Source organism: Anoxybacteroides voinovskiense (genome assembly GCF_014196205.1).
GTDB lineage: Bacteria > Bacillota > Bacilli > Bacillales > Anoxybacillaceae > Anoxybacteroides > Anoxybacteroides voinovskiense.
Genome location: NZ_JACIDE010000004.1, coordinates 1 through 186,751 on the forward strand (window position 1 = coordinate 1; position 186,751 = coordinate 186,751).

A 186,751-nucleotide genomic window follows, 5' to 3' on the forward strand; every position below is an offset into this window, starting at 1 on the left:
ATTGTTCGAGGAGGGCATGCTGTGCGCATGCCCAGTCGGCAAGCGGTTCGCTTGCCGACTACGGCAGAAAAGCTAGAAATAGAGCGATGTCAACTAGTTTTTATTGGTTAATCAACACGCCTGATTTTAGCAAAACAGCCCCTCCTACTTGGGGCTGTCAAACGAAATACATTTTTTCAAACTCTTCTTTTGGCAACGGTTTACCTAGCACATATCCTTGAATTTCGTCACAGCGTAACGAATGAAGTACGTTCAGCTGCTCGTTCGTTTCTACTCCTTCGGCAATCACGCGCAGTTTTAAACTTTTGGCTAAGACGATAATGGAAGCAACAATCGCTGCGTCTTCTTCTACTTCTGTAATGCCGTCAATAAACGGTTTGGCAATTTTCAGTCGATCAATCGGAAATTTCCGTAAATAACTGAGTGAGGAATAGCCGGTACCGAAATCATCGATGGAAATATGGACACCGATTTGTTTTAGCTGCTGTAATTTTTCAATCGTATATTGTTCGTTAAATACCGCTACCCCTTCCGTGATTTCTAGGTCTAACTGCTCCGCTGGGACGTTCGTTTTTGTTAGTACAGACGTGATGTAGTCCACAAGATTTTCTTGTAAAAACTGTTTTGGGGAAATGTTAATGCTTAGTGGCAAGGAACGTCCATATTGCTCGTTCCATTGCTTTATTTGCCGGCACGCTTCTTCGATGACCCATTCGCCGATGGCGACAATTTGTCCTGTTTCTTCGGCGATCGGAATAAATACTCCTGGGGAGACGAGCCCCATTTGTGGATGTTTCCAGCGAAGTAACGCCTCCATGCCAATGACTTCTTTTGTCTGTATATCAAACTGCGGTTGATAATATAACGCGAATTCACGGTTTTCCAACGCTTGATGAAGGGCGGTTTCAATAATTGTTTTTTTCAATACCGTTTGTTTCATCGTTTCGTTAAAAAATTGCACTTGGTTTTTTCCTTGTTCTTTGGCGCGATACATGGCAATGTCGGCGTTTTTCATTAATAGATCAGCCGTTTCCCCGTCATGAGGGTAGACGGCAACCCCGACGCTTAACGAAAGGCGAATGTCTGTATGGGCAACCGCAATTGGCTGATTTACGATCATTAGCAATTGTTGCGTAAGCGTGCGAAGATGCGCTAATTCATATACTGGCGCAATCAGAGCGATAAATTCGTCCCCCCCTTGCCGCGCGACTAAGTCAGTTGGTCGCAACACTTGTTTTAGCCGCTCGCTTAGTTGGATAAGAAGTTCATCTCCGACGCGATGCCCGAAATAATCGTTTACTTGTTTAAAGCGGTCAACGTCGATAAAAATAACGGCAAGCAAATGTGACTGTTCGTTCGCCTGCGTAATGGCGTGCTCAAGCGACCGAATGAACGCGCGGCGATTCGGAAGCCCTGTTAAAAAATCGTGGTTTGCTGCGTAAAACAACTCGTCGTTCTTTTGCCGCAGCTCTTTTGTCCGTTCGGCTATTTTTTGTTCGAGTTTGCTATTTAACCGCTGCAAATGACGTACTAGCCGCTCATTTTCTAATAGCGTCACGACTTGCCTGATGACAACTAAAATAATCGCCATCATAAACCCTGTTTCTGCCGCTCCGCGTTCTTTTTCGTATAAAAAAAACAAATAAAATAGCGGAATTATACTAATGTATGGAAAAAACATTTTCACCCGTGATACTGCCCGTTCGTTTTCCCCATCAAATTGAAGCATCCCTTCCGATGCGTACGCTCCAGAAAGCCCTGTCATGAGCAAACTAGCCGTCCATAACGGATCTAGCCACGTATTTGACACGTAATCGAACTGAAGCATTTGCACGAGGTAAATGGTATCCGCTACGACAAAAAGGGCAATCGCAAGCAAATTGAGCCATATGATTGTGCGCATCGAAGATATAGAAGAAAGCAACAAAACAAGCAATAAAAACGCAACCATTAAATCAAGCAGCGGATAGCTAAGGGAAACAAAGAGATAGAAAAAGGATACATTTGGAACGATAAGCGGTTGAATGACGTAAATCCAGCTAAATGTCGCGCAAACCGTAATGACAATTAGTGCATCTAGCAACGATTTCTGAACATCAAATGATTTTCGCTTCACCATAATTACATAGGTTAACGCCACACCATAAAGGACGTTATTCGCCACGTAAAAAATATCCGGCCAGCCTGGAAACGGCGGTTCGGTCTGTTGAAGCCATTCATAGCCGCGGTATAATAGTTCCGCTAGAAAATAACAACAAGCGCTTATCCATAAAATGCCCCAAAACCAACGTTCATTCGTTTTCATACGCCGATAGGCAGAAAATAGCCAAAATGATGCAATAAGCGGACCGCCAACGGAAAACAAACTGTTTACCCATGTCGGTGCAACGAAAAAAATGCCTATATAATAGACGGCAATATAGACAATGCTAAAAATTGTACATCGCCATTTTCGCATTCTCCTCCCTCCTCCCCTCATCATATGCACATATAGTTGGAAGCAATTAGACAACCGTCCCCATACATAAAAAAATGGACGCGAAACATACTATGTACCGACATTACGAAAGGAGGAGATTTGGATGCCTTTAGTTCCTTATGACCCATTTCGCCATTTAGAAACGATACGGCGTGATTTCAACCGCTTTTTCACGAACGATTTTCCGTCGCTTTTTTCTGATGAGATGATGCCGCGCATCGATATGCATGAAACCGAGCGCGAGTATATCGTTTCGTGCGATTTGCCTGGTCTTGAGCGAAAAGAAGATGTGCAAATTGACGTGCATAACAACGTGTTGACGATTAGTGGGACGATTCAACGAAAGGAAACGATAAAAGAAGAGCACGTACATCGCCGCGAACGTTTCTTCGGTCGCTTTCATCGCTCGATTCCGCTGCCGGCGAACGCTTCTGCCGAGCAAATTCACGCCACCTACAAAAACGGCGTACTCGACATTCACATTCCAAAAATCGCCTCCGACCAGCGGAAAAAGGTGGATATTCAGTTTCATTGAACAAGAAAAGCGCAAAGCGCCCGCCTATCGGCGAAGATCGCACAAGCCCCTCGAGGAGGCTCTCGAACCAAGCATGGCTTGGTTCTGCGTGGGTAAGCTCAGTGAAGCCAATCAATGTGCCGCCGAAAGAAGGAGCGAGCGCATCACACCGATGGCGCTTGGAGCTAGACAAAGCTCCACCTAATCGTAAAATTTTATACTTTCCTATCTTACAAGAAAACAGGTGAACTTGCTTTGTTCACCTGTTTTTGCATGGGCCGCTGCTTTCGCGGACGATTAATTGGGTAGGGATGACGACTTTTTTCGATAAATGGCGTTTCGTTGCCAATCGCTCGGCTAATAGTTCGACCGCCGTTTCGCCCATAAATTCTGTATATACTTTCACCGTCGTTAATGGCGGCTGGACAAATTCCGCCGTCGGAATGTCGTTAAACCCGACAAGCGAAACATCTTCTGGCACGCGAACACCAGCTTCATGAAGCGCCCGCAATGCGCCAATTGCCATCGAGTCGCTCGCGACAAAAAAGGCGGTTGGATAATCTTTTGCTAACGCTTCTTTCATCAGGCGATAGCCATCTTCGGCCGTAAACCGCCCCGTCCATACGTAATTTGGTTCGTACAGCCCTTTCACATATAAATATTCATAAAACGTTGTTTCCCGCTCGTCGCGAATCAGCGTTTCTCCGTCCACATATTCTTTCCCGCCAATGTAGCCGATTTTTTCATGCCCGAGCGAAAGCAAATAATCAAGCACTCGAATCATCGACTGACGGAAGTCAATGACGACCGAATCGAACCGCGTTTCGTCTGGAGAACAATCAACAAACACGATTTGTTCGGTGCTTGCCGTAAACACTTCCATATCTTTCGGGCCGAACTTTCCGACCGCGATAATGCCGTCTAGTCCTGTCAGCCATTCCGATTGGTACGAGTCGCCTTGTTTAAACAGTTTCACAAGCTCAATTTGACGGTCAAAGCATTCCTTCTCTACCCCAAGCCGAATCGCCATGTAATAAGGGTCCCCTAATTCTTGCAGCTCGGAATACCAATGCACTAACCCAAACCTTAACCGCTCTTTCGTTGTATGTTGATTTCGCTCGCGCAACGTTTTATAGTTGAGCTGCTGCGCGACTTCAAAAATTTTTTTTCTCGTCTCATCGGAGACAGACAGCGTCGGGTCATAGTTCAACACCCGCGACACCGTCGCCACCGACACGCCGACTTTCTCGGCGATTTCTTTTAAGGTTGCCATAAAACTCCACCTTCTTACCGTTGATTTAAAAGGACGATTTTACTCTCATACGGATGCAACGTGATATGCTGAAATACTTTTTCCTCAGCCGTATGATTCATCACAAATAACCATGCATCGTCCCCTTCGCCTCTTTTGTACACCTCTACCCCTTCTTCGCTTGGAATATGCCAAATATCGTTAGCAACCACGACGTCTTTTGCGATCGCTTGCAAAACATCTTCTTCTGCTCCGCATCCGACATAATATACAGTGCCTTTTTCATACGTATTTTTCGTCACCGCTGCCTGCGGATAAAAGGAGTCATCATAACGATACAATATTTCCGCTGCCACAGGGGTTACTAAATCACGCCAAACAGAACAATAAGATGTTTTCCCTGTATATTGTCCTTCTCCGATCATCCGAATCCGTTGCGACACGGAAAGGGACTCTACTTCATGCACTTCGATTCCTGCGATCTCCCTTACATATCCAGGCAAAACTTTTTTGAAGTGAATATTGTTATTTTTGTCTTTTAACCCTGTCCGGAACGAAAAAATGATCGTTCCCCCTTGTTTGACAAATGCTTCGAACCGTTTTCCTAATGCTTCATCAATGATTTGAAGAGCAGGAACAAGAAGTACTTTATACTTGGAAAAATCGCGTGTCACTGGAATAACATCGATATGCGTATTCCATTTGTAAAATGGTGTATACAAGCGCAACAATTCATTCGTAAAGTCAAATCCTTCACTTTGCCGTTGAAAGCGCCACGACCAAATATTATCGTAATCATACAGCACCGCAATATCGGCTCGAATTTCTGATTGGATAAGCGGTTCATGAGGAGAAATTTCCGCAAAAAATGACTGAACTTCTTGATACTTTCGACCACGGCGATTGCTATGGTCGACAATTCCGTAACAAAACTGCTCTGCGCCACGATTCATCCCGCGCCAGCGGAAATAAAGCATATTCGTGCAACCATGGGCAAACGCTTGGTACGACCACATTTTGGCTTGATTCGGCCGCGGCAAATAGCCAATGACATCATGGCCTTGCGCTCCCATCAATTCTTCCACAATCCAATAGTTTTTTCCAAGCAAACCGCGGACAAAATCATGGGTCATTGCAATCGCTGCTGGGGAAATCGGCTCCATCAGCCCTCCCCATACAGGGTAATTATCATATGAAACAAAATCCATATCTTTCACGTTTTCTTCATGGTCAAACCATTTTTGGAAAAACCCGCCCGATACGTTCGTCGTTACTTGTTGATGCTCTCCCTTGTGCTGACGAACGACATTCGTCATTTCATGGGCATAGCTATTGACCGAGTAAGAACGGAAGCGCGCCCAATCTAATTGCAAAGAAGGATTGTGGGTCGTAATCGTTTTTTTCGGAATCGGAATTTCCGTAAAATCATTGTACGTTTGTCCCCAAAAAATCGTGCCATATGCTTCATTTAGCGCATCGATTGTTTCATATTTGTCTTGCAAAAACTGTTGGAACTTTTCATGGCATTGCTCACAGTAGCACATATCGCTTCCTTCATGACCAAATTCATTATCGATTTGCCACGCAACAATCGCTTCTTCGTCTCGATAGTGCTCTACTAGCTTTTGGGTAATGCGGGCGCTATATGTTCTGTAAACATCTGAATTAAAGCAATATTGACGACGTCCGCCGAATACACGTACATTTCCATTTTCGTCTTTCGATAAAATCTCCGGATATTTTTTTGCCAACCAAGCAGGGAATGTTGCCGTCGGCGTACCAAATAAAATGGAAAAACCTTGCTTTTTCAATTTGGCGATGACCTGATCGAAAAAAGAAAAATCAAACTCCCCTTCTCTCGGCTCCATCAAATGCCACGCAAATTCCCCAATGCGGACAATGTTCGCTCCGAGTTCTTTTATTCCTTGAATATCTTCTTCCATCATTTCTTTCGGCCAATGTTCTGGATAATAGTCAACCCCTAAATACAACTCGATTCTCCTCCATTCGATGAACACAACAGCGCCCTATTTTTAATGAACTGATGGTAAACGATCTGCATTTTTTTGCCACGTTTGCAAAAACCGTCGGAACGCCTGCTTGCCTTCTTCCGTTCGTTTGAATACACCCGCATGCTCCAGTACGGTAATAAAGCGCTTCCCTACTTCTGTCCGTAAAATGTCCCACACGTTCTCCTCTTGAACGGAAGGATAGGAGGCGCGAATGTGTTCATACCACTCCGAATGTTTATGCATCGCTTCTTCCCAGTTGTCTTTGCTTACGTTATGAACGAGATACGTTGCCAACGTTTTTAATTCTTCCGAAAGTCTTCCTGGCAATACGGCTAGCCCCATCACCTCGATTAATCCAATGTTTTCTTTTTTTAGATGGTGCAATTCTTCATGTGGATGGAAAATGCCGTATGGGTGCTCTTTTGACGTTCGATTATTGCGCAACACGATGTCCATTTCCAACGACTCCCCGCGCCGTCTTGCAATTGGCGTAACGGTATTATGCGGCGTGTCCTCCGTGTAGGCATAAATTTCGACGCTTTGGTCGCTATATGTTTGCCACGTGCGATAAAGCAAATCTGCCGCTTCTAGCACCTCCTCTTTTCGACCGCGAAGACGAACGACCGACATCGGCCAGCGGACGATGCCAGCGGTTAACGTCGGAAATGCCGGCAATGAGATATATTCCTCGATTTCTGCTTTCTCCATCGCAAACGTATAACGCCCGCCTTGAAAATGATCGTGCGCTAAAATCGAGCCGCCGACAATCGGTAAATCAGCGTTTGAGCCGATAAAATAATGCGGGAATTTTTCGATAAAATCAAGCAGCCGTTCAAACGTTTTTCGTTCCATTTTCATCGGCACGTGCTCCGCATGAAAGACGATGCAATGTTCGTTATAATACACGTACGGCGAATATTGAAAATACCACTGCTCCCCAAGAAGGGATAGCGGAATGATGCGATGGTTCGCACGCGCTGGATGATGCCACGTTCCTTCATACCCTTCGTTTTCTGCACAAAGCACGCATTTCGGATAAGTAGACGCAGTAGTTTCTTTTAATTTGGCGATTTCTTTCGGATCTTTTTCTGGTTTTGCTAAATTAATCGTTATATCGAGCTCTCCGTATGCGGTCGCGGCTTTCCAATGTTCGTTTTTCGCGATTCGGTCGGTTTGAATATAGTTCGATGCACGGCTTAAGGCATAAAACCAATCGGTCGCTTGCTTTGGCGTTTGATGATACTGCTCATAAAAGGTACGAATCACTTCCGATGGGCGCGGCATTAAACAGTTCATTAGTTTTGCTTCCCATACATCGCGTTCCGTCGTCGTGTTCGTCTGCAATAGCCCCTGCTCGTACGCCCAATCTAACATAGACGACAAAATCGCAGGAAGAGGGAGGGAGGAAGGTGCTCCCTCGGGAGGCTGCCACTCGTCTAACTGTAACGCCGCAAGCAGCCGATTACGCGTATAAATGACGTCTTCTTTTTGCAGAAGTTCGTGCATAAGACCGTGCTGAATCAATTGTTCGATTGCCAAATAAATATTCACCGCTTGCCACCTCGATAGCCGTTCGGATTTGCTTGATGCCATTGCCAAGCGGAAGCGACGATGTCGTCGATTGTTGTGTATGTCGGCTTCCACCCGAGTTCACGCTTCGCTTTTTCCGAAGAAGCAACAAGCCGGGCTGGGTCGCCCGCGCGTCTTTCTACTACTCGCGCTGGAATGTCATGGCCAGTGACACGGCGTGCTGCTTCAATCACTTCTTTGACGGTAAATCCGTTGCCGTTGCCAAGGTTAAATACGTCGCTGTTCGCGCCGCTTCTTAACTTTTCGACCGCAAGCCAATGGGCATCGACTAAGTCAAGAACGTGAATGTAATCGCGGATGCACGTGCCGTCATGGGTATCGTAGTCATCGCCAAAAATATGAATCTCGTTTCGTTGCCCGAGCGCCACTTTCAAAATGAGCGGGATGACGTGCGTTTCTGGGTCGTGGTCTTCCCCTAAGTGGGCGCCGTACGCACCAGCGACGTTAAAATAGCGAAGCGAAATATAGCGGATGCCATACGCTTGGTCGACCCATTTCATCATTTTTTCCATCGCAAGCTTCGTTTCCCCGTACGTGTTCGTTGGGACGGTCGGATCGGTTTCAACGATCGGAATGTGCCTCGGCTCCCCGTATACCGCTGCCGTCGAAGAGAAAACGATTTGCTTCACGCCAAATTCGTTCATTACTTCCAGCAATACTTGCGTTCCGTATACGTTGTTGTCATAGTAGGCTAACGGCTTTTCCATGCTTTCCCCGACAAGCGAATTCGCCGCGAAATGAACGACGGTGTCGATATTATGCTTTTCGAATACGTCGCGCAAAAAGGCGCGGTCGCGAATATCCCCTTGGTAAAATATCGCTTCTGGATGAATCGCCTCGCGATGCCCTGTCTGCAAATTATCGACGACCACCACCTGTTCCCCTTTTTCGATGAAGCGATGTACCGCATGGCTGCCAATATAGCCTGCACCGCCACAAACAAGAATCATAACCTCATCTCCTCTTTTTCTGTTAGTTCTTTTGCGCCATCGCCAATTTTCACGACATAAAAACTTGCTTCATAGCCGATTTTTTGCGCGTATTCTCGCCCGACTTGCTCAATGAAGGAAGGAATGTGTTCTTCTTTTACGATGTTCACCGTACAACCGCCAAATCCAGCCCCAGTCATGCGGGCACCGATCGTTCCTTCGTGCTTCCACGCTGCCTCCACAAGCGTATCAAGCTCTACTCCTGTCACTTCGTAGTCATTGCGCAACGAGAGGTGGGATTGTTTCATCAAATGGCCGAAGCGTGCCAACTCCCCTTTTTCCAGCGCTTCTGCCGCTTGCATCACCCGTTCGTTTTCCGTCACGGCGTGGCGAGCGCGTTTTTGTTCGACGGGAGAAAGAACGTGCGCGTATTTCGCCAGCTGTTCGCTTGTCAGTTCGCCGAGGGAAGAAATCGGGAGGTGTTGTTGCAACTTCATAATCGCTGTTTCGCACGTTGCTCGCCGTTCGTTATACGCCGAATCCGCTAACCCGCGCTGTTTGTTCGTATTGGCGATGATAATTGAGCAATCGTTCAGTAAAAGCGGTAAATAACGATAATGCAACGTTTGGCAATCTAATAAAATCGCACGGTCTTTCTTTCCCATTCCGACGGCAAATTGGTCCATAATGCCACAATTGACGCCAATATAATTATTTTCTACGGTTTGGCTCATTTTCACAAGTTCAAGCATGCTGAAATTTGCTTGAAACAGTTCATTGACCATGACCGCCGTAACAAGTTCAATCGAGGCAGAAGACGACAATCCTGCGCCATTTGGGATATTTCCATAATAGAGTACATCAAACCCGCTGTCGATGATAACCCCTGACGCTTGAAACGCTGCGATAATTCCTTTCGGATAGTTCGCCCAGCCATGTTCGTCGCGATATGATAAATCTGCTAGCGGAACGGTCATCACTCCTTTTTCTGGAAAATTTTGCGAATACAACCGAACGTCTGCGCTTTTCGTTTTTCTCACGAAGGCATATGTGCCGATTTCAAGGGCACACGGCAACACATGCCCACCGTTGTAGTCCGTATGCTCCCCGATCAAATTCACGCGACCTGGGGCGAAGAAGGTGCGAATTTCTTCCCTTCCCCCACCAAACCATGCAAGAAAATCCGTCTTTACCTTTTCAATCATTGTTCTGCCTCCTAAACTGCTTTTATAGTAAATATTTTAGTAAATTTTTTAGTTAATCACAAGTGGATGGAAACATTTTTTTCTGACAAACGTATAACAATTAGCCGATTCATCCACGTTATGTATAAAGGGGGCTTTTGCCATGGAAACGAAACAATCGTTAGAACAAGAATTAGCAAAAATCGAACGCTGGGAGCGCAGTCAAAAAGATTTATGGTTTTGGGAAAAAATCGGGCGCCTTCCGTTTAAAGTATTGGATAAGCTAACACCACCGATCGTACATAAAAAACTTGGACAGCTGCTCGACGAACTCGGTAGCTACATCCAAAGCGGCGGACAATATTTAGTGAACGAAGCGAAACTGCTCGAAAAGTTTCCTGCGGCTTCTATTGAGCAAGTTGGACATTTGCCGCTTGCAACGATGGATCGCGTGTGCGACGAATTAGTGGAAGCGCGCATTACATTCGCCCAATACCAAGGGGCAACGACCGGTGTAGGCGGACTGTTTACACTAGCCATCGACATTCCCGCCATGCTCGGGTTAGCGTTAAAAACGCTCCAAGAAATCGCAATTACTTACGGCTATGACCCGAAAGAAAAAAAAGAGCGCATTTTTATCGTGAAGTGCTTGCAGTTTGTCTCCAGTGACATTGTCGGCAAAAAAGCAATTCTCGACCAGCTCACGTCGTTTTCCAACGACCATCAGCAAGTATTTTCCCAGCTACAAGGCTGGCGCGAAGTCATGATGACGTTCCGCGACCAATTCGGCTGGAAAAAACTATTCCAACTCGTGCCAATCGTCGGCATTGTTTTCGGTGCCATGTTTAACAAAATGTTTATCGAAGACATCGCCGAAGCGGGAAAAATGCTCTATCGGAAGCGGAGGGTGTTGGAGAAAATTATGGAATCTGAACAAACTACTTAGTTTTCTACTGTAAACAAACTGTAAACAATCATAAAATAGCGGGGAGTTTCATTTTCCCCGCTATTTCTTCATTCACAACACCCTCTTCCTGTCTATTAGACAATGACGTGACACTCATCACTTTTTCTTAGCATGCTTACGCATGTCAAACGCCACCGCAACGATAATAATTAAGCCTTTTACAATAAATTGAATATACGGGCTTACTCCAAGAAACGCCAATCCGTAATTGATAATTTGAAAAATTAGGACACCTGCAATCACTCCGGATACTGTGCCAATCCCTCCGGATAGCGATACTCCACCAACTACACAAGCCGCGATAGCATCTAACTCGTACATATTCCCCGTATTGTTAGTAGCGCTTCCTACCCGTCCCGCTTCCAACGTTCCTGAAAAACCGTAGAGAAGACCTGCAATTGTGTAAATAATGATAAGGTTTTTCGTCACATTTACACCAGAAACTTTTGCAGCTTCAGGGTTTCCACCAATCGCGTACATATTCTTCCCTAGTTCTGTCTTATTCCAAATAACCCAAATAATAATAGATACAACTATCGCATAAATAATAAGGTATGGAATTTCGTACTGTCCAACAGGAATACCGCGTTGGGCAAACGTAGTAAAACTTTGATTTAACCCTCCAATCGGTTGTGCTCCATAAGGCGGACGGTCAAAGTAAATAGAAGTAATACCATATACACCAATCATCATTCCTAATGTAGCGATAAATGGTGGTACGTGAAACTTGGACACAATCACACCATTCAAAGCACCTAACAAACCAGTCACTATCATCGCAATTAAAATAGGAATAAATAACGGAAGTTCAGGTAAATTTGGATACATTTTGTAAGCATAGTCGGTCGCTTGCAAAAGTGAAGCAGAAACTACCGCTGCAAGTCCAACCATTCTCCCTGCCGATAAATCCGTACCAGCTGTAATCAAAATCCCAGCTACCCCAAGTGCAATGATGATGCGCGAAGACGATTGACTGAGTATGTTGATTAAGTTAGTAACCGATAAAAAATCAGGAGATATGACCACTATTCCTGCCACAAGGAGTAGCAATACTACATATATAACGTTGTCTACAAACCATTTCATCACTGTTGCGTTTTTTGTATCTCGAACCATCTCCTCACCCTCCCTAGTACAGCGCTGATAATCGCATGATCTCTTCTTGGGATGTTGTAGCAGTATCGACGATTCCGGCTGCTCGTCCATTGCTCATGACTAAAATCCGATCAGTAACCCCTAGTAGTTCCGGCATTTCTGAAGAAACCATGATAATCCCTTTTCCTTCTTTGGCTAACTCGTTAATCAACTGATAAATTTCAAATTTTGCTCCTACATCAATACCACGTGTTGGTTCGTCTAGCAATAAAATTTCCGGTTTTGTCAGCAACCACCTTCCGATGACCACTTTTTGCTGATTCCCCCCTGATAAACTTCGGATCGGCGTTTTTTGTGAAGGAGTTTTTACTTTCATCGCATCGATCACCCATTTTGTATCGTTTGACGCCTTGCGATCCGATACAAACAACCCTTTTGTCCTATATTGACGAAGATTCGCAATTATCGAGTTAAATCCGACACTCAAGTCAGGGTATATACCTGTTGTTCGTCTTTCTTCCGTCACCAAAGCAAACCCATTTTTTATCGCTTCTTGTGGCGAGTTGTTTTCAATGACTCGACCATGAAGTTCAATTGTACCAGATTGAATGGATCTCAATCCGAATAACGATTCAAGTAACTCTGTACGTTTTGATCCGACTAAGCCCGCAATACCTAAAATTTCCCCTTTTCTCAACTCAAAGCTGACGTTAGAAAAAGAGGGTTGTGTTTCCGCCGTCAAATTCGTTACCTTTAAAATGACATCCCCTGGCTTATTTGTTTTCGATGGAAAGCGCTGCGACAAATCTCTCCCTACCATAAGCCTAATAATTTCATCCGTCGTTAATTCTTTTGCGCTTTTCGTGGTAATATATTGACCATCTCGCATAATAGTAACTTCGTCGGATATTTTCAAAATTTCTTCCATTTTATGAGAGATATAAATAATACTAATATTCTCTTTTTTTAATCTTTCAATAATGTTAAATAAATGTTCTACTTCTTTTTCAGTAAGTGACGACGTCGGCTCATCCATCACAATAACTTTCGATTGGTAAGAAACTGCTTTCGCAATTTCTACCATCTGCATTTCAGAAACAGATAAAGTACTGACCTTTCTACGTGGATCAATGTTAATATCTAGAGTTTTAAAAATTTCTAACGTACTATCATACATTTTCTTTTCATCTATAAAAATGCCTTTTTTCGGATAACGACCTAACCAAAGATTATCCATAACACTCCGCTGGCGTACTTGGTTAAGCTCTTGATGTACCATGGAAACCCCATTTTCTAGCGCCTGTTTCGAATTTTCAAATACTACTTCATTTCCATTCAGCAAAATTTGGCCTTCGTCCATTGAATAAATACCGAATAAACATTTCATTAAAGTAGATTTACCCGCTCCATTTTCTCCCATTAATGCATGAACCGTTCCTGGTTTAACTTTCAGTGAAACATTTTGTAGAGCAATTACTCCTGGGAATCTCTTTGTCACATTGTTCATTTCCAATATGTAAGTAGCGCTAGATGATGACATCTTACCCCCCCTAAATAAACTGTGTTAAAAATAGGGTTTATTTTTAAAATAATTTTCATGCCGAAATAGTATGAAATACTGAACTTTAGTACTCTCTATTGAGAGAGCGCCCTAGTTACAATGAATTGTAACGCTAAGGCGCTACCTCTATTTAACACGTTTTATTTATAAGCGTCTTTGCCTACTTGAATATTATCTTTGGTAATTCCGACATAAGGCACACGAACAGCTTTTGTTTTATCTAACTTCCATTCAGTTCCTTCCAGTACATCTTTTCCATTTGCAGCATTTGTGGCAAGTTCAATGGTCGCCTTCCCTTGGTTTTTTGCATCGTTCAACACAGTACCAATCATTTTTCCTTTTTCAATCATTTCAAGCGCTTCTGGAATGGCATCAACGCCAACTACAGGAACAAATTTATCCCCATTAAAATATCCTGCTTTTTCAAGCGAAGCAATCGCACCTAGTGCCATCGCGTCATTATTACAAATCACAAATTCTATTTTGTCATTGAACTTAGAAATCCACGCATCCATTTTTTCCGTCGCTTTTGTTGCATCCCACATAGCAGTATCCAATGCTAACTCTTCCACTTGAATGCCTTTTTGTTTAATCGTTTCGATGGAATATTTCGTACGCGCTTCGGCATCAGGGTGCCCCGGTTCCCCTTTCAACAGTACGTATTGAATTTTTCCATCTTTGTTTTTGTCGTATTTATCTTTGTTTGCTTCCCACGCTTTAGCAATTAATTCCCCTTGGATAATACCTGACTCTGCCGAATTTGTCCCTACATAATAAGCTTTATCATAGCTTGCTAATACATTGGCATCCGGCTCTTTGTTAAAGAAAATAACTGGAATATTTTTTGCCTTAGCCTTGTCAATCACTGTTTGGGCAGCTTTTGGATCTACTAAGTTAATTGCTAATGCTTTTGCACCTTTGGCTATTAACGTATCGATTTGCTCAATTTGTTTCGCTTGGTCGTTTTGTGAGTCATTCAACATAAGGTTTATTTTTCCTTTTGCCGTTTCCTCCATTGCACGACGTACATATGACATAAAGTTGTCATCAAATTTGTAAATGGTTGCTCCAACTGTAGGAAGGGCATTATCACTATTTGTATTTTTAGCATCATTCGTTGTGCTGCTGCATCCCGTAGCTAGCAGAATGCTAGAGGCAACTGTCAAAGATAAAACCAATCCTTTTTTGTTTTTAAACATATTACGTCCCCCTTCACTTTACATGATTGCATCTTGTTTATGTAAGCCCTTACATAAAAGATGCTTAAAAGATAGTCCGGAAAGCTCGTTATCCAACGAAACATAAGATTCGTATAAAAAATTCTCTAAAACTTTCATCCCCCCTCTCACTTAGTTAATTTTTACTTAAACTTTTAAGTAGAATATAACAAAAAACTGTTACGTTATCAATTCTTTTTTAGAAATATTTACACCTTTTAACTATACTTAGTGTTTTTGAGCTTACATCACAGAAACAAGACAGCCGAACCTTGCGCCATGTTTAACAAAATGTTTATCGAAGACATCGCCGAAGCAGGAAAAATGCTTTATCGGAAGCGGAGGGTGTTGGAGAAGCTAGCTCAATTAAAAGAGGCTGCCCCAAGGAGATGACAAAAAATAGGCGTTTCTTTCATAAGGAGGAAACGCCCATCTTCTATCTCCAAAAGTGTGTTTGTCTTTTTCATTAAAAATTTATTTTCCAATCGAAAAACCACGTATTTCTCTGCACTTTTTGCCTGTTTTCGCCCAAAAAGCGCGGCAAAATTTAATTTTCCTCATTTGCATTTCCCTTATTTCTCGGTTTTAATCAAATTGTCCTCTATATTCTACGAAAGGATGATCCGCATGCAATACCTCGATTTGAAAATGGATTTTATGTTTAAACAGCTGTTTGGTCACCCAAGTCGCAAGTCAATTACGATGGCGTTTTTAAACGCGCTGTTGCGTCGAACAGGAGATGATCGCATCGTCGATGTCCAGTTTGAAAACACCGAGCTGACGAAAGAAACAGAAGACGGAAAAACAGGACGGTTAGATGTTATCGTCCGCACAAATCGCGGCGAGCGCATTCACATCGAAATTCAACTTATCCCGCAATACGGCATGCCGGAACGGCTATTGTATTACTGGGCGCGGTTATTTTCGGCTTCGCTGTCGAAAGGAGAACGGTACGACACCCTCCCACCGACGATTATGATTGCCATCCTCAACTATCCACTCTTTCCACACGAAACGGATCGTTTTCACACCGTCTTTCACATTCGCGAAGATGAAGAGCAGTTCCTCTGGAGTGATCATCTTGAATTTCATGTACTCGACTTGTCACAATTTATGGTAAAATGGAAGAAATACCGTCGAGAAGTAAAACAATCGCCCGAATGGCCGTGGCTAACAATGTTGTCCGCTGTGGATAGCCGTTCAAAGAAAGTCGATGAAGAAATGGTTCGCGAATTGGAGGGAGTCGCGATGACAGAACAAGAAATTTTAGAAGCGTTAGAAGAGTGGCAAAATTTAAGCGTGGATCCAGAAAACCGCTACGCCTACGAAATGCGCCTCAAATGGCTCCTTGACCAACTTTCAAACATTCGTGGCAGTCGGGAGGAAGGACGACAAGAAGGATTGAAAGAAGGATTGAAAGAAGGACGGGAAGAAGGAATAAAAGAAGCGATTAGAAAAATGGGTGAAAAAGGAATGAGCGTAGCGGACATTGCGCATATCCTCGATCTGACGGAAGAAGACGTACGGGAACGGTTGAACGATTAGCCTTAATGGTTTTAAGAAAAGCGCTCGCCTGTCAGTGAAGGTCACATAATCCCCACCGACGAGGAAACACCTTAGGCGTTTGGAACTAGATAGCTCTCCAATCGTAAAATGTTTCTAAAAAGAGGGGGCTGACCAAAAACGCATTCGCGTTTTGGGTCAGCCCCTTCTATTTCTTTTAGACGCCATGATAAGTAGTTTTCAATGGTTAATCAATACTTCTAAGCCGCCATATTACGCTAACGAAATCACCGTGACGTTCTGGCACGTTGAGACCTACGTACATTAGTTCATCTCCGCCATATACTTCCCCTGTACCAATGATTTCGTACTGTTTCTTTGGATTGAGTCCTTTCAGCCGTATAAACGACAGTGGGGCGTTGGCTTCGGCTAGTACGCGAAAATACGCAACAAACGCTTCGGATTGATGTAAATTAGCACACTATTTCAGAACTACTTTTTTAAATTATTTTGGATGAAAATCGGAAATTTTTCTTCGAAATACGGGGACCTTTATCAGTGGACAGAACTAACCGCCAAATATGGGTAAACCTTTGCGGCTCTGGGACTAGAGCCTCCCCCGAAGATCCTAGACATTCATCCTCGCTCCTAGATACACGCCACAAGTATACCTAATCGCCTCTCAGCACTTCTGCATCAAGGACTGAGAGGCGATTTATTTGCCTAGTCACTGTCGAACTCGGGCAAGGAGAAAGTAGCTGTATAAGCTCAGCTGTTCCTCGCTGATTAGTGAGTCCATTATTTAGGAAAAATAAAAGAGGTAATACCTTATGTTTGTTTTTTATCTTCTCTTCGATGTGCTTGTAATCAATAATACGAATTTTGTCAAAATCGATTTCAAGTGTTATTATATCAATTCCGTAAGGGGGGTTGTGAGCTCCTTTAAATGTTTCTACACGAATTTTGAGTAAGAATTTATAATGACTCCCTAGTTCTAAATTTTTAATTTCTAATATTTTAGGCTTCCACCACTGAATTTCAGATGGTTTTCCATAATAATCCTGTACTGCTTTGGTTATACAAGGCGTTAAGAAGTAAATTGAAAGGTCCTCTAAATCATTTTTATTAACTAATGTAGTTGTTGACTCTGTTTCATAAATTTTTGATTTGGCGACAATTTTAGTCCCGACACCATACATTCCGAATAATATTATCAAAAAGAGGGACATTACTCCTATAAATTTCCTGTTCATATTTGAATTCCCCCTTTTATTATCGTGATCAAACTATATTTTGCAGATATTAAGTCAAAATAATTCATAAAATTTCCGATTAAAATGGTTTATTTTATAGGCGGAGGGCTTTCTTATCTTTTAAAAAAAGAGGGTGTCCCAAAAGTAACGGGGCACCCTTTCTTATAACCATATATACGAGCGAAACACCTTTACAAAACTGTATATTGTATCTTCCTTGAAGAAAGGAGACCTTTTGGGTCAGCTCCTAAAATCCCCCACCGCCTCTTTCAGCGCGGTTTCTAGTTCGTTTGTGTACTCGTGCGTTTGTTCCTCTGTCCACTGCAAATGCTCCGCCATAAAGCGAATGACTTCGTCTTTCCATGTCCGCACCCATTGAATGTTAAACAAAAGGGCACCGGTGCGGCGGATGAAGTAATCAGAAGGTTTGACGGCCATTTCTTCTTCGAGCGCGTATACAAGCGTCGCAAACACTTCGCGCGAAAGCCCACTGTTTTCTTCATAATCCTTGCTTAATGCAAATATGCGGTCAACGTTCGTTCCGTATTGTTGCGCCAGGCGCTCCCCTTCCGCTTTCGTAAAGCCGTAGCGCGTCGCTTCTTCCGCTTTTTGCGCGATAAACGCAGGCAATTGGTGAGAGCCGCCGACATCGCCGCCGGAAATCGGCAAATGCTTCGTTTGGCAAGGGCGGAATGGTAGTCCTTCTTCTTTTTCGAGCTGCTTGGCGACTAAATCAACGACCGTTTCCGCCATTTTTCGGTATCCGGTTAGCTTTCCGCCCGCAATTGTCACAAGCCCTGACGGAGATTGCCAAATTTCGTCTTTTCGTGAAATTTCCGATGGATTTTTTCCCTCTTCGTAAATCAACGGCCGCACTCCCGCCCAGCTTGATTCAATCTGTTCTGCCGTCACCCGCACCGACGGAAACATATAATGAATCGCTTGCAGCAAGTAGTTGCGATCTTCGTCCGTCATTACTGGATTCGTCAAATCCCCGTCGTAAAACGTATCGGTCGTGCCGACATACGTTTTTCCATCGCGTGGGATGGCAAACACCATCCGTCCGTCCGGTGTATCGAAATACACGGCTTGTTTCAACGGAAAGTGTGTTTGGTCGATGACAATATGCACACCTTTTGTAATTTTTAACATTTTCCCATGTTTCGAGCCGTCTTTTTCCCGCAAATCATCGACCCACGGTCCGGCCGCGTTAATCACCTTTTTCGCTCGTATCGTATACGTTTGACCGGTAAGTTCATCGCGACAGCGCGCCCCGACGACGCGTCCGTTTTCGTACACAAACGCTTCTGCTTTGACGTAATTGGCGGCGTCTGCGCCGCACTCGATCGCTTTTTTCAACACCTCGATCGTTAACCGGGCGTCGTCGGTTCGGTATTCGACATAGTATCCACCGCCAATAAGCCCGTCTTTTTTCAACAGCGGTTCTTTTTGTAGCGTTTCCTCCTTGTTTAGCATCGTCCGGCGCTCGCTTCGTTTGACTCCCGCTAAATGGTCGTACACCCATAGTCCAATCGACGTGCTCCATTTGCCAAACGTGCCGTCTTTATAAATCGGCAACAACATCCACTCTGGCGTCGTCACATGCGGGCCGTTTTCGTACACAATCGCCCGTTCTCGCCCAACTTCTGCGACCATTTTCACTTCGAATTGCTTTAAATAGCGAAGCCCACCGTGTACTAGTTTCGTCGAGCGGCTCGATGTCCCTGCAGCGAAATCTTGCATTTCCACTAACGCCGTTTTCAACCGGCGCGTTGCTGCATCCAACGCAATGCCACCGCCCGTAATCCCACCGCCAATAATGAGCACATCGTAATATTCTCTGCTCATTTTTTCTAACACGATCGTACGTTTCATCGTTTCTCCTCCCCCTTTGAAAGCAAAAAGAGACCATTACAGACACGACAAGCCTTTGCTTATCATGTATGCATGGTCTCTCCTAATCTCCTGACATGGTATTAACTTACTTTTATTATAGCGAAAATCAGCTCGTTTGGCTAGCAAAAAATCGTTAACGTATCGCCGCATAATGTTCCCAAAGCGCTTTGTTCGATGTCGTAATCGCCGTTGCGCCGGCTGCTAATGCACGCTCGACATCTTCTAGCGTTCGCACAAGCCCGCCGGCTAAAATCGAGAGGCCTGTCCGTTCTTTTACTTCTCGAATGACATGCGGCATCGCTCCTGGCATCACTTCAATAAAATCCGGAGTTGTTTTTTCAAGCAATTGGTAGCTTTTTTCGAGCGCGTGCGAATCTAATAGGAAAATGCGTTGAATCGCCAGCACCTTTTTTTGCTTTGCTTTTATAATCACGCTTCCCCTTGTCGAAATTAACCCATATGGCTTAAATTCTTGGCACAAATATTCCGCGGCATACTCATCGTGGCTCAGCCCTTGGATTAAATCGACATGAAGCAGTAGCTTTTTTTCGCACTGGTGCGCATAGTGAAACACGCTTTTTAGCTGCGAAAGATGCAATTCGAGCAATACCCCAACGTCGTACGGACTTCGCAAAAACGCTTCAAAATCTTTCATCGTTTTCATCGCGGGAATGATTTTTTGCGAATTCAAAAAAATCGCCCCTTACTCATCGTTTTTCGCTGCTTCTGCCGCGACTGTGCATGTCGTAAGCAACGCCCGCGGCTTGCAAGCGCTTATTTTAATCCCCCGCTTTTGAAATTTCTCGATGACGTGCTGAATTTCCTTCTTTTGTCGGTTTTCCGCTCCGTGCAAATGCTCTTCCATCTCTTCTCACCTTTCTTCTATTCTTTGCTTTTCGCTTTCGGAAGAAACAGCTCGACTGTTGTTCCTACCCCGACCTCGCTTTCCATCACAATTTGGCCGCCGTATTTATCGACAATTTCTTTTGCGATGGCAAGCCCAAGCCCTACTCCACCTTTCTCACGACTTCTCTCTTTATCGACCCGATAAAACCGTAAAAACACTTTTTCTAATTCGTCACGCGGTATCCCAATTCCTTTGTCACGCACGGAAATCGATACATATTTTCCTTCTTCTTTAATATCGATAGTAATTACTTTTTCTTGTTGGGAATATTTCACCGCGTTATCAAGCAAAATGAGCAGCAATTGTTCCAAATGATGCTTCGCCACATGCACGCGCGCCTTTTCACCCGCTTCATCAATAATTTGAAACTGAACGCTTGGATGAAGAACACGGAAATTTTTCACAATTTGCTCCGCGGCTTCTTTCGGAGAAGTTGGCTGCAACTCCGCTGGAATCGTAAGCGCTTCGGCATGAGATAAATCTAAAAGCTCCAGCACGAGCTTTTTTAACCGATACACTTCTTGCACCGCTGCTTCTAGCGATTCCTCTAAAATTTCGGGATTATGTTTGCCCCATCGCTTTAGCAGCGAAAGATGGCCTTCTAAAATCGCAATTGGCGTTCGCAATTCATGGGAAGCATCTTCGATAAATTGCTTTTGCTGGCGAAACGAATGTTCAATTTCATCCATCATTTCGTTAAACATCGCCATTAGCTGCGACATTTCATCGTTCGCGGCCGGAACGTCGATTCGTTCTTGGAATCCGTTCTTTTTAATGTTGCGCATCGTGTTCGTGACCGCTTGCAGGCGCCCGACAAAATGTTTGGCGATAAACCGCCCGATCCACGCGCTCATCCCCATCGCTACCATGCCAATGACCGTCATAATGAAAAAAATCGTGTTAATCATTTGTTGAAATTTCACTAAATGACGGACGACTTCAATCGTCCCGTTCATCTGCGCAACATGGAACGGCTTACGCAAAATAACCGAGCGATCATTGTTTACGAGATGGTAATCGACTTCAAGCTTTTCTGGTTTTTCCGCCGGAAGCAGCGAAACAGAAACTTGATTAGCTACGGATACGACAACATTTCCTTTTTCGTCTAAAATGCGGATCGCTTGATATTTTTCATTGAGTTTTTCAAGCAACTTTTTGCTTTTGCGTATATCGTTCCAAGATAAATTACGTTTCTCCGCGTAATAAGTTTCAATTTCCCCAATTGTTTTTTCGATCGTTTTTTCTTCTTCGTTCAACAGCCATTGCTTCACCGTTTCGTATTGCAAACATGTAAACAAAAAGTAGACGATAAAAATCATCGTTGCCGACAGAAACGTAAGCTTCCCTTTTAATGAGACGTTTTCTAAACGAAAAAGTTTCATGACCGCATCACATATCCTGCCCCGCGTACGGTCTGAATATAGCGCTCTTTGTCTTTTTCGTCTAATTTATGGCGCAAATAACGGACGTACACGTCTACTACGTTCGTTTCTACTTCCGTATCAAATCCCCATACTTTATTAAGCAGCGTATCTCTTGTTAAGACGATGTCTACATTTTGCAAAAACGTCACGAGCAAATCGTATTCCCGCTTCGTTAGCTCAATCGTTTGTCCATCTTTTTTCACGACGCGCGCTTTGACATCGACAACAAGATCTTTAAACGTTAAATATTCTTGATCCATCGATGGATGGACGCGGCGAAACAATGCGCGAATGCGGGCCAATAATTCCTCAATCGCAAACGGCTTCACAATATAGTCGTCGGCGCCGCTATCTAGCCCCATGACGCGATCGAACACACTGTCCCGTGCGGTAATCATAATCACGGGCGTTTTTTTCACCGCCCGCAATCGACGGCATACTTCCATGCCGTTTAAACTCGGCAACATTAAATCTAACAACACAAGCCCCCACTCTTCAGCGAGTGCAAGCTCTAATCCTTCCCTGCCGTCATGGCATACGCGCACTTCATATCCTTCATGCAATAAATCTAATTCGATAAATCGCGCTAAGTTCGCTTCATCTTCAATAATTAAAATACGCTTATTCACCAAAATCCCTCCCACCCCTTATCATACCAAAAAGAAATGCCAACCGCCTCCAGCGATTAGCAAAAACTAGCTGTCCGTCTTTCGTTAAGCACCTAGCCGTTGAACTAGTAGTGTTTATTAAACAAGTCCATAAACGCTTGCACAATTTCGATGAGTTGGTACGTAAGCAAAGAGACAGCTGTCCCTGAGAAAAAAAGAGTAATCACCATATGCATGTGCGCTCCTCCTTATTCGCTGCCGGCCTTTTGCTAAGGATGGAGCTTCGATTTTTGCAAACATGTTCGTGATTTCTACGGTGCGAATGCCGGCTTTTTTTCATCATAGCCGTTCAATCTTAAAAATAAATGAAAATTTCCTAAAAAATACTCGTGACCTTTTCTGCCAATCTTACATATAGTGAAAGGTAGAGGAGGAGATCATTATGAGCGATCATTTTCAACTGCCAAGAAAAAAGCAGGAAGAGGAACCGTTTCAACGGTTGCGAGAGATGGTGAGCCAGTTTTTTGACGAACAACCGATTCGGAAAATGTTTGAAACGCTCGATGAATATGTTCACGACACCATTTTACGCTCCTACATCCCAATCGACGTCCACGAAACGGCGCACGAATACGTCATTACCGCCTATCTCCCGAACGTCAACCGCCAACAAATTCAGCTCGAATTCGATGACACGATGCTCCATCTCACCGTCCATCATCGCGAAATCGTCGAATCCACCGATGAGCAACACAACGTCTATAAAAAACGGCGCATGCAGCAACAAATGATGCGGACGATTCCATTGCCTTATCCCGTCAAAGAAAACGAAATTAAAGCCTCGTTTGAAAACGGAGAACTCGTCATTCGCCTTCCACAAAAGAAAAAATTTATTGATATCGAATAAAGGTGTCCAGCGCGGACACCTTATTTTTTAAATGTGCTTAATAGTCCTTTTAATACGCTGTTTGCTTGATTGACCGTGTTAATCATTTGCCCGACGGTATTCATCATTTTGTTAATGTCGTACGTTCCTTCTGACGTTTTAAACTGCGATATAATCGATGGAACGCCTGCCGATGGCGGTTTTAACATTGGGCCCGGCTTTGGATATGGCGTCATTTGCGGAGTTTGTGGAGAATGCTGCCCCATCATCGGCCAGTGTGGCGGCTGCTGGTATGGATGGATTGGTGGGTAGTGAGGCCAATGTGGAAACGATGGCGGAAACGGCGCACGTGGCAAATATGGATAAATATACGGAACCCGATACATACACTCCCCCCTCTTTTTCGATTTCGTACTTCATCATATGCACGATATAGGCGGTAAGTGCGGGTGGACATGTCACAAGTTGTCGGAAGTTTCAATTTTTTGAATTTATCGAGATGTGCCATTTTTATGATAAGATGTATAAAAACACGAGGAGGATGCACGATGAACGCCACCGAATTAAAAAATAAATTTATCGCCACGAAAAATTATGAGCCGACCGATTTAAACGAACTGCTTGATTTTGCCCGCCAGCTATATTTACGAAGCGAAATGACGATCTCTGAGTACCGTGATATTACTCGTGAACTCGAATTAGCCGGAGCATGTAAGCCAGCGGAAAAAAACGAATATGTCGGGTTGTAATGCATGATTCCCCCGCCCCTGCGGAAAAGTAACAGATGAGGGGGTGGCATCATGGGACGAGGTGTCCATTTTCACCATAAACGAAAAGGGCATGAACAACAACCGCCAGCACACGGCAAACACGTTCCGCCAAAACAGACCGAACGGGTCGAATACGAAATCGGAACAGTCGCAACCGAAGCAGGTGGCCCGATTTCTGTGAAAGTCGAAAAAAACGACTAACGAAAACGGCTCTCCTTTTAAAGAGGGAGCCGTTTTTGTTAAACGGAAATTTTAGGGCTACCACGGTCATAAGCTTCATAGAGCCTCCTCGGGCCTGTGCGATCTTCGCCGATAGGCAGGCGCTTTTCTAAACAAAATGCAATTTCGAAGGAACGAACCGCTGCGCTTCTTTCTCATCCATTTTTTGCTCGACTGCGTCTAGCTGCTTCTCCATTTTTTGAATATGCGCTTGTTGGTGCGCGCACGTTTCTTTCACCACGTTGTCAATGACATCATCCATTTTCGTTTCGATTTGTTCCATTAGCTGTAAAATTTCCCCGAGCTGCTTCTCCACTTCCTCTTTTTTCACCCACCGCATCAATATCCCTCCCAGCACCGTTTGCCTTTACACATTCGCCATTTCTTTTTCGCTCCCTTCTCACCTGACAAAACTAGAACTATTTCGGCAAAGAAAGTTGTCTTTTTCATTTCTTCGAGCAATTTCGACATTTTCTTTATACACCCTATTCTCCCTCACCTATGGTATAATAAAAAACATTCAAAGGAGGGGGAGCGTATTGTTCAACTATCCTGGTGGAAAGCAATATAAACCGAAAGAAGAACAGCCAGTCCGTCATTTTCAGCCAAACTACGGAAACCGCGGCATGACGCTCGAGGAAGACTTAAATGCGACAAACGAATATTACCGAGAACACGGCATTGCCGTTATCCATAAAAAACCGACGCCGATTCAAATCGTCCGCGTCGATTATCCGAAACGAAGCGCAGCTGTCATTAAAGAGGCGTATTTTAAACAAGCCTCTACGACCGACTATAACGGGGTGTACCGCGGCAAATATATCGACTTTGAAGCAAAAGAAACGCAAAGCTTCACGTCGTTTCCGTTAAAAAATTTTCATGAACATCAAATTCATCATATGCGGCAAGTGCTCGCACATGGGGGAATTTGCTTTGTCATTTTGCGCTTTTCGGCGCTCGATGAAGTATATTTGTTAGACGCTTCCCACTTGCTTACGTTTTGGGAGCGGCAACAAGCTGGCGGGAGGAAATCAATCACAAAAAAGGAAATTGAGACATATGGTCATTACATTTCACTTGGCTACCACCCGCGAATTGATTATATTAAAGTAGTAGAATCTATCTACTTTTAAAGAAAGGTAGGATTTTTATGTCTGGTGACTATCGTTCTCGCGTAGAACGGAAACAAGCAACAAACCAAACAAAAACAAAAAAAGGAAAAAAGAAAAAAGCGAAATCGCTCTTTCAAATGATTGCACTAACATTAGTCGTTTTCATGCTGCTTGGGGTGATTGGCGGCGTCGCTGCGTTTGCTTATTTCATCAAAGGAATACCGCCGCTTGATGAAGCAAAAATTAAAGACCCGCTTTCCTCGACGATTTATGATATGAACGGCCATAAAATTGTCGACTTAGGCGGGCAGAAACGAACGTATATTTCCTATTCGGACATTCCGAAAGTATTGGAAAATGCCGTATTAGCGACAGAAGACGCTCGCTTTTACCAACATCACGGCGTCGATTTTATCCGCCTTGGCGGAGCTATTTTAGCCAACCTTAAAGAAGGGTACGGAGCGGAAGGCGGAAGCACGATTACTCAACAAGTCGTCAAGCTGACGTTCTTGTCGCCAGAAAAAACGATCAAACGGAAAATCCAAGAAGCTTGGCTCGCGTTACGGCTCGAACAAAAGTATTCGAAACATGAAATTTTAGAAATGTATTTAAATAAAATTTATTACTCTAACGGGGTGTACGGTGTCGCTAAAGCCGCGGAATATTACTTCGGCAAAACGAACTTAAAAGAGTTGACGCTTCCAGAAGCCGCCTTGCTCGCCGGACTTCCGCAAAGCCCGAACAACTATAACCCGTACGAACATCCCGAAGCGGCGAAAAAGCGGCGCGACGTCGTTCTCTCGTTAATGGCGGAACATGGCTTTATTACAAAAGAAGAAGCGGAAAAAGCAAAGCAAGTACCGATTGCATCAATGCTCGTCGATCGGAAAAAACATAATCAATCACAAACCATTCCATATGATTCTTTTATCGACGAAGTGATTAAAGAAGTGACCGATCAAGCGAATGTGAACGTCTATGAAGACGGACTAAAAATTTATACAACGCTTGACCCGAACGCACAAAGCTATGTCGAAGACTTGCTGAATTCCAACGAGTTATTTACGAACAAAAAAGATTTGCAAACTTCCATCGCGCTTATCGATACGAAAACGGGCGAAATTCGTGCGCTTGGCGGTGGACGCGACCCTGAAAATGTCACATTTGGCTTTAACTACGCCACCCAACGCGTCGGTCAGCCAGGGTCAACGATTAAGCCGATTTTAGACTACGGTCCAGCGATTGAATATTTGAAATGGCCGACGGCACACATTCTCGTCGATGAACCATATCAATATTCGAACGGCACACCGATTAAAAACTGGAACGGCAAGTATGAAGGTGCGATGACGATGCGAACAGCGCTTGCGAAATCGCGCAACATTCCAGCGCTAAAAGCGTTGCAAGCAGTCGGCTTAGAGCGGGCGAGACAGTTTGCGAACAAGCTCGGCATGGGCTTTGACAACATTTACGAATCGTACGCGATTGGCGGCTTGGAAAAAGGAGTATCGCCGTTACAAATGGCGGGGGCATATAGCGCGTTTGGCAACAACGGCGTCTACATTAAACCGCACGCCGTCACGAAAATCGTCTTTCCGGACAATACAGAAATGGATTTAACTCCAAAACCGAAAGTGGCGATGAAAGACTATACGGCATATATGATTACCGATATGTTAAAAACGGTCGTGCAATCCGGTACAGGTACGCTTGCCAACGTGCCAAGCTTACATGTTGCAGGAAAAACGGGAACGACCAACTATTCCGAAGACGTCGCCCGACAATATGGATTGCCGGATGACGCCGTGCCAGACAGCTGGTTTGTCGGCTATACGCCAAACTACACTGCTGCCGTCTGGACTGGGTTTAGCAAAAAAAGCAGCACGGCGAACTTATCGGTCTATGAACAAAAAATACCGCGCCTACTGTTCAAAAAAGTCATCTCGCACGTCGACCATGATAGCGAAGACTTCCCGATGCCAAAAAGCGTCGTGAAGTTGCCAGTGAAAAAAGGTTCCAATCCGCCGCAATTAGCAGGACCTTTTACACCAAAAGACGAAATCGTGTATGAATGTTTCGTGAGAGGAAGCGAGCCGACTGAAACAGCAACAGACGACAAGCCGCTTGCACCGACGAACGTACAGGCAACGTACGACCCGAAAGCGGACGCGATTTCTTTGACGTGGACATACGACAATGCGCTTGACAATGTGGCATTTGAAGTGCACGCGAAAAACGACAAAGGCGAATCAGCGGTGCTTCCAGCCACAGGCTTATCGTTAACGATTAACCATCCAACGAAAGGCGCTGTCTATACGTTTGACGTCTATACGGTAAGCAAAGACGGACAAATAAAAAGCGAACAGCCAGCGACCGTGACCGTTCAAGTGCCAAGCGACCAGCAACAGACAACGCCACCAGAGGAACAAACCGGCAACAACGGCACAGATGGAACAAACAATGGCAACAATACGAACAATCCCGACCAAAACGGCGGACAAAACAATAGCGGGGAACAAAACAACAGCGGACAAAATAACAGCGGTGGACAAAACAACAACGGACAAAATAACAGCGGCTCCGGCGGAAACACAACCCCACCGACGCAAAATAATAGCTCGACTGGAAATACAACGAACCGCGTCGGAAAAAGCTCGCTTCCGTCCACCAATGAGTTGCTTAACCAATAACGAAACGGGATGTCTCAACGCGGAGACATCCCGTTTTTCTTTTTCGCTAATGTTTTATAATAAAGCTTTTCCGTTTCACTAAACAGTTCGCTAAGCTGAATAAACGAATGATATAAATCCGGACGGGCAAAAATAAATTGCAGCCGCTCGATAACGTTTACCGGCTTCACCGCCAATGCGGCGATTGCTTTTTCCCACTCATTCACCTGCTCGACCCGCTTGCCGTTTAACCAATGCAAACAAACGAGGAAATACGACAAGGCGCGAATCATCGGCTCTCTTGCGCTCGCCCGGTCACGTTTCGCAAAGCAGCTTTCTAACCGGTCTCGTTCTTCGTGCCAAAGCGGAAAAACAGCGGCGAGCGATTCAATTTCTTCCCATGGCGCTTTAGTACCGACAATGTCATAGTAAAAATACACATGCTTCATCGCTTCAGGAAATGGCGCATCGCTTGCTTGCACGTTATCCCCTACACGAAAAAAAAGCGGATGAACGAATTCATTTGGTACTTGCAACGCTTTCCCCTCGCTTTCGCCGTTTTTTTCCTTCGCGGCATACTTCCAAAAGCGGACAAACGTCGCATTTTGGCGCTTGCGCTTTACAATGGTAGCGCCCGAAAAAAATCATCCGATGATGCGTAATCGACCATTCTTCTTTTGGAATTTTCCGCATGAGCGTTTCCTCTACTTCGAGCACCGAATCTTTCCAGCGGCAAAAGCCAAGCCGTTTGCTCACCCGTTCAACGTGTGTATCGACGGCAATTGCCGGCACGCCAAAAGCGACGGATACGACGACGTTGGCCGTTTTCCTGCCAACGCCTGGCAACTTCATCAATTCATCGCGGTCGGTCGGCACTTGTCCGCTATATTTTTCGATTAACAATGCACATAGCTTTTGGATGTTTTTCGCCTTATTTCGGTATAGCCCGATCGAGCGAATGTCTTGTTGAAGTTCTTCAAGCGAAACAGATATATAGTCTTCTGGCGTTTTATATTTTTCAAATAGCTGCTTCGTCACTTTATTGACGAGCGCATCGGTGCATTGCGCCGATAAAACGACGGCAATTAACAGCTCAAACGGATTGCGATGCACAAGCTCACAATGTGCATTCGGGAACATTTCTCCCATTGTATCTAAGCAATAACGAATTTGCTGGCGATTTAACAAACAAATCCTCCTCTCTTTCCAAAGAAAAACGAGAGACCGCCTCTCTCGCTTACGACTCTAACCAATTGTAAAACGTCACCGTCTGTTTAAACTCTTCTTGCGTCGATGATCGTTGATGTTTGCGGAACTTTTTCCCGTAATCTTTCGCCTGTTCAATCGTTTGTACCCCGTTCTTTTTCCACTCAAATAAAATGCGGTCAATGTAGCGGAAGTTTAGTTTTCCAGACAACACTGCTTCGCGAAGCGCCGCTTTAATAATGGCAGGGTCGTGCTCGTCTTGGTCGATCCACATCGTTAACGTCTCACATTCAAACGGGGAAAGCGGACGGCCAAATTCTTGTTCGAACATCGTATACAAGCTTTGTTCCTCTTCTTGTCGACTAGCCCGCGCTTCGTTTGCCGATTCGATGAATAAGTAATAGACGAGCTTTTCCCAAAGCGGTTTTAGCGAATATGTTTCGCTCCGCACTTCATGGACTTGTTCCTCAATCGCTAAAAATCCTTTTTGGACGAGCTTGCGCAACGTTTCCATACATTGCGCCGGCGATAATGTCATTCGTTCCGCCATCTCCGCAGGGGTCGGGAAAGAAATTCCTTCTTCGAGAAACGAATGCAAATGTAATAGCACCATAAACTCGATTTCCGTTAAGCCTAAACGTTTATAATGATACAACAGCAGTTTCGGAATCGCAATGCTTCCTTGCGCCAGCCATTCCGCCATTTTCCCTTTATCCATCGAAATGCACCTCAACTTATAGTATACCATACTCGCAAAAAAATCCCCCATCATCGGGGGATTTTCTTACGGGTATAAACGGTTTAACAACCGCGGGAACGGAATCGTTTCACGAACGTGCTCGACGCCGCAAATCCAAGCAACGGTGCGCTCTAGCCCTAATCCAAAGCCTGAATGTGGCACCGAGCCGTATTGGCGCAATTCTAAATACCATTTGTACGCCTCCAGCGGCAAGTTGTGTTCTTCGAGGCGTTGTTTTAATAATTCATAATCGTGGATACGCTCCGAGCCGCCGATAATTTCGCCATATCCTTCCGGTGCGATTAAGTCAGCGCAAAGTACGACTTCTGGGCGGTTTTTGTCCGGCTGCATATAAAACGGTTTTAATTGCGTCGGATAATGCGTAATAAATACCGGCTTATCAAAGCTTTCGGCAATCGCCGTTTCGTGCGGCGCCCCGAAATCGTCGCCCCACGCGATGTCGGTAAATCCTTTGTCATGAAGCAATTGAATCGCTTCATCGTACGTAATGCGCGGGAACGGTGCTTGAACGTTTTCAAGCTTCGATGTATCACGGCCGAGCGTTTTTAGTTCAAGCGCGCAGTTTTTCAAGACAGATTGAACGATATAAGACACGTATTGTTCTTGTACGTTTAAGTTGTCTTCAAATTCGTAAAACGCCATTTCCGGCTCAATCATCCAAAACTCGATTAAATGGCGGCGCGTTTTTGATTTTTCCGCACGGAACGTCGGACCGAACGAAAATACTTTTCCGAGCGCCATTGCTGCCGCTTCCATGTAAAGCTGTCCGCTTTGCGAAAGGTAGGCGTCCTCCTCGAAATATTTTGTATGGAATAACTCGGTCGTTCCTTCTGGCGCGCTTCCCGTTAAAATTGGCGGGTCGACTTTGACAAAGCCGTTATTGTTGAAAAATTCATACGTCGCCCGAATAATTTCGTTACGGATTTTCATGATGGCATGCTGACGCTTCGAACGCAGCCATAAATGGCGGTGGTCCATTAAAAACTCGACGCCATGCTCTTTTGGCGTAATTGGGTAGTCCACCGATTCGTGAATGATGTCGATATTCGTTACCGCAAGTTCATAGCCAAACGGTGAACGCTCATCAACGCGCACCGTCCCCGTTACATATAGCGACGTTTCTTGCGTGATGGATTTCGCGCGTTGGAACACGTCTTCCGCTACTTGCGATTTTTCGACGACCCCTTGAATGAAGCCTGTCCCATCGCGCAACTGCAAGAAAGCGATTTTTCCGCTCGAGCGCTTATTCGCTAACCAAGCGCCAATCGTCACCTCTTGCCCTACGTATTTACTCACTTCTGCAATCGTTGTTTTCACTGCTACGTCCCTCCAACATCTGTTCGAAAACTATGTACGCATAATTTATATTATACCGTCCTAGAAAATTGATGGCAATAGACAAGCGGCTTCGGTTTCAGCCGCTTGTTTTTCCTTTTATTTATTCGTTTTTTGTTCCATAAACTGCTTTATCCGCTCGATCGCTTTTTGTAATACGTCAAGCGATGTGGCATACGAAAGGCGGACGTTGTCTGGCGCACCGAAGCCAGAGCCTGGCACGAGCGCGACTTTTGCTTCGTCTAATAACGCCTCGACGAACGCATCGACGCTTTCATAGCCGGTCATGCGCGCTGCTTCGCGTGCGTTCGGGAACAAATAAAACGCTCCTTGCGGCTTGACGCACGTAAAGCCAGGAATTTGAATAAGTTTTTCATAAATAATGTTTAGCCGTTCTTCAAACGCTTGCCGCATTTGCTCAACTGGTTCTTGCGGGCCGCTATATGCAGCAATCGCGGCATATTGCGCAATCGACGTTGGGTTGGACGTGCTATGGCTTGCAAGGTCGGTCATGGCGCGAATAATGTCTTTATTTCCTGCGGCATAGCCGATACGCCAACCGGTCATCGAGTGCGATTTCGATACCCCGTTAATGATGATCGTTTGCGCTTTTAACTGTGGCGAAAGCTGGGCGATCGATACATGTTTATTGTCCCCATATACTAACTTTTCATAAATCTCATCGGACACAATGAGAATATCGTGCGCTAAGCAAACGTCACCAAGTGCGCGCAACTCGTCTTCTGTATAAATCATGCCTGTCGGGTTGCTTGGCGAGTTAATGATGACGGCCTTCGTCCGCTCCGTAATGGCTGCTTTTAGTTGGTCTGGCGTAATTTTGAAATGGTTTTCTTCCAACCCTTCGACATACACCGGCACCCCGCCTGCAAGTTTCACTTGTTCTGGGTAGCTGACCCAATATGGCGTCGGGATAATGACTTCATCGCCTTCGTCTAAAATGACTTGGAATAACGTATAAAGCGCATGTTTCGCGCCAACGCAGACGATAATTTCCGACGGTTCATATTGCAACTGTTGGTCATGTTGAAACTTTTTCACAATTTCTGCCTTTAACGTCGCAAGTCCACCGGAAGGGGTATATTTCGTATGCCCTTCGTTCATGGCGTTCACCGCTGCGTCGATAATGTGTTGCGGTGTATTGAAATCTGGCTCGCCTGCTCCTAAGCCGATAACATCATACCCTTTTGCTTTCAGCTCTTTTGCCTTCGCTGTAATGGCAAGCGTTGTGGACGGTGTGAGCGATGATACACGTTTTGCTAATTTCATGTTCCTTTCCCCCTTCATGATTGTTGGAAACTATACCTTTTCAAAAAAGCACCGTCGGCAAAGCTGAGGTAATAAAACGAATAGCGGTTATCTTGTTCGATATATGTCAGCTCCCAAAGCGGCACTCCTTTTTCCATTCCGAGTTTGGCGGAAATAATTTCTTTCGGCTGTCGGTCGGCTTTTAATTTTTCGATTGCCTCTTGCTTCGTGATTCCGCTTTTTGCGCGCTTAACAACAATATGCCCGCCGTTTGCTGGCACCCATACAATTTTTTTCGTGCCTTTTTTATCGGTTCCTTCGACGACGACGTACGCCTTTTCCCCATAGTATGTATTCGCAGCTTGAATATGCGAAAGGTTCGCTTCTTCCATCGCGCGTTGTTCCGCTTTCGCTATGAGCGTCTCCTTTGGCGCCATCGCGGCACGATAGACGCTCACCGCCTGCCAAATCGCGACGAAGACAAAAAGTAGAACAATCATGCTCCATTTTTTCATCGCCATCCCTCTTTACGTCCGGTAAATCGTAAATACCGCCTTGCTTTTGTCTTGTTCATCAAGCGCAAGCCCGAACATGAGGTCATTTTTTTTCAACGTTCGGTTCAGGCAGTCGACAATTTTATATAAATCAGGCGAGTGCTGGATTTTCACCGTTGCCAATACTTGAATTTTACTTTCCACGCACAACCCCTCCTTTATCACACAAATTTTGTTACTCATAACAACAGCCACAAGAGCCACACTATACGTACAACAACACACTGTTGTATCTTCCCACTTATTATAACAGGTTCGTTGTGCAATTTCATAAAAAATTTTCCCACCTACACAAGAAAAGCGGAGGACGGTCCTTGGCAAAGCCAAGGAAGCATCCGACAGTCGCGCAAGCTTTCGACGAGACGTGCCTCGCACGGCGACGGAGAAAGCACACGCGACCGAGGATGCTAGTCCGCAGCTAGACAAGAAAAGCGGAGGCGACTGAACAGCTGCGACGGGGCGAATGTTCTTCCCCCGGAGAGGTGCTCGCCACCTCGAGGGGGAAGGTTATTTGACCCCCGAGCAGCTAGGAGCCGCAGCTAGACAAGAAAAGCGGAGGCGACTGGATAAACGTTTCCCTCTCGAACGGTCGAGAGGGAAATGCCCATGTATATCGTTTGTCTTTTTTGAGCGAATTATCCCATTTTTTGCAAAAGCTGTTCTAGTGGTTCATCATACACTGGCACGTCTGGAAGAGAAGCTAAAAAATAGCTGCCGTAGGAAGCAGTGATTAGCCGCCGGTCGAACACAAACAGCACCCCGCGGTCGTCTTTCGTGCGAATTAACCGCCCAAAACCTTGCTTAAAGCGAATGACCGCTTGCGGCAGCGATAAATCATAAAACGGATTGCCGCCTTTGGCGCGAATGTAGTCGCTTTTTGCTTCCATCACCGGATCGTCTGGCGGAGCAAACGGCAACCGGACGATGACAACAACCGACAACGCCTCTCCTGGCAAATCAATCCCTTCCCAAAAACTGCTCGTTCCAAACAACATCGCCTTCTCAAATTGCTGAAACGCCTTCGTCAACTTCGCCGCGCTTCCGCCTTGTCCCCCTTGCGCTAACAACACAAACGTTTCATCATCATTCCGCTCTTTTACAATCGCTGCCGTCATTTTTAACAACTCATACGACGTAAACAGTACGAGTATTTTTCTGTTCAGATGTTTTGCTATTGTTAATACGTGCGACGCGACCGCCTCTGCATACGCCTCAAGCGATACCGCAGAAACAGACGGCAAATCGCGCGGTACCATCACTTTTACTTGCTCAGCATACGGAAACGGCGACGGAATCGTCCGGCAAATCGGGTAAAAGTCTTCCAGCCCAAGCCGAGAAATAACGTACGAAAACGACCCGTTCATCGAAAGCGTCGCTGACGTAAGCACAACGCTTTTTTTCTTCGCAAATAACTCCTCAGCAAAAAATGACTCGACATCAATCGGCTGCGAATAAATCGCGGTGGCGTTCGCCGCCCCTTTCGTCTCCACTTCCATCCAACGAACAACGAGCGGGTCGGCTGTTTCCATTACTTCCCGAAGCGTTTCCACCGTCATTACTAGCTCGTCAATATCGGAAAAAAACGACAACGACGCAAGCGTTGGGGCGCTTCTCTTCACTTCATCTACCTCGTCCGCCAATTTTTTTGTTTGGTCGGCAATCCGCCATAATAACTCTTTCATCGCTTCCCAACTTCGCCCGTACTCTTTCTCTGGGTCGAACCGATAGCGAAGCCGCGGTACATTCGCGTTCGGCTGTTTCGTGAGCACATAACGGCGAACGAGGCGAAACCATTCATCGCACTCAAGCTGCAAGTCGCGAAGCCGTGCTTGAATCGACCATACTTCTTGATCGAGCCGCTTTTTGAGCTGAAATAACGAGCCCTCTTCGTCACCCGTCCCGATACGTGTCAACAATAACCTAAGTGCAACATATTCGACGTGGCGCCCGAAATAGCGCGATGCCGTTTCTTCTAAATGGTGCGCTTCATCGACAATCAGATGGTCATATGACGGAAGAAGCGAAGTGTTTGCCGTTATATCTTGTAATAAAAACGCATGGTTCGTAATGACGACGTCCGCGTCGCTTGCCCGCTCGCACGCCAGACGAAAAAAATCATGCTCCCCCACTTCTTTTTGCTCGTCTAAATGTAATAACGGCCAAAGCAGCTGCCCGCCGGAAGACAATTGCAGTTCATCGACATCGCCTGTTTCCGTTTCCGTCAACCAAACGAGCACTTGCCCTTTCGTTAGTACTGCATCGTACGTTTTATTCGGCTCTTGAAGAAACGAAAGGAATTTATCCAGCGACAAATAGTTTCGTTTTCCTTTTAACAGCGCCACGCGAAAAGGAAACGGAACGATTTGTCTGAGCAGCGGAACGTCGCGCTCAATCAGCTGCTTTTGCAATTGAAGCGTATACGTACTAATGACGACCGGCTTTTCCTGTCTTTTCGCTAGATAAAGGCTCGGGATAAAGTACGCGAGCGACTTGCCGATGCCTGTTCCAGCTTCAATGATGGCGTGCTGCGACGTGTCAAACGCCTCGTAAACAACGTTCATCATTTCCCACTGGCCGTCGCGATGTTCATATTGTGGAAACGGAAGCGGTGGCTTCTCTGCCACCCATTCCGCAAACGAATAAGAAGCATCCCTTTGTTTTTTAGAAGGCTCCGTTCGTTTTTTGATAGCAATCCCACGATAGTATACGTATCCTTCATCGTTCGGCGCTGCCATTTTTTTTGCGATAGTTGCATCTAAAATCGCATACATATCACTTTTCCAATCTCTAGACAGCCGCTTTAGCTGTTGTAATGTCGCCAGCGGAAGCGACTGTAGCTTTTGCAATAGCCGCAACCAAAGTTTCGCGGTCACTTCCGCATCGCTATCTGCTTGGTGCGGATTTTCATGATGAATCGCTAACATTTGCGCAAGGTCGCTTAATTTATAGCTCTCGACCGTCGGAAACAAAATGCGCGCCATTTCTACCGTATCAATCATCGGTGGCGGCGAAAGCGAAATGCCTGCCGCCTGCAATTCCGCTTGCAAAAACGGCCAATCAAACGAAACGTTATGGGCAACAAAATACGCCCCTGTTAGCTTTTCGGCAATTTCTTCGGCAATCTCGGCAAAAACCGGCGCCGTTTTGACCATTTGTTCGTCAATTTGCGTCAGTTGTTGAATAAACAATGGAATCTCGCACTCGGGATTAATAAAGCGCGAAAACCGTTCCACAATTTGCTCGTTTTCGATTATCACGATGCCAATTTGAATCATTCGATCCCCTTTTTGTGGCGCGTTCCCTGTCGTTTCTAAATCGACCACGACAAACTTCATCGTTTCACCTCACATAAGAAAAGCGCAAAGCGCCCGCCTATCGGCGAAGAGCGCACGAGTCCCACCGAGGAGGCTCTCGAACCAAGCATAGCTTGGTTCTGCGTGGGTAAGCTCAGTGAAGCCAATCCATGTGCCGCCGAAAGAAGGGACGGAGCGCATCACACCGATGGCGCTTGGAGCTAGACATGAATCCGAAATTTTATACTTTCTTATCTTATAATAAGAGGGGCTGTGAAAAACAGCCCCTCCCTTTTACAAAATCGTATGCGCCGGTTCAGCGGCAATTAATTCTTTAATGCGGTTATTTTCATCCATAATCGCCACTTTCGGACGGTGTTCCGCTACTTTTTCTTCTGGAACGAGCGCATAGGAAATGACGATAATAATATCATCTTTTTGGACAAGGCGCGCCGCCGCCCCGTTTAAACAAAAGACGCCGCTGCCGCGCTCCCCTGGAATAATATATGTTTCAAAACGCGCCCCGTTATTGTTGTTGACGATTTGCACTTTTTCATTTGGCACCATGCCGACCGCATCTAAAATATCTGCATCAATCGTAATGCTGCCGACATAGTTTAAATTCGCTTCCGTCACACGGGCGCGATGAATTTTTGCATTCATTAATGTTCGGAACATGTCGCTCCCCCTTTTCCTCTATTTCCCTTTCATTCTCTTTCTATCACGACGGGACATCAACAGTTATATTATCAATGAGCCGTGCGTTTGTAAACCGGACAGCAATGGCAATAATGATGTTTCCAGCCAACGTATCAAGCGGCTTTAGCTCTGGGTACGAATACACATCAACGTAATCGATGACACCGCTTGTATGCGTCGTCAAATAATCTTCAATAAGCGCGCGCACCGCTTGTGGGTCACGCAAGCCGTTTTCAATTGCCGCTTTCGCTTTTTGTAGCGCCGCGTATAACGCCGGGGCTTCTTTTCGCTCTTTTTCCGATAAATACACGTTGCGCGAACTTTTCGCCAATCCGTCCGCTTCTCGTACGGTCGGAACTGGTACGAGCTCAATCGGAAAATGGAAGTCGCGAATTAACCCGTCCACCACCGCCACTTGTTGGGCATCTTTCATGCCGAAATACGCCCGCGTTGGCATGACGAGATGAAATAATTTCGTCAGCACCGTCGCTACCCCATCAAAATGCCCTGGACGTGATTTGCCGCAAAGCACATCAACCCGTTCGGTGACGACAACTTTGACGCTGAGCGGGCGCGGATACATTTCCGCAACGGACGGGTAAAATAATACGTCGACGCCTGCTTCTTTGGCGATTTTTTCGTCGCGGGCAATGTCGCGCGGATAGCGGTCAAAATCTTCGTTCGGCCCAAATTGTAACGGATTGACAAATATGCTTAACACGACGATGTCGTTTTCTTTTCGCGCCGCCTCCATCAATGCTACATGCCCTTCATGCAAGTAGCCCATCGTCGGCACAAAGCCAATCGTTTTCCCTTGCTTATGGTATGCTTGCATTGTTTGCCGCATTTCTTGAATCGTCGTAATCATTTTCATTGCTCTTTTCCCCCATACAACGCCACGACCTCTTCTTCTTTCATCGTAAACATATGTGCGCTTTCTGGAAATTGGCGCAGCTTTACTTCTGCGACGTAGCTAGAAAGGGCGTGGTGTATCGTTTCTTGTACGTTCACATATTTCTTCACGAATTTCGGCACACGCTCGACTCCATAGCCGAGGACGTCATGATAGACGAGCACTTGCCCGTCGACGTCATCGCCAGCGCCGATGCCGATCGTTGGAATCGTTAATTGTTTTGTAATTTCCGCAGCGAGTTGCTTCGGCACACATTCGAGCACAAGCGCGATCGCACCGGCTTGTTCGCAAAGTTTCGCATCGTTTAGCAGCTTGCGAGCGCTTTCTGCATCTTTTCCTTGCACTTTATACCCACCGAGCACACCGACCGATTGCGGCGTTAACCCTAAATGGGCAACGACCGGAACGCCTGCTTTCGTGAGCGCACGAATAATGTCTACGACTTCGTCTGCCCCTTCGACTTTTACCGCGTTCGCATTTGCTTCTTGCATGATGCGCTTCGCGTTACGAAGTGCGTCCTCTTTCGATAGATGGTAGGACATAAACGGCATGTCGGTCACAATAAATGTATTCGGCGCTCCGCGGCGCACCGCTTTCGTATGATGAATCATGTCCTCCATCGTTACCGGAATCGTCGAGTCATACCCTAATACGACCATGCCGAGCGAGTCTCCAACGAGAATCATATCGACGCCCGCTCCCTCGGCAAGTTTTGCCGAAGGAAAATCGTACGCCGTCAGCATCACAATCGGCTCGTTCGTTTCTTTCATTTTCAAAAAATCGCTTTTCGTTTTCATTCGTTTCCCTCCTCTTTTAGATTGCAGAGGAGATGAAGCACCGAATAAAAAAACCTTCTTTCCCTGCCTAGAGAAAGAAGGACGTTTTATGTATTCGCGTTCATCCCTCTGTCCTAGTCCTTTCTGGATCAAGGCAGAAATTGTTCATCGTTTTTGGTTGATCATGGTGCAGTTCTTTCGAAAAGATACTGCCCGTTCAGCTGTATTTTAACAAAATTCGCACAGTTTTGCTACAAGGAAATATCGGCGGAATGAATATAATGCATGACGCCGTCTGCGTCTTCTAACATTAATACCCCTTCATCGGTAATGCCGCGAGCGACGCCGCGAATCGTGCCATTAAGCATACGTGCCGTAATTTCGTTGCCGATGCTAATCGCGTATCCTTCCCATAACAGTTTAATCGGCAAAAAGCCGTGCTGTAAATATTGGCGATACAATGTTTCCATTTTTGTCAATACTTCTTGAATGAGTCTTGCCCGCTTTATTTTTTCCCCTTTTTCTATCGCTAGCGATGTCGCCACATCGCGCAATTCTTCTGGAAATTCGTCGTGGTTGACGTTGATTCCCACGCCGATAATGACCGAATGGACACGGTCTGGGTCTGCTTGCAATTCCGTTAAAATGCCGACGCACTTTTTCCCGTGAATTAAAATATCGTTCGGCCATTTAATGTCGGGAACAAGCCCGGTCACTTCTTGAATCGCCTGCGCGATGGCGACCGCTGCTAAAAGGGTGAGCTGCGGCGTTTTTTGCGGCGGGATTGGCGGGCGCAAAATTAAGCTCATCCAAATCCCTGTTTCTTTTGGCGAAAACCACGTCCGATCCATTCGTCCGCGTCCTGCCGTTTGCAATTCCGCGACGACGAGCGTTCCTTCTTTTGCTCCTTCTTGGGCAAGCTGATGGGCAATTTTTTGCGTCGATGCCACTTCTTCTTCGTAATGAATGACTTGGCCAAGGATCGTTGTTTTCAACCCGAGGCGAATTTCGTTTGCCGTTACTTTATCTGGGGTGCTGACGATTCGATAGCCAAGCCGGCGCACCGCTTCAAGTTCAAATCCTTCTTTCCGTAATTCTTCAATATGTTTCCATACAGCGGTTCGTGAACAACCAAGCAGCTCGCTAATTTTTTGTCCAGAAATAAAGTCGCCTTTTGCTTCTGAAAATAGCTCTAACAGTCTTTTTCGTGTGTCTGATTCCATGGAATGAGCCACGCTTTCATCCGCTCCTTCTCATTTTCTACAATCCCAGCTAACACCGCTTGTTCAAGTTTTCGCAACGTTTCTTCCACCCAAGGTCCGCCCTTGCGTCCATACCAATCGATTATATCTTTCCCTGTCACCGCTAAGTCTTGCCGCGTTTGAATGGGAAGAGAAGCGAGTTGGTCGCGAAGCGCTTGTCCGTTTTCTTCGCCGTTTTCTCCGTTGACGAGCGAACGAACCGCTTCGGCGGAGAGGGCAACGGCTGCGCCGACTTCATACAATCTCTCCTTCGTCCAATCGGCAAACGAACGGACGATAGAAAGCGCATGCAAAATCGCTTGCACGTCTTTGATGAGCCGATTCGCCAACTTCCATTGGCGTAAAAAAGAAGCGGTTTGCTCGATGTTTAGTAAATATAAAAGAAAACTCCAGCGCTCTGCCGCGGAAGTGAGCGCAGGCCATTCGTAGTTGGAAAGCTGCTGCAACGCTTCTCGTTTTTCCGCTAGTCCTGGTAAATACATAAACACGTTTGTTTCGACTAGTAACGAAAACGCGCGCGAAGCAAACGGTCCTGCCATTAGTTTTTCAAACTCGACCGTCTTTCGCTCGACGGAAATATGGGTAAGCAGCGACGCCTGTTCGATTATCGCTGCTTTCGTTTCTTCTTCTAGCTGAAACCCGAGCTGGCTGACGAAGCGAATGGCGCGCATCATGCGGAGCGCATCTTCTGAAAAACGATCTTCCGCCGCGCCGACCGTACGAATGATTCGCTTTTCAATCGCTGCTTGTCCAGCAAACGGGTCGATAAATTGCCCAGTATCGTCCATGGCGATGGCGTTCATCGTAAAATCACGCCGTTCTAAGTCTTGATATAGCGACCGAACAAACCTCACCGATTCTGGGCGACGGTAGTTTTCGTACGTCCCTTCCGTCCGAAACGTCGTCACTTCATATGGCACCCCGTCGTGCAAGACGACGACCGTCCCGTGCTTTAACCCGACCGGTATCGTTTTCGGGAAGATGGCCATTACTTCGTCCGGCAATGCCGATGTCGCAATATCGACATCATCAATCGGTCGGTTCAACAAATAGTCGCGCACCGAGCCGCCGACAAAATACGCCTCATAGCCGTGCTGTTTTAACGTCCGAATGATGCCGAGCGCCCGGCGAAACGGCTCGTTCATCGCCTCACCCCTTTCATTAACGAAGCGTAAATTGCTTCGTATTGTTGGACAATTGCTTTTGAGTAAAATTTCGTATATACCGTCTGTAACGCGTTTTCCGCCATCGTCGCATGCAAGTGGTCGTCTTGTAAAAGTTTTATCGTTCGCTCCGCAACCGCTTCGACGTCGCCAAGCTCACATAAAAAGCCTGTTTTCCCGTCGTCGATGACTTCCGGAATGCCGCCGATGTTTGTGCCGATGCACGGAACGCCGCACGCCATCGCTTCTAGTAAAACAAGCCCGAAACTTTCTTTTTCCGATAATAGCCATTTCACATCACTAATCGAATAAAGCTCTTCTAAATTTTCTTGTTTTCCTAAGCAAAGAACGTCTTTCGTTAAGCCGAGCTGTTTCACGAGCCGGCAGACGACCGTCATTTCTGGGCCATCACCGACAAGCAGCAATTTCGCCGGAAGCGCTCGACGGACAAGCGAAAACGCGCGAACGACATCGGATACGCGTTTTACTTTTCGGAAATTGGAGACATGGATAATCACTTTTTCGTGCTTGCCAATTCCGTACTCTTCTTTTAAATAATCGACATCTTTTTTCCGATATACACGCTCATCGACGAAGTTGTAGACCGTTTGAATGTCTTTTTGCACGTCTAATAATTCGTACGTTTGTTGCACGAGGGCGTTCGAAACAGCAGTTACGACATCGGATTGTTCGATGCCAAATTTAATAATGTCGCTTAATGACGGGTCGTACCCGAGCACGGTAATGTCCGTTCCGTGCAGCGTTGTGACGATTTTGACATCATGGTCGACCATTTGCTTTGCTAAAACCGCGCAAACGGCGTGCGGAACAGCGTAATGAACGTGTAAAAGATCGAGCTGCTCGCGTTTCGTGACTTCGGCAATTTTACTGGCAAGCGCCAAGTCATATGGCGGATATTGGAATACAGAATATTGGTTGACGGTCACTTCATGATAATAAATGTTGCAATATACTTTATTTAAGCGAAACGGGATACTTGAGGAAATAAAATGAATTTCATGTCCCTTTTCTGCCATTAATTTTCCTAGTTCGGTGGCAACAACACCCGAGCCGCCAACCGTTGGATAACAAACGATGCCTATTTTCAACCTCATTGCTTCTCTCCTATTAAATCATGTGAAATCAACAGCGGTTGTTTCGTCATAAATCCTTCCGCAAACGCGACGCCAACTTGTTTGCCAAACATACGCTCCCTGCTTTCGACCGTTTCGATATAGCCGTTTGTAAGCGGCGTATCGACCGATTGCACCGTCTTTGTAAATTGGCTTTCATACGCGCGCAAACTAGCGAGTTTCACATCCATCGTATCGCTAATATCAATAACAAAGTGTGGGCGTTCGTACGCGTTAATCATGTAGTAATAAAGGGCGGTTACACGATGCGCCGGATACCCGAACGCTTCATAACGAGAAATGCCCGCAGAAAAAACCGCTTCTTCGACAAGAAACGCACAGTTTCCGTGGTCAGGATGGCGATCCATCCAATACGGGGCAAATACGACGCGCGGGCGGTATTGACGGATGACCGCCGCGATTTGCCGAATCGCGTCGTCGGTTTTATACAACCCCCGGTCGTTCAAACTGAGGTTAATCCTTGTTTTCACCCCTAATAGCTCCGCCGCGCGCGTTGCTTCTTGCTGGCGAATTTCGACCGTGCCGTTGGACGACAATTCCGCTAGCGTTAAGTCGCAAATGCCGACGGAATAGCCTTGTTTGGCGTATTTCGCTAATGTCCCGCCCATGCCGATTTCGACATCGTCCGGATGAGCGCCGAACGCTAACAAATGCAGTTCAGTCATGTTGTTCCCCCTGTTTTTCATGAACAATGTCGCGCCACGCCAAATCCCCGCGCGCTAGCCCTTGAATGAGCAATTCTGCCGTTCCGATATTGGTCGCTAGCGGGACGGCGTACACGTCGCATAAGCGCATTAACGCGCTTACATCCGGCTCGTGCGGCTGCGCCGTTAACGGGTCGCGGAAAAAGATAACCATATCCATTTCATTGCGAGCAATGAGCGCCCCAATTTCCTGGTCGCCGCCTAACGGTCCAGACCGAAAACGGTGTACGCGCAAACTCGTCGCTTCTTCAATGCGCGCGCCGGTCGTTCCGGTCGCATATAGCTCATGCGGCGCTAAAACCGGCTCGTACGCGGTAACAAATTGAATCATTTCCGCCTTTTTTTTGTCATGGGCAATTAACGCAATTTTCATCACTATCCCCCGTTTCGCTTTTTATTCGATAATATGTTCGAGCCCGTACACAAGCGTTTGCAGCTTCATCACTGTTTCCACCGATAATTTGACGCCGGACATAAACGACCCGCGGTGGAACGAGTCGTGGCGAATCGCCAACGCTTGTCCATTTCCACCAAAAATCACTTCTTGATGGGCGACAAATCCCGGTAGGCGGACGCTATGAATGCGAATGCCGTCATATTCTGCGCCACGCGCCCCTTGTAACGTTTCTTTTTCGTCCGGATGCCCTTGTTTTTTCGGTGGGCGTATGTCCGCAATTAATTGCGCCGTTTTCACCGCCGTCCCCGATGGAGCGTCGAGCTTTTGGTCATGATGCAGTTCGATAATTTCGACATCATGAAAATATTTCGCTGCCATTTGCGCGAACTTCATCATTAAAATGGCACCGATCGCAAAGTTCGGGGCAATAATTGCACCAAGCCCTTTTTCTTCGGCGAGCTTCGTTAGCCGCTCAATATCGTCTTCTGTAAATCCTGTCGTTCCTACAACAGGGCGAACGCCGTATTGCAAGGCAAGTTCGGTGTGGTATTTCCCGCTTTCTGGCGTCGTTAAATCAATAAGCACATCTGGTTTTGTTTCTTGAAAACAACGTTCGATGTCGGTATAAATCGGAGCATGGATGCCTGAAAAACCGTCCAGTTCGGCTAAATCTTTCCCGTCATATTTCCGGTCAATGACGGCGACTAGTTCAAAATGTTCCGTCTGATGCACTAATATGACCGCTTCCCGTCCCATGCGTCCGCGCGGTCCGGCGATTGCTACTTTAATCGACTTCATTCGTTCCCATCCTTTCTCGTCCAACGGTGTTCATCGCGCGTGCGAAACTTTTCCATCACGAAATCGTGCGCTTCTTGCAAATCGATATGCAGCGAATTAGCAAAACAAATGAGCACAAACAATAAATCGCCAAGCTCTTCTTCAATCGTTTTTTCTTTTTCCGTTTTCTTTTTCGGCTTTTCGCCGTAATAATGATTGACTTCTCTCGCTAGTTCGCCTAGTTCTTCCGTCAATCGTGCGAGCATTGCTAACGGGCTAAAATACCCTTCTTTAAATTGGCTTATGTATGCATCGACTTCTTGTTGTAATTGTTTGATCGTTTTTTCTGCCACACAACGTCACCTCTCATGCTTTCATGTTAGCGAATCATAGCGGTTTTGACAAATATTTTTCTCCTGCATTGCCGAAACGGACAACTTCCTCTATAATGAAGGCGCTGACTATTATCGAGCGGAGGTGGCGTATGGTTTTTGGGTTAAAAATAAAAAATATCGCGTTTATTTTATTTGGCGCGGCGATTTTCGCGTTTGGACTCGTTCATTTTAATATGCAAAACAACTTAGCGGAAGGCGGGATTACAGGCATTACGCTTCTTCTTTATTTTTTGTTCGGCATGGACCCGTCGATTACAAACTTAGCGTTAAACATCCCGCTTTTTTTTCTCGGCTGGAAATTGCTCGGTCGCCAATCGTTTTTCTACACGGTCATTGGAACGGTTGGGCTGTCGGTGTTTCTTTGGATTTTCCAACGTTTTGCGATTCATATGCCGCTAAAACATGACTTGACGCTTGCTGCCCTATTTGCAGGCGTGTTTGTCGGAATTGGGCTTGGTATTATTTTTCGTTATGGCGGAACGACCGGTGGGGTTGATATTATTGCAAGACTCGTCTACAAATACAAAGGAATTAGCATGGGGAAAACGATGTTTGCGTTTGATGCCGTCGTCATTACGTTATCGCTTCTTTTGTATCTTTCGTATCGAGAAGCGATGTATACGCTTGTAGCCGTATTTGTCGCCGCACGGGTCATTGATTTTATGCAGGAAGGCGGATATGCGGCAAAAGGGGCGACGATTATTTCGGAGAAAAGCGAACAAATTGCCCAGAAAATCTTAACGGAAATGGAGCGCGGAGTGACCGTATTAAAGGGCCGCGGGTCGTACACAAATCGTGAGCGCGACGTGCTTTACTGCGTCGTGGCGAAAAACGAATTGCCGCGCTTAAAAAACGTCATTACTTCCGTTGACCCGCACGCCTTTGTTGCCGTAACAGACGTGCATGACGTGCTTGGCGAAGGCTTTACGCTTGATGAAAATAAACAGCCGATTCACCCAGAATAAGAAAAGCGCAAAGCGCCCGCCTATCGGCGAAGATCGCACAAGCCCCACCGAGGAGGCTCAGCCAAAGCAAAGCTTTGGCTTGCGTGGGATATTTCAAGGAAGCGAACTCAATATGTCGCCGCCGAAAGAAGAGGCGGAGCGACTCGAGCCGATGGCGCTTGAAGCTAGACATCTCCCCACCTAATCGTAAAATTTTATACTTTCTTATTCTTTAAAAAGGGGCATATCGCCCCTTTTTCTTTTTCCCGCATGCGCGTTTTTTGTTTTTCTCCGCGGTATTTGCGAAAGCCGATGTACGTGAGCGTCGCGACAATGATGCCGCCGGTCGAAATCAAGACTAATCTTTCAATCGTTCATGTACTTCCTCTTCTTTCATATCAAGTATATTAGCAATCTCCGCCACACTCATGCCCTTTTCCCTCATTTTTCTTACTGCTTCTTTTATGCCTTGTTCTCGACCTTCCTTCCATCCTTCCTCTCGACTGCCACGAATATTTGATAATTGATCAAGCAGCCACTTCAACCGCATTTCGTAGGCGTAGCGGTTTTCTGGGTCCACGCTTAAATTTTGCCACTCTTCTAACGCTTCTAAAATTTCTTGTTCCGTCACCGCGACTCCCTCCAATTCGCGAACCATCTCTTCATCGATTTTCTTTGAACGGCTATCCACAGCGGACAACATTGTTAGCCACGGCCATTCGGGCGATTGTTTTACTTCTCGACGGTATTTCTTCCATTTTACCATAAATTGTGACAAGTCAAGCACATGAAATTCAAGGTGATCGCTCCAAAGAAATTGTTCTTCATCTTCACGGATGTGGAATATCGTATGAAAGCGGTCAGTTTCATGCGGAAAAAGTGGGTAGTTGAGGATGGCAATCATAATCGTCGGGGGAATGGTATCGTACCGTTCTCCTTTCGATAACGAAGACGAAAACAACCGCGCCCAGTAATACAATAGCCGTTCCGGCATGCCGTATTGCGGGATGATTTGAATTTCGACGTGAATGCGCTCGCCACGATTCGTCCGAACGATGACGTCTAGCCGTCCCGTTTTTCCATCTTCTGTTTCTTTCGTTAGCTCCGTATTTTCAAACTGGACATCGACGATACGGTCATCTCCTGTTCGACGCAAAAGTGCGTTTAAAAACGCTATCGTAATCGATTTTCGGCTCGGATGACCAAACAGCTGCTTAAACATAAAATCCATTTTTAAATCAAGATACTGCACGAACCTCATCCTTTCGTAAAATATTTCGATACAATTTGATTACAATCGGGAAATAAGGGAAATGCAAGTGTGGAAAATAGAATGTTGAGGCACTCTTTTCGCAAAAAATAGGCGAAAAAGCAAGGAAAATCGAGGATTTTTGAAGGGAAAAATGAATTTTGCTAGAAAGGGATAAATTTTTTCTTGAAATAGAAAACAAGAGGGTGCCCTAAAAAGATAAGGGCCCCTTATTCTTTTTCCCGCGCGCGCGTTTTTTGTTTTTCTCCGCGATATTTACGAAAGCCAACGTACGTGAGCGTCGCGACAATGATGCCGCCGGTCGAAATCATCACCCACCATAGCGACGGGTCAGCTTCGTCTTTTTTCACATCGGCAAAAAGCGCCTCTACATCCGCTTTCGTTTGCGCTAACACTTCGATTTGCTTCGCTTGCGGAAGCGCTTGGAATTGCTCTGTCTGAAGATTCGTAATATCCACATCCACTTTTTTCGCCCGCTCTGGTGCGACGTCGATTTTGACACTTGGCTCAATGATTTCGTATTCGTGTAAAAATTTCGCCAACGCTGTTGGGAATTGATTTTTGTCACCTTTTTTCACGGCATCTTCCATTTGTTGAAACGCTCCCATCACCGCTTGTTCCATCTCCGTCCAAAGCGGTTGGTAATCGGAGCGAATCGCATCAATGACAAGCCGAAATTGCGCTACTTGGTCGATGCGCGCTTCCGCTGGCAACGTGGAAGCAGTAACCGTTTTCACTGCTTTTTCGTGCGTTACCGTAATCGCGCGCAATTCGTCCATCGAATGAAGCCGTTCACGTGCGTTTAGTTTTAAAAATTCATTCGAAAAATAGTCAAGCACTTCTTTTGCTTCTTGAAAGCGTTTGTTTTTCGCTAACTGCAACGCCTCATCGGAAATTTTGTCTAAGCGCTGCCAACTATCTTCATGATGGGTAGCATAGGCAGCTGCCGGAAATAAAAAAATAATGACCATCCAAAGCATCACTATTCGCCTCATCCTTGTCCCTCCTCCACTTACTACCAATGTATGTGGAGATGGACAAGGTTAGACCATTATTTCTATGAAAATTGTCGGTCGTTTCTTCGGATGCATAATCCATAAGCGATCGCAATTGAGGCAATGCTTAACCAAAACGTAAAATAGCCAATTTGCGGCATATAGTCGTTTAACATTTGATAGCGTGGCATCATGCCAAACACGTAATCAATAACGTCGTTATGTAGCGTCCAAATAGCCGCTACTGCCAAATGCCATCCTTTCATGCGATAAAACGGCGCGTACAACAATCCTTCGACCGCCATCGCTCCGTGCGAGATAATTAACATCCACCCTTGCCAACCAATCGTCCCTGTGACAACGAGCACGAGTATATTCATCACGACCGCCCAAACGCCGTATTTGAACAACGTCACGATCGCAAGCGCCTCCAAAAGCGGCCAATTTTTTCCGAGCAAAAAGGCAAAAAGGACAAACACAAAAAACAAACTCGCCGTCGGGCTATCGGGCACAAACAATAAAAACTTTATTGGCGTTTCGGAAAGCTGCTGACCGTACCATATGTATCCGTAAACCGTTCCGAGCACGTTAATGATAAGTAAAAGCCACAACACGGAGCGCTGCCTGAGCAAAAACAATATCCAGCGCATACTTCACCTACTTTCTAAGTGAAATGGGAAAGAAAAAAGCTGACTAACGATAGCCAGCTTCTTTCGCGTCGGTACTTTATTTCGCTTTCAATCCTGCGATAAACTCAGATAGTTTTTTCAACTCTTCGTCTGTGCCTTTGAACACGCCTGGTGGCATGCCTCCGCGGCCGTTTTTCGCAATTTTCGCGATTTCTTCTGGCTTTAACCCAGTGCCGACAAGCGACGGCGCTGCTGCACCACCAGATAAGTTTTCGCCGTGGCAAGTAACACATGTATTCGCTTGCGCAATTTTATATCCTTCGGCGTTTTTGTCAATTTCGACTTGCGCACGAATTTTCCCTTGTTCCGCAGCTTTTTTCCAGTCGTGTGTTACGACAGATTGCCACGTTAAGAAAATGATCGCTGCAAGCGTTAACAACATCATCCCTACCGCCACCGGACGTTTCGTTGGACGGCGTTCCGGTCCGCGATCTAAAAACGGCGCAAGAAGCAACGCTCCAAACGCAAGCCCTGGGATGACAATCGCTCCAATCACCGTGTAAGGACCTGACGCATACGAATATTTCAGCAACTGGTATAGGAATAAGAAATACCAGTCTGGAAGCGGAATATATGACGTATCTGTTGGGTCAGCGATACGCTCTAACGGAGATGGATGGGCAACGGTTAAACATAAAAACCCAACTAAAAAGACGGAACCAACCATCCATTCCTTCAGCAAGAAGTTCGGCCAAAACGCTTCTGTTTTTCCCGGATATTCCGAATAGTCTTTCGGGATATTCGGCTTTCTCACGGCAGAAACGCGGGAATCGCCGACGAATTTCATCCCTTTTCCGCGATGCATAGCATGTTCCCCTCCTTTGTCTCAAAAACTAAACAGCCGTACATTTTACAGTGGACCAGAAATTCCTTGTTTGCGAATCATTAAGAAGTGCGCTGCCATTAATCCGAGCAATGCACCTGGTAAGAAAAAGACGTGAATCGCAAAGAAACGCGTTAACGTTTGCGCTCCAACGATTTCCGGGTGACCGGCTAATAACGTTTTCACCGCTGTTCCGATGACTGGTGTTGCTTCTGCAATTTGCAACCCTACTTTTGTCGCAAATAGCGCTTTCATATCCCAAGGCAATAAGTAGCCTGTAAAGCCAAGCCCCATCATGACCATGAAAATGAGCACGCCGACAATCCAGTTCAATTCCCGCGGTTTTTTGTATGCCCCTTGGAAAAAGACGCGCAACGTATGTAAAAACATCATGACGATGACAAGACTCGCGCCCCAGTGGTGCATGCCGCGCACAATTTGACCGAATGCGACTTCATTTTGCAAATAATATACAGATTCCCATGCGTTTTTAATATCTGGAACGTAGTACATCGTTAAAAACATCCCAGACAAAATTTGAATGACGGTGACAAAAAACGTTAATCCGCCAAAGCAGTAAACGAACGCTGAAAAATGGTGTGCTGGGTTTACATGCTCCGGCACTTCATGGTCAGCGATATCGCGCCACAAAGGCGTAATATCAAGCCGCTCGTCGACCCAGTCATAAATTTTGTTTAGCACCTATTACGCCCCCCCTCGTGGTTTCGCTTTACCTAAATATAGTTTGCCGTCTTTTACTTTGTACTCATAGCGGTCTAGCGGATGCATTGGCGGTGTACCTGGAACGTTCGTGCCGTCTTTCGTATAGCGGCCATAGTGACATGGACAGAAAAATTGGTTTGGATGTTCTTTGTCCGCGTTCCAGTTGACAGTACAACCGAGGTGCTTACAGATTGGCGATAAAGCGACAATCTCCCCTTTGTCGTCTTTGTACACCCATGCCGATTTTGGCTCTTCTGATTCGTACCACGCGTCTTTTACTTTCACTTTAAAGTCGAAGCGTTGCGGCTCGGTCGTGATGTCTTTCACTTGCGCCACCGCTACCATGTCTGCTGCCGCTTCTTCCTTTAAGATTGGGTCTAGCGCAAATCGAACCATTGGCATGAGAATGCCCGCCGCCATAAATCCACCTACACCTGTGAGCGTGTAGTTTAAAAATTGGCGTCTTGATACACGGTGTTTGTTTTCGCTCATCGTTTTCCCCCCTCATGTATAAGAGTAAGTCCATCCGGACAGAATCGTATAACACATATAAAACTAGGACATTCTAATGATAGCTCAAGATAAAGACAAGGTCAATATAATCGTCAATGAAATCGCTCACCGTTCGACAAGATTCTCATACCCATTGTGAAATAAACGCGTTTAACAGCTTTGTTGTCTGCTCTTGCACAATTTGTTGCTTATACGAGTCGTCCATATGCTCAAATGGAATGGACGGAAGGAAAAATAGCGCTCCTAACAACCCCTGTTTCGTTTCTTTCCATTTTTGGTCGGTTGTCACATAAAATACATGGCGCATTCCCGCTTCATTTAGCTCGCTTGTCCAACGGTTTAGCCGCTCTACACATTCATCGAGCGTTTCCGACGCGAAATATGTAAATGATGGAAGGAGAAAAAGCCGCCCTTTTAACTGCCGTTCGATTTCGTTTGTGACAAGCTGCATAAACTCTCCATCCGCAGCCGCTACTTTCGCGCGTTCGGAAAAGGTGAGCGGTAAAAGCGGAACAACGGCTGTGTCAATATACTGCTTTTCTTTTTCGTACATGCTCACATCATGGACTGTCCATTTCATTGTTATTCTCCCCTTTTTCATCGTTCCTTAATCAGCCTATCACATTTTCAAAAAAAAGAAAAACCTTGCGTGTCGCAAGGTTTATAGCCGGCGCAATTGCTCGGTCAGCTGTTTAAATGTTTGTTCGTCTTGGCGGTCGAGCGCTTCATCAATTAACTTCATCAGCCGCTCTTTTTGAAAATGTTGCAGCGATTTTTCTAAAAACTGCTCCGCCAATAATTTGTCTTTTTCGCTTACTTGCACATGTTTCGGAGCGTACGGATTTTCTTCAAGCACGGCAACGTATTGCGGTGAATGAAAGGAGGCGCGGAAGTTCAATTGAATGTAAATGTCTTCGTCACGGTTTAAGCGAATGTCGTGAAACGATTTTTCTGCGTCGGTCGTCATGACGTTTTCTTTGTAAAAGCGAAACGGAACATCATCGACGCAATGGGTCGACATGACCATCCCGCGCGGACAAAATTGGGCGTTTTCGACAAAATGCACTTTTTTCATCAACTGGTCATGGCTCATTAAGTAGTTTAAAATCCAAACACATTCGCGCCGTTTCAATTGGTAATGGCTTAAAAACCAGCGGATAAACTCTTTTTTTTCGTTCACGGACACCGTCATCCTTCTTCCCCCCTCTGCCGGTTTCCAAGAAAAAGGTGTGTAGATTGAGCGTTAAAAACTAGTGGATAGCGCTCTATTCCTTGCTTTTCTGCCGTAGTCGGCAAACGGCTCGCTTACCGACTGGGCAGAAAAGCTTACGTTTAGCCAGATGCTTTGTGAAATAATGGATATCACTTATGGCGTGCTACTCCTCTAGCTGCAATACCATTTGCGCTGCCTCTGTATTAGCGGGATCGAGTCGTACAATTTGCGCAAACATCGCTTTCGCACGTTCACGATCTCCTTCTTCGATTAAAAAATAACCATATTCTTCTAGAAACTCCACGTCATTCTTAAAGAAAGTATATGCCTCTTGGTAATGGTTTAATGCATCGGAATACATTTCAAGCTTATGTTTCGCGCGCGCCAAATACCACTCCAATTGCGGGTCGTATTCCCCTTGGTCGATGGCATATTGCAACAAACGAACGACGTCTTCGTATCGCTCTTGATGCATCCATACGCTCGCTAACGCAACTAGCGCTTCGACATATCCAGGGTCAATGTCAACTGCTTTTTGTAAATACGTTTCCGCTTCTTCTTCTTTGCCAAGTTTTAAAGCGATTTTTCCCGCATAGAGAAGCAGCTCTTTATTCCATTCATCCACAAGCAAGCCTTCTTTGGCGATGTCGTAGCTTTTCGTGACATCGCCTTCGTGCTCGTACGCTTTCGCTAAATACAAATAAAGCGGCACATAATCGCGGTCGAGTTCTTTTAGCTGCGTCAATTTTTCAATTGCCGTTTGGTAATATTCTGCCTGAAAGGCGGTAAACCCGTAGCCGAACAACGTATGGCTGTCGATTTTCTTTTCTATCGTTTGTTCATAATACGGAAGCGCTCGTTCAAACTCCCCTAACAAGCTAAGCGCTTCGGCGAGCCGCTCGGGGATGAACGTGCCGGCAACCGTCGTTTCACGTTCAAGTACTTTTTTATAAAATGAAATGCTTTTTCCATACTGCCCTGTCGCAAAATAAAGTTCCGCAAGGGCAAATTCGATAATCGGTTCGTTCGGCGCTTTTTCGTACGCTTTTAATAGCTTTTGTTCGCTCACTTCCTCAAGCCCTTGCATTTGGTAAAGGTCAGCTAAAAGTAAGCACGCCCGCGGAAAAAGCGGGTCGTCCTCGTCAATGTCTGCTAACAAGGCGAGCGCTTTTTCGTCTTCGTCAAGCTCTGTATAAATTTCTGCTAAAAAGATGAAAAGTTCGCCTTCATCTGGGTAACGTTGCACTAGTTCTTCGACGATGGTGCGTGCCTCCTCGAGCATTCCCCAGGAAAATAGATAATCGGCAAGCATATATTTTTCGTCGTCGGTCGCTTCTTTTTTTATGTTTGGAAGAAGGGAAAGGGCGCGTTCGATGTCGCCGTTTTCCACAAGTTGCACAAGTTCGTCGATTCGGTTCATTGTCCACACTTCCTTATGTAAAATTTGCCGTAAACATCCCTGGCGCTCGGACGATTCGTTCGCGCCCAAAGCCAGGTGGAAAAAAGAGCTCATCGCCTGCTTTCATCACTTTGCCGTTATGAACAGTGATGAGAGGAACATGTTTATCATAATCGACGGTGAACGTTTCGGCAACTAGGTTGCTTTTTGCATATAAATTATAATCTACTTCGCCGCCGATGCGGATATCTCCTTTTTGTGGATAAATGCCAATTTTCTTTAATACATCAAGCGCTAACGGTACGCGCTCTTTTAAGGCAAACGGAAGAAACGGAATGCGCTCATGTGCTAACACGTATTGCCATTGTTGTTCTGCTTGTTTCGTTGGCGGCGTCAGCCAATATGGAACGAGCGGAAGTGGATACGAAGCGAACGTGTCATACATCCAGCCCCAGGCGAGTGTTTCCAACGGTTCATCGCCAGTTAGTTCAATAAACAACACAGGAATGCGGAGTCGTTTGCATGCTCTGACAAATGATGGAGTAAGCGTACGAAGAGGGATTTTTACCCCGATGAAATAATCGACTGGGCTATTGAGTAAATGTACGCGGAGGTGCTGTAAGGCGTCCGGCAATTGTTTTTCATACCGGACATCGCACACTGCTAATAGCGTTGTGCATCCTTTTGCAAGAAAATGTTGCTGCATGTATGTCTTAAATTCCGAAAACGGGCGCGGATTGCTAAACGAAAAATCGAGCATGACATGGCCGGGCGTCATCACAAATTCACCAACCGGCATGCGCACCCAGCGGTACATCGCCGTTTGCTCATCGATGTAATCAATGCGGTTGTGAGCAATAACAAGCGAGCAGCGCTTCACCGCCCCATCTCTCACGACGGTCGCTTCATCGATAATATACGGCACGTTCCCACCCCCCCTTTAAGACAAGCTATGAAGGAACTGAGCAAAGTATGCAACATTTATCATTTAAAAATAAAAATGAAAAAGGGCGTCTAATAATCGAACAATCGATTTATTAGACAACCCTAATAATTATCTTTGTAACGCCTGCAAATGGTCAAAAAATGTCGGGTACGAGACGGCGATGGCTTCTGCGCCTTGCAGGGACATCGCGCCGTTCGTGATGCACGCCGCAATCGCGAGCATCATGCCGATGCGGTGGTCGCCGTGGCTGTCGACTTCGACGCCGTCCGCTGTTAGCGGCGTTTTGCCGCGGATGATCATGCCATCGTCCGTCGCCTCAATATCGGCGCCAAGTTTTCTCAATTCGGTCACGACCGTATCAATTCGGTTCGTTTCTTTCACTTTTAGCTCTGCCGCATCTTTAATGACGGTCGTTCCTTCTGCTTGCGTCGCGAGCAGCGCGATAATTGGAATTTCGTCAATTAAGCGCGGAATGAGCGCCCCGCCGATTTCCATCGCCTTTAAATGGGACGTGCGAATCATGATGTCGCCAATCGGTTCTGTATCTTCATTGCGGACGTTTTCAATCAAAAGCTCCGCCCCCATTTGCTCGAGCACGTCGACAATGCCCGTTCTCGTCGGGTTTAGCCCAACGTTTTTCAAGACGATTTCGCTATTTGGCACAATCGCGCCAGCCACTAAGAAAAAGGCAGCGGACGAAATATCGCCAGGGACGTATACATCCGTTGCTTTTAGCGTTTGCTTGCCGCTTACCGATACCGTTAACCCATCGACGGCGACTTCCCCGCCGAATAAACGCACCATCCGCTCCGTATGGTCGCGCGATTTCGCCGGCTCGGTCACCGTCGTCGTCCCTTCGGTGAACAGCCCTGCCAATAAAATCGCTGATTTTACTTGCGCGCTGGCAACAGGGGATTCATATAGAATCGGACGCAAATTGCCGCCGCGAATCGCAAGCGGCGTATAGTTGCCGCCCGCACGTCCGTCAATATGCGCTCCCATCATCGTTAACGGCTTTGTCACCCGCGCCATCGGTCGTTTCGCAATCGACGCATCGCCAATTAAGCAAGCATGGAACGGGCATGCGGCTAAAATGCCAAGCAACAACCTCGTCGTCGTTCCCGAGTTGCCGACGTTTAATATGTCCGCCGGCTCTTGTAGCCCGTCGAGTCCGTTTCCTTCCACGACGACGTCTGTCCCGTTTTGCGTAATAGCGACCCCCATTTTGCGAAAGCAATCAATCGTGCTTAAACAATCTTCCCCCGGCAAAAAGTTCGCAATCGTCGTCGTCCCTTCGGCGATCGCCCCGAGCATAACGGCCCGATGGGAAATCGATTTATCGCCAGGGACGTGAATCGTTCCTCGCAGCGACGGAACGTTCGTTTGTAACGGCTGCATATGGCTCCTCCTTATCCTTCATATGTTTCGTAGTTCGTATGCTTCTTAATGCATTCTTTCGCTCTTTGACGGTCTTCGTCGCTTTGGAAGCTTAAGCGAAGCACCCCGTAAATTTCTTCGCGCGTTTCAATGATGCGAATATTCGTAATGCTGATGCGCTCGTGCGCTAAATAGCCAGTAATTTCGGAAATAACCCCCGGATAGTCCGGCACATCGACATATAAATCGTAAAACGATGGAATCGCCCCTTTCGTGCGAACCGGTAGTCCATCGCGAAATTGCTTCGCTTCTAAAAAATAACGGTAAATCGCGTCGCTTTCTTCCCGTTCGACAAACGACCGCACCTTTTGCATTTCCATCATCCAGCGGTCAAATAAAGCGAGCAATTCTTCTTTGTTATGTAAAAAAATATCGCGCCACATTTCCGGATTGCTTGAGGCGATGCGCGTAATATCGCGAAACCCACCAGCTGCTAGCCGGCTGACTAACTCGTCTTCTTGTTCGTGTTGCTGCGCTTGGTGCACCAAGCTTGCGGCGATAATGTGCGGAAAATGGCTAATGACGCCGGTAATTCGGTCATGTTCTTTTGGCGAAAGCGTCACAAAATGCGCCTTCGTCCCTTTCAACCATTGCTTCAGCCGCTCGACGTCGCTTTTTGGCACTTCTTCGGTCGGCGTTAAAATGTAAAACGCATTTTCAAATAAATGCGCTCGTGCCGCCGTTACGCCGCTTTTATGCGAACCCGCCATCGGGTGTCCGCCGATAAACGTAATCCCTTTCTCTAATAGCCGCTTCGCATGTTGCACGATGCGCTGCTTTGTGCTCCCAACATCGGTGACGATGACAGACGGCTTTAGACGGTACGTGAGCATTTCTGCTAAAATTTTTTCCGTCTGCATGACCGGCGTCGCTAAAATGATGACGTCCGCTTGCGCCATCCCTTCTTCAAGGGAAAAAACAGCGTCATCAATGACGGCAAGCGTCTTCGCAAGTTTCATTTCGTCTTCATTGACATCAAAGCCAATCACGACAGACTCAGGATGTTCTTTTTTGATTGCTAGCGCCATCGAACCGCCAATCAGCCCTAGTCCGACGACAAATACAGCTCCTTCCAACGGTTTCACCTTCTCCTATAAAATGCGCCCGCCGCAATGTGCGGCGAGCTTGTTAGACGAATTGTTTTTCTTTTAATAGCTGCGTGAGCGCTGAAAACACGTGCTCGTTTTGTTCTTCCGAGCCGATGGTAATGCGCACCGACGTCGGAAACCCGAGCGCATTTCCTGAGCGAACGATAATGCCGCGTTCAAGCAAATATTGAAACACTTCGTTTCCCTCAATGCCAAAATCGATTAAAATAAAGTTCGCTTCCGACGGATAATAGCGCAAGCCGTGCTGCTGGCAAAAACGGTAAAATGATGCAAGCCCTTGCTTGTTTTTCGCCGCACACGCTTGGATAAACGCTTGGTCATCGAGCGCTGCGGCGGCTGCTACTTGGGCAACGCTTGACGTATTAAACGGCTCGCGCGCCGGCTCGATTTGCCGAATGATCGCTTCGCTCGCGACGCCATAGCCAACGCGCAAGCTCGCTAAACCGTACGCTTTCGAAAACGTGCGCAACACCATTAAATTGTCATATTCCGACAGAAGCGGCACCGTTTCTGGATAATCGTCTGCCGTTACATATTCGTAATACGCTTCATCCGATACGACGAGCACATGTTTTGGCACGTGTTGTAAAAATTGTTCGAACTCTTCTTTCTTCACGTACGTGCCGCTCGGATTGTTCGGGTTGCATACCCAGACGACGCGCGTCTGTTCGTCGATTGCTTCAAGCATTTTTTTTAAGTCGTGCCGTCCGTCCACGAGCGGCACTTCGCGAATTTCCGCCCCTTCAATGACAGCGTTATGGCGATATTGCGGAAATGTCGGCGTTGCCATCACCGTATTTGTTCCTTTCGTTAAAAAAGCGCGGCAAATAATTTGTACGACTTCGTCTGAGCCGTTGCCAAAAATAAGCTCTGTTTCCCTTACGCCGAGATGTTGCGCTACTTTTTCCCGTAATACGCGCGCATAGCCGTCTGGATACAACGCTAACCGGTCAAGTTCTTTTATGATTGCTTCTTTTACTGCCGGCGACGAGCCGTACGGGTTTTCGTTCGACGCAAGCTTAATGACGTTCGTCAACCCGTATTGCCGCTTCACTTCCTCGAGCGACTTCCCCGGCTGATAAGGAGTGAGCCCTTGCAGCTCTTTTTTCACGTTCATCTTCTTTCACCCCACCATAAAAATCGACGTCCCGTAACGGTGCTACTAACTGTTCCACGTAGCGGCGAAACTCATCGAGTGCATGTTGTTCTTGTTGCAACAGCCGATCAGACAGCTCTTCTACTTTTTGTACGAGCGCGCTGCCGACGACGACTCCATCGCAATGCGCTTTTAATACTTGTACTTGTTCGCTTTTGGAAATGCCGAAGCCAACGACGACCGGAACGCGGCTATATTGCTTCACTTCCGCTAAAAATTCATGAATTTCTTCCGGCAATGTGTCGCGAACACCTGTCACTCCTAACGACGATACACAATATAAAAAGCCTTGCGCCTGCGAAGCAATTTTTTCGATCCGCTCTTTTGATGTCGGAGCAACGAGCGAAATAAGCGGAATGTTTGTTTCTGCACCTAACCGACGAATCGGCTCGCTTTCTTCAAATGGTAAATCAGGGATAAGGACGCCGTCTACCCCATTTTCTTTCGCTAAAGCGAAAAAGGATTCTTTTCCTAATTGTAACACAGGATTATAATACGTAAAGATAATAATGGGAATTTTCACACCTTTTTTTCGCATCTTGCCGGCTAATTGGATTGCACGTGGAAGCGTCATGCCTTGCTTGAGCGCCCGCGCGGATGCCCGTTGGATAATCGGGCCGTCGGCGAGCGGGTCGGAATATGGGACGCCAAGCTCTAGTACATCTGCTCCCGCCGCTTGCAAAACAAGCGCTAACTCAATCGTCACATCCGGATGCGGGTCGCCCGCGACAAGAAACGGAATAAACATATTATCGTCTAAATGCATGTTCGCTCGCTCCTTCCAAATAGTTCATCAGCGCTTGCACATCTTTATCGCCGCGTCCGGATAAACAGACGAGCACCGTTTCATCTTTCGCCCGTTGCTTCGCAATTTCAAACGCTTTCGCCAATGCGTGCGCGGACTCGATCGCCGGAATAATTCCTTCCGTTTTTGCTGTCCATTGAAACGCCGCTAGCGCCTCCTCGTCCGTCACGCTTTCGTAGCGGACGCGCCCGATGCTCGCTAAATACGCATGTTCCGGACCAACGCCTGGGTAGTCGAGCCCGGCGGAAATCGAATACGGTTCGATAATTTGTCCGTATTCATCTTGCAATAAATACGTCAACGAGCCGTGAATGACCCCTTTTGTTCCTTTCGTTATCGTCGCCGCATGGTGTGGCGTATCGACTCCTTTTCCGGCTGCTTCTACCCCGACTAATTCGACATCGTCCGCTAAAAACGAAGAAAACATGCCGATCGCATTGCTTCCACCGCCGACGCAAGCGACGACGACGTCCGGCAACTTCCCTTCTCGCTCGAGCAACTGCTCTTTCGCCTCATCACCGATAATGCGCTGAAATTCGCGCACCATTTTCGGGTATGGATGCGGACCGACGACCGAGCCAATCATATAAAAATGGTCGTCGCAATGTTGCACCCAATAGCGAATCGCTTCGTTTGTCGCATCTTTTAACGTCCGGTTGCCGCTAAAAACCGGCACGACTTGTGCGCCTAATAGCTTCATCCGAAATACGTTCAACGCTTGCCGCTTAATATCTTCTTCGCCCATAAATACAATGCATTCCATCCCAAAGCGAGCAGCAACAGTCGCCGCGGCAACTCCGTGCTGTCCTGCGCCAGTTTCGGCAATCAACTTTTTCTTCCCCATCCTCTTCGCCAATAGCGCCTGCCCGATGGCGTTATTAATTTTATGGGCGCCTGTATGGTTTAAATCTTCCCGCTTGAAATAAAGGCGGGCGCCGTTTAGTTCGTTCGTTATATTTTCCGCAAACGTCAGCGCCGTCGGGCGACCGGAATATTCGCGTAAATGATGCATATATTCCGCGCGAAACGATGCATCTGCGAGCGCTTGTTCAAGCGCCCGCTCGATTTCTTCAAGCGGACGCATTAACGTTTCCGGAACGAATTTTCCGCCAAAGTCCCCGAACCGACCGTTTTCATTTGGTACATTGTACATCCCGCTTCACCCTCTTTTCGATCTCGCTCATTTTTTCCCTGCTTTTTTCGCCATGTTCTTCAATGCCGCTACTTATGTCGATTCCGTGCGGTTGGTAGATAAGTAGCTGTTCGACGTTTTCCGGCGTAATTCCTCCGGCAATAAAACAAGGGACGCCTTGCCTTGCTGCTTCTTCTAAATAAACCGGCACCGACTTCCAATCAAATGACACGCCCGTTCCGCCATAAGCGCCGCGCACTCGAGTGTCAATTACATAGCCATCGGCAAAACGAGCATATTGCTTCATGCGCGCTAGTGCTCCTTCCTCGTGATGAATCGCTTTCCAGACGGGAAGCCCCGTCGCCGCTTTCACGTTCGCCACTTGCTCAACCGATTCATCGCCGTGGCATTGAATGACGGAAAGCGGAACGATACGGGCAACGTCGCTAATCCGTTCCATTGTTTCGTTCACAAACACCCCGACTAATTTTTTTCCGCCAAGCGGCACGGTTTCCAGCCATGTTTTTACTTGCTGCGCGTCGACTTTCCGCTTGCTTTCGGCAAAAATAAGCCCGAGATAGTCTGCTTGACTCTTCGCTCCTTTTTGTAAATCGCTAAGCGAGCGGTGGCCACAATATTTAAGAAGAATGTTCAACGCTTTCGACCTCCCCGTATAACGCGCGAACCGCTTGCGCTACATCGTGTTGCCGCATGAGCGATTCACCGACTAATACAGCTTGTGCCCCGTACGCATGCACCGTTTGCATGTCTTGATACGTATGAATGCCGCTTTCGCTAACGAGTATGCTCGTTGTTGGAACGAATGGCGCTACGTCTTTCGTCGTGTCAAGCGATGTCGTAAACGTCCGCAAATTGCGGTTATTAATGCCGATGATCGCTGGGGTAAATAGCGCTAAAATATTTTCTAACGTTTCACGGCGATGCACTTCGACTAAACATTCAAGCCCCTTTTCGTACGCTTCTTCGTATAATTCGTATAGCGCGTTTGGCGAGAGCGCCTCGCCGATTAATAAAATCGCATCCGCTCCGATTCGTACACTTTCTTCAATTTGCACGCGGTCGATAATAAAATCTTTGCGCAACACCGGCACGCCGACCGCTTGTTTAATTTCCGTTACATACTGGCGATGCCCTTGAAAATACGTTTCATCGGTCAACACGGAAATCGCATCCGCCCCTGCTTGTTCATACGCATTCGCATGGGCGACCGGCTGAAAATCGGCACGAATAACCCCCTTGGATGGGGATGCTTTTTTTACTTCGGCGATTAATCCGATCGCCCGCCGGCGATTGGTTAGCGCCTTCGCCAGTGACACGCGCGGGACATCACACGTTGGCGGAAGCGTCAACGTACGAATTTCGTTTCGTTTCGTCGCAATGATTCGTTCAAGCATACCGTCCCACCTCTTTTCTTTGTAGGCGTTCTAATTGGCGAAGCGCCTGTTTCGTTCTAATCGCTTCTTTTGCTAATCGAACCCCTTCTTCGATCGTTTTCGCTTTTTGGGCGACGTATAACGCAACGCCGGCGTTTAAGGCAACGATATTGCTTGCGCTTTCGTTTGCCGTCCCTTCCATTACCGCCCGAAGCAATGCGGCGCTTTCGGCAACGTTTTTTACTTGAATGTCGGTTAACGTCCCACGCGCTAAACCGCACGCTTCCGGCGTTAAGACGAAGCGGCGAATATGTCCGTCTTTTAATTCGACGACGTCCGTTTCTGCCGCAATGCTGCATTCGTCTAACCCATCTCGCCCGGTGACGAAAACAACGTGCATAGAGCCGAGCCGTTTGAGTGCTTCCGCTAATGTTTCGGCATAATGCGTCGAATATACGCCAATCACTTGCCGCTTGCACCCGGTTGGGTTGGCGAGCGGTCCTAGCAAATTAAAGACAGTGCGAAAGCCGATCTCTTTTCTTGGCACAGCGGCATGCTTCATCGCCGCATGGTACAGTGGGGCAAAGAAAAATGCTAAGTTTTTTGTTTGCAGCGCCGCTTTTGCTTCGTCAGGCGTCGTCTGAATCGGGATACGTAACGCCTCTAGTACGTCAGCGCTGCCGCTTTTCGATGACACGGCACGATTTCCGTGTTTGGCGACTTTCGCCCCGAGCGAGGAAGCGACGATTGCCGCGGCGGTCGAAATGTTAAACGTCGCTTTTTCATCTCCGCCAGTCCCGCACGTATCAATGACATCGTCTTCACATGCAACAGTTACCATTTGGCTGCGCATGCCACGCGCTAATCCCGTTACCTCTTCTACCGTTTCGCCGCGCAGGCGCAAAATCGATAAAAAACTGGCAATTTGGCTTTCAGTCGCCTCTCCGGACATCATCATCGTCATCGCTTCGTACGCTTCTGTTTCGGTCAATGTATATCCGTCAATACATTTCGCTAACAGCTGTTTAAACATAGACATCGCCCCCTTGAAACACCGCTTCTGCTAGTTCAATTGCTTTGATTAAGGCGCTTGCTTTGTTCCGCGTTTCTTTCCATTCCAGTTCTGGCACAGAGTCCGCCACAATGCCGGCGCCTGCCTGCACGTATGCGACGTTGTCTTTCACGACCGCCGTTCGAATGGCGATGCATGAATCGATGTTGCCGTCAAAGCCGATGTAAGCAACCGTTCCTGCATATACGCCGCGGGCAGTCGGCTCAAGTTCTTGCAAAATTTGCATCGCCCGCACTTTCGGTGCACCGCTTACCGTCCCTGCTGGAAATGCAGACAATAGCGCATCAATCGGATGAACGTCGTCTTTTAGCTCTCCAGTTACTTTCGAAATTAAATGCATGACGTGAGAAAATTTGCCGATTTCCATTAGTACTGGTGTTTTCACCGTTCCGTATTTAGCAACTTTGCCGATATCGTTGCGCGCTAAGTCAACGAGCATATAATGCTCCGCCCGTTCTTTCGGGTCGTGAAATAGCTCGTTTGCGAGCATTTCGTCTTCCTCGTTTGTCCGGCCGCGTCGGCGCGTGCCGGCAATTGGGTGAATTTCGACTTTCCGGTCGTGTACTTGCACAAGTTTCTCTGGCGAACTGCCGACGATTTCGGCATCCCCTGTTTGCAAATAAAACATATATGGCGACGGATTAATTTTCCGCAACATACGATATAGTTGAAAGCCGGTAATGCGAACCGGAACGGAAAACCGTTGCGACAATACCGCTTGAAAAATGTCGCCGGCGGCAATATATCGTTTAATCGTTTCGACGTGTTGGAGAAACGTTTCGCGTTCGTACGTCGACATGACGTTGGCAAACGAAACAGCAGCCGATGGTTCGATAAGCGGCAATAGCGGTTCGCTTTTACTCGTTGCTTTTTTGATGAAAGCGTCTATCGTTTGTAGCGCTTTGTCGTATTTTTCTTTCATCGTTCGTTCATCGTCCGTTTCCTCGTAACGAACGTAATGAACGAGCACCACTTCTCGCTTCGCGTGGTCAAACGCAAGCAACGTTTGGCAGACGACAAAGTGCGCCACTTTCATTGGCACATCACGATGCAGATGAAACGGGACTTTTTCAATCGTGGAAATGAAATCATAGCTTAAAAAACCGACGGCGCCGCCAACGAACGGAACGTCTATCTCCACCGGCTGGACTTGCAACGTTTGTTCGACGTATACGATCGCTTCTTTTAACGACGACACAACAACGGTTTTCGCTCCGTCGCGCACAACAAATGACTCTCCCGTTTCGCTTTCAATGGTTAAAAACGGTGAAAGCCCAATAAACGAATAACGCGACCACGGGGATTCGTCATCTTTGCTTTCGAGCAAAAAACTCGCTTCGCCCTTTAAATTTTCAAACAGCTGCAGCGGCTCTAACGCATCCGCAAAAAAACGGCGCACAATTGGAATAAATGACATGTTTTCTCCTCCATTCGGACGGAGAATGAGGGGATGGTGAGGCGAAAAAGAAAAACCCAAAGACGAGGATTGCCTTTGGGTTGGGTACTCCACTCACCTCAGCTACACTCGCTCACTCTCATCTCCGCTATTCTCATCTCATATGCTCTCTAACTAACTCTCTATACTTCCGTTTTGCTTTTTCCTATCATATTACCATTCTCTTTTTTTGTCAACGACAAATCCGGTCGAAGCTGAATGGCATCGCGTAAATAGACATGGACGACGTCTTGTTGCGCTCGGTTCGTTTCGACGGTCATCATGACGCGAATGCAGCGCGGCAAAGCGCCAGGCACCGGAATTTCTCGCATGCACATCACCGGCACGTACGTCCAGCCGTCAATGCGGCGAATCGCCTGGGCAGGAAAAGCTGCCGTCAAGTCTTCTGTCACGGAAATGAGGACGGACGCCACATCGTCGGCTTCGATGTCGTTTTGGCGAATCATTTCGCGCAACAGTTCTTCCGTCGCCGCCACAATTTCGTCCGCCTCGTTGGCAAAAACGGTCGTCGCGCCGCGAATCCCTCTAATCATCCCATCTTCCCTCACTTCGCGAAAATTCCTCTAGCCATGCGACTAGCTGTTCATCGGTCACGGTTTCGACTTGTACGTGCCCAATTTCTCGGAGTAGCACCATGCGAACGTTTCCCGCTTGCGCTTTTTTATCCCCTTTCATTTTTTGCACGAGCCGCTCGATCGAAAGCTCGTTTGGAAGCGCAACAGGAAAGCCAAACGATTGAAACCAGCTTGGCAATCGTTCGTCGGCAAACGAGACATGATATACGCGCTCGCTGACAAATATCGCAAACAACATGCCAAGCGCCACCGCATCGCCATGCGTCATCGTCCCGTATCCTAGTTCGCTTTCGAGCGCATGGCCAAGCGTATGTCCGAAATTCAAATGGGCGCGCACGCCTGTTTCTTTTTCGTCTTCTCGTACGATGCGCGCTTTCACTTCAATGCCTTTTTGAATGCAATATTGCAGCGCTTCCCCGTTTACGTCTTCCAACCGGGAAACGTGTTGCCTTAGCCATTCGTAAAAGCGATGGTCGCCAATTAACGCATGTTTCACGACTTCCGCAAACCCTGAGCGCAATTCACGCTCTGGGAGCGATTGTAAAAAGCGAGTATCGTAAATGACTGCTTCCGGCTGATGAAACGCCCCGATCATATTTTTTCCAAGCGGATGGTTAATCGCGACTTTCCCGCCAACGGCGCTATCGTGGGCAAGCAACGTCGTCGGGAGCTGTACGTAAGCGATGCCGCGCATAAACGTCGCCGCAACAAAGCCCGCTAAATCACCGACAACGCCGCCGCCAAACGCGAGAACGACCGACGTCCGGTCAAGCCCGTAAGCGAGCGCTGCCGTTTGGCACGCATAATAGTTTTCAAACGATTTCGCTGCTTCCCCGCTCGGAATGATATGTGTATACACCCTGTAATCGTGGCGCAAACGACTGACTAGCTCTGATAAATACAATGTTTCTAACGTTTCATCGGTAATAATCAATACTTTCGTTCCGCGCGCAAAGCCTAACGTGTGCAATAATTCCGGCAACCGTTCGCTTATTCCTTCGCCTAAAAAAAGCGGATATTGTTTTGTAGCGGTTTGGATGGTCATTTGTTCCATCGTTAAAACTCCTTTGCATACCGGCGCATTTGTTCGATATTTTCTTTAATGACATCCATTCGATCTTGCCCGAACTGTTCGACAATCGCGGATGCGATTTCCCACGCGACGACCGCTTCCGCTACGACGCTTGCGGCAGGAACAGCGCAGCTATCAGAACGTTCAATGCTTGCGGCAAACGGCTCTTTCGTATCAATATCGACGCTAGCAAGCGGCTTGTAAAGCGTCGGAATTGGCTTCATCACCCCGCGCACGACAATCGGCATGCCGGTCGTCATCCCGCCTTCAAATCCGCCGGCGCGGTTTGTACGGCGGCGAAATCCGTCGGTTTCGTTCCAAATAATTTCATCGTGCACTTGGCTACCAGGAAGGCGGGCGGCTTCAAAGCCGATGCCAAATTCGACCCCTTTGAAGGCGTTAATGCTGACGATTGCCGCCGCAATTTTCGCATCGAGCTTTCGGTCATAGTGGACGTAGCTTCCTAATCCAGCTGGCACGCCTTCGACGATGACTTCGACGATGCCGCCGATCGAATCCCCATTTTCTTTCGCTTTGTCAATCGCCTCCATCATTTTTCCTGCTGCTTCTTCATCTAAGCAGCGCACTGGCGACTTTTCAGTTACTTCTTTTAGCTGTTCAAGCGATTCATACGCAACATTCGCCGCGCGCACGCCACCGATTTCTAGCACGTGGCTAGCGACGTGAATGCCAAGCTCTGCTAAAATGCGCTTTGCCACCGCCCCACAAGCGACGCGCATCGTCGTTTCGCGAGCGGAAGAGCGCTCAAGCACGTTGCGCATATCGCGGTGCCCGTATTTTATCGCCCCGTTTAAATCGGCATGCCCTGGGCGCGGGCGCGTCACTTTGCGCTTCACTTCTTCCTCTTCTGTCGGCTCAATTGCCATAATGTTCGTCCAATGTTTCCAGTCGCGGTTTTCGACGACAAGCGTAATCGGCGACCCGAGCGTATAGCCGTGGCGCACCCCGCTTAAAATGCGCGCTTCGTCTTTTTCAATTTGCATTCTTCTGCCGCGTCCGTACCCTTTTTGCCGGCGCTGAAGCTCGACGTCAATATGCTCTTTCAAAAGCGAAAGCCCTGCGGGAACTCCTTCTAAAATGGCGGTTAGTTGCGGACCGTGCGACTCCCCTGCTGTTAAGTACCTCATCTTTTTCTCTCCCTTCAACTCTTTAACGCGTTTATGTAACAATATATCATAATTTGAAAAAATGAAAAGTAGTTATAAAAAAAGAATTCATCGTTCCGATGAACTCTTTTACAACTATTCCATTTTTCGATAAAAAAATGTTGCTTCCGTATCAAATCCGTACGACGATGGATTAAAAATTTGTTCGGTGCTGCCGACAAATAAAATCCCACCTGGACGCAACGCCTGATTAAATTTATGGTAAAGTACTTGCTTTGCTTCTTCGGTAAAATAAATAAGGACGTTGCGGCAGACGATTAAATCGTAGTTCGTGTCAAACCGATCGGCTAGTAAGTTATGTTTTTTAAACGTCACTGCCTTTTTTATGTTTTCGTCAATTTTATAATACATTCCTTCTTTTGTAAAAAACTTTTTTTTCATCGCTTCTGGCACTTCTTGTAGCGCACGCTCGGTATACACGCCAATTTTCGCACGGGAAATCGCATTTTCATCGATATCTGTCGCGAGTACGGAAATTTGCGACAGCGGCAAAAAATTCGATAGCACCATCACGAGCGTATACGGCTCTTCTCCGGTCGAGCACGCAGCGCTCCATACTTTTAAGCGGCGGTTTCGTTCGAGCAGTTTCGGCAAAATTTGTTTCTCAAGCACTTCCCATCGATTGGCGTTGCGGTAAAATTCCGAGACGTTAATTGTCATGCGGTCGAGAAACTCGTGAAACAGCGCCTCGTTTTTTTCCATCGCCTGAAAAAACTCTTGGAAATTGCGAAAGCCGCGCTTTTCATAAAGCGATGTTAAGCGCCGTTTCATTTGCGCTTCTTTATATTGTGCTAAATCAATCCCTGTTTTCTTTTTGACATTGGCAATAAACTGTTGGTAATCACTCATCTGCCCATTCTCCTTCATTCCCTTACTAAGAAAAGCGCAAAACGCCCGCCTATCGGCGAAGATCGCCCAAGCCCCACTGAGTAGTAAACGCCTTGAGCCGATGGCGCTTGGAGCTAGACAACGCTCCACCATAGTAGCAAACTTTCCTACCTTATAACAAAAGCGACTGGCTCGTCCGTAGAGCCAATCGCCCATTGATTAATATACCCACTCGTTCATCAACTTCGAATAGTTGACAAGCTCTTCTTCTTTAAAGAAAAGGTTGATTTCGCGTTCTGCGCTCGCTGGCGAATCAGAGCCGTGGATGACGTTTTTGCCGACCGTCACGCCAAAGTCGCCGCGAATCGTGCCTGGAAGTGCTTCTTTCGGGTTTGTTTTCCCCATCATTTGGCGCGCAGTCGCAATGACGTCTTCCCCTTCCCATACCATTGCAAACACAGGACCGGATGTAATAAAGTCGACTAATTCACCGAAAAACGGACGCTCTTTATGCTCCGCATAATGTTGCTCTGCTAGTTCGCGCGATACTTGCATTAATTTTGCGCCAACAAGCTGAAACCCTTTTTTCTCAAAGCGTGCAACGATTTCGCCGATTAAGTTGCGCTGAACCCCATCTGGTTTGACCATTAAAAATGTTCTTTCCATCTTCATACTCCACCCCTACAAAGTTATGTACTAGGAACAGGATTCCCACAAAAATAGTACCATTGTTTTCCGCTGCGTGCAATACGTAATGAAAGCGGTTTAACTATATCGATTTTTTCGTACGATGCAAACGGTTAAAACTTCCGCTTGCCGATATATTTTGCGACTTCATATAGCGCCGTACGCGCTTTATTTTTCGGCAACGTTTCTAGCACGGAAAACGCCTTTTGCAAGTAGCGATCGCTTAATGCATATGATTCGTCGATCGCTCCCGTTTGCTTAATGAGCGCAATAATTTCGCGCATTTCTTCCTCGGATGTGTGCGGGGTTACAGCCGTAATTTTTTCTTTCGCGCGCGCATCATGCATCGCAATAAGCGCTGGCAATGTCACATTTCCTTGCAATAAATCGCTTCCTGCTGGTTTGCCGAGCTGCTCTTTCGTGCCGATAAAATCGAGAATGTCATCCGTAATTTGAAACGACATCCCAACATAATAGCCAAATAAATAAAGGCGGTCGACGATTTCTTTCGCGGCGCCCGCCGCAATCGCGCCAAGCTGGCAGCTGACGGCAATAAGCAACGCCGTCTTTCGCTTAATGCGCCGCAAATACGTCCGCAACGTTTGCTCAAAGCAATATTTGTCTTTAATTTGTTCGATTTCCCCGCGGCACACTTCAACAATGGTTCGCGCTAATACGCGATGCGCCATCGGGTCGTTTAAGTGCGACATCGCTTCCAGCGAACGGGCGAAAATGTAATCTCCTGTATACATCGCAAACCGATTGCTCCACTTCGCTTTAATCGTTTCCCGTCCGCGCCGTAAGTTCGCATCGTCAATGACGTCATCGTGGACGAGCGAAGCCATATGAATGAGTTCGAGCGCCACAGCGACATGTTTCATCCGTTCAATGTCGTAGTTGCCGAACTTCCCAGCAAGCAATACGAGCACTGGGCGAATCCGTTTGCCGCCCGCTTGCAATAAATGAAGCGACGCGGTGCTTAATAGCGAATAATCGGATTGAATCGCCGCTTCCAGTTCTTTTTCAACGAGCTGCAAATCCGCATGCAAAAACGAATACATTTGTACCTTCATCCGTGTCACCTTATTTCCGGTTTATACCCTAAATGCATCGCCGCTACACCGAACGTAAACGGCTTTACTTCTACATGGACAAAGCCGGCGTCGTAAAACATTTGCGCTAGCTCGTCCATCCCTGGAAACTCGCGCGCCGATTCTTGCAGCCATGAGTATTCTTCATAGCTTTTGGCAAAAATTTTCCCAAATAGCGGCATAATGAAGCGAAAATAAAAATAATATAGTTGGCGAAAGCCGAATAACGTCGGCTGCGACGTTTCTAAACAGACGACTTTCCCGCCCGGTTTCACGACGCGGTACATTTCTTTTAATACGGTCATATAATCTGGGACGTTTCGTAACCCAAATCCGATCGTCACATAGTCAAACGTATCGTCTGGAAACGGCAGCTCCATCGCATTTCCGTGGATGAGCGTAACGTTTGTTAAGCGGCGTTCGTTCACTTTTTGTTCACCGACGCGCAACATGTTTTGGCTAAAATCAAGCCCGTACACGTCGCCTTCCGGTCCGACCGCTTCTGCAAGCGCAATCGTCCAGTCCGCTGTCCCGCAGCAAACGTCCAGCGCTTTTGCTCCTTTTTGGACGTTCATTCGCTTCATCGTTTCGTTTCGCCATTTTATATGGCGCTTGAAACTAATGACCGAATTCATCTTATCGTAATTTTCATATATTTTTTCAAATACGTGGTGAACCCGTTCTTCTTTCGATCGTTGCATCTTTTACCCTTCTTCCACCGTCTTTTTTGTGGCAACAGAAAAACTGCCGATTAGTTCTGTTAGCCGCATATGCAATAGTTCGTTACAGTCGAGCGAAAAGCTGAGCAACTCTTCTTTGCAGTGCTCGATATAACGGGTGCAAATGTGGGACAAATAATGGTTTTGCTCTTTTGTTATCGTTTTGTTTTTCGGAAAGACAATCGTTGCCATTAGCTCAAAAAGAACGGACGTCCCGTGTTGGATAAACTGCTCTTTTTCGCGAATGAGCCGCTTGAGCAATAAATAGTGGTACGCAAATTTTGACCATATCGGCCGTGAAAGGTGTTCGCCAATTTTCGCAATGAGCGATGATTCGATGACGGCGATGCTGTGAAATAGCGATTCGAGTTTGCTAATGTCTTTTTGGTATAAGCGGATTTTATGTTCGTTAATTTCTTTAATTGCCTCCGCTAACACGTGAATCGTCGCAACGTCGTTTCGTTTCGCTAAATAGTCATAATAAAGCCCGCTATATAAATCTCCCGCTAACACTGTTAGCTGCCGTGTCTTTCGTTCGTCATCGGTTTGGTTTGGGAGCGAATTTGTCACTTCATCGTGGGTATCAAGGGCGATTTGGACAAGCATCATCGGAACGATGTAGCTGTCGGCTTCCTCATGTTCGTGCTCAAACATCGACAGCGACAATAAAATTCGATCTTCATCAATCGGTTGCAACGGAACGTGCTGCAACAAATACGGATGGTGAAGAAAACGTTCAATTTGCTCTTTTAACATCGCCATTTTCGTTACAATCGATTTCAATCTGATCACCCTTGCTTCCCCTAGATTCAAAACATAACGCCTTTAATTATAGCATGAAAAGTCGGTTCATTGAACGGATTATTTTTTTCCCTCGGAATGAATTTCGCCGTGATTCGTTTGGATGAGTGCTTTTCCCCGCACTTTAATAGCCGACGTATGCTCGGTAAATTGGGCGATTAACACTTCGCCGCGGTCAAGCTTTTCGGAATGATGAAAGCGCGTATCGGCTCCTCTTGTCAAGCCGATGACGTTCACCCCGTCTTCGAGCGCTTTAATGACGATATAGTCGCTGTTATACATACAATTCCCCCTATCCTTTAATTAATGAAAGTACTTCGGCGCGCGCGGTTTGGTCGGTTTCGAACGTACCTCGTGCAGCGACCGTAACCGTTTTCGCGCCAGGTTTTTTCACGCCGCGCATCGTCATGCACATATGCTCCGCTTCGACGACGACTAGCGCACCGTGCGGCTCGAGCGTTTCCATAATCGCATCCGCCACTGTTGCCGTAATCCGCTCTTGCAGCTGTGGACGGCGCGCGACCGCTTCGACAGCGCGCGCGAGCTTGCTTAAGCCTGTCACTTTTCCGCCGCGCGGAATGTAGGCGACATGTGCGACGCCAAAAAACGGCACTAAATGATGTTCGCACATCGAGAAAAACGGAATATCTTTCACCAACACGAGCTCTTCATGCTCTTCACTAAACACTGTCTGAAAATGTTCTTTCGGGTCTTCATTCATCCCGGAAAATACTTCTGCATACATTTTCGCCACTCGCTTTGGCGTATCTAATAGCCCTTCACGATTCGGGTCTTCACCAATCGCTTCTAAAATCAAGCGAACCGCTTGTTCGATTTGTTCATAGTTTACCATCTTGATCCTCCTGCAAAAAATCTCGCTATGTATACCTGTACCCCGATTCTAGCATAGGAGTGAAAAGAAAAGCAAAAAAGAAGGGCGCGCATTTAGCTTGCCCTTCTTTCTCGCTCTTTTATGTAGCGATTACTTCACCGCGTCTTTAAGAGCTTTCCCTGGTTTAAATGCAGGAACTTTGCTCGCAGGGATTTCCATTTCTTCGCCCGTTTGCGGGTTGCGTCCTTTGCGTGCTGCGCGCTCGCGAACTTCGAAGTTCCCGAAACCGATTAATTGAACTTTATCACCATTTTTAAGTGCTTCCGTAATGGATTCAAAAACAGCGTCGACTGCTTTCGTTGCGTCTTTTTTAGAAAGGCCGCTAGTTTCTGCAACCGCGTTGATTAATTCTGTTTTGTTCATGCCATTCACCTCCTCCCAAGGACGAGTCCATCCGTGTATTACATTTCTTCACCAATTCTCCTAATTCTATACATGATTAGAATAATAATTTGTCGACATGCCTATATTAAACGATTCATCGACATAATTCAACATGATTTTCAACAAATCTATGCAACCAAGGCACATTTCGGCAAAGAATCTAAGTTTTACTGATAAAAGATTATCATATGTCGTCACCGTTCGCAAGCAGAAATCCTTATTTCTAGGCACTTTTCCGCCCTTTTTCATAAAAAAACACCCATGAAGAAGTTTTTCTCGCCACCAAACGATGAAAATGATTATTTTCACAGAAAAAAAAGACCCCAAATCGGAGTCTTTTTTACAAAATGATAGCGATTAGTCCACCCGAGCCTTCGTTAATGATTCGTTCGAGCGTTTCTTTTAGTTTATAGCGAGCGTTTTCTGGCATAAGGGCGAGTTTTGCTTGAATGCCTTCGCGTACGATTGAGCTAAGCGAACGTCCGAAAATATCGGAATTCCAAATCGATAGCGGGTCGTCCTCAAAATCTTGCATTAAATAGCGGACGAGTTCTTCGCTTTGTTTTTCTGTGCCGATAATCGGGGCAAATTCCGATTCGACGTCGACTTTAATCATATGAATCGATGGGGCAACTGCTTTTAGCCGCACGCCAAACCGCGACCCTTGGCGAATAATTTCCGGCTCATCTAAACTCATATCCGATAGCGCTGGCGCTGCAATCCCGTAACCTGTTTGCTTCACCATTTTGAGCGCATCGGCAATTTGGTCGTATTCTGCTTTTGCGTGAGCAAAATCTTGCATAAGCTGAAGCAAATGGTCTCTCCCGCGAATTTCGACGCCGACGACTTCTTTTAAAATTTGGTCGTACAAATCATCTGGCGCGTATAAATCAATTTCGGCGACCCCATGCCCCATTTCAATGCCGGCAAGGCTTGCTTTTTCGATAAAGTCGTATTCGCCAAACTGTTGGACGACGCGGTCGACATCGCGCAACCGTTTAATGTCTTTGACCGTATCTTTTACCGCTTCTTGATAGCTTTCGCGAAGCCAATGGTCTTCCCGAAGTACCATGACCCAGCTCGGTAAATTGACATTCACCTCTAATACCGGAAATTCATATAATGCTTCACGAAGCACGCTATAAACGTCTACTTCGCGCATGCTTTCGACGCTCATCGCCAGCACCGGAATGTCGTACTTTTCGCACAATTGCTGGCGCAGCGTTTCCGTTTCTGGGTGATGCGGGCGCACGGTGTTAATAATCATAATAAACGGCTTGCCGACTTCTTTTAATTCTTGAATGACCCGCTCTTCTGCGTCGACGTAGTTTTGCCGTGGAATATCGCCGATCGTTCCGTCGGTCGTAATGACGACACCGATCGTCGAATGTTCTTGAATGACTTTGCGCGTTCCAATCTCCGCCGCTTCTTGAAACGGAATCGGCTCTTCGTACCATGGAGTATTGACCATGCGCGGACCGTTTTCGTCTTCATATCCTTTCGCACCAACTACCGCATAGCCGACGCAATCGACGAGCCGAATATTCACTTCTAATCCGTCATCGACTTTCACCTTGACGGCTTGGTTCGGGACGAATTTCGGTTCAGTCGTCATGATTGTTTTTCCGGCAGCGCTTTGCGGCAGTTCGTCTTGCGCACGCGCTTTATCCGCTTCGTTGCCGATGTTCGGAATGACGACGAGCTCCATAAATTTTTTTATAAACGTAGATTTGCCTGTGCGAACAGCGCCGACGACACCTAAATAAATATCGCCGCCTGTGCGTTCCGCGATATCTTTGAAAATATCGACTTTTTCCAAATGACTCCCCTCCAGTCTTTGAGTCGTTGGGGCCGGTTGACCCGTAGTAGCAGGACACTATATGAATATGATGTTGTCCGCTTCCTTTATGACTGCTAAAAGAAAAAAACCCTTCTCTAGAATGTATGCCTTCGAGAAGGGTTCATGACTTATTTAACGAAAAAAACCGGCTCTCCTTTTCCATCGACTGTATACGGGAGAGAGTACGCAGGGACGAATAACGAGTTTTTGACTAATACCTCGCGAATATCGTCACCCGGTTTATAGGAGTGCTTCGTTTTTTTCAATGCCTCATATAAATCCATTTGGTAATCGACGTATATGTCACCGTTATAATCAATGACAAACGGCAAATTATTGCCGGAAAATGGACTGACCGCATACGGCGGTTCTTTATACCCGAGCTTTTGATAATCGAGCGTAAACACCCCTTTAGCAACCATTTGTTTAAATGGCGGATACCCGTGGGAATCGCGGTACATCGACAGACGTAAATTCAAGTCGCGAATTTGCTCGGCGATACGTAAATCTAATAGTTTCACCGTCGGGTTCGTCTCGGCATCGACGATGACGTATTGGAAGACGCCACCGCTTTCAAACGCATTCCCTAGCGGTTCTGGAATGTAGCGCGGAACGAGCTTTTGAAAATCAATCGGATATTTTTGGTAAATTGGTGTTTTCATGTCGCGCGTTTGAATCGGCAACAATCCGCCCGTTGCTTGGCGATACTCGTTCACCGCCTCTTGCACGCTTGCCACTTGGTCTTTATATGGAATTTGATTTTGTTTTAATCGCTCATCAGGATACAAGCATCCCGATAACAATAGGACAATAACACTCGCTACCATCCATCGAAACACACGCTGCATATCGACTCATCCTCTTATTCTGGTGTTGGACCGCTAAATACGACGAAAATAATAATAATTCCAGCAAAAATCATCAACACGTACGCAATTAACGCTAGCACGAGTTTAATAACCTTATTTTTTACTTTGTAGCGGCTAAAATAAATCGAAAACACCGAAATAAACATAAATGCCATGGACGTTAAGGCAATCCACATTTTCGCTAACCCAGGCGACATCTTTTTTCCCCCTTTGTCGACACTTATTATACAAGATTCACAAAAAAAACTGAAGCAAAGTGGGGCGTCTTTGCTTCAGCGAATACCCTTTGTCCGGAAGTTCAAGTCTATGATTGTTCGCCATAGTGTATGCACAGACAACCTATGCTGCGTCGGCAAACGCCTATTTCCCTAAAATATTGACCAAATCTTCCATTTCGTGTGTTTTGACACGCGCCATCAAAGAATCTGCCCCTTCTTTCGGGTCTTTTCCGTTAAATAAAACGTCATATAAAACTTCGGTAATCGGCATTTTCACGCCTAGTTTTTTCGCCAATTGATAGGCAGCTTTTGTCGTACGCACCCCTTCGACAACCATTCCCATGTTTTCTAGCACTTCCGCAAGCGGCTTTCCTTTACCGAGCATATTTCCTGCTCGCCAGTTACGTGAATGTACGCTCGTGCACGTCACAATTAAATCACCAATGCCGGTTAATCCGGAAAACGTCAGCGGATTTGCCCCGAGCGCGCACCCTAACCGAGCAATTTCCGCAAGCCCGCGCGTCATGAGCGCCGCTTTCGCGTTATCCCCATAACCGAGCCCGTCGGTAATGCCTGCCGCAAGAGCGATAATGTTTTTCAGCGCGCCACCGATTTCGACCCCGATTAAATCGGGATTCGTATAGACGCGGAAATAGTGGGGATTCATAAATAAATCTTGGATGCGTTCCGCTGCTTCCATGTTTTTCGCCGACACCGTCACCGTTGTCGGATGGCGCAAGCTCACTTCTTCCGCATGGCTTGGCCCTGATAAAATGACGACATCGGTTAAAAGCGGCCCCATTTCTTCTTCAATCACTTCGGAAATGCGCTTATGTGTGTCTGGTTCGATGCCTTTACTGACGCTAACAATCGTAATGGGCGTTTGAATGCACGCACGCACCTTTCTTAAGACGTCGCGAATCGCTTTCGTCGGCACCGCCAGCACGACCGTCTCCATGCCGTTTAACGCATCGCCAAGCGACGAATAGCCAACGATCCCTTCCGGCAGCGAAATGCCTGGCAAATATTTTTCATTCGTCCGCTTTTCATTAATTTCCGCGATTTGCTCTTTTCGCTGTCCCCAAAGCCGGACGGTATGTCCATTATCCGCAAGCACCATCGAAAGCGCTGTTCCCCAGCTGCCTGCTCCTAATACCGCAAGTTCCACCGTACCACTTCCTTCGCTATTTTCTCGGTCTCGCAATGAGTTTAATTGGCGTGCCCGTAAATCCGAATGCATCGCGAATGCGGTTTTCTAAAAAGCGTTCGTACGAAAAGTGCATGAGTTCTGGGTCGTTGACAAACACAACGAACGTCGGCGGCTTCACCGCTACTTGTGTGACGTAATAAATTTTTAAGCGCTGACCGTTATGCGTCGGCGTCGGGTTCATCGCAACCGCATCCATAATCACTTCGTTTAATACGTTCGTCTGTACGCGCATCGCATGGTTTTCGCTCACCATTTTCACTAGCGGAAGCAATTTATGCAGCCGCTGCTTCGTTTTCGCCGATACGAAGACGATTGGCGCATAATCAAGAAATTGAAAATGGTCGCGAATTTTCCGTTCAAATTCAATGAGCGTTTTATCATCTTTTTCGACCGCGTCCCATTTGTTCACGACAATAATGACCCCACGCCCTGCTTCATGCGCATAGCCGGCAATTTTTTTATCTTGCTCAATAATGCCTTCTTCGGCGTTCAACACGACTAACACGACATCAGACCGCTCAATCGCTTTTAAGGCACGCAAAACGCTATATTTTTCCGTCGTTTCGTAAATTTTGCCGCGCTTACGCATGCCTGCCGTATCGATAATGACATATTCTTGTCCTTCTCTTGTAAACGTCGTATCGACCGCATCTCTTGTCGTTCCGGCGATGTCGCTGACGATGACGCGCTCTTCCCCTAAAATCGCGTTCACAAGCGACGATTTCCCGACATTTGGCCGACCGATTAAGCAAAATTTAATCGTGTCGTCTTCATATTCCGTTTCGCTTCGTGTTGGAAAATGGGAAACGACTGCGTCCAACAAATCGCCAAGTCCTGTGCCATGCGAACCGGAAATCGGATACGGTTCACCAAATCCGAGCACATAAAAATCGTAAATAAGGTCGCGCATGTCTGGATTATCAATTTTATTGACCGCAAGCACGACCGGCTTATTCGAGCGGTGTAAAATTTTTGCGACTTCTTCATCGGCTGCCGTCACCCCGTCGCGCCCGTTTGTCATAAAAATAATGACATCCGCTTCGTCAATGGCGATTTCCGCCTGCTGGCGAATTTGCACTAACAGCGGCTCGTCGCCAATGTCAATTCCACCGGTGTCAATCAAATAAAACGTGTGGTTTAACCATTCTCCGCTGCTATAAATCCGGTCGCGCGTCACGCCCGGCACATCTTCGACAATCGAAATACGCTCGCCTGCAATCCGATTAAAAATCGTAGACTTGCCGACGTTCGGACGGCCAACGATAGCTACTACTGGCTTGGCCATACTATCACCCTTTCTTTTCAACAACAACCTTTCACCCTAAGCTGTTTTATTTTATCAAAAAGCGCGGCGCGCAACAATAGCGCTATAGCGGCTTATTTCGTTTCAGCTGTTTTTCGTCCATATATTGTGGGATATGTTCTACTACTGACCAAGCGAATAATAACGCACCCGTTAGCGCAAGTACATCAAAAAAGAAAAGCGAGCCAATAGGGGAAGGAAACACATCGCGTACCGCCACCGCATAGACGATATCCCCTTGGCAGCTGCCGATAGCCGCCGCTAACATGCGCGCCGTTGGCTTTCGTTCGATAAATAACACAAGCATCGTCGTGCCAATCGCAAGCAACCAGCGCTCATCCGCCCAGATAATAATCGGATCGGCGATTGCTAATAGCCGAATAGAAACAGAAAAAAAAGCAACCGTTAACGCGCTGAACAATAACGAGCCGCTCATTTGGCGGCGGACAGCTATCAACGAAAAAAGAAAAAGAAAGAGAAACGAATAGGTGATCGAAAAAGAAGCAATGTTTATCTTATAGATTGAACCGCAAATGAACAAAAGCGTAGTAGCGGCTAAGCGCGTGCGCTCGTTCGTCTTTTTTTGTAAAAACGTTGCATATATCCAAACGACCCATGCCCACCAATAAAAATAAAGTCCCTCCATTTTATTCCCTCCTAGCAACTTCATTATTGCATCTTTTTTGAAAAAATAATCTCGTATAAAAAAGAAAAAGCGTGACAGACTAACAGCGACATCGATGAAAGGAGGGAGACAAATGGCAAAAGATCGGCAAGAATCCAAACTAAAAGAATCGCGTCGCGTCGAATCCGACCGTGACCCAGCGATTGAAAAAAACGGGACGACTCGGCTCGATACTCCAGAGGAGGCAAGACGGCAACAGCGATAATATTCGCTCTCGCTCCTCATTAGGCGGTCTTTACGATCGCCTTTTTTTCTTTTTTGCGACTATTTTTCCTCCTTCTCGGCAACACTAATGGTAACATGTTCCTAGTAAGAAAGTGGGAGGAGCGCATGCAATTTTTTAAACAGCGAAGAAAACAAACCAACAAAGAAAACGTACCGGCTATGGAACGGGAACACAAACAACCAGAAGCGGTCGTGTTGTCGGCTGATATCACGCAAAATATCCAAACGTTACAAACTATCTATGAAAATTGCTGCGACGTCGTCTTTCGTTCGTTTCGCATTGGTGGAGAAGTAAACGCTACGATTCTTTACATCGACGGCTTAGTCAACGTCGAGCAATTGAATATAGCGGTGCTCCCTTCGCTGATGACCAAACAAGCCGCGGAAGCAACGACGCTTGCTTCGTTTTTAAAAGAGTCGTTGCCTGTCTCTTCTCTCACAACGGTACAGACGGTCGCCGAATGCATTGAACAACTTTCCTCTGGTAGCTGCGTTTTATTGATTGATAAACAACCAGAAGCCGTCGCCCTCAGCATCGCGAAATGGGAAAAACGTTCCCTCGAAGAGCCGACAGGGGAAGGGGTCATCCGCGGGCCGCGCGAAGGATTTACAGAATCGATTAGTACAAACCTTTCGCTATTGCGGCGCAAACTAAAAAGCCCAAAATTAAAAACGAAAGCAAAAACGTTCGGGACGTATACGCAAACAACGGTCGTCGTTACGTACATCGATGGGCTTGCAAGCGAAACATTGCTTGAAGAAGTCGAAGTACGCCTTTCGCGCATTGATGTCGACGGCATTTTCGAAACGAGCTACATTGAAGAACTGATTGAAGACAATCCGTATTCGCTGTTTCCGCAAGTCATTAATACGGAACGACCCGATGTCGTCGCGGCAAATTTATTGGAAGGGCGGGTAGCGATTTTACAAGACGGTACCCCGTTTGCGCTCATTGTCCCTGCCTCGTTTTATTCGTTGTTGCAATCGAGCGAAGATTATTATCAGCGCCATGCGATAAGTACGATGATTCGCTGGTTGCGCTATTTGTTTCTGTTAGTATCGTTATTATTGCCGTCTTTGTACGTCGCCGTGCTCACCTTTCATCAAGAAATGGTGCCGACGACGTTATTGTTAACGATGGCAGCATCTAGAGAGTTAATTCCGTTTCCAGCGCTCGTAGAAGCGCTCATTATGGAAATAGTGTTTGAAGCATTACGGGAAGCTGGGGTGCGGTTGCCGAAACAAGCAGGGGCAGCGGTCAGCATCGTCGGGGCGCTCGTCATCGGGCAAGCGGCGGTGCAAGCAGGGATTGTATCCGCACCGATGATTATGGTCGTCGCCTTAACAGGGATCGCCTCGTTTACGATTCCGCGCTACGCTGCCGGCATTGCCTTGCGGATGCTTCGCTTTCCAATGATTTTATTGGCAGGTTCGCTCGGATTGCTTGGAGTGATGCTCGGGCTACTACTTATTTTAATTCATATGGCAACGCTTCGGTCGTTCGGCGTGCCATATTTGTCGCCGATGGCACCGATGCAGTGGGAAGAAATGAAAGACGTGCTCGTTCGTGTGCCATTATGGAAACAAAATAAACGGCCGCGCTTAACCGGAACGAAAAATAGAACGCGCCAAGCCCCGAACCAAAAGCCGGACCCGCTCGAAGGTGACGACCAACTAAGCAAAGGAGGACAGTCGTAATGGAAAAAGGGAAAATTTCCGCGCTTCAGCTGGCGATGATGATGTATCCCGCGATTATCGCGACCGCTATTTTATTAGTTCCTGCCATTACCGCCCACCATGCGAAGCAAGATATGTGGCTGTCGCCGATTTGGGCAGCGTTTACCGGTGCCATCACCGTTTGGATAGCGATTCGGTTGCATGAATATTACCCAAAACAAACGGCGATCGAATATAGCGCGCAAATTGCCGGCAAATGGTTCGGAAACATCATCGGGTTCGTTTTTTTATTTTTTTATTTGCACGCAAGCGGCATTATCGTGCGCGAATATGGCGAATTTATTATCGGCAACTTTTTCATTCGCACCCCGCTTCTGTTTATTATGGGGAGCATGATTCTCGTTTGCGCCTTTGCCGTGCGCGGCGGCGTCGAAGTCGTCGCGCGCCTTTCTGAAGTCGCCGTTCCGGTCGTCATTGTTGTCATTGCTCTGTTTGTCATTATGCTTATTCCCGATATGGAAATAAAAAATATGTTTCCGATTTTCGAGCATGGCATCCTCCCTTCCTTAAAGGGAGCGATTATTCCGCAAAGCTGGTTTAGCGAATGTTTTTTAATCGCCTTTTTGCTTCCGTATGTAGCAAATCAACAAGACGGGAAAAAATATGCGCTCTTTTCCGTCGTTGCGATTTGTCTGACGCTCGTTATGGTGAATTTTACCGTCCTTTTTGTGCTCGGAAACATTACCGCCCGCTTCGTCTATCCGGTCATGAGCGCCGTGCGCTACATTAGCATCGCCGATTTTTTAGAACATCTCGAAGCGTTCGTAATGGCAATTTGGGTCGCAGGAGCGTTTTTAAAAATCGCGGTCTTTTATTACGTGCTCGTCTTAAGCACCGCGCAATGGCTACGTCTAACCGACTACCGATTGATCGTCTTTCCGATTGGGTTTCTCATTTTACTGTTCGGCAATTGGGCGGCACCGAATGTCATGGAGTTGTCACACTTTTTAGGCACGTCTACTCCGTTTTATTTAAATACGGTGCAGACCGTCATTCCTTTGTTGCTTTTACTTGGTGCCAAATGGCGCCATAGGGGGAAAAAAGCATGAAGCGGGCAATCATCTGTTTTGTCGTTTCTATTAGTTGTTTCCTGTTAAGCGGCTGTTGGGACCGCACAGAGCTGAACGACTTAGCGCTCGTTACCGGAATCGGCATCGATCAAAAAGGAAAAGAAATCGAGCTAACAGCACAGCTTGTCGTACCGAAAAAATTAGGCGCTGGCGCGTCGATGGGGGGAAATAATAGCGGCAGCAGTGGCGGGGCAACGATCGTCCGTTCGGGAACAGGGAAAACGTTAGCGGATGCGATCGCCCACTTGCAAGAAAAATTGCCGCGCCGATTGTTTTGGGGGCATGTGAAAGTAATCGTGTTCGGGGAAAAAGCGGCAAAAGCCGGCATTCGAGCGCATATGGATTTTTTAAGCCGCAATCCGCAAACGCGGCTGCGGTCAAACGTATTAGTTTCTGACAAAACAGCAAAAAGCGTACTTGAATTGTTGCCGCCCATTGAACAAAGTTCTGCCGAAGTGTTGCGCGAATTATCGAACTCGCAAATTTTAATGAACATCACGTTAAAAGACGTTTTGCAAATGTTAAGCGGCGAAACTGGTGCAGCGGCATTGCCGATGGTCACCCTTTTGCCAATCGAAAAAGAAAAAACACCGCTAGAAACGATTGCCTATATTGACCGAACAGCTATTTTTAAAGGGGATCGCATGATTGGTTCGATCGGCGATAAATTAACGCGTGGGGCGCTTTGGATTCGCAACGAAATTGAACAAGCAAACATTACCGTTTCGCTAAAAGGAGCGGAAGGAAAAATAACGTCGACGATTATTCGCGCCAATACAAAATTGATCCCGAGCTATAAAAACGGGCGCTGGAAAATGACGATTGACATTACTTCACGCGACGATGTGTTATTGAACGCGACGAATTTAAGTTTGTATAACGAAAAACATATTCATCAGCTGGAAAAAGCGTTGGCGCAAGCGACGATCGAGCGCGTGAACGCAACGCTAAAAAAAGTGCAAAAAGAAATGCACGCAGACATTTTCGGGTTCGCTGACGTCATTCACCGAAAATACCCAAAGCAATGGAACCGGATAAAAAATAGATGGGATGACATTTTCCCAGAAATCGAAGTAAAGGTAAAAGCAAACGTCGTCGTCCAACGGCCTGGAATGAACACAACGCCGCAAGGCATTCCAGAAGATGAGGTGAAAAAATGAACACAGCTGGGGTATTGTTCGGAAGCATTGTCGTTGTCGTTCTTATATTTCTTTTGGAATTGCCGCGCTTTCGTCGGGCAGAAAAAAAAGAGAAAACGGTATTTCTCGTCTTATTAGCGCTCGGAATGGCACTAGCCGTCGTGCTCATTTATTTTCCTGACGTTCCTGGTCCGACTCAGCTCGTTCATTATATATTTGAGCCGCTTGCGCGAGTATTTAAGCTAGAATAAAAGGCGCCCGTTACGGACGCCTTTTACTGCTTGCGGCAAAGCGAGCTAGCGTTGGCTATACAGTTTCGTTTGCAACCCTCGCTCGGTCAGCCAATGGTGCGTTTTTCCGGAAATAACGAGCGGGGCGCGCTGTAAGTCGCTTACCGTTTTTGCCCCGAGGGCGGTCATCATTCGCGTGAAATCAGCATGCCATGCCGTAATTTCGTCGATAAGCGCCTCCACCCCTTGCTCGATCAATATTTTTAAAAACGGGCGGGCAACGCCGACCGCAACCGCCCCAAGCGCCAGCGCTTTCACCGCATCCACTGCTGTGCGAATGCCGCCGCTCGCAAGCACGGAAACATTAGGCGCCGTTTGCGTGACTTCAACAATCGACGCAGCGGTCGAAATGCCCCATTCATTAAAGTACATCAGTCGGTCGTTGCGCCGTTCATTTTCCACGCGGGCAAAATTCGTTCCGCCAAAGCCACCGACATCAATGTATTGCACACCAATTTCCACAAGCTTTCGCGCCGTTTCTTTGCTTATGCCAAAGCCGACTTCTTTCACAATCACGGGAACGTCCATCGCCCGAACGATACGTTCGATGCGCTGTAAAGTGCCGGTAAAATCGCGGTCGCCTTCAGGCATCACTAATTCTTGCACGACGTTCAAATGAAGTTGCAAGGCGTTCGCCTCAATCATTTCCACCGCTCGCTTCGCTTCATCGACCGTCGCTTCGCTGCCGATATTTGCAAAAATAATCCCGTTTTCGTTGACGCGGCGAACAATGGTAAACGTTTGGCGCTCGCTTTCTTCTTTGATGGCCGCCATTTGCGAGCCGACCGCCATCGCAAGCCCGCACGCTTTCGCTACTTCCGCGAGCTGTTCGTTAATTGCCATCGTTTCCCGTCCCCCGCCGCCGGTCATCGCATTGATAAAAAGAGGCGAACTTAATGAAAGTTCGCCTACAGCTGTGTGCAATTGAACGTCATTCGTTCCGATGTTCGGCAAGCTTTGGTGCACAAATGCGATGTCATCAAGCCCATTTGCCCTTTCTTGTTCGATAGAAAGCGCATGCTCAATATGCTCAAGTTTTCGTCTAGCTCTATTCACTATCGATCACCATTATTTTAACTTCTTCAACTGCTCACCAATCACTTCACCGAGCTGAAAGCCGGTCGATTCGGCTTGTTTTGTATATTGGCTATAGTCTTCTTGCGCTGGCTCTTCGACAAGTTCGCGCATGCTTAATGAAATGCGGCGGTCTTTTTCATTTACATCAAGCACTTTCGCTTTTACTTCGTCCCCTTCTTTTAACACTTCGTGCGGGGTGCCGATATGTTTATGCGAAATTTGCGATACGTGCACAAGCCCTTCGACGCCAGGGAAAATTTCGACGAACGCCCCAAACGGCGCAAGCCGCTTCACTTTTCCTGTCACGACATCCCCAGGGGCAATCTTTTCCGAAATTCCTTCCCACGGCCCTGGCAACGCTTCTTTTATCGACAGCGAAATGCGGCCGTTCGCTTCATTGACCGACAGCACTTTTACTTTGACGACATCGCCTTCTTTCACCACTTCCGCCGGATGTGCGACGCGCGTATGCGCAAGCTGCGAAATATGTACGAGTCCGTCAAAGCCACCGATATCGACAAATACGCCAAAATCAGCAATGCGGCGCACCGTTCCTTCGAGCACTTGCCCTTCTTGAATCGTTTGGAACGTTTGCTTTCGTTTTTCTTCTTGTTCTTGTTCTACTACCGCACGATGCGATAAAATAACGCGGTTTTTCTCGCGGTCAAGCTCTACAACTTTTACTTTTAACGTTCGCCCTTTATAATCAGAAAAGTCTTCGACAAAATGCGTTTCGACAAACGAAGCTGGAATAAAGCCGCGCACGCCGACATCGGCAACAAGCCCGCCTTTGACGATGTCTTTCACCACAACGTCAAACGCTTCGCCGCTAGCAAATTTTTTCTCTAGCGCTTCCCATGCATTGTCAGCGTCTACTGCCTTTTTCGATAAAATAAGCAATCCTTCTTCTTCTGTTTCGCCTTCTTCGACTTTTTTTACTTTCGCTACAATCTCATCCCCGACGGAAACGGCGTCGCTCGTCTTTTCAATATGAAGGCTAGATAGCTCGCTAATCGGGATAATCCCTGCTTGTTTGCTTCCTTCAATGTCGACAAGCACTTGCTTTTCTTCGACTTTTGCCACTTTGCCGCGAACGAGATCACCTACCTTATATACGTTTACTTCTACATTCATGTCCTCTACCATTAAAAACCCTCCTTCGTCAACTACCCACAAACTGAAAAGCACGACCATCCGGAAAAATATATTTTTCCTTCTGTCCTACTTTTCTATTTATTATACCATATTTTTTCAAAAAGCATGTATCATAATGCTTATTGATATTCGTCTAAAAGGGCTTGAATATGACGCATAATATATTCCGTCGCTTCTTCCGGCGATGCTTTTCGTTCGCGAAGGGCGCTTATATCCAACGGTTTTCCGTAAACGACTTTTAATTTTTTCAGCGGGCGGTACGGGCCGATAATCGCACACGGAACGACTGCTGCGTCCGTCCTTAAGGCAAAAAAGCCGACGCCCGCTAGTCCTTTTTGCAGTTTTCCGTCTTTGCTGCGCGTCCCTTCTGGGAAAATGCCTAACACATGCCCTTCTTTTAATACGTCAAGCCCTGTTCGCAACGCTTGCCGGTCGCTCATCCCCCGCTTTACTGGAAATGCATGCAATGGCGGTAAAAGCGTTTTTAAGACCGGCACGCGAAACAATTCTTCTTTTGCCATAAAATGAATCGGCCGTGGCGCCGTAATGCCGACAACGGGAGGGTCGAGGTTGCTAATATGATTGGCGCAAAGCAATACGCCGCCTTCTTTCGGAAAATGTTCCGTCCCGACGACTTCGATGCGGTACAGCGGTTTTAAAACGCCGGAAACAACCCCTTTCGCAAACGCATAAAAATCCATTGTTATCCAATCCTTTCGTTGACGATTTTCATAATCTCACTGACGACATCGTCGATCGTTAAGGAAGTGGTGTCAATTTCTACGGCGTCTTCTGCTTTTGTTAGCGGTGCGACTTGTCGTTCGGAGTCGATTTTATCGCGGCGAGCGATTTCTTCTTTTAACGTTTCGAAATCAGACGCAAACCCGCGCGCCATGTTTTCGGCATGGCGGCGCCGCGCCCGCTCTTCCACCGATGCTTTTAAAAAGATTTTTACTTCTGCATGAGGAAGAACGTGCGTTCCGATATCGCGTCCATCCATTACGACGCCGCCGTTTGCTCCTAGCGCTTGTTGACGCGCAACCATCTCTTTGCGCACGAGCGGATGTTTCGCTACAAACGACACGTGATTTGTCACCGCTTCGCCGCGAATGACGGTTGTGACGTCTTCGCCGTTGACGAAGACAAGCTGCCCTTGGTCGGATGGTTTTAATTCAATATATGTATCGCGCAATAACGTAAGTAGCGCTTGTTCGTCGTGGACATCGATTCCTTTTTGTAATGCGAGATACGTCAGCGCTCGGTACATCGCGCCGGTGTCGATATAAAGATAAGAAAGTTTCTCTGCCAATTTTTTGGCGACCGTGCTTTTTCCTGCTGCTGCCGGTCCGTCAATGGCAATCGAAATTCGTTTCATAGCTCCTCCTTATTGCTTGTCAGTTTGCAAAGAAAAAAGCAGGAAACTTCCTGCGTTTTCATTTTATCATATTCACGGGAGCTGGTCGACGGTTGTTTCGACCGTTTTCGTTTTTTCGTTCGTCGTGACCCCTTCGTATTCGTATACTTTGGCGACATATGGGGCAAGCGGGGTGTATAAAAGCACCCATTGGGCAAGCAGTAAACAAAGCCACTGAACGATGACGATTTTAAGCAAAATTCGCTCGATTCGCTTCATTTGACAACCGCCTTTTCGTTTTTACGTGTAGCGTTCCCGTTTTAGCGTTCGTTTATTCGCGTAGCCCTTCTTCTTTTTTTCGCTGTTCGAGCTGCCGTTCAAAACTGTAGCGAATAAATAGCACCCGCTCTTTTGGCTCCATCGTCAAAAATTGCAGCGACGCTTTATGCACATAGCTTCCTTCGACTGGAAAGACGCGGATAATTTTAGACGGTACTTTTATATAGTGGTAGTCGCCTGATTTCATATGGAGCACAACCCACGCCTCGACGACCGTACCTGGAAGAATGGAAGCCGCTTTCTCCGGCAATACAATTGCCGCTCCGCCTGCACTAATATCGGTCGTAATCGTCGCAAACGGCAAAAATTCACCGTTTAGCGGATGAATGGCAATATCGACTGCCGCTTCGACGCGAACGTATTGCCGCCGTTGAATGCGCACAAGCTTTCCTTCCCCTGGATAAGAAAGAACGACCGTCGGAACTGGTTCGCGCACTTTCCCTGTCACTTCGGTATCGAACAAATAAAGGCACTCATCTTTTCCGACAAAACTTGCTTTAAATTGCATGCCATTAATCAAATAAACCGTTTTTCCTGTTTTTTTGTTTACCGGATAATCGATATGAATGCGGTCGGCAAAAATTTCTGTCACTTTGCTGCGATATTCGTGTATTTCTTTTTCATTTCGCGATTCTAAAATAATCGTATCCCCTATTTTTAGCATCGTTTCTCCCTCGCCTGTATATCTCTTCTTTTATTTAACAAAAAAGAAAAGCTTTTGACAAGCTTTTCCTCATTCATAGTTTCGTTCGACGCTTTGCATTTTATCCACTTTTTCTTCCAGACCTGTTTGCGTATTAATAAAAATTTGGTACGTATCATCACCTAACGTGCCTAAAAACTCATAACAAAGCACTTCTTGATTCAAATCGTTCGTAATGACTGCTTGCCGCTCTTCCATGACGCGGACGTTCGGGTTTAATTTTTTCCGCGCCTCCGCAAGAGAAATCGTTGGCTTCGGAAGGGTTGGAAGCGGTGGGGAGGCTAAATAGTCGCGGGCAGAAAAGCCGACAATCGTTCCATCATCTAGCGCGACTTTCATTTTAATCGCCTCTGGATAAATGCGCACCCCTTGTTCATTTGCGACGAATGTCAATACCGCTACATTATCATATTGGGAACTGTCATAAAGTTCAAAGTTGGTGAAGCGGTGTTTCTTTAAAAATTGCTGCCCTTTGACGCTTGCGTCATATACGCTAATCGCTTGCTTTTTCACCGGACGGTTATCCATGACCCAAATCGGATAGCCACCTTTTTCGGTAATGTCCATATACGTTTCCGCTTTCGTTTTCGGGTCAAACACTGTTACGCTGTAAAACCGTTCGTCCGCGCCTTTGCCGCTTCGAACGATTTTGATTGTTTCTGTTCCTTTTAGTCCTAAAAACGACTTTGCAATTTGTTTTGCTTCGGTTTCGGAAATTTGCTTTCCTTTCGCGCGAATAAATCCTTTTTCGCGGTTTGTTATCGTCGTAAAAGTCGGCGCGAAATTCGTTCCTTCGGAAAATGATTGAACATCGTTTTCGACCGCTTTAAAGCCGTCGATAATTGTATTGTCGCTCGGACGGTTGTTCGTCGCTAACGCTAATTCGACGTCCATCCAACGCAAATGGTTTTTTAGCACTAAATGTTGGACGTTGCGCAGTTCGTTTTGAATATTGGCCGCTTTTTGGTAAAGCGCCTGCAGCGTTTTATATTCTTCTTTTGTCAGCGGTTCTTTGTCTAAATCGCGGACAGCGGTGCGATAGCTAAACGCCCCGATTTGTGCTAAAAATTGTTGCGTTTTATTAAATGGCAATAACGACAACGGCAGCTGCCCGACGTCGGAATGTGCTTCGGCGGCAATGCGCCATACTTCAGCAAGCGCCGGCGATAAAGACGTTCTCGAGTTCATCGCCAGCGTTGTGCCGATTTGGTCATGCAACATATCGATTTTATACGTTAAATCGTGAAATGCGCGTTGATAGTTGTTTTCCGCATGCACTAAAATCGCGTTTTTTTCTTGGTGTTCGCGATAGCCCCAATACGCCGTGCTGACAACGCCAAGCGATAAAAATGCGATCAATAGCACCCGTACCATATCGTTCACCTGCCTTTTTATTTACAAAAAATATGCTTGCCAATTCGTTTAATTTGCGGTCGGCTCCAAATCCAGCCATTTGTCGCGGTTGCTGGGTTAAAATAATAAATTGCCCCTCCCGAAGGATCCCAGCCGTTAATCGCATCAAGCACCGCTTTTTTTGCTGTTTCATTCGGCGTTAGCCAAATTTGTCCGTCCGCAACGGCGGTAAACGCCCCTGGTTGAAATATCACCCCTGCAATGCTATCAGGAAACGATGGATGTTCCAACCGGTTTAAAATGACGGCTGCGACCGCTACTTGCCCGATATACGGTTCGCCGCGTGCTTCGCCGTATACGGCGTTTGCGAGTAAGCGAATGTCATTTTGCGAAAAGCCTTTCGGAACGTTTGTTGCCGTCGTTTGCACCGTCGTTTTTGCCGCCGTCGCATTATTGTCCCCTTTCACCTGCTCACTTAACGGTTTTCCGCCATAATGGGTAAACGAATTGCCCTTTTGAATTTGCTCTTTCACAAATGACTCGTAATATTTAGAAACTTTCACTAGCTTCGCTTTTGTACTCTCACCAGCTAACCCATCGACAGGAAGCCCGAATTTGTCTTGAAAGTTGCGCAGCGCCCAATATGTACTCCAGCCAAACACGCCGTCGATTTTGCCGTTGTAAAATCCGATGTATTGCAGCCTTGCTTGCAGTTCAAGCACATCATCGCCGACTGCTCCGCGCTGAATGACTTGATTCGAAAACGCATGCACTTCTCCAGCACACATAATAAAACAAACGAGCAGACACGAAATCATTCGTCCGCGCATCAATCTTCCTCCTTCCATCGTATCATTTGTATTTTTCGCCTAAATAGCCGTTCTATACAAAAAAAGCCAAGCTTTACGCTTGGCTTTTTATGGAAGGAGCAGCTTGCACGTCGATTCCTTTCGCTTGTTTCACTTTTCGTAATGCCATCCACCAGAGCATGAGCATAAACGGCACCATATAATACGCCCATTTTTCTTGCGTGAGCAAAATAAAATCGTATGTGCCGTGCAACACGACCGGCAACAGAAAAGACAACGTCAAGTAAAACCGTTTTCGTCCTTGAAATTTCGCCTTCCCGATGTAAAAGCCCATCATGACCGCAAACAGGGCATGGCTAGACACCGGCAAAAGCGCGCGTGTCATCGCCACCTCGACGCCATTTGCCAATAAATAAAGAATATTTTCTAACGTCGCAAACCCGAGCGATACGCTCGCACTATAGACAATCCCATCATACGGCTCATCAAACTCCGGATGGTCAAAAATAAAAAAATATACGATAAACCATTTCACAAACTCTTCTAACAATCCAGAAGAAATGAACGATTGCGCAAACGGAGATGCAACCACTCCTTCTACCGTTAACACGTGCTGAATAAACATAATCGGAAACACAAGCAGCGCGCCAAACAGAAATACGCGCAACACGAGCGACAACGGCTCCGTTTCGTATTCATCTTTTAAATAAAAATAGCTAAGCAATGCCAACCCTGGGGCAATGCCAGCCGCAATCATCGCAAATATACAAATCCCCGTTTCCATTCATTTATTCTATCGTAACATAAGATAACAGCAATTGAGAATAACATTTCTTTCGACAGTTAGCAGGGAAAAGCTTTTCTCCCGACTGACAAAAGAGGAATGGCACCGCTGTTTTGCGCAATGAATAATAATCCATTTTTAGAAAAGCGTTCAACGACAAAAAATTGAGCTTTTCATATTGAAATATCCTTTTATTCCCTTTATGATGGACAATGACATCATTGATTTATACAGAAAGGGTGGCATCCGCATGTTCAAAAAAATGATCGCAACATTGCTTGTTTTCGCCATGTTCTTATCCCTTCCGCTTCATGGCATGGCGGCAAACGATACAACGCCTCTTATTCTCAAAAACACGTCGATTAACAAGACGGAGTTTTTGAGCGGCTCGAATATTGAAATGACGTTTACCGTCGCTCCTGATTATGAGTCGGGACCAGCTTCGGACGCAGATATTACCCTTGTCCATAGCTCGGGTAAAACGATATACTCAATGATGCCGTATGAAGGAAATGATACGTATCATTTTTCATTTCCGACTAGCGGCATGTTAAAAGGAACTTGGTACGTCTCTCGTATTACCTTGCACGATAATGCGGGCAACATGAGCACATATGAAAACGACCATCCTCTCATTCAAAAGCTAAAATTTACAATTCTTGACGGCGAAACGGATTCGAGTCCACCGAAACTGACTTCGGTACAAATTGTGCAGGCAGCCGCCCAACCGGGGGAAACGGTCAAATTGATTTTTGGCATCACGGATGAAAGTGGCTTTTCACATGGAAGCTTTTCGCTTAAACATAAAGAAACCGGAAGTTATCCACTCTCTGGAAACATTTATTTCAACGGAACAACAAACCAATACGAAGCCGATCTTCGGATTCCCGATTTAGCCAAAAACGGAGAATATACTGTCGGCACTGTAGAACTAACGGACAAAAAAGGAAATTCGCAGCGCTACTGGGCGCATACTACACCGTTTATGGACGATGACAAACTCATCATCTCCGGCGGCATCTCCGACTTTAACGGACCGACGTTTCATTCGGTTACATTATCTAAAACAGCCGTCTATCCCGGCGATCGCATCACGGTGATAGTAAAAGCTAAGGATGACGGACGAGGAATTAAAGGGGTGAACGTCTCCTTTAGTGACGATTTTAGCGGGTATAACCGTGGACATTCGTTTTGGGATTCATTAATATCCTACGGAATGGAAGAATGGGCGAAATCCATTATCGTTCCACCGCAACTACCGGAAGGGATTTATTATATTTACCAAATCTCCTTAACCGATTTAGTAGGTAATACAACCTTTGTCAAGGCAGGCAATCAAACAAAGTTACCTCTTTTAACTGTTCTGCCGTTCTTTTCTGGTGTCGAGCCGACGACGATTGTTAAAGGCACAGCATTTGACCCGCTTGCAGGCGTCAAAGCATACTCGGAAACAGAAGGGGATCGTACGAAAGACATTCAAATAAAAGGAGAAGTCGATGCGTCGGCAAACGGGATTTATTTGCTCACATATGCCGTAACAAGCAACATTTTTCCGAACCCTTCGTATACTCCGGAAGAAAGAAATTACGTTTACCGCTCGTACCGCTGGGTGACGGTGAACGATAAGCAAGTGAACCCTTCGTTCGACACGCTATATTTTAACGAAGATGTGAAAATCGGTGTACCTGAAAGCGGCGTACTTGAGCTTTCGACAGGACGATCGACGCAAGCGCTGAACCAAAATACGCTGATATCAAAAGAGGGGACTTACGAAATTCGCGTGCGCGCGAACAATCTAGCCACGGCGGCTAGCCGTTTGACGTCATCTTTGGCGGGAAGCTTGCTGGCAGCAAATGCAACCGCAAAAACTCAAGAAACACAAAGGTTGAAATTTGTAATTGATAAAAAGAAACCAAATGCACCGACGCTTAATCCCGTCTTTAGCGAATCGACAAAAATCACTGGAAAAACAGAACCGGCCGCGACCGTTAACATTTATATTAACGGCCGATACTACAAAAGCGTCAAAGCGGACAACAAAGGAGCTTACTCTTCCGTTCTTTCGAAACAAGTAGCGGGCAGCGAAATTAGGGTGCAAGCCGTCGATTTAGCCGGAAACAAAAGCGGCTTCTCGACGCGGAAAGTCGTCTACGCACCACAAGTCAACTCTGTCAGCAACCGTTCGACTGCCATTTCCGGAAAAACAATGCCGCGCGCAACGGTCAAAGTATACGTCGACGGAAAGCTCTATAAAACAGGGAGAGCCGATGCAACCGGATACTACAAAATTCCGATGTCAAGGCAGCCAGCCGGGACAGAAATAAAAGTGGTCGTTACCGACGCGAAAAAGAACAGCTATTCTAGCCTTCCGCTGAGAGTAAGTGATCGCATCGCTCCAGCTCCGCCGCGCGTCAATACCGTCACTGTCCATTCGACCGCTGTTACCGGAACGGGAGAAAAAAGGACAACCGTCTTTATTTTTGCAGGACCGAAGCAACTAGCACGCGGAAAAGTGGGGAATTCAGGAACATTTAAGCTAACAATTGCAAAACAGAAAAAAGGAACTGTCTTGACCGTTTATTTAGTAGACGCCGAAAACAATAAAAGCAGTGCTACACAAATTAAAGTGAAATAACACGCTAGCTTCTCAATAACAAAGGATCGCCATCAGGCAACCGCCGTGCGATCCTTTGTTTCATAGCACTTATTTCGGGCTTCCGGTTCTTTCGCGCACCGCAATGCACGCGGCAATTTGTTCGCCGTGGAAGCGGCCGTTTTCAATAAAAATTTCGTTGGCGTTATTGCCAGCAGCAATGACCCCTGCAATGAAAATGCCAGGGACGTTCGTTTCCATCGTGTCTGGATCATAAAGCGGACGCCCCGTTTCTTCATCGATGCCGACGCCCATGCTTTTTAAAAAGTCATGGTCAGGGTGATACCCGGTCATCGCAAACACAAAATCGTTCTTTATCGTTTTTACTTCGTCGCCGACTCGATAAATGACCGCATCTTCGGTAATTTCTTGCACGTGGGCGTTAAATTCCATTTGGATGACACCTTGGCGAACGAGCGCATCAAACTCCGGCAAAATCCACGGTTTAATGCTTGGCGAGTACGCGCTGCCGCGATATAAAACCGTCACGCGCGCGCCTGCTTTTACTAACTCAAGCGCGGCATCGACGCTTGAATTTTTCCCGCCGATGACGACACAGTCCGTATTATAATACGGATGCCCTTCCTTAAAATAATGCGTCACTTTCGGCAAGTCTTCGCCAGGGACGTTCATGTAATTCGGATGGTCGTAATAGCCGGTCGCCACAATGACGTACTTCGCTCGGTACGTTCCTTTTGTCGTTTGCACAAAAAACGTGCCGTCTTGTTGTTTTGTCACTTGCTCTACTTTTTCAAACGTTTGCACGCGAACTTGTTTTCTTGTCACTACTTCACGGTAATAGACGAGCGCTTCGTTCCGCTTCGGTTTGCGACGCTCGGAAATAAACGGCACCCCGCCGATTTCGAGCCGGTCGCTCGTACTAAAAAACGTTTGGTGCGTCGGATAGCGATAAAGCGAATGCACAATATTTCCCTTTTCTATTACAAGCGGTTGATAACCGACATCTTGCAACGAAATCGCCGCCGCAAGCCCACACGGTCCTCCGCCGATGATGATGATTTGTTCTTCTTTCAAGGTGATTCCCCCTCACAACAAAAATCCCCTACCGTAACATGATAGGGGATTTTTTCGTCCATTGCAATTAAATCCAACCGCGGAAACGGCACGCTTCCGCCATTTTGCGGACGCCGACCATATACGCCGCTAAGCGCATATCGACGCGGCGAGTTTGCGCCGTTTCGTACACGTTATTAAACGCTTTGACCATCACCTTTTCTAACTTTTCTTCGACTTCTTCTTCCGTCCAGTAGTAGCCTTGGTTGTTTTGCACCCACTCGAAATACGACACCGTGACACCGCCAGCGCTCGCTAATACGTCTGGAACGATTAAAATGCCGCGCTGCGTTAAAATTTCCGTCGCTTCTAACGTCGTCGGCCCGTTCGCTGCTTCGACGACGATTTTCGCTTTAATATTGTGGGCGTTTTCTTCGGTAATTTGGTTTTCAATCGCTGCCGGAACTAAAATATCGCATTCTAGTTCGAGCAATTCTTTGTTCGTAATTGTATTTTTAAACAGCTTCGTGACCGTTCCGAAGCTATCGCGGCGATCGAGCAAATAATCGATGTCGAGGCCGTTTGGATCATACAGCGCTCCGTATGCATCGGAAATACCGATGACTTTCGCACCGGCATCGTGCATAAATTTCGCTAAATAGCTGCCGGCGTTGCCAAACCCTTGAACGACGACGCGCGCGCCTTCCAATTCAATGCCTCGTTTTTTCGCTGCTTCGCGAATGCAAATCGTTACCCCTTTAGCTGTTGCCGTTTCACGACCGTGTGAGCCACCCAACACAAGCGGTTTTCCAGTAATAAAGCCTGGCGAGTTAAACTCGTCGATGCGGCTATACTCATCCATCATCCACGCCATAATTTGCGAGTTCGTGAACACATCAGGCGCCGGAATGTCTTTTGTCGGACCGACGATTTGGCTAATTGCTCGGACATAGCCGCGGCTTAAGCGCTCCAATTCGCGGAACGACATGTTGCGCGGGTCGCACACGATGCCGCCTTTTCCCCCGCCATATGGCAAATCGACGATACCGCATTTTAAACTCATCCAAATCGAGAGCGCTTTCACTTCGCGTTCTGTCACGTTTGGATGGAAACGAATGCCCCCTTTTGTTGGTCCAACCGCATCGTTATGTTGGGCACGGTAGCCGGTGAAAATTTTTACAGTCCCGTCATCCATGCGCACAGGAATTTTCACTGTCAGCATGCGAATCGGTTCCTTTAATAGCTCGTATACCTCTTCCGGATACCCGAGCTTTTCCAACGCTCTATGTATGACGATTTGCGTTGCTTTTAAAACGTCGTGCTTGTCTTCATGCATTTCCTCGTTGGTATGCTTGTCGGCTACCATACGTAAACCTCCCATACAAATCACTTTATATGATATTGTCCACCTTTCATGTCATAGTATACACCTTCCGTTTCGTTATGCAAAGCAAAAAAATCAAATTTTTTGCCATTTTTTTCGCGTTTGTAACCGTTTACATCGTTTTTACATCAATGAATGTATCATTTTTCCTTTTTTTATACATACATGAATAATGTTTTGTAAAAAAACAAAAAAACAGATCCCTTCGGAAAGGAATCTGCCGAAAAAACTAGCGGGCAGGGAAATAGCGAACAAGTTGCTCCACCGCGCGTTCGTCGATTAATTTTTTGCCGTACTCCGCCACACGATGAACCGTGATCGTTGCAGAGCTGCCAAACTCCGCCAAAATGGCGATAAAATCATCGGTCGCAATCGGCGGCTCTTCCGATACGTACAAATAAAAGCGACCGTTGTACGAATATAGCGTGCCGTCTACGCAGCCGATTGTATACAGACGATGAGCTAACTGAATGACATCTTCAAACGTTTGGAATTCATAAAATATATCTTCACTTTCATCAAGCGTCACTTGCATTTCGATATAATCATCAGCGAACTCTTCGTCGATATCAAAATCTTGGTCTTCGCTCGTTACGATCACAACCATTCCCTGTGCCGGTAAAGAGTACACTTCCACCGCTATTGAACCGTTCACTTCAAAGCCGAGTTCTTCGCTTGCTTCCTCAATCATGTCGCGAAATAATTGCTGCACTTTAAACGTATCTTTCCATAAATCGTCCTTCGTTAAGCCGCGATCCATTAAATCGTCAAATGTGAGGAAAATTTTAATTTTGTTGTGGGTTAAGCGCTCTAAACGCATCAACACCCCTCCTTACCTACACAGCCATCTTCTTATGTTCATTGTATGAAAAAAACTGTAAATGGTTCTATTGTTATTATTGAGTTTACATCGTTTTTCGCCATTTAGACAAGCGTAATATACTTACAAATGCAATTTTTTCTCCCACTCCGTTTTCGTCTTTCCAATGTAGCACGGATGGCGCTCCACCCCGTGTCCAACGACGCCAACGGTACATGCCATCTCCGCCTCTATCGCCGCACGCCATTCCTCGTCAGCCGTTTGCTCGCCCGCAAGCAAAAGAAACGTTGGCTTTAGCTGTTCGACCGCCGCGAGAACGTCCGCTATCGACACGCGGCCATTCATATATACGACGCGAATGCCGCGAATGGAAAGATACGCGGAAACAAAAAGAAGCGGCAACGAATCCTCTTCGCAAGCAATCGCTAACGCTGTTTGGTTCGACGCGCTTGAAAACGTAAGAAGCAGCGTCCGTAATTTCGATGCAAAAAACGTATAGGCGAACTGGCGTTCGGCGTTCGTTAGCGAGTCGGTGCGTGAAAGCGCCTCGTAAAGCGCTGGAAGCTGTTCACCGACGACTTTTTCGACGCTATAGACGCTCATCCATTCATCCCATAGTTGCTTTAGTTTTCTTTCATCAAACAAAGCAGCCGCCTGCACGCACGAACGAAACGCATCGTCCGTTTCTTCGTTTGTTTCCAATAGCGCAATGGCTTGGCGAACGGTGAGCCCTTCTTTCGTTTTCGCCACGATTTTTCGCAACATTTCCACTTGTTCATCTGTATATAGCCGATGCCCTGATTCGCTTCGTTGGGGAGCGATCATTTGGTAGCGGCGCTCCCACATTCTTAGCGTCCCCGCCGGAATCCCAACCATCGCTTCTACTGCTTTTATGTTATACTTCCCTGTCATCGCCCTTCCCCCGTCGAATTGTTACGATATTTGCTTCGGCAGGAACGCCAAAACGAAGCGGCACGTTTGTCGTTCCATAGCCGTTGCTGACAAATAACGTCGTACCGTTCTTCTCTTTAACGCCGCCTTTTTCATATAGCCCGAAGCGCCCGAGCCGAATTTGTCCGCCGTGCGTATGGCCGCTTAAGACGAGCGAAATGCCATGTTGCGGCTGAATGATCCGAACGATGTCTGGATTGTGGCAAACGACGATGCGAAACGCAGATTCGTCCACTTCCGCTATCGCTAAATCGAAACGAGCACGTCGTTTGCTTATATCATCAATTCCGATCAATGCTACTTTTTCACCTATTTCAGATTCAAACATCGCGGCGCTATTTGCCAATACATGCACCCCTTCTTGCCATAAGAGCGCATCGAGTTCGCGATAGTCCGCTTCATAATCGTTATTTCCCCACACGAAATAAACTGGACCGATTTGCTTTAACCGGCGAATGTTTTCTTTGACGCGCTGGAACGGAACTCTCTTTTCCATTAAATCGCCACCAATGACGACGAAATCGATGTTTCCTTTGACACGTGCAAGAAGTTTTTCCGAAACCGTCCGCCGGTGAATGTCGGAAATAAAAAAGATGGTCAACGCCCGCACGCTTTCCGGAAAAGTTGGAAACGACAATTCAACGGAAACGACGCGGTTTCGGTGCGCCTCCCACCACATATAGCTAAATAAGCAACCGATTATAAATAAAATCCACATAATGCCTCCTACTAGACGGATGCTCACAATCCTTTTTTTAATAACCATCCATTTTTTGTCACTAAAAAGATAGGAATAGAGCCATTCTTGTATGTCCTACCGTATTTTATACCGGCGACCGTCCGCCAAATCTATCGATATCATACCATAAGCAACAGAAAAAAGGAAAAACAATAGCGTCAGCCGCTCATTTAGCTGAAACAGCCAATAAAAGCTCGGCAAAAGCAACACGCTCAGCCCCCACTCCTGCCACCGGACTGGCTTTCGCACGAGAAGGCATAACGCTTCTTCCAAAAACGTCCGGACGACCGCTGCATTGGCGACAAACCCGACAAAAAAGCAAACCATCGCTAAAAACGAACGAAGCGGATGGAACGTAAAGTCGGTAATAAAATTTGTCCAGACAAACGGTGTAACGACCGGTGCCCACGAAATCATTAAATAGCCGCAAACGTTTCCAATCAGCAACCATACGAGCATTCGGCGCATCGAATCCCCCCTTTCTTTACATGTATTCACGAAAAAAGAAAGGCATGAATCAAAAAATGAGTCATAAACATAAACTGAAGTTTTCCTGCAAAGGAGGGGGATCGTGTTTACGACACGCAAACAATATGAACCGTACGTCAGCCCGTTTGACCCGTGTGTGCCGATTCGTGTCAAAACGTACGTCACACCGCCAAATCTTTACATCCCTTTTCAGCCAACGAACTTGCCGCAATTTCCGCTCCACGAAGCATTAAGAAAAGGAACGCTTTGGAAAGTGTTTTACGACCCATATTATGGCCCATACGAAGCGAAAAAAGGTGATGGCGCATGAAGCAACTGCCAAAAGAGTATTATGAACTGCTCGAACAGCTACAAATGGTCGATTTTGCGCTCGTTGATTTAACGCTTTACCTTGATACGCATCCGAACGACTATCAAGCGATTCAACAATTTAACCAACTGGCGCAGCAGCGGAAACAGCTAAAAAAACAATACGAAACAACATACGGTCCTCTCCAGCAATACGGAAACAGCTATTCCAACTACCCTTGGAATTGGGACGACACGCCGTGGCCATGGCAAGTATAAGAACGGGGAGGAAAAACGATGTGGATTTATGAAAAAAAGCTGCAGTACCCAGTGCGCGTCAGCACATGCAACCCGAAGCTGGCGAAATATTTAATTGAGCAATACGGTGGCGCCGACGGGGAATTGGCAGCGGCACTCCGTTATTTAAACCAGCGGTATACGATTCCAGATAAAGTAGTCGGATTACTAACCGACATCGGCACCGAAGAGTTTGCCCATTTAGAAATGATTGCGACGATGGTCTATAAGCTGACGAAAGATGCTACTCCCGATCAGCTAAAAGAAGCGGGGTTAGACACCCATTACGTCAACCATGACAATGCGCTGTTTTACCATAATGCCGGCGGTGTTCCGTTTACCGCTGCTTATATTCAAGCAAAAGGCGATCCGATTGCTGATTTATATGAAGATATCGCTGCCGAAGAGAAAGCGCGCGCAACGTACCAATGGATTATTAATATGAGCGATGACCCTGATTTAAATGACGGGCTGCGTTTTTTGCGCGAGCGGGAAATTATTCATGCCCAACGGTTTCGCGAAGCAGTAGAGCTATTAAAAGAGGAGCGTGATCGCAAAAAAGTTTTCTAGCGGTGAAAATAGCTGGATGCCAACGAGCATTCAGCTATTTTCATAAAATAAATTAATGTCGTACTTCGTTTTCATCATCGTAAACCATTCGTGCCGCTTCTTCCATTCGTCTTCTGTTCGCCATAAATCGGCGCTTTTTTGAATAATTTCGCAGCGAAGGGCGTGAAACTCTTCTTCCGCTTTATCACATTTTTTTTGGTATACGCCCATGACGAAAATTGCTGTTCCAAGCAAAAACAAGAAAAACAAATGGTTCGCTTCGCCAAAAAATGCGACGACTTTCGAACTAGCAGGGCGAGGAGAAAGAAGAATTTCCCAAACAACATACGCCAAAAACGCTACACTTCCGACGATGGTAGCGATTTGCACTAGCTTTACTTTCGTTTTCCATTGATCTAATTTTTCTTTTTTCTCAATGACGCCAAGCAACATTTGCTTTGTCACTTCATCCGTTATCCCCGACAGCCAATCGTTCACGGCGCTCGTACCCCTTTATCCTGTCTTTAGTTTTACCATATGTACAAGCGCCGGTCGTTAGAACTCGTTATTTGGTCAATTCCATCACGGGAATTTGTAATACTTGCCCTTGATAAAGTTGCGCGCTTTGTAAATGATTCCAATGTTTAATAATATCCATTCCATCTTTCGTTCCATAATAGCGCATCGCAATGCTAAAAAGCGTTTCGTTTGCTTCGACGACGTGGGTAATCACTTGCTTGTCGCTTGCTGTTTTTTCCGAGGGCGTGGTCGTCTCGTTTTCTTTTGTTTCTGTTTCCGGCATCGAAGAAACAGGCATTTCTTCTTTTGGCGGTGTTTTTTCGTCGAGCGCAATCGGCTCATAGCTTTCGCTTTTCTTTATTGGTGCAACCGTTCGTTTATCGCCCATATAGTAAATGGCAAAAATAACGAGCGGCAATAAAATAAAAAAGAGCAATAATAGCCGAACGAGCGGATATTTTATTTTCCATTTCGTCTTTTTTTCTTTTGTTTTATGCACTTCGCTGCGCGGCGGAAGCGATAGCACATCCGGCTCTTTGTTTTCTTCCGTTTTTCCTTCCATTTGTTTGCGCAGCTGTTCTGCTTGGTCATGCATATTGTTCACCTCAATTTCCTGATGCGTTTCGCAAATAGTCAAGACGAATGTGAACGGCTAGGACAAAATCAATCAAAAAATGGGCGACAATCGTTACCCAAAGACTTCCCGTCACCTCATACAAATACCCGAGGAAAAAACTGATGAGCACTACCATCAAAAATAAAACCGGTTTCGTTACATAGCGAACGTGCAAAAGCGCGAAAACAACACTCGTCAGAAAAAGCCCGAAATAAGTTTGCAGCACGCCACGAAATAGCCATTCTTCGCTAAAAGCAATCAAACCACATAGCCAAATAAGCTGTGGAAACGAGCGCGTTTGAAACATTTTTTCGTTAATGCCGCCATCGTCATACCAATCTTCCGGCAAATAGCGCATCATCAGAAAATCAAGCGCTAATACAAAAAGTGCCCCGCCGCCCCCGTATAAGACGACTTCTCGAAAATCAAAGCGCCACATGTGGCGAACGGTCGGCCAATCCAAAAGAAATACGGCAATGAAGATAGAGGTGACTAACAGCAATAACTGCGTCATATACAAATGAAGCAATATTTCGCGTTCACTCATCGATTGGATGGTTTCTCTTTGGTTCATGTATATTCCTCATTCCAGAACATTCGTTTTAGTTCTTCTTCCCAGCCGCGAAACGCCCGCACTGGCTCGTCTTGCCGCTTGAACTGGTAGCTGTCAAGCGAAAACGTGCAACGGTTACAACAGTGGGCTGGTTTCTTTTCTAATCGCTGCTCAAAGTAAGAAACGATTTGTTCCCTAAGACAGAACGGTTGAAATAAAAACGAACGCATTTGTCTAAGCTTGCTTCGCTTCCAATGCTTTCTCGCTTCGATTGCCGCTTGAATATTGGCGATGATTTCTTCGACTGTACGCGCCTTCGTCCGTTCTTTTTCTACCATATAGTGCAAGAGACGCCATTGTACTTCATTTATTTCGACCATCGAACGCACATCGTTTCCGTACGCCATAAACAAGCGAACTTGTTCTTCGGTTGGCAATTCTGCTTCTATAAGCGATTGTACCATGTCTTCATCGCCGTGCGTATATAGTAAAATCGCAAGGCTATTTTTCCCATCGCGGCCAGCACGTCCGATTTCTTGCACGTACGCCTCAAGTTGGCTCGGCAAATGAAAGTGAACAACGTACCGGACGTTTTCTTTATTGACACCCATGCCGAAAGCGTTCGTACAGCAAACGAGCTGCAACTGATCGCATAAAAACTGATGTTGGACGAGCATCCGCTGTTCCGAATCCATTCCGCCGTGATAATAGGCGACCCCTTCGATCCCTTCCGCCTCTAGCTTCCGTGCCAGCACTTCTGTCCATTGCCTGCTTGATGCGTAAATCATTCCCGGACCTTGCAACGTTTTCGCATAGTGTAAGACGCGCGCTAGTTTTTCGTCGACAGAATCGACACATTCTACTTGAATCGCAATATTTGGTCGGTCAACAGAATAAAGATGCTGGCGAACGTTTGTTAATTGCAGCGTTTCGATAATGTCATTTCTCACGTCTTTCGTTGCGGTCGCCGTTAGCGCTAAACATGGGGGATTTCCTAACTCGCGGCGAATCGCCCCTAATTTAAGAAAGTCGGGCCGAAAATCGTGCCCCCATTGCGAAATACAATGCGCTTCATCAACAACAAAGAGCGAAATCGCGATTTGTTTTAACGCCTTTTGCCAAAGTGGAGATTGCAATATTTCCGGAGACGCGTAAATAAAGCGAAAATGTTGTAAATTCGCGAGCGCCCGTTTTTTCATTTCGTCCGGCAAAAAACTGTTTAACGCAATTACCCGCTTTTCCCCGCGCATTTTTAGCTGCTGCACTTGGTCTTCCATTAAAGAAACGAGCGGCGACACAATTAAAACGCTCCCTGACAATACATAGCCTGGCAGCTGGTAACAAACCGACTTTCCTCCGCCTGTCGGAAGCATTGCTAATACGTCGTTTTTCGCGAGGACGTCTTCGATAATTTCTTTTTGCCCTAAGCGAAACGTACGGTAGCCGAACGTTTCGTATAACCGTTGTTCAAGATGCACTACTCTCCCCTGCCTTTGCCAATACGAGGCGAATTTCAAAATAGCTAATCTCTTCCCCAACCGCATCGCGAATTTTTTTTAGCTGCCGCGTCTTTAGTCGTGTAGCTGCTTCAATAATTTTTCGCCTCGCTTCTTCCGCCACAAACGGCGCAATCGAAAAATCACGGACGTTTGCGGCAATCTCAACTACATGGTCTTCAATCGTATTCGGTTTTAAGTGGCGAATGCGGGCAATTTCCGCAATCGTTTTTCCTTTTATTAGCCATTCGTACGTTTTTTGCGCAGATAGTGTTAACGAAACTGACTTCACTAAATCTTTTATAACATTATGCAATATCGGAAATTGTTTCGGCTCACGTTCCGCTCGTTTCATCATATAATGTAGTACGTGCTGAAACGTAAGCTGAACGTACAGTGGGTCTGTTTGCAAACATGCAGCGATTTGTTCGTTCGTCCAACCAATGCGCTCAAAGCTTGTCAGCCTTAAGGTAAAAATCGTCGCTTCCTCTTCTGACAGCGACGAACAAATGGTGTGAAGCTCGTCGTGAAGCGCCTGTGCCAATGCGTGTGGATTTTTTGCCATTAAATACGTTCTCACCCACGCAAACGTCGCTTCGTGCCGGTGAATCGGAATAAATTGGTGGCGATGCACAAGGTTCGAGAGCGTCTGCACCGTCAGCGACAGCCGATACCAAAATAATCGATCGACCGTATCATATAAAAGCCCGTTTAAATGGGTGAAAAAGGTAGCGGACAACAACCATTCATGAAGCGCTTCTTTACCTGCCTCCGTTAACACGTACGACCGTTCATCGACCGACACAATCCATTGGTTTTGTAAAAGTTGCATAGCTGCTTGCTCTAATTCTCCAAGCGAAAGTGTTTTATATATTCCGAAAACGCGCTCAAGCTGAAACCATTTGCTATCTTGCAACGTTTGCGCCGATTTTTTTCCTGTCAACAAATGATATACCGCCGCCAGCGAACGTTCGCCATTGAAGCGGTGTAAACAATATAAAAGCAAATACGAAAGCATGTTGCTCCCCCCATTTCTTTTATTTTAACAAAAGTTCCCGTACGTTTAAACGGTGCATAAAGCGGAGAAACTATCTTCGTGCCGCTATGAAAGCTATTCTCACTGGACTTTTCTATTGAAAAGTTTGTCAAAGCGCTTTATTATAGGAATAGGGAAGGTGTTCTCTATTACATAACGTGCGGCCAACTGGTCGCAAATTCATTGGGGAGGTTTTTTTCATGCCAAAGTATACAATCGTTGACAAAGAAACCTGTATTGCCTGTGGGGCTTGCGGAGCTGCTGCTCCAGACATTTACGACTACGACGATGAAGGCATCGCGTACGTAACGCTTGACGACAACCAAGGAATCGTAGAAGTTCCAGATATTTTAATCGATGACATGATGGACGCATTCGAAGGCTGCCCAACCGACTCGATTAAAGTAGCTGACGAGCCATTCGACGGCGACCCGAACAAGTTTGAATAAGAAAATTCCCCTCTTGTTGTCACAAGAGGGGTTTTCTATTGCTAGCTTTTGTCACCCTATTTTATAATAAAGAAGTATACATATCAGGTAAGGAGGAAAAGAACTGTGGCTTTTGAAAACAAAGTGGTAGAAGCGTTTATTGAAATCCCAACAGGAAGCCAAAACAAATACGAATTTGACAAAGAGCGCGGCATTTTCAAACTCGATCGCGTTTTGTTCTCGCCAATGTTTTATCCAGCAGAATACGGCTATTTAGAAAACACGCTTGCGCTCGATGGCGACCCGCTTGACATTTTAGTCATTACAACAAACCCAACGTTCCCTGGCTGCGTCATCGACACGCGCGTTATCGGCTATTTAAACATGGTCGACAGCGGCGAAGAAGACGCAAAATTAATCGGTGTGCCAGTCGAAGACCCTCGCTTTGACGAAGTGCAAAGCATCGAAGACTTACCGCAACATAAATTAAAAGAAATTGCCCATTTCTTTGAGCGCTATAAAGATTTGCAAGGCAAGCGCACAGAAATCGGCACATGGGAAGGCCCTGAAGCAGCCGCAAAACTCATCGACGAGTGCATCGCTCGCTACAACGAAACGAAAAAACAATGACCACCCGCTCCTTAAGTGAACCACCGTTCGCTTAAGGAGTTTTTTTTGACGAAATTCCGAACGTTCCACATAAAAACGCTTACATTTGTATGACTTCTTCTCATTTCATTGACAGCCATGCATTCCTATGATAAATTATCAGAAATTTAAAATTGTTGTTGCAGAAAGGAGTGCTTCACGTTGTTCCGCATTTTAGTGTCTGATTCAATGAGCGAGGAAGGATTGGCGCCTTTACGAAAATCCGAACAAATTGAAATCGTGCAAAAAAAGGTGACAGAAGTCGAAGACCGCCTGCATGAGTTTGATGCGTTGCTTGTTCGCAGCGCAACAAAAGTAACAGAAGAACTGCTAGAAAAAATGCCGAATTTAAAAATTGTCGGCCGCGCTGGAGTTGGCGTCGATAACATTGACGTCGATGCGGCGACGCGCCATGGGGTGGTTGTCATTAACGCGCCAAACGGCAATACGATTTCAACCGCTGAACATACGTTTGCGATGATGGCAGCGCTCGTCCGCCGCATTCCGCAAGCGCACATTTCCGTCAAATCAAGGGAATGGAACCGCAACGCCTTCGTCGGCAATGAGCTATATGGCAAACATTTAGGCATTATTGGCTTTGGCCGCATCGGTTCAGAGGTCGCAAAACGAGCGCGAGCGTTTGGCATGAAAGTGCACGTGTACGACCCGTTTTTAACGAAAGAGCGGGCGGAGAAGCTCGGGGTTACGGTTTGTACGCTTGATGAAGTGCTTGCCCTTTCCGATATTATTACGGTACATACACCGCTCACGAAAGAAACGAAAGGGTTGCTTGGCGAAAAAAATCTCGCCAAAACGAAAAAGGGAGTCTATCTATTAAACTGTGCCCGCGGCGGCATTATTGATGAAAAAGCGCTCCTTCAATTTTTAGAAAACGGGCATGTCGCTGGAGCAGCGCTTGACGTGTTCGAAAAAGAACCGCTTGGCGACCATCCGCTCCTTTCCTTTGACAACGTGATTGTCACACCACACCTTGGAGCATCTACCGTCGAAGCACAGCTCAACGTCGCCGCACAAGTAGCGGAAGAAGTGTTGCAATTTTTAGAAGGAAAACCGGTCACTTCATCGATTAACTTGCCGACATTATCGAAAGAAGTGTACGCGAAAATTCAATCGTTCTACACCCTTGCGAAAAAAATGGGCATCCTTGCGTCCCAGTTTATGAACATCCCCGTTCAAGAGATTACCGTCACGTATGCAGGAACGGTGGCTGATTTAGAAACGACGTACATTACACGAAGCTTGCTTGCAGGCTTCTTAAAACCGCGCGTCGCGTCGACCGTCAACGAAGTCAACGCAGCAATGATTGCAAAAGAGCGCGGCATTACGTTCGGCGAAAAATTTTCCGACGACACGTACGGCTATGCCAACTGTATTTCGTTAACAGTCTATGGGGAAAACAAAGTGTTTACGATGAAAGGAACGCACATCCCGACCTACGGCGACCGCATCGTTCAATTTGACGGCTTTTCGATCGACTTTGCGCCGGAAGGACACCTCTTGTATATTCAGCACCATGACAAACCAGGGATGATTGGCAAAGTCGGAAACGTCTTAGGCGCACACGACGTCAACATCGCAACGATGCAAGTTGGCCGCCAACAAGCTGGCGGAAAAGCGATTATGATGCTTTCATTAGACAAGCCGCTCGAAGAAGACGTGCTGCAAACGTTAATCAACATCGGCGATATTGAAACAGCGAAAAAGTTGGAAGTTTGATTCATGATACTAATAGTTTCATAGAAAAAGGAATGGAGCCCCCATTCCTTTTTTCTGTGAAACTACGCATATTCGTTTATCCTAGCGGCACTGCCTTTCGTTCGCCTTTTTGGAACGTCATTAGCTCGGTGTAGCCAACTTCTTTCGCTAACAAAATCGCTTTGTCAAAATCGGCGCCGACGTGTTCTGGAACGTGAGCATCGGACGAAAGCACGATCGGGATTTTTTTATCGTAGCACATTTGTAATAGCCGCTTATCTGGATACAGCTCTCCTACCGGCTTCCGAAGCCCTGCCGTACTAATTTCGACGCACGTTTTTGAATTGGCAAGCGCTGTCGTTGCCCGGTCGTATTGTTCAAGTAAAAATTCTTCATCTTCTGGAACGTAGTTAAAAATTTTGACCAAATCTAGATGGCCGACAATGTCAAACAAATTCGATTCTGCTAACGTCACGACCTGGTCGAAATATTTGCGGTATGTATCATATAAATCCCGCCGCTCCCATTCTTTTCGATATTCCGCCAAATCAATGCCAAAATCATCGACCCAGTGAATCGAACCGATGACGTAGTCAAACTCATAGGCGCGAATAAACGCTGCCATTTCCGCATGCTTTCCTGGCGTATAGTCCATTTCGACCGACATTTTCACATCGATTCCCGCCTCCCACGCTTCATGGAATAAACGGACGTAATCTGCCATGTCATAATATCGGCGCTCGTCGACCCACGGATTAGAAAGAATGTCTTTCGTTTGGTAGAAATGGTACGCATGTTCCGAAATGCCAAAGTGCTGAATCCCTTTCCGCGCCGCTTCATCGGTAAACTGCTTTAAATAATCGAGCGTCAACGTTCCCCGTTCTAAATGGTTATGATAGTCTGTCAGCATCTGAATCTCCTCCCGTTATGTTTTTCTTCTCATTATAGCCGCTAATGAACGGAAGGACAATCATTTTCCCGAATTTTCAAACTTAGTTCGCAAGTCCAATCATAAATAGCAACCGAATGCACACCACCATTCCAGCCACCGCAAGCAACCGCTTTAACACATCACCCATCGCTTTACTCCTCCTTTTGTCATTTCCGCCATATATGTATTATGTAAAAAAAGGAAGGAGTAGAACCGGTTTTATTCGACAGATGAAATGAATTCACTAAAATATTTCACCTGTATATTTTCTGTTTGTATGACCGCAAGCAATAACTTTTTATCGAACTCATCCTCTACCGGTTTTTCAAGAAAAAGAATATTTATTTTACTTGACGCGGAGTGAAGTAATTCATAAAACTCGTTTCGTTCAGCATATCGATCGATAAACACACCTTTTATGACATGTTCTGTTTGTAACTGTCGGATGAAACGATTAATAATTTCGATTGCTTCTTCTGTCTGTTGCTTTTCCTTCATTTGATAATAAATCGCGATTGTTGCCAATGGAACCAACCCCTTCTGTTAGGGTTTTGCCAAAGCGGGCGATAATATTTTAACACTTCCACAACCACGGAACAATAAAATTTGCTATAATGGAAACAGGACAAATGTTCGTTGGAGGTGTTCCGTTTGCTGTACCGCTTTATTGACCTTTTTGCCGGTATTGGAGGTATGCGCCTTGCATTTGAGCCATATGGCATTTGCGTCTTTTCATCCGAATGGGATGTAAAAGCACAAGAAACGTATATAGCGAATTTCGGCGAAAAACCGCATGGAGATATACGAACAATCGATGCAAAGGCTATTCCCGATCACGATATTTTGCTAGCTGGTTTTCCGTGCCAGCCGTTCTCTATCGCCGGAGTGAGCAAAAAAAAATCGTTAGGAAGACCGCACGGATTTCTTGATGAAACACAAGGAACGTTATTTTTCGATATTGCTCGTATTTTAAAGGAAAAACAACCACAAGCGTTTTTATTAGAAAATGTAAAAAATTTAAAAAGCCATGACAAAGGAAGAACATACCGCGTGATAAAAAATGTATTAGAGTATGAACTTGGCTATACAGTATATGACGCGGTATTAAATGCAAAAGGGCTTGTTCCACAAAACCGTGAGCGTATCTACATTGTCGGCTTTAAAAAACCGATTAAGTTTGAATTCCCTAAAATTCCCGAAAAAGGACCAGCACTTCACACTATTTTAGAAGAAAACGTAGATGATAAATATACTTTGTCAGATAAATTATGGGAATATCTTCAATCCTATAAAGAAAAGCATGCCAAAAAAGGAAATGGATTTGGATACGGATTAGCTGATTTAAACTCTTACAGCAGAACATTATCTGCTCGATATTATAAAGACGGTAGCGAAATTTTAATTCCTCAAAAAGGAAAAAATCCTAGGAGATTAACTCCGCGAGAATGTGCTCGTCTGCAAGGATTCCCAGAAACATTCAAAATTGTTGTTAGCAATACCGCCGCATACAAACAATTTGGAAACAGTGTTGCTGTTCCTGTCGTACAACTTATTGCGGAAAAAATGATTCAAGCGATTGAAAGAGATGAAATCATTGAAAACAAGCAGAATGTAAAAGAGGGAAGCGTCGAATATGCAACAAAATAATAGTGGGAAAGTAATGAACGCTATAGAAGCGGCCAAAACATTTGGTCGCTTTTATTGCAAAGTAATTTCTGCTAACGACGTCGACTTGACCGGAGGACATCAAGCAGGGATTTATATTGCCAAACAAGCATGGAATATTTTTTTAAAAGAAAAAGGAAAAAAAGGCGAGAACAAAGATAAACTGATAAAAATCTATATTGACGGTTATAGTCAGTTTGAAAGTCGTGTCATTTATTACGGGAAAGGGACACGAAATGAATATCGGCTTACTCGTTTTTGGAACAAGTCCCCTTTTCATAAAGAAGAACAAGTGGGAAATTTAATTATTTTTATTCCGATAGACGAAGAGAGTGTTAACGTTTGGGTTTTGGATAAAGAAGAAGAGATAGAGCTATTTTTGAATACATTTTCTTTATCCTTGGTGGAAAACCATGCCGTATACGATGAAGGCAACATACAAGATATTGACCTGTCTGAAAAAATGGAACAAGAAATTGAAAAAGCGGCTGCTTTATTTCATGATTTTCCTGAAACTATTCAACTCGCGGAAACTGCAAGAGCTGTGCATAAACGTGTATATAAGAAAAAATTTCCACCTGATCAACTTCTCTTAGAATGGGTAAAAACAGAATATAACGTTTTTAGAGCCATTGAAAAAAATGTATATAAGGACTATTTAACAACTCCCTTTAACGATTTAGAAACGCTGATTACCGTCGCCAACAGCGTATTAAATAGAAGAAAAAGCCGGGCTGGAAAATCTTTAGAACATCACGTTGATTTTTTATTAACTTCCTATAACATTCCATTTAGTCATCCTGGAAAATCAGAAGGAAATAAAAAACCAGATTTCTTATTTCCATCTAATGAGGCATATGCCAATTTTTCATTTCCTGAAAAAGATTTAATTTTTTTAGGAGTAAAAACTACTTGTAAAGACCGGTGGAGACAAATACTGAACGAAGCAGACAGGATAAAAGAAAAACACTTATTAACGCTTCAACAAGGGATATCACCGAACCAATTAGAAGAAATGGAAACGGAGAAAGTAACTCTCGTCGTTCCGAAACCGTACCACTCATTTTACCCACCAACGTATCGACACAAGCTGTGGACAATTGAAAAATTCATACGTTTCGCTGAAGAAAAATATAAGTGAAAACAGGTGCCCCTTTTTTTAAGGGCACCTGTCGAACTATCGCACCGGCAGCGGGTTCGGGGCGACGGGTACGGTGATTTTTTCGTTCCACCGGTACGGTCCGATATGGTCAACGTTTCCGCCCGTAAACGTTACCGACCGAAAATGAAACTCTTTCGCCGTCAATAAAATCGCCTCGAGCATCCATTGGGACGAAGCAGCATCGGCAAATGAGGAGTCGGCCGTAAATTGCACAACGAGCTGGTCGTTTTGTGTCTGAACAGACGCAATATGCACTTCTTTCGCAATCGACGGGCGAAATGCACCGGACGCCGTCTGCATGCTTTCTAACGCCTTCTCAATTGTCGCAAACGATTGCTGCGATGGAACTAAAAGCATTGGTGCTCCTTCTTTTGGCGTATAAAAATAGTAGGCGCGCTGTTTTGGCGAAATCGCTATTGTTTCGAGATGCCCTGTGTTCGGCAAATCAATCCCTTTTTTCGTTTCCGTAAAAAATAAGACGCTTGTCCCGCCTAACCAGCGAATCGTTTCGTCAATGCTGGCAAGAAACATCTCCTCGCCCGTAGAACCGCTAGAAAATACAGGATGTGTGCTTGGAAGGCGAACCGTCCATTCGTTTTTACGAGACGCCGTGATAGTAACGCCTTCTAGCCACTTCGCATCTAATCCTAAATCGACGAGTTCGCCTTTTACTGCTTCTAGTTGCTCGTTAAGCGTCGTTTGGGCTTCCACAGGAATGCTCACCGGAATAACCGCTTGGGCACTTGCGTCGGGAAGACCGAAAACGACCGCGTTTCCGCTCATAAGCACCCGTGAAGAAACAGACGTTTCATTTGCTTGCATCGTCATTTGTTGTTTTTGTGCGGATTGTTCTCGTTTCATCATCGTCGACATTTCTGGCTGTTCTTTTTTGTTTTCTGGAGAAGAAGAATAAAGCGATCCCCCAATGATAACAAATAAGCACGCTGCCGCTACCGAAACAATCGCTGGAACGATGCGAGCCGACCGTTTTGGTTGCTTAGAGCGCGTAATTTGCTCATAAATCGCTGCTTTCGAACGGCGGTCTTTTACGCGTGGCATTTGTCGTAATAATGACTCGATTTCTTCCTCATTCCATTGGGATTTTCTCATGGTGCCAGCCTCCCTTCGCTGCTTCTTCCATTTGTTGCTTCAGCCGTTTTAACGCACGATGTTGCGTCGTTTTCACTTTGCTCTCCGTCCAGCCGAGTGTTTCTGCTGTTTCGGCGACCGATAGCCCTTGAATAAAGCGAAGGACAACGACTAGCCGCTGATCGATTGTGCAATTCTCTAAACAACGATACATCAGCTGAATTTCTTCGCGTTGTACGGCTATTTCCTCCGGAAGCGGACGGTTGTCTTGTGTACTCCGATCGAACGCTTGCATCATTTTCGCCCGAAAGCTTCGTTGCTTGCGAAAAAAATCGATCGCCACATGTTTTGCAATCGACAACAGCCACGTTTTTTCACTGCTTCTTCCTTCAAACCGATCGTAGGCGCGCAATACTTTCATATATACTTCTTGAACAAGGTCTTCCGCCTGTTCCTTGTCTCGCACCATATAAAATAAAAACTGAAACAGTTCTTGATGGTATTTTTCATATAGTTCATCGAAGACGGAGTCCATCCATTCCCCTCCTGTTCTACTCCATTAGTCGAAAATCGTGTTGGTTTCGTTACAACAATCGCAAACAGAAAAAGGGAGAAACACATCTCCCTTTATAATTGTAGCTCAATAGGAAAAAAATAGTTTTTGACTAATGTACGAATCGCTTGTTCCTCTTCCGGAAGAAAGCTCACTAGTAATGATGTTGCTGGTCCTGAGGATGCATCCAAAGGAAGTGCACAGTGATACGATAAAGCTACTATTCCGTTGTCATCAAGTAGTTGCCTAAGTTCATATGCTATTCCTTTTGAACCGACCGGAACGAGTTCCAAAACAGCGGGATGTTGAAGCAGATGCTTAAACAATGACAGCGGGACGACGCGATCATGCCGCTCCAACACGTCATTACCTACAAGCGGTTCACCAATAACAGCAAATTTCGCTGTTTTTGGTGTTATCTTTATTTTCTTTTTTGCGCGCTTCACTTTCCCAATCACCGTAACACCAATTGCTGACTGTAATGTTGGAAAATTGGATTCTGTGCTGCCAACAATCGGAATGGAAATTAGCAGTTCAGAAAATGTTTGCTGGATGCCTGAACATAACGTTTCCCAATATTTATCACCAATAAAATTTTGCAACACAACAGCAATCGGCTCGGCACCAACACACATCGCTTCCATCAATGCTACACGAGCAGCGAAATATACCACCGTTTCGTACGGTGCATGAACAAAATCATCCTCTTTCAGCCCAACCGCTGCAGCACCGTCTGCAGCGATCACTAATTCTTCTTCGTCAGAAAGCGGCAAAAACAACACATCACGCATGGAACGTCTTTCCCTTAACTCCTATTTTTAATAACGCTGGGATAACAGTAAACGCAACCACCATATTGACAGCCGTCCCAATCGCAAGCGCCGGAATAATTGCGACGACAAAAGCACTTCCCATGAAGAATAGAAACGGAAGAGGGGCAATCAGCGCATTTCCAATCCAAAAAATAGTGTATGCACCCTTTTTCCAACCACGAGAAAACAGCCAGCCAAATAGATAAACAATAATCCCCATTTCTAAAGCGACCAGTCCGTGAAACATTCCTAACGGAAAGCCCGCGAACCACGCAGAAGAAAGATGCCCCAACGCAGCAACAAGCGCTCCCTCTTTCTTTCCGAGCAGCGCACCGGCTACAAGTGCCGGGGCACTATCTAAGGCAATGCTGCCAAGACCAGTTGGAAGCTTTAACATTGAACCAACAACAGATAAACTGATGCATAACACAACACCAGCCAACTGCTTCAAATCTTTCATGATTTTTCCCCTTTCTCCCGAAACACGATCGCGCTTCGTTCGTATTCGACGTCAGGAACACCTAGCCGAGCGTTAACGACGCGAGCGACGGCGAAAAAGTAGTCAGACAGGCGGTTGATGTATTGCAACACAATGTCATTAATCGGCTCGTTTTTGCTCAGCGACACGATGCAGCGCTCCGCTCTTCTCGTCACCGTCCGCGCAACATGAATGGCAGCGGCTGCTTTCGAACCGCCTGGCAAAATAAATTTCTCTAACGGCGGCGCTTCTTTTATATAAGCATCGATTCGCTCTTCTAAAAACGTCACCATCTCTGCCGTTACTTTATACGGAAGCTTTCCATTAACAATCGCCAAATCGCCGCCGCAGTCAAACAGCTCGTGCTGAATTTTTTGCAATTCGGCATAAATGTCTTGAAACGCTTCCCCGTCAAGGAGCGTCATCGCTTGGCCGACAAACGAATTCACTTCATCTAACGTCCCGTACGCCTCGACGCGCAAATGGTCTTTATCGACCCGCCCGCCAATTAAACTCGTTTTCCCTTTGTCGCCTGTTCTTGTATACAACTTCATTTTCCTCTTCCCCCTTATTTCATTCGCTCCGCTAGCCCGCACCAAATGCGGTCAACACGGGTGCATTGTTTTGCTAATTGTTGGTAGCACCATCCGGTCACATCGCGCCACTGCCGCTCCTCTTTTTCCATCGGCACAATCCCTTGCGTAATGTCGCAACCAATCCAAATGACGTGCCGTCCTTCCGCTCCGCGCTCCCATTCGTACCACACTTGAAAAAACGACTCCCAATACGCCCGTTCCGGCAACCGGCGAATGAATGCTTCCACGCCTTCAAAAATGACCGTATGCGCCGTTGCTTCGCTCGGCAAAAACGCCGCTTGCGTATAGCCGCTGCACCAAACGTGCGCTATTTTTGTCAATTGGTAGTGCTCCACGACCCATTTTCGCTTTCCTTGAAACGCACCTCCGACAACGAAATGCATCGCACTCGTTCCTCCCATCGTTCCGACACTAACGTAAATCCGCCACCAAACGGCACCGTCCACTCCCAAAACGGTTTTTCCATCGGCGCATACCGTTCTAATACATAACGAATCGGTCCACCATGCGTCACAATGACAACATGCGCAGCCAACCGGCGTTTGGCAAGCGCGATCGTTTCCGTCAGCGCTTTTTCGATTCTCGCTTGAAACTCGCGGTAATGCTCCCCGTTCGGCGGTGCGACAGTAAACGGCGAATCGAGCCATTTTCTATACTCTTCTACTTCTTTCAACTCCGCATACGTTTTTCCTTCCCAATCGCCAAAATTTATTTCGCGCCAAGCGCTTCTTTCATATACGGGAATCGTTTCGGCAAATAAGAGGCGGCACGTTTGCCGGCATCGCCATAAATCGCTTGTGACGACAAAATCCGGCGAACACGCGGCCGACACGTTCCGAAGCCGCACAACTTCTTGCTCTAAAAGCGGCACATCCGAAAAGCCGATGTACCGCTTTTCTTCGTTTTCTTTCGTCATGCCGTGACGAATGAACGTAAGAGCCAAACGAGAAACCATAGCCACCCCTCCGTTCCTTCGACAAAGGCGCCAAGCATATCGCCAGTAATGCCGCCAAATTGCCGGTCATAAAATGACTGCGCACTCCTCCAACTAAAAATCGCCCCGAGCGTAAGCGCCGCCGTTTCGACCGGATAAGTGGCTCCAACAACGATTGTCCCTATACTTAACAAAAGGAGAATAAAGCGCGTCTCGCTTTTCGTCACATGTTTGCGAAACGCCGCTGCCATCCCATTCGGTTTCGCCAATTTCCCATACGATAATAAAAGCGCCATAAACGACCGCGAAAAAAACGGAATGACGATAAAGATAAGCGGCGCTACGTGCCCGATTGTTTCATATAAAAAAACGAAGCGAAACGAAAGAAGAAAAACAAGCGACAAAACCGCAAACGCTCCAACGCGCGAATCTTTCATAATCTCAAGCCGTCGTTCTTTATCCCGATAAGAAAAAAACGCATCGCTAACGTCCATCCAGCCGTCCGCATGCAAACCACCCGATAAAAAAATCGCCAAAAACAAAAGAAAAAGCGCAAGAAATAATGGCGAAACCGATGTTTGTAAAAAAAGCCAATAAACAAGCGCCTGCACGCTACCAACGACCAACCCGACAACAGGAAACATCCGAACGGACCAGCGCGCCGTTTTCGCTTCCCACGGAACTTCTTTCCTGAGCGGAAAAACGGTTAAAAACTGAAGCGCCAAACATAGCCCGCGCCATCCTACCACATAAACCCCTCCCCTTTTTTCACAATCGGAATGCCGTGCTGCACAACGATGGCGGACGAAGCAGCGCGAACGACTTGCTGATGAAGCCAGCCGAGCATTTTCATAAAATGGTACGTTCCCGTATCTTGTAACACGCCGCCCGAAAATAGTTCGTTGGAGACGATGACGACCGCTTTAGAAACGATAGAAAGTTTTTTCACTGTCGCCAATATATGTTCCGCTTTTTGCCGACAGTACGATTCGTTTTCCCAGCCAGGTTCATGAAACAATTCGTTGGCTAACCAGTTCGTTAAGCAATCTAGCAAAATCACATCTTCGGCGCGAAACGCTCCGATAAGTTCATGCACATGACGCGGCTGTTCCCACGTTACCCATTCGACCGGTTGCAAACGTCTAGCTTGTTGGTGGCGAATGACTCGTTCGCGCATCTCTTCATCGGTCACCGTTGCCGTAGCGATGTAATGAATCGTGCTATGTTGCGAAGCGATGGAACGAACGATGTGCTCCGCTACCCCGCTTTTTCCGCTGCGCACGCCGCCGCTAATAAAAATCATCATGTTTGCCACCTTTTAAGAAAAGATAATAGCCGGTCATTCTCTTCCGTCGTTTTCACCGAAAGGCGCAAATAACGCCCATGCAATCCTGCAAAATTCATCGTATGGCGCGGAACGATTCCCTCTTTTAATAGACTGTACAGAAGCGGTTCTACTGGCTTGTTTAGCGGACGAAGCAAATAAAAATTGGCAACGGACGGAGAAACGTAATACCCCGCTTCCTGCAAGACCGACGCCACCCGCTGTCGTTCGCGGGCAATCATACAGCGCGTATGCGCCACAAATTCATTCATCGGCAAAAAATGCAGCGCTAACTGTTGGGCCAGTTGACTGACACTCCACGCCGGCTGCAATGCTTTTAATTTTTCGATCATCGTTGCATTCGCGGCTACATAGCCGACGCGCGCCCCGGCTAAATGATAAATTTTTGTTAACGAGCGCACGACAATGAGATGAGGAAACGATGAAATCCATGGCACTGTTGTATATCCCCCATCCCAAAAATGATAAAACGCTTCATCGATGACAACAAATTTCCCGCCTTCATCCGCTGCTTGCACGAGCGCATACAGTTCTTCTTTCTCCATTGCCGTACCAGTCGGGTTATTCGGCTGGCAAAGAAACAAAACATCAACTTGTTCGAGCAAAGCAAATAGCGCCGACATTTCATGCCCCCACCCGCTTTCTTCCGCCGAAACAAGCGATTTTACGGTGCAGCCATTTGCTAGACACGCCCGCCGATATTCCGAAAACGTCGGCTCTAATATGCCGACACGTTTCCCGGAAAATAATCGAGCGAGTAAATCAATGCATTGCGACGCCCCGTTTCCGACAAAAATGTGCTCGTCCGAAAGCTGTTCTGCCTGCGCAAGCGCGCGAATCAATTCTGTCGCCTCTGGGTCAGGGTATTCACTTGCCCAACGACAAAAATCCGCCTGCGAAGGCCAAAGCGAAAGCGGCAACGTATACGGGTTCGTATTTACGCTAAAATCAAGCAGCCGCTCAGGAAGCGACAACCCGATTGTTTCATAGAAACGGTGCGGATTTGCCCCATGTGATGGCCAATTCAACGATCATCCCCCCTATTAACAGCAGCACAACAAACGCAAACAAAGTTCGCCACATCACAAAAACCGCTTGGCGAATATGCTCTTTCGTTAACGCATGCATCGCATCGCCAATTTTCGGGCGCTCGGATATGACTCCTCGATATGTATTCGTTCCGCCAAGCTGCACGCCTAAAATCGCAGCCATCGCCGCTTCTCCCCAGCCGCTATTTGGGCTTGGATGTTTGCGCGCATCGCGCCATAATAGCCGAGCATGGCGACGGAGCGAACGGCTGTTAGCAAACAGCATCACCCATGCCGTCAATCGGGCAGGCACGTAATTTAACACATCGTCCAATCGTGCCGACGCCCAGCCAAATTCACGGTACGTGTCGTTTTTATACCCAACCATCGAATCGCACGTATTGACCGCCCGATAAACAAGCGCAAGCGGCGCCCCACCGATAAGGGCGTAAACGAGCGGGGCAGTAATGCCATCGCTCGTATTTTCCGCCACCGTTTCGACGCAGGCGCGCACAATTTCCGGCTCGTCGAGCGTTTCGGTATCGCGTCCGACAATCATGCTCAGTTCTTTCCGCGCCTTTTCGATATCGCCATGCTCTAACGGAACGAGCACGCTCCATGCCGCTTCTCGTAAACTTTTTGCCGCAATCGTCGTAAAAATACATACCGCTTCGACGATGACCCCGACTACCGGCGATAGCTGGTAACTTAGCAAAACGAGTGCATAGCTAAGCGCGAAAACGGTGGCGATGACGACCATTACCGCAACCATCCCTTTTATTCGCCGAGCACGTCCTTTATTGAGATGACGGTCAAGCGCAGCAATCAACGCCCCCATCGCTCGTACCGGATGCGGCAGCCAGCGTGGGTCGCCGATGAAAGCGTCAAGGACGACCGCACCAACTATCGCGTATAAATGGTAAATCATCGGCGCTCCCCTTTCCGCTTTTCGTAGTTTCGTAACGCATTTATCGTCGCTTCATATACCGCGCGTCCAATTGCTTTCCCGAGCGCGGTCGCCGACCCCGCATACGCGTATTCTATCCCTGTTTGCGAAGCGGCGATGGCGATGCAGTCGGTCGATGTGCCAGTAGCGATCGTGTTTGTCGCCGGATCAAGCACCCCTTCATCGCACAACGCTTTCGTTTTCGCTTCCGTCGCCGTCATGACCGCCTGTACAAACGCTGCATCTGTCAACGTTCCGTCAATAAAAATCATCGTATTAATCGTACCGACCGATGAAGAAGCGTTTTGCTGCCATGCTTTCGTGACATCGACCGCATTGCCGACGCCAGCCGTCACCATTACACATAAGGAAACGCCGCTATCTTTTTCGTAAACAAACGCAGCGTCTTCGACATAGACCGCTGTCATCATGCCAATCGTTTGTTGCACATCAAACGAGCGCTCGCGCAAATATTGCTTCATTTCTGCTTCGGGGTCACTAGAAGTGTATTGCTTCGGTACATGGCGATTGACAAAATAACGCGCCCATTGAAACCCAGCGCCAACAACGGCAGAAGAAAGCACTTTAAACGGCTTTTTCGTTGTGATTACGAGCTGTTCGCTCGTTGTTGTCACGGTGATGGATGCCAATCCTTCGCTCATATGCTCTACATGCGGCAAAAACGTTACAAGCGGTGCGGGCAACGCCGGGTGCGCTTGCCGGCGTACCGCAACGTGAAATACGCGCTCAATCGTCGTTTCTTCCATCAATTCGCTAGGCGTACCGCTCGTTACCACACGACCTTCATGAAGCAACAAGAGACGGTCGCAGTAAAGGCTTGCTAAATGAAGGTCATGAAAAATCGCCACAACCGTCAATCGCTTTTCGTTCGTCCACTGTTTCAATTCATCAAGCAAACGCACTTGCTGGGCGATGTCCATATGGTTTGTCGGCTCATCTAATAACAACAACTTCGGCTCTTGAGCGAGCGCCCGCGCCAAATAGACGCGCTGGCGTTCACCGCCGCTTAGTTGGTCGATTGGCTGTTGCTGCTTCGCAAGCAAGCCGGTTTTTTCCAACGCTTCTTGCACAGCTCGTTCGTCTTCTTCTGTCCATTTCGGCAATAGCCCGTGCTGATGGGCGTAGCGCCCAAGCTCTACCGTCTCTTTTACCGTATAGCCAAACGCCGCGTCCACACTTTGCGGCAAAACGGCAACGGTACGCGCCAACTGCTTCCGCGAAAAAGAAGTAAGCGGCATGTTGTTTAGCATCGTTTCCCCTTCTTGTAACGGAAGCTCTTTACTTAATAGTTTTAATAACGTCGTTTTTCCGCTTCCGTTTGGTCCTAAAATGCCGAAAAACTCCCCTTGCTCGACGGCAAACGATACACGATGAAGCACTTGTTTTGTTCCGTACCGATAAGACAATTCCTTTACTCGCAGCATTTTGCTCACGTCTTTCTTTTGAAAAATAAATAGGCAAATAATGGGGCGCCAATTAGCGCAGTAATGACGCCTATCGGCAGCTCCCGCGGCGAAATGATGGTCCTCGCCGCCAAATCTGCCAGCACTAAAAACGCGCCGCCGTATAAAAGCGATAGCGGCAAAAGCAAGCGGTGGTTCGGTCCGATAACGAGCCGCACCATATGGGGAACGACTAACCCGACAAAGCCGATCGCTCCAGAAACAGCAACTGCCGCTCCCGTTAACAGCGATGCACCGATTAAAATGGCAAGTTTTCGTTTCGCCACATCGACACCGATATGGGCCGCAACCGCTTCCCCAAACGCAAACGCATTTAATTCGCGAAGGTTGGCGATTAGTAACACGCTGCCTATTAGGAAAAAAGGAGCGATCATTAGCGTGTAATTCCAGCCGCGCATCGCAACACTTCCCATTAACCAGCCAATCACTTGCCGCAATTCTTCGCCTGATAACGCAATCATTAACGAAATAAGCGCGCTAAAAAACGCACTGAAAATAATGCCCGTTAATATAATGGTCTCAATCGACAAGCGGCGATCTACTTTTCTTGCAAATAAAAGCACGAGAAAGAGGGTAGCGATACCAAACGCGACGCTAACAACCGGCAATGTGAAAGTGCTAAAAAAAGGAATTTGCCAATGAAAAAATAAGACAAGCACCGCTCCGACGGAAGCACCGGACGATACCCCAAGCGTGTACGGGTCAGCCAACGGATTTTTCAGCAACCCTTGAAAAGCTGCGCCAGCAAGCGAAAGTGCTGCCCCGACAAAAAAGGCAAGGACGACGCGCGGCAAGCGAATCGCTAACACGATTTGCACAAGGTTGTCTGGAATAGGATGTTTACTTGCTATCCCTATTTGCGCCAAAAAAATCTCGATAATAGTAGAAAAGGGAATCGATAGAGCGCCTATCGATATCCCTAATAACATCGTCATACTCGCTATAAATATTGCAATCGCATAAACTGCCGCATTACTTAAAGACGTCCGGATAAATGACTTTCGCAAGTTCCTCTACTCCTTCGACAAGTCGTGGGCCTGGGCGCGATACTAAGTCGGAGTTGACGTCATATACCCGTTTGTTTTTAATCGCCGGAACGTCTTTCCAAGCTGGACGCGCCAATACTTGGTTCACCGCATCTTTCACATAGTAGCCGTATGTCGTAATAATGACGTCTGGGTTTAACGCAACGGCTTTTTCTTCCGTGAACATTGGCCAGCCTTCTTGGTCACCGGCTACGTTTTTCGCTTGGATGGCTTGCAACATATCGTCAATAAATGTTCCTTTTCCAGCTGTGTAGATTTCTGGGGCTGGCGATACTTCTACCCATACGTTCACCGGTTGTTTTACGTTTTTCGCTTTTTCTTTTATTTCCTCTAACTTTGTTTTCATATGATGAACGATTTCGTTCGCTTTTTCCGTCGTGCCAGTCGCTTTGCCAATGAGTTCGATCGAATGGTATACGTCATCAAACGATTTTGCATCATTGACCACAAGTACTGTAATCCCTGCGTCTTTTAGCTGTTTGAGCCCATCTTTTGAATTATGCGCGCTCGACGCATGGGCAAGCACTAAGTCTGGCTTCAAAGAAATAATTTTTTCGACGTTAAATTCCATGCCGCCGATTTTTTCTTTGTTTTTCACATCTTCTGGATAGTTGTCAAAATCGCTCACGCCGACAATTTTCTCCCCTAATCCTAGCGCATACGCGATTTCTGTATTGCTCGGAATGAGGGAGACAATTTTTTTCGGCTCGGCTTTAATCGTCACGTCTTCGCCAACACCGTCTTTGACGGTAACTGGAAATGCGGCTTTCGTTTCTTGTGTTGCGTTTGATTCACTCGGTTTGCTTGTGTCGTTGCTGCACGCCGCAATCAAGCCGAACGTTAGCATAAACACAAGCAAAAGGGCATAATGCTTCCACTGCTTCATCTTTTCTCCTCCTAGTATGTATAAAATGAAAAACGCTCACCTCGGACGAAGTGAGCGGGAAACGACATCATGCGGACATACTACATTGCCGTTTCGCCATCTCACTCCCCGAAGATAGGAAACTGACGCAAAAAAGGCAGGTCTACTGACTCATGCTTCCTCCTACTTTGAACCTTCCCGTACGAATCGTACAGTGGTTATTTCATTTCGTCTGCATTTACAGTTGCGGGGACAGTTCTGGACTTGCACCAGATTCCCTATTAAGTCTTCCGACACCTTTTTTGCCTTGTATGCAATTGAATTTTTCGAACAATTATAATATTAAAGGAAGATGCTTTGTTTGGCAATCATTTATTTGCAGCAGACGAACAATGACAGCATCGTTCTTCATCTGCATTCGCGCCCGTTTTCTCTCCCCCAATGCGCAAAATAAAATGCGACAAAAGCGAAGAACAATGTTATCTTCCCATCATTCTTTATATGAAAACATCCCTCTGAACGATTGTATAAAATTAAAAAAAGGAGAATTTATAAAAAAATGCAGTTAGTTTGTATAATAGTTTATACTGGTACTGTTACTTACTCAGAAGGTATTATTATCCATTAACTTTCAGTGATTTCATTTCCTCAATTACTGTATCTTCATAGGCACGCTTTTTACCATTAATTATGTCTTGAACTTTGACAGGTTGTCCTATCGTTGCTGATTCAAGCGCAGCAAATACAACTCCTAACGCTTCTAGACCTCTCTCAGCACTTGAAATAGGTATCTTATTTTCAGCAATTGCTTCCCATAATTCCACAAAGGAATGGGCAAACGGGTGTTCAACAATATCTGAGGCATAACGTTCTATTAATTCTGTCATCAGAATCTTTTTTCCATTCTCAAGAGTGACATGTTGCCCTGGGCGTAAGCATCCTTTATTCCCATAAATCCATACGCCACCAGTTCTTTCACCATGAGCCGATGTTGCACACATCCAATGTCCAAGTCCACCATTTTTAAACTTGAACACTGTAACTGCCGTATCCTCTCCAGTAGGACTGATCGTCACATTCCCATCACTCAATTCTTTTTCAAAAATTTCCGTATAGGCAAACACCTCATCAATTGGGCCATTGATTTCAGTAAAGAAATGAGTTCGATGAACACCATGATCATTGATCCACCCTGCACCAGCTTCTCCTTTCATATGCCGCCACGGTGTACCAGCAAAAAATCCCCTATTTAATGTGACAGTTGCATAATCCATAACTAAATATACAGACCCTATCACACCTTCCTTTACCGCTCTTGCTATTGCAACATTTTCCGCCCCTAATACACTTGGTTCACATAACGTTAACACTCGATTATACTTCTTCGCATCAGCAATTATTTTTCGACCAAAAGAAGGAGAAATCGCTAACGGCTTTTGCATTTGCACGTGCACCCCTGCAGCAAAGCAATCTTCTGCCACTATATGATGCAAGTTGTGATTAATCAAAACGGAAACGGCATTTAATCGCTCTTTCTCCAACATCACACGATAATCCGTATATACAGTAGGACGTTTACCTAACCGTTTTTCCACTTCTAAAGCAAAATTCTCTGCTTTTTCCTGCTGAATGTCACAAACCGCTGACAACTCAAATGTTTCTAACTTTTTTTTCTTTAATTCTTCTAACCCTTCAACATGTGCAATCGAAATACCCCCGCAACCGATAAAACCTAATTTCATTGAAGTTCTCTCCTTTTTAACACGAGTGTTGATTATCATTATTTTACCGTAATAATATGGCAATATGACTATATAACTAGTTAAAACGAGGGAGTGAACCAAGCTTTTCCATACCCTAACAAAAACATCAGTGGGCAAATGAATTTGCTCGTAAAGCGTTTATCGTTTAGAAAGGGCATGCACATGGTATACCCAGTCGGCAAGCGAGTTTAGTCGACCTCGGCAAAAAGCCATAAATATGACAATATTAATTGGTTAATAAACACTCCTTCCTTTTAACGTTTGTTTCCCTATTCAAATTCGTTTTTCTTTATATTCAGAGCTTGATTAAACGTTACTTGAGACAAGTAGTAAACTATAGTTGCAAACGGAGTTCCAATGATAAAAACAGAAGCTGGGTAGGTGTATAAAAGCACACCACCGATACCTCCTACGATTAATAAAATAAGTGTGATGAGTGGGTTCATGAGTGAAAAGAAAAAGGCATTTCTAATTACTATTTTCCAACTTAAGTCAAAATGAACCATAATAGGAAAAATATAGATTGAGATAGTACTAAACAAAACAATGCCAATTACCCATACAACATAAAGAATCAATTGGAAAACAGACGTTTCTGGATTGATGTACACATAATCAAAGAATAAGAAGACGGCAAATGCGCTCCATAAAATCGATATGATAAAGCTTTGCTTGAAATTCTCCTTAAACATCTTAAAAAAACTTTTAAAAATACCTTCTGATTCCTTTTTTAATATTCGTTTACGGACAACACCGAACATCGCCGCTGTTGCGGGGAAAAAGGTGATTAAAGGGAGAGAAGCAATCACCCATAATAAATTTAAAAGAAATAAATCTACAATGATATTTAAAGTTTGAAATAGTCTGTTGTTTAAATCGTTCATGCTAAATCCCCCATCACCTTTTTAAGACTATTTACTCCATATTGATTTTAACATATATAGTTCTAAAGAATTTAATTTAACTTTGCCACCTTTTGCATACAGTTCGATTTGATTGCTTTCAGGGCTTGGGAAGATTAGATCTGTAATGACTAATTCCCCCTCATTTCCAAATACTTCTACTGATGACCAATCAACAAAAATATGAAATTTGACTTTGTTATCTTGCGGAACCAAATTTCCATTATGTACTCCAACAAATGACTCATGGAAACTAGAATCTCCTGATTTTGTACGATCAATAAACATCTCTCGCTTTTCTGTATCATATCCAATAATTGTTTCTTCATAGGCCGATTTGCAAACTTTAAATCCGAATACAGTTGCTGTATCCAGTTCAAATTCTGCGATAATTTCAAGTTGATTCCCCAACTCATTCGATAATATATTTTCGTTAGGTGTGATGATTTCACTATTTAAAAAAATCGCTTTATCACGAATAACCTGCAATTCTTTGACTGGAGTTTGAACGAGACGAATACCGTCTTTCGTAGTTTTCAATGAAAGTACTCTTGGAATCGTCATCGCGCCACGCCATTCTTTCGTTGGGATAACATTGGCATATTTCCAGTTACTCATCCACCCGACATAAATTCTTCTTCCATCTTCCTGGGGGATATCTGACCAAGATACCCCTGCATAATTATCACGACCTTTATCTACCCATAACGTTTCTTCAGGTGCATACTCATTAGTAAATGTTTTTCCATCAAAGCTTCCAATAAAATATTGCGTACGTGATCCTTCTTCGTATGCTGGATTGTCACCTATACTAACAAATAATACCCATTTTTTATGATTTGGATTACCATCCACAGCTAGCTCAAATAAGTCAGGACACTCCCATACTCCTTGGTGTGAGCCTTGATTTTCTCCGAACTCACTAGCAAAATCCCAGTCTTTTAAGTTTGGAGAGGTATATAACCTTACTGTTTGACCTGCTGCTAAAACCATCACCCATTGATTCGTTTCTTTATGCCAGAACACTTTTGGATCCCTAAAATCAGTGATACTTTCATCAGTGAGAACGGGGTTCCCTTCATACTTTTCCCAAGTACGCCCATTGTCTTTACTATAAGCAAGACTCTGTCTTTGTCTCGGGCTGTCTGAATTAGGGTACGTGTCTGCATGAGTAAAAATTGCTACTAATCCCGACTTTCCATCAAAAAAACCACTAGTATCATTCCAATCTACGACTGCACTTCCTGAAAAAATCATCCCATGCTCGTCTGGCGCCAATGCTATTGGAAGTTGTTCCCAGTGGATAAGATCCTTACTTACTGCGTGTCCCCAATGCATAGGACCCCATGTTATTCCGTTGGGATGATATTGATAAAAAAGGTGATATTCACCATTGTAATATACCATTCCATTAGGATCATTCATCCATTGCCTCTCTGGGGAGAAGTGAAACTGCGGACGATAATTTTCTGTATAATAAGATTGTTTAACCCCAATGTTCTTCATCTCTCTGCTCATCCTTTCGCATTTACTATGTCTATTCTTTATTTAATAATCGTTCCACTTGTTCCATTGTTGGCATACTTGGAATTCCGCCTTTTTCCTCTGTAGCAAGCGCCCCTAATGCATTAGCAAATGTAACGATTCCTACTAAATCAGGAGTAGTTAGTTCATGTAACGGTTTATTTGTTTCAAGAAGTTTATATAAGACACCACCTAGAAAAGCATCCCCTGCTCCCGTCGTATCTATTGCTTTCACCCTAAATCCTTCTTTGCTACCATGGTCTTTTTTCGAGCGATAAAAACAGCCTTTTGATCCTAACGTTACAAAGATTAGAGAAGTATCGTATTGTGCATGTAACACTTCTGTTCCTTTTACGACATCACTATACCCCGTTAAAAATTCAAGCTCTTCCTCTGACAGTTTAACGATGTCCGCATATTCCAGTCCTTTCAACATCATTTCCTTTGCATCATCTAGAGATTCCCATAAAGGAATACGTAAATTCGGATCATAGGAGATGATTTTCTTATGTTTTTTAGCATACAGTAGCGCTGTGAAAGTTGCTGTAGCTGCAGGATCATTTGTTAAAGACAAAGAACCGAAATGAAAGATGCGCGATTGTTTTATCAATTCTTCGTTGATTTCATCTCTATCAAGCATAATATCAGCACCCGGATTTCGATAAAAACTAAAAGAACGATCACCGTTTTCATCTAGGTGCACAAAAGCCAAAGTTGTATTTACATGATCTGAGAATAATAGGTTACTTGTATCAATGTTATGTTCTTGTAAAACACTCCTTAGAAAGTGACCGAATTGATCATTGCCCACTTTACCAATGAAGGCCGTTTTCTTATCTAGTTTTGAAAGGGCAACAAGAACATTTGCTGGCGCTCCTCCAGGATTTGTTTCAAATAAAATATTCCCTTTATCAGAGTGGTCTGATGGAGTAAAATCGATTAATAATTCCCCTAATGCTGTTACATCATACATACACATCGCCTCTTCTTTTTTCTACATTGATGCTCCTATATAGAGAATAAAAGCGAAGCCAGACCGTATTCTTGTCTGGCTTTAGATGGTTTTTAACGGATTACTTTTTTCCATTAAATTTGTCTAAATCTTTTTGGTAAATTTTCATTAATTCATCTAGTCCCATGGCTTTTAGTTGAGCAACATAGTCATCCCACTCTTCTTCAATTCCACCCTCAATCAGCCATTTCGCCTCTTTTTGTTTTACAAACTCTTTAATCTCCGGCTCGATCGAATTGATTTTATCTAAATCTTCAGGACTAAAGAAGATGAATGGATAATTTTCTTTTACCATATATGGTCTATAGTATTTATCAAGGATTTGCAATCGTTCTTTTGCTCGCGGCTCCATGTCAACAACTTTACCAAAGTACTCCCGCAACACAACGAACGGACCACCTGGAGCGACTTTTTGACGATATTCCCCCATTGCCACTCCTTTCGGAAGCTCTTTATTTACCAACATCCCGTTTTTGTCTTCTTCATAAATTTCCCCGATCGGTCCCCAATTGATTTGCGCTGACATTTTTGGCTCATATAATTGATCAACCCAACGCATTGTAATTTCAGGATGCTTGTTCGCTGATGTAATCACAAACGCATCTCTTCCATATTCAGAATAATTGGAACGACCGATAATAATTTTTCCATCCTTTCCTTTTAGCGGAGGTAAAACAGCATAATCCTTCACACGATCTGTCCCCACTACTTCTGTGTTCTCCCACCAGATAAAAGAGCCAAGAGTCGGATCCTTTGTTTTCCCTTTTGCAAATAAATCTTCCACTTTTTGTGTGACAACTTCTGGATCAATTAAACCCTCTTTCACCCATCCGTGAAAATACTTAATTGCTTCTTTAAATTCCGGTTGAACGGCCGCAAAGAGAACTTTTCCATCTCTTACAACCCGGTAATCTCCTCCTGAAGAAACAGGTAGTCCAAACAAACCTATTAAGTCACCTTCGTTTCCACACCAGCCATTAAACCAAAAAGTAAGTGGGATTTCATCTTTTTTTCCATTGCCATTTGGATCTCTTTCTTTGAAGGCTTTCAGAACATCGTGATATTCCTCAAGTGTAGTTGGCATTTTCAGTCCTAGCTTATCCAACCATGCTTTGTTAATGAACATAATGTTTGGCATTCCTATTAAATCCATTTCTTCAGCCCGAGGCAGAGAGTAAATGTGACCGTCCGGTGCTGTAACAATTTTCTTTAACTCAGGTCTTTGCTCAAATATTTTCTTCAAATTCGGAGCATACTTGTCTATTAAATCCTCCAAAGGGATAATTGTTCCATTTTGTCCATATTTGATGAGATCATAGTCAGAGAAGCCGGATGCATAAAACGCATCTGGAAGGTCGCCACTTGCAAGCATCAAATTCTTCTTTTCTTGGTATCCATCACCTGGAATATTCGTCCATTTAATTTTTACGTTTGTAGCTTTTTCAAGACGTTTAAAAATAGTCATTTCAGAATAGTCAGGCGCAAGAGGAGATTTAGGTGAAACAAATTTCAAAGTAACTTGTTTATCAACGATTGGTAACCCTGTTTTGTGAAATCCAACATCCTCTTCTTTTTTCTCGTTATTCGACACCTTCTGTGCATCGGTACATCCCGCTAATGCGATAGAAACCCCCAACCCTAAAGCCAAGAACGTTGACACTTTCTTTTTGACGCTTTTCTTTATTGATTGGATCATTTACGTTTACCTCCTCACTATTTTACTAATACCCCTTTTTTGTAAACCGATAAATCAAGTGCCACTTTCAGCAAAGAACCAAAATGTAAAAATTAGTAAAAATATAGAATAACCACCCCCTTATATACAATTTGGAACTTTCAGGTTTTTTGTCTTTTATCAAGCAATCGTTATTTTTCATCAACCATAAGTTAAACCTTCTAGTTGTATTTATATAGATATCAACCTTTTATCCCTCCGATCATAACACCTTTGACAAAATATTTTTGTACAAATGGATATGCAATGAGTAAAGGGATGGAAGCTACAATAATCACACCATATTTAATCAATTCTGAAACCCTTTGCTTTGCTGCTAACGAATCCAAATCACCTATCATCTGTGTTGAAGCTTCGTTTTGGATTAAAATGTTTCGCAAAATTAGCTGTAACGGATATAACTTTTCATTATTCAAATAGATCAGTGCATCGAAATATGAGTTCCAATGCCCTACTGCATAAAACAAGACCATAACAGCGACAATCGGTTTCGATAAAGGTAATACAATCTTCCAGAAAAATTTTGCATCAGAACAACCATCGATTTTAGCTGATTCTAGCAATTCATTAGGGATCGTCGTTTCAAAATATGTTTTTGCGACAATTAGGTTCCAAACAGCTACAGCTTTCGGTAGAATCAAAGCCCACATAGTATTTAGTAAACCTAAATTTTTTACTATTAAATAAGTAGGAATTAATCCGCCAGAGAAAAACATTGTAAATAGAAAGAAGGACATAATGATGCGTTTTCCATACAAATCTTTACGAGATAAAGCATAAGCAGCAGTCAGGGTGCAAGATATATTAACCAACGTACCTACCAACGTATAGATTATTGAGTTTTTATATCCTATCCAGATTTTAGGATCATTAAAAATTCGTTTATACCCTTCAAATGTAACTTCTTTAGGCAAAAACCACACTTTGCCTTGGTGAATCATATTTGGATCACTAATTGAAGCAATAATAATAAAGTACAATGGGTAAATGACCAAAATTAATATAACAGCTATTAAAACATAGTTGATAATATCGAATATTTTGTCTTCTTTAGATCTTCTTGTTATTTTAGTTTTTTCAAAAGATAATACATTCACGCTTTCCCCCTCCTTTCATTTACCATAACCCCTGTCCAGAAATCTTTTTTGCAAACTTATTGACTGCTATCAATAAGATGAGATTAATCACTGCATTAAATAACCCTACTGCCGCCGAAAAGCTATATTGTGCTTGCTGTAATCCCATTTTATATACATAGGTCGGAATAACTTCTGCTGACGGTTGATTTAGCGGAGTTTGTAATAAGTATGCTTTTTCAAAGCCAACGTTCATAATATTACCCACTGACAAAATTAGTACAATTACAGCAGTAGGCATAATTGCCGGGATGTCTACATGTAAAATTCGTTGCCATTTGTTTGCCCCATCGACAACTGCCGCTTCATGCAGTTCTGGATTCACTCCTGCAAGTGCTGCTAAGTAGATGATGGCTGCCCATCCTGTTTCTTGCCATACACCTGATGCAACGTATAGTGGTTTAAACCATTCCGGTTTAGCCATAAATGAGATAGGTTCACCTCCAAAAATCATAATAATGTTGTTGACAAGTCCGTTGTTTGAAAAGAATACATAAATCATCCCAGCTAAGACAACAACCGAAATAAAATGTGGTGCGTAAACGACAGTTTGGACAAATCGCTTATATTTTTCGCTTCTAATCTGATTCAGCATGAGTGCTAATAAAATTGGGAGAGGGAATCCAACGATTAATTGCAAAACACTTAACCCTAAGGTATTTTTAATAAGTCTCCAAAATTGGTACGAATCAAAAAATCTCTCAAAATGCTTAAATCCAACCCAAGGACTGGATATAATTCCTTTTGTTGCGACAAAATCTTTAAATGCGATTAGCACCCCATACATAGGTAAATAATGAAAAATAATAAAATAAATAATTGTTGGTAAAATAAACAAATAAAGTTGATAATTTTGTAAAATTTTCTTTGTATAGGTATATTTCCTAAGCACAACAGGAGAAACTATTTCCGTATTATCCTTTACTGACACCTTCATCTTTTTTCGCGCCTCCTTCATATTGATTAACGTTTCGATCCTACAAAAATATCCATGGACAAATTTTACTTATAACCCTTGATGTAAATTACTCTTTCCCATAATGGATTGTAACCGCAAACAGTTTAGATAGAGGTTCTTTTTAAGTGATGTTTCTACATTTTCAAAAATACAGTTTTTTCTGTGAAAATAAAGGGTTCATGAACGGTTATTTTCATTCTTGGGTGGCGAGAAAAACTTCCTCATGGGTGTTTTATTAACAAAAATATACTTAATTACCATATAAATCGATTTCTAAACCCTTTAAAAAAATAACTATAAATAAAATACCTAAGAAATCGACATCCTCAACAATCTATGCAGACTCTCTTTTTATTAATCGAATGGATAAATTAACAGATTTGATACTGCTAAAGTCCTTCTCCCCTTTAAGAACCTGAACCATACATTCAATCGATGTTTTTGCAATATCATCAATCGGTTGATATATGGTAGTTAAACTTGGTTGTATGATTTTCGCAATTGGGTTATCATCGAAACCAACAACGGCCAACTCTTCTGGAACTTTAACTCCATTTTTATTTGCTTCTGAAATAATTCCAACAGCTACCTCATCACTTCCAGTAAATACTGCAGTTGGCCGTTCATGTAGGCCCAGTAGCTGGTAGAAAATCTCTCTGCCACTCTCAATATCAAAAGCATTATTCATTACAAAGGATTCATCAAAAGGTATCTCGAATTCTTGGAATGCTCTTAAAAACCCTTTTTTTCTTTCTAACCCTGATCGACTATCATCGCCGCTAATACAAAAAGCAATTCGTTTGTGCCCCTGTTTTATCAAATATTGTGCAGCAATATATCCTCCATATTCATGGTCAATTTTTATGCTTGGAATATCAGCCTCTTCATCTAAAAAAGACTCGTTGCACATAAGAACTGGACCATATTGCAAGTAGTTTTTTATTTTTTTCCATGAATTTCTCACTGACGCCATAACAACCCCATCAACTTGGCGAGTCTTTAATAAGTCTAAAAAACTAAGTTCATCCTTTTCAATGTTGCGCGATTGGCAGATTAATAGTTTGTATCCTAACTTTTCCGCTTCAATTCCCATCGTTTGTACTAATCTACTGAAGAATGTGTTTGAAATAAGTGGAACAATAACGGCAATTGTTTTTGTTTGTTTAGTTCGCAAGTTTCTTGCAGAAACATTAGGAATAAACCCTAATTCATCCATTGCCTTCAATACTTTCTTGCGAATCTCCTCATTTACTGTAGGTACATTGTTAATAACTCTTGAAACACTCGCTCTTGATACACCAGCTAATTTTGCCACATCAGAAATCGTTTTCAAAACTATATCTTCCTCTCCAAGTTGCATCTTCTTATCCGAGAAATCGATTTCTTGAACCAATTATATGATATAAGTCATTCGGTTTCAATAAGTAAAGGAAAAATATTTTGAATTTTTTTTGAATGTACGAATAAGTAATTATTTTCATAAATAAGTGTCTGAATCCTTGACGACTAGTGCTGGTTGATTCGTTTCATACTATGTATACAAATAAATAAGAGTCTTTGACAAAGTAATTGCTTCCATCCATTAGCTTACAATGACTCAAGAGTCGAAAAAGAGACAAAAAGACAGGGAGTGGTGTATATAATGAACGAACGTTCGTTTCTACTTCAATCCTATGTACCTTGAAGATATTGAGTGTGTAGACTGACTCCTACTTTATTTCGAGTCGGAGTTGTCGGGGGCATCCAGATCAAAAGTCACCCACGACGTATCCTTCCTCGTCAAATACGAACTCAACATGGTTTTTTGTTGACATAACAAACGAAGTGTCTCCTCCCACACAATCGTCGAAACGCTTGATATGTTGTCTAGTTGATCGAGCCATTTACATAGGGGTAGAACCTAACAGCTAATGTCAAATCGTAACGATGCGTCTAGATATATCAAAGCAGGTTCTTCCTTGAGTTAATAAACTAATGAATGAAGCGAATGACATCGATATGAGAAATTCGTGCATCGCTCAACACATGAGACAAGCCGAGTTTGTTTAAGCGCCGGTTCAATTTAGTTTGATGGAGCAAATATCCAACAATCGTTACACTAACACTTATCTTGATAGCGATCTGTTAATGCCATTCGAATGGTATAGGACTTCTTTATCTTACTTTCCTATTTGTTGAAGATCAAACAAATTTTTAAAGCCTATCATAATCAACGGTTCAACCGAATTATAAAAACGGTTTTGTGACGAATTCAGGTAAAAGGTAAGTTTTAATCCCCTATCCCTTCAATCTCATATTTCTCAATTTTTGTATAAATATGAGATGCTTTTTGAATATCACCGAATGAAAATGTTTTATTTATCAAATAAGGAATAAATTAACTTATTAAATATAGTTTTAATGTTAATTAAATCAATAATATTCATTCGCTATAAATTATTTTCGAACTTTTATTCAGGGTGCGAGATGTAAATTCAATGATTGTTTAAATTAAGAAAAACAATCGCTAACAGAAAATAACTTTATTTTATTCATGACACATCCTTTTTATGGAACGAAATAGTATAATACTAAAAAACAGGAGGTGATCGTGTGGGCTGGATCGTGCTCATTGGGAGTCTGCTTGCTTTTGGCTTTTTGATCGATCGAATCGCGAAAAAACGCAACATCCAAATGAATCCAAAAGAAGGGGCAAAAAACGCCACCGACGCAGAACGAATTTACGTCGAAACGTATTTGCATCAACAACGAGAAACGAATGGTCATCCTTATGTGTAAAGCGTTCAAGGCTGTCTAATCGGCAATGTGATGACCATTAGACAGCCGCCTTCATTTAGGAATGATTGCTTTGCGGCAGCGTAAACGTAAACGTCGTGCCTTCGCCGAGTTTGCTATGGACGGTGATTGTGCCTTTATGTGCTTCGACAATGTTTTTCGCAATCGCAAGCCCAAGCCCTGTTCCCGAACGGCCCCGCGTCCGCGCTTTATCTGCCTTATAAAAGCGCTCAAAAACAAACGGCAAATCGTCTTCTGGAATGCCTGAGCCGGAATCTTGTACATGGATAACAACCGTTTCCCCGCTTCGTTCCACCATCACTTTCACCGACCCGTGCTCGTCCGTATGGCGCAGTGCGTTGTCAATTAAATTCGTCAACACTTGCTCGATGCGGTCTGGGTCGATGACGACTTCCGCTTCGCTGCGAAACTCCGCTGCTAAATCGACACCCTTTTCTTTTGCCAAGCCTTGAAATTTGCGAATGACGCGTTCGATATATGGACGAAGTTCTACTTTTTCTAAATTTAACGTAATGTGCCCTGCTTCCATGCGCGCCAAATCTAGCAAATCGTTCACAAGCCGCCCCATGCGCAGCGACTCGTCATAAATGACTTTCGCCATCTCTTTTTTCTCTTCATCGGTTGCCGCAATATCGTCAATAATCGCTTCGCTATACCCTTGTAACATCGCAATCGGCGTGCGCAGCTCATGCGATACGTTCGCGACGAAATCTTTGCGCAATTTATCTAGTCTTCGTTCTTCCGTCATATCGCGCAACACCGCTACTGCCCCACGCACCGTCGTTTGGCTGTAAAGGGGCGTCATTAAAATGACCCACGTCCGTCCTTGCAACGTCAGCTCCATCGACTGCCCTTTCTCTTCATTCACGACACGCGAAAACAAGTCGGTCACTTGCGGCGGCAACGCTTCCATCGCTTCACGTTCATTTCCTTGCTCAAAATACCATGCTTGCAAAAACCGTTCCGCCGGCGGATTCGTAATTAAAATTTCCCCGTCTCTATTAAACGTAATGACCCCGTCCGCCATGCTGCTTAAAATGCTCGCCAATTGCTCTTTTTCTTGGTTAAGTGCATTCATGTTAAACTGGAGGCGCCGCCCCATTTGGTTAAACGCCATCGCCAATTCGCCGATTTCATCATGGGTTAAAATCGGCACTTTCGTATCGAATTTGCCGCGTGCCACTTCAAACGCAGCTTGCCGCATTTTCCGTAGCGGCGCTGTAATGCGCGTCGATAAGAAAAAGGCAAATATCGTCGTCAACACAATCGCAATAAACGCCGCCAAAAAAATAAACTTTGTCGTCTGCTGCGTCGTATCCTCTACCGCTTTTAGCGATTGAAAAACAAACACCGCCCCTTGTTTGCCACTCGCCGTTTCGAGCGGCACGCCAACAATAAGCCATTGGCTAGAGCCGTCGGATGTCTGCATTGTTGGCAAATACATTTTCTTTTTCACTTGCTTTGTAAACGCTTGTTTTAATACATCATCGGATTCAATAAGCGAAAGCGGGACATCTTGCTGCTTTGAATGCGACGGCAAATACCAATAATGGGTTTTATCAAACATAATCATCGCTTTTGTGGAGTCCCCGACAAGCGACGACGCAATCGAGCGGGCAAGCGCCTCATCTTGCCGCTCGTGCATCACGTCCGCCACTTTCACCGCCAGCTGGGTCAATTCTTTTTCCGCCTCTTGGACGTGGTACGTTTCGAAAAATTTAAGAAGCAACATCGTCAATACAATTAACACGCATGACACAAGCAATAAAATCGTCGCCCATAGTTTTCCAACGACGCTTCGCCAAAATTGCATCATTCGCTCACAACCTCAAACTTATAGCCGACTCCCCAAACAGTAACAATCATTCTCGCCGCCGTTGGCGACACTTTATTTAACTTTTCACGCAACCGTTTAATGTGCGTATCGACCGTCCGCAAATCGCCAAAAAATTCATAATGCCATACTTCTTTCAACAACTGCTCGCGGTCGAACACTTTATCCGGCGATTTTGCTAAAAAGAGAAGCAACTCATACTCTTTTGGTGTTAAACTTACTTCTTTTCCGTCCGCCGTCACCCGATGCGCATCGTTGTCAATTGTTAAATGCGGGAAAACGAGCACATCTTTTGCGGTTGTGTCCGCTTGAACGTACGTCGCATTCGCCGCACGGCGCAACAACGCTTTCACGCGCAGCACGACTTCGCGCGGGCTGAACGGCTTGACGATATAGTCGTCTGTTCCTGCTTCAAACCCTTGTACGCGGTTTGCTTCCTCTCCTTTTGCCGTTAACATAATAATCGGCGTTGCTTTCTTTTCACGAATTTCTTTGCATACTTCGACGCCGTCTTTGCCTGGAAGCATTAAATCAAGCAAAATAAGGTCGTACTCATTTTCGAGCGCTTTTTTAAGCGCGATGTCGCCTGTTTCGGCTTCATCAATAACATACTCTTCGCGCTCTAAATACATTTTTAATAAGCGACGAATGCGTTCTTCGTCATCAACAACTAAAATTTTCACTTGTTTATCCATATGAACATCCTCCCTCGTTCACTATTTTACAAAAATAGAAAGCGTTTATCTATACATATTACCGAAATAACAGTAAAAAGCATAGAAAAGAGGACATCTCCATGAGACATCCCCTTTAAGACCCTGCATACGAGTGCAAGCCAGCAATGACAAGGTTGACCGCGACAAGGTTAAACATAATAATCGCAAAGCCAATGACGGCAAGCCATGCCGATTTCTCCCCGTGCCATCCGCGCGATAAGCGGAGGTGTAAAAAAGCTGCGTAAAAGAGCCACGTAATAAGCGCCCATACTTCTTTCGGATCCCATCCCCAAAAACGCGTCCACGCAATTTGTGCCCAAATCATTGCGAAAATAAGCGCCCCGAGCGTAAACACAGGAAAACCAATCGCTACCGCTCGATAACTAATTTCGTCCGTTAAATCTAAGTTGACGTTTTTCACAAACGGCTGAATCGCAGCAGCGACCCGCTTTCGCAACACAAGACGCAACAATACGTAAAGCACTGCACCGCCAAACAACGACCAAATGACCGTGTTTAATTTTTTCGCATTAATCACTGCTGGCATTTCCACAAGCGGCTGTAGGCGGTCTTTGCTTTCTTTTTCTAACGTTCCTTTATGCGGCCCAACAAGCGCTGGCAGTTCATAAATCGCTTCTGTTTTCTTCCCGTTTTTATCGATCCATTGAAACTTCGCTTCGTAATCCGCAATGGCAAATGCGCTTGAAACGCCGACAAAGCCGAGCGTCGTAATTAAACAAAACAGCACGAACTCCAACCAAAACGTGCGCTTGCTCGGTTTTGACTGGTCAACGACGCGAATTAAATAAATAAGCCCTGCCGCAAAACTGACTGCTAAAATTGCTTCCCCTGCCGCTGCCGTCGTGACGTGAATTTTTAACCAATCGCTTTGCAATGCTGGAATCAGTGGGGTAATTTCCCGCGGAAACATGCTCGCATAAGCGATAACAAGAAGCGCGACCGGCAACGTAAATACACCGAGAATGGCAGTTTTATAAATAAAATAAATGATGATAAACGCCGCAACGAGCATCATGCCAAAAAAGGTTGTAAACTCAAATAAGTTACTGACAGGCGCATGCCCTGCCGCCATCCAGCGGGTAATGAAGTACCCTAGCTGCGAAATAAACCCGACAATCGTAATTACAATTCCAATCGTCGCCCAGCGTGTTGTTTTCCTTCCCTCTTTTTTATCGCGAATCGTCCCGCCGAAAAAGAACGTTCCGATTAAATAAAGAACGAATGCGATATAGAGCAATGTACTGCTAAGCTGTACCATGCTCGTCCCCCCCTTGTGCTTTCTTTGCAATTTCCGCTTGATCGATCGGCATCGTTATGCCTGTTCCATCAATGACCGCTTGAATTTCCCGTTTAAGCCCAAACCAGTTTTTATTCGTATGTGCAGCGAGCCATACTTCCCCGTTCGTCTGCTTCAGCCAAATGCGGCGATGGTTCCAATACATTCCTTGGATAAGCCCAATCATAAAAACCGCTCCGCCAATTCCTAACACCCATAGCGTAAAATCGCGGCGTACCGTTAGGGCAGAGACGTTGCGCGTGTCAATTCCGGCGAACGCCATTTTATATTTGTTGTTGCCAAACGGTTCAATCGTCTGGCGAATCGCGACAAAACTTACTTCTCCTTTTGGTTTATCCGGTGCATACATTTTAAAGACGAATGCTGGATTGTTCGGCACTCTCGATTTTGTGTTTGGGTTGCCATCGTCATCAAAATAAAAATCTGGGAAGTAGCTTAATAGCTCGACACGATAGCCGTTGCCTAAATCATAGCTCTCCTTCGGCTGTAACAAATCAACGGTAATCATGCCAAAAGACTTGCTCGTTTGTTTATCAATAAGCGCAAACGACATGCTTTTTAACTCATTCAACTTAAAATCCACTTGGTATAACGCATAATGGTCGTATTTTAGCGGCTCGTTGACGCGAATCTTATACTCTTTTATTTTTTTCAGTTTCGGCTCTTCGCCAGCAATCACCGGACCGACACGCTTATAAAGCACCGCTTTCGTTTCATATGTTTTTGCGACCATTCCGCTGCCAACACGGTCAATCGCTGCGTTAAATACAGCGTTTTCTTTTCCTTTTTGGTATGTTTCAAACGTGAATTTTTCATTTTTTAAAAAATATTCGCCGTTCGTTCCTGGGATTTCTTTCGTTTCTCCTTCGCGAATCCATAATACTTTATCGACGTACATTCCTGGCACGAAACGAAGCATCGCCCCGATTAAGAAAATAATAAGTCCGATATGGTTGACGTATGGGCCCCAACGCGAAAAGCGCCCTTTTTCCGCAAGAATGTTACCGTTTTCTTCGCGAATATGATAGCGCCGTTTGGCGAGCCGTTCTTTGATTGCTTCCAAAAGGCGAGCATCCTCTATCTTTGTCGCGCTAAATAACCGCTGGCGGCGCAAAAAGGCGTCATGGCGCGTCACTCCTTGATTGTTAAGCGCGCGATAGAGCGGAATGACCCGGTCTAAGCTACAAATCACAAGTGAAACGCCAATGAGCGCAATCAATAGCATGTACCACCATGAGCCGTATAAATTGTCAAAGCCGAGTTCGTAATACAATTTTCCCGCCCAGCCATATTCATCCTCATAATATTGCGCTGGTGTCACGTTCGGCGGCAAATACATTTTTTGCGGAAAAATCGTTCCGATCGCCGAGGCAATTAACGTAATGACAATGAGCCATACGCCTACTTTTACCGATGAAAAAAAATTCCAAATTTTATCAATTACTGTTTTGTTATATGTTTGCGAACGGCGGGCGCTTCCTTCGTAGCGCATGTCCAACAGTGGTTTTTCGACTTCTTCCAACGGTTTCCCGCACGCTTCGCAAAAAGCGGTACCATATGGGTTAACATGTCCACATTCACATTTTACTTGTTCCATTTGAAAAACTCCCTACGGTTTAATGCTTTCCATATATTGTTTCACTTTTTCTTCGGTCATCGTTCCCGTAATAATTGCTTGAATTTTGCCGTTTTTATCGATTAAAAACGTCGTCGGCAGCGGGTCGATTTCATAGGCGTTCATCACTTGGTCTTCGCGGTCAATGACGACTGGAAACGTCAAACCGAACCGGTCGACGAACTTTTGCACGCTTAACTTCGGCTCCCCTACGTTCACCGCTAACACTTCCACGCCTTGCTTTTTATACGCTTTATACTGTTCGTTAATAAATGGCATTTCCCGCTCGCACGGCTTACACCACGTCCCCCAGAAATTTAAAAAGACCCCTTTGCCGCGGTAATCCGACAGGCGATGTGTGTTCCCATTCAAATCGGTCAGTTCAAAATCTGGTGCGGTCGCTCCGACTTTAATCTCCGTTTTTTCGGTAAAAAAGTTCGCATAAATCGTATACCCAACAGCCGCTAACAAAAGCAATAAAACAACCGTCCGCATCACAAGTCGCTGTTTTTTCATCATCCAACTCTCCTGTAACGAAAATATACCATTTTTCATTATAGCAATATCCACTACACCCATAATGAAAACTATGTGAACATTATGTGACAAACACGAAAAGCGGAGGCAAGCGCTGCGAGCTGTAGCTAGACATGAAAAGCGAGGGCGGCTGTTTAGCCCCGACACGCTTTTCGTGTATTACACGCGCGCGTGTTCGCCAGATAGCGCAAGCGCCCGCAATTGTTTCACTTCGTGCGGCGTTAGCTCGCGGTAGTCACCAGGATTTAGTCCTTTTAAGTCAAGAAACGCATACCGTTCCCGCTTTAATTTCATTACTTGGCAGCCGATCGCTTCAAACATGCGGCGCACTTGACGGTTTCGCCCTTCATGAATTCGGATTTCGATAATCGCCGTTTTCTTTCGTTTATCAAGTGAAAGCATTTTCACTTTTGCCGGTGCGGTCATGCCGTCTTCGAGCATAATTCCTTTTTCCAGTTGCTTGAGCTGCTCTCTTCTTGGAATCCCTTTTACTTTTGCGACATACACTTTCTCAATTTCATAGCGCGGATGCATTAAAAGGTTCGCAAAGTCGCCATCGTTTGTCAAAAGCAACAGCCCCGACGTGTCGTAATCAAGCCGTCCAATCGGATAAATGCGCTGGCGCAACTCTTTGAAAAAGTCGGTCACTACTTTCCGCCCTTTGTCATCTTTCACGCTCGAAATGACGCCGCGCGGCTTATAAAGAAGATAATACACCGGTTCTTCTCTCTCCACCGGGATGCCGTCTACTTCAATTTTATCTTGCGGACCTACTTTCACGCCAAGTTCGGTCACGATGTTGCCGTTTACTTTCACTTTTCCTTGTAAAATGAGCTCTTCTGCCTTTCTTCTCGATGCAATGCCTGCATGGGCAATTACTTTTTGCAATCGTTCCATCATTTTCACCTCATCACCCATCTTACTCTTTTCGACAAAAAGATACAAGCATACAGCCTATTTTTATCATACAATCGTTTCTTTTCCAAACAAAAAAGCAACCGCCGCCGGTTGCTTACTTTCCAAACACAAACAAGACGATGAAAAAAGAAATAAGAAAGCTTAAAATGTCCGCTAATACCCCGACTTTTAACGCATCGCCCATTTTTTTTATGCCGACAGCACCAAAATAAACGGTTAAGACGTACAATGTCGTTTCGGTGCTCCCTTGAATCGTTGCGGCCAGTCGCCCGATAAAGGAATCTGGTCCGTATGTCGCAATCAAATCAGTCGTCATCCCTAAAGCAGCAGTGCCAGAAATCGTCCGAACGATGGCTAGAGGAACCACTTCCGGCGGCATCCCAATCGCCTCAGCTAACGGTTGAATTCCCCTCATCAAATAGTCAAGCGCACCGGACGCACGAAAAATCGACACCGACACAAGCATGCCAACTAAATACGGAATAATCGAAAAGGCGATGTGAATGCCTTCTTTTCCCCCTTCGACAAACGATTCATACGTCGGTACGCGCTTCCACGTCCCGTATAATAAAACAAACCCGATAATGGCTGGAATAAGCCAAAGCGAAATCCATTGCACAAACGCCATCATCACTTCCCACCTCGCGTCCGTTTCCAGTAATAATACCGGTCAATAAAAATCGCACCAATCGTCGCTAGCGAGGAAGCGATGAACGTTGTGCCAATAATTTCCCCTGGCGACGCCGAGCCGTACGTCATGCGAATCGAAATGACCGTTGCAGGAATAAGAGTAATTCCTGACGTATTCATCGCTAAAAACGTTACCATTGACCGGCTTGCCGTTTCGCGCTCTCCGTTTAGCTTTTTCAATTCTTCCATCGCTTTAATGCCGAGCGGGGTGGCCGCATTGCCAAGCCCGAACATATTCGCAACCATATTCGAAACGATGTAACCAAGCGCTGGATGATCTTTCGGCACTTCCGGAAACAGCCGCCGCACAAGCGGGGTAAATAAACGGGCAAGCTTCGCAAGCAATCCTGCATCTTCGGCAATTTTCATCAATCCAAGCCAAAATACTAAAATGCTAATCATCCCAATGCTAATTGTCACCGCTTCTTTTGCACTTTTAAAAACCGCTTCATTTACTTCTTCCATCGTGCCGTTGATCGCCGCAAAAACAATGCCGATAAGCGCCATGGCCGCCCAAATCAAATTAACCATCGTGCCCCACACCTAAAAAGAACACGAGTTTCCAAATGGAACCGTTCGTTTGTTTGCTTTGGCGCTTTTTATACAAAAGCGGGACTTCATCGACCGGTTGTCCATCTAAATATAGCACTGCTTTGCCAACAACGGTCGGAATAAGCGCTCGCTCTTCTTTCCATTGTTCTTTCGGCCGAAGAAGCTGAATGTGCACGCGCAATTTTTCCATTTCGTCTTTTGTGACGGGATATACTAAATCGCGGGATGCTTGCAGATGGTTTCGATAAAACTTGTCGTTTACACGTTGCCCGATTCGCTCTTTGCTCACTTTCGCAAGCACATAATGGTCAAATCCGTATTCGTACATGGAAATATGGTCGTTCCAATCATCAGGGGCGTTGAGCGTCACAGCGATTAATTGTAGACCGTCTTTTTCCGCACTCGTCACAAGCGTCCGCTTTGCCCGTTTCGTATAGCCTGTTTTGCCACCTGTACAATATTCGTACAAGTTCGTTAACAATTTGTTTTTATTGCGCCAGATCCGATCCCAATTTTCATCCGGATTCGGAGCACGGTATACTTTCGTACCGGAAATTTTGCGAAACGTTTTGTTATACATCGCATAGCGCATTAATAGCGCCATATCATACGCGGTTGAATAATGGTTTTCCGCATCGTCAAGCCCGTGTGGATTGGCAAAATGTGTGTTTCGCATCCCGATTTCGGCTGCTTTTTGATTCATTAAAAACACAAATCCTTCCACACTGCCGCCGACATGTTCCGCAATCGCCACAGCAGCATCGTTCCCTGAACGGAGCATAAGCCCATAGACGAGGTCGCGCAATTTAATTTTTTCCCCTTCTTTCAAATAGATGGAAGAACCTTCTGCTCGTACCGCGCGGGCGCTTACCGTCACTGTTTCATCTAGTTTCCCTGACTCAATCGCCAAAATGGCCGTCATAATTTTTGTAATGCTCGCAATGCGTCGCTTCGTATGGGCGTCTTTTTCAAACAATACTCGACCTGACGTCTGTTCCATTAAAATCGCGCTTTGCGCGCTGACGTCTTGCGCTTTCGTCCGCTGCGGAATGCATGAAAAAATCATTGCCAGCGCCACAATGCAAGCAAGCCATCGTTTCCTTTGCCGCATGTAACCCCATCCCTTTTGCCGTTTTGTACAAGTGTATGCAGCAAAAAAAGGGATATGCGTAAAAGAGGCTGACCCAAAAGTCCGCTAAAAAGCGGACTTTTGGGTCAGCCCCTTTTTTTGTTCTTTATTACATATTTCTACATTTTTCATGATTGTTGTTTGATATGATGATAATCAAAAAATAACGAGGAGGCTCAAAAATGTAGGCTGTAGATAGTGTTGGTAGAGTCACTTATCCATCTAACTTCACAAATAATCTATGGAGCGGACAAACGTTAAAAAGAGGGGACAAGAACGATTATGTGAAAACATTGCAGTCATGGCTTTATAAAGCAGGTTTCAATCCTGGGAGAATTGACGGGGTATACGGAGCCAATACAGAAAAAGCTGTGAAGGAATTTCAGAAGAAAGCGGGAATTACGGCAGACGGGATTGCAGGAAAGCAAACGTACCAAGCACTACAAAAATATGTTAGAACAGAAACAACAGCATCACAATCAAACTCATCGAACACCAATGACCAGTGGACAGGTCAGACACTTAGAGAAGGAAGTTATGGACAAGCTGTAAAAGATTTGCAGACTAAGCTTCAACGACTGGGATATAACGTTGGAACAATTGATGGTGTTTACGGTAAACAAACAACAGAAGCAGTGAGAAGTTTTCAAAAAGCAAACGGACTAGAAGTTGATGGGATAGCTGGTAAAATCACTTACAACGCTATTGAGCATACGTTGCAACAAACAAATTACTATGATAAAAAGACAGTGATTGAAAATAAGTATAAGGCATTGGAAAACAAGGTTCATTCTCAAGATTCTACGTGGGGAGAAGTGGTAAAATCTTTAAAAGAAATCGCTAAATTAGGTTTTGATTTTATCATAGGGGATGATATTAAAACTTTATTGGATCCTAGTGCTAATACAATTGATAAAGTTATCGCGGCTTTAAGTTTTATTCCGAGTGGTAAAGTAGTTAGCGGAGGTATTAGGCTAGGTAAAACAGGTGAAAAACTATTGTTAAAGCTGGACTTGCAATTTTTCAGTGAAATAAATTCTTTTGGGAAAATAATCGGGAAATATTCTGATCTTGAACAACTTGCTAAAAATACCAGTCCATCGGAATTGATTAAATATCTTGAAAAGCAAGGATGGAAAAAGGAGGTGCAACCCGGTGGTGGAAAAAGTGGTCCAGCCACTATATTTACAGATCCCGATACAGGAATGGTGGTACGTATTCATGCAAGCCCGAGGGAAGGAACATCTTACTTCAGAGTGCAAAACAAGTCAGGGAATTACCTTGACAAAAACGGTAACTTTCCTTCTAATGCTACTAGAAAAGAATTAAGAGATTTGACACATTTTTATTTTGGAAAGTAGGTGAATAAAATGATCATTGCCAACAACTATAAAGAAATCAAAGATCATTTTGATTTCACGGATAGTATCATAACGGATATGAAATGGAATAATCCGTTAGATTTATCTATCACGATTGACTATTATTGGGATACACAGGAGAATAGGGAGGAAAATAGAATATTAGCGTTGCATTTTAAGGATTGCTTGGATGTGGAGTACAAAATAAAAAATGCAATACTAGAAATTTCAAGGGATGATATCCATTTTGATAGCTTGTTTACTATCACTCGTTTCGAAAATGTAGAAGTAAATTCAAGCGGATTTCACTATTTTCATATCTATACCTTTGATTATAAAGAGCCGTTGTTAAAAATTATTTGTAAGCAAGTTCAGTTGGAAGAAGTATAGCGCTACTCGTCATGGATTTTAACAAAGAGATGAGGAAGATTAACAACGAAAAGGGGCTGACTCAAAAGCCCCTTTTTGATGAAATTTCACTGAAGTATGTGAAAGCGACCATCTCTGAAACCCTTTGTTTTACTGGGTTTTAGTGGTGATCTCTTTTGCCATGTTGCCCCAGACAGGAGTATTACCACTCTTTTGGGTCGGCACCTTTTCTTTAAAGTATAAAATTTTACGATTGTGGAGTGCTGTCTAACTTTAAGCGCCATCGGCTCGAGGCGTTTCCTCCTCGGTGGAGCTTGTGCAATCTTCGCGCTTTACGCTTTTCTTAAAACGGTTGCCACTGAAGGCGCCGCGCCTGCTCAAATCGTTGCTCCACATCACGCCAGTTAACCACGTTCCACCAGCTGTTAATGTAAGCAGCACGATCGTTTTTATATTGCAAATAATACGCATGTTCCCACACATCAAGAACAAGCAGTGGAATCGTATCCCATTGTGTCATGAGTTGATGTTTTTCTGTCTGTAAAATTTCTAACCGATGGGCGCGTGGCGACCAGACAAGAATCGCCCAGCCGACTCCTTCTACTTTTTTCGCCGCTTCGGTAAAATGGTTTTTAAAACGGGCAACGCTGCCGAAATCTGTTTTGATTTGTTCAAGCAATGCCCCTTTTGGCTCGCCACCGCCTTTTGGCGTCATGTTATACCAAAAAATTGTATGCAAATAATGGCCAGAGCCGTGAAACGCCGCTTCGCGCTCCCAATGGGTGAGCAGTTCGTAATCGTTCGTTTCCCGCGCTTTTTCCATCATTTTTTCTGCCTTATTCAATCCGTCGACATAACTTTGATGGTGCTTCGTATGGTGGAGGTACATAATTTCCCGAGAGATATGCGGCTCTAGCGCATCATAGCGGTACGGTAGTGGTGGCAGCGTATGTCCGCCCGCAGCGCGTTCCGCCACTTCCTCGCTTGTTTCTTCCGCTCGTTCGATCAGCTGTTCTCCTTCTTCATCCGTTGCCGGTTCTTCTTGCGAAACGCGCTGCACTGCTTGTTCATAAAGCGATGCGACCGTTGTTTCTACCTTTTTCACCGCTTCTTCTGTCCATTCCCCTTCGCGCATAGAAAGACGCATGAGCAGCTCTTCCGCCTCTTCTCGCAGTTCATCATACTCCGCTACTTGTTTTCCCCATGCAATTACTGCTTCGATGTATTGGTCAACCAACATTTCCTCTACTTCCGCTTCTCTCTCTTCTTGCGCGACCGCTTCATCATGCGTTTGCACCGCCCGTTCATAAAGCGATGCAACCGCTGCTTCCACCTCTTTCACCGCTTCCTCCGTCCATTCCCCTTCGTGCATAGAAAGACGCGTGAGCAGCTCTTCCGCCTCTTTGCGCATTCCGCTCCGTTCTGCTACCTGGATCGCCCATTCCTTCACCGCTTCGATGTACTGTTCCCATTGCACTTGTTGCTCCATGGCCAACCTCCTCATTTTTTTATCCGCCATTATCGTATGAGGAGTGGGAGGAAATCGTTCTTGTCCTTGTGAAACGATTTATTGAATAATCCCAAGACGCATCGCTTTCGCAACCAATTCCGTACGGTTTTTCGCATGAAATTTCTTCATAAGACTAGAAATATAATCTCTTACTGTAAATTCACTCAAATATAGTTGTGAAGCAGCTTCAGCAGTCGATGCACCATCGGCAAGTAGCTTCATGATTTCGATTTCTCGTGACGAAAAAGAAACGGCATTCACACCTAAAGACTGCTTTTGAACAGGTGCCTCTATAAACCGCAACAACAATTCCCCCGCGCTTTGTCCAAATTTCATCAAGGCTGGAAATAAGCTGCGATCAACTGCAAAATGTTTACCAGCTCCTTGATCTAATACAATCCCCCCAATAATTTTTCCTTCGGTTGGCACATAGACAGGAACAATAACAAGAGATACAATCCCAAATTTTTTTATATAATTTTCAGGAAACTCCTTATTTGCAAACGGAATATAAATCGGCTGAAAATGTTTCATATCATGATGTTGGGATTTCAACTTCCCGATGCTTTCGTTCACAATCGGAATATTTGCAATTTCATCGGTAATCGCTTGAATTTCTTCATTGTTCAGTCGATACCCATATAAACCAACAATTTTACTTTCCATATCGGCAAGTCGGAAAAGGGCACAACGCTCAAATGGCAAGAAATAACCAAATCCAAAACAAATATTTTCCATCGCTTCTTGAAAATTTTGCGAACGAATAATCCACTCGTTAAATAAAATAACTGCATCTTTCCAACGACTTTCTTGCCATCGACGAAACGTTTTCTCTTCTTCTTCTTGAAACGCACGGAACAAATGAACACTAACCGCCAACCGCTCCGCGACTTCCTTATCTTCCACCCCAAATAAAAGTAATTCGTTTTTCCAAGGAACAGGAAGATGAGAACTCCCTAACACACTCATAATTTCATCCCAAGAACAAAACATAGTATTTTCATCGAAAATATTTTTGTACGGATGAACGCCGATAATTTTTTTGATAGAAAACCCTTCTTTTTTTTCTTCAATTCTTGCAACCCATTGAGTTGGTAGGTTAGGGTTACTTAATAACCGCTCACACACATCGTCTATTTGTATTTCTTGATGATACAAATAAAGCATCGCCTCGCTTATTTTTGAAAACAAATAATGCACGGAAGGATGTAGTTTAGAGGAATAGGCAATTCGCTTCTTCAAAACTTTATGAGCTGCGTTTTCTAATAAGTTTAGATGAAAAATAACTGACTCTGGCTCCGGACATCGTTGGAACGTTTCCATCCACTCTGTTTGAATAGCTTGAATCACGTCATCAACATTTACACTCCCGATCTTAACAAAAGTGAAATGGCGCAATAAGCATTTTTTCACAAGCGCAAATACATGTACCGGTTTTTCGTTTTGGTGGAGGAAATGCAAAATACGTTGCCATTCTTGCGAAAGGTCTTCTTTGTAAATACTTAGCAAATGAATGGCATTGTTTAAAAGATAGTTTAAATGTTCATGAAGTGTTCGCGACACCTTATCCCCCCTAAATCAAAATAAACGCCTGCTTTACTATTCACCGTACATCGTTCTATCCCTTCTTTATGAAAAAATAGTTCGACTCATTTCTACAAGCTCCTTCCTTTTTTAATTAAAATCCTACAAATGTAGGGATTAACTTTTCTAGGTAGATAGCGTAAAATTTTCAACAAAATAAAGAAAACGTCCACTTTTTCGTAAGCGTTTTCTTTATTTTAAATGTTAGACAAAGGGGGAGAATGTTGTGTCAGAAACGGTGATTGTCGGAGGGTATACGGTTAAAAGTCCTGCGGTAATATGTCAAGGTGAAAAATCATCGAAATTGGAAATTCGATTGTCCGATGATCCGAAAAAAGGCAATACTTAAGAAGCCCAGTCTTGTCTGATGTCATTAACTGGGTTTTGATACAAAATAAGTTAGATCGATACCCCTATCGATCTTCCCCCTTTCTTGGCGTGTAGATTTGACCGTTGCGTAGCAGCGCATCGATCACACGCACGAGTTTTCGAGCGGTGAGGACGAGGGCTCGTTTGTGTTGGTGCTTTGGTACTTCCTCATACTTCTTCCGGTAATAGGTGCGAAACGACGCATCATGCCGTTGTACCGAGTTGGCAGCCTCCACTAGGTAGTAACGGAGATAGCGATTGCCGGAACGAATGAGGGAAGTCTCCTCGGCTTGGAACCGACCGGACTGGTGCTTAGACCAAGTCAAACCTGCATACTTTGCTAAGGCGGCTTGGTTGTCAAAGCGATCGATTTGTCCAATTTCGGCTAAGATACCGGCAGCGTAAACAGGTCCGATGCCAGGAATCGTTTGTAGCGTATTTGGAATGCCTTCCAAATGGCGAGTAATCGCTTTATCTAGCTCTTTGATTTGCGCTTGAAGGCTACGGATGGATTGAATCGATAGGCCTAAAAGCAAGTCGATGGAATCCTCGACACATTTGGAAAGCCGATAGGACGAACGAGCCGCCTTTTGAATGGATTTGGCGATGCATTCCGGATCGGCAAAGCGATTGCGTCCTTTTTGGCGCAAGAAGTCAGCGAGCTGTTGCACGTCCGCCTGACTGATTTCGTCTAAGCTAAACGACTCGAGAAGAAGCTCTAAGATGGCATGTCCGAATACGGAGCTGTCCACCTCTTGGGTAAAGGAACTGCACTTGTAAAACAAGTGTTGGAGGAAGTACTGCTTTTCTCGAGTGAGCTGATGGACGAGATGATAGCGCATGCGCGTGAGCCGTTGAAGGGCGATAAACTGTTCTTGCATGACAGCTGTCACTTTCAAACGGCCAAAGCGAAGCCGATCGGCGATGATCCACGCATCGATGCCGTCCGTTTTATCCAAGTCAGTGTACGCTTCTTTAAATTTGCGAATGAGCTTTGGGTTGATAGTAAACACTTTGACATTCCAAGATTTCAGCTCCTCCTGTTGGTGGAAAAACATCGCTGGATGCCAGCTGTAGACCGAAGTGGCTTCCATCCCGATGAGAATTTCGGGTGGTTGTAGCTTGTTGGCCCACAGGAGGATTTGATCGCGAAGGAAGGTCGCGCCAAGCAGATGATTGTCCGTCTTAAATTGCGCGCACGTGTTTCCTTCTTGATCCATGATACACGTGTATAAGTCCGTTGAGCTCACGTCAATCCCGACGTAGAGTTTCATGAGATCACCTCCAATCGTAGTAGGATCGTGGGGTTGGGACTCTTCGGGATGCCCCCGGACCGCGCCTGTTGACCAGTCACCCTCGCGTATGAGAACTCACGTTGGGCCATGGGCTGCCTGGAAGCTGCTCCTTCCAGCATGGGAAGCCAACGGGAACAGCCTGCGGGTTAGAAGTCCGAACAGGAGCCGGGGAGACAGACTTTTCAAGTAGTCAAGGCTACAGGAGGAAGAAGAGTGTCCCCGATGATCCTCAAGATCATTATCCAAGAACATCGCGAAAAGTCCAACCCCGATGTTTGTGAAATAGGTTTGCGACCCATGGGGGAGGGGCGCCCCTCCCCCATGGGCAAGTGACCTAAGAATATGTGATTGTCAAGGAGCATACCAAACAAACTGGAAATTCGATTAAAAAATCTTTCTAAACATACTATACGAGGAGGTTATGGTTTGCACTGTTAGGCGGCTTTTTATTTTTAGGCATTCTTCTTTCGTTATTCGGGATGACAGGAATGGCCTATGCTGTTCCGCTGAGCGGGTTTGGGGAGTTTACCGTAAAATTTGACAAAATGGTCGGTACAGGCTTTAAGCTATACGGCGGAGCTGCAGATGGGGCAGAAACGAAAAACGTCCCTGTTACTGTTAACGAAATTAATCATGCGACCATTACTGGATTAGAAATCTCTAAAACGATTCCTGCGCTTGGGATTCGGGTCGTGATTTCTTCTGATAAACCGGTCGAAATTGACGGCTTAATTCAAAAAGCAACGCTTATTAACGGTAGCGCACAATTCGGCAATTTAACGATGTCGGAAAATTATGTTGGTGACATTCAAGACCCAGTCCAAAAAATCGTTCGGGAATTTACACAAAGTGCAGATAGCATTGTCATCGAAAACGGCGATTTAAAAACGCTCTACCTTTTCCAAAAAACTGTTTCCCTTCCAGGAATGAAAGTATCGTTTGAAAAACTAAATTAAATTTTTGCGAGGATGATTAGAGATGAGCATGTTTTTTTCCAAACGAGAAGCGTTTAAAGAATGGAAAGCAAGACGCCCTTTTTGGGGAGCAACATTAACGATTTTGTCTGGTTTGGTTATATTATGGATTCCTATCCAGCTTTATGAAGTAGCCATCGTCCCAGGGAGCATTTTGTTTTCAGGGTTCTTTTTAGGTGGGCTTGTGTTCCTTTTAGGGGTTATGTCTTATGCCATGCCAAAATTATCGACTGTATTCGGGGTTATCACTATTTTCGCTGCCGTTTTGTCGATCATGGGAGCGCTCGGTGGCTTTTTAGTCGGAACAATTTTAGGCATTATCGGCGGAGCGTTATGTATTGCGTGGAAACCCGAGTTAGCAGTGGTAGAAACAAGCCACCACGATCTGAACGACGACCATTCAGTAGAAAACGAGATTGCATCTGGAATTATGGAGTCTTAAGCTGTGTATTCCCTTCTCGTTATGGAAAACGATTATTTTCATAGTCCATTCGCTAAGAGCCAACTCCCTTGAAAACAGGGGAGGCTCTTTTTTTAAAAGGACAAGCCTATCTGATTATAGAAAAGGTGGTTGTGTTGATGAATAGGCACTTTATCGTTATCATTTTTCTTATTTTTACTAGTGGGGTTTTATTTGTTCGACAAGGGAGTGCTACTACTCCTACGGTTGTCGGCTTTGTTATCGAAGCAACTCGGCTAGAAGCGACGCTGAAATCTGTTTCGTTTGGGACAGGCGATACGGCGGAACAACAAGACGCCCCAATGCTTTCACTTTCGCTCGAACAGGTAGTGGTGGATGGGCTCACGATTCGTAAAATTGTTCGTACTCCATCGGGAAATATAACCATCCGTATGACTTCGTCCGACAGTGCTACCTTTCCACAACTAACGGTACAACTATCTAACGCGCAATTTAGTGAAGTATATCAACCAACGGACGGAAAGATTGGGTTTAAGCAATTAAAAATGCTCGCTCACCGTATCGTTTCGGATAACGTTAAACTACCACAATTGCTGATCACCCTAGAAAGTGGAGGAGAGGCAGAAATGACACCGGCCAATGAGGAAGCGTTAGCACAAATGAAAAAAACTCTCGAAACGTTTATAAATAACCCGTCGCAAGTAAGTGAGCCAAACCAAATAGAAAACCAGCTGTCTACTGATGGACAAACCGAACAACCAAGTTACCAAGCAGCGGATAACGCTTCGCAAACAAGCGAGCCAAACCAGACAGAAAACCAGCCGTCTACTGATGGACAAACCGAACAACCAAGTTACCAAGCAGCGGATAACGCTTCGCAAACAAGTGAGCCAAACCAAACAGAAAACCAGCTGTCTACCGATGGACAACCTGAACAGCAAAATGACCAAGCAACAGACGAAAAAGCGGATGCGACAAATTAGGCGCTCCGCTTTTTCCAACGTCCCTTTTATTTCGACTGAATCATTTTTGTCCGGTAGTCGGTTTCGTAAAATTCGAGTTCTTCGCGCATTGCTTGGAAGCTGCTTTCTAGTGAGGAAAGAAGCGCTTTGAGCGATGGCGGCGGCGTTTGCCGGAATTTAATGGAGTTTCGCCCTGTGTAGGCAGACCGGCTGTCTTCGTACCAAGCATCGTTTTTCGGCGCAAAAAATTCGGCAATACACGAATGATAAATGCGGTAGAGCGCTTTTTCAGCAGCCGCTTTGCGGAACGGCTCGTCTTTTAAAACGACGCGGCACGCTTCTAGCCCTTCTTCACAATAAACGACTAAGCGGCGCAAGTTGAGAAGTAGCTGCTCATAGTACACCTTATCTCCATTTTCTTGTTCCGCAAGCAACCCTGTAAGCGTTGTTTCGTTCAAATAGTCTGTTATCGCGCGAACGGTCTGCTGCAAAAACGCCTCGACTTGTTTCGTTTGATTCATGACGATTGAATTTGCCATAAAAAGCCCCCCATAATTTAGGATGGTTGAACAATAAATAACAGCGGCGACGAAAGCGCATATTCGCCGGTTGTTTCTAACGCAGCAAATATTTCTGGTAGCTTCGCAAAATCAATATGCTCAAAATAACGGCGAAATTCCTGTTCATCGCTGACATATACGCGTTTTCGGTGGCGAAAACTCGGATTTTTCAACAAACAAACGAGCGCTACTATGTCTTTAAACAACACGTCGCGTCCATTTACGGTGAAAATTGGGTTTTGTGCATACGGAGTAAACGATGGGAACAGTTCATCAAAATAGCGGACGTACAAGACGTGCAACGTCTTTTCCTCTCCGTCTTCGACAAACGTCACCTCCGAGCGATTAAAAAAGTCTTCGGATGTGTTTGGTTGTGCTTTTTCGAGTTCGTATCCATAACAGCGGCGAATTCGCATACGTAAGCCTCCCTATATGCAAAAGAGAAAATTTGGTTACTTTTATCTTATCATACTCCCGCGCTATTGTTTAATGTTTCTGCGAATTTTTCGAAGAATAAATCAGCTTCCTGCTCTTCTTGTTCTTCTTGCAACTCTGGAAGCGGCGGCAATTCGTCCAACGTTTTTAATCCGAAGTAGTCTAAAAACTCTTTTGTCGTTCCGTATAAAATCGGCCGCCCTGTCCCTTCCGCCCGTCCGACTTCTTTCACGAGCGCTTTCGCCACTAGCGTCTGCAGCGGTTTATCGCTTTTGACTCCGCGAATTTCCTCAATTTCCGCTCGTGTAATCGGCTGGCGGTACGCGATAATCGCAAGCGTCTCAAGCGCCGCCTGCGACAGCGAAGAAGCTCCTGGGGACTCGACGAGCTTTTTTAAATACGGGGCGTGTTCTTTTTTCGTCGTCAGCTGAAATACCCCTGCAAGCTCTACAAGCTGAATGCCGCGGCTCGGCGCATCATACTCTTCTTTCAATGCTGTCACAACGTCGAGCGCCACTTCTTCTGACACATCAAGCACCGCGGCGATTTGCTTTAGCGACAACCCTTCATCGCCAGCCGCAAACAATAGCCCTTCGACAATCGCTTTATACTCCATGTTCCTCCTCCTTGCATACAACAAAAATATCAGCGAAGTTTCGTTCTTGCTCAATCATCACTAAATTTTTCTTCATTAGTTCTAAAAGTGCTAAAAACGTAACGACAACGTATTCACGGTCGTAATACGGAAACAAGTCAAAAAAGTTTTTCCGCTTTTTCGTCTTTCGCAACTCCGTTAAAATTTCTTCCATTCGCCGTTCAATCGGAATTTCTTGCCGCGCGATTTTCGTATGGAGCGGTTTTTGCAGTTTTTTGCGGCGCAACAGTTTCGACAATGCCAACAACATATCGTATACGTTCACCTCTAACGGCCGCTTCTCGATGTCTTCCGCTGCATATATGCTTAAATCGCTCGGCGGCTTTGTAAACAGCAGCGCCCGCTCCTCCTCGCGCTTTTTCAGTTCTTGTGCTGCTTCTTTATATTTTTTATACTCAAGCAATCGATGCATCAATTGTTCGCGCGGGTCTTCTTCCTCTATTTCCCCGTCGAACAATTCTTCTTCGTGCTTTGGCAGCAACATTTTGCTTTTCATCGCCAAAAGTGTTGCCGCCATCACTAAATATTCGCTTGCGACATCTAGCTGCAACTCTTGCATCGCATGAATGTATGCCATATATTGTTCCGTAATTTCCGCGACGGGAATATGATAAATATCAATTTCATATCGGTTGATTAAATGCAACAACAAATCAAGCGGACCTTCAAACGCTTCAATTTTCACTTTATATTGCACACATATCCCACCTTCTCGACACTATCACTAGTATAAGTGACATTTCCGCGTTGTCCAAGCAAATTTTTCACGTGGTTACACGAGTGTTGATTATCCATCATTTTACTAAAAAACACAGAATCATTTGACTGAACACAAGCTTTTCTGCCTCTTCCCTCGAACAAGAACGCCGGCGGGCAAATGTCATTTGCCCGCAAAGCGTTCGTTGTTCGAGGAGGGCATGCATACAGCATGCCCAGTCGGCAAGCGAACCGCTTGTCGACTACGGCAGAAAAGCTAGGAATAGAGTGATGTCAACTGGTTTTTAATGGTTAATCAACACGCCTGACGTGGTTATGCTACAATCAATGTAGAAGGAAGGTGAATACGTTGTATCCATCCGCGTATCTCGAATATTTATATCATTTTCATACCGACCGCGACTACTTTGAATGCCATGAGCTATTAGAAGAACATTGGAAACAAGACGGAAAAAAGCATGTGTGGGCGTTGCTTATCCAAATTGCCGTCGCGCTGTATCATCATCGGCGCGGAAATGCTTCTGGGGCAAAACGGATGATGCAAAAAGCAAACGGGCTGCTCGCACAAGAAAAAGACGCGGTTCGGCGGCTCGGGCTGGACGAGGAGGAACTTGCGCGGCTTTTAAAGCAGTATATCAAGCAAATCGACGAAGGAAAGCCGTACGAAAGCATTTCGTTGCCAATCAACGACGAAACGCTTTTACAAACATGCCTTTCTCTCTGTAAACAAAAAGGAGGCGTATGGGGGCAAAAAAGCGATATGGCGAACGAATTTTTGCTGCATAAACATATGTTGCGCGACCGTTCAGACGTCATCGCCGCTAGGGCGGCGAAAAAGAAAAGGCTGCCGAGCTAGGCAGCCTTTTACAATCCACACTTTTCTAAAAATGCAGCGGTAAATTCGTTCGCTTTGAACTCATGGTTTGGGTACAAGTCTTTTAACGCTTTTACCATTTTTTTGCCGATCCCTTGGTGACGGTGCGACGGATTGACGCTAATATGCTGAATTTCTACTTGTCCAGCGCGCAACACAACACCAATAATGCCGATAACGTCTTCTTCCTCTTTCCATAAAAACAGTTGCCAGTCGTCGTTCGTTTCGTAATGCTTCATCGTTTGTTGCAATTTTTTCAGTTCTTTTTCTGTCGGCATAAACGACAGAAGTCCCATTGCAATTTTCTCATAGTTTTTTCGATAGCGAATTAACATAAAAGAACCCCTCATTACTGGCGATACTTTTCCTCGACAGAAAAGTACAAAAGTCGTTTTCTCATTACGTATTATAAACGGTATTTTGCTCCTTGTGAACTACTTATGCGAAAGAACGAAGAAGATTTGCCATTTCGATGGCGCCAACCGCTGCCTCCCACCCTTTGTTTCCTGCTTTTGTGCCAGCACGCTCAATCGCCTGCTCAATTGTATCGGTCGTTAACACCCCGAAAATGACCGGCGTTCCTGTCGAAAGCGCCGCATGGGAAACGCCTTTTGCCACTTCGTTGCACACGTAGTCGTAATGGCTCGTCGCGCCACGAATGACGGTGCCAAGCGCAATGACCGCATCGTATTGTTTCGATTCTGCCATTTTTTTGGCGACAAGCGGAATTTCAAACGCCCCTGGCACCCATGCGACCGCGACATCCTTCTCATCAACCCCGTGGCGCTTTAGTCCGTCTAACGCTCCCGATAACAGCTTGCTTGTAATAAATTCATTAAATCGCGAGACGACGATTCCGACCTTTAATCCAGTACCAACTAAATTCCCTTCCATCACTCTCATCATTCTTCCTCCTGCACTATTAAAAATGTAGCATATGCCCTAATTTTTCGTATTTCGTTTTTAAATATTGTTCGTTTTCTTTTTTCGCCGGCATTTGCAGCGGAACGCGCTCAACGACCTCCAAATCATACCCTTTTAAACCGGCAATTTTGCGCGGATTGTTCGTCAATAGGCGCATTTTCGTCACGCCTAAATCTTTTAAAATTTGCGCCCCAATCCCGTAGTCGCGCAAGTCGGCTGGAAATCCAAGCTTTTCGTTCGCCTCGACCGTATCGTAGCCTTGTTCTTGCAATTTATACGCGCGCAATTTGTTCAATAAGCCAATGCCGCGACCTTCTTGGCGCATGTAAAGCAAAATGCCGCGACCTTCTTCTTCAATTTGCCGCAATGCCGCATGAAGCTGCGGACCGCAATCGCAACGGTACGAACCGAACACATCCCCTGTTAAGCACTCCGAATGAACGCGAACGAGAATCGGCTCATCCGGAATGACTTCGCCTTTGACGAGCGCGACATGCTCTTTTCCGTCGACGGAATTCGTATAGCCAATCGCTTTAAATTCCCCAAACTCCGTCGGCAGCGTAATTTCGACTTCGCGTTTGACAAGTTTTTCTTTTCGGTTTCGGTATTGAATTAAATCTTTAATCGTAATCATTTTTAAGCCAAATTCGTCGGCGATTTTTCGCAAGTCGGGCACGCGCGCCATCGTCCCGTCTTCTTTAATAATTTCACAAATGACGCCCGCTGGCTTTGCTCCGCATAGCCGCGCTAAGTCCACTGCTGCTTCCGTATGCCCGGCGCGGCGCAACACTCCACCTTTTTTCGCCACAAGCGGAAAGACGTGGCCAGGGCGTTTAAAATCGCTCGCTTTCGCATTCGGGTTCAACAGTTCTTGAATCGTTCGCGACCGCTCATGGGCGCTAATGCCGGTTGTCGTCGATTTATGGTCGATGCTGACGGTAAACGCCGTTCCGTGCGGGTCGGTGTTATGGTTGACCATCGGTGCTAAATCGAGCTTGTCCGCCAACTCTTCTGTAATCGGCACACACACAAGCCCACGCCCGTACTTAATCATAAAATTAATAACTTCTGGCGTTGCTTTTTCAGCAAGCGCAACAAAATCCCCTTCATTTTCCCGGTCTTCATCGTCGCAAACGATCACGACGTTTCCTTGCATTAACTCATAAATTGCTTCTTCAATTGTATGAAACATAAAATCCCCTCCATCACGAACTTGCGCAAGGATTGTAACTGTTCCTCACTTATAGCCGTGCTTTTCTAGAAATTCAAGCGTAATTGCCGGAGACGTTTTCTCTTCTTCTTTTTGACGTAAAAACTGCTCGACATATTTGCCGATCACGTCACATTCAATGTTAACAATATCCCCCACTTGTTTGTCGCCTAAAATCGTTTCCGCGCGCGTATGCGGAATAAGCGAAATCGTTAACGTGTCATCGGTAAGCCCAAAAATCGTCAAACTTGTTCCATCAATGGCGACAGAGCCTTTTAAAATCATGTATTTTCTAAGCGATTTTGGCACTTTAATTTCATAATAGACAGCGTTTGCGACCGGCTCTTTGCGAATAATTTCCCCGACGCCATCGACGTGACCGGACACAAAATGCCCGCCGAAGCGACCGTTTGCCGCCATCGCCCGCTCTAAATTTACTTTCGTACCGCGCGCTAATGTACGAAGCGATGTTGCCCTTACCGTTTCCGGCATTACATCGACCGTAAACGTACGGGAAGTAAACGATGTTACCGTTAAGCATACCCCATTGACGGCAATGCTATCGCCTAGTTTTACATCGGTTAAAATTTTGTTCGCGCCAATCGTAAAAACGATCGCTTCGCCCGCTTGCTTCATTTGCTCAACCGTCCCGACTTCTTCGATAATGCCTGTAAACATCTTTTTCACCTCTTTGGCGCCGCAATAATTTTTATATCTCGTCCAATTGTTTCGACGCGTTTGATCGTCAATTCCAGCACATCGGTCATATGCGCAAATCCAATGCCTTCAACCGGCGTTTTTGCTTCGCTCCCGCCGATGATTTTTGGGGCAAAGTAGGCGATGATTTCTTGTACTGCGCCAGCTCGAATAAAGCTGTCATGCACTTTCGCGCCGCCTTCGACAAAGACAGAGGTGATTTTATGCCCCGCTAGCATGTTCAATAATTCACGAATATCAATCGTTGGTGTAGGCATGGACACGATGCGAACGTGCGGACGGGCATATAACGCGATTCGTTCGCGCGATACTTCGCTTCCGACAACAATCCACGTTTCCGCTGCACCGTCTTGAACGACATTTGCCTCCAGCGGTGTGCGTAAATGCGTATCTAAAATGAGGCGAATCGGGTTTTTTCCTCCTTCCGGAAGACGCACCGTTAAGCTCGGATCATCGGCAATGACCGTATCGACCCCGACGAGAATCGCATCGTGCCGCGCGCGGTAGCGATGCACGTCTTGCCGCGCTTCTTCGGACGTAATCCATTTGCTTTCCCCTGTTTTCGTCGCAATTTTCCCATCTAAACTAGCCGCGAACTTCATCGTCACAAACGGCGTTTTCGTCGTAATGTAGTGGAAAAAGACGCGGTTCAAGTCATCCGCTTCTTCTTTTAACACGCCAACGGTTACATCAATGCCGGCTTGTTTTAGTTTTTCTATTCCTTTTCCAGCAACAAGCGGATTCGGATCGGTCGTCGCAATTACGACCCGCTGAACGCCTGTTTCGACTAATAAATCGGCACACGGCGGCGTTTTGCCGAAATGGCTGCACGGCTCAAGCGTTACGTATACCGTCGCACCTTTCGCTTTATCGCCCGCCATGCGAATCGCATGAACTTCCGCATGCGGCTCGCCTGCTTTTAAATGGGCGCCAAAGCCGACAATTTCCCCATTCTTTACGACAACGGCACCGACCGCTGGATTTGGCGACGTTTGCCCAAGCCCTGTTTTAGCGATTTCAAACGCTAAGCGCATATATCGTTCGTCGTGCTGCATCAAATCCCCCCTTGTCAATTGCTCGCTAGTAGCGCCTGACAGCGATAAAAAGAAAACCCTAGGAGAAAAGTCCTAGGGCAGCTATATCGAAAGATTACCTTTTTTTGCATAGCAAACATAGCCCAGCGCCACGTTGATTTTTTCACGAAGGCGTGAGCAACGGCAATCCTTCTCCCATCCAGACTATACTGTCGGCTCCGGAATCGCACCGGATCGTGCCTATTCGGCTCGCGGGCTGAGAAACGTTTCGTTTCATTACCGCCGGTCGGGAATTTCACCCTGCCCCGAAGGATATGTTATGATATTCCATTTTCATTTATTATAGCACAATCGAACAAATTGTCTATTATTTCGCGATAAACAGCCAGTAAATCGCACCCCATGCAAAGCTTACGAATAAAAGGAGGAAAAATAACACCCAGTTTTTCTTCATCGTCCCATCCTTTCTTATTCCGCTTCGTCCCACACTTTCACTTCTTTCATCACATCGCCGTTCCGCATCGCTTTCACTGCGTCCATTCCTGCCGTTACTTGACCAAACACTGTATGTACGCCATCTAAATGCGGCTGCGGCTCATGTACGATGAAAAACTGGCAGCTACCTGTATTGCGGCCGCGATGTGCCATCGATAGTGCCCCTTCGATATGTTTGTGCGGGTTGTTGTCCGTTTCACACGGAATGGTATAGCCTGCATCGCCTGTTCCGTTGCCGCGCGGACATCCGCCTTGGCTAACAAACCCTCGAATGACGCGATGGAACGTCAATCCGTTATAAAATCCACTGTTCGCTAATTTTTCAAAGTTCGCTACTGTTTTTGGCGCTTCGTCTGGAAATAAGTCAAATTCAATTTTCGCGCCGTTTTCCATTAAAATATATCCTTTTTTGCTCATATGCTCAGTCCCCTTTCTTTTCTCCCTTATCATACCATTGTTTCACGCACAAAAAAAGTACGCTGCTTCTCGCTTCTATCTTGTCCGGTTTGTATGTACAATAGGAATGATGGCAATAAGGAAAGAAAAGGAGGATGTTTAGATGAAACGAATGTTTACCGGCTGGTTAGCGGCCGTGATGGTGCTGATGTTTCCTGCCTTTGCCGCAGCGGATGCCGCAGAAGGCGATGTCATTATTACGCTAGGAGAAAATTTAACGGAAGCGCAAAAGCAGCAAGTATTAAACGAAATGAACGCCCCGCAAACCGCGCAAACGATTACCGTTTCTAATGCCGAAGAACATAAATATCTCGACGGATTAATTCCGAAAGCGCAAATTGGCACAAAAGCGATTTCGTCGTCGATGATTACGATTGGCGCAGAAGGTTCAGGATTAGATGTCGAAACGCATAACATTACATGGGTGACAAAAGAAATGTACACGAACGCGCTTATTACAGCCGGCGTGAAAGATGCAAAAATTTACATCACCGCCCCGTTTCCGGTATCCGGCACGGCGGCGCTTACTGGTTTGATGAAGGCGTACGAAATTTCGTCGGACAAAGTCATCCCAGAAGACGTGAAAAAAGTCGCAAATGAAGAAATGGTAAAAACGGCGCAGCTCGCCAAATCAATCGGTAACGACCAAGCAGTTGCTCTTTTCACGAAACTAAAAGAAGAAATCGCGAAAAATCCGCCGCAAACAGATGCCGACATGCGTGCCCTCATCGAACGAGTGGCAAAAGATTTAGGCATTACGCTTACGCCGGATGAAATCAATAGCTTAGTGTCGTTGTTTACTAAAATGAAAAACTTAAACATCGACTGGAATCAAGTGAACGACCAACTAAATAAAGCAAAAGAAAAACTTTCCGCCTTCTTGCAATCGGAAGAAGGAAAAACGTTTATCCAAAACATCATCGACATATTAAAAGAAATTTGGCAAGCGATTAAATCTGCCTTCACATCCGAACCGCAAAAATAAAGGGAGGAGCCTCATCTGACGGCTCCTTTCTTGTGAACAAACATAAGATTTTGTATACTTAAAGCAACATCTTTCGCTGGAGTTGAGTACGGTGAAAAAAATTCCGATTGGCGTAAGCGACTTTAAAAAGCTCATAGAGGAAAATTTTTTCTTTGTCGATAAAAGTTTGTTGATAAAAGAAATTATCGAAGATGGTGCCGAAGTCATTTTATTCACCCGCCCAAGAAGGTTTGGCAAAACATTAAATATGAGCATGTTAAAATATTTTTTTGCCAAAACAGAGCAAAATAACGATCGTTTATTCCATCAGCTACAAATTTGCCAAGAACCTCACATAATGAAAAAACAAGGGACTTATCCCGTTATTTTCATCACCTTAAAAGACGAAAAACATCAACAGTTTACCCATTTCAAAAAAAGCTTTGCATTGTTAATGAGCGAAATTTACAAACAGCACCTCTATCTTCTAGAAAGCACACAATTGCTTTCATCAGAAAAAACATATATACAGCAAATCATTAACAAAGAAACGGATGAAGTGGAACTGCAAAAAAGTTTGTTTTTGCTAAGTTCGTATTTATATAAATACCACCAGCAAAAAGTAATTATCCTAATCGATGAGTACGATGTTCCGATTCAAGAGGCATATATATACGGCTATTACGATGAAATGATTTATTTTATGCGCAATTTTTTCAGCGCCGGGCTAAAAGATAACGTCTATTTAGAAAAAGCGGTTTTAACCGGTGTTCTTCGCATCGCGAAAGAGAGTGTTTTTTCCGGTTTGAACAACTTAGAGACATATAGCATTTTAAAATCGAAATATAGCCAATATTTTGGGTTTGTCGAAACAGAAGTCGAGCAACTGCTTGCGTATTACGGGCTAGAACAAAAAATGGACGACATTCGTACGTGGTATAACGGTTACACGTTTGGAACACATGTGATCTATAATCCTTGGTCGATTTTGCATTTCGTAAAAGATCCGCGCGCCGGATTTCGCACATATTGGGTGAATACGGCGGAAAATGGGCTACTTCGGACACTGCTAGCAAAAGCAAATACAAACATCAAAAAAGAACTCGAACGACTCATCAAAAGAGAAACCGTTATCCAACCAATTGATGAAACGATGGTCATGCCTGAAGTAGAACAAACCGAAACAAGTATATGGAGCTTCTTACTTTTTACTGGCTATTTACGCGCTGCTCGTCAAGAAATAGAAGGATCGTTACATGTTCACTTGCAAATTCCAAACACAGAAGTACTCACTTTATTTAAGCAAATGATTGTATCATGGTTTCAAGTACGAACAGCAGATACATTCTCGCTTTTACTAAAAAGTTTAACAACTGGAGATATCGAGTCATTCGAAGATGCTTTAAGCGACCTCATCGAACAAACGATTAGCTACTTTGACGTAGGAGAAGAAAGCGAAAAATTTTATCATGCACTCGTATTAGGAATGCTTGTTTCTCTCGAAAAAGAGTATACGATTAAATCAAATCGCGAAAGCGGCTACGGCCGATACGACATCATGCTCATTCCAAAACATCCGGCGAAATACGGAGTCATTATCGAATTCAAATCGGTGAACAAACGAAAAAAAGAAACGCTTGAGAAAGCAGCGGTAGCAGCTGTTCAACAAATCCGCGCCAAACAATACAAAAAAGAACTAACGTCATTAGGCATTACCAATATTCTTGAAATCGGCATCGCCTTCGACGGAAAAAAAGTGTGCGTAAAAAAAGGCTGAACGATCAGCCTTTTTTTACTTTTATTTTCAGCGGCACATCAAGCCGCACTAAATCTTCATACGTTTCGCGTTTCACAACAAGCTGCGCTTCGCCGTTTTCGACAAAGACGACGGCTGGACGCGGCAAACGGTTATAGTTGTTCGCCATCGAATAGCCGTACGCACCGGTGCAAAATACCGCTAAATAGTCGCCAGCTTCTGCTTTCGGAAGCGGTAAGTCCCAAATAAGCATATCGCCTGACTCGCAACATTTCCCCGCAATCGCAACGACTTCTTCGTTCGCATCAAGCACGCGGTTCGCGAGCACCGCTTCATATTTCGCCTCATAAAGCGCCGGGCGAATGTTATCGCTCATGCCGCCATCGACCGCCACATAATGGCGCACGTTTGGCACTTCTTTTCGCGAGCCGATCGAATAAATCGTCGTTCCGGCATCGCCAACGAGCGAGCGCCCTGGCTCAATCCAAATTTCCGGCATTGGGAGAGAGAACGTTGCTACTTGTGTTTTCACTTCGGCAATGATTTGCTCGACATATTGCGCCGCTGGAAGCGGGTCGTCTTCGTTCGTATAGCGAATCCCAAAGCCGCCGCCGAGGTTGACGACTTGCGGCACAAATCCATGCCCCTCACGCCAATCAGCGATTTTTTGAAAAATTTTTCGCGCCGCCAATACAAAGCCTGTCGTCTCAAAAATTTGCGAGCCAATATGGCAATGAATGCCTAACACATGAAGCGACTCTGACCGCAGCGCTTGCCGCAGCGCTTCGTCCGCTTGGCCGTTATTTAAATCAAACCCAAACTTCGAATCTTCTTGCCCTGTTAAAATATAATCGTGCGTATGCGCCTCGATTCCTGGCGTCACCCGAAGCAAAATGTCCGTCACCGTTTCTCGCTGGCGGCTCAGCTCTTCTAGTAATTGCAGTTCATAAAAATTGTCAACAACGATGCAACCAACGCCGCATTCAAGCGCCATTTCCAATTCAGAACGGCTTTTGTTGTTCCCATGAAAATGAATGCGCTCTGACGGAAACCCCGCTTTTAGCGCCGTATACAACTCTCCACCTGACACGACATCAAGCGACAGCCCTTCTTCTTCGATCAGTTGGACGATGGCAATCGTCGAAAACGCTTTGCTCGCGTACGCAACTTGCGCGTTCACTCCATGCTTTTCAAACGCTTCTTTAAACGCGCGGGCGCGGGCGCGAATGAGCGCCACATCATAAATATACAGCGGTGTGCCATATTCTTCTGCAAGCATCACGACGTCTACACCGCCGATTTCTAAATGCCCTTTTTCATTCACACGACTCGTTCCGTGGAAAAACATGCCGATCCCTCATTCCGACAGATTAAATATTCAAAACAATTCATTTTTATGCGAACCGAAAGCAAAAAAGACAGTTAACGAACAAATATTAACTGCCTTTTCTGCGGGAAAAAGATTACGTATAACGTATCACAATTTTAAAAAAGTTGCAATATAAATCTTTTCCATTAGGTCGGTTGTTTTTGTTGGTTTTGCGGATGGACGATGCTTGGACGAACCGTCGTCCCTGCGACCGAACGGCGCACTAAAATTTGCAAAAACGCCGCTGGGTCAAACGGGATAAACGGCCACAAGTACGGCGTATTGAGCGACCGAATGCGCACGAGCCAAATGAGATAAACGGTCGTGCCAATCACAAGCCCTGGCACTTTAAACACCGCGACGGCAAGTGCGAGTGCGAGACGCGCAATTTTATTGGCGATGCTTAACTCATAGCTTGGCGTCGCAAACGAACCGATCGCCGCTACCGCCACATACAAAATGACTTCCGGCACGAATAAGCCGACATCGATAGCAATTTGTCCAATTAAGACGGCAGCGATTAACCCCATTGCCGTCGACAGCGGCGTCGGCGTATGAATGGCAGCCATCCGCAAAAACTCAATGCCGAAATCAGCGATAAAAATTTGCACAATGACCGGAATATTCGTATGTTTATTCGGCCCGATATACGACAGTTTCTCTGGGAGCAATGATGGGTCTAATACAAATAACACCCAAAGTGGCAACAAAAAGAGCGACGCCAAAATGCCTAAAAACCGCACCCAACGGACAAACGTCCCGACCGCTGGATTTTGCCGATACTCTTCGGCGTGCTGCACATGATGGAAAAACGTCGTCGGCGTAATAATCACGCTCGGTGATGTATCGACCATAATAATGACATGCCCTTCTAATAAATGCGTCGCCGCTACATCAGGGCGTTCCGTATAGCGCACAAGCGGGTACGGGTTATACCCTTGTTTCACTAAAAACTCTTCGATTGTTTTATCCCCCATCGTCAGGCCGTCAATTTTAATTTGCTGAATTTCTTTTTTCACTAGCTCGACAAGCCCTGGATCAGCGACGTCTTTAATATAAGCGATGCAAACATCCGTTTTCGACCGCTCGCCGACTTGAATAATTTCAAACCGCAACCGTTCATCGCGAATGCGCCGTCTTGTTAGGGCGGTGTTGACGATAATGTTTTCGACATAGCCGTCGCGCGCACCACGTACGACTTTTTCTGTATCTGGCTCTTGCGGCTGGCGGCCAGGATAGCTGCGCACATCGACAATAAAGCCGGTCGTCTCTCCTTCTAATAAAATAACAATTAAGCCTGACAACAATTTATCAATCGCTTCGTTTAAATTGTCAACCGAACTTACTTGCTGGTGGACGAGGCGGTTTTCCAGAATTTGTTTCGCCTGCGCCGTTTGTCGCTCTCGGTCGTTAATTTGCACGATTTGCTTTAACAATTCGATTAAATATTGCGTATCGCAAAGCCCGTTGCAATAATAAATGTGCACTTCTTTTTTCAAAATATATACTTTTCGTATGCCTAAATCGAAGCTTGTCCCGATCCCGATTTTTTCTTTTAAATACGCTTCGTTATCGGCAAGGTTAGCAAAAATCGGCACTTGTTTTTCTGTCGTCGTCACGTAACCCACTCCTTTCTAAAATTAACTCAACCGCTTTTTTCGTAATAGGGGAACCGTATTTTATATGGTCGCGATAGCCCATTTTCCCAATGTCGCCAATGCCAACGATGATAGGAATGTTTAACTGCTCCAAGCAATATACCGTATCGCCATTAATGCGCCCTACGTCTAATTCGCGAATCCCTTCTTTATCGACGCCATATTCGGTTAAATAGCCGTCACGGTCGATGCTGACATCGACTTTTGTCCATTCGTGCTGGTGGGTGTTTGACGCAACGGCAATCGCACCGATCACCTCGATTTGCTTATGGGTCGCAACATATTTTAACGCCTGCTCCCCTGCTCCTTCGCCAATCGCACCGCAATCATCAAACATGACAAACACAGGGTCGTAAGGGGCTTGTAAAATAAGCTGTACAAGTTCTTTTCCTGTCAACACCGACGGGTTTCCGCGCGAGCGGCTAATGCAGCGGCCGCCGACTTCTTTTGCGACATGCTCAATCGTTCGCCATGCAAACTCATCTCCATCAGTTACAATAATGACCCGTCTTTTTTTCATCATGCTCTATCCTTTCGGTTTGCAAATAAGTGCAGTAAAAAACGAAAGAACAATCATCGCTACGATCTCTACCCCGACGAGGCGAAAGACGTTCGCGCCTGCTGCTATCACGTTTTGTTCTGTTGTTGCGATAACGCCTTTAATCAACCAATAGCCAAAGCCGCTCATCGGCAACAGCGCCCCCATTCCAGCGATGTCGACTAGCCAATCATATACGCCTAATGCACCTAAAACGACACCGACCAACACTAAACCGATCACGACTTGTATCTGCGAAAATTTGTAATCAATAAGCAGCTGAGCACCGCCGCAAATCAAACCACCGACGAAAAATGCCGACCAATACTCCATGTCACTCCCCCCTCACCGCTTCAATGACGACCCCGTGAGCAATCGCAGGAATCGATTCGTTTTGTTGAATCATCGTCGGGCTTAATAACGCTCCCGTCGCCACTACGAGCATTCGCTCCATCGCTCCAGCTTTCATCTCTTTTAACAAATGGCCGTACGTCACTACCGCGCAACATGCACACCCGCTTCCGCCTGCAAACGCTCCTTTTTCCGGGCGGTAGATTAGCAACCCGCAATCATTGTAATTGCTTGTGACATCATACCCTGCTTCCATTAAAAGTTCTTTCACAATGACGCTGCCGACGCGAGATAAATCGCCAGTCACAATTAAGTCATAGTCCGATGGCGAACGGCGCAAATCGTAAAAATGTTGTTCAATCGTATGGGCAGCAGCCGGCGCCATCGCCGACCCCATATCAAGCGGGTTCGTTAATCCTGCATCGATTACCCTTCCAATCGTCGCAGCCGTCACGCGAAAACGTCCTTTTTCCTTCCCGATTAATGCTGCGCCTGCTCCTGTGACCGTAAACGTTGCGCTTTTCGGCTTTTGGACGCCAAGTTCTGTCGGATAACGAAACTGGCGCTCGGCGGTAGCGTTATGGCTGCTTGTTGCCGCAAGCGCACGCTTCGCAAATCCGCCGTCAACGAGCGCTGCCCCAACTGCCAACGTTTCCATTGACGTCGAACATGCGCCGAACATGCATAAGAACGGAACCGGAAACGCACGCGCCGTATAGTTGGCAGTGACATTTTGATTTAATAAATCGCCAGCGAGCAACACATCTACTTCATTGATCGTGATGTTGCCATGTTGTAAACAGACAGCAATCGCATCTTGCATTAACCGCCGCTCGGCACGTTCCCACGTTTTTTCCCCGCAGTATAAATCATGGTGGACGACATCAAAACAGTTGCCAAGCGGCCCGTCTGCCTCCGAAGGACCGACTGCTGTACCTGTCGCTTGAATATACACGTCATCAAACACCCACGTCTGTTTCCCAACGAGCTTCACCCAATCCCCCCTTACCTCATGAAATACACGAGTCCGAACAAGTAAGCGGCGACAATTCCATATACGAGCGCTGCCCCGCCAACTTTAAACATATGCCCTGCAATGCCGCTCACCACTCCTTCACTTCGATGCTCCAACGCAGCGCTTGTTAGCGAATTTGCAAACCATGTAATTAACATCGTCGAACCAGCCCCAGCAAACTGGCTAAACTCGTCATACACGCCGATGGCAGTAAGCACGACCGCTGCGCCAATAAATAGAAGCAATACCGCCTGTTCCGCTGCGAGCGACGGCAAATTCACGCGAAATTGTGCACGTAACACTTCCGCTACAACGGAAAGCCCACCGCCGATAAAAAACGCCTTTAAGCTATTGGCTACATACGACGGTTTCGGCTGAAATTTTTTTACCGCTTGTCGATAATTGTCGCGCAATCGCATCGCTACTTCCCCTCCACAAAATAAATCCAGTAAAATAATGCTCCGAACACTTTGCCAAAAACGATAGCCATGAGCAATAAAATCACTTTGTCTGCCATTCCCATTCGTTTCGCTAAAATTGGCCAGACGTTGAGCACTTCTGTCAATGCCGCTGCAAGCATCCCGATAAACACGCCGCTAAACATCCCGAGCGGAAGAAGCCAATATTTCGATGCCCCTAATACGGAAGAACGGAGGCTCATCCAGCCGCCGATGACCGCACCGGCTACCGCACTCCATTCATAGGCATGAATCCATTTCATCGTTTTCGTAAGTTGCGTCAATCGTGGAATGACCCCGAGAACGACTAAAAAAGCAACGAACCCTGTTCCAGCCGCAAGCCCTCCCGCAAAACCGACGATGACGACGAACGCAACTTTACTTGTCGTCAATTCGCTTCATACTTTCTTTATTTTCGTGCAATATTACGTACTGGTCGAGCGACTGCTGGTAGTTAAACATTTCGACTTCAAGAGGGCTTGGTTCTTCGTTGAGCCGTTTGCGGAACAAATGGTTAAAATATAAAATCATGCCTATCCCTAATCCAAGGGAATATGGAATTTGAAACAATAATGGCTTTTCCGTTTTTTCACCAGTAATCATCGTATATAAATGTTGATGCATCTCTTTCATGCTGACGTCTTCATGAAAATTCATAATCGCTAGCGCCGAGCCGATAAAAAGCAATAGCCAAACGAACAAAAAGGAAAGAAACGACACGCGCTTTTTTTCATAAACGACTTCGACGATCGTTTGTGCTGGCCCAATCGTTTGGACGTCTACTGTTTTCTCGGAGCGAACAATCGTGTCGATCACGTGCATGACATCGATAATGACGATGTTTTTGTCGTGCGGTTGAATTTGATAAACGGGAAGCTGCTTTATTTTTTCAAGCAATTGATCGTCCGTTGCGATCATTTGGGCAACATCCCCGACCACGACCATTTCATGCGGCTTTACTTGGACGCGATGACGTAATTTCATGAAAACCGTTTCCAATCGCCTCACACCTTTATTTATTTTTTCTTACTTAGTATGTTTGAACAAGAAAGGAATGATACGGCGAATAAATAATTACCATCCATTCAATAAAAAAAGAAAAGAATGGGTACTATTCACCCATTCTTTGTTTTATTTGTTGTAAAATCTTTTTTTCCAACCGTGATACTTGCACTTGAGAGATGCCTAATCTAGATGCCACTTCTGATTGCGTTTGGTCTTTATAATAGCGCAAATACACGATGAGTCGTTCGCGCTCTTCCAGTTCTTCAATCGCTTTTTTTAACGCGAGCTTATCGAACCATAGCTCTTCTTGATTGGCAATTTGGTCGAGAAGGGTAATCGGGTCTCCATCATTTTCATACACCGTTTCATGAATGGACGCTGGCGAACGAGCGGCTTCTTGTGCGAGCACGACATCTTCTGGTAAAATTTGCAAATAATCAGCAATCTCTGTTACCGTTGGCGCTCGACCGTATTGCTTTGATAGCTCGTCTTTCGCTTTGCGAATTTTATTGCCTGTTTCTTTTAACGAGCGGCTTACTTTCACGGTGCCATCATCACGAATAAATCGCTGAATTTCCCCAATAATCATCGGTACCGCATACGTCGAAAATTTTACATCATACGATAGATCAAACTTATCGACTGATTTTAGTAAGCCGATGCACCCGATTTGAAACAAGTCGTCCGGCTCATACCCGCGATTGAGAAAGCGTTGCACGACCGACCAAACGAGGCGCATGTTTTTTTGAATGATTTCCTCACGTGCCTCTTCGTCGCCTTCTTGGCTGCGCCGGATGAGTTCTTTCAGTTCGTGGTCTTTCATCGGCGTCTGCTCTTGCTTGACATCGACATCCATAGGCATGTCTCCCTTAATTGCATAGCGCTTTACTCTTTGTAATGTACTTCGTTAATTGTACAGTCGTTCCTTTATTCACTTCCGAATGAATCGTCACTTCATCCATGAAATTTTCCATGATTGTAAATCCCATTCCAGACCGTTCTAATTCCGGCTTCGTTGTAAACAACGGCTGACGCGCTTCCTCCACATTCGCAATGCCGATTCCTTCGTCTTTAATCGTCATTTGCACAACGCCGTCCTCGATGACGACCGAAATGTAGACGATGCCGTTCGGGTCGTTATTATAGCCATGAATGATGGCGTTTGTGACCGCTTCGGAGACGACCGTTTTAATTTCTGTCAGTTCATCCATCGTCGGGTCGAGCTGCGCGACAAACGCTGCTACGGTTACCCGTGCGAACGATTCGTTTTGGCTTAGTGCGGAAAACTGGAGGTGCATTTCGTTTCTCATTTACGCCACCCCCAACGTTTGTAGTGCATATTGTTCATCCGCCTCAAGCCGAATGATTTTAAATAATCCAGACATATCAAACAGCCGTTTAATTGCCGGAGAAATGGCGCAAACGATCATTTCCCCACCGACATTTTTAATTTGTTTATACCGGCCTAAAATCACGCCAAGACCGGAGCTATCCATGAAGGTTAATTCGCTTAAATTGAGCACGATGTGGCGAATTGGTTTTGTTTCCATCAAGTCCGTCACTTTCTCGCGGAGCGCTTCCGCTGTGTGATGGTCAAGCTCTCCGGAAAGACGAACGAGCAATACATTTTGCTTTACTTCAAAGTCCATCGTCAGACTCACTGCACTTTCCCCCTTATCGCATAATAGAAAACTATTTCGTGCACAAGAAGGGAAAGTCCTGCCGACTGACAAAAGTAGTCGGCATTCGCGGAAAATAGAACGAAAGCTACAAAAACGGACATTTTTAGGCGGATTTTGTCAATGTTTGCAACGTCCGTTTAAATAAATCCCACCAGCTCGCTTCGGCAACGGACTGTTTCGCGACAAGCGGGCGGCGTAATATTTCTTTTCCATTTTGTTTTAAAATGAGCGTTCCAAGCACATCGCCTTTTCGAACAGGCGCCTGTATGTTTTCGTTTAGTTTCACGACCTTTTTCAGTTCTTTCACAGATACGCCTTTTTTCGTTAATACTGAGATCGGCTCGGCAGTAACGGCTTCGACTGTTTTCGTTTTTCCTTTGCTTACTTTGACGGCGGCAATGACCGTATTTTTCTTATACACCGGATGGGTTTCGTATTGGCTAAACGCATAATCTAATAGTTTCGTCATTTGTGCGTTTCGGTCTTTTGGCGTTGGTGCCCCGAAGATGACGCCAATGACACGCATGCCGTTCTTTTTCGCCGTCGCCGTTAAGCAATATTTTGCCTCTGCCGTAAACCCGGTTTTTACCCCGTCTACCCCTGGATAAAATTTCACAAGTCGGTTTGTGTTGACAAGCCAAAATTTTTCGTCCGTATTTTCCCGTAAATAGTCTTCATATTTTCCGGTATATTTTGTAATGTCGTCATATTTTAATAACTCTTTTGCCATCATTGCCATGTCGTAAGCGCTGCTGTAATGCCCTTCGGCAGGAAGACCGGTCGCGTTTTTAAAGACGGTATCTTTTAACCCGAGTTGCTTCGCTTTTTTGTTCATCATTTGGACAAACGCCTCTTCCGATCCAGCAATTCGCTCCGCCATGGCGACAGAGGCGTCATTGGCCGAACCGATGGCAATCCCGCGCATCATTTCATCGACGGTCATTTCTTCGCCTGGTTCTAAAAAGATTTGCGAACCGCCCATCGATGCCGCATATTCGCTTGTGCGCACTTTTTCATTCCACTTCAATTTTCCGTCATGAATCGCTTCCATAATAAGAAGCATTGTCATAATTTTCGTCATGCTTGCTGGCGGCAATTTTTCGTGCGCATTTTTCGCGTACAATACCGTGCCCGTATCCCGTTCAAGCAAAATCGCTGACCGAGCTTGCGGCACAAGCTCAACGCCAGAGTCTTTCTCTTGTGCGTAAACATTGGACATCGGAATCGCCCAAGCAATGAATAACAAAAAACTCGTCATTACTTTCCACATACCCAACCCTCCATTCTTTATACATGCCATTTTTTCCAATTTGTCTTTTTTTATACAAAAAAAGAAGGCATCCTAAAAGTATTAGGACACCTTTTTCTACACATATGAACAATCTTTGTTACGAAATTTTATCATAAATAAGCGTTGGCGCTTGCACTCGTTCGGAAGAAAGGCGAATATTTTCATATAGCTTTTGTTTGACGTCGTCGATTTGTTCGCGGTTGCTGTAAATCGTCACAAGCGACTCGCCTTTTTTCACCGCATCGCCCACCTTTTTGCGCAACACTAAGCCGACCGCTAAATCGATCGTCGATTCTTTCGTCGCCCGCCCCGCTCCTAAAAGCATTGCCGCTGTGCCAATTTCATCGGCAACGATTTCGGCTACGTAGCCGTCTTCTTTCGCTTCTAATTCGATGACATAGTTTGCTTGCGGCAATTTGCTCGGGTCATCAACAACGGACGCATCCCCGCCTTGTGCTGCCAAAAACCGTTTGAACGCCTCAAGCGCTGAACCGTCTTCGATGGCGCGTTCTAGCATGTGGCGCGCTTCTTCTAAAGAGGACGCTTTTTTCGCTAAATAGACCATATGGCTGCCAAGCACGAGGCAAAGCTCTTGCAAATCTTCCGGTCCTTCTCCTTTGAGCGTATCGATCGCTTCTTTTACTTCGAGCGCATTGCCAATCGCATAGCCGAGCGGCTGGCTCATATCAGAAATAATGGCCATTGTTTGTCGACCGACGCGGTTGCCGATTTCGACCATCGCTTTTGCCAGCGCTTTCGCATCGTCTAGTTCTTTCATAAATGCGCCAGCACCTGTTTTGACATCTAAAACGATTGCGTCTGCCCCAGCAGCAATTTTTTTGCTCATAATCGATGAAGCGATTAATGGAATGCTATTAACCGTTGCCGTCACATCGCGCAATGCATACAATTTTTTATCGGCTGGCGTTAAGTTTCCTGACTGACCAACAACGGCAAGTTTATTTTTATTTACTAGTTCAATAAATTCCTCGTTGCTAATTTCGACGTGGAAACCAGGAACGGATTCAAGCTTGTCAATCGTTCCACCTGTATGCCCAAGGCCTCGCCCGGACATTTTCGCCACTGGTACACCGACAGAGGCAACGAGAGGTCCAAGCACTAACGTTGTTGTATCGCCCACACCGCCCGTGGAGTGCTTGTCGACTTTAATGCCGTCAATTTTCGAAAGGTCGATTGTTTCGCCAGAGTGAACCATCGCCATCGTCAATTCGGCTGTTTCTTCGTCGTTCATACCTTGGAAAAATACTGCCATCGCAAACGCGCTCATCTGGTAGTCAGGAATCGCACCGTTTGTGTAGCCTTGAATAATAAATTGAATTTCTTCTTTCGTTAACGCATAGCCGTCGCGCTTTTTTTCAATTAAATCGACCATTCTCATCGCTTTTCACCTCATTTGTTTTGCGCCATTTCACGCACAATTGCTTTCACAAACCGTAAAAAGTCCGCTTTTACTTTTTCTGTCGTTTCCATCACTTCATCATGCGTTAGCGGTTGGTCGAGAATGCCTGCTGCCATGTTCGAAATACACGATATTCCTAATACTTCCATATTCGCATGGCGAGCGACAATGACTTCTGGTACGGTCGACATGCCGACCGCATCGCCGCCAAGGACGCGAATCATGCGGATTTCTGCTGGCGTTTCATAGGATGGACCAGTATTTGCCACATATACTCCTTCTTGTACGCGAATGCCTAAGCGGCTAGCAACGTCTTTCGCAAGCTTCCGCAATCGTTTGCTATACGCTTCAGTCATATCTGGAAAACGAACACCAAGCGCCGAATCATTTGGTCCGATCAGTGGATTTGTTCCCATGTTATTAATATGATCGGAAATAATCATTAAATCGCCTGGTTGGAACGTTTCGTTCACGCCGCCAGCTGCATTTGTGACGATTAATTGCTCCACACCAAGCGCCTTCATCACACGAATCGGGAACGTCACTTTATCTAAACGATACCCTTCATAATAATGAAAGCGCCCTTGCATCGCGAGCACGGTCGCACCTTCCAATTGGCCGTACACTAATTGCCCCGCATGGCCTTCCACCGTGGAAACCGGAAATTGCGGGATCTGGCTATACGGAATTCTCACGGCACTCTCGATTTCATCAGCCAACACGCCAAGGCCAGAACCGAGAATGAGCCCGATTTGCGGTGGTGTTGAAAATTTTTCGGTTAAAAATTGTGCGGCTTGTTCAATCGCTGCTCGATTCATGAATGTTCCCCCTCACTTCAATTCCGCTAAAAAACTTGTTCCGTATTTTGGCATGTTGACATGAAAGTTTTCCGCAATCGTCGCACCGACATCGGCGAACGTTTGGCGAAGCGCCAATTCTTTTCCGCCATTCATGCTTGGACTATATACGAGAAGCGGCACGTATTCGCGCGTATGGTCGGTGCCGTGATGAACAGGGTCGTTGCCATGGTCGGCGGTAATGATTAATAAATCGTCTTCTTTTAAAAGCGGCAATACGTCCGCAAGGCGTGCGTCAAACTGTTCGAGCGCATCGCCGTAGCCTTTCGGGTCACGGCGGTGGCCGTATAACGCATCAAAATCGACAAGGTTGACAAAGCTAAGTCCCGTAAAATCCATATGCAGCGTGTCCATCAATTTATCCATGCCATCCATATTTGATTTCGTGCGGAGCGATTTCGTCACCCCTTCATTATCGTAAATGTCGGAAATTTTGCCGATGGCAATGACGTCATAGCCAGCATCTTGCAATTCGTTCATCACCGTGCGACCAAACGGCTTTAACGCATAGTCGTGACGATTTGCCGTACGTTGGAAATTGCCTGGCGTGCCGATGAACGGACGGGCGATGACGCGGCCGACCATATATTTTTCATCAAGTGTCAATTCGCGAGCGATTTTGCAAATATGATATAATTCGTCAAGTGGAATGATTTCTTCATGCGCAGCAATTTGCAGCACGGAATCTGCGGATGTATAAACGATTAATGCCCCTGTCTCCATATGCTCGTTGCCGAGTTCCTCGATAATTGCGGTGCCGCTTGCCGGCTTGTTTCCGATTACTTTTCGCCCCGTCCGCTTTTCTAATTCCTCAATTAATTCCTTTGGAAATCCGTCTGGAAACACTTGAAACGGCGTATCGATGCGCAGCCCCATCAATTCCCAGTGACCAGTCATCGTATCTTTCCCGGCGGATGCTTCTTGCATTTTTGTATAGTACGCCAGTGGTTTTTCCGCTTTCGGCACTCCTTTTATTTCGCGAATGTTGCTTAACCCAAGCTTCGCCATGGTCGGCATGTTCAAGCCGCCGCGATGTTCAGCGATATGCCCGAGCGTATCTGCCCCTTTATCGTTATATTTCTCCGCATCTGGCGCTTCGCCGATGCCGACCGAGTCCATCACAATTAAAAAAACGCGTTTGTATGTAGACACTGTTTTTCCTCCTTGCAAAATAGCGTTTTTTAGCACAAAGATGGGAATGAGCCATCGTTTCACGAAAAAATTGACTTTTCTTCGGTAATCAACACTTTTACTTGTAGAATACCCTTCTTTTGAAAAAACACACACGCTCTACTGGTCAGAAGTCTGACAACTACATTATAAAACGTTTTCATAATGATGCGCAATAAAAAAGCAGGAAAATCGTGAATACGTGAATAAATTTGAACGATTTTTTAACAAGGCTCTTATATGCCGCATTTTCTGTTGTTTCAAACAGCGTAGGGACGTTGAGATATTGCTTGATCCAACGGAAGAACACTCTTCATGATCTCGAAAAACCACGACCCGATGCATTTTTTGTGAACAACATTGCGGTGTTTCGAGTTGACGTGTGAGAGCTTCAATGACTGAAGACGAAGAATAAGACAAGCGTCGCAAACTGTAACGACGATGAAGGTCTACATTGTCTTTCATTCAACTGATAAAATATTGTCCGTTCTCCACAAACTGTCCAATCGTTCGATTTTGAAATAGGTTCGGTCTTCGACAAGAATGTAGCGTTTGTCTGTGAGCACTTCTCCAGCAGGGCATCGTGTTGAAGCCCAATTGTTTCGATGACGTCCATCGGCAATCCAAGTCCAAGCGAGTACACTATATGAAGTTTCATACCTAAGCGTTTCCTATGGTAAGCCGCCCATGGAAGACACGTTTATCCAACCGTCATCGTGGTAGAATCCACGATGCGGAGGGACTTTGGAAATCTAAGGGTCGACGAGTTTTACGATTACATTGGAAACGATCAAGGAAAAGAAACGTTTCATCATTTTATATGGAACGTTCTTGGCTTTATTGGTAACGTTCGAGTGATCGATTGCTGGAAGCCTATAAGAAACAGCCGTATCTGCTCCATGTCGAAAGCTTTTCCATTCGTTCACAGCTGCTATCACTAAAAAGTGGATAAACGCCCGAACATCAAATTTCCGTGTGGTGTCACGGTAACCGACAAGTTCAGTGATTGCTTGTATATAAATTCAGTTTGAAATTCCGACACGTTTAATCAACCTGTATTCTTGTCTATACTGCTCCTAAACGAGTCAGTCAAAGGAGCGGACGAAGAAAAAAGGATTACAAATTACGAACGATCATGGTTGGATCATCGAACGTCTTCAAGAACAGGAACGCAGAATGAAAAATGCCAACATGGCGAAACGAATGGCAGCGATTCGTTTCATTATGCAAGGCTACTTAGGAATCCAAGTCGCTGAGCTTTTGAACCTCCATCGCGAAACCGTTTCGATTTACGTTCAAAAGTTTAATCAAGGTGGCATGGATGCGCTATTAGAACGCCATTACGCCCTAGGTAGAAAGCCGTACCTGTCTCCAGACGAAGAACGCGAATTAAGAAAGGTGTTGGAAGAAAGCACTCCAGCCGATGAAGGATACGGCATCGAAACCAGCTGGAATACACGAATCATTCAACCTGTGTTAGGTTTGATATGATGAATTTCAGGCATTGCTAACATCCTTTCATTACCTCCACTGTTTTGTTCTTCACAACCTTAAACAGTAGAGGGTTTTTTAGGAGCTGGCAAGCCTTTTTTTATGCCATGAAGCTCTGCACTTTTTTGTTGCAGAACTCTGTACTTTCATTTTGCACTAAACACACACTAGGGGGTTATCTGTTTATTGTTCATCAGAAGCAAAAAGATTTTAAGACTGTAGTTAAGCAATTTCGATAACAATAATTACCATTTAAAAAGAGACAAACAGGGTACCCCTTATGCCACGTGAATCTGTTTTTTCACGGCATCAATAGGAATATTTTGTTTTTCCGCACGGTAAATGAACTCCACGAGGCTATGTCCTTTTCTCTTGCGCAGGAGATCGAGCCCATCCGAAAAATCACTGTTCGACTCGAACATGCTGTACACATACGCAAGTTGTACTAAGATCCAATACCGTTTCACCGCCCGACGCCCGCGAACGCGGTATCCATCGAGTTTCAGCTGGTCTTTCGCTTGACGGAAAAAACATTCGATCGACCAACGCTCGGCATAGTAGCGCAAGATGTCTTCGTCGCTTAACTCCCGATCGGTGCTCAAGACGCAATGAAGATGTTTAGGTGTCATCGGCTGATCGGCTTTCCAAGCGAGTAGCACCACGGCATCATCGAGACCTTTGAGAGCGCCTTCGTAGCGATACACCCGATAACGCTCTTCTCCCACCGTGACGAGGGGAGTGTCGTTCGATTCGATGTAGTGGGCAAACTGCTTCGCTTGGATGGCGATGCCTTTCGGGTAGAGAATTCGGTTCGTCTTGAGCATTGCAATCACGTGGAATCCCTTTTTCAGACAAGCTTCCACGAGCGTTTGGGATGGATACCAAGAGTCCATGAGCACATAAACGGGGCGACTCACATCCAAAGAAGAAAGCATCTCGATCGCGAGTTTCCCTTTGCTTTTCCCTGCCGTCTTGTCGTAGAGGCGAAAGGCAAAAGGAAACGCTTGGGTCATCGTATGAACCATGAGCCAAACGAGAGAATGTCCCCAGATTGACTTTTTCTCTGTGTGAGAATAGTGCCAATCACACCCTTGAATGGCGTGCGTGGCCCGTGACGAAGGCTTCGTTTTTTGGCAAATCGTATCATCGATCGAAACAAAAAGGGGTGAATTCTCTCGTTTCGAGCTGCGTTCGACACGACGAAGGATCCACTGCTGGAGTTTGCGAAGCAATGTCTCTTCCTCCCAAGGGCTTTTCGTGAAAAAATGACTGAGTGTCGTGCGATGGTTCGGATGAAAGCTCCCATGATGAAGATCGGTCAACGTCCCTGAAAAACCTTTCGTCACCATCGCATCCACGATATGAACGAGATGCTTCATCACAGGTTTCGAGAAATAGAGCGCCAACCCTAACATCGTGAAAAACTTGTGAATTCCTTGATGATGTGCTAATCTATTCATGAGACATGAACCTCCTTGTGAATGGTTTGGTGACACATCTATTCTAATAAAGGAATCGGGTTCATGTCTCCTTTTTTGTTCAGATGTAAATTTGTGTTAGTGAATTTGCCCATCTACAGAATATAATAAAGAACCTATCTTCCCTTCAAAAAGCAAATTTTTTATTTAATAGAGATAAAGAACGGGATATTGCGATTATTTCCCTGATGTTAGGAAACATCGCTCACGTTAGTAACAAGTTTTACACTAGAAGATATCGACTTTAACAAAAGGAAAGTCAATCTCATTTGCAAAAGAGATAAGCACTACACTATTAACGTCCTCGCCTCCTCTCTTGATGATTTAAGAAGATATTTAGATGTACGAAAAGAAACGCTATAAAGCAACGAATGACGATATTTATGTATTTATGTATTTCTTACCAAATATAAAGGCAAAGCTTAGCCTATATCCGTTCGGACCATCCAGAATAACGTCAAGAAATATACGCAGAGATTTAATTACGACTCGTGGTGCTAGATAAAATCGAGTAAGCATAAAAATAGCCCTTGCTTGTGGATCTCCTGTAGAATGAAAGTGCGATCCAACATTCGAAAGGAGAATCCCCATGCAAGAGCACTTTCATTTTACTACAGATCAAGCAAAGATTCAAAAACAATATGCAGCCATTTTCTTTTTTGTTTCTGCCCGGCTGTCACAAATTCCATTCTATCTTCAACGTCGCAATCGTCATTTGGTGAAACAAGAAGATGCGGTGATCATTGCTATTCATCTTTATAGGAAAGCTGCTTGGCTTCTCTTCCGAACGGGAATGGCATCGCTTTGTGACTGGGAACTTGTTTACGGATGGACATTTTCTCGAACGTTCTCGCTACCATCGTCGTTGTCGAGCGCTGCGCTTTGCGATCAAATGGATGCGCCATGAGCTAGCCAAACGTGGGCAACACCACGCCTATGCGGTCGTAGACAGTATGCCGATCGAGTTGTGCCATGCCGCAAGAATGTACCGCGTCAAACGATTTCAAGGAATTGCGGACATCGGGCTCTGTGCATTGAAAAAGCAGTGGTACTATGGATTTAAGCTGACCGACCAAGGACTGCCCATGGGATACGTGGTAACGGAGGCGTCCTGTCACGATCGAGCCGCAGCGGAAACCGTCATGACTCAAATTCCTCATCCCTTTAATTTAGGAGACAACGGATTTATCAGTAGCGAATGGCAAAAAAAGTTGTATGAAGCGTACCAAATCGCTTTTTGGACTCCATCTCGCAAAAATCAGAAACATCGCCCATCCGCATCATGGGAGAGATGGCTAAAACAAAAACGGAAAGTCATTGAAACGGTGTTCTCTGTCCTCGTCGATCAGTATCGTATCACAGAAATTCGTGCTAATTCGATTGCGGGATTTGAAGTAGCACTAGATGGTATCTTGTTGGCATATTCACTTGTAACACTTGGGCTAGTTGAGCGCTAGCGCTCAACTAGCACCACGGGTTTAATTACGGTAAGGCACTTAGTCCTCACAAATTGCGGCATACCTTTGCAAGTGAATAGCTACGAACAAGTGGAGTATGAGTAAAATGCTTGTGGGAGGACGCTAAATCCTCTTCCATATGTTTCAAGGGGGAGGATTCCTTGAACAGAAGGGGGATGAGCAAAAAAGATGCAAAAAGGACTCTCTTCCTGTATTGTGATCGTGCAACCAAATCACTAAGGAGGTCAGAGAGTCCTATGCAACAGTTTATCACAGGTGGACAAACATGAAAAGAGCTAGAAGCAGAATTGTTTTGGATGTTACAAAAAACCTATGGAGAAATGCTTCAACAGGTATTGGAATGGCTGGATGAAGAGCTAGCCAAGCAACGAGATAAAAAGCGTTATTACCTAAAAGATAAACGAACGGTACAGATTCAGACGTTATTTGGGGAAGTGGAGGTTCGACGCAATTACTACTTGGATCGAGAAAAAGGCGTGTATACGTGCTTATTAGATGCGTTCCTCGGGTTTGATGGGGCAAAGGGAGTGAGTCCATTACTGGAGGAAACGGCCATGGAATTAGCCGTTACGGGTCCTTCGTATCGCCAAGCCGCAGGGGCGCTAGAGAAGATGGTAGGCTATGCGGTGATGAGCCATGAAACGATTCGCCAGCTGATCTTACAAGCAACGGTAGACAAGCATCGCCCAATGGAAAGGACACAGCAGGTGTTGTTTGTAGAGGGGGACGGATTGTACGTCAAACGGCAGCGAAGCCGGCGAAAAGGGAAAGAAGAAAAGATTTTGGCGGTACACCAAGGGTGGAAGGTCAATGGGAAACGGGTATCGTTAGTGGGGAAACGGCACTATGTCCATGACACAAAAGAACCGGTGTGGGAAGGATTAGAAACGTTTTTGATGGAGGAATACGGCTATGACCCAACGAGAGATTGGGTGGTGATCAATGGCGACGGAGCTGCGTGGATTACGGCTTGTCGAGAGTACTTTGGGGAATGGGCATTTTTCCAGCTCGATCGGTTCCACGTCGCGCGAGAGATTCGTGAATGCGTAAAAGATCACCCACGGTACCGGACGATTCAGAAAAAGTTGGCCTTGTTCGATGAAAAGGGGTTATTAACGGAACTGCATAGTGCGGTAGGCACCCTAGGAGAGGAGAAGAAAGAAAAGCAATTGGAGGGATTGATTCAACGAATCGAGTCGATGCCTGGCTGTTTGAGCGATTATCGCGCGTGGCTACGAGAAAAAGGGATCGATACGACGGGTATACTAACCTTTCTAATTAAGGAATCTAAGAAAGTTATTAAAAAAATGGAATTACTTCGTGAGCAAGAAAAATGATCGAGTAACAATTAGAGGAGTGGATAGCAATGAAAAAAGTATTTATCGTTTTTTTTATTTTCAGTGTTTTATTATCCAGTTGTAGTAACACAACATTCTCTTTACCTAATAATATTGTGTTTCCTCTTCCTGGGACTTCGAAAGATAATACTGAGTGGAGGGGCGAAGCCAATAAAATGACGGGGAAAATAGATGAGTTAGTAATAATTAAAGATGGAAGAAAGAAATATCGGTATAAAATAGGTGATAGTATTAATGTGGAGGGAAAAACTTACATCCTAGAAGGTTTTGTTTACGAAGAAAATAATAACGGTAAGATCTCGGTTGTATTGAAAGCTAAAGAATAAACCGAAACGAGCAATATTCATTCAACTGATTACAAATTGGCTTGAAGGTGAACCCAGAATGATTGGATTCACCTTGTCGACTTTGTCAACGAGCTTTTCATTCATAACAGAGGTTGTTTTATTTTCCATTCTTTTCTGGATGGTGCTGTTGAGCAGGTTGTTCCATAGGTTTTTGTAAAACAAAATTGTTTTCCACAGCTGGAACAACACCAAGAAATGGAACTTGTTTTCCATTTAATGTATAGTTCCCCTTAAAAACATACACAGGTTGTAAATAAGGTTGTTCTTCTATTGTACCAGCATCTTCCCAATAGGAAACCGTAACATCATCTATAACAGGATCGTGCCCCCCCTCTACAACGTTATGGATTCCCTTATTATTTTTAAGTTCATCGATCGCAACGTTAACGGATTTGATTGGATAATCGGCAAAATTGACATGTTCCTTATGATTTTTTCTTACAACTTCAATTTTACCATTATCACCCACTTCAACAACTATACGGGAAACACCTAGCAGTGGTTTATTATCGATATATTGATAAAAATGGACTGATTTACTCAATACATAGCCTTTGTCAGTTTCAGGATTAAGGTTTCCGGGTATTTCACGATTCTCCGTTACACCCGCCACTTTAAAGTTACTTGGTAACCAGTTCATCTTTTTTAAAAATTCTGTAGCGTATTGAATTGCTTCACTGTCAGTTGGAATATTCTTGGGCCTACCGTTGATTTCTTTTAAATTATAATGCTCACGATTTATATAAAGAATTTTTCCGGTTCCATTTTGTACTTCAAGATACTTATATCCATCTTCTACAGCTAAAGCATTCATTTGAGAATTTGATTTAACAGAACCTAAGATTCCTAATTTATTTGCGAGTTCCCGTACTTCCTCATTGGTATAGTTTACATATTTAAATTTATATACGGGAACTTGGTTCGGTAATCTATTTACAGGGGCATTCATCTTAAAATTCAACTCCACAGCACCAGCTTGACCAGGTGTAGGTAAAACTAATGATGGAATCTGACCTAAACTATTATTTTGTGTAACAGCTTCTTCTTTTGCATTTGTTGCGGCAGGGACTTGATGATAATAAATACCTGTTCCGATCAAAGATAACATTGCAAATGAAGAAAGAAATAAATAACGCTTTTTTCATGTATTTGAACCTCCTATGGATTAATGGTTATGACACGATCCCAAGTACTAAAACTAGAAGCATTAGTACTCGAATAAGACGGTGCTGCGGTAGTTGAGCTATCCCATTTATCATTGCCTTTGGTGGAATATCCTTTCACGCGAGCAATTACTTTACCATCTGGATCAGTAGAACTGTAAGGTAACTGAGGCTGATATTGACTAGCAGCATCAAAGTAAGAGTCCTTAATAGTCCATCCAGCCCCAATTCGAGCTGCATACCACCCTGCTTCCCTAGAGTCCAAATACATAATACTCGCAAATCCCATCATTAAATGAAGACCTTGAAACATATTCCAAATCTTTGTTTCATTTGTTGATTGTCCACCGTTTCTTAAAAAATTACATTGATACATGGTAGCCCATCTCATACTACCATCTCCCCAACGGATTTCATCCCATTGGGCATTTGCTGCACCATCTGTTTCAGTTACATGGTATTTAGATGATGAATTTAATGTGTAAAAATGGGAGGCAGCTCCTGACCCATTTGAGAAGGCCAAATATCCTAATCCGTGTCCTGCGAAAGCGAAAAACTGTTTTGAATCCGCAAATGTTCCAAAATCACTTTCCCATGCATAATTATCCGTGTATATAACTCCATTGTCGGCAACGTTGTTTCCAACTAGTCCATCATGTAATTTTTGAACATATTGAGCTCCTGCACGATCACCATAGACACACTTTGCTGTCGTATAATACGAACTTACACCGTCGTATCCCTGGGTCCATTTTGCAGAAGCAACATTGTTTAATGAAAATACAGTTAAAACAGCTAAGGATGAAGCAACAACATTCCTTATTTTTTTTACCTTTTTTAATTTTTTAATCATAAATTCATGTGTCCCTCCTTTTTATGTAACTATTCAACCCCTACATAGAAAAAGTCTATGAGCGAGGTTTTGTTTCTTTCCTCCTTGTCTATACTAGTATCATGAAAGACATGGGAGGTGAACACAATGGCAAAAGGTGTTTTTGATTTCCAACAAGCGGTCTTCACACTTGAAAGCATGGTCGCAAAAATCGAGAGTCAAGCACAAACGATGGAAAAACTCATCAAAGAAAACGAACAACTACGTCAAGAAAACCAACAATTAAAAACACGTATTGCAGAATTAGAAGCCCGTACGAAAAAAACAGTACCAATATCCATTTCCCGCCGTCCTCTGACCGGTTTGTGGCAAAATCTCCTTCTCGCCAAACGTCGGAGAAGCGACCAGGAGGACAGCCAGGGCACCGAGGAACGACGCTCCGCCAAGTACCAACCCCTGGCCATCGAGTCCTTCACCGCGTGACCCAATGCAAAGGATGTGGTCACTCGTTGGAAGAGGTCGTTCCTTTTCGAGTAGACATTCGCCAAGTGTTCGACCTCCCGGTGGTTCGAATGGAAGTGACTCAACATGAACGGGAAATCAAGCGTTGCCCAGAATGCCGACTTGTCCAGCTGGCGGAGTTCCCTTTTTATGTCACCAATCATGTACAATATGGACCGGTCATCACTTCGCTCATTTTATACTGGAATCATGCACAATTGATTCCATGTGAACGTGTCACCGAGATGGTGAACACATGATTTCATCATTCCATTAGTGCAGGCACGGTCGTGAACATGACGAGACGGTGGCAACCTGTGTGAGAAACAACGACCGAAGAGATTGAGGCAGCGTTGCTTGTCTCCCGCACGTTGCACGTCGATGAAACGAGCCTGCGGGTGAACGGAAAGAACCACTGGGTGCATGTGGCTTCCACTGCCAAGACCACCCGATACGGGCTTCATCGCTCGCGTGGCAAGCAAGCGACGGATGACATCGGAATCTTGCCACGGTACAAAGGAACAATGGTACACGATGCGTATTCCGTATATCCGATGTATACGGAGGCGAGCCATGCCCTTTGCCACGCCCATCATCTTCGCGAGCTTCGGGAATATACCGAACTGTACGGCCATTCATGGTCGAAAGAGATGGCCGAAGCACTGTTGGAGATGAAACAGGCGGTAGAGAAAGCGGGCGGATCCTTGCCGGAAGAGGAAGCCCGGCGTTGGGAAGCCGTGTACGACGAGCTTCTTTCGAATGATCGCCGAGAACTGGAGGAACGTTGCCAACAAGGCAAGCATGGCGGCGTCCGCAAGGCGAAAAATTTCATCCGACGCTTAGAAAAGCGCAAGCAAGAGGCGCTTCTCTTCCTGCGAAAGAAAGAAGTGCCGTTTGACAACAACCAAGCCGAGCGCGATTTGCGGATGGTGAAAGTCAAACAAAAAATTTCTGGAACGTTTCGTCAGGAAGACGACGCGGAGGCTTTCTGCACTATTCTCAGCGTCATTTCCACCCTGCAAAAACACGGAAAGCCGGTGTGGGAATCGTTTGCAAAGACTTCTAAGCGGAGAGTCTCTCCAAACGATTCTCCAGTCCTCCTAGGGCATTTTCGATACCGGAAATGCCCTATTGGTGCCGGATTCTGAAAATCTCGCTAGTATGGGGCTGAATGGATACAGATAACCACTTTTTGTTAGTAGAGTCAGTAATATAATAAAACATTAATATTGTCGATGCAAGTAAAAAATGTAGAATAATATTAATATTATTAAAATTATGTAATTTATACTAATTTTAATTTGGGTGAAATTATGTAAAATATACTAATATAAACATTAAATATGATATACCATCACTATATAGAACTGATTTAATTTTTCGACATACAAATGTAAGCTGTTTTCATCTAGCGCATCTATTTTTGTTCGTTGCAATGTATATGGCAGAATAAAAGTACATAATTTGGCGGCGTAAAAGGTAAACGTCAAATAGCCCCCACCTTTTTGAAGGCCGGGGCTTGGGGTACTATTTAGTTAGCTGATCAAAAGCAATACATGAAACAGGGAGTGTGGTTGACCAAGGAAGCATTTGATCCAATGCGTGCTTGTCTGACAAATCCATATTGGGAAGCTTCTCAAAAAGATAGCGAAGGTAGTAATATGGATGTAAACGATTCGCTTTCGCTGTCTCCACTATGCTGTAGATGATGGCACTTGCCCGTGCACCTTGTGGTGTATTCGCGAAAAGCCAATTTTTCCTTCCGATGACCACCGATTTGATCGAGCGTTCGCTGCGATTATGATCGATCTCCAGTCGCCCATCCTCTAAAAAGGCCACTAATTTATCCCATTGGTTCAGACAATACGCAATGGCTTTTCCTATCGCACTCTTTGGCAACACGTGCTGTTTTTGCTTTTGAAGCCATGACAAAAAAGCGTCTAAGATAGGCTTGCTTTGTTTTAGACGTTCTTCATACCGAATTTCGGGTTTTCGTTTTTTTAATTTGCGTTCCACCGCAAACAGTTGGTTACAGAAATTCAGCCCTTCCGTTGCGGTTACTGGTTTCACGCTATTGGCAGGCATGGATCTTATGGCGTCTGTAAATCCTCTACGCGCATGAGCCCAACAACCAACCAAGGTTACGTTCGGCACTTGATGGTACCCTGCGTATCCATCCACCTGCAAATAGCCTTGAAAACTGTTCAGGAAATGTTTCGGGCTTTCCCCTGCTCTCGTTTCCTGATACTCATAAAGGATGATAGCCGGTCCTTCTATCCCTGTCTGGTACCGCCACAAATAGGAAGTAGAAGTAGCTGGTCTTCTAGGTTCTTGAAGAACCTGAAGGGTGGTTTCATCGGCATGAATAATATCCAGCTCCAGAAGATGTTCATGCATTCGATGATACAGCACACTCAGCCATTGTTCCGCTCCTTTTATCATCCAATTGGCAAAGGTTTGGCGAGAAAGAGGCATGCCCATTCGCTGAAACTGTTTTTCTTGACGATATAATGGGAGCCCTTCTACATATTTTTGCGTCATAATATGTGCCAAAATAGAAGGAGAGGCGAAACTGCCCGGAATGACCGATTTCGGTCTAGGCGCTGTTTGAATAGGCGTTTCGATCTCATGGTGCTCACAATGACGACAAGAATAGACATATTGCACGTGCTTCACCACTTTTCATTCCGCAGGAATATAAACAAGCTCTTGTCGTACTTCTGTACTCATTTCATGCAGAGTACCACCGCAACACGAACAGACCTGTTCTTCATCGGATAAACGGTATTCGACCGTTTCAACAGGCAAGTTTTCAAGCATCGCTTCGCGATGTCCACGTTTTTTTCGGCGGCGTTGATATGTAATAGACTCAACAGTAGGTTCTGGCAAATCAAGGTTTGCTTCGTGTTCTACCTCGTTGAATAGTTCCAACTGACCAGGAAGGGTTTTTTCGCTCGAAACACCAAAGCGTTTATGTTGCAGAAGGCGAAGGTGTTCTTCATACCACTTTAATTTTTCTTCCAACTCCTGTTGTTTTTTAGTTTCGCCTGTCATTCTGCATTTTGCTTTTCTAGCATTTCTAAGCGTTGGAGGAGATCTTCCATTGTAAGATTGGAATGAGGGAATTTCGCTGTTGTTTTCATATCTTCATTATACAACAAAACAGCGGAATTCCCTGAATTTTTATTAGTTAAATAACTTTCTTTGCG

191 protein-coding genes, 7 pseudogenes and 2 riboswitches are annotated in these 186,751 nt (G+C 45.4%); of the genes and pseudogenes, 39 read left to right on the forward strand and 159 right to left on the reverse strand.

The window, feature by feature from the left end:
* Positions 1 to 157: 157 nt before the first annotated feature.
* The gene (locus tag GGR02_RS03300; protein WP_183183328.1) at positions 158 to 2,458 is read right to left on the reverse strand and encodes a putative bifunctional diguanylate cyclase/phosphodiesterase; all 2,301 of its coding nucleotides are present in this window, start codon (positions 2,456 to 2,458) and stop codon (positions 158 to 160) included.
* Positions 2,459 to 2,582: 124 nt separating this feature from the next.
* On the opposite strand from GGR02_RS03300, the gene GGR02_RS03305 reads away from it, so the two are divergent.
* A complete protein-coding gene (locus tag GGR02_RS03305) occupies positions 2,583 to 3,014 on the forward strand; it encodes an Hsp20/alpha crystallin family protein (protein ID WP_183183329.1) in 432 nt (143 codons plus the stop codon).
* Between the two features lie 238 nt (positions 3,015 to 3,252).
* Here the strand turns inward: GGR02_RS03305 and GGR02_RS03310 are convergent, their stop codons facing one another.
* From GGR02_RS03310 to GGR02_RS03330, 5 genes are read right to left on the reverse strand one after another with little or no spacing between them, the layout of a single operon-like run.
* A complete protein-coding gene (locus GGR02_RS03310) occupies positions 3,253 to 4,266 on the reverse strand; it encodes a LacI family DNA-binding transcriptional regulator (RefSeq protein ID WP_183183330.1) in 1,014 nt (337 codons plus the stop codon).
* 14 nt (positions 4,267 to 4,280) lie between these two features.
* Positions 4,281 to 6,236 carry a beta-galactosidase gene (locus GGR02_RS03315; RefSeq protein WP_183183331.1) on the reverse strand — a complete coding sequence of 652 codons (1,956 nt, stop codon included), beginning with the start codon at positions 6,234 to 6,236 and terminating at the stop codon, positions 4,281 to 4,283.
* 42 nt (positions 6,237 to 6,278) lie between these two features.
* Positions 6,279 to 7,850, reverse strand: a complete 1,572-nt coding sequence (galT, locus tag GGR02_RS03320; RefSeq protein WP_183183489.1) for a UDP-glucose--hexose-1-phosphate uridylyltransferase — start codon at positions 7,848 to 7,850, stop codon at positions 6,279 to 6,281.
* A complete protein-coding gene (gene galE, locus GGR02_RS03325) occupies positions 7,805 to 8,797 on the reverse strand; it encodes a UDP-glucose 4-epimerase GalE (RefSeq protein WP_183183332.1) in 993 nt (330 codons plus the stop codon). Before galE ends, galT begins: the two co-directional genes overlap by 46 nt.
* Positions 8,794 to 9,981 carry a galactokinase gene (locus GGR02_RS03330; protein WP_183183333.1) on the reverse strand — a complete coding sequence of 396 codons (1,188 nt, stop codon included), beginning with the start codon at positions 9,979 to 9,981 and terminating at the stop codon, positions 8,794 to 8,796. Before GGR02_RS03330 ends, galE begins: the two co-directional genes overlap by 4 nt.
* Before the next feature lie 142 nt (positions 9,982 to 10,123).
* Between GGR02_RS03330 and GGR02_RS03335 the strand changes: the two genes are divergently transcribed.
* A complete protein-coding gene (locus tag GGR02_RS03335; protein ID WP_183183334.1) occupies positions 10,124 to 10,906 on the forward strand; it encodes an EcsC family protein in 783 nt (260 codons plus the stop codon).
* A 117-nt stretch (positions 10,907 to 11,023) separates the two neighbouring features.
* On the opposite strand, the gene mglC is transcribed toward GGR02_RS03335, so the two are convergent.
* From mglC to mglB, 3 genes are all read right to left on the reverse strand, one after another.
* Positions 11,024 to 12,043 (reverse strand): galactose/methyl galactoside ABC transporter permease MglC, encoded by a 1,020-nt coding sequence (mglC, locus tag GGR02_RS03340; protein ID WP_183183335.1) that lies wholly within the window; start codon positions 12,041 to 12,043, stop codon positions 11,024 to 11,026.
* Positions 12,044 to 12,056: 13 nt separating this feature from the next.
* Positions 12,057 to 13,562, reverse strand: coding sequence for a galactose/methyl galactoside ABC transporter ATP-binding protein MglA (gene mglA / locus GGR02_RS03345; protein WP_183183336.1), 1,506 nt, complete (start codon positions 13,560 to 13,562; stop codon positions 12,057 to 12,059).
* 161 nt (positions 13,563 to 13,723) lie between these two features.
* The gene (gene mglB, locus GGR02_RS03350) at positions 13,724 to 14,782 is read right to left on the reverse strand and encodes a galactose/glucose ABC transporter substrate-binding protein MglB (RefSeq protein WP_183183337.1); all 1,059 of its coding nucleotides are present in this window, start codon (positions 14,780 to 14,782) and stop codon (positions 13,724 to 13,726) included.
* Between the two features lie 294 nt (positions 14,783 to 15,076).
* On the opposite strand from mglB, the pseudogene GGR02_RS17385 reads away from it, so the two are divergent.
* Positions 15,077 to 15,193 (forward strand): annotated as a pseudogene (locus tag GGR02_RS17385) (EcsC family protein); the annotation flags it as partial.
* A 234-nt stretch (positions 15,194 to 15,427) separates the two neighbouring features.
* On the forward strand, positions 15,428 to 16,345 hold the full coding sequence (locus GGR02_RS03355) for an Rpn family recombination-promoting nuclease/putative transposase (protein ID WP_183183338.1): 918 nt from the start codon (positions 15,428 to 15,430) through the stop codon (positions 16,343 to 16,345).
* 205 nt (positions 16,346 to 16,550) lie between these two features.
* On the opposite strand, the pseudogene GGR02_RS03360 reads toward GGR02_RS03355, so the two are convergent.
* The 7 genes and pseudogenes from GGR02_RS03360 to GGR02_RS03390 all read right to left on the reverse strand — a co-directional run.
* Positions 16,551 to 16,769, reverse strand: a pseudogene (locus GGR02_RS03360) (GH36 C-terminal domain-containing protein); the annotation flags it as partial.
* Between the two features lie 205 nt (positions 16,770 to 16,974).
* Positions 16,975 to 17,556: a DUF3888 domain-containing protein gene (locus GGR02_RS03365; RefSeq protein WP_229706085.1), complete on the reverse strand. Its 582-nt coding sequence runs from the start codon at positions 17,554 to 17,556 to the stop codon at positions 16,975 to 16,977.
* 240 nt (positions 17,557 to 17,796) lie between these two features.
* Positions 17,797 to 19,431, reverse strand: coding sequence for a glycerol-3-phosphate dehydrogenase/oxidase (locus GGR02_RS03370; protein WP_183183339.1), 1,635 nt, complete (start codon positions 19,429 to 19,431; stop codon positions 17,797 to 17,799).
* Between the two features lie 154 nt (positions 19,432 to 19,585).
* Positions 19,586 to 20,116 carry a glycerol-3-phosphate responsive antiterminator gene (locus GGR02_RS03375; protein ID WP_221210692.1) on the reverse strand — a complete coding sequence of 177 codons (531 nt, stop codon included), beginning with the start codon at positions 20,114 to 20,116 and terminating at the stop codon, positions 19,586 to 19,588.
* 39 nt (positions 20,117 to 20,155) lie between these two features.
* Positions 20,156 to 20,317 (reverse strand): hypothetical protein, encoded by a 162-nt coding sequence (locus tag GGR02_RS03380; protein ID WP_183183340.1) that lies wholly within the window; start codon positions 20,315 to 20,317, stop codon positions 20,156 to 20,158.
* A 17-nt stretch (positions 20,318 to 20,334) separates the two neighbouring features.
* Positions 20,335 to 21,741, reverse strand: a complete 1,407-nt coding sequence (locus GGR02_RS03385) for a HAMP domain-containing sensor histidine kinase (RefSeq protein ID WP_183183341.1) — start codon at positions 21,739 to 21,741, stop codon at positions 20,335 to 20,337.
* Positions 21,738 to 22,412, reverse strand: coding sequence for a response regulator transcription factor (locus GGR02_RS03390; protein WP_183183342.1), 675 nt, complete (start codon positions 22,410 to 22,412; stop codon positions 21,738 to 21,740). The genes GGR02_RS03385 and GGR02_RS03390 overlap by 4 nt, the downstream gene beginning before the upstream one ends.
* Before the next feature lie 421 nt (positions 22,413 to 22,833).
* Here GGR02_RS03390 and GGR02_RS03395 point away from each other — a divergent pair, with 421 nt between their 5' ends.
* A complete protein-coding gene (locus tag GGR02_RS03395) occupies positions 22,834 to 23,298 on the forward strand; it encodes an Hsp20/alpha crystallin family protein (protein WP_183183343.1) in 465 nt (154 codons plus the stop codon).
* Positions 23,299 to 23,318: 20 nt separating this feature from the next.
* Here GGR02_RS03395 and GGR02_RS03400 read toward each other — a convergent pair whose 3' ends face one another.
* The gene (locus tag GGR02_RS03400) at positions 23,319 to 23,663 is read right to left on the reverse strand and encodes a YppG family protein (RefSeq protein ID WP_183183344.1); all 345 of its coding nucleotides are present in this window, start codon (positions 23,661 to 23,663) and stop codon (positions 23,319 to 23,321) included.
* Between the two features lie 162 nt (positions 23,664 to 23,825).
* Between GGR02_RS03400 and GGR02_RS03405 the strand changes: the two genes are divergently transcribed.
* Positions 23,826 to 24,026: a YppF family protein gene (locus tag GGR02_RS03405; RefSeq protein ID WP_183183345.1), complete on the forward strand. Its 201-nt coding sequence runs from the start codon at positions 23,826 to 23,828 to the stop codon at positions 24,024 to 24,026.
* 51 nt (positions 24,027 to 24,077) lie between these two features.
* The gene (locus tag GGR02_RS03410) at positions 24,078 to 24,248 is read left to right on the forward strand and encodes a hypothetical protein (protein WP_183183346.1); all 171 of its coding nucleotides are present in this window, start codon (positions 24,078 to 24,080) and stop codon (positions 24,246 to 24,248) included.
* Positions 24,249 to 24,375: 127 nt separating this feature from the next.
* Here GGR02_RS03410 and GGR02_RS03415 read toward each other — a convergent pair whose 3' ends face one another.
* Entirely contained in the window at positions 24,376 to 24,606 is a 231-nt protein-coding gene (locus tag GGR02_RS03415; protein ID WP_183183347.1) for a hypothetical protein, read from the reverse strand.
* A gap of 199 nt (positions 24,607 to 24,805) precedes the next feature.
* Between GGR02_RS03415 and recU the strand changes: the two genes are divergently transcribed.
* Positions 24,806 to 25,399 carry a Holliday junction resolvase RecU gene (gene recU / locus GGR02_RS03420; RefSeq protein ID WP_183183348.1) on the forward strand — a complete coding sequence of 198 codons (594 nt, stop codon included), beginning with the start codon at positions 24,806 to 24,808 and terminating at the stop codon, positions 25,397 to 25,399.
* Between the two features lie 17 nt (positions 25,400 to 25,416).
* Positions 25,417 to 28,068 (forward strand): transglycosylase domain-containing protein, encoded by a 2,652-nt coding sequence (locus tag GGR02_RS03425; protein ID WP_183183349.1) that lies wholly within the window; start codon positions 25,417 to 25,419, stop codon positions 28,066 to 28,068.
* A gap of 14 nt (positions 28,069 to 28,082) precedes the next feature.
* Here the strand turns inward: GGR02_RS03425 and GGR02_RS03430 are convergent, their stop codons facing one another.
* From GGR02_RS03430 to GGR02_RS03515, 18 genes are all read right to left on the reverse strand, one after another.
* Entirely contained in the window at positions 28,083 to 28,583 is a 501-nt protein-coding gene (locus GGR02_RS03430; RefSeq protein ID WP_183183350.1) for a YpoC family protein, read from the reverse strand.
* Positions 28,567 to 29,235 carry an endonuclease III gene (gene nth, locus GGR02_RS03435; protein WP_183183351.1) on the reverse strand — a complete coding sequence of 223 codons (669 nt, stop codon included), beginning with the start codon at positions 29,233 to 29,235 and terminating at the stop codon, positions 28,567 to 28,569. The genes GGR02_RS03430 and nth overlap by 17 nt, the downstream gene beginning before the upstream one ends.
* 49 nt (positions 29,236 to 29,284) lie before the next feature.
* Entirely contained in the window at positions 29,285 to 29,971 is a 687-nt protein-coding gene (locus tag GGR02_RS03440) for a DnaD domain-containing protein (protein ID WP_183183352.1), read from the reverse strand.
* 66 nt (positions 29,972 to 30,037) lie between these two features.
* Positions 30,038 to 31,330 (reverse strand): asparagine--tRNA ligase, encoded by a 1,293-nt coding sequence (gene asnS, locus GGR02_RS03445; protein ID WP_183183353.1) that lies wholly within the window; start codon positions 31,328 to 31,330, stop codon positions 30,038 to 30,040.
* 117 nt (positions 31,331 to 31,447) lie between these two features.
* Positions 31,448 to 32,635, reverse strand: a complete 1,188-nt coding sequence (locus GGR02_RS03450; RefSeq protein WP_183183354.1) for a pyridoxal phosphate-dependent aminotransferase — start codon at positions 32,633 to 32,635, stop codon at positions 31,448 to 31,450.
* Between the two features lie 14 nt (positions 32,636 to 32,649).
* Positions 32,650 to 33,129, reverse strand: a complete 480-nt coding sequence (locus tag GGR02_RS03455; protein WP_183183355.1) for a cell wall elongation regulator TseB-like domain-containing protein — start codon at positions 33,127 to 33,129, stop codon at positions 32,650 to 32,652.
* A 12-nt stretch (positions 33,130 to 33,141) separates the two neighbouring features.
* On the reverse strand, positions 33,142 to 33,312 hold the full coding sequence (locus tag GGR02_RS03460; protein WP_183183356.1) for a YpmA family protein: 171 nt from the start codon (positions 33,310 to 33,312) through the stop codon (positions 33,142 to 33,144).
* Positions 33,313 to 33,803: 491 nt separating this feature from the next.
* Positions 33,804 to 36,503: an ATP-dependent DNA helicase DinG gene (gene dinG, locus GGR02_RS03465; protein ID WP_183183357.1), complete on the reverse strand. Its 2,700-nt coding sequence runs from the start codon at positions 36,501 to 36,503 to the stop codon at positions 33,804 to 33,806.
* 252 nt (positions 36,504 to 36,755) lie between these two features.
* On the reverse strand, positions 36,756 to 37,139 hold the full coding sequence (gene panD / locus GGR02_RS03470) for an aspartate 1-decarboxylase (protein WP_066325750.1): 384 nt from the start codon (positions 37,137 to 37,139) through the stop codon (positions 36,756 to 36,758).
* A gap of 43 nt (positions 37,140 to 37,182) precedes the next feature.
* Positions 37,183 to 38,034 carry a pantoate--beta-alanine ligase gene (panC, locus tag GGR02_RS03475; protein WP_183183358.1) on the reverse strand — a complete coding sequence of 284 codons (852 nt, stop codon included), beginning with the start codon at positions 38,032 to 38,034 and terminating at the stop codon, positions 37,183 to 37,185.
* The gene (panB, locus tag GGR02_RS03480) at positions 38,031 to 38,870 is read right to left on the reverse strand and encodes a 3-methyl-2-oxobutanoate hydroxymethyltransferase (protein ID WP_183183359.1); all 840 of its coding nucleotides are present in this window, start codon (positions 38,868 to 38,870) and stop codon (positions 38,031 to 38,033) included. Before panB ends, panC begins: the two co-directional genes overlap by 4 nt.
* A gap of 230 nt (positions 38,871 to 39,100) precedes the next feature.
* Positions 39,101 to 40,084, reverse strand: coding sequence for a biotin--[acetyl-CoA-carboxylase] ligase (locus tag GGR02_RS03485; protein ID WP_183183360.1), 984 nt, complete (start codon positions 40,082 to 40,084; stop codon positions 39,101 to 39,103).
* Complete coding sequence (locus GGR02_RS03490) at positions 40,042 to 41,256, reverse strand: CCA tRNA nucleotidyltransferase (protein ID WP_183183361.1); 1,215 nt, start codon at positions 41,254 to 41,256, stop codon at positions 40,042 to 40,044. The genes GGR02_RS03485 and GGR02_RS03490 overlap by 43 nt, the downstream gene beginning before the upstream one ends.
* Entirely contained in the window at positions 41,253 to 42,389 is a 1,137-nt protein-coding gene (gene bshA / locus GGR02_RS03495; RefSeq protein WP_183183362.1) for an N-acetyl-alpha-D-glucosaminyl L-malate synthase BshA, read from the reverse strand. Before bshA ends, GGR02_RS03490 begins: the two co-directional genes overlap by 4 nt.
* Positions 42,386 to 43,093, reverse strand: a complete 708-nt coding sequence (gene bshB1 / locus GGR02_RS03500; RefSeq protein WP_183183363.1) for a bacillithiol biosynthesis deacetylase BshB1 — start codon at positions 43,091 to 43,093, stop codon at positions 42,386 to 42,388. The genes bshA and bshB1 overlap by 4 nt, the downstream gene beginning before the upstream one ends.
* Positions 43,086 to 43,505: a methylglyoxal synthase gene (mgsA, locus tag GGR02_RS03505; protein ID WP_183183364.1), complete on the reverse strand. Its 420-nt coding sequence runs from the start codon at positions 43,503 to 43,505 to the stop codon at positions 43,086 to 43,088. The genes bshB1 and mgsA overlap by 8 nt, the downstream gene beginning before the upstream one ends.
* 21 nt (positions 43,506 to 43,526) lie before the next feature.
* Positions 43,527 to 44,327, reverse strand: a complete 801-nt coding sequence (gene dapB / locus GGR02_RS03510; RefSeq protein ID WP_183183365.1) for a 4-hydroxy-tetrahydrodipicolinate reductase — start codon at positions 44,325 to 44,327, stop codon at positions 43,527 to 43,529.
* Positions 44,324 to 44,659: a nucleotide pyrophosphohydrolase gene (locus tag GGR02_RS03515; protein WP_183183366.1), complete on the reverse strand. Its 336-nt coding sequence runs from the start codon at positions 44,657 to 44,659 to the stop codon at positions 44,324 to 44,326. The genes dapB and GGR02_RS03515 overlap by 4 nt, the downstream gene beginning before the upstream one ends.
* Before the next feature lie 131 nt (positions 44,660 to 44,790).
* Here GGR02_RS03515 and GGR02_RS03520 point away from each other — a divergent pair, with 131 nt between their 5' ends.
* Positions 44,791 to 45,666, forward strand: coding sequence for a YitT family protein (locus GGR02_RS03520; RefSeq protein WP_183183367.1), 876 nt, complete (start codon positions 44,791 to 44,793; stop codon positions 45,664 to 45,666).
* Positions 45,667 to 45,860: 194 nt separating this feature from the next.
* Here GGR02_RS03520 and GGR02_RS17810 read toward each other — a convergent pair whose 3' ends face one another.
* From GGR02_RS17810 to GGR02_RS03705, 37 genes are all read right to left on the reverse strand, one after another.
* Positions 45,861 to 46,001 carry a sporulation protein YpjB gene (locus GGR02_RS17810; protein WP_221210685.1) on the reverse strand — a complete coding sequence of 47 codons (141 nt, stop codon included), beginning with the start codon at positions 45,999 to 46,001 and terminating at the stop codon, positions 45,861 to 45,863.
* A gap of 2 nt (positions 46,002 to 46,003) precedes the next feature.
* The gene (locus GGR02_RS03530) at positions 46,004 to 46,897 is read right to left on the reverse strand and encodes an Rpn family recombination-promoting nuclease/putative transposase (protein WP_311733815.1); all 894 of its coding nucleotides are present in this window, start codon (positions 46,895 to 46,897) and stop codon (positions 46,004 to 46,006) included.
* Positions 46,898 to 47,124: 227 nt separating this feature from the next.
* Positions 47,125 to 47,910 carry a sporulation protein YpjB gene (gene ypjB, locus GGR02_RS03535; protein WP_183183368.1) on the reverse strand — a complete coding sequence of 262 codons (786 nt, stop codon included), beginning with the start codon at positions 47,908 to 47,910 and terminating at the stop codon, positions 47,125 to 47,127.
* 62 nt (positions 47,911 to 47,972) lie between these two features.
* A complete protein-coding gene (lhaT, locus tag GGR02_RS03540) occupies positions 47,973 to 48,560 on the reverse strand; it encodes a lipoprotein heptaprenylglyceryl N-acetyltransferase LhaT (RefSeq protein ID WP_183183369.1) in 588 nt (195 codons plus the stop codon).
* A gap of 76 nt (positions 48,561 to 48,636) precedes the next feature.
* Complete coding sequence (locus GGR02_RS03545; RefSeq protein ID WP_183183370.1) at positions 48,637 to 49,404, reverse strand: menaquinol-cytochrome c reductase cytochrome b/c subunit; 768 nt, start codon at positions 49,402 to 49,404, stop codon at positions 48,637 to 48,639.
* A 45-nt stretch (positions 49,405 to 49,449) separates the two neighbouring features.
* Positions 49,450 to 50,124 carry a menaquinol-cytochrome c reductase cytochrome b subunit gene (gene qcrB, locus GGR02_RS03550; protein ID WP_027408562.1) on the reverse strand — a complete coding sequence of 225 codons (675 nt, stop codon included), beginning with the start codon at positions 50,122 to 50,124 and terminating at the stop codon, positions 49,450 to 49,452.
* Between the two features lie 3 nt (positions 50,125 to 50,127).
* Positions 50,128 to 50,637 carry a QcrA and Rieske domain-containing protein gene (locus GGR02_RS03555; RefSeq protein WP_066325789.1) on the reverse strand — a complete coding sequence of 170 codons (510 nt, stop codon included), beginning with the start codon at positions 50,635 to 50,637 and terminating at the stop codon, positions 50,128 to 50,130.
* A gap of 145 nt (positions 50,638 to 50,782) precedes the next feature.
* Positions 50,783 to 51,238: a YpiF family protein gene (locus GGR02_RS03560; protein ID WP_183183371.1), complete on the reverse strand. Its 456-nt coding sequence runs from the start codon at positions 51,236 to 51,238 to the stop codon at positions 50,783 to 50,785.
* Between the two features lie 81 nt (positions 51,239 to 51,319).
* Complete coding sequence (locus GGR02_RS03565) at positions 51,320 to 51,850, reverse strand: ReoY family proteolytic degradation factor (protein ID WP_183183372.1); 531 nt, start codon at positions 51,848 to 51,850, stop codon at positions 51,320 to 51,322.
* Positions 51,851 to 52,034: 184 nt separating this feature from the next.
* Positions 52,035 to 53,291, reverse strand: coding sequence for a tetratricopeptide repeat protein (locus GGR02_RS03570; RefSeq protein WP_183183373.1), 1,257 nt, complete (start codon positions 53,289 to 53,291; stop codon positions 52,035 to 52,037).
* Positions 53,292 to 53,304: 13 nt separating this feature from the next.
* Positions 53,305 to 54,195 carry a hypothetical protein gene (locus tag GGR02_RS03575; RefSeq protein ID WP_183183374.1) on the reverse strand — a complete coding sequence of 297 codons (891 nt, stop codon included), beginning with the start codon at positions 54,193 to 54,195 and terminating at the stop codon, positions 53,305 to 53,307.
* A gap of 129 nt (positions 54,196 to 54,324) precedes the next feature.
* Positions 54,325 to 55,614: a 3-phosphoshikimate 1-carboxyvinyltransferase gene (gene aroA / locus GGR02_RS03580; protein WP_183183375.1), complete on the reverse strand. Its 1,290-nt coding sequence runs from the start codon at positions 55,612 to 55,614 to the stop codon at positions 54,325 to 54,327.
* An 11-nt stretch (positions 55,615 to 55,625) separates the two neighbouring features.
* Positions 55,626 to 56,729 (reverse strand): prephenate dehydrogenase, encoded by a 1,104-nt coding sequence (locus tag GGR02_RS03585; RefSeq protein ID WP_183183493.1) that lies wholly within the window; start codon positions 56,727 to 56,729, stop codon positions 55,626 to 55,628.
* A gap of 52 nt (positions 56,730 to 56,781) precedes the next feature.
* Complete coding sequence (gene hisC / locus GGR02_RS03590) at positions 56,782 to 57,879, reverse strand: histidinol-phosphate transaminase (protein WP_183183376.1); 1,098 nt, start codon at positions 57,877 to 57,879, stop codon at positions 56,782 to 56,784.
* Positions 57,782 to 58,684 (reverse strand): tryptophan synthase subunit alpha, encoded by a 903-nt coding sequence (gene trpA / locus GGR02_RS03595; protein WP_183183377.1) that lies wholly within the window; start codon positions 58,682 to 58,684, stop codon positions 57,782 to 57,784. Before trpA ends, hisC begins: the two co-directional genes overlap by 98 nt.
* On the reverse strand, positions 58,668 to 59,876 hold the full coding sequence (gene trpB / locus GGR02_RS03600; RefSeq protein ID WP_183183378.1) for a tryptophan synthase subunit beta: 1,209 nt from the start codon (positions 59,874 to 59,876) through the stop codon (positions 58,668 to 58,670). Before trpB ends, trpA begins: the two co-directional genes overlap by 17 nt.
* The gene (locus GGR02_RS03605; RefSeq protein ID WP_183183379.1) at positions 59,857 to 60,510 is read right to left on the reverse strand and encodes a phosphoribosylanthranilate isomerase; all 654 of its coding nucleotides are present in this window, start codon (positions 60,508 to 60,510) and stop codon (positions 59,857 to 59,859) included. Before GGR02_RS03605 ends, trpB begins: the two co-directional genes overlap by 20 nt.
* Positions 60,494 to 61,270, reverse strand: a complete 777-nt coding sequence (gene trpC / locus GGR02_RS03610; RefSeq protein ID WP_183183380.1) for an indole-3-glycerol phosphate synthase TrpC — start codon at positions 61,268 to 61,270, stop codon at positions 60,494 to 60,496. Before trpC ends, GGR02_RS03605 begins: the two co-directional genes overlap by 17 nt.
* On the reverse strand, positions 61,263 to 62,282 hold the full coding sequence (gene trpD / locus GGR02_RS03615) for an anthranilate phosphoribosyltransferase (protein WP_183183381.1): 1,020 nt from the start codon (positions 62,280 to 62,282) through the stop codon (positions 61,263 to 61,265). Before trpD ends, trpC begins: the two co-directional genes overlap by 8 nt.
* A complete protein-coding gene (trpE, locus tag GGR02_RS03620) occupies positions 62,275 to 63,738 on the reverse strand; it encodes an anthranilate synthase component I (RefSeq protein ID WP_183183382.1) in 1,464 nt (487 codons plus the stop codon). Before trpE ends, trpD begins: the two co-directional genes overlap by 8 nt.
* Before the next feature lie 161 nt (positions 63,739 to 63,899).
* On the reverse strand, positions 63,900 to 64,310 hold the full coding sequence (gene aroH / locus GGR02_RS03625) for a chorismate mutase (RefSeq protein ID WP_183183383.1): 411 nt from the start codon (positions 64,308 to 64,310) through the stop codon (positions 63,900 to 63,902).
* Positions 64,303 to 65,406 carry a 3-dehydroquinate synthase gene (aroB, locus tag GGR02_RS03630; RefSeq protein WP_183183384.1) on the reverse strand — a complete coding sequence of 368 codons (1,104 nt, stop codon included), beginning with the start codon at positions 65,404 to 65,406 and terminating at the stop codon, positions 64,303 to 64,305. The genes aroH and aroB overlap by 8 nt, the downstream gene beginning before the upstream one ends.
* A gap of 2 nt (positions 65,407 to 65,408) precedes the next feature.
* Entirely contained in the window at positions 65,409 to 66,572 is a 1,164-nt protein-coding gene (aroC, locus tag GGR02_RS03635; protein WP_183183385.1) for a chorismate synthase, read from the reverse strand.
* A 114-nt stretch (positions 66,573 to 66,686) separates the two neighbouring features.
* Positions 66,687 to 67,460 carry a CheR family methyltransferase gene (locus tag GGR02_RS03640; RefSeq protein WP_183183386.1) on the reverse strand — a complete coding sequence of 258 codons (774 nt, stop codon included), beginning with the start codon at positions 67,458 to 67,460 and terminating at the stop codon, positions 66,687 to 66,689.
* Between the two features lie 198 nt (positions 67,461 to 67,658).
* A complete protein-coding gene (ndk, locus tag GGR02_RS03645; RefSeq protein WP_183183387.1) occupies positions 67,659 to 68,105 on the reverse strand; it encodes a nucleoside-diphosphate kinase in 447 nt (148 codons plus the stop codon).
* Between the two features lie 134 nt (positions 68,106 to 68,239).
* Entirely contained in the window at positions 68,240 to 69,199 is a 960-nt protein-coding gene (gene hepT / locus GGR02_RS03650; RefSeq protein WP_183183388.1) for a heptaprenyl diphosphate synthase component II, read from the reverse strand.
* Positions 69,200 to 69,204: 5 nt separating this feature from the next.
* On the reverse strand, positions 69,205 to 69,918 hold the full coding sequence (locus GGR02_RS03655) for a demethylmenaquinone methyltransferase (protein WP_183183389.1): 714 nt from the start codon (positions 69,916 to 69,918) through the stop codon (positions 69,205 to 69,207).
* Between the two features lie 3 nt (positions 69,919 to 69,921).
* On the reverse strand, positions 69,922 to 70,728 hold the full coding sequence (locus GGR02_RS03660) for a heptaprenyl diphosphate synthase component 1 (protein WP_229706082.1): 807 nt from the start codon (positions 70,726 to 70,728) through the stop codon (positions 69,922 to 69,924).
* A 69-nt stretch (positions 70,729 to 70,797) separates the two neighbouring features.
* Positions 70,798 to 71,019 (reverse strand): trp RNA-binding attenuation protein MtrB, encoded by a 222-nt coding sequence (gene mtrB, locus GGR02_RS03665; protein WP_066325840.1) that lies wholly within the window; start codon positions 71,017 to 71,019, stop codon positions 70,798 to 70,800.
* A 10-nt stretch (positions 71,020 to 71,029) separates the two neighbouring features.
* Positions 71,030 to 71,590: a GTP cyclohydrolase I FolE gene (folE, locus tag GGR02_RS03670; protein WP_221210686.1), complete on the reverse strand. Its 561-nt coding sequence runs from the start codon at positions 71,588 to 71,590 to the stop codon at positions 71,030 to 71,032.
* A gap of 129 nt (positions 71,591 to 71,719) precedes the next feature.
* Positions 71,720 to 71,992, reverse strand: coding sequence for an HU family DNA-binding protein (locus GGR02_RS03675; RefSeq protein ID WP_149917072.1), 273 nt, complete (start codon positions 71,990 to 71,992; stop codon positions 71,720 to 71,722).
* A 361-nt stretch (positions 71,993 to 72,353) separates the two neighbouring features.
* Positions 72,354 to 73,832, reverse strand: coding sequence for a stage IV sporulation protein A (gene spoIVA, locus GGR02_RS03680; RefSeq protein ID WP_183183390.1), 1,479 nt, complete (start codon positions 73,830 to 73,832; stop codon positions 72,354 to 72,356).
* 149 nt (positions 73,833 to 73,981) lie between these two features.
* Positions 73,982 to 74,701 (reverse strand): hypothetical protein, encoded by a 720-nt coding sequence (locus GGR02_RS03685; protein WP_183183391.1) that lies wholly within the window; start codon positions 74,699 to 74,701, stop codon positions 73,982 to 73,984.
* Between the two features lie 14 nt (positions 74,702 to 74,715).
* Positions 74,716 to 74,919 (reverse strand): DUF2768 domain-containing protein, encoded by a 204-nt coding sequence (locus GGR02_RS03690; RefSeq protein WP_183183392.1) that lies wholly within the window; start codon positions 74,917 to 74,919, stop codon positions 74,716 to 74,718.
* A gap of 163 nt (positions 74,920 to 75,082) precedes the next feature.
* The gene (locus GGR02_RS03695; RefSeq protein ID WP_268238429.1) at positions 75,083 to 76,108 is read right to left on the reverse strand and encodes an NAD(P)H-dependent glycerol-3-phosphate dehydrogenase; all 1,026 of its coding nucleotides are present in this window, start codon (positions 76,106 to 76,108) and stop codon (positions 75,083 to 75,085) included.
* Between the two features lie 16 nt (positions 76,109 to 76,124).
* A complete protein-coding gene (gene der / locus GGR02_RS03700; RefSeq protein ID WP_183183394.1) occupies positions 76,125 to 77,435 on the reverse strand; it encodes a ribosome biogenesis GTPase Der in 1,311 nt (436 codons plus the stop codon).
* A gap of 82 nt (positions 77,436 to 77,517) precedes the next feature.
* Complete coding sequence (locus tag GGR02_RS03705; protein WP_183183395.1) at positions 77,518 to 78,099, reverse strand: YphA family membrane protein; 582 nt, start codon at positions 78,097 to 78,099, stop codon at positions 77,518 to 77,520.
* A gap of 112 nt (positions 78,100 to 78,211) precedes the next feature.
* Between GGR02_RS03705 and GGR02_RS03710 the strand changes: the two genes are divergently transcribed.
* From GGR02_RS03710 to GGR02_RS03730, 5 genes are all read left to right on the forward strand, one after another.
* Positions 78,212 to 78,343: a YpzI family protein gene (locus tag GGR02_RS03710; protein WP_183183396.1), complete on the forward strand. Its 132-nt coding sequence runs from the start codon at positions 78,212 to 78,214 to the stop codon at positions 78,341 to 78,343.
* 125 nt (positions 78,344 to 78,468) lie between these two features.
* Entirely contained in the window at positions 78,469 to 80,061 is a 1,593-nt protein-coding gene (locus GGR02_RS03715; protein WP_183183397.1) for a spore germination protein, read from the forward strand.
* Entirely contained in the window at positions 80,061 to 81,149 is a 1,089-nt protein-coding gene (locus GGR02_RS03720) for a GerAB/ArcD/ProY family transporter (protein WP_183183398.1), read from the forward strand. The genes GGR02_RS03715 and GGR02_RS03720 overlap by 1 nt, the downstream gene beginning before the upstream one ends.
* Positions 81,146 to 82,330, forward strand: a complete 1,185-nt coding sequence (locus tag GGR02_RS03725; RefSeq protein ID WP_183183399.1) for a Ger(x)C family spore germination protein — start codon at positions 81,146 to 81,148, stop codon at positions 82,328 to 82,330. Before GGR02_RS03720 ends, GGR02_RS03725 begins: the two co-directional genes overlap by 4 nt.
* The gene (locus GGR02_RS03730; protein ID WP_183183400.1) at positions 82,327 to 82,560 is read left to right on the forward strand and encodes a hypothetical protein; all 234 of its coding nucleotides are present in this window, start codon (positions 82,327 to 82,329) and stop codon (positions 82,558 to 82,560) included. Before GGR02_RS03725 ends, GGR02_RS03730 begins: the two co-directional genes overlap by 4 nt.
* A gap of 45 nt (positions 82,561 to 82,605) precedes the next feature.
* Here GGR02_RS03730 and fni read toward each other — a convergent pair whose 3' ends face one another.
* From fni to prsW, 9 genes are all read right to left on the reverse strand, one after another.
* Positions 82,606 to 83,655 carry a type 2 isopentenyl-diphosphate Delta-isomerase gene (gene fni / locus GGR02_RS03735; RefSeq protein WP_183183401.1) on the reverse strand — a complete coding sequence of 350 codons (1,050 nt, stop codon included), beginning with the start codon at positions 83,653 to 83,655 and terminating at the stop codon, positions 82,606 to 82,608.
* Between the two features lie 12 nt (positions 83,656 to 83,667).
* Positions 83,668 to 84,822 (reverse strand): 30S ribosomal protein S1, encoded by a 1,155-nt coding sequence (gene rpsA / locus GGR02_RS03740; RefSeq protein ID WP_183183402.1) that lies wholly within the window; start codon positions 84,820 to 84,822, stop codon positions 83,668 to 83,670.
* Between the two features lie 128 nt (positions 84,823 to 84,950).
* A complete protein-coding gene (locus GGR02_RS03745) occupies positions 84,951 to 85,532 on the reverse strand; it encodes a lysophospholipid acyltransferase family protein (RefSeq protein ID WP_183183403.1) in 582 nt (193 codons plus the stop codon).
* 2 nt (positions 85,533 to 85,534) lie between these two features.
* Positions 85,535 to 86,206 (reverse strand): (d)CMP kinase, encoded by a 672-nt coding sequence (cmk, locus tag GGR02_RS03750; protein ID WP_183183404.1) that lies wholly within the window; start codon positions 86,204 to 86,206, stop codon positions 85,535 to 85,537.
* Between the two features lie 72 nt (positions 86,207 to 86,278).
* Positions 86,279 to 86,464, reverse strand: coding sequence for a YpfB family protein (locus GGR02_RS03755; protein ID WP_183183405.1), 186 nt, complete (start codon positions 86,462 to 86,464; stop codon positions 86,279 to 86,281).
* Between the two features lie 52 nt (positions 86,465 to 86,516).
* A complete protein-coding gene (locus GGR02_RS03760; RefSeq protein WP_183183406.1) occupies positions 86,517 to 87,188 on the reverse strand; it encodes a flagellar brake protein in 672 nt (223 codons plus the stop codon).
* Between the two features lie 69 nt (positions 87,189 to 87,257).
* The gene (ypeB, locus tag GGR02_RS03765) at positions 87,258 to 88,601 is read right to left on the reverse strand and encodes a germination protein YpeB (protein ID WP_183183407.1); all 1,344 of its coding nucleotides are present in this window, start codon (positions 88,599 to 88,601) and stop codon (positions 87,258 to 87,260) included.
* A 17-nt stretch (positions 88,602 to 88,618) separates the two neighbouring features.
* The gene (gene sleB, locus GGR02_RS03770) at positions 88,619 to 89,410 is read right to left on the reverse strand and encodes a spore cortex-lytic enzyme (RefSeq protein ID WP_183183408.1); all 792 of its coding nucleotides are present in this window, start codon (positions 89,408 to 89,410) and stop codon (positions 88,619 to 88,621) included.
* A 73-nt stretch (positions 89,411 to 89,483) separates the two neighbouring features.
* Positions 89,484 to 90,155 (reverse strand): glutamic-type intramembrane protease PrsW, encoded by a 672-nt coding sequence (gene prsW, locus GGR02_RS03775; protein WP_183183496.1) that lies wholly within the window; start codon positions 90,153 to 90,155, stop codon positions 89,484 to 89,486.
* Positions 90,156 to 90,423: 268 nt separating this feature from the next.
* On the opposite strand from prsW, the gene GGR02_RS03780 reads away from it, so the two are divergent.
* Complete coding sequence (locus GGR02_RS03780) at positions 90,424 to 92,808, forward strand: Ig-like domain-containing protein (protein WP_183183409.1); 2,385 nt, start codon at positions 90,424 to 90,426, stop codon at positions 92,806 to 92,808.
* 69 nt (positions 92,809 to 92,877) lie between these two features.
* On the opposite strand, the gene GGR02_RS03785 is transcribed toward GGR02_RS03780, so the two are convergent.
* From GGR02_RS03785 to GGR02_RS03810, 6 genes are all read right to left on the reverse strand, one after another.
* Positions 92,878 to 93,861 (reverse strand): YpdA family putative bacillithiol disulfide reductase, encoded by a 984-nt coding sequence (locus GGR02_RS03785; protein WP_183183410.1) that lies wholly within the window; start codon positions 93,859 to 93,861, stop codon positions 92,878 to 92,880.
* 67 nt (positions 93,862 to 93,928) lie between these two features.
* Complete coding sequence (locus GGR02_RS03790; protein ID WP_183183411.1) at positions 93,929 to 95,206, reverse strand: Glu/Leu/Phe/Val family dehydrogenase; 1,278 nt, start codon at positions 95,204 to 95,206, stop codon at positions 93,929 to 93,931.
* A gap of 247 nt (positions 95,207 to 95,453) precedes the next feature.
* Complete coding sequence (locus GGR02_RS03795; RefSeq protein ID WP_183183412.1) at positions 95,454 to 96,044, reverse strand: genetic competence negative regulator; 591 nt, start codon at positions 96,042 to 96,044, stop codon at positions 95,454 to 95,456.
* A 123-nt stretch (positions 96,045 to 96,167) separates the two neighbouring features.
* Positions 96,168 to 96,956 carry a MerR family transcriptional regulator gene (locus GGR02_RS03800; protein WP_183183413.1) on the reverse strand — a complete coding sequence of 263 codons (789 nt, stop codon included), beginning with the start codon at positions 96,954 to 96,956 and terminating at the stop codon, positions 96,168 to 96,170.
* A complete protein-coding gene (locus tag GGR02_RS03805; RefSeq protein WP_373286605.1) occupies positions 96,940 to 97,716 on the reverse strand; it encodes a metallophosphoesterase in 777 nt (258 codons plus the stop codon). Before GGR02_RS03805 ends, GGR02_RS03800 begins: the two co-directional genes overlap by 17 nt.
* A gap of 93 nt (positions 97,717 to 97,809) precedes the next feature.
* Positions 97,810 to 98,202, reverse strand: a complete 393-nt coding sequence (locus tag GGR02_RS03810; RefSeq protein WP_183183415.1) for a hypothetical protein — start codon at positions 98,200 to 98,202, stop codon at positions 97,810 to 97,812.
* Between the two features lie 103 nt (positions 98,203 to 98,305).
* Here GGR02_RS03810 and GGR02_RS03815 point away from each other — a divergent pair, with 103 nt between their 5' ends.
* From GGR02_RS03815 to GGR02_RS03825, 3 genes are read left to right on the forward strand one after another with little or no spacing between them, the layout of a single operon-like run.
* Positions 98,306 to 98,533: a spore coat associated protein CotJA gene (locus GGR02_RS03815; RefSeq protein WP_183183416.1), complete on the forward strand. Its 228-nt coding sequence runs from the start codon at positions 98,306 to 98,308 to the stop codon at positions 98,531 to 98,533.
* The gene (locus GGR02_RS03820) at positions 98,530 to 98,790 is read left to right on the forward strand and encodes a spore coat protein CotJB (RefSeq protein WP_183183417.1); all 261 of its coding nucleotides are present in this window, start codon (positions 98,530 to 98,532) and stop codon (positions 98,788 to 98,790) included. The genes GGR02_RS03815 and GGR02_RS03820 overlap by 4 nt, the downstream gene beginning before the upstream one ends.
* 18 nt (positions 98,791 to 98,808) lie before the next feature.
* Complete coding sequence (locus tag GGR02_RS03825) at positions 98,809 to 99,378, forward strand: manganese catalase family protein (RefSeq protein ID WP_183183418.1); 570 nt, start codon at positions 98,809 to 98,811, stop codon at positions 99,376 to 99,378.
* Between the two features lie 30 nt (positions 99,379 to 99,408).
* Here the strand turns inward: GGR02_RS03825 and GGR02_RS03830 are convergent, their stop codons facing one another.
* From GGR02_RS03830 to GGR02_RS03850, 5 genes are all read right to left on the reverse strand, one after another.
* Positions 99,409 to 99,855, reverse strand: a complete 447-nt coding sequence (locus GGR02_RS03830) for a YpbF family protein (protein ID WP_229706081.1) — start codon at positions 99,853 to 99,855, stop codon at positions 99,409 to 99,411.
* A 67-nt stretch (positions 99,856 to 99,922) separates the two neighbouring features.
* Positions 99,923 to 100,471 (reverse strand): LysM peptidoglycan-binding domain-containing protein, encoded by a 549-nt coding sequence (locus GGR02_RS03835; RefSeq protein ID WP_183183498.1) that lies wholly within the window; start codon positions 100,469 to 100,471, stop codon positions 99,923 to 99,925.
* 10 nt (positions 100,472 to 100,481) lie between these two features.
* A complete protein-coding gene (locus GGR02_RS03840; protein WP_229706080.1) occupies positions 100,482 to 101,066 on the reverse strand; it encodes a CPBP family intramembrane glutamic endopeptidase in 585 nt (194 codons plus the stop codon).
* Complete coding sequence (locus tag GGR02_RS03845; RefSeq protein ID WP_229706079.1) at positions 101,063 to 102,523, reverse strand: RecQ family ATP-dependent DNA helicase; 1,461 nt, start codon at positions 102,521 to 102,523, stop codon at positions 101,063 to 101,065. The genes GGR02_RS03840 and GGR02_RS03845 overlap by 4 nt, the downstream gene beginning before the upstream one ends.
* Positions 102,513 to 103,559: a YpbB family protein gene (locus tag GGR02_RS03850; protein WP_183183420.1), complete on the reverse strand. Its 1,047-nt coding sequence runs from the start codon at positions 103,557 to 103,559 to the stop codon at positions 102,513 to 102,515. The genes GGR02_RS03845 and GGR02_RS03850 overlap by 11 nt, the downstream gene beginning before the upstream one ends.
* Before the next feature lie 218 nt (positions 103,560 to 103,777).
* On the opposite strand from GGR02_RS03850, the gene GGR02_RS03855 reads away from it, so the two are divergent.
* From GGR02_RS03855 to serA, 3 genes are all read left to right on the forward strand, one after another.
* Positions 103,778 to 104,026, forward strand: coding sequence for a ferredoxin (locus GGR02_RS03855; RefSeq protein ID WP_181554223.1), 249 nt, complete (start codon positions 103,778 to 103,780; stop codon positions 104,024 to 104,026).
* 105 nt (positions 104,027 to 104,131) lie between these two features.
* Positions 104,132 to 104,635, forward strand: coding sequence for an inorganic diphosphatase (locus GGR02_RS03860; RefSeq protein ID WP_183183421.1), 504 nt, complete (start codon positions 104,132 to 104,134; stop codon positions 104,633 to 104,635).
* A gap of 180 nt (positions 104,636 to 104,815) precedes the next feature.
* The gene (gene serA, locus GGR02_RS03865) at positions 104,816 to 106,390 is read left to right on the forward strand and encodes a phosphoglycerate dehydrogenase (protein WP_183183422.1); all 1,575 of its coding nucleotides are present in this window, start codon (positions 104,816 to 104,818) and stop codon (positions 106,388 to 106,390) included.
* Between the two features lie 76 nt (positions 106,391 to 106,466).
* Here the strand turns inward: serA and GGR02_RS03870 are convergent, their stop codons facing one another.
* Together GGR02_RS03870 and GGR02_RS03875 are read right to left on the reverse strand one after the other, a co-directional pair.
* Positions 106,467 to 107,279, reverse strand: coding sequence for a histidinol-phosphatase (locus GGR02_RS03870; protein ID WP_183183423.1), 813 nt, complete (start codon positions 107,277 to 107,279; stop codon positions 106,467 to 106,469).
* Between the two features lie 240 nt (positions 107,280 to 107,519).
* The gene (locus tag GGR02_RS03875) at positions 107,520 to 107,825 is read right to left on the reverse strand and encodes a hypothetical protein (RefSeq protein ID WP_183183424.1); all 306 of its coding nucleotides are present in this window, start codon (positions 107,823 to 107,825) and stop codon (positions 107,520 to 107,522) included.
* Positions 107,826 to 107,951: 126 nt separating this feature from the next.
* Here GGR02_RS03875 and dcm point away from each other — a divergent pair, with 126 nt between their 5' ends.
* Both dcm and GGR02_RS03885 read left to right on the forward strand, forming a co-directional pair.
* Positions 107,952 to 108,947, forward strand: a complete 996-nt coding sequence (dcm, locus tag GGR02_RS03880) for a DNA (cytosine-5-)-methyltransferase (RefSeq protein WP_229706078.1) — start codon at positions 107,952 to 107,954, stop codon at positions 108,945 to 108,947.
* A complete protein-coding gene (locus GGR02_RS03885; RefSeq protein WP_183183425.1) occupies positions 108,934 to 110,106 on the forward strand; it encodes a type II restriction endonuclease in 1,173 nt (390 codons plus the stop codon). The genes dcm and GGR02_RS03885 overlap by 14 nt, the downstream gene beginning before the upstream one ends.
* A gap of 36 nt (positions 110,107 to 110,142) precedes the next feature.
* Here the strand turns inward: GGR02_RS03885 and GGR02_RS03890 are convergent, their stop codons facing one another.
* The 22 genes from GGR02_RS03890 to GGR02_RS03995 form a co-directional block, all read right to left on the reverse strand.
* Positions 110,143 to 111,237, reverse strand: a complete 1,095-nt coding sequence (locus GGR02_RS03890) for a GerMN domain-containing protein (RefSeq protein WP_183183426.1) — start codon at positions 111,235 to 111,237, stop codon at positions 110,143 to 110,145.
* The gene (gene sigX, locus GGR02_RS03895) at positions 111,215 to 111,751 is read right to left on the reverse strand and encodes an RNA polymerase sigma factor SigX (RefSeq protein ID WP_183183427.1); all 537 of its coding nucleotides are present in this window, start codon (positions 111,749 to 111,751) and stop codon (positions 111,215 to 111,217) included. Before sigX ends, GGR02_RS03890 begins: the two co-directional genes overlap by 23 nt.
* Positions 111,752 to 111,843: 92 nt before the next feature.
* Complete coding sequence (locus GGR02_RS03900) at positions 111,844 to 112,560, reverse strand: AIR synthase related protein (protein ID WP_183183428.1); 717 nt, start codon at positions 112,558 to 112,560, stop codon at positions 111,844 to 111,846.
* The gene (locus GGR02_RS03905; protein WP_183183429.1) at positions 112,553 to 113,041 is read right to left on the reverse strand and encodes an ECF transporter S component; all 489 of its coding nucleotides are present in this window, start codon (positions 113,039 to 113,041) and stop codon (positions 112,553 to 112,555) included. The genes GGR02_RS03900 and GGR02_RS03905 overlap by 8 nt, the downstream gene beginning before the upstream one ends.
* Positions 113,038 to 113,613 carry a cob(I)yrinic acid a,c-diamide adenosyltransferase gene (locus tag GGR02_RS03910; RefSeq protein ID WP_183183430.1) on the reverse strand — a complete coding sequence of 192 codons (576 nt, stop codon included), beginning with the start codon at positions 113,611 to 113,613 and terminating at the stop codon, positions 113,038 to 113,040. The genes GGR02_RS03905 and GGR02_RS03910 overlap by 4 nt, the downstream gene beginning before the upstream one ends.
* A gap of 14 nt (positions 113,614 to 113,627) precedes the next feature.
* Entirely contained in the window at positions 113,628 to 114,038 is a 411-nt protein-coding gene (locus GGR02_RS03915) for a bifunctional adenosylcobinamide kinase/adenosylcobinamide-phosphate guanylyltransferase (RefSeq protein ID WP_183183431.1), read from the reverse strand.
* Entirely contained in the window at positions 113,972 to 114,610 is a 639-nt protein-coding gene (locus tag GGR02_RS03920; RefSeq protein ID WP_183183432.1) for a histidine phosphatase family protein, read from the reverse strand. Before GGR02_RS03920 ends, GGR02_RS03915 begins: the two co-directional genes overlap by 67 nt.
* Positions 114,568 to 115,338 carry an adenosylcobinamide-GDP ribazoletransferase gene (cobS, locus tag GGR02_RS03925; protein WP_183183433.1) on the reverse strand — a complete coding sequence of 257 codons (771 nt, stop codon included), beginning with the start codon at positions 115,336 to 115,338 and terminating at the stop codon, positions 114,568 to 114,570. Before cobS ends, GGR02_RS03920 begins: the two co-directional genes overlap by 43 nt.
* Entirely contained in the window at positions 115,332 to 115,892 is a 561-nt protein-coding gene (locus tag GGR02_RS03930) for a bifunctional adenosylcobinamide kinase/adenosylcobinamide-phosphate guanylyltransferase (protein WP_229706077.1), read from the reverse strand. The genes cobS and GGR02_RS03930 overlap by 7 nt, the downstream gene beginning before the upstream one ends.
* Entirely contained in the window at positions 115,892 to 116,962 is a 1,071-nt protein-coding gene (gene cobD, locus GGR02_RS03935) for a threonine-phosphate decarboxylase CobD (RefSeq protein ID WP_183183435.1), read from the reverse strand. The genes GGR02_RS03930 and cobD overlap by 1 nt, the downstream gene beginning before the upstream one ends.
* Complete coding sequence (gene cbiB, locus GGR02_RS03940) at positions 116,919 to 117,887, reverse strand: adenosylcobinamide-phosphate synthase CbiB (protein ID WP_183183501.1); 969 nt, start codon at positions 117,885 to 117,887, stop codon at positions 116,919 to 116,921. Before cbiB ends, cobD begins: the two co-directional genes overlap by 44 nt.
* The gene (locus GGR02_RS03945; RefSeq protein WP_183183436.1) at positions 117,887 to 119,353 is read right to left on the reverse strand and encodes an adenosylcobinamide amidohydrolase; all 1,467 of its coding nucleotides are present in this window, start codon (positions 119,351 to 119,353) and stop codon (positions 117,887 to 117,889) included. Before GGR02_RS03945 ends, cbiB begins: the two co-directional genes overlap by 1 nt.
* Positions 119,354 to 119,358: 5 nt before the next feature.
* A complete protein-coding gene (locus GGR02_RS03950; protein WP_183183437.1) occupies positions 119,359 to 120,399 on the reverse strand; it encodes a FecCD family ABC transporter permease in 1,041 nt (346 codons plus the stop codon).
* The gene (locus GGR02_RS03955; RefSeq protein WP_183183438.1) at positions 120,365 to 121,324 is read right to left on the reverse strand and encodes an ABC transporter substrate-binding protein; all 960 of its coding nucleotides are present in this window, start codon (positions 121,322 to 121,324) and stop codon (positions 120,365 to 120,367) included. Before GGR02_RS03955 ends, GGR02_RS03950 begins: the two co-directional genes overlap by 35 nt.
* A gap of 118 nt (positions 121,325 to 121,442) precedes the next feature.
* Positions 121,443 to 121,619: riboswitch (cobalamin riboswitch) on the reverse strand.
* Positions 121,620 to 121,920: 301 nt separating this feature from the next.
* Positions 121,921 to 123,045, reverse strand: a complete 1,125-nt coding sequence (locus tag GGR02_RS03960; protein ID WP_183183439.1) for a Gfo/Idh/MocA family protein — start codon at positions 123,043 to 123,045, stop codon at positions 121,921 to 121,923.
* Between the two features lie 290 nt (positions 123,046 to 123,335).
* The gene (locus GGR02_RS03965) at positions 123,336 to 123,950 is read right to left on the reverse strand and encodes a YesL family protein (RefSeq protein ID WP_183183440.1); all 615 of its coding nucleotides are present in this window, start codon (positions 123,948 to 123,950) and stop codon (positions 123,336 to 123,338) included.
* A gap of 27 nt (positions 123,951 to 123,977) precedes the next feature.
* On the reverse strand, positions 123,978 to 125,474 hold the full coding sequence (locus tag GGR02_RS03970; RefSeq protein WP_229706076.1) for a glycoside hydrolase family 32 protein: 1,497 nt from the start codon (positions 125,472 to 125,474) through the stop codon (positions 123,978 to 123,980).
* A 31-nt stretch (positions 125,475 to 125,505) separates the two neighbouring features.
* Positions 125,506 to 126,465 carry a PfkB family carbohydrate kinase gene (locus tag GGR02_RS03975; protein WP_183183442.1) on the reverse strand — a complete coding sequence of 320 codons (960 nt, stop codon included), beginning with the start codon at positions 126,463 to 126,465 and terminating at the stop codon, positions 125,506 to 125,508.
* 100 nt (positions 126,466 to 126,565) lie between these two features.
* Positions 126,566 to 128,200, reverse strand: coding sequence for an ABC transporter substrate-binding protein (locus tag GGR02_RS03980; RefSeq protein ID WP_183183443.1), 1,635 nt, complete (start codon positions 128,198 to 128,200; stop codon positions 126,566 to 126,568).
* Between the two features lie 221 nt (positions 128,201 to 128,421).
* Positions 128,422 to 129,336, reverse strand: coding sequence for a carbohydrate ABC transporter permease (locus GGR02_RS03985; RefSeq protein ID WP_229706074.1), 915 nt, complete (start codon positions 129,334 to 129,336; stop codon positions 128,422 to 128,424).
* A 19-nt stretch (positions 129,337 to 129,355) separates the two neighbouring features.
* Positions 129,356 to 130,312 (reverse strand): ABC transporter permease, encoded by a 957-nt coding sequence (locus tag GGR02_RS03990; protein WP_229706072.1) that lies wholly within the window; start codon positions 130,310 to 130,312, stop codon positions 129,356 to 129,358.
* A gap of 355 nt (positions 130,313 to 130,667) precedes the next feature.
* Entirely contained in the window at positions 130,668 to 131,666 is a 999-nt protein-coding gene (locus tag GGR02_RS03995; protein ID WP_183183445.1) for a LacI family DNA-binding transcriptional regulator, read from the reverse strand.
* A 1,259-nt stretch (positions 131,667 to 132,925) separates the two neighbouring features.
* Here GGR02_RS03995 and GGR02_RS04000 point away from each other — a divergent pair.
* The gene (locus tag GGR02_RS04000) at positions 132,926 to 133,111 is read left to right on the forward strand and encodes a hypothetical protein (RefSeq protein ID WP_183183446.1); all 186 of its coding nucleotides are present in this window, start codon (positions 132,926 to 132,928) and stop codon (positions 133,109 to 133,111) included.
* Between the two features lie 55 nt (positions 133,112 to 133,166).
* Here the strand turns inward: GGR02_RS04000 and GGR02_RS04005 are convergent, their stop codons facing one another.
* The 9 genes from GGR02_RS04005 to GGR02_RS04045 form a co-directional block, all read right to left on the reverse strand.
* A complete protein-coding gene (locus GGR02_RS04005) occupies positions 133,167 to 134,942 on the reverse strand; it encodes an ATP-binding protein (RefSeq protein WP_183183503.1) in 1,776 nt (591 codons plus the stop codon).
* The gene (locus GGR02_RS04010; RefSeq protein WP_183183447.1) at positions 134,942 to 135,658 is read right to left on the reverse strand and encodes a response regulator transcription factor; all 717 of its coding nucleotides are present in this window, start codon (positions 135,656 to 135,658) and stop codon (positions 134,942 to 134,944) included. Before GGR02_RS04010 ends, GGR02_RS04005 begins: the two co-directional genes overlap by 1 nt.
* Positions 135,659 to 135,773: 115 nt before the next feature.
* A complete protein-coding gene (gene ccsB, locus GGR02_RS04015) occupies positions 135,774 to 136,958 on the reverse strand; it encodes a c-type cytochrome biogenesis protein CcsB (RefSeq protein WP_183183448.1) in 1,185 nt (394 codons plus the stop codon).
* Entirely contained in the window at positions 136,945 to 138,594 is a 1,650-nt protein-coding gene (locus tag GGR02_RS04020; protein WP_183183449.1) for a cytochrome c biogenesis protein ResB, read from the reverse strand. The genes ccsB and GGR02_RS04020 overlap by 14 nt, the downstream gene beginning before the upstream one ends.
* A gap of 12 nt (positions 138,595 to 138,606) precedes the next feature.
* Entirely contained in the window at positions 138,607 to 139,131 is a 525-nt protein-coding gene (gene resA / locus GGR02_RS04025) for a thiol-disulfide oxidoreductase ResA (protein ID WP_183183450.1), read from the reverse strand.
* 177 nt (positions 139,132 to 139,308) lie between these two features.
* A complete protein-coding gene (gene rluB / locus GGR02_RS04030; RefSeq protein WP_183183451.1) occupies positions 139,309 to 140,046 on the reverse strand; it encodes a 23S rRNA pseudouridine(2605) synthase RluB in 738 nt (245 codons plus the stop codon).
* Between the two features lie 115 nt (positions 140,047 to 140,161).
* On the reverse strand, positions 140,162 to 140,695 hold the full coding sequence (locus GGR02_RS04035) for a spore maturation protein (RefSeq protein WP_183183504.1): 534 nt from the start codon (positions 140,693 to 140,695) through the stop codon (positions 140,162 to 140,164).
* 2 nt (positions 140,696 to 140,697) lie between these two features.
* Entirely contained in the window at positions 140,698 to 141,288 is a 591-nt protein-coding gene (locus GGR02_RS04040) for a nucleoside recognition domain-containing protein (RefSeq protein WP_183183452.1), read from the reverse strand.
* On the reverse strand, positions 141,281 to 142,420 hold the full coding sequence (locus GGR02_RS04045) for a D-alanyl-D-alanine carboxypeptidase family protein (protein WP_183183453.1): 1,140 nt from the start codon (positions 142,418 to 142,420) through the stop codon (positions 141,281 to 141,283). Before GGR02_RS04045 ends, GGR02_RS04040 begins: the two co-directional genes overlap by 8 nt.
* 302 nt (positions 142,421 to 142,722) lie before the next feature.
* Between GGR02_RS04045 and GGR02_RS04050 the strand changes: the two genes are divergently transcribed.
* Together GGR02_RS04050 and GGR02_RS04055 are read left to right on the forward strand one after the other, a co-directional pair.
* A complete protein-coding gene (locus GGR02_RS04050; protein WP_183183454.1) occupies positions 142,723 to 143,799 on the forward strand; it encodes a peptidoglycan-binding domain-containing protein in 1,077 nt (358 codons plus the stop codon).
* A gap of 9 nt (positions 143,800 to 143,808) precedes the next feature.
* Entirely contained in the window at positions 143,809 to 144,189 is a 381-nt protein-coding gene (locus tag GGR02_RS04055) for a hypothetical protein (protein ID WP_183183455.1), read from the forward strand.
* Between the two features lie 322 nt (positions 144,190 to 144,511).
* On the opposite strand, the gene GGR02_RS04060 is transcribed toward GGR02_RS04055, so the two are convergent.
* Both GGR02_RS04060 and GGR02_RS04065 read right to left on the reverse strand, forming a co-directional pair.
* Positions 144,512 to 145,657: a superoxide dismutase gene (locus GGR02_RS04060; protein WP_183183456.1), complete on the reverse strand. Its 1,146-nt coding sequence runs from the start codon at positions 145,655 to 145,657 to the stop codon at positions 144,512 to 144,514.
* Positions 145,658 to 145,735: 78 nt separating this feature from the next.
* The gene (locus GGR02_RS04065; RefSeq protein ID WP_229706071.1) at positions 145,736 to 147,241 is read right to left on the reverse strand and encodes a LuxR C-terminal-related transcriptional regulator; all 1,506 of its coding nucleotides are present in this window, start codon (positions 147,239 to 147,241) and stop codon (positions 145,736 to 145,738) included.
* Positions 147,242 to 147,488: 247 nt separating this feature from the next.
* Between GGR02_RS04065 and GGR02_RS17395 the strand changes: the two genes are divergently transcribed.
* The gene (locus GGR02_RS17395) at positions 147,489 to 147,611 is read left to right on the forward strand and encodes a hypothetical protein (protein WP_260174954.1); all 123 of its coding nucleotides are present in this window, start codon (positions 147,489 to 147,491) and stop codon (positions 147,609 to 147,611) included.
* 64 nt (positions 147,612 to 147,675) lie between these two features.
* Here GGR02_RS17395 and GGR02_RS04070 read toward each other — a convergent pair whose 3' ends face one another.
* On the reverse strand, positions 147,676 to 148,905 hold the full coding sequence (locus GGR02_RS04070) for an IS110 family RNA-guided transposase (protein WP_183183457.1): 1,230 nt from the start codon (positions 148,903 to 148,905) through the stop codon (positions 147,676 to 147,678).
* Between the two features lie 509 nt (positions 148,906 to 149,414).
* Here GGR02_RS04070 and GGR02_RS04075 point away from each other — a divergent pair.
* The 3 genes from GGR02_RS04075 (at position 149,415) to GGR02_RS04085 (ending at position 151,304) form a co-directional block, all read left to right on the forward strand.
* Positions 149,415 to 149,882 (forward strand): DUF6230 family protein, encoded by a 468-nt coding sequence (locus GGR02_RS04075; RefSeq protein WP_229706069.1) that lies wholly within the window; start codon positions 149,415 to 149,417, stop codon positions 149,880 to 149,882.
* Positions 149,883 to 149,904: 22 nt separating this feature from the next.
* Positions 149,905 to 150,342 (forward strand): DUF6114 domain-containing protein, encoded by a 438-nt coding sequence (locus GGR02_RS04080; protein WP_221210691.1) that lies wholly within the window; start codon positions 149,905 to 149,907, stop codon positions 150,340 to 150,342.
* A gap of 137 nt (positions 150,343 to 150,479) precedes the next feature.
* Positions 150,480 to 151,304, forward strand: coding sequence for a hypothetical protein (locus tag GGR02_RS04085; RefSeq protein ID WP_183183458.1), 825 nt, complete (start codon positions 150,480 to 150,482; stop codon positions 151,302 to 151,304).
* 26 nt (positions 151,305 to 151,330) lie between these two features.
* Here the strand turns inward: GGR02_RS04085 and GGR02_RS04090 are convergent, their stop codons facing one another.
* Genes GGR02_RS04090 through GGR02_RS04105 form a run of 4 tightly spaced genes read right to left on the reverse strand, consistent with a single transcriptional unit; the run spans position 151,331 to position 153,630 of the window.
* Positions 151,331 to 151,822, reverse strand: coding sequence for a DUF3907 family protein (locus GGR02_RS04090; RefSeq protein ID WP_183183459.1), 492 nt, complete (start codon positions 151,820 to 151,822; stop codon positions 151,331 to 151,333).
* Between the two features lie 17 nt (positions 151,823 to 151,839).
* Complete coding sequence (locus GGR02_RS04095; protein WP_183183460.1) at positions 151,840 to 152,259, reverse strand: hypothetical protein; 420 nt, start codon at positions 152,257 to 152,259, stop codon at positions 151,840 to 151,842.
* Between the two features lie 50 nt (positions 152,260 to 152,309).
* On the reverse strand, positions 152,310 to 152,894 hold the full coding sequence (gene scpB / locus GGR02_RS04100) for an SMC-Scp complex subunit ScpB (protein WP_183183461.1): 585 nt from the start codon (positions 152,892 to 152,894) through the stop codon (positions 152,310 to 152,312).
* Positions 152,884 to 153,630, reverse strand: a complete 747-nt coding sequence (locus tag GGR02_RS04105) for a segregation/condensation protein A (RefSeq protein ID WP_183183462.1) — start codon at positions 153,628 to 153,630, stop codon at positions 152,884 to 152,886. The genes scpB and GGR02_RS04105 overlap by 11 nt, the downstream gene beginning before the upstream one ends.
* 369 nt (positions 153,631 to 153,999) lie before the next feature.
* Between GGR02_RS04105 and GGR02_RS04110 the strand changes: the two genes are divergently transcribed.
* Complete coding sequence (locus tag GGR02_RS04110; RefSeq protein WP_183183507.1) at positions 154,000 to 154,506, forward strand: DUF309 domain-containing protein; 507 nt, start codon at positions 154,000 to 154,002, stop codon at positions 154,504 to 154,506.
* An 8-nt stretch (positions 154,507 to 154,514) separates the two neighbouring features.
* Here the strand turns inward: GGR02_RS04110 and GGR02_RS04115 are convergent, their stop codons facing one another.
* From GGR02_RS04115 to GGR02_RS04140, 6 genes are all read right to left on the reverse strand, one after another.
* Positions 154,515 to 154,859 carry a GNAT family N-acetyltransferase gene (locus GGR02_RS04115; RefSeq protein WP_183183463.1) on the reverse strand — a complete coding sequence of 115 codons (345 nt, stop codon included), beginning with the start codon at positions 154,857 to 154,859 and terminating at the stop codon, positions 154,515 to 154,517.
* Positions 154,860 to 154,962: 103 nt separating this feature from the next.
* Positions 154,963 to 155,427 carry a 6,7-dimethyl-8-ribityllumazine synthase gene (ribH, locus tag GGR02_RS04120; protein WP_183183464.1) on the reverse strand — a complete coding sequence of 155 codons (465 nt, stop codon included), beginning with the start codon at positions 155,425 to 155,427 and terminating at the stop codon, positions 154,963 to 154,965.
* 19 nt (positions 155,428 to 155,446) lie between these two features.
* On the reverse strand, positions 155,447 to 156,640 hold the full coding sequence (locus tag GGR02_RS04125) for a bifunctional 3,4-dihydroxy-2-butanone-4-phosphate synthase/GTP cyclohydrolase II (RefSeq protein WP_183183465.1): 1,194 nt from the start codon (positions 156,638 to 156,640) through the stop codon (positions 155,447 to 155,449).
* 45 nt (positions 156,641 to 156,685) lie between these two features.
* Entirely contained in the window at positions 156,686 to 157,336 is a 651-nt protein-coding gene (ribE, locus tag GGR02_RS04130; RefSeq protein ID WP_183183466.1) for a riboflavin synthase, read from the reverse strand.
* A gap of 5 nt (positions 157,337 to 157,341) precedes the next feature.
* Positions 157,342 to 158,430 (reverse strand): bifunctional diaminohydroxyphosphoribosylaminopyrimidine deaminase/5-amino-6-(5-phosphoribosylamino)uracil reductase RibD, encoded by a 1,089-nt coding sequence (gene ribD, locus GGR02_RS04135; RefSeq protein WP_183183467.1) that lies wholly within the window; start codon positions 158,428 to 158,430, stop codon positions 157,342 to 157,344.
* Between the two features lie 162 nt (positions 158,431 to 158,592).
* Positions 158,593 to 158,726, reverse strand: a riboswitch (FMN riboswitch).
* A 151-nt stretch (positions 158,727 to 158,877) separates the two neighbouring features.
* Positions 158,878 to 159,321: a peptidylprolyl isomerase gene (locus GGR02_RS04140; RefSeq protein WP_183183468.1), complete on the reverse strand. Its 444-nt coding sequence runs from the start codon at positions 159,319 to 159,321 to the stop codon at positions 158,878 to 158,880.
* 142 nt (positions 159,322 to 159,463) lie between these two features.
* Between GGR02_RS04140 and GGR02_RS04145 the strand changes: the two genes are divergently transcribed.
* Positions 159,464 to 160,345 carry a DUF1002 domain-containing protein gene (locus GGR02_RS04145; protein ID WP_183183469.1) on the forward strand — a complete coding sequence of 294 codons (882 nt, stop codon included), beginning with the start codon at positions 159,464 to 159,466 and terminating at the stop codon, positions 160,343 to 160,345.
* Positions 160,346 to 160,436: 91 nt separating this feature from the next.
* Entirely contained in the window at positions 160,437 to 162,101 is a 1,665-nt protein-coding gene (locus GGR02_RS04150) for an AAA family ATPase (protein WP_183183470.1), read from the forward strand.
* 4 nt (positions 162,102 to 162,105) lie between these two features.
* Here the strand turns inward: GGR02_RS04150 and lysA are convergent, their stop codons facing one another.
* From lysA to GGR02_RS17400, 16 genes and pseudogenes are all read right to left on the reverse strand, one after another.
* Entirely contained in the window at positions 162,106 to 163,428 is a 1,323-nt protein-coding gene (gene lysA, locus GGR02_RS04155) for a diaminopimelate decarboxylase (RefSeq protein ID WP_183183471.1), read from the reverse strand.
* Positions 163,429 to 163,595: 167 nt separating this feature from the next.
* Entirely contained in the window at positions 163,596 to 165,068 is a 1,473-nt protein-coding gene (locus GGR02_RS04160; RefSeq protein ID WP_183183472.1) for a spore germination protein, read from the reverse strand.
* Entirely contained in the window at positions 165,031 to 165,627 is a 597-nt protein-coding gene (locus GGR02_RS04165) for a stage V sporulation protein AE (RefSeq protein WP_306415766.1), read from the reverse strand. Before GGR02_RS04165 ends, GGR02_RS04160 begins: the two co-directional genes overlap by 38 nt.
* A gap of 6 nt (positions 165,628 to 165,633) precedes the next feature.
* On the reverse strand, positions 165,634 to 165,978 hold the full coding sequence (locus GGR02_RS04170; protein WP_183183474.1) for a SpoVA/SpoVAEb family sporulation membrane protein: 345 nt from the start codon (positions 165,976 to 165,978) through the stop codon (positions 165,634 to 165,636).
* Between the two features lies 1 nt (position 165,979).
* Positions 165,980 to 166,990, reverse strand: coding sequence for a stage V sporulation protein AD (gene spoVAD, locus GGR02_RS04175; protein ID WP_183183475.1), 1,011 nt, complete (start codon positions 166,988 to 166,990; stop codon positions 165,980 to 165,982).
* A gap of 11 nt (positions 166,991 to 167,001) precedes the next feature.
* A complete protein-coding gene (locus GGR02_RS04180) occupies positions 167,002 to 167,430 on the reverse strand; it encodes a SpoVA/SpoVAEb family sporulation membrane protein (protein ID WP_183183476.1) in 429 nt (142 codons plus the stop codon).
* A 2-nt stretch (positions 167,431 to 167,432) separates the two neighbouring features.
* Positions 167,433 to 167,861: a stage V sporulation protein AB gene (locus GGR02_RS04185; RefSeq protein ID WP_183183477.1), complete on the reverse strand. Its 429-nt coding sequence runs from the start codon at positions 167,859 to 167,861 to the stop codon at positions 167,433 to 167,435.
* Entirely contained in the window at positions 167,848 to 168,453 is a 606-nt protein-coding gene (locus GGR02_RS04190) for a stage V sporulation protein AA (RefSeq protein WP_183183478.1), read from the reverse strand. The genes GGR02_RS04185 and GGR02_RS04190 overlap by 14 nt, the downstream gene beginning before the upstream one ends.
* A 127-nt stretch (positions 168,454 to 168,580) precedes the next feature.
* Positions 168,581 to 169,330 carry an RNA polymerase sporulation sigma factor SigF gene (gene sigF / locus GGR02_RS04195; protein ID WP_183183479.1) on the reverse strand — a complete coding sequence of 250 codons (750 nt, stop codon included), beginning with the start codon at positions 169,328 to 169,330 and terminating at the stop codon, positions 168,581 to 168,583.
* Positions 169,331 to 169,343: 13 nt separating this feature from the next.
* Positions 169,344 to 169,784: an anti-sigma F factor gene (gene spoIIAB, locus GGR02_RS04200; protein ID WP_183183480.1), complete on the reverse strand. Its 441-nt coding sequence runs from the start codon at positions 169,782 to 169,784 to the stop codon at positions 169,344 to 169,346.
* Positions 169,785 to 170,123 (reverse strand): anti-sigma F factor antagonist, encoded by a 339-nt coding sequence (gene spoIIAA, locus GGR02_RS04205; RefSeq protein WP_221210700.1) that lies wholly within the window; start codon positions 170,121 to 170,123, stop codon positions 169,785 to 169,787. It abuts the gene before it with no gap.
* Between the two features lie 136 nt (positions 170,124 to 170,259).
* Positions 170,260 to 171,426: a D-alanyl-D-alanine carboxypeptidase family protein gene (locus GGR02_RS04210; protein WP_183183482.1), complete on the reverse strand. Its 1,167-nt coding sequence runs from the start codon at positions 171,424 to 171,426 to the stop codon at positions 170,260 to 170,262.
* 118 nt (positions 171,427 to 171,544) lie between these two features.
* The gene (locus GGR02_RS04215; RefSeq protein WP_183183483.1) at positions 171,545 to 172,846 is read right to left on the reverse strand and encodes a pyrimidine-nucleoside phosphorylase; all 1,302 of its coding nucleotides are present in this window, start codon (positions 172,844 to 172,846) and stop codon (positions 171,545 to 171,547) included.
* Between the two features lie 11 nt (positions 172,847 to 172,857).
* A complete protein-coding gene (locus tag GGR02_RS04220; RefSeq protein WP_183183484.1) occupies positions 172,858 to 173,685 on the reverse strand; it encodes a purine-nucleoside phosphorylase in 828 nt (275 codons plus the stop codon).
* Positions 173,686 to 173,697: 12 nt separating this feature from the next.
* Positions 173,698 to 174,876: a phosphopentomutase gene (gene deoB, locus GGR02_RS04225; protein ID WP_268238428.1), complete on the reverse strand. Its 1,179-nt coding sequence runs from the start codon at positions 174,874 to 174,876 to the stop codon at positions 173,698 to 173,700.
* Positions 174,877 to 175,123: 247 nt separating this feature from the next.
* Positions 175,124 to 175,916, reverse strand: a pseudogene (locus GGR02_RS17400) (transposase); the annotation flags it as partial.
* 154 nt (positions 175,917 to 176,070) lie between these two features.
* On the opposite strand from GGR02_RS17400, the gene GGR02_RS04230 reads away from it, so the two are divergent.
* Positions 176,071 to 176,385 (forward strand): helix-turn-helix domain-containing protein, encoded by a 315-nt coding sequence (locus tag GGR02_RS04230; RefSeq protein WP_229706067.1) that lies wholly within the window; start codon positions 176,071 to 176,073, stop codon positions 176,383 to 176,385.
* Between the two features lie 278 nt (positions 176,386 to 176,663).
* On the opposite strand, the gene GGR02_RS04235 is transcribed toward GGR02_RS04230, so the two are convergent.
* The gene (locus tag GGR02_RS04235; RefSeq protein ID WP_183183485.1) at positions 176,664 to 177,845 is read right to left on the reverse strand and encodes an IS701 family transposase; all 1,182 of its coding nucleotides are present in this window, start codon (positions 177,843 to 177,845) and stop codon (positions 176,664 to 176,666) included.
* Positions 177,846 to 178,452: 607 nt separating this feature from the next.
* On the opposite strand from GGR02_RS04235, the pseudogene GGR02_RS04240 reads away from it, so the two are divergent.
* From GGR02_RS04240 to GGR02_RS04250, 3 genes and pseudogenes are all read left to right on the forward strand, one after another.
* A pseudogene (locus GGR02_RS04240) lies at positions 178,453 to 179,320 on the forward strand (IS982 family transposase).
* A 290-nt stretch (positions 179,321 to 179,610) separates the two neighbouring features.
* Positions 179,611 to 180,606 (forward strand): annotated as a pseudogene (locus GGR02_RS04245) (ISLre2 family transposase); the annotation flags it as partial.
* Between the two features lie 101 nt (positions 180,607 to 180,707).
* Positions 180,708 to 181,025, forward strand: coding sequence for a hypothetical protein (locus tag GGR02_RS04250; RefSeq protein WP_183183486.1), 318 nt, complete (start codon positions 180,708 to 180,710; stop codon positions 181,023 to 181,025).
* 118 nt (positions 181,026 to 181,143) lie between these two features.
* Here the strand turns inward: GGR02_RS04250 and GGR02_RS04255 are convergent, their stop codons facing one another.
* Entirely contained in the window at positions 181,144 to 182,145 is a 1,002-nt protein-coding gene (locus GGR02_RS04255) for a hypothetical protein (RefSeq protein WP_183183487.1), read from the reverse strand.
* A gap of 59 nt (positions 182,146 to 182,204) precedes the next feature.
* Positions 182,205 to 183,062 (reverse strand): DUF6345 domain-containing protein, encoded by an 858-nt coding sequence (locus tag GGR02_RS04260; RefSeq protein ID WP_183183488.1) that lies wholly within the window; start codon positions 183,060 to 183,062, stop codon positions 182,205 to 182,207.
* A gap of 126 nt (positions 183,063 to 183,188) precedes the next feature.
* Between GGR02_RS04260 and tnpC (GGR02_RS04265) the strand changes: the two are divergent.
* Positions 183,189 to 184,646: pseudogene (gene tnpC / locus GGR02_RS04265) on the forward strand (IS66 family transposase).
* Between the two features lie 423 nt (positions 184,647 to 185,069).
* Here tnpC (GGR02_RS04265) and tnpC (GGR02_RS04270) read toward each other — a convergent pair.
* Positions 185,070 to 186,596, reverse strand: a pseudogene (gene tnpC, locus GGR02_RS04270) (IS66 family transposase).
* Between the last annotated feature and the right edge of the window lie 155 nt (positions 186,597 to 186,751).

What these genes read in the sequence shown, in the direction of transcription:
- GGR02_RS03300 (WP_183183328.1), bottom strand. Translation starts at nt 2,458, where the DNA reads ATGCGAAAATGGCGATGTACAATTTTTAGCATTGTCTATATTGCCGTC.
- GGR02_RS03305 (WP_183183329.1), top strand. Translation starts at nt 2,583, where the DNA reads ATGCCTTTAGTTCCTTATGACCCATTTCGCCATTTAGAAACGATACGG.
- GGR02_RS03310 (WP_183183330.1), bottom strand. Translation starts at nt 4,266, where the DNA reads ATGGCAACCTTAAAAGAAATCGCCGAGAAAGTCGGCGTGTCGGTGGCG.
- galT (WP_183183489.1), bottom strand. Translation starts at nt 7,850, where the DNA reads ATGGCATCAAGCAAATCCGAACGGCTATCGAGGTGGCAAGCGGTGAAT.
- galE (WP_183183332.1), bottom strand. Translation starts at nt 8,797, where the DNA reads ATGATTCTTGTTTGTGGCGGTGCAGGCTATATTGGCAGCCATGCGGTA.
- GGR02_RS03330 (WP_183183333.1), bottom strand. Translation starts at nt 9,981, where the DNA reads ATGATTGAAAAGGTAAAGACGGATTTTCTTGCATGGTTTGGTGGGGGA.
- GGR02_RS03335 (WP_183183334.1), top strand. Translation starts at nt 10,124, where the DNA reads ATGGAAACGAAACAATCGTTAGAACAAGAATTAGCAAAAATCGAACGC.
- mglC (WP_183183335.1), bottom strand. Translation starts at nt 12,043, where the DNA reads ATGGTTCGAGATACAAAAAACGCAACAGTGATGAAATGGTTTGTAGAC.
- mglA (WP_183183336.1), bottom strand. Translation starts at nt 13,562, where the DNA reads ATGTCATCATCTAGCGCTACTTACATATTGGAAATGAACAATGTGACA.
- mglB (WP_183183337.1), bottom strand. Translation starts at nt 14,782, where the DNA reads ATGTTTAAAAACAAAAAAGGATTGGTTTTATCTTTGACAGTTGCCTCT.
- GGR02_RS03355 (WP_183183338.1), top strand. Translation starts at nt 15,428, where the DNA reads ATGCAATACCTCGATTTGAAAATGGATTTTATGTTTAAACAGCTGTTT.
- GGR02_RS03365 (WP_229706085.1), bottom strand. Translation starts at nt 17,556, where the DNA reads ATGAACAGGAAATTTATAGGAGTAATGTCCCTCTTTTTGATAATATTA.
- GGR02_RS03370 (WP_183183339.1), bottom strand. Translation starts at nt 19,431, where the DNA reads ATGAAACGTACGATCGTGTTAGAAAAAATGAGCAGAGAATATTACGAT.
- GGR02_RS03375 (WP_221210692.1), bottom strand. Translation starts at nt 20,116, where the DNA reads ATGAAAACGATGAAAGATTTTGAAGCGTTTTTGCGAAGTCCGTACGAC.
- GGR02_RS03380 (WP_183183340.1), bottom strand. Translation starts at nt 20,317, where the DNA reads ATGGAAGAGCATTTGCACGGAGCGGAAAACCGACAAAAGAAGGAAATT.
- GGR02_RS03385 (WP_183183341.1), bottom strand. Translation starts at nt 21,741, where the DNA reads ATGAAACTTTTTCGTTTAGAAAACGTCTCATTAAAAGGGAAGCTTACG.
- GGR02_RS03395 (WP_183183343.1), top strand. Translation starts at nt 22,834, where the DNA reads ATGAGCGATCATTTTCAACTGCCAAGAAAAAAGCAGGAAGAGGAACCG.
- GGR02_RS03400 (WP_183183344.1), bottom strand. Translation starts at nt 23,663, where the DNA reads ATGTATCGGGTTCCGTATATTTATCCATATTTGCCACGTGCGCCGTTT.
- GGR02_RS03405 (WP_183183345.1), top strand. Translation starts at nt 23,826, where the DNA reads ATGAACGCCACCGAATTAAAAAATAAATTTATCGCCACGAAAAATTAT.
- GGR02_RS03410 (WP_183183346.1), top strand. Translation starts at nt 24,078, where the DNA reads ATGGGACGAGGTGTCCATTTTCACCATAAACGAAAAGGGCATGAACAA.
- GGR02_RS03415 (WP_183183347.1), bottom strand. Translation starts at nt 24,606, where the DNA reads ATGCGGTGGGTGAAAAAAGAGGAAGTGGAGAAGCAGCTCGGGGAAATT.
- GGR02_RS03425 (WP_183183349.1), top strand. Translation starts at nt 25,417, where the DNA reads ATGTCTGGTGACTATCGTTCTCGCGTAGAACGGAAACAAGCAACAAAC.
- GGR02_RS03440 (WP_183183352.1), bottom strand. Translation starts at nt 29,971, where the DNA reads ATGGATAAAGGGAAAATGGCGGAATGGCTGGCGCAAGGAAGCATTGCG.
- GGR02_RS03450 (WP_183183354.1), bottom strand. Translation starts at nt 32,635, where the DNA reads ATGAAATTAGCAAAACGTGTATCATCGCTCACACCGTCCACAACGCTT.
- GGR02_RS03455 (WP_183183355.1), bottom strand. Translation starts at nt 33,129, where the DNA reads ATGAAAAAATGGAGCATGATTGTTCTACTTTTTGTCTTCGTCGCGATT.
- dinG (WP_183183357.1), bottom strand. Translation starts at nt 36,503, where the DNA reads ATGAAGTTTGTCGTGGTCGATTTAGAAACGACAGGGAACGCGCCACAA.
- panD (WP_066325750.1), bottom strand. Translation starts at nt 37,139, where the DNA reads ATGTTCCGAACATTAATGAATGCAAAAATTCATCGCGCCCGTGTGACG.
- panC (WP_183183358.1), bottom strand. Translation starts at nt 38,034, where the DNA reads ATGAAAATGATTACGACGATTCAAGAAATGCGGCAAACAATGCAAGCA.
- panB (WP_183183359.1), bottom strand. Translation starts at nt 38,870, where the DNA reads ATGAAAACGAAAAGCGATTTTTTGAAAATGAAAGAAACGAACGAGCCG.
- GGR02_RS03490 (WP_183183361.1), bottom strand. Translation starts at nt 41,256, where the DNA reads ATGAACGAGCCGTTTCGCCGGGCGCTCGGCATCATTCGGACGTTAAAA.
- bshA (WP_183183362.1), bottom strand. Translation starts at nt 42,389, where the DNA reads ATGAGGTTGAAAATAGGCATCGTTTGTTATCCAACGGTTGGCGGCTCG.
- bshB1 (WP_183183363.1), bottom strand. Translation starts at nt 43,093, where the DNA reads ATGACTGAACTGCATTTGTTAGCGTTCGGCGCTCATCCGGACGATGTC.
- mgsA (WP_183183364.1), bottom strand. Translation starts at nt 43,505, where the DNA reads ATGAAAATTGCGTTAATTGCCCATGACAAAAAAAAGGCGGAAATGATT.
- dapB (WP_183183365.1), bottom strand. Translation starts at nt 44,327, where the DNA reads ATGAAGTCGATTAAAGTAGCAATCGCCGGACCGCGCGGACGCATGGGA.
- GGR02_RS03520 (WP_183183367.1), top strand. Translation starts at nt 44,791, where the DNA reads ATGGTTTTTGGGTTAAAAATAAAAAATATCGCGTTTATTTTATTTGGC.
- ypjB (WP_183183368.1), bottom strand. Translation starts at nt 47,910, where the DNA reads ATGAGGCGAATAGTGATGCTTTGGATGGTCATTATTTTTTTATTTCCG.
- lhaT (WP_183183369.1), bottom strand. Translation starts at nt 48,560, where the DNA reads ATGCGCTGGATATTGTTTTTGCTCAGGCAGCGCTCCGTGTTGTGGCTT.
- GGR02_RS03545 (WP_183183370.1), bottom strand. Translation starts at nt 49,404, where the DNA reads ATGCATCGCGGAAAAGGGATGAAATTCGTCGGCGATTCCCGCGTTTCT.
- GGR02_RS03555 (WP_066325789.1), bottom strand. Translation starts at nt 50,637, where the DNA reads ATGAGCGAAAACAAACACCGTGTATCAAGACGCCAATTTTTAAACTAC.
- GGR02_RS03560 (WP_183183371.1), bottom strand. Translation starts at nt 51,238, where the DNA reads ATGAAATGGACAGTCCATGATGTGAGCATGTACGAAAAAGAAAAGCAG.
- GGR02_RS03565 (WP_183183372.1), bottom strand. Translation starts at nt 51,850, where the DNA reads ATGACGGTGTCCGTGAACGAAAAAAAAGAGTTTATCCGCTGGTTTTTA.
- GGR02_RS03570 (WP_183183373.1), bottom strand. Translation starts at nt 53,291, where the DNA reads ATGAACCGAATCGACGAACTTGTGCAACTTGTGGAAAACGGCGACATC.
- aroA (WP_183183375.1), bottom strand. Translation starts at nt 55,614, where the DNA reads ATGCAGCCGTTACAAACGAACGTTCCGTCGCTGCGAGGAACGATTCAC.
- hisC (WP_183183376.1), bottom strand. Translation starts at nt 57,879, where the DNA reads ATGAACGTGAAAAAAGAGCTGCAAGGGCTCACTCCTTATCAGCCGGGG.
- trpA (WP_183183377.1), bottom strand. Translation starts at nt 58,684, where the DNA reads ATGCATTTAGACGATAATATGTTTATTCCGTTTCTTGTCGCGGGCGAC.
- trpB (WP_183183378.1), bottom strand. Translation starts at nt 59,876, where the DNA reads ATGTACAATGTACCAAATGAAAACGGTCGGTTCGGGGACTTTGGCGGA.
- trpC (WP_183183380.1), bottom strand. Translation starts at nt 61,270, where the DNA reads ATGCTTGAACGAATCATTGCGACGAAACGAAACGAAATTCGTACGTTG.
- trpD (WP_183183381.1), bottom strand. Translation starts at nt 62,282, where the DNA reads ATGTTTAAACAGCTGTTAGCGAAATGTATTGACGGATATACATTGACC.
- trpE (WP_183183382.1), bottom strand. Translation starts at nt 63,738, where the DNA reads ATGTCATTTATTCCAATTGTGCGCCGTTTTTTTGCGGATGCGTTAGAG.
- aroH (WP_183183383.1), bottom strand. Translation starts at nt 64,310, where the DNA reads ATGATTAGAGGGATTCGCGGCGCGACGACCGTTTTTGCCAACGAGGCG.
- aroB (WP_183183384.1), bottom strand. Translation starts at nt 65,406, where the DNA reads ATGGAACAAATGACCATCCAAACCGCTACAAAACAATATCCGCTTTTT.
- aroC (WP_183183385.1), bottom strand. Translation starts at nt 66,572, where the DNA reads ATGAGGTACTTAACAGCAGGGGAGTCGCACGGTCCGCAACTAACCGCC.
- GGR02_RS03640 (WP_183183386.1), bottom strand. Translation starts at nt 67,460, where the DNA reads ATGAGTGATTACCAACAGTTTATTGCCAATGTCAAAAAGAAAACAGGG.
- ndk (WP_183183387.1), bottom strand. Translation starts at nt 68,105, where the DNA reads ATGGAAAGAACATTTTTAATGGTCAAACCAGATGGGGTTCAGCGCAAC.
- hepT (WP_183183388.1), bottom strand. Translation starts at nt 69,199, where the DNA reads ATGAAGGTACAAATGTATTCGTTTTTGCATGCGGATTTGCAGCTCGTT.
- GGR02_RS03655 (WP_183183389.1), bottom strand. Translation starts at nt 69,918, where the DNA reads ATGCAACGATCGAAAGAAGAACGGGTTCACCACGTATTTGAAAAAATA.
- mtrB (WP_066325840.1), bottom strand. Translation starts at nt 71,019, where the DNA reads ATGTATAACAGCGACTATATCGTCATTAAAGCGCTCGAAGACGGGGTG.
- folE (WP_221210686.1), bottom strand. Translation starts at nt 71,590, where the DNA reads ATGGTAAACTATGAACAAATCGAACAAGCGGTTCGCTTGATTTTAGAA.
- GGR02_RS03675 (WP_149917072.1), bottom strand. Translation starts at nt 71,992, where the DNA reads ATGAACAAAACAGAATTAATCAACGCGGTTGCAGAAACTAGCGGCCTT.
- GGR02_RS03685 (WP_183183391.1), bottom strand. Translation starts at nt 74,701, where the DNA reads ATGCAGCGTGTGTTTCGATGGATGGTAGCGAGTGTTATTGTCCTATTG.
- GGR02_RS03690 (WP_183183392.1), bottom strand. Translation starts at nt 74,919, where the DNA reads ATGTCGCCTGGGTTAGCGAAAATGTGGATTGCCTTAACGTCCATGGCA.
- der (WP_183183394.1), bottom strand. Translation starts at nt 77,435, where the DNA reads ATGGCCAAGCCAGTAGTAGCTATCGTTGGCCGTCCGAACGTCGGCAAG.
- GGR02_RS03705 (WP_183183395.1), bottom strand. Translation starts at nt 78,099, where the DNA reads ATGGAGGGACTTTATTTTTATTGGTGGGCATGGGTCGTTTGGATATAT.
- GGR02_RS03710 (WP_183183396.1), top strand. Translation starts at nt 78,212, where the DNA reads ATGGCAAAAGATCGGCAAGAATCCAAACTAAAAGAATCGCGTCGCGTC.
- GGR02_RS03715 (WP_183183397.1), top strand. Translation starts at nt 78,469, where the DNA reads ATGCAATTTTTTAAACAGCGAAGAAAACAAACCAACAAAGAAAACGTA.
- GGR02_RS03720 (WP_183183398.1), top strand. Translation starts at nt 80,061, where the DNA reads ATGGAAAAAGGGAAAATTTCCGCGCTTCAGCTGGCGATGATGATGTAT.
- GGR02_RS03725 (WP_183183399.1), top strand. Translation starts at nt 81,146, where the DNA reads ATGAAGCGGGCAATCATCTGTTTTGTCGTTTCTATTAGTTGTTTCCTG.
- GGR02_RS03730 (WP_183183400.1), top strand. Translation starts at nt 82,327, where the DNA reads ATGAACACAGCTGGGGTATTGTTCGGAAGCATTGTCGTTGTCGTTCTT.
- rpsA (WP_183183402.1), bottom strand. Translation starts at nt 84,822, where the DNA reads ATGGTAGAGGACATGAATGTAGAAGTAAACGTATATAAGGTAGGTGAT.
- GGR02_RS03745 (WP_183183403.1), bottom strand. Translation starts at nt 85,532, where the DNA reads ATGGATTTTTATGCGTTTGCGAAAGGGGTTGTTTCCGGCGTTTTAAAA.
- cmk (WP_183183404.1), bottom strand. Translation starts at nt 86,206, where the DNA reads ATGAAACGAATTTCGATTGCCATTGACGGACCGGCAGCAGCAGGAAAA.
- GGR02_RS03755 (WP_183183405.1), bottom strand. Translation starts at nt 86,464, where the DNA reads ATGAAGCGAATCGAGCGAATTTTGCTTAAAATCGTCATCGTTCAGTGG.
- GGR02_RS03760 (WP_183183406.1), bottom strand. Translation starts at nt 87,188, where the DNA reads ATGCTAAAAATAGGGGATACGATTATTTTAGAATCGCGAAATGAAAAA.
- ypeB (WP_183183407.1), bottom strand. Translation starts at nt 88,601, where the DNA reads ATGGTACGGGTGCTATTGATCGCATTTTTATCGCTTGGCGTTGTCAGC.
- sleB (WP_183183408.1), bottom strand. Translation starts at nt 89,410, where the DNA reads ATGCGCGGACGAATGATTTCGTGTCTGCTCGTTTGTTTTATTATGTGT.
- GGR02_RS03780 (WP_183183409.1), top strand. Translation starts at nt 90,424, where the DNA reads ATGTTCAAAAAAATGATCGCAACATTGCTTGTTTTCGCCATGTTCTTA.
- GGR02_RS03790 (WP_183183411.1), bottom strand. Translation starts at nt 95,206, where the DNA reads ATGGTAGCCGACAAGCATACCAACGAGGAAATGCATGAAGACAAGCAC.
- GGR02_RS03795 (WP_183183412.1), bottom strand. Translation starts at nt 96,044, where the DNA reads ATGCGTTTAGAGCGCTTAACCCACAACAAAATTAAAATTTTCCTCACA.
- GGR02_RS03800 (WP_183183413.1), bottom strand. Translation starts at nt 96,956, where the DNA reads ATGACAGGGAAGTATAACATAAAAGCAGTAGAAGCGATGGTTGGGATT.
- GGR02_RS03810 (WP_183183415.1), bottom strand. Translation starts at nt 98,202, where the DNA reads ATGCGCCGAATGCTCGTATGGTTGCTGATTGGAAACGTTTGCGGCTAT.
- GGR02_RS03820 (WP_183183417.1), top strand. Translation starts at nt 98,530, where the DNA reads ATGAAGCAACTGCCAAAAGAGTATTATGAACTGCTCGAACAGCTACAA.
- GGR02_RS03825 (WP_183183418.1), top strand. Translation starts at nt 98,809, where the DNA reads ATGTGGATTTATGAAAAAAAGCTGCAGTACCCAGTGCGCGTCAGCACA.
- GGR02_RS03835 (WP_183183498.1), bottom strand. Translation starts at nt 100,471, where the DNA reads ATGCATGACCAAGCAGAACAGCTGCGCAAACAAATGGAAGGAAAAACG.
- GGR02_RS03840 (WP_229706080.1), bottom strand. Translation starts at nt 101,066, where the DNA reads ATGAACCAAAGAGAAACCATCCAATCGATGAGTGAACGCGAAATATTG.
- GGR02_RS03850 (WP_183183420.1), bottom strand. Translation starts at nt 103,559, where the DNA reads ATGCTTTCGTATTTGCTTTTATATTGTTTACACCGCTTCAATGGCGAA.
- GGR02_RS03855 (WP_181554223.1), top strand. Translation starts at nt 103,778, where the DNA reads ATGCCAAAGTATACAATCGTTGACAAAGAAACCTGTATTGCCTGTGGG.
- GGR02_RS03870 (WP_183183423.1), bottom strand. Translation starts at nt 107,279, where the DNA reads ATGCTGACAGACTATCATAACCATTTAGAACGGGGAACGTTGACGCTC.
- GGR02_RS03885 (WP_183183425.1), top strand. Translation starts at nt 108,934, where the DNA reads ATGCAACAAAATAATAGTGGGAAAGTAATGAACGCTATAGAAGCGGCC.
- GGR02_RS03890 (WP_183183426.1), bottom strand. Translation starts at nt 111,237, where the DNA reads ATGAGAAAATCCCAATGGAATGAGGAAGAAATCGAGTCATTATTACGA.
- sigX (WP_183183427.1), bottom strand. Translation starts at nt 111,751, where the DNA reads ATGGACTCCGTCTTCGATGAACTATATGAAAAATACCATCAAGAACTG.
- GGR02_RS03900 (WP_183183428.1), bottom strand. Translation starts at nt 112,560, where the DNA reads ATGCGTGATGTGTTGTTTTTGCCGCTTTCTGACGAAGAAGAATTAGTG.
- GGR02_RS03905 (WP_183183429.1), bottom strand. Translation starts at nt 113,041, where the DNA reads ATGAAAGATTTGAAGCAGTTGGCTGGTGTTGTGTTATGCATCAGTTTA.
- GGR02_RS03910 (WP_183183430.1), bottom strand. Translation starts at nt 113,613, where the DNA reads ATGAAGTTGTATACAAGAACAGGCGACAAAGGGAAAACGAGTTTAATT.
- GGR02_RS03915 (WP_183183431.1), bottom strand. Translation starts at nt 114,038, where the DNA reads ATGCATTTCGTTGTCGGAGGTGCGTTTCAAGGAAAGCGAAAATGGGTC.
- GGR02_RS03920 (WP_183183432.1), bottom strand. Translation starts at nt 114,610, where the DNA reads ATGGTTTCTCGTTTGGCTCTTACGTTCATTCGTCACGGCATGACGAAA.
- GGR02_RS03930 (WP_229706077.1), bottom strand. Translation starts at nt 115,892, where the DNA reads ATGATTTTTATTAGCGGCGGCGTGCGCAGCGGAAAAAGCGGGGTAGCG.
- GGR02_RS03945 (WP_183183436.1), bottom strand. Translation starts at nt 119,353, where the DNA reads ATGCTGCGAGTAAAGGAATTGTCTTATCGGTACGGAACAAAACAAGTG.
- GGR02_RS03955 (WP_183183438.1), bottom strand. Translation starts at nt 121,324, where the DNA reads ATGAAGCAGTGGAAGCATTATGCCCTTTTGCTTGTGTTTATGCTAACG.
- GGR02_RS03960 (WP_183183439.1), bottom strand. Translation starts at nt 123,045, where the DNA reads ATGAAATTAGGTTTTATCGGTTGCGGGGGTATTTCGATTGCACATGTT.
- GGR02_RS03965 (WP_183183440.1), bottom strand. Translation starts at nt 123,950, where the DNA reads ATGAACGATTTAAACAACAGACTATTTCAAACTTTAAATATCATTGTA.
- GGR02_RS03970 (WP_229706076.1), bottom strand. Translation starts at nt 125,474, where the DNA reads ATGAAGAACATTGGGGTTAAACAATCTTATTATACAGAAAATTATCGT.
- GGR02_RS03975 (WP_183183442.1), bottom strand. Translation starts at nt 126,465, where the DNA reads ATGTATGATGTAACAGCATTAGGGGAATTATTAATCGATTTTACTCCA.
- GGR02_RS03980 (WP_183183443.1), bottom strand. Translation starts at nt 128,200, where the DNA reads ATGATCCAATCAATAAAGAAAAGCGTCAAAAAGAAAGTGTCAACGTTC.
- GGR02_RS03990 (WP_229706072.1), bottom strand. Translation starts at nt 130,312, where the DNA reads ATGAAGGTGTCAGTAAAGGATAATACGGAAATAGTTTCTCCTGTTGTG.
- GGR02_RS04005 (WP_183183503.1), bottom strand. Translation starts at nt 134,942, where the DNA reads ATGCAATTTTGGCGAAGCGTCGTTGGAAAACTATGGGCGACGATTTTA.
- GGR02_RS04010 (WP_183183447.1), bottom strand. Translation starts at nt 135,658, where the DNA reads ATGGATAAACAAGTGAAAATTTTAGTTGTTGATGACGAAGAACGCATT.
- ccsB (WP_183183448.1), bottom strand. Translation starts at nt 136,958, where the DNA reads ATGGTACAGCTTAGCAGTACATTGCTCTATATCGCATTCGTTCTTTAT.
- GGR02_RS04020 (WP_183183449.1), bottom strand. Translation starts at nt 138,594, where the DNA reads ATGGAACAAGTAAAATGTGAATGTGGACATGTTAACCCATATGGTACC.
- resA (WP_183183450.1), bottom strand. Translation starts at nt 139,131, where the DNA reads ATGATGAAAAAACAGCGACTTGTGATGCGGACGGTTGTTTTATTGCTT.
- rluB (WP_183183451.1), bottom strand. Translation starts at nt 140,046, where the DNA reads ATGGAACGATTGCAAAAAGTAATTGCCCATGCAGGCATTGCATCGAGA.
- GGR02_RS04035 (WP_183183504.1), bottom strand. Translation starts at nt 140,695, where the DNA reads ATGGCGTTTGTGCAATGGATTTCGCTTTGGCTTATTCCAGCCATTATC.
- GGR02_RS04040 (WP_183183452.1), bottom strand. Translation starts at nt 141,288, where the DNA reads ATGGTTAATTTGATTTGGGCGGCCATGGCGCTTATCGGCATTGTTTTT.
- GGR02_RS04045 (WP_183183453.1), bottom strand. Translation starts at nt 142,420, where the DNA reads ATGCGGCAAAGGAAACGATGGCTTGCTTGCATTGTGGCGCTGGCAATG.
- GGR02_RS04055 (WP_183183455.1), top strand. Translation starts at nt 143,809, where the DNA reads ATGATCATTGCCAACAACTATAAAGAAATCAAAGATCATTTTGATTTC.
- GGR02_RS04060 (WP_183183456.1), bottom strand. Translation starts at nt 145,657, where the DNA reads ATGGAGCAACAAGTGCAATGGGAACAGTACATCGAAGCGGTGAAGGAA.
- GGR02_RS04070 (WP_183183457.1), bottom strand. Translation starts at nt 148,905, where the DNA reads ATGAAACTCTACGTCGGGATTGACGTGAGCTCAACGGACTTATACACG.
- GGR02_RS04075 (WP_229706069.1), top strand. Translation starts at nt 149,415, where the DNA reads ATGGCCTATGCTGTTCCGCTGAGCGGGTTTGGGGAGTTTACCGTAAAA.
- GGR02_RS04080 (WP_221210691.1), top strand. Translation starts at nt 149,905, where the DNA reads ATGAGCATGTTTTTTTCCAAACGAGAAGCGTTTAAAGAATGGAAAGCA.
- GGR02_RS04085 (WP_183183458.1), top strand. Translation starts at nt 150,480, where the DNA reads ATGAATAGGCACTTTATCGTTATCATTTTTCTTATTTTTACTAGTGGG.
- GGR02_RS04090 (WP_183183459.1), bottom strand. Translation starts at nt 151,822, where the DNA reads ATGGCAAATTCAATCGTCATGAATCAAACGAAACAAGTCGAGGCGTTT.
- GGR02_RS04095 (WP_183183460.1), bottom strand. Translation starts at nt 152,259, where the DNA reads ATGCGAATTCGCCGCTGTTATGGATACGAACTCGAAAAAGCACAACCA.
- scpB (WP_183183461.1), bottom strand. Translation starts at nt 152,894, where the DNA reads ATGGAGTATAAAGCGATTGTCGAAGGGCTATTGTTTGCGGCTGGCGAT.
- GGR02_RS04115 (WP_183183463.1), bottom strand. Translation starts at nt 154,859, where the DNA reads ATGTTAATTCGCTATCGAAAAAACTATGAGAAAATTGCAATGGGACTT.
- ribH (WP_183183464.1), bottom strand. Translation starts at nt 155,427, where the DNA reads ATGAGAGTGATGGAAGGGAATTTAGTTGGTACTGGATTAAAGGTCGGA.
- GGR02_RS04125 (WP_183183465.1), bottom strand. Translation starts at nt 156,640, where the DNA reads ATGTTTCATACAATTGAAGAAGCAATTTATGAGTTAATGCAAGGAAAC.
- ribE (WP_183183466.1), bottom strand. Translation starts at nt 157,336, where the DNA reads ATGTTTACAGGCATTATCGAAGAAGTCGGGACGGTTGAGCAAATGAAG.
- ribD (WP_183183467.1), bottom strand. Translation starts at nt 158,430, where the DNA reads ATGCAGCACGACGAACGATATATGCGCTTAGCGTTTGAAATCGCTAAA.
- GGR02_RS04140 (WP_183183468.1), bottom strand. Translation starts at nt 159,321, where the DNA reads ATGAGCAAAAAAGGATATATTTTAATGGAAAACGGCGCGAAAATTGAA.
- GGR02_RS04145 (WP_183183469.1), top strand. Translation starts at nt 159,464, where the DNA reads ATGAAACGAATGTTTACCGGCTGGTTAGCGGCCGTGATGGTGCTGATG.
- lysA (WP_183183471.1), bottom strand. Translation starts at nt 163,428, where the DNA reads ATGTTTTTCCACGGAACGAGTCGTGTGAATGAAAAAGGGCATTTAGAA.
- GGR02_RS04165 (WP_306415766.1), bottom strand. Translation starts at nt 165,627, where the DNA reads ATGAAAAAAAGACGGGTCATTATTGTAACTGATGGAGATGAGTTTGCA.
- GGR02_RS04170 (WP_183183474.1), bottom strand. Translation starts at nt 165,978, where the DNA reads ATGGAGTATTGGTCGGCATTTTTCGTCGGTGGTTTGATTTGCGGCGGT.
- GGR02_RS04180 (WP_183183476.1), bottom strand. Translation starts at nt 167,430, where the DNA reads ATGCGATTGCGCGACAATTATCGACAAGCGGTAAAAAAATTTCAGCCG.
- GGR02_RS04190 (WP_183183478.1), bottom strand. Translation starts at nt 168,453, where the DNA reads ATGAAATTACGTCATCGCGTCCAAGTAAAGCCGCATGAAATGGTCGTG.
- sigF (WP_183183479.1), bottom strand. Translation starts at nt 169,330, where the DNA reads ATGGATGTCGATGTCAAGCAAGAGCAGACGCCGATGAAAGACCACGAA.
- spoIIAB (WP_183183480.1), bottom strand. Translation starts at nt 169,784, where the DNA reads ATGAGAAACGAAATGCACCTCCAGTTTTCCGCACTAAGCCAAAACGAA.
- spoIIAA (WP_221210700.1), bottom strand. Translation starts at nt 170,123, where the DNA reads ATGGACTTTGAAGTAAAGCAAAATGTATTGCTCGTTCGTCTTTCCGGA.
- GGR02_RS04210 (WP_183183482.1), bottom strand. Translation starts at nt 171,426, where the DNA reads ATGTGGAAAGTAATGACGAGTTTTTTGTTATTCATTGCTTGGGCGATT.
- GGR02_RS04215 (WP_183183483.1), bottom strand. Translation starts at nt 172,846, where the DNA reads ATGAGAATGGTCGATTTAATTGAAAAAAAGCGCGACGGCTATGCGTTA.
- GGR02_RS04220 (WP_183183484.1), bottom strand. Translation starts at nt 173,685, where the DNA reads ATGAATCGAGCAGCGATTGAACAAGCCGCACAATTTTTAACCGAAAAA.
- GGR02_RS04230 (WP_229706067.1), top strand. Translation starts at nt 176,071, where the DNA reads ATGAAAAATGCCAACATGGCGAAACGAATGGCAGCGATTCGTTTCATT.
- GGR02_RS04235 (WP_183183485.1), bottom strand. Translation starts at nt 177,845, where the DNA reads ATGAATAGATTAGCACATCATCAAGGAATTCACAAGTTTTTCACGATG.
- GGR02_RS04250 (WP_183183486.1), top strand. Translation starts at nt 180,708, where the DNA reads ATGAAAAAAGTATTTATCGTTTTTTTTATTTTCAGTGTTTTATTATCC.
- GGR02_RS04260 (WP_183183488.1), bottom strand. Translation starts at nt 183,062, where the DNA reads ATGATTAAAAAATTAAAAAAGGTAAAAAAAATAAGGAATGTTGTTGCT.